Origin of the sequence: Xanthobacter oligotrophicus (assembly GCF_008364685.1) — a bacterium.
GTDB lineage: Bacteria > Pseudomonadota > Alphaproteobacteria > Rhizobiales > Xanthobacteraceae > Xanthobacter > Xanthobacter oligotrophicus.
The window spans coordinates 1-225,955 of sequence record NZ_VTTL01000011.1 but is presented as its reverse complement, the minus strand read 5'-3'; the positions used below and the strand labels follow the sequence as shown (position 1 = coordinate 225,955).

At 67.2% G+C, this 225,955-nt stretch carries 202 protein-coding genes, 2 pseudogenes and 1 other annotated feature (1 of these 205 cut by a window edge); of the genes and pseudogenes, 84 read left to right on the top strand and 120 right to left on the bottom strand.

Features of this window, described 5'->3' with window-relative positions; translation table 11 throughout:
- Window positions 1-582, top strand: partial view of a multicopper oxidase domain-containing protein gene (locus FZ033_RS19110; protein ID WP_149577656.1) — the 3' portion only. 549 nt of this gene lie to the left of the window's left edge; only the last 582 of its 1,131 coding nucleotides appear in the window; its start codon lies beyond the left edge, outside the window; its stop codon occupies window positions 580-582.
- Window positions 579-1,790, top strand: coding sequence for a ZIP family metal transporter (locus tag FZ033_RS19105; RefSeq protein ID WP_149577655.1), 1,212 nt, complete (start codon window positions 579-581; stop codon window positions 1,788-1,790). Before FZ033_RS19110 ends, FZ033_RS19105 begins: the two co-directional genes overlap by 4 nt.
- A gap of 306 nt (window positions 1,791-2,096) precedes the next feature.
- On the opposite strand, the gene FZ033_RS19100 is transcribed toward FZ033_RS19105, so the two are convergent.
- The 13 genes from FZ033_RS19100 to pstS form a co-directional block, all read right to left on the bottom strand.
- Window positions 2,097-3,395, bottom strand: coding sequence for an MFS transporter (locus tag FZ033_RS19100; protein WP_149577654.1), 1,299 nt, complete (start codon window positions 3,393-3,395; stop codon window positions 2,097-2,099).
- Window positions 3,392-4,807, bottom strand: a complete 1,416-nt coding sequence (locus FZ033_RS19095; RefSeq protein WP_149577653.1) for an FAD-dependent oxidoreductase — start codon at window positions 4,805-4,807, stop codon at window positions 3,392-3,394. The genes FZ033_RS19100 and FZ033_RS19095 overlap by 4 nt, the downstream gene beginning before the upstream one ends.
- Window positions 4,808-4,868: 61 nt before the next feature.
- Complete coding sequence (locus tag FZ033_RS19090; protein ID WP_049776178.1) at window positions 4,869-5,216, bottom strand: PadR family transcriptional regulator; 348 nt, start codon at window positions 5,214-5,216, stop codon at window positions 4,869-4,871.
- A 178-nt stretch (window positions 5,217-5,394) separates the two neighbouring features.
- Window positions 5,395-5,829: an arsenate reductase (glutaredoxin) gene (gene arsC / locus FZ033_RS19085; RefSeq protein ID WP_012115938.1), complete on the bottom strand. Its 435-nt coding sequence runs from the start codon at window positions 5,827-5,829 to the stop codon at window positions 5,395-5,397.
- Window positions 5,830-5,846: 17 nt separating this feature from the next.
- On the bottom strand, window positions 5,847-6,665 hold the full coding sequence (gene phnE / locus FZ033_RS19080; RefSeq protein ID WP_012115937.1) for a phosphonate ABC transporter, permease protein PhnE: 819 nt from the start codon (window positions 6,663-6,665) through the stop codon (window positions 5,847-5,849).
- The gene (gene phnE / locus FZ033_RS19075) at window positions 6,665-7,471 is read right to left on the bottom strand and encodes a phosphonate ABC transporter, permease protein PhnE (protein WP_149577652.1); all 807 of its coding nucleotides are present in this window, start codon (window positions 7,469-7,471) and stop codon (window positions 6,665-6,667) included. Before phnE (FZ033_RS19075) ends, phnE (FZ033_RS19080) begins: the two co-directional genes overlap by 1 nt.
- On the bottom strand, window positions 7,468-8,322 hold the full coding sequence (phnC, locus tag FZ033_RS19070) for a phosphonate ABC transporter ATP-binding protein (protein ID WP_149577651.1): 855 nt from the start codon (window positions 8,320-8,322) through the stop codon (window positions 7,468-7,470). Before phnC ends, phnE (FZ033_RS19075) begins: the two co-directional genes overlap by 4 nt.
- Before the next feature lie 23 nt (window positions 8,323-8,345).
- On the bottom strand, window positions 8,346-9,314 hold the full coding sequence (phnD, locus tag FZ033_RS19065; protein WP_149577650.1) for a phosphate/phosphite/phosphonate ABC transporter substrate-binding protein: 969 nt from the start codon (window positions 9,312-9,314) through the stop codon (window positions 8,346-8,348).
- Window positions 9,315-9,380: 66 nt separating this feature from the next.
- Entirely contained in the window at window positions 9,381-10,640 is a 1,260-nt protein-coding gene (arsJ, locus tag FZ033_RS19060; RefSeq protein ID WP_149577649.1) for an organoarsenical effux MFS transporter ArsJ, read from the bottom strand.
- 1 nt (window position 10,641) lies between these two features.
- Complete coding sequence (locus tag FZ033_RS19055) at window positions 10,642-11,685, bottom strand: ArsJ-associated glyceraldehyde-3-phosphate dehydrogenase (protein WP_149577648.1); 1,044 nt, start codon at window positions 11,683-11,685, stop codon at window positions 10,642-10,644.
- A gap of 52 nt (window positions 11,686-11,737) precedes the next feature.
- A complete protein-coding gene (arsB, locus tag FZ033_RS19050) occupies window positions 11,738-12,799 on the bottom strand; it encodes an ACR3 family arsenite efflux transporter (RefSeq protein WP_149577647.1) in 1,062 nt (353 codons plus the stop codon).
- A gap of 81 nt (window positions 12,800-12,880) precedes the next feature.
- Window positions 12,881-13,768, bottom strand: a complete 888-nt coding sequence (locus FZ033_RS19045) for an arsenate reductase/protein-tyrosine-phosphatase family protein (RefSeq protein ID WP_149577646.1) — start codon at window positions 13,766-13,768, stop codon at window positions 12,881-12,883.
- Window positions 13,769-13,813: 45 nt separating this feature from the next.
- Window positions 13,814-14,842, bottom strand: coding sequence for a phosphate ABC transporter substrate-binding protein PstS (pstS, locus tag FZ033_RS19040; protein WP_012115929.1), 1,029 nt, complete (start codon window positions 14,840-14,842; stop codon window positions 13,814-13,816).
- A gap of 545 nt (window positions 14,843-15,387) precedes the next feature.
- On the opposite strand from pstS, the gene FZ033_RS19035 reads away from it, so the two are divergent.
- The 4 genes from FZ033_RS19035 to pstB all read left to right on the top strand — a co-directional run bounded on the left by FZ033_RS19035 (window position 15,388) and on the right by pstB (window position 19,188).
- Window positions 15,388-16,389, top strand: coding sequence for a PstS family phosphate ABC transporter substrate-binding protein (locus tag FZ033_RS19035; protein ID WP_012115928.1), 1,002 nt, complete (start codon window positions 15,388-15,390; stop codon window positions 16,387-16,389).
- 105 nt (window positions 16,390-16,494) lie between these two features.
- Window positions 16,495-17,403 (top strand): phosphate ABC transporter permease subunit PstC, encoded by a 909-nt coding sequence (pstC, locus tag FZ033_RS19030; RefSeq protein WP_041575981.1) that lies wholly within the window; start codon window positions 16,495-16,497, stop codon window positions 17,401-17,403.
- 10 nt (window positions 17,404-17,413) lie between these two features.
- On the top strand, window positions 17,414-18,349 hold the full coding sequence (pstA, locus tag FZ033_RS19025; RefSeq protein WP_012115926.1) for a phosphate ABC transporter permease PstA: 936 nt from the start codon (window positions 17,414-17,416) through the stop codon (window positions 18,347-18,349).
- Window positions 18,350-18,378: 29 nt separating this feature from the next.
- Window positions 18,379-19,188, top strand: a complete 810-nt coding sequence (gene pstB, locus FZ033_RS19020; protein ID WP_049776177.1) for a phosphate ABC transporter ATP-binding protein PstB — start codon at window positions 18,379-18,381, stop codon at window positions 19,186-19,188.
- Between the two features lie 84 nt (window positions 19,189-19,272).
- Here pstB and FZ033_RS19015 read toward each other — a convergent pair whose 3' ends face one another.
- Entirely contained in the window at window positions 19,273-20,226 is a 954-nt protein-coding gene (locus FZ033_RS19015) for a substrate-binding domain-containing protein (RefSeq protein ID WP_149577645.1), read from the bottom strand.
- A gap of 227 nt (window positions 20,227-20,453) precedes the next feature.
- On the opposite strand from FZ033_RS19015, the gene FZ033_RS19010 reads away from it, so the two are divergent.
- On the top strand, window positions 20,454-21,302 hold the full coding sequence (locus FZ033_RS19010) for a sulfite exporter TauE/SafE family protein (protein WP_149577644.1): 849 nt from the start codon (window positions 20,454-20,456) through the stop codon (window positions 21,300-21,302).
- A gap of 48 nt (window positions 21,303-21,350) precedes the next feature.
- Here FZ033_RS19010 and FZ033_RS19005 read toward each other — a convergent pair whose 3' ends face one another.
- From FZ033_RS19005 to FZ033_RS18960, 10 genes are all read right to left on the bottom strand, one after another.
- On the bottom strand, window positions 21,351-23,813 hold the full coding sequence (locus FZ033_RS19005) for an arsenate reductase (azurin) large subunit (protein ID WP_149577643.1): 2,463 nt from the start codon (window positions 23,811-23,813) through the stop codon (window positions 21,351-21,353).
- Window positions 23,814-23,824: 11 nt separating this feature from the next.
- Window positions 23,825-24,346 carry an arsenate reductase (azurin) small subunit gene (locus FZ033_RS19000; protein WP_012115921.1) on the bottom strand — a complete coding sequence of 174 codons (522 nt, stop codon included), beginning with the start codon at window positions 24,344-24,346 and terminating at the stop codon, window positions 23,825-23,827.
- A 171-nt stretch (window positions 24,347-24,517) separates the two neighbouring features.
- Window positions 24,518-25,840 carry a sigma-54-dependent transcriptional regulator gene (locus FZ033_RS18995; protein ID WP_149577642.1) on the bottom strand — a complete coding sequence of 441 codons (1,323 nt, stop codon included), beginning with the start codon at window positions 25,838-25,840 and terminating at the stop codon, window positions 24,518-24,520.
- The gene (locus tag FZ033_RS18990) at window positions 25,830-27,281 is read right to left on the bottom strand and encodes a sensor histidine kinase (RefSeq protein WP_149577641.1); all 1,452 of its coding nucleotides are present in this window, start codon (window positions 27,279-27,281) and stop codon (window positions 25,830-25,832) included. Before FZ033_RS18990 ends, FZ033_RS18995 begins: the two co-directional genes overlap by 11 nt.
- Window positions 27,282-27,286: 5 nt before the next feature.
- Complete coding sequence (locus tag FZ033_RS18985; RefSeq protein WP_149577640.1) at window positions 27,287-28,162, bottom strand: substrate-binding domain-containing protein; 876 nt, start codon at window positions 28,160-28,162, stop codon at window positions 27,287-27,289.
- Between the two features lie 232 nt (window positions 28,163-28,394).
- Window positions 28,395-29,582 (bottom strand): thiolase family protein, encoded by a 1,188-nt coding sequence (locus tag FZ033_RS18980; RefSeq protein ID WP_149577639.1) that lies wholly within the window; start codon window positions 29,580-29,582, stop codon window positions 28,395-28,397.
- 67 nt (window positions 29,583-29,649) lie between these two features.
- A complete protein-coding gene (locus FZ033_RS18975) occupies window positions 29,650-30,054 on the bottom strand; it encodes an OsmC family protein (RefSeq protein WP_149577638.1) in 405 nt (134 codons plus the stop codon).
- A gap of 8 nt (window positions 30,055-30,062) precedes the next feature.
- Window positions 30,063-30,299, bottom strand: coding sequence for a thioredoxin family protein (locus tag FZ033_RS18970; RefSeq protein ID WP_149577637.1), 237 nt, complete (start codon window positions 30,297-30,299; stop codon window positions 30,063-30,065).
- A gap of 19 nt (window positions 30,300-30,318) precedes the next feature.
- Window positions 30,319-31,383 (bottom strand): permease, encoded by a 1,065-nt coding sequence (locus FZ033_RS18965; protein WP_149577636.1) that lies wholly within the window; start codon window positions 31,381-31,383, stop codon window positions 30,319-30,321.
- Entirely contained in the window at window positions 31,380-31,679 is a 300-nt protein-coding gene (locus FZ033_RS18960; RefSeq protein WP_149577635.1) for an ArsR/SmtB family transcription factor, read from the bottom strand. Before FZ033_RS18960 ends, FZ033_RS18965 begins: the two co-directional genes overlap by 4 nt.
- Window positions 31,680-32,104: 425 nt before the next feature.
- Between FZ033_RS18960 and FZ033_RS18955 the strand changes: the two genes are divergently transcribed.
- The gene (locus tag FZ033_RS18955; RefSeq protein WP_149577634.1) at window positions 32,105-33,340 is read left to right on the top strand and encodes an acyl-CoA dehydrogenase family protein; all 1,236 of its coding nucleotides are present in this window, start codon (window positions 32,105-32,107) and stop codon (window positions 33,338-33,340) included.
- 129 nt (window positions 33,341-33,469) lie between these two features.
- Window positions 33,470-34,621, top strand: a complete 1,152-nt coding sequence (locus FZ033_RS18950) for an LLM class flavin-dependent oxidoreductase (RefSeq protein ID WP_149577633.1) — start codon at window positions 33,470-33,472, stop codon at window positions 34,619-34,621.
- A gap of 334 nt (window positions 34,622-34,955) precedes the next feature.
- Here the strand turns inward: FZ033_RS18950 and FZ033_RS18945 are convergent, their stop codons facing one another.
- Window positions 34,956-36,536: a rhodanese-like domain-containing protein gene (locus FZ033_RS18945; RefSeq protein WP_210247919.1), complete on the bottom strand. Its 1,581-nt coding sequence runs from the start codon at window positions 36,534-36,536 to the stop codon at window positions 34,956-34,958.
- Between the two features lie 436 nt (window positions 36,537-36,972).
- Here FZ033_RS18945 and FZ033_RS18940 point away from each other — a divergent pair, with 436 nt between their 5' ends.
- The 6 genes from FZ033_RS18940 to FZ033_RS18915 all read left to right on the top strand — a co-directional run bounded on the left by FZ033_RS18940 (window position 36,973) and on the right by FZ033_RS18915 (window position 42,996).
- Entirely contained in the window at window positions 36,973-37,860 is an 888-nt protein-coding gene (locus tag FZ033_RS18940) for an ABC transporter permease (protein ID WP_149577632.1), read from the top strand.
- 67 nt (window positions 37,861-37,927) lie between these two features.
- A complete protein-coding gene (locus FZ033_RS18935; RefSeq protein ID WP_210247923.1) occupies window positions 37,928-38,686 on the top strand; it encodes an ABC transporter ATP-binding protein in 759 nt (252 codons plus the stop codon).
- A gap of 44 nt (window positions 38,687-38,730) precedes the next feature.
- Window positions 38,731-39,756, top strand: coding sequence for a PhnD/SsuA/transferrin family substrate-binding protein (locus FZ033_RS18930; protein WP_210247918.1), 1,026 nt, complete (start codon window positions 38,731-38,733; stop codon window positions 39,754-39,756).
- A gap of 26 nt (window positions 39,757-39,782) precedes the next feature.
- A complete protein-coding gene (locus FZ033_RS18925) occupies window positions 39,783-40,820 on the top strand; it encodes an ABC transporter substrate-binding protein (protein ID WP_149577631.1) in 1,038 nt (345 codons plus the stop codon).
- 26 nt (window positions 40,821-40,846) lie between these two features.
- Window positions 40,847-42,232, top strand: a complete 1,386-nt coding sequence (locus FZ033_RS18920) for an MmgE/PrpD family protein (protein WP_149577630.1) — start codon at window positions 40,847-40,849, stop codon at window positions 42,230-42,232.
- A gap of 38 nt (window positions 42,233-42,270) precedes the next feature.
- Entirely contained in the window at window positions 42,271-42,996 is a 726-nt protein-coding gene (locus FZ033_RS18915; RefSeq protein ID WP_149577629.1) for an SDR family NAD(P)-dependent oxidoreductase, read from the top strand.
- Between the two features lie 332 nt (window positions 42,997-43,328).
- Here the strand turns inward: FZ033_RS18915 and FZ033_RS18910 are convergent, their stop codons facing one another.
- The 4 genes from FZ033_RS18910 to FZ033_RS18895 all read right to left on the bottom strand — a co-directional run bounded on the left by FZ033_RS18910 (window position 43,329) and on the right by FZ033_RS18895 (window position 49,147).
- Entirely contained in the window at window positions 43,329-45,155 is a 1,827-nt protein-coding gene (locus FZ033_RS18910; protein ID WP_149577628.1) for a SulP family inorganic anion transporter, read from the bottom strand.
- Between the two features lie 58 nt (window positions 45,156-45,213).
- Window positions 45,214-46,275, bottom strand: a complete 1,062-nt coding sequence (locus tag FZ033_RS18905; protein ID WP_210247917.1) for a sulfate ABC transporter substrate-binding protein — start codon at window positions 46,273-46,275, stop codon at window positions 45,214-45,216.
- 442 nt (window positions 46,276-46,717) lie between these two features.
- Entirely contained in the window at window positions 46,718-47,239 is a 522-nt protein-coding gene (locus FZ033_RS18900) for a hypothetical protein (RefSeq protein WP_149577627.1), read from the bottom strand.
- A gap of 399 nt (window positions 47,240-47,638) precedes the next feature.
- Window positions 47,639-49,147 carry an APC family permease gene (locus FZ033_RS18895; RefSeq protein WP_149577626.1) on the bottom strand — a complete coding sequence of 503 codons (1,509 nt, stop codon included), beginning with the start codon at window positions 49,145-49,147 and terminating at the stop codon, window positions 47,639-47,641.
- Window positions 49,148-49,844: 697 nt separating this feature from the next.
- Here FZ033_RS18895 and FZ033_RS18890 point away from each other — a divergent pair.
- Together FZ033_RS18890 and FZ033_RS18885 are read left to right on the top strand one after the other, a co-directional pair.
- Window positions 49,845-50,840, top strand: a complete 996-nt coding sequence (locus FZ033_RS18890) for an exopolysaccharide biosynthesis protein (protein WP_149577625.1) — start codon at window positions 49,845-49,847, stop codon at window positions 50,838-50,840.
- A gap of 6 nt (window positions 50,841-50,846) precedes the next feature.
- Window positions 50,847-51,179: a hypothetical protein gene (locus tag FZ033_RS18885; protein WP_149577624.1), complete on the top strand. Its 333-nt coding sequence runs from the start codon at window positions 50,847-50,849 to the stop codon at window positions 51,177-51,179.
- 550 nt (window positions 51,180-51,729) lie between these two features.
- Here FZ033_RS18885 and FZ033_RS18880 read toward each other — a convergent pair.
- The 4 genes from FZ033_RS18880 to FZ033_RS18865 all read right to left on the bottom strand — a co-directional run bounded on the left by FZ033_RS18880 (window position 51,730) and on the right by FZ033_RS18865 (window position 57,829).
- A complete protein-coding gene (locus FZ033_RS18880) occupies window positions 51,730-52,779 on the bottom strand; it encodes a sulfate/molybdate ABC transporter ATP-binding protein (protein WP_149577623.1) in 1,050 nt (349 codons plus the stop codon).
- Complete coding sequence (cysW, locus tag FZ033_RS18875) at window positions 52,776-53,672, bottom strand: sulfate ABC transporter permease subunit CysW (RefSeq protein ID WP_149577622.1); 897 nt, start codon at window positions 53,670-53,672, stop codon at window positions 52,776-52,778. Before cysW ends, FZ033_RS18880 begins: the two co-directional genes overlap by 4 nt.
- The gene (gene cysT, locus FZ033_RS18870; protein ID WP_149577621.1) at window positions 53,669-54,523 is read right to left on the bottom strand and encodes a sulfate ABC transporter permease subunit CysT; all 855 of its coding nucleotides are present in this window, start codon (window positions 54,521-54,523) and stop codon (window positions 53,669-53,671) included. Before cysT ends, cysW begins: the two co-directional genes overlap by 4 nt.
- 795 nt (window positions 54,524-55,318) lie before the next feature.
- Window positions 55,319-57,829, bottom strand: a complete 2,511-nt coding sequence (locus FZ033_RS18865; protein WP_149577620.1) for a P-type ATPase — start codon at window positions 57,827-57,829, stop codon at window positions 55,319-55,321.
- 457 nt (window positions 57,830-58,286) lie between these two features.
- Here FZ033_RS18865 and FZ033_RS18860 point away from each other — a divergent pair, with 457 nt between their 5' ends.
- The 8 genes from FZ033_RS18860 to FZ033_RS18825 all read left to right on the top strand — a co-directional run bounded on the left by FZ033_RS18860 (window position 58,287) and on the right by FZ033_RS18825 (window position 67,075).
- A complete protein-coding gene (locus tag FZ033_RS18860) occupies window positions 58,287-58,718 on the top strand; it encodes a hypothetical protein (RefSeq protein ID WP_149577619.1) in 432 nt (143 codons plus the stop codon).
- A gap of 4 nt (window positions 58,719-58,722) precedes the next feature.
- Window positions 58,723-61,275, top strand: coding sequence for a heavy metal translocating P-type ATPase (locus FZ033_RS18855; RefSeq protein WP_149577618.1), 2,553 nt, complete (start codon window positions 58,723-58,725; stop codon window positions 61,273-61,275).
- Window positions 61,276-62,027: 752 nt separating this feature from the next.
- The gene (locus tag FZ033_RS18850) at window positions 62,028-63,272 is read left to right on the top strand and encodes an ABC transporter substrate-binding protein (protein WP_149577617.1); all 1,245 of its coding nucleotides are present in this window, start codon (window positions 62,028-62,030) and stop codon (window positions 63,270-63,272) included.
- Window positions 63,269-64,045: an ABC transporter ATP-binding protein gene (locus tag FZ033_RS18845; RefSeq protein WP_149577616.1), complete on the top strand. Its 777-nt coding sequence runs from the start codon at window positions 63,269-63,271 to the stop codon at window positions 64,043-64,045. Before FZ033_RS18850 ends, FZ033_RS18845 begins: the two co-directional genes overlap by 4 nt.
- Window positions 64,042-64,761: an ABC transporter ATP-binding protein gene (locus FZ033_RS18840; RefSeq protein WP_149577615.1), complete on the top strand. Its 720-nt coding sequence runs from the start codon at window positions 64,042-64,044 to the stop codon at window positions 64,759-64,761. The genes FZ033_RS18845 and FZ033_RS18840 overlap by 4 nt, the downstream gene beginning before the upstream one ends.
- Window positions 64,761-65,621 (top strand): branched-chain amino acid ABC transporter permease, encoded by an 861-nt coding sequence (locus FZ033_RS18835; protein WP_149577614.1) that lies wholly within the window; start codon window positions 64,761-64,763, stop codon window positions 65,619-65,621. Before FZ033_RS18840 ends, FZ033_RS18835 begins: the two co-directional genes overlap by 1 nt.
- On the top strand, window positions 65,618-66,517 hold the full coding sequence (locus FZ033_RS18830) for a branched-chain amino acid ABC transporter permease (protein ID WP_149577613.1): 900 nt from the start codon (window positions 65,618-65,620) through the stop codon (window positions 66,515-66,517). The genes FZ033_RS18835 and FZ033_RS18830 overlap by 4 nt, the downstream gene beginning before the upstream one ends.
- Window positions 66,518-66,529: 12 nt before the next feature.
- A complete protein-coding gene (locus FZ033_RS18825; protein ID WP_149577612.1) occupies window positions 66,530-67,075 on the top strand; it encodes a carboxymuconolactone decarboxylase family protein in 546 nt (181 codons plus the stop codon).
- 61 nt (window positions 67,076-67,136) lie between these two features.
- Here FZ033_RS18825 and FZ033_RS18820 read toward each other — a convergent pair whose 3' ends face one another.
- The 5 genes from FZ033_RS18820 to FZ033_RS18800 all read right to left on the bottom strand — a co-directional run bounded on the left by FZ033_RS18820 (window position 67,137) and on the right by FZ033_RS18800 (window position 75,317).
- Window positions 67,137-68,021, bottom strand: a complete 885-nt coding sequence (locus FZ033_RS18820) for a LysR family transcriptional regulator (RefSeq protein WP_149577611.1) — start codon at window positions 68,019-68,021, stop codon at window positions 67,137-67,139.
- Between the two features lie 101 nt (window positions 68,022-68,122).
- The gene (locus tag FZ033_RS18815; RefSeq protein WP_149577610.1) at window positions 68,123-69,802 is read right to left on the bottom strand and encodes an aspartate:alanine exchanger family transporter; all 1,680 of its coding nucleotides are present in this window, start codon (window positions 69,800-69,802) and stop codon (window positions 68,123-68,125) included.
- A gap of 112 nt (window positions 69,803-69,914) precedes the next feature.
- Window positions 69,915-71,567, bottom strand: a complete 1,653-nt coding sequence (locus FZ033_RS18810) for an NAD-dependent malic enzyme (RefSeq protein ID WP_149577609.1) — start codon at window positions 71,565-71,567, stop codon at window positions 69,915-69,917.
- Between the two features lie 434 nt (window positions 71,568-72,001).
- On the bottom strand, window positions 72,002-73,327 hold the full coding sequence (locus tag FZ033_RS18805; protein WP_149577608.1) for a sigma-54-dependent transcriptional regulator: 1,326 nt from the start codon (window positions 73,325-73,327) through the stop codon (window positions 72,002-72,004).
- Window positions 73,320-75,317 carry an ATP-binding protein gene (locus FZ033_RS18800; RefSeq protein WP_149577607.1) on the bottom strand — a complete coding sequence of 666 codons (1,998 nt, stop codon included), beginning with the start codon at window positions 75,315-75,317 and terminating at the stop codon, window positions 73,320-73,322. The genes FZ033_RS18805 and FZ033_RS18800 overlap by 8 nt, the downstream gene beginning before the upstream one ends.
- Window positions 75,318-75,819: 502 nt before the next feature.
- Between FZ033_RS18800 and FZ033_RS18795 the strand changes: the two genes are divergently transcribed.
- From FZ033_RS18795 to FZ033_RS18785, 3 genes are read left to right on the top strand one after another with little or no spacing between them, the layout of a single operon-like run.
- Window positions 75,820-76,482 (top strand): 4Fe-4S dicluster domain-containing protein, encoded by a 663-nt coding sequence (locus tag FZ033_RS18795; RefSeq protein ID WP_149577606.1) that lies wholly within the window; start codon window positions 75,820-75,822, stop codon window positions 76,480-76,482.
- Between the two features lie 4 nt (window positions 76,483-76,486).
- On the top strand, window positions 76,487-78,121 hold the full coding sequence (locus tag FZ033_RS18790) for an FAD-binding protein (RefSeq protein ID WP_149577605.1): 1,635 nt from the start codon (window positions 76,487-76,489) through the stop codon (window positions 78,119-78,121).
- A 5-nt stretch (window positions 78,122-78,126) separates the two neighbouring features.
- Entirely contained in the window at window positions 78,127-79,407 is a 1,281-nt protein-coding gene (locus FZ033_RS18785) for a complex I 51 kDa subunit family protein (protein ID WP_149577604.1), read from the top strand.
- Here FZ033_RS18785 and FZ033_RS18780 read toward each other — a convergent pair.
- A complete protein-coding gene (locus tag FZ033_RS18780; RefSeq protein WP_149577603.1) occupies window positions 79,395-81,269 on the bottom strand; it encodes an FUSC family protein in 1,875 nt (624 codons plus the stop codon). The genes FZ033_RS18785 and FZ033_RS18780 overlap by 13 nt on opposite strands.
- Before the next feature lie 216 nt (window positions 81,270-81,485).
- On the opposite strand from FZ033_RS18780, the gene FZ033_RS18775 reads away from it, so the two are divergent.
- Window positions 81,486-82,244 (top strand): FCD domain-containing protein, encoded by a 759-nt coding sequence (locus tag FZ033_RS18775; RefSeq protein ID WP_149577602.1) that lies wholly within the window; start codon window positions 81,486-81,488, stop codon window positions 82,242-82,244.
- Window positions 82,241-83,407 (top strand): FMN-dependent L-lactate dehydrogenase LldD, encoded by a 1,167-nt coding sequence (lldD, locus tag FZ033_RS18770; protein ID WP_149577601.1) that lies wholly within the window; start codon window positions 82,241-82,243, stop codon window positions 83,405-83,407. The genes FZ033_RS18775 and lldD overlap by 4 nt, the downstream gene beginning before the upstream one ends.
- A gap of 64 nt (window positions 83,408-83,471) precedes the next feature.
- On the opposite strand, the gene FZ033_RS18765 is transcribed toward lldD, so the two are convergent.
- The 3 genes from FZ033_RS18765 to gatB form a co-directional block, all read right to left on the bottom strand.
- On the bottom strand, window positions 83,472-83,759 hold the full coding sequence (locus FZ033_RS18765) for a YciI family protein (protein WP_149577600.1): 288 nt from the start codon (window positions 83,757-83,759) through the stop codon (window positions 83,472-83,474).
- Window positions 83,741-84,334, bottom strand: a complete 594-nt coding sequence (locus FZ033_RS18760) for a TetR/AcrR family transcriptional regulator (RefSeq protein ID WP_149577599.1) — start codon at window positions 84,332-84,334, stop codon at window positions 83,741-83,743. Before FZ033_RS18760 ends, FZ033_RS18765 begins: the two co-directional genes overlap by 19 nt.
- A gap of 194 nt (window positions 84,335-84,528) precedes the next feature.
- Window positions 84,529-86,019, bottom strand: a complete 1,491-nt coding sequence (gene gatB / locus FZ033_RS18755) for an Asp-tRNA(Asn)/Glu-tRNA(Gln) amidotransferase subunit GatB (RefSeq protein WP_149577598.1) — start codon at window positions 86,017-86,019, stop codon at window positions 84,529-84,531.
- Between the two features lie 252 nt (window positions 86,020-86,271).
- On the opposite strand from gatB, the gene FZ033_RS18750 reads away from it, so the two are divergent.
- Window positions 86,272-87,408 (top strand): glycosyltransferase family 2 protein, encoded by a 1,137-nt coding sequence (locus FZ033_RS18750; protein WP_149577597.1) that lies wholly within the window; start codon window positions 86,272-86,274, stop codon window positions 87,406-87,408.
- 79 nt (window positions 87,409-87,487) lie between these two features.
- Here the strand turns inward: FZ033_RS18750 and gatA are convergent, their stop codons facing one another.
- Window positions 87,488-88,972 carry an Asp-tRNA(Asn)/Glu-tRNA(Gln) amidotransferase subunit GatA gene (gatA, locus tag FZ033_RS18745; protein ID WP_149577596.1) on the bottom strand — a complete coding sequence of 495 codons (1,485 nt, stop codon included), beginning with the start codon at window positions 88,970-88,972 and terminating at the stop codon, window positions 87,488-87,490.
- Window positions 88,969-89,256, bottom strand: coding sequence for an Asp-tRNA(Asn)/Glu-tRNA(Gln) amidotransferase subunit GatC (gene gatC / locus FZ033_RS18740; RefSeq protein WP_149577595.1), 288 nt, complete (start codon window positions 89,254-89,256; stop codon window positions 88,969-88,971). The genes gatA and gatC overlap by 4 nt, the downstream gene beginning before the upstream one ends.
- 172 nt (window positions 89,257-89,428) lie before the next feature.
- On the opposite strand from gatC, the gene FZ033_RS18735 reads away from it, so the two are divergent.
- From FZ033_RS18735 to FZ033_RS18720, 4 genes are all read left to right on the top strand, one after another.
- Window positions 89,429-89,626 carry a type II toxin-antitoxin system VapB family antitoxin gene (locus FZ033_RS18735; protein WP_149577594.1) on the top strand — a complete coding sequence of 66 codons (198 nt, stop codon included), beginning with the start codon at window positions 89,429-89,431 and terminating at the stop codon, window positions 89,624-89,626.
- On the top strand, window positions 89,623-89,988 hold the full coding sequence (locus FZ033_RS18730) for a type II toxin-antitoxin system VapC family toxin (protein WP_149577593.1): 366 nt from the start codon (window positions 89,623-89,625) through the stop codon (window positions 89,986-89,988). The genes FZ033_RS18735 and FZ033_RS18730 overlap by 4 nt, the downstream gene beginning before the upstream one ends.
- Before the next feature lie 70 nt (window positions 89,989-90,058).
- On the top strand, window positions 90,059-90,589 hold the full coding sequence (ruvX, locus tag FZ033_RS18725) for a Holliday junction resolvase RuvX (protein WP_149577592.1): 531 nt from the start codon (window positions 90,059-90,061) through the stop codon (window positions 90,587-90,589).
- A gap of 173 nt (window positions 90,590-90,762) precedes the next feature.
- Complete coding sequence (locus tag FZ033_RS18720; protein WP_232847561.1) at window positions 90,763-91,698, top strand: AEC family transporter; 936 nt, start codon at window positions 90,763-90,765, stop codon at window positions 91,696-91,698.
- Between the two features lie 73 nt (window positions 91,699-91,771).
- On the opposite strand, the gene FZ033_RS18715 is transcribed toward FZ033_RS18720, so the two are convergent.
- Window positions 91,772-92,227, bottom strand: a complete 456-nt coding sequence (locus FZ033_RS18715; RefSeq protein WP_149577590.1) for a hypothetical protein — start codon at window positions 92,225-92,227, stop codon at window positions 91,772-91,774.
- A 294-nt stretch (window positions 92,228-92,521) separates the two neighbouring features.
- On the opposite strand from FZ033_RS18715, the gene FZ033_RS18710 reads away from it, so the two are divergent.
- The 4 genes from FZ033_RS18710 to dprA all read left to right on the top strand — a co-directional run bounded on the left by FZ033_RS18710 (window position 92,522) and on the right by dprA (window position 96,664).
- Window positions 92,522-93,469 carry an aspartate carbamoyltransferase catalytic subunit gene (locus FZ033_RS18710; protein ID WP_149577589.1) on the top strand — a complete coding sequence of 316 codons (948 nt, stop codon included), beginning with the start codon at window positions 92,522-92,524 and terminating at the stop codon, window positions 93,467-93,469.
- A complete protein-coding gene (locus FZ033_RS18705; protein ID WP_149577588.1) occupies window positions 93,462-94,778 on the top strand; it encodes a dihydroorotase in 1,317 nt (438 codons plus the stop codon). Before FZ033_RS18710 ends, FZ033_RS18705 begins: the two co-directional genes overlap by 8 nt.
- A 135-nt stretch (window positions 94,779-94,913) precedes the next feature.
- Window positions 94,914-95,522, top strand: a complete 609-nt coding sequence (gene plsY, locus FZ033_RS18700; protein WP_149577587.1) for a glycerol-3-phosphate 1-O-acyltransferase PlsY — start codon at window positions 94,914-94,916, stop codon at window positions 95,520-95,522.
- 8 nt (window positions 95,523-95,530) lie between these two features.
- Window positions 95,531-96,664, top strand: coding sequence for a DNA-processing protein DprA (gene dprA, locus FZ033_RS18695; protein WP_149577586.1), 1,134 nt, complete (start codon window positions 95,531-95,533; stop codon window positions 96,662-96,664).
- A 21-nt stretch (window positions 96,665-96,685) separates the two neighbouring features.
- Here the strand turns inward: dprA and FZ033_RS18690 are convergent, their stop codons facing one another.
- Entirely contained in the window at window positions 96,686-96,904 is a 219-nt protein-coding gene (locus FZ033_RS18690) for a hypothetical protein (RefSeq protein ID WP_149577585.1), read from the bottom strand.
- A gap of 321 nt (window positions 96,905-97,225) precedes the next feature.
- Between FZ033_RS18690 and topA the strand changes: the two genes are divergently transcribed.
- Window positions 97,226-99,928: a type I DNA topoisomerase gene (gene topA / locus FZ033_RS18685; RefSeq protein WP_149577584.1), complete on the top strand. Its 2,703-nt coding sequence runs from the start codon at window positions 97,226-97,228 to the stop codon at window positions 99,926-99,928.
- 132 nt (window positions 99,929-100,060) lie between these two features.
- Here the strand turns inward: topA and FZ033_RS18680 are convergent, their stop codons facing one another.
- Window positions 100,061-101,221: a zinc-binding metallopeptidase family protein gene (locus FZ033_RS18680; RefSeq protein WP_149577583.1), complete on the bottom strand. Its 1,161-nt coding sequence runs from the start codon at window positions 101,219-101,221 to the stop codon at window positions 100,061-100,063.
- A 233-nt stretch (window positions 101,222-101,454) separates the two neighbouring features.
- Here FZ033_RS18680 and FZ033_RS18675 point away from each other — a divergent pair, with 233 nt between their 5' ends.
- Window positions 101,455-101,910: a DUF488 domain-containing protein gene (locus FZ033_RS18675; RefSeq protein ID WP_149577582.1), complete on the top strand. Its 456-nt coding sequence runs from the start codon at window positions 101,455-101,457 to the stop codon at window positions 101,908-101,910.
- Here FZ033_RS18675 and FZ033_RS18670 read toward each other — a convergent pair.
- The 3 genes from FZ033_RS18670 to FZ033_RS18660 form a co-directional block, all read right to left on the bottom strand.
- Entirely contained in the window at window positions 101,891-103,525 is a 1,635-nt protein-coding gene (locus FZ033_RS18670; protein WP_149577581.1) for an NTP transferase domain-containing protein, read from the bottom strand. The genes FZ033_RS18675 and FZ033_RS18670 overlap by 20 nt on opposite strands.
- A complete protein-coding gene (locus FZ033_RS18665) occupies window positions 103,522-104,226 on the bottom strand; it encodes an XdhC family protein (RefSeq protein WP_149577580.1) in 705 nt (234 codons plus the stop codon). The genes FZ033_RS18670 and FZ033_RS18665 overlap by 4 nt, the downstream gene beginning before the upstream one ends.
- Before the next feature lie 98 nt (window positions 104,227-104,324).
- Window positions 104,325-104,666: an XdhC family protein gene (locus FZ033_RS18660; protein ID WP_408068496.1), complete on the bottom strand. Its 342-nt coding sequence runs from the start codon at window positions 104,664-104,666 to the stop codon at window positions 104,325-104,327.
- A gap of 67 nt (window positions 104,667-104,733) precedes the next feature.
- Here FZ033_RS18660 and FZ033_RS18655 point away from each other — a divergent pair, with 67 nt between their 5' ends.
- Together FZ033_RS18655 and FZ033_RS18650 are read left to right on the top strand one after the other, a co-directional pair.
- On the top strand, window positions 104,734-105,822 hold the full coding sequence (locus FZ033_RS18655) for a lysine-2,3-aminomutase-like protein (RefSeq protein WP_149577579.1): 1,089 nt from the start codon (window positions 104,734-104,736) through the stop codon (window positions 105,820-105,822).
- A 49-nt stretch (window positions 105,823-105,871) separates the two neighbouring features.
- Window positions 105,872-106,756 (top strand): PPC domain-containing DNA-binding protein, encoded by an 885-nt coding sequence (locus FZ033_RS18650; protein WP_149577578.1) that lies wholly within the window; start codon window positions 105,872-105,874, stop codon window positions 106,754-106,756.
- An 8-nt stretch (window positions 106,757-106,764) separates the two neighbouring features.
- On the opposite strand, the gene FZ033_RS18645 is transcribed toward FZ033_RS18650, so the two are convergent.
- From FZ033_RS18645 to FZ033_RS18615, 7 genes are all read right to left on the bottom strand, one after another.
- A complete protein-coding gene (locus FZ033_RS18645) occupies window positions 106,765-107,829 on the bottom strand; it encodes a bile acid:sodium symporter family protein (protein WP_232847560.1) in 1,065 nt (354 codons plus the stop codon).
- A 350-nt stretch (window positions 107,830-108,179) separates the two neighbouring features.
- A complete protein-coding gene (locus FZ033_RS18640) occupies window positions 108,180-109,286 on the bottom strand; it encodes a branched-chain amino acid ABC transporter substrate-binding protein (RefSeq protein WP_149577576.1) in 1,107 nt (368 codons plus the stop codon).
- 119 nt (window positions 109,287-109,405) lie between these two features.
- Complete coding sequence (locus FZ033_RS18635; protein WP_149577575.1) at window positions 109,406-109,849, bottom strand: DUF6867 family protein; 444 nt, start codon at window positions 109,847-109,849, stop codon at window positions 109,406-109,408.
- A complete protein-coding gene (locus tag FZ033_RS18630) occupies window positions 109,849-110,622 on the bottom strand; it encodes an ABC transporter ATP-binding protein (protein WP_149577574.1) in 774 nt (257 codons plus the stop codon). Before FZ033_RS18630 ends, FZ033_RS18635 begins: the two co-directional genes overlap by 1 nt.
- Window positions 110,619-111,545, bottom strand: a complete 927-nt coding sequence (locus FZ033_RS18625; protein ID WP_149577573.1) for an ABC transporter ATP-binding protein — start codon at window positions 111,543-111,545, stop codon at window positions 110,619-110,621. The genes FZ033_RS18630 and FZ033_RS18625 overlap by 4 nt, the downstream gene beginning before the upstream one ends.
- Entirely contained in the window at window positions 111,545-113,062 is a 1,518-nt protein-coding gene (gene livM / locus FZ033_RS18620) for a high-affinity branched-chain amino acid ABC transporter permease LivM (protein WP_232847559.1), read from the bottom strand. The genes FZ033_RS18625 and livM overlap by 1 nt, the downstream gene beginning before the upstream one ends.
- Window positions 113,062-113,979: an ABC transporter permease subunit gene (locus tag FZ033_RS18615; RefSeq protein WP_149577572.1), complete on the bottom strand. Its 918-nt coding sequence runs from the start codon at window positions 113,977-113,979 to the stop codon at window positions 113,062-113,064. Before FZ033_RS18615 ends, livM begins: the two co-directional genes overlap by 1 nt.
- 232 nt (window positions 113,980-114,211) lie before the next feature.
- Between FZ033_RS18615 and FZ033_RS18610 the strand changes: the two genes are divergently transcribed.
- A complete protein-coding gene (locus tag FZ033_RS18610) occupies window positions 114,212-114,601 on the top strand; it encodes a rhodanese-like domain-containing protein (RefSeq protein WP_149577571.1) in 390 nt (129 codons plus the stop codon).
- A 170-nt stretch (window positions 114,602-114,771) separates the two neighbouring features.
- On the opposite strand, the gene FZ033_RS18605 is transcribed toward FZ033_RS18610, so the two are convergent.
- The 12 genes from FZ033_RS18605 to FZ033_RS18550 form a co-directional block, all read right to left on the bottom strand.
- Window positions 114,772-115,230, bottom strand: a complete 459-nt coding sequence (locus tag FZ033_RS18605; protein ID WP_149577570.1) for a type II toxin-antitoxin system RatA family toxin — start codon at window positions 115,228-115,230, stop codon at window positions 114,772-114,774.
- Between the two features lie 2 nt (window positions 115,231-115,232).
- The gene (gene lipA, locus FZ033_RS18600) at window positions 115,233-116,186 is read right to left on the bottom strand and encodes a lipoyl synthase (RefSeq protein ID WP_149577569.1); all 954 of its coding nucleotides are present in this window, start codon (window positions 116,184-116,186) and stop codon (window positions 115,233-115,235) included.
- Between the two features lie 171 nt (window positions 116,187-116,357).
- The gene (locus FZ033_RS18595) at window positions 116,358-116,606 is read right to left on the bottom strand and encodes a GlsB/YeaQ/YmgE family stress response membrane protein (RefSeq protein ID WP_149577568.1); all 249 of its coding nucleotides are present in this window, start codon (window positions 116,604-116,606) and stop codon (window positions 116,358-116,360) included.
- An 11-nt stretch (window positions 116,607-116,617) separates the two neighbouring features.
- A complete protein-coding gene (locus tag FZ033_RS18590; protein ID WP_149577567.1) occupies window positions 116,618-116,896 on the bottom strand; it encodes a GlsB/YeaQ/YmgE family stress response membrane protein in 279 nt (92 codons plus the stop codon).
- A gap of 120 nt (window positions 116,897-117,016) precedes the next feature.
- Window positions 117,017-118,432 (bottom strand): dihydrolipoyl dehydrogenase, encoded by a 1,416-nt coding sequence (gene lpdA, locus FZ033_RS18585; RefSeq protein ID WP_149577566.1) that lies wholly within the window; start codon window positions 118,430-118,432, stop codon window positions 117,017-117,019.
- Window positions 118,425-119,066: a nucleoside 2-deoxyribosyltransferase gene (locus FZ033_RS18580; RefSeq protein ID WP_149577565.1), complete on the bottom strand. Its 642-nt coding sequence runs from the start codon at window positions 119,064-119,066 to the stop codon at window positions 118,425-118,427. Before FZ033_RS18580 ends, lpdA begins: the two co-directional genes overlap by 8 nt.
- Window positions 119,067-119,207: 141 nt before the next feature.
- Window positions 119,208-119,444: a YdcH family protein gene (locus FZ033_RS18575; RefSeq protein ID WP_149577564.1), complete on the bottom strand. Its 237-nt coding sequence runs from the start codon at window positions 119,442-119,444 to the stop codon at window positions 119,208-119,210.
- A gap of 161 nt (window positions 119,445-119,605) precedes the next feature.
- Window positions 119,606-120,946 carry a pyruvate dehydrogenase complex dihydrolipoamide acetyltransferase gene (locus FZ033_RS18570; RefSeq protein ID WP_149577563.1) on the bottom strand — a complete coding sequence of 447 codons (1,341 nt, stop codon included), beginning with the start codon at window positions 120,944-120,946 and terminating at the stop codon, window positions 119,606-119,608.
- 12 nt (window positions 120,947-120,958) lie between these two features.
- Entirely contained in the window at window positions 120,959-122,329 is a 1,371-nt protein-coding gene (locus tag FZ033_RS18565) for a pyruvate dehydrogenase complex E1 component subunit beta (protein ID WP_149577562.1), read from the bottom strand.
- A 5-nt stretch (window positions 122,330-122,334) separates the two neighbouring features.
- Window positions 122,335-122,688 carry a hypothetical protein gene (locus FZ033_RS18560; protein WP_149577561.1) on the bottom strand — a complete coding sequence of 118 codons (354 nt, stop codon included), beginning with the start codon at window positions 122,686-122,688 and terminating at the stop codon, window positions 122,335-122,337.
- A 10-nt stretch (window positions 122,689-122,698) separates the two neighbouring features.
- Window positions 122,699-123,706, bottom strand: a complete 1,008-nt coding sequence (pdhA, locus tag FZ033_RS18555; RefSeq protein ID WP_149577560.1) for a pyruvate dehydrogenase (acetyl-transferring) E1 component subunit alpha — start codon at window positions 123,704-123,706, stop codon at window positions 122,699-122,701.
- 161 nt (window positions 123,707-123,867) lie between these two features.
- Window positions 123,868-124,182, bottom strand: a complete 315-nt coding sequence (locus FZ033_RS18550; protein ID WP_149577559.1) for an FtsB family cell division protein — start codon at window positions 124,180-124,182, stop codon at window positions 123,868-123,870.
- Window positions 124,183-124,355: 173 nt separating this feature from the next.
- On the opposite strand from FZ033_RS18550, the gene recO reads away from it, so the two are divergent.
- Window positions 124,356-125,087: a DNA repair protein RecO gene (gene recO, locus FZ033_RS18545; protein ID WP_149577558.1), complete on the top strand. Its 732-nt coding sequence runs from the start codon at window positions 124,356-124,358 to the stop codon at window positions 125,085-125,087.
- Window positions 125,088-125,092: 5 nt separating this feature from the next.
- Here recO and FZ033_RS18540 read toward each other — a convergent pair whose 3' ends face one another.
- Window positions 125,093-125,338, bottom strand: a complete 246-nt coding sequence (locus FZ033_RS18540; protein ID WP_149577557.1) for a hypothetical protein — start codon at window positions 125,336-125,338, stop codon at window positions 125,093-125,095.
- Between the two features lie 295 nt (window positions 125,339-125,633).
- Between FZ033_RS18540 and parC the strand changes: the two genes are divergently transcribed.
- Together parC and FZ033_RS18530 are read left to right on the top strand one after the other, a co-directional pair.
- Window positions 125,634-127,871 (top strand): DNA topoisomerase IV subunit A, encoded by a 2,238-nt coding sequence (gene parC, locus FZ033_RS18535; RefSeq protein WP_149577556.1) that lies wholly within the window; start codon window positions 125,634-125,636, stop codon window positions 127,869-127,871.
- 4 nt (window positions 127,872-127,875) lie between these two features.
- Window positions 127,876-129,687, top strand: coding sequence for a chloride channel protein (locus tag FZ033_RS18530; protein ID WP_149577555.1), 1,812 nt, complete (start codon window positions 127,876-127,878; stop codon window positions 129,685-129,687).
- Window positions 129,688-129,728: 41 nt separating this feature from the next.
- Here FZ033_RS18530 and era read toward each other — a convergent pair whose 3' ends face one another.
- The 6 genes from era to FZ033_RS18500 form a co-directional block, all read right to left on the bottom strand.
- On the bottom strand, window positions 129,729-130,886 hold the full coding sequence (gene era / locus FZ033_RS18525; RefSeq protein WP_331251191.1) for a GTPase Era: 1,158 nt from the start codon (window positions 130,884-130,886) through the stop codon (window positions 129,729-129,731).
- Window positions 130,886-131,587 carry a ribonuclease III gene (gene rnc, locus FZ033_RS18520; protein ID WP_331251190.1) on the bottom strand — a complete coding sequence of 234 codons (702 nt, stop codon included), beginning with the start codon at window positions 131,585-131,587 and terminating at the stop codon, window positions 130,886-130,888. Before rnc ends, era begins: the two co-directional genes overlap by 1 nt.
- Before the next feature lie 5 nt (window positions 131,588-131,592).
- On the bottom strand, window positions 131,593-132,345 hold the full coding sequence (lepB, locus tag FZ033_RS18515; protein WP_149577553.1) for a signal peptidase I: 753 nt from the start codon (window positions 132,343-132,345) through the stop codon (window positions 131,593-131,595).
- 167 nt (window positions 132,346-132,512) lie between these two features.
- Complete coding sequence (acpS, locus tag FZ033_RS18510) at window positions 132,513-132,920, bottom strand: holo-ACP synthase (protein ID WP_149577552.1); 408 nt, start codon at window positions 132,918-132,920, stop codon at window positions 132,513-132,515.
- Window positions 132,917-133,690: a pyridoxine 5'-phosphate synthase gene (locus FZ033_RS18505; protein WP_149577551.1), complete on the bottom strand. Its 774-nt coding sequence runs from the start codon at window positions 133,688-133,690 to the stop codon at window positions 132,917-132,919. Before FZ033_RS18505 ends, acpS begins: the two co-directional genes overlap by 4 nt.
- Window positions 133,691-133,746: 56 nt before the next feature.
- Window positions 133,747-135,975 carry a RelA/SpoT family protein gene (locus FZ033_RS18500; protein WP_149577550.1) on the bottom strand — a complete coding sequence of 743 codons (2,229 nt, stop codon included), beginning with the start codon at window positions 135,973-135,975 and terminating at the stop codon, window positions 133,747-133,749.
- Between the two features lie 368 nt (window positions 135,976-136,343).
- Here FZ033_RS18500 and FZ033_RS18495 point away from each other — a divergent pair, with 368 nt between their 5' ends.
- Window positions 136,344-137,300, top strand: coding sequence for an AEC family transporter (locus FZ033_RS18495; RefSeq protein WP_149577549.1), 957 nt, complete (start codon window positions 136,344-136,346; stop codon window positions 137,298-137,300).
- Between the two features lie 18 nt (window positions 137,301-137,318).
- On the opposite strand, the gene FZ033_RS18490 is transcribed toward FZ033_RS18495, so the two are convergent.
- Window positions 137,319-138,557 (bottom strand): UbiH/UbiF family hydroxylase, encoded by a 1,239-nt coding sequence (locus tag FZ033_RS18490; RefSeq protein WP_149577548.1) that lies wholly within the window; start codon window positions 138,555-138,557, stop codon window positions 137,319-137,321.
- A 260-nt stretch (window positions 138,558-138,817) separates the two neighbouring features.
- Here FZ033_RS18490 and FZ033_RS18485 point away from each other — a divergent pair, with 260 nt between their 5' ends.
- The 3 genes from FZ033_RS18485 (at window position 138,818) to FZ033_RS18475 (ending at window position 141,371) form a co-directional block, all read left to right on the top strand.
- Complete coding sequence (locus tag FZ033_RS18485; RefSeq protein WP_149577547.1) at window positions 138,818-139,579, top strand: TerC family protein; 762 nt, start codon at window positions 138,818-138,820, stop codon at window positions 139,577-139,579.
- Entirely contained in the window at window positions 139,576-140,328 is a 753-nt protein-coding gene (locus tag FZ033_RS18480) for an SDR family oxidoreductase (protein WP_149577546.1), read from the top strand. The genes FZ033_RS18485 and FZ033_RS18480 overlap by 4 nt, the downstream gene beginning before the upstream one ends.
- 68 nt (window positions 140,329-140,396) lie before the next feature.
- Window positions 140,397-141,371 (top strand): quinone oxidoreductase family protein, encoded by a 975-nt coding sequence (locus tag FZ033_RS18475; protein ID WP_149577545.1) that lies wholly within the window; start codon window positions 140,397-140,399, stop codon window positions 141,369-141,371.
- A gap of 12 nt (window positions 141,372-141,383) precedes the next feature.
- On the opposite strand, the gene FZ033_RS18470 is transcribed toward FZ033_RS18475, so the two are convergent.
- Entirely contained in the window at window positions 141,384-142,184 is an 801-nt protein-coding gene (locus FZ033_RS18470; protein ID WP_149577544.1) for a gamma-glutamylcyclotransferase family protein, read from the bottom strand.
- 173 nt (window positions 142,185-142,357) lie between these two features.
- Between FZ033_RS18470 and FZ033_RS18465 the strand changes: the two genes are divergently transcribed.
- Complete coding sequence (locus FZ033_RS18465; protein ID WP_149577543.1) at window positions 142,358-143,398, top strand: HpcH/HpaI aldolase/citrate lyase family protein; 1,041 nt, start codon at window positions 142,358-142,360, stop codon at window positions 143,396-143,398.
- 277 nt (window positions 143,399-143,675) lie between these two features.
- The gene (hspQ, locus tag FZ033_RS18460; RefSeq protein WP_149577683.1) at window positions 143,676-143,999 is read left to right on the top strand and encodes a heat shock protein HspQ; all 324 of its coding nucleotides are present in this window, start codon (window positions 143,676-143,678) and stop codon (window positions 143,997-143,999) included.
- A 126-nt stretch (window positions 144,000-144,125) separates the two neighbouring features.
- Here hspQ and FZ033_RS18455 read toward each other — a convergent pair whose 3' ends face one another.
- Window positions 144,126-144,935, bottom strand: coding sequence for an invasion associated locus B family protein (locus tag FZ033_RS18455; RefSeq protein ID WP_188079575.1), 810 nt, complete (start codon window positions 144,933-144,935; stop codon window positions 144,126-144,128).
- Between the two features lie 400 nt (window positions 144,936-145,335).
- Here FZ033_RS18455 and FZ033_RS18445 point away from each other — a divergent pair, with 400 nt between their 5' ends.
- Window positions 145,336-147,138 carry an extracellular solute-binding protein gene (locus tag FZ033_RS18445; RefSeq protein WP_232847558.1) on the top strand — a complete coding sequence of 601 codons (1,803 nt, stop codon included), beginning with the start codon at window positions 145,336-145,338 and terminating at the stop codon, window positions 147,136-147,138.
- A 7-nt stretch (window positions 147,139-147,145) separates the two neighbouring features.
- Here FZ033_RS18445 and FZ033_RS18440 read toward each other — a convergent pair whose 3' ends face one another.
- Window positions 147,146-147,622: a hypothetical protein gene (locus FZ033_RS18440; RefSeq protein ID WP_149577539.1), complete on the bottom strand. Its 477-nt coding sequence runs from the start codon at window positions 147,620-147,622 to the stop codon at window positions 147,146-147,148.
- Between the two features lie 597 nt (window positions 147,623-148,219).
- Between FZ033_RS18440 and FZ033_RS18435 the strand changes: the two genes are divergently transcribed.
- From FZ033_RS18435 to rpmG, 6 genes are all read left to right on the top strand, one after another.
- Window positions 148,220-149,134, top strand: a complete 915-nt coding sequence (locus tag FZ033_RS18435) for an SH3 domain-containing protein (RefSeq protein WP_188079574.1) — start codon at window positions 148,220-148,222, stop codon at window positions 149,132-149,134.
- Window positions 149,135-149,442: 308 nt separating this feature from the next.
- On the top strand, window positions 149,443-151,788 hold the full coding sequence (gene rnr / locus FZ033_RS18430) for a ribonuclease R (RefSeq protein ID WP_149577682.1): 2,346 nt from the start codon (window positions 149,443-149,445) through the stop codon (window positions 151,786-151,788).
- A gap of 25 nt (window positions 151,789-151,813) precedes the next feature.
- A complete protein-coding gene (locus tag FZ033_RS18425) occupies window positions 151,814-152,359 on the top strand; it encodes a DUF983 domain-containing protein (protein ID WP_232847557.1) in 546 nt (181 codons plus the stop codon).
- A 77-nt stretch (window positions 152,360-152,436) separates the two neighbouring features.
- Window positions 152,437-153,171, top strand: coding sequence for an NUDIX hydrolase (locus tag FZ033_RS18420; RefSeq protein WP_149577537.1), 735 nt, complete (start codon window positions 152,437-152,439; stop codon window positions 153,169-153,171).
- Window positions 153,172-153,181: 10 nt separating this feature from the next.
- Window positions 153,182-154,348, top strand: a complete 1,167-nt coding sequence (locus FZ033_RS18415; RefSeq protein WP_149577536.1) for an MFS transporter — start codon at window positions 153,182-153,184, stop codon at window positions 154,346-154,348.
- A 188-nt stretch (window positions 154,349-154,536) separates the two neighbouring features.
- Window positions 154,537-154,704 carry a 50S ribosomal protein L33 gene (gene rpmG / locus FZ033_RS18410; RefSeq protein ID WP_012115832.1) on the top strand — a complete coding sequence of 56 codons (168 nt, stop codon included), beginning with the start codon at window positions 154,537-154,539 and terminating at the stop codon, window positions 154,702-154,704.
- Window positions 154,705-155,540: 836 nt separating this feature from the next.
- On the opposite strand, the gene FZ033_RS18400 is transcribed toward rpmG, so the two are convergent.
- Window positions 155,541-155,909 (bottom strand): response regulator, encoded by a 369-nt coding sequence (locus tag FZ033_RS18400; RefSeq protein ID WP_149577534.1) that lies wholly within the window; start codon window positions 155,907-155,909, stop codon window positions 155,541-155,543.
- Between the two features lie 102 nt (window positions 155,910-156,011).
- Between FZ033_RS18400 and FZ033_RS18395 the strand changes: the two genes are divergently transcribed.
- The 4 genes from FZ033_RS18395 to FZ033_RS18380 all read left to right on the top strand — a co-directional run bounded on the left by FZ033_RS18395 (window position 156,012) and on the right by FZ033_RS18380 (window position 158,762).
- Window positions 156,012-156,338: a DUF3572 domain-containing protein gene (locus FZ033_RS18395; RefSeq protein WP_149577533.1), complete on the top strand. Its 327-nt coding sequence runs from the start codon at window positions 156,012-156,014 to the stop codon at window positions 156,336-156,338.
- 60 nt (window positions 156,339-156,398) lie between these two features.
- Complete coding sequence (locus tag FZ033_RS18390; RefSeq protein ID WP_149577532.1) at window positions 156,399-157,697, top strand: DNA polymerase IV; 1,299 nt, start codon at window positions 156,399-156,401, stop codon at window positions 157,695-157,697.
- 87 nt (window positions 157,698-157,784) lie between these two features.
- Window positions 157,785-158,189: a hypothetical protein gene (locus tag FZ033_RS18385; protein ID WP_149577531.1), complete on the top strand. Its 405-nt coding sequence runs from the start codon at window positions 157,785-157,787 to the stop codon at window positions 158,187-158,189.
- 219 nt (window positions 158,190-158,408) lie between these two features.
- Complete coding sequence (locus FZ033_RS18380) at window positions 158,409-158,762, top strand: winged helix-turn-helix domain-containing protein (protein WP_149577530.1); 354 nt, start codon at window positions 158,409-158,411, stop codon at window positions 158,760-158,762.
- A 3-nt stretch (window positions 158,763-158,765) separates the two neighbouring features.
- Here FZ033_RS18380 and ccmB read toward each other — a convergent pair whose 3' ends face one another.
- Window positions 158,766-159,434, bottom strand: a complete 669-nt coding sequence (gene ccmB / locus FZ033_RS18375) for a heme exporter protein CcmB (protein WP_188079580.1) — start codon at window positions 159,432-159,434, stop codon at window positions 158,766-158,768.
- A gap of 274 nt (window positions 159,435-159,708) precedes the next feature.
- A complete protein-coding gene (ccmA, locus tag FZ033_RS18370) occupies window positions 159,709-160,332 on the bottom strand; it encodes a heme ABC exporter ATP-binding protein CcmA (RefSeq protein WP_149577528.1) in 624 nt (207 codons plus the stop codon).
- A 172-nt stretch (window positions 160,333-160,504) separates the two neighbouring features.
- Here ccmA and acnA point away from each other — a divergent pair, with 172 nt between their 5' ends.
- The 3 genes from acnA to FZ033_RS18355 all read left to right on the top strand — a co-directional run bounded on the left by acnA (window position 160,505) and on the right by FZ033_RS18355 (window position 165,122).
- Window positions 160,505-163,201, top strand: a complete 2,697-nt coding sequence (acnA, locus tag FZ033_RS18365) for an aconitate hydratase AcnA (RefSeq protein WP_149577527.1) — start codon at window positions 160,505-160,507, stop codon at window positions 163,199-163,201.
- A gap of 237 nt (window positions 163,202-163,438) precedes the next feature.
- Window positions 163,439-164,173 carry a DUF1223 domain-containing protein gene (locus FZ033_RS18360; RefSeq protein WP_149577526.1) on the top strand — a complete coding sequence of 245 codons (735 nt, stop codon included), beginning with the start codon at window positions 163,439-163,441 and terminating at the stop codon, window positions 164,171-164,173.
- Between the two features lie 577 nt (window positions 164,174-164,750).
- Window positions 164,751-165,122 (top strand): DUF2794 domain-containing protein, encoded by a 372-nt coding sequence (locus FZ033_RS18355; RefSeq protein WP_188079573.1) that lies wholly within the window; start codon window positions 164,751-164,753, stop codon window positions 165,120-165,122.
- Window positions 165,123-165,294: 172 nt separating this feature from the next.
- Here FZ033_RS18355 and purB read toward each other — a convergent pair whose 3' ends face one another.
- Complete coding sequence (gene purB, locus FZ033_RS18350; RefSeq protein ID WP_149577525.1) at window positions 165,295-166,602, bottom strand: adenylosuccinate lyase; 1,308 nt, start codon at window positions 166,600-166,602, stop codon at window positions 165,295-165,297.
- 151 nt (window positions 166,603-166,753) lie between these two features.
- Here purB and FZ033_RS18345 point away from each other — a divergent pair, with 151 nt between their 5' ends.
- The 3 genes from FZ033_RS18345 to FZ033_RS18335 all read left to right on the top strand — a co-directional run bounded on the left by FZ033_RS18345 (window position 166,754) and on the right by FZ033_RS18335 (window position 169,776).
- On the top strand, window positions 166,754-167,152 hold the full coding sequence (locus FZ033_RS18345) for a hypothetical protein (RefSeq protein ID WP_149577524.1): 399 nt from the start codon (window positions 166,754-166,756) through the stop codon (window positions 167,150-167,152).
- A 463-nt stretch (window positions 167,153-167,615) separates the two neighbouring features.
- On the top strand, window positions 167,616-168,494 hold the full coding sequence (gene murI, locus FZ033_RS18340) for a glutamate racemase (RefSeq protein ID WP_188079579.1): 879 nt from the start codon (window positions 167,616-167,618) through the stop codon (window positions 168,492-168,494).
- A 19-nt stretch (window positions 168,495-168,513) separates the two neighbouring features.
- Window positions 168,514-169,776 carry a lytic murein transglycosylase gene (locus FZ033_RS18335; protein WP_149577522.1) on the top strand — a complete coding sequence of 421 codons (1,263 nt, stop codon included), beginning with the start codon at window positions 168,514-168,516 and terminating at the stop codon, window positions 169,774-169,776.
- A 220-nt stretch (window positions 169,777-169,996) separates the two neighbouring features.
- On the opposite strand, the gene irrA is transcribed toward FZ033_RS18335, so the two are convergent.
- Window positions 169,997-170,539: an iron response transcriptional regulator IrrA gene (gene irrA, locus FZ033_RS18330; protein WP_269149876.1), complete on the bottom strand. Its 543-nt coding sequence runs from the start codon at window positions 170,537-170,539 to the stop codon at window positions 169,997-169,999.
- Between the two features lie 299 nt (window positions 170,540-170,838).
- On the opposite strand from irrA, the gene FZ033_RS18325 reads away from it, so the two are divergent.
- Window positions 170,839-171,327, top strand: a complete 489-nt coding sequence (locus tag FZ033_RS18325; protein ID WP_149577521.1) for a disulfide bond formation protein B — start codon at window positions 170,839-170,841, stop codon at window positions 171,325-171,327.
- 21 nt (window positions 171,328-171,348) lie between these two features.
- On the opposite strand, the gene FZ033_RS18320 is transcribed toward FZ033_RS18325, so the two are convergent.
- The 3 genes from FZ033_RS18320 to FZ033_RS18310 form a co-directional block, all read right to left on the bottom strand.
- Window positions 171,349-171,906, bottom strand: a complete 558-nt coding sequence (locus tag FZ033_RS18320; protein ID WP_149577520.1) for an HNH endonuclease — start codon at window positions 171,904-171,906, stop codon at window positions 171,349-171,351.
- Between the two features lie 205 nt (window positions 171,907-172,111).
- A complete protein-coding gene (locus FZ033_RS18315) occupies window positions 172,112-172,807 on the bottom strand; it encodes an alpha/beta hydrolase (RefSeq protein ID WP_149577519.1) in 696 nt (231 codons plus the stop codon).
- Between the two features lie 25 nt (window positions 172,808-172,832).
- On the bottom strand, window positions 172,833-173,483 hold the full coding sequence (locus FZ033_RS18310) for a DNA-3-methyladenine glycosylase family protein (protein WP_188079572.1): 651 nt from the start codon (window positions 173,481-173,483) through the stop codon (window positions 172,833-172,835).
- Window positions 173,484-173,615: 132 nt separating this feature from the next.
- On the opposite strand from FZ033_RS18310, the gene gluQRS reads away from it, so the two are divergent.
- Window positions 173,616-174,533, top strand: coding sequence for a tRNA glutamyl-Q(34) synthetase GluQRS (gene gluQRS, locus FZ033_RS18305; RefSeq protein ID WP_149577517.1), 918 nt, complete (start codon window positions 173,616-173,618; stop codon window positions 174,531-174,533).
- On the opposite strand, the gene FZ033_RS18300 is transcribed toward gluQRS, so the two are convergent.
- The 3 genes from FZ033_RS18300 to rpoZ all read right to left on the bottom strand — a co-directional run bounded on the left by FZ033_RS18300 (window position 174,512) and on the right by rpoZ (window position 176,623).
- Window positions 174,512-175,453: an AEC family transporter gene (locus tag FZ033_RS18300; RefSeq protein WP_149577516.1), complete on the bottom strand. Its 942-nt coding sequence runs from the start codon at window positions 175,451-175,453 to the stop codon at window positions 174,512-174,514. The two genes, gluQRS and FZ033_RS18300, sit on opposite strands and share 22 nt — an antisense overlap.
- 10 nt (window positions 175,454-175,463) lie before the next feature.
- Window positions 175,464-175,796 (bottom strand): hypothetical protein, encoded by a 333-nt coding sequence (locus FZ033_RS18295; protein ID WP_149577515.1) that lies wholly within the window; start codon window positions 175,794-175,796, stop codon window positions 175,464-175,466.
- Window positions 175,797-176,233: 437 nt separating this feature from the next.
- Window positions 176,234-176,623, bottom strand: coding sequence for a DNA-directed RNA polymerase subunit omega (rpoZ, locus tag FZ033_RS18290; protein WP_012115809.1), 390 nt, complete (start codon window positions 176,621-176,623; stop codon window positions 176,234-176,236).
- Between the two features lie 203 nt (window positions 176,624-176,826).
- On the opposite strand from rpoZ, the gene FZ033_RS18285 reads away from it, so the two are divergent.
- A complete protein-coding gene (locus FZ033_RS18285) occupies window positions 176,827-177,438 on the top strand; it encodes a LabA-like NYN domain-containing protein (protein ID WP_138397644.1) in 612 nt (203 codons plus the stop codon).
- Between the two features lie 17 nt (window positions 177,439-177,455).
- Window positions 177,456-178,157, top strand: coding sequence for a uracil-DNA glycosylase (locus FZ033_RS18280; protein ID WP_149577514.1), 702 nt, complete (start codon window positions 177,456-177,458; stop codon window positions 178,155-178,157).
- Window positions 178,158-178,175: 18 nt separating this feature from the next.
- Here FZ033_RS18280 and FZ033_RS18275 read toward each other — a convergent pair whose 3' ends face one another.
- The 6 genes from FZ033_RS18275 to dapA are packed head-to-tail and all read right to left on the bottom strand — an operon-like array spanning window position 178,176 to window position 181,164.
- A complete protein-coding gene (locus FZ033_RS18275) occupies window positions 178,176-178,751 on the bottom strand; it encodes a peroxiredoxin (RefSeq protein WP_149577513.1) in 576 nt (191 codons plus the stop codon).
- Entirely contained in the window at window positions 178,748-179,152 is a 405-nt protein-coding gene (locus FZ033_RS18270; protein WP_149577512.1) for a VOC family protein, read from the bottom strand. The genes FZ033_RS18275 and FZ033_RS18270 overlap by 4 nt, the downstream gene beginning before the upstream one ends.
- A 30-nt stretch (window positions 179,153-179,182) precedes the next feature.
- The gene (gene smpB / locus FZ033_RS18265) at window positions 179,183-179,659 is read right to left on the bottom strand and encodes an SsrA-binding protein SmpB (RefSeq protein ID WP_138397647.1); all 477 of its coding nucleotides are present in this window, start codon (window positions 179,657-179,659) and stop codon (window positions 179,183-179,185) included.
- Window positions 179,660-179,704: 45 nt separating this feature from the next.
- Window positions 179,705-179,986, bottom strand: a complete 282-nt coding sequence (locus FZ033_RS18260) for a type II toxin-antitoxin system RelE/ParE family toxin (protein WP_188079571.1) — start codon at window positions 179,984-179,986, stop codon at window positions 179,705-179,707.
- Entirely contained in the window at window positions 179,983-180,240 is a 258-nt protein-coding gene (locus FZ033_RS18255) for a hypothetical protein (RefSeq protein WP_149577510.1), read from the bottom strand. Before FZ033_RS18255 ends, FZ033_RS18260 begins: the two co-directional genes overlap by 4 nt.
- A 24-nt stretch (window positions 180,241-180,264) precedes the next feature.
- Complete coding sequence (gene dapA / locus FZ033_RS18250) at window positions 180,265-181,164, bottom strand: 4-hydroxy-tetrahydrodipicolinate synthase (protein ID WP_149577509.1); 900 nt, start codon at window positions 181,162-181,164, stop codon at window positions 180,265-180,267.
- Between the two features lie 465 nt (window positions 181,165-181,629).
- On the opposite strand from dapA, the gene FZ033_RS18245 reads away from it, so the two are divergent.
- Window positions 181,630-183,942, top strand: coding sequence for a lytic transglycosylase domain-containing protein (locus FZ033_RS18245; protein WP_149577508.1), 2,313 nt, complete (start codon window positions 181,630-181,632; stop codon window positions 183,940-183,942).
- Between the two features lie 410 nt (window positions 183,943-184,352).
- On the opposite strand, the gene FZ033_RS24675 is transcribed toward FZ033_RS18245, so the two are convergent.
- The 5 genes from FZ033_RS24675 to serA form a co-directional block, all read right to left on the bottom strand.
- Window positions 184,353-185,126 (bottom strand): hypothetical protein, encoded by a 774-nt coding sequence (locus FZ033_RS24675; protein ID WP_408068495.1) that lies wholly within the window; start codon window positions 185,124-185,126, stop codon window positions 184,353-184,355.
- 100 nt (window positions 185,127-185,226) lie between these two features.
- On the bottom strand, window positions 185,227-187,413 hold the full coding sequence (locus FZ033_RS18235; protein WP_149577507.1) for an OmpA family protein: 2,187 nt from the start codon (window positions 187,411-187,413) through the stop codon (window positions 185,227-185,229).
- A gap of 384 nt (window positions 187,414-187,797) precedes the next feature.
- Window positions 187,798-189,255, bottom strand: a complete 1,458-nt coding sequence (locus FZ033_RS18230) for a carbohydrate porin (protein WP_149577506.1) — start codon at window positions 189,253-189,255, stop codon at window positions 187,798-187,800.
- Between the two features lie 317 nt (window positions 189,256-189,572).
- Window positions 189,573-191,096, bottom strand: a complete 1,524-nt coding sequence (locus FZ033_RS18225; protein ID WP_149577505.1) for a porin — start codon at window positions 191,094-191,096, stop codon at window positions 189,573-189,575.
- A gap of 804 nt (window positions 191,097-191,900) precedes the next feature.
- Window positions 191,901-193,169, bottom strand: a complete 1,269-nt coding sequence (serA, locus tag FZ033_RS18220) for a phosphoglycerate dehydrogenase (RefSeq protein WP_149577504.1) — start codon at window positions 193,167-193,169, stop codon at window positions 191,901-191,903.
- A 292-nt stretch (window positions 193,170-193,461) separates the two neighbouring features.
- Between serA and FZ033_RS18215 the strand changes: the two are divergent.
- Window positions 193,462-193,953: pseudogene (locus FZ033_RS18215) on the top strand (phage integrase central domain-containing protein); the annotation flags it as partial.
- 704 nt (window positions 193,954-194,657) lie between these two features.
- On the opposite strand, the gene FZ033_RS18210 reads toward FZ033_RS18215, so the two are convergent.
- From FZ033_RS18210 to FZ033_RS18190, 5 genes are all read right to left on the bottom strand, one after another.
- Complete coding sequence (locus tag FZ033_RS18210) at window positions 194,658-195,449, bottom strand: substrate-binding domain-containing protein (RefSeq protein WP_149577503.1); 792 nt, start codon at window positions 195,447-195,449, stop codon at window positions 194,658-194,660.
- Window positions 195,450-195,553: 104 nt separating this feature from the next.
- Window positions 195,554-196,651 carry a tricarballylate utilization 4Fe-4S protein TcuB gene (gene tcuB / locus FZ033_RS18205; protein WP_149577502.1) on the bottom strand — a complete coding sequence of 366 codons (1,098 nt, stop codon included), beginning with the start codon at window positions 196,649-196,651 and terminating at the stop codon, window positions 195,554-195,556.
- On the bottom strand, window positions 196,638-198,035 hold the full coding sequence (gene tcuA / locus FZ033_RS18200; RefSeq protein WP_149577501.1) for an FAD-dependent tricarballylate dehydrogenase TcuA: 1,398 nt from the start codon (window positions 198,033-198,035) through the stop codon (window positions 196,638-196,640). The genes tcuB and tcuA overlap by 14 nt, the downstream gene beginning before the upstream one ends.
- Before the next feature lie 4 nt (window positions 198,036-198,039).
- A complete protein-coding gene (tcuC, locus tag FZ033_RS18195; protein WP_232847556.1) occupies window positions 198,040-199,362 on the bottom strand; it encodes an MFS transporter in 1,323 nt (440 codons plus the stop codon).
- Between the two features lie 218 nt (window positions 199,363-199,580).
- Window positions 199,581-200,726, bottom strand: a complete 1,146-nt coding sequence (locus tag FZ033_RS18190; RefSeq protein WP_232847555.1) for an ABC transporter substrate-binding protein — start codon at window positions 200,724-200,726, stop codon at window positions 199,581-199,583.
- Window positions 200,727-200,892: 166 nt separating this feature from the next.
- Between FZ033_RS18190 and FZ033_RS18185 the strand changes: the two genes are divergently transcribed.
- Together FZ033_RS18185 and FZ033_RS18180 are read left to right on the top strand one after the other, a co-directional pair.
- Complete coding sequence (locus FZ033_RS18185) at window positions 200,893-201,558, top strand: response regulator (RefSeq protein ID WP_149577500.1); 666 nt, start codon at window positions 200,893-200,895, stop codon at window positions 201,556-201,558.
- Complete coding sequence (locus FZ033_RS18180) at window positions 201,558-202,991, top strand: sensor histidine kinase (protein ID WP_149577499.1); 1,434 nt, start codon at window positions 201,558-201,560, stop codon at window positions 202,989-202,991. The genes FZ033_RS18185 and FZ033_RS18180 overlap by 1 nt, the downstream gene beginning before the upstream one ends.
- 274 nt (window positions 202,992-203,265) lie before the next feature.
- Here FZ033_RS18180 and FZ033_RS18175 read toward each other — a convergent pair whose 3' ends face one another.
- The 11 genes from FZ033_RS18175 to FZ033_RS18125 form a co-directional block, all read right to left on the bottom strand.
- The gene (locus FZ033_RS18175) at window positions 203,266-204,195 is read right to left on the bottom strand and encodes a transporter (protein WP_149577498.1); all 930 of its coding nucleotides are present in this window, start codon (window positions 204,193-204,195) and stop codon (window positions 203,266-203,268) included.
- Between the two features lie 352 nt (window positions 204,196-204,547).
- Window positions 204,548-206,785 (bottom strand): helix-turn-helix domain-containing protein, encoded by a 2,238-nt coding sequence (locus FZ033_RS18170; protein ID WP_210247916.1) that lies wholly within the window; start codon window positions 206,783-206,785, stop codon window positions 204,548-204,550.
- A gap of 19 nt (window positions 206,786-206,804) precedes the next feature.
- Complete coding sequence (locus FZ033_RS18165; protein WP_149577496.1) at window positions 206,805-209,291, bottom strand: pyruvate, phosphate dikinase; 2,487 nt, start codon at window positions 209,289-209,291, stop codon at window positions 206,805-206,807.
- Window positions 209,292-209,300: 9 nt separating this feature from the next.
- Window positions 209,301-209,915, bottom strand: coding sequence for a hypothetical protein (locus tag FZ033_RS18160; RefSeq protein WP_149577495.1), 615 nt, complete (start codon window positions 209,913-209,915; stop codon window positions 209,301-209,303).
- A gap of 3 nt (window positions 209,916-209,918) precedes the next feature.
- On the bottom strand, window positions 209,919-211,352 hold the full coding sequence (locus FZ033_RS18155; protein ID WP_149577494.1) for a hypothetical protein: 1,434 nt from the start codon (window positions 211,350-211,352) through the stop codon (window positions 209,919-209,921).
- Between the two features lies 1 nt (window position 211,353).
- Window positions 211,354-211,770: a PEP-utilizing enzyme gene (locus tag FZ033_RS18150; RefSeq protein WP_149577493.1), complete on the bottom strand. Its 417-nt coding sequence runs from the start codon at window positions 211,768-211,770 to the stop codon at window positions 211,354-211,356.
- Between the two features lie 91 nt (window positions 211,771-211,861).
- Window positions 211,862-212,572 (bottom strand): HAD family hydrolase, encoded by a 711-nt coding sequence (locus FZ033_RS18145; RefSeq protein WP_149577492.1) that lies wholly within the window; start codon window positions 212,570-212,572, stop codon window positions 211,862-211,864.
- A 3-nt stretch (window positions 212,573-212,575) separates the two neighbouring features.
- Complete coding sequence (locus FZ033_RS18140) at window positions 212,576-213,568, bottom strand: DUF7064 domain-containing protein (RefSeq protein WP_149577491.1); 993 nt, start codon at window positions 213,566-213,568, stop codon at window positions 212,576-212,578.
- A gap of 103 nt (window positions 213,569-213,671) precedes the next feature.
- Entirely contained in the window at window positions 213,672-215,096 is a 1,425-nt protein-coding gene (locus FZ033_RS18135; protein WP_149577490.1) for an aldehyde dehydrogenase family protein, read from the bottom strand.
- 47 nt (window positions 215,097-215,143) lie between these two features.
- Window positions 215,144-216,640, bottom strand: coding sequence for an AMP-binding protein (locus FZ033_RS18130; RefSeq protein WP_149577489.1), 1,497 nt, complete (start codon window positions 216,638-216,640; stop codon window positions 215,144-215,146).
- Between the two features lie 10 nt (window positions 216,641-216,650).
- Window positions 216,651-217,763, bottom strand: a complete 1,113-nt coding sequence (locus tag FZ033_RS18125) for an NAD(P)-dependent alcohol dehydrogenase (protein ID WP_149577676.1) — start codon at window positions 217,761-217,763, stop codon at window positions 216,651-216,653.
- 200 nt (window positions 217,764-217,963) lie between these two features.
- Between FZ033_RS18125 and FZ033_RS18120 the strand changes: the two are divergent.
- Window positions 217,964-218,711 (top strand): annotated as a pseudogene (locus FZ033_RS18120) (transposase).
- Window positions 218,158-218,274 (top strand) — a sequence feature (AL1L pseudoknot). (Overlaps the previous pseudogene by 117 nt.)
- Before the next feature lie 194 nt (window positions 218,712-218,905).
- On the opposite strand, the gene FZ033_RS18115 reads toward FZ033_RS18120, so the two are convergent.
- The gene (locus FZ033_RS18115) at window positions 218,906-219,826 is read right to left on the bottom strand and encodes a LysR family transcriptional regulator (protein ID WP_188079568.1); all 921 of its coding nucleotides are present in this window, start codon (window positions 219,824-219,826) and stop codon (window positions 218,906-218,908) included.
- Window positions 219,827-219,956: 130 nt separating this feature from the next.
- Between FZ033_RS18115 and FZ033_RS18110 the strand changes: the two genes are divergently transcribed.
- The 3 genes from FZ033_RS18110 to FZ033_RS18100 all read left to right on the top strand — a co-directional run bounded on the left by FZ033_RS18110 (window position 219,957) and on the right by FZ033_RS18100 (window position 223,815).
- Window positions 219,957-220,931, top strand: a complete 975-nt coding sequence (locus FZ033_RS18110; protein WP_149577487.1) for a hydroxymethylglutaryl-CoA lyase — start codon at window positions 219,957-219,959, stop codon at window positions 220,929-220,931.
- Window positions 220,928-222,211, top strand: a complete 1,284-nt coding sequence (locus FZ033_RS18105) for a CaiB/BaiF CoA transferase family protein (RefSeq protein WP_149577486.1) — start codon at window positions 220,928-220,930, stop codon at window positions 222,209-222,211. Before FZ033_RS18110 ends, FZ033_RS18105 begins: the two co-directional genes overlap by 4 nt.
- A gap of 128 nt (window positions 222,212-222,339) precedes the next feature.
- On the top strand, window positions 222,340-223,815 hold the full coding sequence (locus tag FZ033_RS18100) for an MFS transporter (protein WP_149577485.1): 1,476 nt from the start codon (window positions 222,340-222,342) through the stop codon (window positions 223,813-223,815).
- Between the two features lie 29 nt (window positions 223,816-223,844).
- Here FZ033_RS18100 and FZ033_RS18095 read toward each other — a convergent pair whose 3' ends face one another.
- A complete protein-coding gene (locus tag FZ033_RS18095; protein WP_149577484.1) occupies window positions 223,845-224,330 on the bottom strand; it encodes an Lrp/AsnC family transcriptional regulator in 486 nt (161 codons plus the stop codon).
- Between the two features lie 131 nt (window positions 224,331-224,461).
- Here FZ033_RS18095 and hppD point away from each other — a divergent pair, with 131 nt between their 5' ends.
- On the top strand, window positions 224,462-225,562 hold the full coding sequence (hppD, locus tag FZ033_RS18090) for a 4-hydroxyphenylpyruvate dioxygenase (RefSeq protein WP_149577483.1): 1,101 nt from the start codon (window positions 224,462-224,464) through the stop codon (window positions 225,560-225,562).
- A gap of 20 nt (window positions 225,563-225,582) precedes the next feature.
- Window positions 225,583-225,915 (top strand): Rieske (2Fe-2S) protein, encoded by a 333-nt coding sequence (locus tag FZ033_RS18085; RefSeq protein ID WP_149577482.1) that lies wholly within the window; start codon window positions 225,583-225,585, stop codon window positions 225,913-225,915.
- Window positions 225,916-225,955: the final 40 nt, after the last annotated feature.

Sequence of the window (225,955 nt, the reverse complement as noted above, 5' to 3'; positions counted from 1 at the left end):
TACGAGTTTGATGCACTGCCTTTCGGATGTCACCTCTATCACTGTCACGCTCTGCCGCTGAAGCGGCATATTCACAAGGGCATGTACGGAGCCTTCGTCATCGACCCGGATCCCACTCGCCATCCCGAATATGAGGCAGTTGCCCGCTCACGCCTGCTCGGCACGGCGGAGAATGCCGAGTGGCAAGAACTCGTAATGGTTATGAATGCATTCGATACCAATTTCGACGGCAAGAACGAGGTCTATGCTGTCAATACGGTAGCCCATGCCTATGCAAAAAAACCCATCAAGATCCTTAGAGACAAACCGGTTCGCGTCTACCTTATCAATGTGATCGAGTTCGATCCGATAAATTCTTTTCATTTGCATGCTAATTTCTTTGAATACTTCAATCAAGGCACGACCTTGACCCCGACCCTGAAGACCGTCGACCTCATCACCCAATGCCAAGCCGAGCGCGGCATCCTTGAGTTCCATTTCACGGAGCACGAGCCCGGTCTCTACATGTTCCACCCGCATCAGTCGGAGTTCACCGAACTCGGTTGGGTGGGCATGTTCGATGTCGTGGAGACCGTATCATGAACCAAGCTGGGCGGCCCCCTTCCAATGCTGCGACAACACTTCCAGTCGGGCGTCCGGGTCGAGCCTCGTTGTTCTGGATCGCTATCCCGTTTACCGTGCTTGGTCTCGCGATGGCGTGGTTGATTGGGACCGATCCGTTATCGAGCTTTCGCAACGGCGCACCGCCGGTCGAGAAGCTGACCTTCGAGCGGACGATCCTAGGTTCCGATGGAGTTCGCCTACTGGTCCGTGCCGGCGGCTCGCAACCCATGACGATCGCCCAGGTCCAGGTCGATGACGCCTATTGGCAGTTTACGCAGACACCGCCGGGTCCGATCGCCCGCGGCGCGACCGCCTGGGTTCAGTTGCCGTTCCCTTGGGTGGTCGGCGAGGCGCACGGCGTGAAAATCCTCACCAACACCGGCGCCACGTTCAAGCGTGAGATCCCCGTCGCGGTTGCGACACCGACCGTGGATTCGATGAGCTTCGTATCCCAGGCTGCCCTTGGCGTCTTTGTCGGCATCCTTCCCGTCGCTATCGGCCTCATGTTCTACCCAGTTCTCCGTGGCGTTGGCCGCAACGGCATGGACTTCCTACTCGCATTGACGGTGGGGCTTCTCGCTTTCCTCGTGATTGATGCAGTTGCTGAAGCGCTCGAACTTGCCGGCGAGGCCGCCGCCTTGTTCCAGGGACCGGTGATGGTCATCCTCACCACTATGGGGAGTTTCCTCTTGCTGATGGCTGTCGGCCGCAGCCGTGGCACACCGACCGGGCTGGCCCTATCGACCTTCATTGCGCTGGGGATAGGATTGCACAATCTCGGCGAAGGCCTTGCCATCGGCGCTTCTTTCGCCTCCGGAGCGGCGGATCTCGGTATTTTTCTGGTGCTCGGCTTTACGTTGCACAACATCACGGAAGGCATCGGCATTGCCGCGCCGATACTGAAAGTACGCCCACCACTTTGGACCTTCGCCGGGTTGACGCTGCTTGCGGGCGGACCAGCCGTCGCAGGTCTGTGGATCGGCAGCCTTGCCTACGCGCCGCAGTGGTCGGCGCTAGCGCTGGCGGTCGGTGCCGGGGCTATCCTTCAGGTGATTGCGGAAGTCGGATCGCTACTAGTGCGCAGAAGCGGCGAGACTCATGTTTCGTTCTTCACGCCAGCCGCAATGACGGGGCTCGCCACCGGCGCGGGCCTGATGTACGTGACCGCGATGCTCGTAAAGATCTGAACGCTTCAAACATCCTCACTTGTAGAGGTGAGGCGGATCATCGAGGCTCGGGCAATCGACTACAATATCGTCAGACTTCACATGAGCCTCGGTGGCCTCCCATCGTCGACGTTCGCCAACCAGTCCCACGAGGACCCAAACCCCGCCAGACCTAAACTTGTAACTGGCAGGGGAAATGAGGAGCACATCAGTTTCCTGCAGCTTTAGCGCGTATGCAGTGAGCCGCCGAGCGCTGATAAGCCGGATGGTGTTGGATGCGTTGTTCCGCTTTAATTCTTTTCAGGAAGGGTGTGTTGCGGCGGGGGCTTAGCGGCGGTCCGGCATAGAAGGAGCCCTCTCGTGGCGCTCCATGTCCTCGTTCCGCGAAAAGGCTGCTGCGGCCCAGAAGGCGCCCGCCAGCAGGACGCCTCCCGCAGCCATGGCAGAGAGGACCGCGCCGTAAGACTGGGATTGCGCCCAGAGGAGCGCGGCACCGGCGGGTGCCAAAGCGCGGGCGAGCATCGAGGGCGCCGCCAGCGCGCCGTTCACGGCGCCATAGGCCTGCCGGGTCAGCATCTCCGGCACGGCGAGCCCACGCACGATGGTCATGATGCCGTTGGCGCTGCCGTAGAGCGCCACGATGGCCGCCACCAGGGCAAAGCTGGGTGGCAGCCACGCCAAGGCGAGTATGGCGACCGGAAAGGCTAGCACGGCACAGCTGCCGATGAGTCGCACCGGAGCGCGCGGCGCGAACACCGAGACGGCGATCCGACCCGCCACCTGGGTTGGGCCGATGATGGCCATGGCCAGCACCACGCTGCCCGCCGTGAAGCCGCGCTCCAGCAGCAGGGGATAGAGGTGGAAGGTGAAGGCGGAGAAGGTGGCGGCATAGGCGGTGAACGCCACCGCCAGGGCCCAGAAGGTGGGCCGGCGGGCAACGCGCCCCATGACCTGCCGCAGGGTGCCCGCTCCCGACAGTGCAAGAGCGTGGACCGGCGATGCCGCGTGGTCGGCCGCGGGCCGGATCACCGCGGCATAGAGCGGCGCGCACACCACGAGGTTCACGGCGCCGAGCGCCACCAGTGCGCCACGCCAGCCCGCCAGATCCAGCAGGATCTGGATCAGCGGAATGAAGACCGTGGAGGCAAATCCGCCCCATAGGGTGAGCGCGGTAATGCCGGCCCGGGCGCCGGCCGCTCCGGTCCTGCGCGCCACCACCGCGAACGCCGGCTCATAAAGGGTTGCCGCCTGGAGGACGCCGATGGCGGCCATCAGGCTATAGAACAGCCAGAGCTGCTGCACCTGCGACCAGGCAAGGAGGCAGAGGCCGGCGAGGCCGGCTCCCGCCGCCATCACCCACCTGCCGTGGCCTTTGTCGACGGCGGCGCCCACGGGGAAGGCGGCCATGCCCCCGAGGGCGAGGCCGAGCGTCGCGGCGCCGAACAGATCCGGCTTCGACCAGCCGAGGTCGCGCTCCATGGCCTCCGCTATCAGGGGAAAGCTGTAGTAGAGCGATCCCCAGGAGCAGATCTGGCCAATGCCGAGGCCGGTGATGAACAGGCTGCGGCCGGAAAGCGGGCGCGCTGGCGCCGGTTGCGCGAGTTCGCCGCTCAGGCCGCTGGTCACGCGGCCGTCCCGCGGCGGGGTGGCGCCTCGGCCTGCGGCGCGGCGGTATCGCAGCCGCAGCCGTCCTTGCCTTCCGCCTTGGCCTGGGCATCGTCCGCGCAGCAGGCATCGGCGTCCCGAGGCGCAGGCCCACCACAACAGCCGGATGCCCCTGCCGTCACCGGTGCGGCGCTGCAGACGCCGGTCTCCGGCAGCACCAGATGGACACTGCGCGCCGCGTCGTGATCGCCGGCGATCTCCGCCGCGATGGAGCGGACCTGCTCATAGCCCGTGGCCATCAGGAAGGTGGGGGCGCGGCCGTAGGACTTGGAGCCGACGATGTAGAAGCCCGGCTCGGGGTGGGCCAGCTCCGCCGCGCCATGGGGCGGGACGGTGCCGCACGAATGCAGGTTCGGGTCGATCAGCGGCGCGAGGGCCGGCGGTGCCTCGACGGCGGGATCGAGGGCGACGCGCACCTCGCGCAGCACGGCAAGGTCGGGGCGAAAGCCGGTGGCCACCACGATCCGGTCCACGGTCCTGGTCCAGGGCTCCGTGCCGAGACGGCCGGACACGTCCAGCCCCGCCGCGCCGCCGACAATCCGCTCCGCCGCGAACGGCGCGAGGACATCGAGCCGGCCGGCGGCGATGGCCTGCGTCGCCGCAAGGCCGAGGGCACCGCGGGCGGGCAGCGCGTCGTTGAGGCCGCCGCCCAGCAGCTTCTCCATGCGGTTGCGCCGAAGCGCCCAGGTGACGCGGGTCGTTGGCGCCGCCTCCTGCAGGCGGAGAAGATCGAGCACCACATTGATGGCCGAATGGCCGGAGCCCACCACCAGCACGCGCCGGCCGGAATAGGTCTCGCGCTCAGCGCCGGACACGTCGGGAATGCCATAGGCGACATGCGCGGCTGCCTCTTCCTCGCCGGGCACCGGCAGGCCGTCCGCGCCCATGGGGTTGGGCTGGCTCCAGGTGCCGGAGGCGTCGATGACGGCACGGGCGAGCGAACGGTGCTCAGCGCCGTTCGCGTCGCGCCAGCAGATCGCGAACGGCGTGTCCGCGCGCCCCTCGGATGACATCTTGTCGAGGCCGTGGCGGGCGATGGCGCTCACCTGTGCCCCGAACCGCAGGTGGGGCGCAAGGGCGGGATGAGCCGCCAGCGGCTCGAGATAGTGCCGCACGATCTCCCCGCCGAGCGGCAGGGCCTTGGGGTTCGGCGCGCTCCAGCCGGTTTCCTCCAGCAGCGTGCGGGCGGCCGCGTCGATGTTGTAGCCCCAGGGCGAGAACACCCGCACGTGGCCCCAGGCCTTGAGCGAGGTGCCGACGCCGGCGCCGCGCTCGAAGACGAGAGGCGCGAGGCCGCGGGCCAGCAGATGCGCCGCGGCGGCAAGCCCCACGGGGCCGGCTCCGATGATAGCGACGGGTAGCGATCCGGTCATGACGGGAGACTCCGATGGTCGATCCATTGACGAGCGATGCTTAAGGGCAAATGAATGCGGGTCAGGGGCAGCATCCCGGAGTGCTCCCGACTTTGTCCGGCGCGCCGGCGATCATCTTCTCCGCGTCGACCAGACAGCGCGTTACGTCCATCCAGGCCTCCACCGCCACCTTGAAGGCGGCGCGGCCCTTGTCCGTGAGGGTGTAGACCTTGCGCTCGCGGCCCGAGACCACCTCGCTTGCAGCGGTGACGTATCCGCCCTCCTCGAACTCCCGCAGCACCGGATAGATGGTGCCCTCTGCAGGGGAACAGCAGCCGTTCGTCGTTGCCTCGACTGCCCTTGCCACGTCGTATCCGTGCATGGGCCGCTGATGCAGCACGCACAGAATGAAGAATTTGGACAGGCTCATCTTGATGGTGCCGTTCCAGTAGGCACGGCTCAGGAAATCGGGCCCGGGCTTCGGCACCGGGGCGGGCGACGGCGGAACGGATGGGGTGGCCGATGGAGAGGTTCGAGACATGCAGGAAGGCTATACATCGATCATCAATGTGTCAATCATCAAGGCATACTTGAAAGCGCTCCCCGCGTCAGCAAACGCGCCGTCCCTCGGCATCGATCACCACCTCTCCATCCTCCTTCGTAAACGGCCCTTTCTGCGGCGCGGGCAGGATGTCCAGGACCCTTTCCGACGGCCGGCACAGCCGCGCCCCGAGCGGGGTGAAGACGAACGGCCGGTTAATGAGGATGGGGTGGGCCATCATGGCATCGAGCAGAGTGTCGTCGGTGAGGGCGGGATCGTCGAGGCCGAGTTCGGCATAGGGTGTGCCCTTCTGGCGGGTCGCGGCGCGCACCGTGAGGCCCGCCGCGGCGATGGCGGCGGCGACCTCTTCCCGCGCGGGCGGGGTCTTGAGATATTCGACGATCGTCGGCTCGATACCGGCGTTGCGGATCAGGGCGAGCGTGTTGCGCGATGTGCCGCAGGCCGGATTGTGCCAGATGGTGACAAGGGAATGCTCAGTCATCGTTCAGGCTCCGAAGATCAGATGATGGCGTGGCGGACCTTGGCGGACACCCATTCGCTCACCACCACGGTGGCGAGGATCACCATGAGGATCAGCGTCACCTGCGGCCACGCCAGCGTATTGAGCGAGCTTTCCAGGTTGAGTCCTATCCCGCCCGCGCCAACCAGGCCGAGCACCGTGGATTCGCGGATGTTGATGTCCCAGCGAAACACGCTGATGCCGGCGAAGGCGGGCATGATCTGCGGCACGATCCCGTAGGCGAGGGTCTGGGCGCCCGAGGCGCCGGTAGCGCGGATCGCCTCCACCTGGCTCTCGTCGATTTCCTCGATGGCCTCGTAGAGCAGCTTGCCGATGAAGCCGATGGACCTGAGCGCGATGGCGATGATGCCGGCCAGCACGCCCGGACCCAGGATCGCCACCAGCAGCAGCGCCCAGATGATGGAATTAATGGAGCGCGAGGCGACGATGACGAACAGCGCCAGCGGCCGCACGAAGGCGGCGCTAGGCGTGGTGTTGCGTGCCGCGAGGAAGGCCACCGGCACCGACAGCACGATGGCGATGAGCGTGCCGAGGGTGGCAATGTTGAGCGTGTCCCAAAGCGGCTTGAGCAGTGCCGGGAAATAGGACCAGCGCGGCGGGACCATGCGCGCGCCGATGTCGGCGGCCTGGGTGGGGGCATCCCAGACGAAGGCCCAGATGGTGCCTTCCGTCATCACCCGCCAGCAGAACACGGTGAAGGCCACGGCGAGAAGCCAGCCGAACCACACGGCGATCTGGCCGCGCGAAGTGCGCCGTTGCCAGGACCGGCGGCCTTCGGGGAGGGCTATGACCGGCATTATTTCACCGGCCCGCGCACGAGGCCGGAGACATATTCGCTCGCCATCACGATGGCGATGATGAGGATGAGGATGGCGGCGGCGCTGTCGAACTCGTAACGATCGATAGCGGTGTTGAGCGTGGCACCGATGCCGCCCGCGCCGACGATGCCCACCACCGCGGATTCGCGGAAATTGATGTCGAGCCGGTAGAGCGAAAGCCCGAGGAGGCGCGGCGCCACCTGCGGCAGCACCCCAAAGGCGATCAGCGATGGCCAGGGCGCCCCGGTGGCGCGGATCGCCTCCACAGGGGCGGGGTCGATGTCCTCGATGTCCTCGGCCAGCAGCTTGGAGAGGAAGCCGATGGTGGCGAACGACAGGGTGAGGAAGCCCGCGAACGGCCCGAAGCCCACCATGGCCACCAGCAATATGGCGACGATGATCTCCTGCAGGGACCGCGACACGGCGATGATGGCCCGGCAAGCGAAATAGACCCCGCGCGGCACCACGTTGCGGGCGGCGCCGATGCCGATGGGAACCGAGATGGCGATGCCCACCACGGTGGAGGTCACCGTCATGGTCAGGCTCTCGATCATGCCCTGGATGATGTCGTCCCAGCGCCGGGAGAAGTTCGGCTCCAGGAAGCCGGAGATGAAGCGCAACCCGCGCGCCCAGCCGTCCGACAGGCGTGCCCAGTTGACCTCGACGCTGCCGAGGGCGAGCGCCAGATAGAGCGCCGCGCCGCCGATGAGTGCATAGCGCAGCCAGGGATTGGCGACGAGCGGCGGCGGCCGCCAGCGGTGCGCCGGAACGGACACAGCGCTCACAGCGTCCTCGCCACGGCGGATGGCGTGGCCTGGACCCGCAGGACACGGACCGCATCCTCGGCGGCGGCTTCTTCCACCGCATCATCCTCCGCCTCGCGGATGGTGCGCGACCAGTCCTCCTCGCCATAGATGGCGGTGAGCACATCGGTGTCGAGTGCCTCCGGAGGGCCGTCGAACACGGTGCGCCCGGCCTTGAGGCCGATGATGCGCTGGACGAACATCTGCGCCAGCGCCACGTCGTGGATGTTGACGATGGCGGCGAGCCGGCGCTCGGCGCACACCTCGACGATGAGGCGCATGATCTGGCGCGAGGTCTTGGGGTCGAGGCTGGCGGTGGGCTCGTCCACTAGCATGATGTCCGGCTCCTGCACCAGAGCGCGGGCGATGCCGACGCGCTGGCGCTGGCCGCCGGACAGCTCGTCCGCCCTCTTGTCCACGTGATCCATCAGGCCAACGCGGTCGAGCACGGCGAAGGCCCGGTCAACGTCGGCCTGGGGAAACCGGCGCAGGAAGGCGCGCCAGAAGCCCACGTATCCGAGCCGGCCGGAGAGCACGTTCTCCATCACCGTGAGGCGCTCCACCAGGGCATATTCCTGGAAGATCATGCCCATGCGCCGCCGCGCGCGCCGCAGGCCCATGCCTCCGAGGCGGGTGATCTCGGTGTCGCCGAGGCGGATGGAGCCGGACGTGGGCTCCACCAGCCGGTTCATGCAGCGGATGAGGGTGGACTTGCCTGCCCCCGACGGACCGATCAGGCCCACCACCTGGCCGGCGGGGATGCTGAGCGAAACATCATCGAGGGCCTTGTCCCCCTTGGCGTAGCGCTTGGACAGACCGGCGATGGTCAGCATCCCACAGTCCCTCTCTCCAGAGTTTACTTGCAGGCGTAGCTGACGCCCATGGCGTCATCGACCTGGCGCACCACCGCCCAGGTCTCCTTGAAGGTGATGGGAATGAATTTCTCCTGCGGCGGCTCGGCCGACTGGAACTCCTTCAGGAGAGCAGTGCCATCCCAATTGAAGCTGAAGAACGCCTCTTTCACCTTGGCGGCGAGCTCGGGCTTCAGATTGTAGGCATAGCCATAGCCGGTGGTGGGGAAGGTCTGCGACTTGTAGATCGTCACCACCTGCTCGGGTTTGATCACGCCGCGGGCGATCATGCGCTTCATCACCGAATTGGCGACGGCCGCTGCCGGATAATCCTTGTTGGCGACGCCGATGATGGAATTGTCGTGCTTGCCGGAGAAGGCGGGTTCGTAATCCTTGCCCGCCTCCATGCCGAACTGCGAGCGCAGCAGCGCGGACGGCGCCTTGTAGCCGGAATTGGAGGTCTCCGAGGTGAAGGCCATCTTCTTCCCCTTGATGTCCTCGACCTTGGTGATGCCGGAGCCGGGATAGGTGATGATCTCCATCTCGTAGCCGTAGGCACCGTCCTTCGAGGCCATCATGGCGAACGGCACGAAGCCGGAGCAGGCGACGGCGATGGGATTGGAGCCGGTGTTGAAGCCGGCCACATGCAGGCGCCCGGCGCGCATAGCTTCGAGTTGGGCGGCGTTGGACTGCACGGGGAAGAACTGCACCTTCTTGCCGGTCACCTTCGCGAGATGGTCGGTGAATTCCTGCCACACCTTGGCGTAGACGGCCGGATCCTCAACGGGGGTGTAGGAGAAGATCAGCGTGTCCGGGTCGATCTGCTTGGAAGGATCAGTCGGCGCGTCCGCGACCATGTCGCCATTCGCGTCCGTGAAGCGTGGGTCGAGCTTGAAGTCGGCATGGGCGATGCTTGGCCCCAGGCACATGGCGGCAAGCAAGAGGGTGCGTGCGAGAAAGCGCGGTAGCGTCATCTCTTCTCTCCAGTGACGGTGTAGTTCAATCGGACGATGCTGGTACGCGAACTCGAAGCCGGAGCCTTATCTGCTCGGTGCCGGCGTTCCCATCGGCTGGGAATGAAGCGGCAGCAGGAGGGTGGTGCCAAAACAGACGGCGAGCATCAGGGCCGACCCCCCGAGGCAGGCATAGATCCCACCCACCTGATAGAGCAGGCCGGACAGGAGGGTGCCGATGAAGCGCCCCGCTGCATTGGCGGCGTAATAGAAACCCACGTCCTCGGCTGCCTTCTCCGATCCGGCATAGGCCAGGATCAGGTAGGAATGCAGGGAGGAGTTCACGGCGAAGGCGGCGCCGAAGATGGCGAGCCCGATCACGACGATGATGTCCGGCCGCAGGGGTGTCACGGCGAGGAGCACGGCGATGGCCACCGGCACCAGAGCGAGGCCGAGCGCCCACCAGCGCGCCGCTGGCACTTCCTTGGACAGGCCGTCCGGGCTGCGGCTCACCACGGCGGGCGCGGATGCCTGCACGATGCCGTAGCCGATGGTCCACAGCGCGAGGAAGCCGCCCACCATGGGAAAGGTCCAGCCCATCCCATAGAGGAAGACCGGCACGCCCACCACGAACCACACGTCCCGCGCGCCGAACAAGGCGACGCGGGCAGCAGCGAGCAGGTTCACACCCCGGCTCTTGCCGAACAATTCTCTTGCCGAACTACTCGCCTTGGCCTTGCCCATCATAGGCGGCAGGGACAGCAGCACGCCGAGAAGCACCAGCGCCAGCACGGCAGCCATGAGCCACAGCGACAAGCGAAAGCCGAACGCCTCCAGGAGCACGCCGCCAAGAAAGAAGCCGAAGCCCTTCATGGCATTCTTGGAACCGGTGAACCACGCCACCCAGCGAAACAGGCGCCCCTCGGCGTTACCCTTGGCCTCGGCCTCCGTCACCTTGATGGCGGACTTGGAGGCGGTCTTGGTGAGGTCCTTCGCCACGCCGCACACGCCCTGCGCCGCCACCACCCAGGCAACAAGAACGGCCGTTTCCCAGGTGGGCGACATGGCGGAGAGCAGCAGGAAGCCGGCGATCTGGGTCGTGAGCCCGACTGTCAGCATACGGGTGATGCCGAAGCGGGCGGCGAGCCAGCCGCCGATGAAGTTCGCCCCGATGCCCGCCGCCTCGTAGAGCAAGAACAGGAAGGCGAGGGTGAAGGGCGAGTAGCCGAGCTTGAAGAAGGTGAACAGCACCAGCATGCGCAAGGCGCCGTCGGTCAGCGTGAAGCCCCAATAGGCCGCGGTGACGATGGCGTAGTTGCGCAGGCCCGCGGAGGATGACGCCGCCATCTCACAGCCCCACGCGTTCGAGGTGGCAGGCAAGGTCCACCATGCGGCAGGCATAGCCCATCTCGTTATCGTACCAGGCATAGACCTTGAGCAAGGTGCCGTCGGTGACGAGGGTGGACGGCCCATCAACGATTGCGGAGCGGGTGTCGCGGGCGTAGTCCGCCGACACCAAAGGGCGCGGCTCGAAGCCGAGGATACCGTTGAGCGCACCCGCGGCGGCCTTGGCGAACAACGCGTTCACCTCGTCCGCCGTGGTCTCGCGGTTGAGCTCGAACACGCAGTCGGTGAGCGAGGCGTTGAGCACCGGGGCGCGCACCGCATGGCCGTTCAGCTTGCCCTTCAGCTCGGGATAGATGAGGGCGATGGCGGTGGCGCTGCCGGTGGTAGTAGGCTGCAGCGAGAGCATGGCCGAGCGGGCGCGGCGCAGGTCCTTGTGGGGCGCGTCCACCACCACGTTGGTGTTGGTGGGATCGTGGATGGTGGTGATCTGGCCGTGGCGGATGCCGATGGCCTCGTGCACCACCTTCACCACCGGGGCGAGGCAGTTGGTGGTGCAGGAGGCAGCGGTGACGATGGGATGCGTCTCTCGGTCGTAGAGCTGCTCGTTCACCCCCACCACAACGTTCAGCACGGACGGGTCTTTCACCGGCGCGGCGACGATTACGCGCTTGGCGCCGCGCTTCAGGTGACCTTCGAGCACGGCGGGGGTGAGAAACTTGCCGGTGGACTCCAGTACGAGGTCCACGCCGAGATCGCCCCAGGGGATATCGCCCGGCGTCGCGTGAGAGGAGAAAGACAAGCTCTTCTCGCCGATGCGCACACTATCCGCGCCCTCGGCTGCGATGGGCGCACGCCAGCGCCCCTGTACGCTGTCGAATTCGAGGAGATGGGCGATGGCTTCCGCCCCACCCTTGATCTCGTTGAGATGAACGATCTCGAGCCGGTTGTTGCCGCGCGGATCATTGTCCGGGCGGTAGGCCGCCCCCATGGCCGCGCGAAGCGAAAGCCGTCCAATGCGGCCGAGGCCGTTGATCCCTACTCTCATGGCACCGTCATCCTCGCAAACTTTGAAAAGGTGCGGCGTTGCCGCGATGATCTCAGGCTTTGGTGCGGTCGCCGGCGTCCGTCACCCTCACGCCGCCGGCTTCGTACCAGTCCTTGGTATGGTTCACGATCCACACCACCGAGAGCATCACCGGAACCTCGATGAGCACACCCACCACGGTGGCGAGAGCCGCACCCGACTTGAATCCGAACAGGCTGATGGCGGCAGCCACCGCCAGCTCGAAGAAATTGGAGGCCCCAATGAGGGCAGAGGGGCCGGCCACGCAGTGGGCTTCGCCGGACAGCCGGTTCAGGAGATAGGCAAGGCCCGAGTTGAAATAGACCTGGATCAAGATCGGCACGGCCAGCAGCGCAATCACCAGCGGCTGGGCGAGGATCTGCTCGCCCTGGAAGGCGAACAGCAGCACCAGGGTGGCGAGCAGCGCCACCAGGGAGAGCGGCTGGAGCACGCCGAGCAGGCGATCGAGCCCGGCCTGTCCACCGGTCGCCAGGATGCGCCCGCGGAGGAGCTGCGCCGCGATCACCGGGACGACGATGTAGAGCATCACCGACAGGAAGAGTGTGTCCCACGGCACGGTGATGGAGGAGAGCCCGAGCAACAGCCCCACGACGGGCGCGAAGGCGACGATCATGATGGCGTCGTTCAGCGCCACCTGGGACAAGGTAAAGTGGGGCTCACCCTTGGTGAGATTTGACCAGACGAACACCATGGCCGTGCAGGGCGCCGCCGCCAGAAGGATGAGGCCGGCGATATAGCTATCGATCTGGTCGGCTGGCAGGTAGGGTCGGAACAGATAGCCGATGAACAGCCAGCCGAGGAACGCCATGGAGAACGGCTTCACCGCCCAGTTCACCAGCAGCGTCACCGAGATTCCGCGCCAGTGCCGGCCGACCTCCTTGAGCGCGGCAAAGTCGATCTTGACCAGCATGGGCACGATCATCAGCCATATGAGGATGGCTACCGGCAGGTTGACCCGCGCCACTTCCAGCGCCCCGATGGTCTGGAACACGGACGGCGCCAGCGCGCCAAGCGCGACGCCGGCGATGATGCACAGGAACACCCAGAGAGTGAGATAGCGTTCAAACACGGACACGGTGCGGGATCTCCCAAGGCCGCCAGCTGCGGCCGATTGCGGCGAGAGCGTGGGCGCGGTCTGTTTCAGGACGACGACAGTTCACGCGGCCTGTCCCGAGAGTGTGAGGTCCGTCGCTCCCTCCATTTTCCCGATCTCGCCGATGCGCTCCTTGAGCGAAGCAAGATCGAGCTGCTCAAATGGCAGGTTGACGAAGGCGGAGATACGCCCGGCGAGCCGACGGTAGGTGGCAACGAAGGCAGCCTTCTGCTCAGCTTCGGTTCCCTTCACCCGGATCGGGTCGGGCAGACCCCAATGGGCCTGTAGCGGATGACCGGGGAAGGCAGGGCAGATTTCCCCAGCTGCGGCGTCGCAGGTAGTGATGACGAAATCCATCTGGGGCGCATCCGGCCTGGCGAACCCATCCCAGCTCTTGGAGGCGAGGTTCGTCGTGTCGTAGCCGAGCGAGTCGAGCAGATCGATAGCCATCGAGTGCGGCTTGAGCTTCGGCCGACTGCCGGCCGAGTAGGCCTTGAAGCGGCCTCGCCCCTCGCGGTTGAGCAACGCCTCCGCGATCAGCGACCGTGCCGAGTTGGCCGAGCAGACCAGCAGAACATTGTAGACGCGATCATTCCCAGCGGCAGGACGCAGCTGTGGAAAGGCCGCGGGGCCGGTCCCGCACCGGGGGGAGACGGCAAAACCCATCTCCGCCATCAGTTGGCTCAGCACAGGGCCCGCTGTGGACAAGCTGACGGCATAGATGATGGACCGTCCCTCGCGCCGCGACGTGACAAGGCCGGCACGCTCCAGCACGCCGAGGTGCACCGACATGGTATTGTGCGCTACCGCCAGCAGGCGGGCGATGTCGCCCGCCTGAAGGCCATAGGGCACATAGCGCAGCAGAAGACGATAAGTCTCGAAGCGCGTGCCTTGGGACAGCGCATCGAAGATCCGCGTGGCGTCTTCCCCATTCAGCTTCGTCTCGTCCATCTTGTCTCACCGTTCGAATGCTGCTCACGCGTCAGCCCAAGTGCCTCAGGCGCCGCCCTTGAAGGTCCTGGCCCAATAGTCCTTGACCTGCTGGACCAGAGCCGGCGGCAAGGGAACATAGCCGAGCTCGGACGCAAATTTCTCGCCCTCGCCCAGGGCGAAACGCCAGAACTCGAAGGCGGCTTGGCTGTTCGCCGGCACCTTCGGCTCGCGGTACATGAGAGCGAAGGTGGTCGCCGCAATAGGATAGGCATCCTCGGCGGGGGAATCGGTGATGACGACGAAAAAGTCCTTGGCGCCGGCCCAATCGAAGCTCAGCGCCGCCGCCTGGAACGCCGCCGCGCTGGGTGCGATGAACTTGCCAGCACGGTTCTGGACGAGGCCATAGGCCAGCTTCACCTGCACCACATAGGTGTATTCGACATAGCCGATGGCATTCGGGACCCGCTTGACCTCGGTCGAGACCCCTTCGTTACCGCGCGCGCCATACCCCACCGGCCAGGCGACTGCGCTGCCTTCGCCGACCTGCTGCTTCCACTCCGGGCTCGCCTTGGCAAGGTAGGACACCCAGTTGAACGTGGTTCCAGATCCATCGGAACGGTGCACCACCACGATCTTCGCGTTGGGCAGCTTGACGTCGGGATTGAGGGCCCTGATGGCGGGATCGGACCAGGTCGTGACCTTGCCGAGATAGATGTCAGCGAGAAGGGCGCCGGTGAAGCGGAGCTGGCCGGGCCCCACGCCGTCCACGTTGAACACCGGAACGACGCCACCGAACACGATGGGGAACTGGCCGAGGCCATATTTCTCCAGTTCTTCCGGCTTCAGCGGCTTGTCGGACGCGCCGAAATCCACCACCCCGTCCTTAATACGGTTGACGCCGGCCGACGAACCCACCGACTGGTATCCTACGATGTGGCCTGTGCGCTCACGAAACGCCTCCGCCCATTTCCAGATGATCGGATAGGCGAAGGTGGAGCCGGCACCCCGCACCTCCGCGGCGCGCGCCGGAGGCGCGAACATCGACAGGGCCGCGAGCGTCGCCGCAGCTGTCCAGACAAGAATGCGATTCACGGCTGGCCTCCCTTGGGTCCTAGCGACATATCGCTGGAAACAGATAGCTCCATACGAGTCATTATGTCGATAGGAGTGGACAGATCGCTATATGGCCTTCATGTCACTCTTGTGACGCCATTTACGTCGCGCCAATCGCAGCGATAGTATAAATTATCGATATGTCGATACAAATGGAAATGATGTAATGTAGAGACGGAATGCTCGCGAGGTTGAGAGGCAAATTTGTTCGGGAGGAGAAATGAATAATAGGCGCTTCATATGGACTTTATATAAGTAATATACGTCAATCGAAGTCGGATAGCCTCTCAAAAATTGCAATCAACCATGGAAAATTGCCACGATGTCCATATGATTTACATGAAATAAAGCCAACCATAGCCTAGAACTACGTTGCGTCATATTCGATAAAATCTCTGTTGATTCAGGAATATCGCTCGATATACACAAATTGTCATGAATTTGTTACATAACATGCTTAGAGCCCGTGAGGCTAGGTGAGCATCAGAAGCCCTAGCGGCACTGTCCAGGGAGACGGCATCCTCATGAAGATCATCACTCTCGCGAGCGCCCTCGCGCTGCTCGCTACCGGCGCGGCCTTCAACGGCGCCGCTGCCCAGGCACTGGTCAAGGTCGACGGGTCGTCCACGGTATTCCCCGTGACCGAAGCCATGGCGGAGGAATTCCAGAAGGCGAACAAGGATATCAAGGTGACGGTCGGCATCTCCGGTACCGGCGGCGGCTTCAAGAAGTTCTGCCGCGGAGAGATCGACATCTCTGACGCCTCGCGCCCCATCACCTCCGCCGAGCAGAAGGCCTGCAAGGAAGCCGGCATCGAGTATATCGAATTGCCGGTCGCCCTTGATGCGCTCACGGTCATCGTCCACCCGTCCAACACCTGGGCGAGCGAGATGACGGTTGCGGATCTGAAGAAGATCTGGGAGCCCGAGGCCCAGGGCAAGATCACCAACTGGAAGCAGGTCCGCGACAGCTACCCGGATCGGCCGCTGGTGCTCTACGGCGCGGGCGTCGACTCAGGCACTTACGACTATTTCACCGCCGCCATCGTCGGCAAGGAGCATTCCAGCCGCGGCGACTTCACCGCATCGGAGGATGACAACGTGCTGGTCCAGGGCGTGGCGGGCGATCCCAACGCCCTCGGCTTTTTCGGCCTTGCTTACTATGAAGAGAACACCGGCAAGCTGAAGGCGGTGAAGATCAAGGTCGATGACGCCGCGCCCGCCGTGGAGCCGTCGGTCGAGAACGCCCGCACCGGCAAGTACCAGCCTCTGTCGCGGCCGATCTTCATCTACGTGAACAAGAAGGCGGCCGAAACCCGTCCGGAGGTGGCGAAGTTCGTTGAGTTCTACCAGGACCCGAAGCACGCGGTCGAGCTGGTCAAGGAAGTCGGCTATGTGCCGCTGCCCGAGGCCGCCCTGAAGGTGTTCCAGGAGCGCTTCAAGAAGCGTGAGATCGGCACCGGCTTCACCGGGTCCAAGGTCGGCGTCTCCGTCGAGGATCTCGTCAAGGAAAAGCTCGTCTACTGACAGGTGATCTTGAGGGACCTGAGGGAGGTGCTCCGGCGCCTCCCTCCATTCAGGTGAGGGTTGGACGTGGTCGCACCGGTGTCTCCAGACTCAAGAACAGGCCGGTTGCGCCTGACGGTTTCTCCGGTCTTCCTGGCGCGACGCCGGGTGGTGGACCGCATCATGCGCGTTGTCCTGTTTCTCAGTGCCGCACTCTCTGTCCTGGTCACGGCGGGCATCGTCTACGTCCTCCTGTCCGAAAGCCTGAAATTCTTCGCACAGGTGTCGATCATCTCCTTCCTGACCGACACACAATGGACGCCGGTGTTTCAGGACAAGCACTTCGGCATCATGACTCTGGTATCCGGTACTTTGGTGAGTTCGCTCATCGCCCTGCTCGTCGCGATTCCAGCCGGTACCGTGCTCGCAATCTATCTGTCGGAGTTCGCGCGGCCACAGGTGCGCGAGACCATCAAGCCGTTTCTGGAGCTTATCGCAGGCGTGCCCACTGTGGCATTCGGCTATTTCGCTCTTTTGTTCCTCACGCCCATCTTCCAGATCTTCATTCCCGGGCTGGCGGGCTTCAACCTGCTCGTGCCGGGCATCGTCATGGGCATCATGATCCTGCCCTACATCGTTTCCGTGAGCGAGGACGCCATGCGCGCGGTCCCTGCGGAACTGAGGGAGGGGGCCTATGCGCTGGGCTTCACGCGGCTCCAGACGGCGACGCGGGTGGTGATCCCCGGCGCCTTCTCCGGGGTGACGGCGGCCTACATCCTCGGCATGTCGCGGGCGGTGGGCGAGACCATGGTGGTGGCCATTGCTGCGGGCCAGCAGGCGAAGCTCGCCCTGAACCCTCTGGAGGGCGCAGCCACGATCACCTCCTATATCGTCCAGATCAGCCTCGGCGACGTGCCACATGGCTCCATCGCTTATCTCACCATCTTCGCGGCGGGCATGACGCTGTTCCTCATGACTTTCGCCTTCAACATTCTCGCCTTCTGGCTCCGCCAGAAATACCGTGAAGTCTATTGAGGGGATGGCCGTGAAGCCGCTCGCCGCTCAACCCTCCCGCCGCCTCTCCGACGCGGAAATCGTCGCTCGGGCGCATCGGTCCGACCGCAATTTCGCGATCCTGGGCCTCAGCGTGCTCGTCATTTCCATGATCGTTCTGCTGTCGCTCATCGTGGACTTCATGGTGGACGGGCTTGGCCGCATTGATCTTGATTTCCTGACGAGCTTCCCCTCCCGACGCGCTTCGGAGGCCGGCATTCTGTCCGCCTGGGTCGGCACCACGCTGGTGATGCTGGTGACGACGGCGCTGGCGGTGCCGCTCGGCGTCGCAGCAGGCCTCTATCTTGAGGAATATGCGCCGCGGAACTGGATCACCCATCTCATCGAAATCAATGTGACCAATCTCGCGGGCGTGCCCTCCATCATCTATGGGCTGCTCGCCCTCGGCCTGTTCGTGCAGAGCTTCGCCATGGGCCAGACGATTCTAGTTGCGGGCATCACGCTGGCGCTTCTCATCCTGCCCATCATCATAGTCGCCACACGCGAGGCGGTGCGCTCCATCCCGCTCGAGATCCGCGAGGGCGCCTATGCGCTTGGCGCCGACAAATGGCAGACGGTGAGCGGCTACATCCTGCCCACCGCGCGTCCCGGCATCCTCACGGGTGCCATCGTCGGTATGTCACGGGCCATCGGCGAGACCGCGCCCATCATCACCATCGGCGCGCTCACCTTCATCGCCTTCCTGCCGCCTTCACCGGTCCAGGACACCTTTCCGTTCATCAATTTCAACTGGCTCAACTCGCCGTTCACGGTGATGCCGATCCAGATGTTCAACTGGGTTTCACGTCCCCAGGCGGCGTTCCACGTGAACGCAGCAGCAACCGGTCTCATTCTGCTGCTTATGACGCTGCTGATGAATGCGATCGCCATCTGGCTGCGCTACAAGATCCGCCGGAGCATGCGCTGATGCTGCAGCCCGGCCTTTCGGAGAACGAGATGACCGCCGTGACCCCAGCATTGGACGCCGTGGCCAGCAAGGAGCCCGCCCCCCTGCGCGCTTCTGTTCGCAACCTCAATTTCTTCTACGGCGACAACCAGGCGCTCAAGGGGGTGGAGCTTCCGATCGTCGAGGGTAAGGTCACCGCCCTCATTGGGCCGTCGGGATGTGGAAAGTCCACGCTCCTGCGCTGCTTCAACCGCATGCATGACCTATATCCGGGCAACCGGTATCAGGGCGAGATCATCCTCTATCCGGAGGGGATCAACATCGTGGCGCCGGAAGTAGATCCAATGCTCGCGCGTTTGCGCATCGGCATGGTGTTCCAGAAGCCCAACCCGTTTCCGAAATCGGTCTATGAGAATGTGGCATCCGGCCTCCACATCCGGGGCATCCGGAATCGCTCCGAAGTGGATGGGCGCGTGGAAGCCGCGCTACGCCAAGCCGCCCTATGGGACGAGGTGAAGGACCGCCTCCAGGAATCCGCCTATGGATTGTCGGGCGGCCAGCAGCAGCGCCTGTGCATCGCCCGCACCCTCGCCCCAGATCCGGAGCTCATCCTGCTCGACGAACCCACTTCGGCCCTCGACCCCATCGCCACGGCGAAGATCGAGGAACTGATGGACGAGTTGCGGGGCGCCTACACCATCGTGATCGTCACCCACAACATGCAGCAGGCGGCGCGCATCTCGGATTTCACCGCCTTCATGCATCTCGGCCACATGGTGGAATACGACGTGGCCAGCCTGATCTTCACCAACCCAACCGAGGAGCGCACGCGCTCCTATATCACCGGCCGGTTCGGCTGAGGCGTTCGGCTCGGTGGGAGGCGGCGGGAAGTTCGCTCGTGGACTTGGCATTCGGGCGCTTCAGCGACGGCAGTAGATTCGGCCTCACGTCTCAGCCACGATCTTCCCGATGTCGGTGATGTCATATCCGCCGATGCTCTTGAACTCGTTCTGGAACCGCTCCGAGCGCAGGATCTTGAGCATCGTCGCGACCTCCGGTGTGTCGAGATGCTCTTTACGGACCACAAGGTCGTAGCGTTCCCTCTTCAGTGGGACGAAGTCCACATTATCTACTTGGCGGGCGACCTTTTCCATCCCCACCGCCACGTCGGCGTCGCCACGGCCCACTGCGCTCGCCACGGCGAGATGGGATTGGTTCTCGCTATCGTAGCCCTTAATCCGGCTGGCGTAGAGATCGAGGAGCTTCAGGTTCTCGTCGAGCAGCACCCGCGATCCCGCCCCCTTCTCGCGGTTGATCATGGTGATGTCGTCGCGGGCGAAGTCCTGCCATGTTCGGATGGCCTTCGGGTTGCCTTTGGCGACGTAGAGGCCCTGCATGCGGTAGGTGACGTTGACCACCGCGCAGCGCACGCCAGGCAGTAAGGCACGGACATAGGGCACGTTGTAGTCGTCGCCGGCGCTGTCCCACAGATGTGCGCTCGCGACGGAGACCTTGCCGTAATAGAGCGAGACGAGGCTGTCGTAGCTGCCGATATAGGCCCTGAGCGCCATGACGCCGTGCATGCGCATGAAGTTGGACAGGATGTCGAGGATGAGGTCCTGGCCGCAGATGATGAAGCCGTCCCCGGCCCGACGCTCCGCCTTCAGGTCAAAATACCGGTTCTCGTCGAATGCCGGGCGGCCTGCCAGCTCGGGCGCGCGCGCGGCCCTGCCGGAGCGCTCGATATAGTCGCGCACGTTCGCCTCGGTGAAGCGGATCTTACGGCCGACCTTGTAGAAGCCGATCCCGCCTGCCTTGATCAGAGCATAAATGCCGCTCCGGCTGACGTGCAGCCGCTCGGCCACATCTTCGACAGTCAGGGCGTTAGGCGTATCCATGGAATGTCCGGCATCTCAATTCATCTAATTTCATATCATTTGGCATATAGCTCGGCCTTCGGCCAGCCGTCCTGACCATTCTATCTTTACAAAACAACATCTATTCGCCACGCTCGGCTCATTAAACCAGCAATATACCCGTCAAATCGTTTGTTTTCGTATCAATTCATATCATTTCATACCATGATGGCGGCTCCGTCCGAACGATCATGGCCGGAGGCTCATCCATGTCCCAGCAGTCCATTCCACTGTCGTCCGAGCGTGCCAACACACGGGACGAGCGGGGGTCCAACCCTGGCCCCCCGCCGGTGCCGGCCTTCGCCGGGGGCGCCCTCATCGGCATGCTCGGCGGTCTCATCGGGCTTGGTGGCGCAGAGTTCCGCCTGCCGCTGCTGATCGGCCCATTCCGCTTCCGGGCGCTCGAAGCGGTCATCCTCAACAAGGCCATGAGCCTGGTCGTCGTCGCTAGCGCGCTGCCGTTCAGGGCGGCGACGGTGCCCTTCAGCGCGATCGCGACCAACTGGCCGATCATCCTCAACCTATTGGCGGGTAGCCTCGTTGGCGCCTGGTTCGGCGCCGGCTGGGCCACCCGGCTCAGCTCCCGCACCCTCTACCGGGTCTTGGCAGTCCTGCTGGTGCTGATCGCCGTCGCCCTCCTGTTCGGACACGGATCGACCGCAGCGTCCGCGCTGCTTTCGGGACCCTGGCTGATCGTGGCCGGCGTCATTGCGGGATTCGCCATTGGCGTGGTCGCCTCGCTGATGGGCGTGGCCGGCGGTGAGCTGCTGATTCCGACGCTGGTGCTTCTCTTCGGCGCGGACATCAAGCTCGCCGGCAGCCTGTCGCTGGCGGTGAGCCTGCCCACCATGATCGTCGGCTTCACCCGCTACAGCCGCGACAACGCCTTCGCCACCGTCGCGCAGAACAAGGTGTTCGTGGCCGTGATGGCGGTGGGCTCCATCGTGGGCGCCTTCATCGGCGGGCACCTCCTTGGGCTTGTGCCCGAGCAGGTCTTGCTTCCCATCCTGGCGCTGATCCTCGTCGTGTCATCGGTGAAAGTGTGGCGCCACGGATGAGGGTGCGGTCTCGGCCGGCGCCAGAACGCCGGCCGATGGTGCCCGCCGTCAGGCCGGATACTCCTTCGACTTGAAGGTCAGGTGCCGCACGCCTTCCGGCGCGTCGGCGATCTTGCGGATGTTGCCCCACGTCTGCTTGTAGTTGGGGATGATGTCCTCGTTGACCCCCGCGGACACCACATTGCCCTGCACGCCGGTCGGGAAGCCGAACAGCATGAAAGTCTCCTTCCGCTTCGCCGTGGGGGTGGGATAGGCCATGGCCTGGGTGGAGCCGTTCTCGTTGTAGACCTCCACGAGATCGCCGCTCTTGAGGCCAAGCTCGCCCATGTCCTGCGGGTTCATCTCGATGAAGGGATAGGGCCAGCGATCCATGACCAGCTCATTCTCCACGTCAAGATAGGCGCTCTGCCAGACGAGGTTCGCCCGCCCGTTATTGATGAGGAAGGCGAACTTGTCCTTCTCCGCCTGTTTGCCGGGGGCCTGGAGGCCGCGCCACCGGGTTTCGGCGAACACCGCCTTGCCGTCCGGCTTGTTGAACTTGCCATCGGCGAACAGCCGCTTGGTGCCGACGATCTTGCCGTCTGCGAAGGCCGTGGCGGGCTCCTGGAAGCCGTTAGTGCCCATGGTCCGCAGGCGATCGTAGGTGACGAACGCGCCGCCCTTTTCGTTCTTGGCGTAGCCGTCCATGAAGGCGTCTTCCTCGCTCTTCCAGTCGAAGCCCTTGAACTTGTCCGCCACCTCCGTTTTGCCCATGGCGCGCAGCACCCGCTCCATGTGATTGGCGATCCGCGCGGCGATGAGGCAATCGGGCATGGCCTGGCCCGGCGGGTCCATGTAGCGCTCGGTAAGGCGCATGCGCCGCTCGCCGTTCATGGAGGTGAGGTTCATCTCGCCGGATGTCGCGGCGGGCAGCATCACATGGGCGGCCTCGCCGATATGGGTCGGCACGATGTCCACGTCGACGCTGAACAGCCCACCCTTGCGGATGGCGCCCAAGATGGCGGCCACCATGGCATCGCGGTCGCCGTAGGGCACGCTGGCCATGGCGTCCTTCACGAGGTCCGTGCGCATCTTGTAGGCGCGCTTGAAAGCCATGGCGTTGAGCGTGGTCTTGTAGTGGTCGCAGCCCCAGATGTGGTGCACGCCGCCCTTGCCCTCGATCAGCAGCTTGTCCACATAGGCTGCGGGCCGGCCCACATGGGCGTCGGACGGGCGGCAATAACCCTCCTGGTGGCCGCCCATGCGCACGCAGCCGCCGCCCGGACGGCCGATATTGCCGGTAGCGAGGGCGAGATTCACCAGCGCCTGGTTGGTGCGGTAGTTGTCATTGCCCCAGATGAGGCCCTTCTCATAGGCGAACATGGTCCGCCGACGTGCCCCGCCGGCCTTGGGCTCGCCGATCCAGGTGACCGCCTTGACGATGTCCGCCTCGCTGAGGCCGGTGGCGCGAGCGGCTTCCGCCACGCTCACCTTGTTGGCCGCCAGGGCCTTGTCGAAGTCCTTCGTGGAGGCCGCGATGAAACCCTTGTCGATCCACCCCTTCTCCGCCGCGTAGGTGAGCCAGGCGTTGAACAGGATCAGGTCGGTGCCGGAATTGAGGGCGAGATGGAGCACGTTCTCCTTGCCCGCCTCCACCTCGCTGGCATTCACGGTGACGGTGCGGCGCGGATCGACGATGACGATGCGCGCCTTGGCCACCGGCTCGCTGCCGAACTCCGCCTTCTTCTTGTCGAGGGAGGTTCCGCGCAGGTTGGGCACCCAGTGGTTCAGGAAATAGTTGGTCTGGGTTTCCAGCGCGTTCGTGCCCACCGCTACGAGGGTGTCGGCGAGCTCCGCGTCCTCGTAGCAATTGTTGAGCTCGCCCACCCCCATGTCGCGCGAGCCGTGGACCTCCGAATTGTAGGCCGGGCGATTGTGGATGCGGATGTTCTTTACCTTCATGGCGCCGAAATAGAGCTTTCCGGTGCCCCAGGTGTTCTCGTATCCGCCGCCCGCGCCGCCGTGGTCGAAGGCGGACACGAACAGGCCGTCCTCGCCCTGCTCAGCGATCACCGCTGCGGTGACGCGGGCGACGAGGTCGAGGGCGTCGTCCCAGCTCGTGGGCTGGAGCTGTCCGTAGCGCCAGACCTGGGGATCGGTGAGGCGCTGGAGCTGGGTGTTGCGCTGGCGCGAATAGCTCATCTCGGCGATCCGCGCGCCGCGCACGGAGCCGAGGCCGGAATTCACCACGCACGCCTTGTCGGGCTTGATGACGATGTGCACGTCTCGCCCGTTCTGCCTGACGATGTTGTACATGGACGGCGCATACCAGGCTGCGGTCTCTGCCGGCTGTTGCCTGGAGAGATCGACGCCGAAGGCGTTCTCGCCCGGCGCCGTGCCGCCCTCGTATCGGGCGTCCCAACTATAGGCCTTGTAGCCGCAGCCGACGATGCAATAGTGGCAGACGACGTTGTGGACGGTCGCATTGGCGGGAATGATGGGCAATTGGCCGATCTGGCGCTTGTAAGCCATGGTGTCCTCCCTCAGAGCACGTTGGAGAGGCGGCCGTAGAGCAGCTCATCCACGCCTTCGGCATAGATGTCGCCCTTCGCGTCCACACGCAGCGCGTATTGCGGCAGGTTCTGCGTCGCCTGGCCCCAGATCTGCTGGCCGCCTTTCTCGCAATCGAAGCGGGAATAATGGCCGGGGCAGTTCAGCGTCTTGTCCGTCGTGCTGTAAGAAAGGGGAAATCCCTTGTGCGGGCAGACGGTGGTGAAGCCGACGATGTCGCCGTCGGGTCCGGCGCCTCCGGCCACGCGTGTCCCGAGCTTCAGAAGGACGCCGGGCGCGTCGTCATCGGGATAGGCCACGTCCAGCGGCTCATTAACTTTCAGGTCCTTCACATTGGCGAGGCGGTTCGCTGGATATCTCACCAACGCGACCGCAGGGGCCGCCTTGGCTTGGGCCGGCAGAACGGAGGCGACGGCGGCGCCTGCGGTCGCAAGGCCGGCGCCGGTCAGGAAGCTGCGGCGGCCGGCATCGACGAGGCTGGGACATCTTTTCATGAAAGCTCCTCCCAGAGCGTATTGGTCCTTTCGGACGCAAGACGTCCTGCAGAAGCTGCGCCATGCGGAGCTGAGTAGAGAATTCAATGATTTAACGAGCGAGATGAGGCGAGCACGTCCGCCGTCCCGAACATGCTGCGGCGCCGTCTGTCCGGAAACCCGAACGCGCCGTCAGCCGTCGCTACCCAAACCGAGGCGGCGCATCTTCTCCCACAGGGTGGTGCGCCCAACGCCGAGGAGCCGGGCGGCGGCGGAGAGTTCGCCCGCGGTCGCGGACAGCGCCCGGAGGATGTGACGCTTCTCCGCCTCCTGGCGCGCGGATTCCAGTGAGCCGATCCGTAGGCCGGCGTCAGCGCCTTCGCGAACGATCTCGGGAAAGAGATCCCCGGGCATCAGCCAGGGGCCCAAGGCAAGAGCGACCGCACGCTCCATCCGGTTCCGCAGCTCCCGCACATTCCCGGGCCAAGGATGCTGCATCGCGGCCTCCTCGGCGAGGGCGCTGATCCCTTTCAGGTTGGTCTCGGTGTCCGCGCTATATTCCGTAAAGAAGCGCTCCATGAGCCATGGGATGTCATCGGGGCGCTCCCGCAGAGATGGCAGGCGAATGCTGACCGCGTTGATGCGGTAAAGGAGATCCTCGCGGAATTGTCGCTCGACAACTCGCAGCGCCAGATCGGCGTTGGTGGCCGTCACGATACGGCCGCCGAAGGCGATCTCGCGCTCACCGCCGACCCTCTGAAACGTCTTGCTCTCGATCAGCCGCAGGAGTTTTGCCTGCAACTCCGGACGCAATTCCCCGATCTCGTCGAGAAACAGCGTGCCGTCGCCGGCGCGCTCCACATAGCCGAGATGGCGCTGCGCGGCACCGGTGAACGCGCCTCGCTCGTGGCCGAACAGCTCGCTTTCCATCAAGTCGGCGGGAATGGCGGCGCAGTTGACCGCGATAAACGGCGCGGTCGCGTGCCGCGATTGCGCATGGATGAAGCGGGCGGCTACATCCTTACCTGTCCCTGTCTCCCCCGTGATGAGCAGATTGGAGGACAGGCGAGCCATCCTGCACAACAGAGCCTCCACCTGCCGGATGGCGGGTGAGACGCCCAACGTGCCGCCTTCCGTGGTTCCATGCGGCATCAGCAAGTCGGTGAGCCGCGCCAGGAAGTCCTCCATCTCGAAGGGCTTGGTGACGTAGTCCGCCGCGCCGGACCGCATCAGGCGCACCGCTTGGTCGATGTCGCCATGGCCGGTCACGAACAGGAAAGGCGGCGTCCGAGGCACGTGCGCCGCTTCCCGGAACACAGCCTCCCCATCGAGATCCGGAAGGCGGATGTCGCATACGATAGCCTCGAAGCGAATCTTCCGGATATCCGCCACCGCTGCGCAGCCGGTCCGCCACCAATGCACCCTCATTCCCTCCAGGCCGAGCCGCTGCGCGAGGCTCTCGCCCATGATGGGATCGTCCTCCACGAGGCCGATGACGGGAGGCTCATGCGACATGGGCGAGCTCCATTGGGGCGATGAAAGGGAAGAGAAGACGGATCCGCGTTCCCCCCGTTTCAGGCCGCTCGACCTCGGCCGAGGCACCGAGGTCGTCCAGGATGCGCCGGGTGGTCCACAAGCCGAGGCCGCCGCCCCAGGGTGGGCCACCCGTTTCCCCGCCAGCCGCAAGAAGGCACCCCGCAGGCTCGGGCAGGCCGCTGCCTCGATCCGACACGATTACATGCAGGGCCGTCGGCGTGAGCGACGCATCCACCGCCACTTCGCTTCCCGGCGGGGCGGCGGAAACCGCATTCAGCAGCAGGTTCAGCACGGCCTGGCGCACCGGGGTGCTGGGCAGAGGAAGCAACACGTCGACGGGACCGGAGAACCTCAGATCGACACCCTTCCGGCGCGCCGCGGGGGCAATCAGTAGCTGCAGGTCCTCGAAATCGGCCATGGCGAGGGGTCGCGGCGCCTGCTCCGGCCGATACAAAGCGAGGGTGGTGCGCACCACGTCGCGGATACCGACGAGGCCTCGTTCGAGAAGGCCGAGGGACGATTTTCGGACCGCCGCATGGTGTCCATGGGTCTTCAGCGTCGCCAGCGCGTTAAAAAGGCCGCCCAGCGGGTTGTTGATCTCGTGGGCGAGCGCCGAGGTGAGCCGCCCGAGGCTGCCGAGCCGATGCTCGTCCGCCAATTGTCGGGCTAGGTCCTCCCGCTCGTACATGGACCGGACCAGCGCATTGTAGGCTAGGAACAGGCGGGCGAATTCAGCGCCGTTGCGCGCGACCGCCTCCGGGGGAACGGGCGTCGCCCGCCCTTCGCTCGCAGCGCCCAGATAGCGCGAGAGCGTGCGCACCGGCGCCATCATGCGGGCGACGAGCAACCAGCCGGCCACGGCGAGCAGCAGCGTGACCATCCCGTTCGTGGCCGCGAGCGCGAGGACGACGTCGCGCCGCTCCAAAGCCAGATGGCTGGTGTCGAAAGTGGCGTGGATGATTCCGACGATGCGTCCAGGATAGGAAAGCACGCGCGTCGCGGTGGCGGATCTGGCGCCCGCCTCGAATCTGAAATCCCGGCCGGTTGCGAGCGGAGCGAGATCGGACGGGAGACGCACCCCAATGGGGAAGCGACGGGGATCGGACGCCGCGATCACGAGGCCCTCCGCGTCGGTGATCACGGCGCTCAACGGATGCAGGCTCTTGTTGAGGGCCTGTGCCCGCATGATGGCGTCATAAACTTCCCAGACATCGTCTCTTAGGATCGCGGGTGCGACCGCGGAGGAGAGGCTGTCCAGATAGGTCTGCGCCAAGGCGCGCAACTGGCGCTCCTGCGTCTCCCCCAGCCGGCTCAGCACGCGCTCGGAGAGTGCAAGCCCCACCAGCACCATGAGCGCCGCAACCGCTAGGGGCACCTTGAGGGTGACGGGCCACTGGCGGGGGTCAAGGCGCGCGATCATGGGCGTCACCCGGTGCCCGCGACGAGCGCCGCCTTTGCGGCGATGGGGTCGAAGAGGCTCGCCTCCTGCGGCGCGAAACCATCGAGCCGCAGCATGGCGAGCACCGCCTTGCCATCCTCGTCCTCGTTCATGCGCGCAAGCGCCTCCGTCAGCGCGGCGAGCGCCTGCGGGTCTGGCGGATGGCGCGGGGCAGCGATGGGCGGGAAGCCGAGCCATTCGGACCGGCGCAGGATGGCGACGCGCGACGTCAGCTCCGGCTCGATCTCCCGCATAACGTCCAGGACGTAGCCGTCCACGGAACCGGATTGGGCGAGGCCCGAGGCCACGGCACGGATCACGTTGCGATGGCCGTAGGTGAAGAAGGTGCGGGCGAAGAAGGACGGGGGCTTCAGGCCGTGCTCCGCGAGAAGCGCGCGGGTGACGAGGAAGCCGGAATTGGAATCGGGGTCCGAGAAGGCGTGGATATCGCCCTTGAGGTCCTGGAAGTCCCGTGCGTCACGGTCCCGGTCGACGATGAGGCAGGACTGATAGAGCGGCTGCCCGCGCCACAGCGGAACCGCGACCAGCTGGAGCGCGTCACGATGGGCGACGAACGGATAGCCGCAGATCCACGCGGCATCGAGCTGACCCGAGACCAGCAGCGCGGTGATCTCCTGATAGGTCCGCCGGCTGACGAGTTCGACCGGTAAGCCGGTGGCCCGCCGCAGGTAAATCTGAAGCCGGCCGAGCAGTTCGAGGTCGGAGGTCAGGAAGACGGGGGTCAGGCCAAAACGGATGATGCCGGCCGAGGCGCGCGCCAACAGGGGCACGAGCGTCGCGCCGACCATGGAAGCAGCGGCAGCAAGGACCGCCCTGCGGTCGATGCGCGAACCGGCGCCCATTTGCTAGGGCCTCCCGCTTTGTAATTCTTCTTAAATCGAAGAATAACGCGGATGGCCTGAAAGGCAAACGGGCATCCGTGTCGGCGTGAGAAACGACAATTTGCGCAGTGCCCCCGCCAGGAGGCTTGTTCTTCTGCCGTGGAATCAATTGGCGGCGCGAGGGCCACTTTCAAAGAACCCGCGCGGGATCGCGGCCGAAGCCGGCAGCCCGCACGGGCGTCTGACCTGCCTGTCAGGCCAGTGTTTCGATCGCCAGCGCGATGCCCTGGCCGCCGCCGATGCAGAGGGTAACGATGCCACGCTTGAGGCCGTCGCGCCGCATCGAATGGATGAGCCGCGTGGTCAGGATCGCCCCGCTCGCGCCGATGGGATGGCCATGGGCGATGGCCCCGCCTTCAACATTGACGACCTCTTCGGCAAGGCCGAGCTCGCGGGTAACGGCGAGGGCGATCGCCGCGAAGGCCTCGTTGATTTCCACCCGCTCGACCTCCGCGATCGTCCAGCCCGCACGCCCCAGCGCCTGGCGCACGGCTGGTACCGGACCGATGCCGAACATGCCTGGCTCCACCGCGCCGACGCCGAAGGCGACGAGCCGCGCCAGCGGCTCAAGGCCGTTCGCCGCGGCGAAATCGCGTTCGGCGAGGATCATCGCCGCGGCGCCGGTATTGAGACCGGGCGCGTTTCCGGCGGTGATGGTGCCGTCCTTACGGAAGGCCGGCTTCAGCTTGGTGAGGGATTCGATCGTGGTGTCCGGCCGATTGTGCTCGTCGCGAGCGAAGATCTCCGGCCCCTTGCGGCCCTTGATTTCGACACCGACGATCTCGGCATCGAATTTTCCGGCGGCCTGCGCCTGGGAAAAGCGCTGTTGCGAGCGCGCCGCCCAACGGTCCTGATCCTCGCGGGAGACACCACATTTGGTCACGAGGTCTTCGGTGTGCCAACCGGAATGCTCGCCCGAGAAGGCGTCGTTCAAGCCGTCGCGCAGCATGGAATCGTAGATCTGCGCATCGCCCATGCGATAGCCCCAGCGCCCGCCGCTCATGAGGTAGGGCGCGGCGTCCATGTTCTCCATGCCGCCGGCGATCGCCGCATCGGCGAAGCCCAGCCAGATCTCCTGGGCGACCGAGGCAACGGCCTGGGCGCCGGAGCCGCAGACCCGGTTCACAGTCATGGCCGGCACCTCCACCGGTACGCCGCCATGGACGGCCGCCTGGCGGGCGGGGTTCATCTTGTTGCCGGCCTGGACCACATTGCCCATGATGAGGCTCGACAGCTTGGCTGCATCGAGGCCCGAGCGACGGAGCGTCTCGCGCACGACTGTCGCACCCAGCTCGGTCGCGGGGACCGCCTTCAGAGCGCCATTATAAGTGCCGATCGCCGTGCGCACCGGCGCGCAGATGACCACGTCTCGTTTCGTCATGGACTTGGCCTTTCATGGATAACGACAGATCGCATTCGCGCGGGTGCGCGCAGCGCCTTGATGCGCCTCATGCCTTCCTTCGGATCGTCCCGTCCAATCGGGTCGCTTCCGCCACGGTGTTCGAAATCGTGCCGTACTTGCGGACGTTGGTGTGGAGCAAAGCCAGGCGCTGCTCCGTCTCGTCCGTATCGATGATCAGCTCGTAATCCACCGAGATGATCTTCGGCGGCGCGTCCTGCCGAACGGCGTGGAGCGTGACATCCACCCCGCGCAGCTCGAAATTCAGCATCGGGGTCACCCGCTCGATGCCCTTGATCATGCAGGCCGCGATGGCGGCAAGGAACAGTTCCGCCGGGTTGAAAGCATCGGCGCGCCCGCCAATGTCGGTGTCGAGGGTGATCTCGGCCTCTTTGGTGCGGGCGAGGCTGCCGTGTACGTCGATGCGCGACGCGTGAACCTTGTATTCCAGCATGGCGGCGCTCACGCCGCGAGCCAGCGGGCGAGATCGTCCGGCTTCGGCAGGCCGCCGGCGTGCACCACCTTGCCGTCGATGACGATGCCCGGCGTCGAGGCGATGCCGTATCCGGCGATCACCGCATAGTCGGTGACCTTTTCCACCGTGACGTCGAGCCCGAGCTTGGCCGCCTCATCCCGCACCATCTGCGCCGTTGCCTCGCAGCGAGAGCAGCCGGGGCCCAGCACCTTCACGTCTTTCATGGCTTTTGCCTTTCTTGTTTTAAGAAAACAGCGCGTTGAACAGGAAGCCCACGGCGAGGATGCCGATGCCGACCACGCCCACAAACACGGCAATCAGCTTGAGGCTTAGGACTTTGCGCAGGATGATCATTTCCGGCAGCGACAGGGCGATGACCGCCATCATGAAGGCGAGCACGGTGCCCAGCGCTGCCCCCTTCGCCAGCAGGGCCTCGACCACCGGGATGATGCCCGCGGCATTGGAATACATGGGAATGCCCAGCAGCACCGCAGCCGGAACCGACCACCACGCATCCCGCCCCATGATGGAGGCGAGGAGATCTTCCGGCACATAGCCGTGGATGAAGGCGCCCGCTGCGATGCCGGCGATGATCCACATCCAGACCTTGCCGACGATGTCGCGCACCGCGTCGAGGCCGGCCCTGATGCGATCCACCAGCGTCATACCGTTTGGCGGCAGCTCGACCGGACTGGCACGCACGTTGCGCACCCAGTCTTCCAGCCAGCCCTCCAGGTGCAGGCGTCCGATGACCCAGCCGGCGATAATGGCGATGGAGAGGCCGAATGCCAGATAGGTGAGCGCCACCTTCCAGCCGACCAGCGCGAACAGGAGGCCCAGCGCCACCTCGTTGACCATGGGCGCGGCGATGAGGAAGGAGAAGGTGACGCCCAGGGGCACCCCGGCGGAGACGAAGCCGACGAACAGCGGCACCGCCGAGCAGGAGCAGAAGGGCGTGACGATGCCGAGGCCGGCGGCCGCAATGTTGCCGAGCCCCTCGCGTTTTCCAGCGAGCAGGGCGCGGGTGCGCTCGGCGGAGAAGAAGCTGCGCACCACGCCCATGGCGAAGACCACCAGCGTCAGCAGCATCAGCACCTTGGGCGTGTCGTAGATGAAGAACGCGACCGCTTCAGCGAGATGGCTGCCTTGCTCCACCGGCAGGCGGGCCACTAGCCATTGGGAGAACGGCGCGAGCTGGGCATAGACCACGAACCAGAGGGCGATCGCCGCGGCCGTCACCGCCGCCCAGGTCAGTGACGATGCATCCCTCGGTGGCTTGCGCCCGGTCAATGACAGGTCGGCGCTCATGCGGCTCTCCTGTTCGATGAAGCGTCCAGGGTGGTGAGGACAGCATTGATGATGGTTGCCTGCTCGGCCGGCAGTTCGGGATTGCGACGGTAGCGCACCCATTGGGCGTCCCGCCGATCCACCACGACGCCAGCCTGCTTGAGCACCGCCATATGGCGCGACATGCGGGATTGGGTGACGCCGAGGACGCGCACGAGTTCGCAGACGCAATGCTCGTGCCCATCCCACAGGAGGTGGACCGCCGCGAGGCGGGTGGGTTCGGCCAGGGCCGACAGAAGGGTGAGGGCGGACTGCATACGCTTCTTTTACTTTAATGCGCATATGCGTTCAAGCGCATTTTATAATTAGCTTGTCACTGGGAACGCAGGGCTTCTCGAAATCAGGGGGAATTGAACCCTCACCCTCGACCTCGGAGCGGATATCTATGCTGCGGCTCGAAATAGCAATTTGAGATGGTTGCGTGCCCCCGCAACCAAAAATCCTTAAATACCAGGGATTTCGCAAGGGTCGCCGCAAGGCGGCCTTTTTGCGTTTCGGACCTGGTCCGCACCGGCCCGAGCCGCAGGTCGGCCGCCCCCGCCGTGAACGCGTGGGCATTAAAAATTGACTTAATCGATGGTTTTTATAGTTTGTGTGGATAGGCTGGCACAGCGTGTCGTCGGCCCGGCTGCCCCGATCGCATCCTGATCCCGCCACCCTGATCCTGCCACTGGATTGTCCCATGAACGAAATCGTCACCCCGCCTGCCCTCGATTTCACCGGTCCGCTGGACCCGGCCTCGCCGGCGCTGGAGGCCCTGTTCGGTGTCATCGGCGAGGGCGCGGCGCATCGTGAGTTCGAGCGCATCCTGCCCCACGAGCCCTTGGCCCTCATTCGCAAGGCGAAGCTCGGCGCGCTGCGCCTGCCGGTGGAGGCGGGCGGCGCCGGCGCCTCGTTCCGCGACCTGTTCTCGGTGACGCTGCGCCTTGCGGCGGCGGATGCCAACGTGGCCCACATCCTGCGCAATCACTTCACCTTCGTGGAGCGCTACGCCCGCATCCCCAAGGACGAGACCCAGAAGCGGTGGCGGCGTGAGGTGGCGGCGGGCGCCATCGTGGGCCTCGCCAACACCGAGACCAACGCCAAGGTGGTGGGCGGCGGCATCTTCACCACCGTCCTCCAGCCGGACGGCGACGGCTATCGCATCTCCGGCCAGAAATACTACAGCACCGGCACCCTGTTCTCGGACCTGGTGCTGGTGCGCGTGGCCACGCCCGAGGGCAAGCTCGCCTCGGTGATCCTGCCGGTGGCGCGCGCCGGCATCCAGCTGGTGGATGACTGGGACGGCATCGGCCAGCGCCTCACCGGCAGCGGCACCACCGTGTTCGACAACGTGCGCGTGGAGCCGGACGAGGTGGTGCGCGACGGCGAGACCGTCGGCTACGGCACCGCCTATTCCAGCACCCTGCCCCAGCTCTATCTCACCACGGTGAACGCCGGCATCCTGCGCGCGGTACTCGCCGACGCGAAGGCGGTGCTGAAGCGCCGCACCCACACCTTCTTCTTCGCCCCCGCCGAGGTGCCGACCGAAGACCCGCTGCTGCAGCAGACCATCGGCGAGATCGCCAGCAACGCCTTCGCCGCCGAGACGCTGGTGCTGGCCACGGCGGACGCGCTCGACGTGGCGGACCGCCTGCGCACGTCAGGTGCTCCCACCGAGGCGGTGACCGAGGCCGCCCACGAGGCCGCCCTGCGGGCCGCGCGCTCGAAGGTGGTCATCGACGACCTGGTGTTGCGCTCGGCCTCGCAATTGTTCGACGTGGGCGGAGCCTCGGCCGCGCACCGCGCGCTCAATCTCGACCGGCACTGGCGCAACGCGCGCACCCTCGCCTCGCACAATCCGCGGGCCTACAAGGCGCGCCTGCTGGGCCGCTTCGAAGTGGACGGCACCCCCCTGCCCGCCTCCAGCTTCTTCTGACCCCCCGGACGCCGGGAGCCGGTGGCGGGAGCGATCTTGCCGCCGGCTCCCGGTGCCCACCTCCAAGTGCTTCCCGTTTCGCGCCCGCCTCTTCACGCCTCCCCCCGCGCCCGAGCCGACAGGCCGCACATGACCGCACGGATCACCATCTCGCCCGCCGACTACCCCGACAGTCCGCTGGCGCAGGCGCTGAAGCAGCCTTTGCTGCTCGGCCTGTTCCTGCCCATCCAGAACGGCGGCTGGTCGCCCTCGACCCTGCCGCGCACCACCGACTGGAGCTTCGAGTACAACAAGGCCCTCACGCTGAAGGCCGAGGCGCTGGGCTTCGACCTTGCCTTCGGCCTCGCCCAGTGGATCGGCAAGGACGGCTATGGCGGCGCGCTGAAGTATCGCGAGCAGACCATCGACCCGTTCGTGACGGTGGCGGCGCTCGCCGCGGTGACGCAGCGCATCGTGCTCATCTCCACCATCCACATCCTCTACGGCCCGTGGCACCCGCTGCACCTCGCCAAGTTCGCGGCGACCCTCGACCACATCTCGGGCGGGCGCTTCGGCATCAACATGGTCACCGGCTACGCCCCGCGCGAGCCGAGGATGTTCGGCACTACCCAGATCGAGCACGATGCGCGCTATGCGCGGGCCGCCGAGTTCATCGGCATCGTGGAGCGGCTGTGGGCCTCCACCGAGAACGTCACCATCGACGGTGAATTCTGGAAGCTGGAGGAGGCCTTCGTCTCGCCCCGCCCGAAATACGGCCGGCCCATCCTCGTCAACGCCACCGGCTCGCCCGCCGGCTTCGACTATGCCGCGCAGCATTCCGACCTCGTCTTCATCACCAGCCCGGCGGGGGCGGAGATCGAGGCGGCGCTCGCGGCGCTGCCGGATCACGTGGCCAACCTCAAGGCCCGCGCCAAGGCGGCGGGGCGCGAGGTGCGCGCCATCATCAATCCCATGATCGTGTGCCGGCCCACCGAGCAGGAGGCGAAGGCCTACCACGCCGCCATCCTCGCCCACGCCGACACACAGGCGGTGGACGGCTTCATCGCCCACCACGCCGTCGGCGACAGCCAGGCCTGGAAGAACCACAAGAGCGAGCACCGGGTGCTGGGCGGCAACATCCAGATCATCGGCTCGCCCGAGCAGGTGGCGGACAAGCTGCTGCGCCTGAAGCAGGCGGGCGTGGACGGCGTGCAGCTCGCCTTCTTCGACTTCCAGCCGGACCTCGATTACTTCGGCGAAGCGGTGCTTCCACTGCTGAAGCAGGCCGGCCTGCGGATTTAGGGGGGCGGCTGGGCCAAACGGCTGCGCTTTCGCGCCGCCGGCCCGTTACTGCGACGCCGTCAGAGCCTGTTTAGGAATTCAAAAGGGCAAAACCGCAATCCCGCCCGTCATGCCCGGGCTTGTCCCGGGTATCCACGCCGAACCGCTTGAGGCAGCGTGCGAAAATGGTTCCCAGCCTTACCGCGTGGATGGCCGGAACCCGCATGTTTGCGGGTTCCGTTCTCAGGGACGGAAGTCGGCAACAGCCGACTTCCGGGTCAAGCCCGGCCATGACGATGGTAAAGCGCCTGTGAGGGCTGACAGCGCCCAACTGGGAGAAGTTTCAAATGGGCTCTTAGAGCCCGGATACCAGCCGGAAACCGCCGCCGCCCTCGGCCGCAACCTGCTGGGGTAGCTGCTCCTCCCATCCCAGATACGTGCGCATCGCCTCGGCATTGCCGTCGTGGCGGTCGTGGGCCCAGAACAGATAGTCGATGCGCTCGGCATCCGGCGGGCTGTGGGGGGGTGCCTCCACCGGCAGACCGGCGGCACTCCAGGCCGCAAGACCACCCGCCACCGCGACGATGCGGGCCGGGGTGATCTCTTTCAGGTCGAGCGCCGCCAGCGCCGCCACCGTCTCGTCCGCGAACAGCACGATGACCGGCGCTCCGAGCACCGCCGGCGGCAGGCCGGCAAGGCGCGGGCGGATGCTCCACACCGCCCCGGCCGCATGGCCGGCCCTGAACGCGGCGCTGGCCTCCAGCGACACCGCCCGTCCGCCGGCGGCGATCAGGGCGGCGGCCTCCACGGCGGACACGGTCGCAACCGGCGCGAGGAGGGTGGCGGGCGGCGGCGGGATGCGCAGCCGGTCGCGCGGCCCCTCCAGCACATGGACATCCTCGCCCAGCTGGATCAGCCAGTGCCCCGTCATGCGGGCGCGCACCCCGTCGTCGTCCACCAGCGCGATGCGGGCCCGCTGCACCCCCACCCAGCGGTCGAGGGCCTGTACGAGCTGCCCGCCGGGCGCGGGGACGGCGCCGGGCAGCGGATCGGCCTGCCGCTCCGCCTCATCGCGCAGGTCGAAGACATAGGTGGTGCGCGTGGCCGCCGCGTCGGTCAGCCAGAGGGCGAGGCGGTCCTGGTCGACGACCGGAACGCCGAAGCGCCGACGCACCGCCTCGGCCCGCCCGCGCGCCGCCGAGGTGGTCTCGAACTCGAAGTCGCCGATGGTGCCGTGTTCAAGATCGAGCCCGGCGAGCCGCCAGCCCTGGGTACCGCCCTTCAGCGCCAGCACGCGATTGGGAACGCCAGCGTCTATAAGGGATTGCGCGCCGATGATGCCCCGCGTCCGCCCGGCACAGGACACCACCACCAGTTGATCTTGATGTGTGACGAAGGTGTCGAACTTCAGCACCAGATCGGCCCCCGGACAGCTCACCGCGTCGGGCACGTGGAAGCGCTCGAACTCCTCCGGCGTGCGGCTGTCCAGCACCACCACATCGGCCTCACCGCGCCGCAGCCGGTCAAGCTCGGCGGCCTCGATGGCGGGGGTGTGGAAGGCATGCTCCACCACCTCCGCAAACGCCTTGCTGCGGCTGTTCACGCTCTTAAACATTTGATTTTTCGTAGAAATCCAGGCGGGAATGCCGCCCTCCAGAACCGCGACATCGCCGTAGCCAAGCGCCCCAAGCCGCCGCGCCGCAAGCTGCGCCAGGCCATCGCCGTCATCCACCAAGACCACCGGCGTGGCCCGGCGCGGCACCAGCGCGACCACCTGCAATTCCAGCCGGCTGTAGGGCGCATTGACCGAGAAGAAGAGGTGCCCCTCCCCGAATTCACCCTCCTCCCGGACATCGAGCAGCGCTAATTCTCCCTGCTCTTCCAATACCTTGCGTAGCTGGGGCACGTCGATGATGTGGGCGGTGAAAGGCGGCAAGGCGTTAGTCTTTCTATTTTTATATTAATTCTATTGATTAAATTTTATCACATTGACCCGACACTGAAAAGCCGCAGCACCAGCCGGACGGCCGCTCTCTCCCGGCCTGGCGTCCCCGCCCTCACCACGGCGCGCATGGCCTACCATCCCCTTGCCAAAACAGAAGAAAGTGCGGCTCGCTCCAAGGACACACCCGATCTGGCGCTCCACACGTCCCAGCCCTTCCGGCCCTTTCGCCAGGACCAGCCGACTTTTAGTTGACTTATTCAATTGAATTAATGAATTTATGGACGCGCCGCGACCGCAGGGCTTTGCCTGCAGCGGGCCAGCACCGTCACAACACAGTCCCAGGAGAAGGCATCGTGGTTCGCGTCCACCCGCATCCGCACCCGGCAGGACCTGTCGCCTCCCTCTCCAACATCGGTGCGGCCTGACCATGGCCCAGCCGTCCCGCGCCGACATTCCCCCGTTCGAGCCACCCAACCCGACCCCGCCCAAAGGCCCGGTCCTGGTCGATCTGAGCAGGCCGCCGCAGGCCAGCCGAACCCGTTCGCGCTTCGCCCTGTCCTCCCGGCTGCTTTCCCGCGCCTTGGTGCCGGCGCTGCTGCTCGGCGTCTGGCAGGCCGCCTCGCATTTCGGCATCGTGGCGCCGGAAACCCTTCCAGCGCCTACCGAAATCGGCGCGGCCTTCGCCGAGCTGATTCGCACCGGTGAGTTGCAGAGCGCCATTCCCACCTCGCTCGCCCGCGCTTTGGTGGGCCTTGCCCTCGGCGCCGCCACGGGGCTGCTGCTGGGCCTGTTCGCCGGCCTGTGGCGTATCGGCGAGGAGTTGTTCGATGCGCCGCTGCAGATGCTGCGGACCATCCCCTTCATCGCCATGATCCCGCTCTTCATCATCTGGTTCGGCATCGGCGAGCAGGCCAAGATCGCCCTCATCTACGGCGCCACCATCTTCCCGGTCTATCTCAACACCTATGCCGGCGTGCGCGGCGTGGACCAGAAGCTGATCGAGGCGGCCAAGGTGTTCGGCCTCTCCCATCGGCTCATCGCGGTCCGGGTCATCATCCCCACCGCCCTGCCCTCGATCCTGGTGGGCCTGCGCTACGCCGCCGGCGTCTCCCTGCTGGCGCTGGTGGCGGCCGAGCAGATCAATGCCCGCTCGGGCATCGGCTACATCCTCATAAACGCCAACCAGAACCAGCGCACCGACATCATCATCGCCGGCATCATCGTCTACGCGCTGCTGGGCATCGTCATCGACCTGATCATGCGCGTGGTGGAACGCCTCGCCCTGCCCTGGAGGCCCAGCCTTGTCCTTGCTTAGCCCCGCCCCGGCCGCGGCCCCCTACATTCCCACCGCCGCTCCCGCGGACGCCCTTGCCGCGTCGGCCCTGGCGGACCAGCCGCTGGCCGTGCGCCTTTCCGGCGTGCGCCGGGTGTTCGGCGCGCGCGCCGTCCTCGACGGCATCGATCTTGATGTGCGGCGCGGCGAGTTCGTCTCGCTGCTGGGGCCGTCCGGCACCGGCAAGACTACGCTCCTGCGCATCCTCGCCGGGCTCGACACCGCCGACGGCGGCCGTGTCGAGGTGGCCGCCGCCCGCTCGGTGGTGTTCCAGGAGCCGCGCCTCGTGCCGGCGAAGCGGGTGTGGCAGAACGTGGTCATCGGCCACAAGCAGAATGCCGCCACCCGCCGCCAGGCCGCCGCCGCGCTGGAAGAGGTCGGCCTCGGCCGGCACACGGACGTTTGGCCGAAAACCCTGTCCGGCGGCGAGGCCCAGCGGGTGGCGCTGGCCCGGGCGCTGGCCAAGGAGCCCGATCTCCTGCTGCTGGACGAGCCGTTCGCGGCGCTGGACGCCCTCACGCGCATCCGCATGCACGATCTGGTGGCCCAGCTCTGGCGGCGGCATCTGCCGGCCGTGGTGCTGGTCACCCATGACGTGGACGAGGCCATCCTCATGTCCGACCGCGTCATCGTGCTGAACGGCGGCCAGGTGCGGTTCGACACCCGCGTCGGCCTGCCGCGCCCCCGCCAGCGCGGCGATGCCGGATTCACCGCCCTGCGCATGCGCCTGCTGGCCGAGCTGGGTGTCGTCACCTCCGACACGCCCGCAAACGGCACGCTGCCCCAGACCCCGCTCGCCCTCGCCTGAGGCGACCCGACCCAGCCCCTTGATTCACCCCCGGAGTTCCTTGCGTGACCTTCTCCCGCCTCCCCTCCCGCCGTCTCGTGCTCGCCGCCGGCACCGGCCTTGTCCTGTCCTCGCTCTCGGCCATGGCGCCTGCCGCCGCGCAGGGCGAAAAGGTGAAGCTGCTGGTGGGCTACCAGGACCTCACGGTGCCCTCCACGGTGGACGCCTCCAAAGTCCTGGAAGGCGCGCCCTACGAGGTCGAATGGGTGATCCTGCCCGGCCCGGCGGCCCAGCTCTCGGCCCTCTACTCGAAGAACATCGATGTGGGCCACATGGGCGACACCTCGCTCATCATCGAACAGGGCAAGGCGAAGGACGACTGGTCCGCCGCCAACCCGCCGTTGCAGATCGTCGCCGGCTGGCGGGCCAATGATGCGAAGTATCCGCCCATCGTCACGGTGGTGCGCACGGATGCCAATATCAACACGCTGGCGGAGCTGCGCGGCAAGAAGTGGGCGTACAATTTCGGTGGCTTCAACTACCTGCAATACGTCCTGTCCGGCCTGAAGGCGGGCCTGACGCCGAAGGACTACGAGCCGGTGCAGCTCGGCGACCAGAATGCCACGGCGGCGGCGTTCAACTCGGGCCGCGTGGACGCCTATTCCGGCTCCATCGCGCCGGTGGGCGAAGCCATCGAGAAGGGCGCGGCGCGCGTCATCGTCAACAGCGACGAGCTGGACATCCCGGCGCTCAACGTCTTCACCGCGCGCGGTGACGTGCTGAAGGATCCCGCCAAGAAGGCGGCCATCGCCGACTTCCTCGCCCGGGTGCGCACCCATTGGACCTGGTACGCCAACAACCTTGACACGGTGGAAAAGCTCTACATCGACAAGGTCAAGCAGACCCCCGCCCGCGCCAAGCTAACCACGGTCTACCAGAAGGCCAATTTCCGCCCGCTCGACGACGATCTGGTGAAGCGCGAGCAGCACATCGCCGACGTGCTGTTCGAGGCCGGGGCGGTCCCCAAGAAGATCGACGTGAACGTCGAGTTCAACCGCAGCTTCAACGCCGCCACAGTCGGCGGCAACTGAGCAGCCGGGCCGGCAGGGAGAACGCCATGACGTCCGCAAATCGTGCCTCGGCGAAGACCGCCTTTGCCACGCCCTTCCAGCGGTGGGGAGCCCTGTTCCTCGCCGGCGCGCTGGCGGCGCTGTCCTGCGCCACGACGCAGGCGGCGGATGCCAGGCTGAAGGTGGGCTACCAGGATTCCACCCTGCCGGAGCTGGCCCGCGCCTCCGGCGTCTTCGACGACGCACCCTATGGCGTGGAGTGGGTGGTGCTTCCAGGGCCGGCGGCGCAGCTCTCGGCGGTCTATTCCAAGGCCATCGACCTTGCCCATCTCGGCGACACCTCCCTCATCATCGAGCAGGCCAAGGCGCCGGACGCCTGGGCGCAGAAGGTGCCCCCGCTCCAGATCATCGCCGGCTGGCGCAACACCGACGCGCGCTATCCCCGCATCGTCACCGCCGCTCGCACCCGCACCAACGCAGAGCGGCCGGAAGACCTCAAGGGCCGCAAGTGGGCCTTCAATTTCGGCGGCCTCAACTATGTCCAGTATCTCCTCGCCCTGAAGAAAGCCGGCCTGACTGCCTCCGAGATCGAGCCGGTCCAGTTCGGCGACGGCAATGCGGCCGCCACCGCCTTCAATGCCGACCACGTGGATGTCTATTCCGGCGTCGGCGCACTGGTGGGCGAGGCGGTGGAGAAGGGCCAGGCCCGCATCGTGCTCACCAGCGACGACCTCGACGTGCCGACCCTCGGTGTGTTCGCCGCCCGTGGCGAGGCCATCGCCGATCCCGCCCGGCGCGCCGTGCTCGACGATTTCCTCGGCCGGCTCGGGCGCTACTTCGCCTGGTATTCGGCCAACCTCGACACGGTCGAGCGCATCTATGTGGACCGGGTGAAGCAGAGCGCGGCGCGCGCCCGCTATTATGTGGAATTCGGCAAGGCCCGCTTCCGCCCCATCGACGCCGACCTGATCCGCCGCGAGCAGAAGATCGCCGACACCCTGTTCGAGGCCGGCGCGATCGCACGGAAGATCGACGTCGGCGTCGAGTTCAACACCACTTTCAACGCCACCACCGCCGTCGATTGAGCGGCGAACCTTTTCAGGGCACCGCCATGTTCATCTCCGTGAAGCACCCGTCCGACGCCGCCGCTCGCCCCGATGTCACCGCGGCCGTGGTCCAGTCCGCTGCGCGCATCGGCTATGACGACCTGCCCGCCAGCGTCGTGGCCACCACCAAGCGCGTGCTGCTGGACACCCTCGCCGTGGCGTGGGCGGCGGGCGAGGCGGGCGGGGTGAATGCGGCGCGCGCCATGGCGCTGCGCGGCGCCCCGGGCCATGCCAGCCTGTGGGGCCATCGCGGCACGCGGCGCGAACCTTCGGCCGCCGCCTTCTTCAACGGCACGCTGGGCGCCGCCCTCGATTTCGACAGCCTCGCGGGGCAGGTGCATGCGGATGTCATCGTCGTGCCCGCTGCCATCGCCGTGGCGGAGCAGCAGCGCCGCAGCGGCCGCGAGCTCATCGCCGCGCTGGCGCTGGGCAACGAACTGACCATCCGCCTCGCCGCCGCCACCACCTCCAACAGGGGCTGGTTTCACACCTCCATCGCCGGCATCTTCGGCGCCACGCTGGCCTCAGCCCGGCTGCGCGGCCTCGACGTGAGCCGCACCCACAACGCGCTCGGCATCGCTTTGTGCCAGGCCGGCGGCACCCAGCAGAGCCATGTGGAGCAGCGCCTGACGAAGCGCCTGCAATCGGCCTTCGCCGCCCGCGACGGCGTCATCTCAGCAGACCTCGCGGCCCTCGGCGTCACCGGCCCGAAGGCGGCGTTCGAGGGACCGTTCGGCCTGTTCGCGCTGTTCGAGGACGGCGCGGCGGCGGACGTGCTCGACGGCTTCGGCAGCCGCTACCTGCTGCTGGAGACAGCACTGAAGCGCTTCCCCGCCTGCGGCTGCAGCCACGCGGCGCTCCAGGCGGCAAGCGAACTGGTGGAACGCCACGGCATCGGCGCCGACGATGTGGCGCGGGGCGAGATTGTCATTACTCCCTACATGGACCGTCTCGTGGGTGGGGCGTTCACGCCGGAGGCGAACCCGCAGGTCGCGGGGCAGTTCAACGTGCGCTACGGCGTCGCCGCCACCCTGCTGCGCGGCGCATTCGGCCTCGCCGACATCGAGCCGTTGGCGGTGCTCGATCCCGCCATCCGGCCCATCGTGGATCGCCTGTCCGTGCGCGTGGACGAGACCCGCACCGGCACCTTCGCCCCGGCGGACGTGACCTTCGAGACCCATGACGGACGCCGCCTTCATCAGCGTGTCGAAACCCTGCCCGGCAGCCCAGCGGCGCCTCTCTCCGAAGAGGAGATCTACGCCAAGCTCGTCGGCAGTCTCACCTTCGGCCCCAGCGCCCTCGCCAAGGCGCAGGCGGACGCGCTGATCCAGCGCATCGGGCGGCTGGAAGGCGTGGATGACATTTCCGCGCTGTTCGACCTGGTGCGCTGACCCGGCAAACGCATGCAAGCCGACAAGGAGAGCAAGAGATGAGAGCGGGCTTCGAGGGCAAGGTCATCTGGATTACCGGCGCCTCCGGTGCGCTCGGGCGGGCGAGCGCCGAACGGCTCGCCGCCGCGGGCGCGACCGTCATCGCCTCCTCCCGGCGCCGCGAGACCCTGCCGGAGAGCGAGCGCATCGTGCCCCTGCCCCTCGACGTCACCTCCTCGGCGGCGACGGACGCGGCGGCGCAGGAGATCGTCGCCCGGTTCGGACGCCTCGACGGGCTCGTGACCAGCACCAACGTGCCGGTCTTCGGCGATTTCCTGGAGCTGGACGATGCGGCCTGGCAGCAGGTGATCGACGCCAAGCTGCTCGGCACGGTCCGGCTGGTGCGTGCGGCGCTGCCGCACTTCATCGCCGCGGGCAAGGGCAGCGTGGTCGTCCTGAGCGGGCGCGGCGGCATCGATCCCTCGCCGCAGCATTTGCCCGGCTCGTCCGTCAATGCCGCATTGATCCTGCTGGTGCACGGCCTCGGCGCCGTCTACGGGCCGAAGGGCGTGCGCGTGAATGCCGTGTCCCCCGGCCCCATCAAGTCCCCGCGCCTCGACGCCCTGAATGCCGCCGGAACGGGAAAGCCGTCGCAGACGCCCATTCCCGGCCCGGGACTGCCCACGGACGTCGCCGATGCGGTGGCCTTCCTGCTCTCCGACGAAGCCCGCTTCATCACCGGCGCCAACCTATTCGTGGACGGCGGCGGGCGCGCCCTGTCCTGACCCTTGATGTCCCAACCCTTGGTGTCCTGGGCCGCGTCCGCGCCGCGCGCCATCGGTGCCGGGCGTATCCTTTGCCATCGAGCCCGCCGGCACCTTCGGCCTCGTGGGCGGCCGGCGCTCCGTTCTGGAGCGCCCGGACCACCGGGGCGCCTGCCATTTCACGGCCCCTGACTGCGGAGCCTTCCATGCTGGCCCCGAGGTGGTGCTGAGCGCCGACACGTTGCAAGAACTCGGCAAGAGCTTGACCACCACACCGTCGTGGTTTTCCGCGCCCGCGCCTCAGCGCTGAGCGCCCGTCATCAACGGATGGCAAGGCGTGGTTGCGCGCGGCATCAGACCAGATAGTAAGCGAGCTTCGCGCTGCTGAGGTCTTCCCAGTCGCCGCGCAGGCCGCGCCGGGCCGGGTCGGAGCGGACATCGATGGCCGCCAGCGCATAGGCGCGACGGATGGCCTTCAAGGTCGCCGAGAAGTCTTCCGATTCCTCAAGGAAGATACGGTCAGCGGGCAGGCGATCGGCAATGCCGATCCGCTCCAAGGCGGCCAGAAGATCCGGCCGCACGCCGGCAAGCAGCACCGTGAGCCCGCGCTCCTGCGCATCCTTGAGGAAGATGTCGAGCACCTCGAGGCCCACCACGTCCGGATTGCGCACCCGCTTCAGTCGCAGCACGATGTAGCGGATGCCCTGCCGGTCGGCATCGTGGGTCGCCTGCTCCAGGAAACGCTCAAGGTCGGGCGCGGCGCCGAAGAAGAGTTCCCCCTCGAAGTCATAGATCAGCACGCCCTGGGCCGGCGGATCCGTCGCCACGCGCGCCCGCACCACCCGCTCGGGTGTCACCACCAGTTCGGCCGCCTTCAGCCGGGACGCGCGAGTCACGTACCAGGCGATGGAGATGGCGGCGCCGATGAGGATCGCGAACTCGATGTTGATGGCGATCGCGGCAAAGGCGGTGGCGACGAGCAGCGCGGCGTCGTAACGCGATCCGCGCAGGATGTAGCGCAGCCGCTCGAAATCGAAGAGCCGCGCCGCCGCCACCATGAGCAGGCCGGAGAGCAGCGCCTTGGGCACGTAGGAGGCGAGCGGCGCAAATGCCAGCACTGTGATGGCGACGAAGCCCGCCGTGACCAGGCCCGAAAAGCGCGTCGCGGCGCCGGCCTGGTAATTGATGGCCGTGCGCGAGAGCGATCCGGCTCCCGGCATGCAGCGGAAGAAGCCACCGGCCAGATTGCCGATGCCCTCGGCGAGGATCTGGCGATTATAGTCGAGCTTCTGGCCTGACTTGTGGGCGATGGCCTTGGCGATGGCCAAGGCCTCCAGCAGGCCGAGGATGGCGATGGCCGCCGCGCTGGCGCTGAGATCGATGGCCCAGCTGGCTTTCACCTCCGGCACATGCAGCGACGGCAGGCTGGAGGGGATCGCCTCGATCAGCGCGATGGCGGGTTTCGCGCCCGGGGCCGCAGTCGACCATCCTGCCAGATAGGCGGCCCCGGCGCCGAAGATGAAGACGAACAGCATGTCGAGCTGGGGCAGCCGATAGCGCCGCACGAGCTTGCGCGACGCGATGGCGAGGATGACGGCGCCGACGCTGACGGTCACCGCCTTCCAGTTCCAGGGCGCATCCTGGGTCAGGGTGAGATAGAGCCGCTCCAGCACGTGCTGGTGGCCGGTTCCCTGCGCCTTGATCCCGAGCGCGTTCGCCACCTGCCCGATGATGGTGAGCGTCGCCGCGCCGATGATGAAGCCGGTGACTACCGATTCGGAGATGTAGCGCGTGAGGTCGCCGAGGCGGGTGACGGCGATCAGGATCTGGATGGCGCCGATCATGATGGCGAGGAGGAACATGGCCTCGAAGGAATCAAGCTGCGCCTGGGGATCGAAGATGGCGAGCGCGCTGAACACCACGAGGGACACGGCCCCGGTCGGACCATTGATGAGATGGCGCGACGAGCCGAAGATCGCCGCCACCGCCGTGAACACGATAGCCGTGTAGAGGCCGAAGCGCGGATCGACCCCCGCCACCAGCGCGTAGGCCATGCTCTGCGGCAGGGACAGCGCCGCGACGGTCAGGCCGGCCACCAAATCGGCACGCACGATGCCCAGCGTGCGCGCGACACCGCCTGCAGCTTTTGGAGCGGGGATGGCTTTGGCTGCGTCGGTCATGTCCTATCCTTGCGGCGCGGGCAGCAGAAAGAAAAAGCGGGAAAAACCGTGGCCGCGTTCAGTCGATACGGGGCTTCGGCGAATAGACGGCATCGATGATCCCGTTCTCGGCGAAGAAGCGGTTCTGCGCATCGACCCAGTCCCGCGCGATGGCGGTGATCGGGAACAGGCGGATGTCCGGCAGGCGATCTGCGTGACGGGCGAGGATCTGCGCGTTGAACGGCCGATAGCCCTCGCGCGCGATGATCTCCTGCGCCTCGTCGGTGAAGAGGAAGTTCAGGTAGGCCTTCGCCTGCACCTCGCTGCCGTGCTTGACCACATTGGCATCGACCCAGGCCACGGTGGGCTCGGCACGAATGCTGATGGGCGGATAGACCACCTCCAGCGCGCCCTTCGATTCCTTCGCTTCACGCAGGGCCTCGTTCTCCCACGCGAGATGGACATCGCCCTTCTTCTCCACCGCGAACGCGACGCCGGCGGACCGCGCCGCCGGATCGAGAAACGGCGCGTGGTCGTAGATGGCCTTCAGCAGAGCGCGCGCCTCGCGCTCGTCGCCGCCACGCACCACCACGGACCCCCAGGCGGCGAGGGCCGCGAGCTTGCCGTTGCCGGACGTCTTCGGGTCCGGGACGATCACCTCCACGCCACCCTTCGCAAGGTCCGGCCAGTCGTGAATAGCGTGCGGATTACCTTTCCGCACCACGAAGACAATGGTCGATTCATAGGGGCGCGAATTGTTGGGAAGTCTTTTCTCCCACCCGTCGGGAATAAGGCCCTTGTTGCGGAGCGCATCCACGTCGGACGGCAGGCCCAGCGTCACCACATCCGCCTTGAGCTCGCCCTTCGCCACCAGCCGGGCCTGATAGGACGAGCCCGCATGGGACTGCCGGACCGCAACAGACGATCCGCTTTGCGCTTCATACTGCTTGATGAATTGCGGATTGAGGGCCTGATAGAGTTCCCGCGTGGGGTCGTAGGAGACATTCAGGATGTAATGGGCAACAAAGCCCTGGCTGTTCTTCGTCACCAGAACGAGGCCAGCAACCGCGATCGCGACGACGGCGCCGATATTGAGCCAAGGAATGCGCCGGAAACCGAGCCGCTTGCTGCCTTCAGCCACAGTCGCGGCTCCATTTTCTATTCAGTCTATCGACTTTATGTAATTAAAGTGACATGTCAAGCGCCACGCATTGAATGCGAGCTATTGCTTCCGTCCGCACCAGAACATCATCGCCGGCCGGCTTCCCGTGCGGTTCAGGGCGGCTGATTTGCGACGCAGAATTATGTGGGAGCGAAGGCGCGCCGGCCGGCCCGAGGCTCAGGCGTCGCGGCCCGCCTCTGCCGTTAGCCGCAAGAGCGGTCCGGCTGCGGGCGGGCGGGAAATTCGTTCGAGAGCCTTGCGCATCAGCCCTCGGCCAGGCCCACGTGGCGCTCGGAGCACGCCCCTCTCGGTGCCATCCGAAGTCGGGGGCGAAAAGGGGTACCGCCCTCGAATAACGCGTACCGCCAAGCCGTCCGGCGCCAGAGACGCCGGACGGAAAGCGATGGCGCGACGCCCGGCCTCAGGCCTCGGTCGGCTCTTCGCCGGCGGCCGCAGCCTTCTTCGTGGCGCGCGGCTTCGCAGCGGCACGGACGGGCTTGGCCTTGACCGCCGGCCGCGCACGGCCGCGCTTCGCCTTCGGAGCGGGCGCTTCCTCTGCCGCGGCTTCCACCTCGACCGGAGCTTCCTCGGCTACGGCGACCTCGGCCTTCTTGCGGGACGACGGCTTGCGCGGCGGGGGAGCCTTCGGCGGATGAGCCGCATCGCGACCGGCTTCCGCGCCTTCCTCGAAGCCGCGACGCAGGGTGCTTTCCTCGGGGAGCAGTTCCTTCAGGAACACGGCACCGAAGACAACGCCATACGACACTCCGTAAGCCGCATTGTAGACCGCCGAGCCGAAGCCGTGCTGGACCTTCTTCGCCGCCACCTTGGCGGATGCGCTGGCGCTCGCGGCTGCTCCGCCAAGCGTGTCCGCTGCGGTCTCCAATGCCTCGCCGAGGGCAGAGAAGGGATCTGTATCGATGGCTTCAGCCTTGGTGCTCATGGATCGACCTGTCGTGTTATCTAGCCTCGGCACTCAGCGAGTGCCATCTCCATTTCGGACCACCTTCGAAACTTGGCTGAAGGCGGCCCGGCGAACCTTTGATCAGGAATTGTCGATTTCTCGATCGACACAAGATAACGCTATTTCATAGCGGCCTCTTCTGCAAAAACAAATTACACATTAGTTCCACATATTTAACCAAGATAATAGCAGAACCGCCGCGCGATCCTTCCAGCCGTCCGAAACGCTCAAGGTCTTGCACCTAATATCCCCTGGCTGGATTTCGGCTTGCTTCGGCTCTGCCCGAAGTGTGTCGCCCAACACCTTCGGACACACCGGCTCCCGCAGGCGAACGCCGGCGCGGAACGGCGGGCAGATCCCCGCCGCCGCATCCCGCCTCTACTCGATGGGGCGCTTTGGCACCGATACGGTAACCTTGGCCAGCTTCAGCTCGATGTCGTCGATGGCGTGGCGCAGGTTGGCGAGCAGGTCGGGCCGGCGCGCCCGCTGCAGCATCATCCATGCGAGCCCGATGCCCATATAGAGAATGAACAACAAGAACAGCAGGTTTTCCGGAAAGCCCTGCGGCGGGAACATCTCGCTCCCGGGGATGCCGATGGTGCTCAGCATGGGCAGCGCCATGAAGCCGATGGCCAGCACCGACCACACCACAGCGCCTCTCGTGAGCTTGCCGATGCTGCGCAGATAGCTCGGTGCCGCGAGGGAGATGAGGATGTAGGTGAGGAGGAAGCCGAAGCTGCACAGGGTGCCGAAATAGCCCTGGCTGTCGAACGGGCTCGCACCCGCCACATATAGCCCCGCCGGAAGCAGGAAGGTGACCAGCGCCGCCAGGAGCACCGCCGTATAGGGGGTGCGGTTCTTCTCGTGCGCCTCGCCGAGGACATCCATCATCAGGCCGTGCCGCGCCATGGAGAAGACGATGCGCGCGGTCGAGTTCACGCAGGCGAGGGTGCAGGCGAAGAAGCTGAGGAAGATGCCGATATTGATCAGCGTGCTCAGGAATCCCCGCCCCGAATCGCGGGCGAGCACGTCGAGCGGCGCCTCGGTGTTGCGCAGGCTCTCCGCCGATCCCTGGAAGCCGAGCACCACCACATACGACATGAAGATGAAGACGAGGCCCGAGAGCAGAACGCTCTGGGTGACCGAGCGCGGGATGGTGCGGAGCGGCTCCTTGGCCTCATGGCCGAGCGAGGTCGAGCTTTCGAAGCCCGAGAAGCCGAACACCACGAGCACGACGCCGGTGAGCACGCCACTGGGCGTGACCCCGCTGAGGGTGAGCTGCGCCGTGTCGATGGCAAAGCCCTTGTCGCTCCAGATCAGGATGCCGAGAATGAGGATGGCCGACAGCACCACCCCCTCGATCACCAGCATCGTCTTGGCCGACAACTGGATGTCGCGATAGGCCACGAGGCAGGCCCCGGTGGCGCCGATGGCAAACGACAGCAGGATCGGCAGGTGGATCCCCAGCGGCTCCAGCAGAACGTTGGCGAAGATGGCGAAGCCGCACAGGGTGGACATGCCCGTCATGATGTAGCCGAACAGGAGCGCCCAGCCGCCGAGCACGCCGGCCGTGGGCCCCAGGCCCTTGACGATGTAGCTGTAAAGCGAGCCGGGAGAAGCCGAGCGACGTGCGAACTGGTTGATGTTCAGGCTGACCAGGACCATGCCGACCATGCCGAACAGGAAGCTCAGCCACATGCCGTTGCCCGCTGACGCGAAGATCAGGCCGAAAATGGCGGCGGGCACAGTAGATGGCGCGATCACGGATACCGACTGGGCAAGAACCTCCGCGTAGGACAGGCAGTTCTGCTTGAGGCCGCCGCCATGCCCGCTAAATCCATTATTCGGATCGACCGAAGCTTCTCCAGGAGCACCCTGTGATTTCATTTCAGCTTTGACCTCCAACCAGTGAATAACTGCTCGGCGCCTGACCACGGGAACCGTGGTCGACGCTGGGAAAACAGGATCAAGGCCTGCGGCAGCGCCGGGGCGGCAGCAGCTCTCCAGGACCAGCGGAACTTGGAATTGACAGACGAAGCGGGGACTTTTAAAATCCACTAAGTCGATCAACTATCGTCACATAATGAGTCTTTGCCAAATGATGTCAACAGGATGACACCCACTTTCCCAGCCCGACGCATCGGCATCGAACGGCGCGCGAAATCCCATCGCGCGAGCACCAACCCGCGCTATTCCACAGCGCAAGTAGATCTGATGCGGAATTTGCCCGGGAATGATCGATCTCCAGTCCACGCAACAAAACACAGGATGTGTTTGTGTATTTATTGCTAGCCGGCTTAAATTTACTCTGAATTCTGGCATTTCGGTAGCGGCTTCACCCAGGCAGTGAAGATTTTTTTGGCTCCGGGACGCTGTGACAAAAGTGAGACGGGACGTGACTAACATCGCAGCGACCGAATCCGCTTCACCGAGCCGCAGCAGCCAGTATCGCGCCTCCATCGGGACATGGGAGCCTGGGTTGGAAACACCGAAGCAGACCGCGCGGCCGGCGACCGAAACCGGGCACGCAGGCAAATCCAGCGCAGGCCAATCCCGCAAGGCCACGGCGCCCCGCCCCGCCGCAATGCCCCCCAAGTCCGCCAAATCCGCCAAGCCAGCCACCAGGGGGACCCGATCCCGCAAGACCGATCAGGCGCATGTCTCCGGCGAGGCCGCCGGCGCGCGCCGGACAACCGGCGGCACTTCATCTGGAAGGCGGGCCGGCGAGCGCGCCCCGCAGCGCGTGACGACCTCCCGGTTGCTGCGCCAGATCCTGACCAAGAACCCGACGATGGAAACGTTCACCATCGAACACATCGTCGAATCCATGAGCGAAGGCGGGCTGGCCCAGCCGCTTCTGCTGTTCTCCGTGCCGGGAATGCTTCCGGTGCCGGAGACCTCGACCCTCACCGGCCTTCCCGCCAGCGCGATCGCCGGGCACATGATCATCGGGCGGCACAAAATCGAGCTGCCCCAGTTCATCCGCGAGCGCACGGTGCCGCGGCGTTCCCTGGCGGTGGCCATCCATTCGGTGCTCCCCGTTCTGGAGCGGCTCGAGAAGGCCACCAAGCGGCGCTGGCTGTGGGTGAGCCACCCCATCGCCCAGCGCATGCTCGGCGTGCTGCTGTTCGTGCTGGCGGTGACCGTCGCCTTCCCCCTCGTCGGCTTCACGCTGCCGCACGCGGCCGCCATGTTCACCATCACCCTCGGCGTGGCCGAGCAGGACGGCCTCGCCATCCTGCTTGGCGTGGCGGCCGGCATCGCGGCGCTGGTTCTCGTCAGCGGCCGCGACCTCACCTTTACCGCCCTGCGCACCAAGGCCTGGAAATGGATGCGGGGCCTGGCGCGGAAGTTCACCGGTTCGGTGCTGAAGAAGCTCGGCTTCAACTGGGCCAGCCTCATCGGCTTCGACTGGAGCCAATTGCTGCTGCTCTGGAACCCGGAGCGCAGCCGCGGTAAGGCTGCTGAAGTGAAGGGGGCCGGCCGGCGCAAAGCGCAGCCCTTGCCCTCTCCGGCTCCTGCGGTGGTTGGCACCGTGGCGCGCTCGCGGGCCCTGGCCCCCTCTCTTGTCCCGGTGTGATTCAAGATGAAGATGGAAAAAATCTACGAGTTCCCCATCGAAAAGCCGCTCACCGCCCAGCGGCGCAAGGCTGTCGAGAAATATATCTCCGCCCAGGCCGAACTCGCGGACCAGGAGCTTGTCTACAACTGGGACGAGGATGACAGTGGCATCCTCCACATCTCGGCTTCCCCTGTTGTGGTCCAGGTGCGCTTCCAGAAAAGCATCGTGGAGCTTCACGCTGCAGCCCCGCTCTGGGCGCGCCTGCTGTTCACGGAAAAGAAGAAGACCGAGCTGAAGCAGCAGATCGAAGCCCTGCTGTTTGAAGCGAAGTTCATCACAGCCCGCGCTGCCGGCTGAGGGTCCCTCGCTCGGGCCAAGGATCGGGACCCCAGGGACGGCGTCAGTTGCTCCCGGGGGCGGCGTGACGGTGCGCTGGGCTCCCTCCGCCACGAGCAAGGATTGCAGGAGAGGCGACAGCCCCTGCTCCGCCGCCAGCCACTCTGCATGGCCTCTGTTCAGCCAGCCTGCGATTAGGGCGGCGTGGCGGCTTCGGAAAGCCCGGCCTCCTCCCGCCAACACTCCTCCCGCGACTTTGGCTGCGTAAACTTCGGCGTCATAGCCCCTCTGGCCTGCGCGCCCTCCCCGCAAAACCGGGCCTAGGCAAAAAAAGCCCGATGGATCGTTTGGGATCCACCGGGCCAATTTACCCCCAGAGCAACACTCCACTGTCCCTGTAGCCCGCCAAAAAGGAGGCGGACTGCCGGGACCCACGGCGCCGGACCGAATCCGGCCCGGCATACCGTCTCTTCAGGGGAAGGCGTCCCGTTGCCTTCCCCTGCCAAACCGCCCTCGCCTCGTGCAAGTCCGAAGGTGGTTCAACTGTCGTGTGGCATCCCCGGCACCCGCTTTATGCGCGCGCGGAGAACACCTTGTAGCGGTGCGGCAGCAGCCCCACATGGGCGCCGACCTCGATCTGCTGATCGAGCGAGACCGAAGCCTCCACCACCAGCGGCTCGCCGGCAGCCGCGATCTGCACGTCGGCCCGGCGGATCGGGCCGAAGGTCCGCAGTGCCAGCACCTTGCCAGAGAAGGGCGCGCTTCCGGGCGGCGCCAGTTCCACCTCGTGCGGGCGGGCCAGGATGCGAGCCGGACCATCCGCGACACCCTGGGCATCGAGGCCGAGCGGCACGTCGCGCAGGAAGAGCGCGCCGCCCCGCGCCTCGCCAGGCAGCGCCACCGTCTCGCCGATGAAGTCGTGGACGAAGGCGGTGGCCGGGTTCTGGTAGACATCCGCCGGGGAGCCCACCTGCTCGATCTTGCCGCGCCCCATCACCACGACGCGGTCGGCCAGCTCCAGCGCTTCTTCCTGGTCGTGGGTGACGAGCACCGAGGTCACCGGCACTTCTTCGTGCAGGTGGCGCAGCCAGCGACGCAGCTCCTTGCGCACCTTGGCGTCGAGCGCGCCGAACGGCTCGTCGAGCAGGAGCACCTTCGGCGAGATGGCGAGGGCACGGGCAAGGGCGACGCGCTGGCGCTGGCCGCCCGAGAGCTGGGCGGGATAGCGCTCGGCGAGCCAGTCGATCTGGACGAGGTTCAACAGCTCGTTGACGCGCTCCTTGATCCGCGTCTCGGGCAGCTTGCTGGCACCACGGCGGACGCGCAGCCCGAAGGCGACGTTCTCGTACACCGAGAGATGCCGGAACAGGGCGTAATGCTGGAACACGAAGCCCACGTTGCGCTCGCGCACGGAGCGCGACAGCGCATCCTCGCCGTCGAAGCGGACCTCGCCGGCATCCGGCCAGTCGAGCCCGGCGATGATGCGCAGCAGCGTGGTCTTGCCCGAGCCGGATGGGCCGAGCAGTGCGATCAACTCGCCGCCATTGATATGCAGGCCCACATTGTCGAGGGCGGTGAAAGTCTTGAAGCGCTTGGTGACGCCAACGATGTCGATGCTCATTTCGGAGCTCCCTCAAGGCGATTTTCAAGGATGGTCTTGGCGACGAGGGTCACCAGGGCGAGAAGCGCCAGCAGCGAGGCGACCGCGAACGACGCGCCGAACTGGTACTCGTTGTAGAGGATCTCGATATGCAGCGGCATGGTGTTGGTCTCGCCGCGAATATGCCCGGAGACCACCGATACCGCGCCGAACTCGCCCATGGCGCGGGCGTTGGAAAGCAGCACGCCGTAGAGCAGCGCCCATTTCACGTTGGGCAGCGTCACGCGGAAGAAGGTCGACAGGCCCGACGCGCCGAGCGAGATGGCCGCCTCCTCCTCCGCCGTGCCCTGCTCCTGCATGAGCGGGATCAGTTCTCGCGCCACGAAGGGGAAAGTGACGAAGATGGTGGCAAGGACAATGCCCGGCGTCGCGAAGATGATCTGGATGTCGAGCGCCCGCACTGCCGGCCCAAGAAAGCCGTAGGCGCCGAACAGCAGCACGAACATCAGGCCGACCACCACCGGGGACACGGAGAATGGCAGGTCGATGAGCGTAATGAGCAGGCTCTTGCCGGGGAACTCGAACTTTGCGACCGCCCAGGCCGCCGCGAGGCCGAAGACGAGGTTCGTCACAACGCTGATGGCTGTGACCAGCAGCGTCAGCTTGATGGATGACCAGGTGTCCGGGGTGACCAGCGCCGCGAGATAGGCTTCCCAGCCGCGGCGGAAGGCTTCAACAAAGACGATGATCAGCGGCAGGCCGATGAACAGGCCAAGGAAGAGCAGCGCCAGCGCGATGAGCAGGTAGCGCACCAGTGGCGGCTCGGTGCGCACCGTCTTGCCCTTCCCGACGCGGACCTTGGGCAGGGTGCCGGCGATGGGCGGCGGTCCGAACGGAGCATCGGTTACGGTCATGCGGTTCTCCCGTGGCCTTCGGTCCAGCGCTGGAGCCAGTTGATGAGGATGAGCAGGAGGAAGGACGCGAGCAGCATCACCAGCGCGATGGCGGTGGCGTCGGCGTAGCGGAATTCCTCGAGGCGGATCACGATCAGCAGCGGCGCGATCTCGGAAATGCCCGGCAGGTTGCCGGCGATGAAGATGACCGAGCCGTACTCGCCCACCGCGCGGGCGAAGGCGAGGGCGAAGCCGGTGAGCACCGACGGACCGATGGAGGGCAGCACCACCCGCCAGATGGTTTGCCAGCGCGAGGCGCCGAGGCTGGCCGAGGCCTCCTCCAGCTCGGCATTGAGGTCGGCCAGCACCGGCTGCACCGTGCGCACCACGAAGGGCAGGCCGATGAAGATGAGCGCGACGAGAATGCCCAGCGGCGTGAAGGACACCTGGATGCCGAACGGCTTCAGCAGCGATCCCACCCAGCCGTTCTCGGCATAGATGGCCGTGAGCGCGATGCCCGCGACTGCGGTGGGCAACGCGAAGGGGATATCCACGATGGCGTCCACGACGCGCCGGAAGGGGAATTCGTACCGCACCAGCACCCAGACGACGATGAGCCCCAGGACGGCATTGATGAGCGCCGCGACGAGAGCGAGACCGAACGAGATCTGCAGCGCATGCAGCGTGCGCTCGGAGGTGATGACGGCGATGAAGCGCGCGAAGGTGAGTTCCGATGTCTTGATGAAAAGGCCAACGAGGGGCAGCAGCACGATCAGGCTCAGCCATGCCAGGGTCAGGCCGAGCGTAAGGCCAAACCCGGGAATGACTGTCCTTGGTCGAAGTGTTCTCAGGGAGACGGCTTGTGTTGACATGTCGGGGCATCCCGGCGGTAGGGAAATTGAGGGTGGCGGAAAAGGCCTGGTTCAGACGCTTTCGGGGGTGCCGCAGTCGCACAGGACGGCGCCGGGAAGCCGGGCGCGCCCGCTTCCACGCTCCGTGGACGCGGGGACCATCGGCCGCTCGTCAAAAACATGAGCGCCCTGCGAGCGCCCACGACGATGACGACACCGTGGATCCGGAGCGCCATGGAGCGCAGCAACGCCGAATCCATGAAAAGTCCGAGTTGAACGCCCGGGATATTCAATACACCGCTTGCCCGTGATCGGAATCTGGGGGCGCAAGACTGCTTCTGCGCCTGGCGGAAGCTGGCTCTGCTGCGAGCTCATGGAACCTCCATGCGTCAGAACCTTAGACGGCTCTGTGACCAACGATTGCATCGCATCCGGAGGGCGTCAACAATAAAACAATAATTTTGATAGAATAACTTTTATATACGATCGTCATCTGTATTTTGAACGCGCATTGATCCTGCGCGCCTTGAGGGCCGGATCCGGCCAGCTTGATCAGCTAGAGCGGATTATCCGTCTCTCACCTTCTGGCCAAAGTATGCATTGACCAATCAACTTGCCGCGCAAGTGGATTGGCGTGTACTCGGGGGATGCCGCAATGGCCTGATACTATGGTCTTAAGTCTTGGCGCCGATTGGCGCCGAGACGGCTGTGCTCAGGCGTTGTGCGGGCTCGCAGCCATTCACGCCGCATGTCACGGCGACAGCCGTCACCCGATGCCGCGGAACACGCCCGCGACCTGGGCCGCGGGGCGCACGCTCATTCTCCACCGCCGTCCCCGTCGGCCGCGTCGAATGCTTCGGGCGAGTCCGGCGCTTCCGGCAGGTCAAAACCGGGCAGGTCGAAGCCGGGAAGGTCCGGCACGTCGAACCCTTCGGGGCCGAAAGCCGGCTCCCCGCCGGCGACAGGCGATCCCGGCACGCCCGCCGCCACCTGCAGTGCGGCCAGCCGCGCCCAATGCCGGCCCAGGAGGACAGCGGTGATCGCGTTCGAGGCGAGCCCCACCTCGAAGCTGCCGAGGCCAGCCACAAGCGCCCCCGCCACGGCGGAGAGATTGGCGGCGTAGATGGCGCGGTAGTCGGTATCGATCCGGGCGCGGTGACCCGCGCCGATCTGCCAGAGGGCTGGCAATTGCGGAAGCCCGCCGTGGAGCAGGACCACGTCGGCGACATCCGTCGGAACCGAGCCGAGCCCGCCCACCGAGACGGAAACCATCGCTTCGGCCATGGCGGCCGCGCAGCGGCGGGAGGCGCCGTCGCCGACGAAGACCGTCCGCGCGCCGTAGGTCGCCACCACCGCGGCCTTTTCCTCGTCCCTCAGGCCGCCATGAACCATGGAGATCCCGACCCGGTTCGCCGCGGTTTCCGCCTGCGCCTGGGCGCGGCTCGACAAATAGACGATGCGGGCGTCAGGCCGACGCGTCCGCAGCGCGGCGATGACGGTGGTCGCGAGCAGGTCGCCGCGCGGCAAAAGTGTCACGGCACCGGCCACGACCCCGGCTCGGCGCACGACCAGGCGATGTTCGGCATCGCCGGCCTGCTCCGTGCGCCGCCGGCCGGTGCGCGGGGACGCAGGCTTTGGCGCCAGCAGGCTGGCCGGAAGGCGCCAGCCGGCATCGACCGCCCGTTCCGCTGTCGCCACGTCCACCCATGCCCCGTCGGCGGCGCGAAAGCGTGCAAGGCCAGCGGTGCGCGACAGCTTCTCAGCGGGGTTGGGGGCCACGTCGCGCTCGGCGCAGGCGCGCTGCAAAGCCTCCCCCGCCTCTCCGGCCTCGGCGCCGAAGCCCGCTGCCGCCAGCGCCAGCAGCGCATCCGGGGCGAGGCTGCCGGCGCACACCACGTCGGCCACCTCCAGCCGGCGCCGGTCGATGCCGACGCTGTCGTCGAAGATCAGCACGTCCGCCACGGCCAGCCGGTCGATCGCCGCCGGCGTGCGGAAAAAGATGCCCGACAGCAGGCCCGCGGCGACATCGTGCAGCGCGCCGAGCTGCGCGGCGAGGCGGGGCTCGGTGGCGAAATCGGGCCGCAGGAGGACCTGCGCCGGCCGGATCTGGCGGGTCAGCAGCAGGCTGGCAAAACCCAGGGCCAAGGCCGGGCGCGCGTTGCGCGTGGCGATGTGCTCGGCCGAGGCGGCGGAGGGAAGGCCGGAGAAGTGCGTCGTCGGCAGGCCGGCCGCGATGGTGGCGGACACCGTGCCGGCCCCCACGCGCTCGGCCCGGATGCGGATCTCGCCCGACAGGATCTCGGTTGCCGCAAGAACGCGGGTGCCCTGCACTGCGTCGGCGAGAGAGGGACGGCCGGTCAGGACGGTCTCGTCGACCGTGGCATGGCCCTCCGCCACCGTGCCGTCGACGGGGACGATCTCGCCCTCCCCGACGATGATGAGGTCGCCCGGCTGGACGGCGCTGATGTCGCGCAGGGCCGGCTTGCCATCGTCGCCGATGACGCGCACGGCGAGCACCCTCCGGCGGATCGGCCCGAACAGGCGCCGCTGGCTTCGGGTGAAGGCGAGGAAGGCCAGCCGCGGCCAGATCTGCAGCAGCAGCGCCATCACCGAGGTGTGGAACGGCAGCCCGCGCAGCAGCGTCAGGACGAGGCCGGTGGCATAGAGCGCCGGCAGGCCGACCTTCAGCTCCCGCAGTTCGCGCAGGGTCGCAATCACGTTCGGCAGGCCGTAGAGCGCAACGCCCAGCATGGCCACCGGCCGCAGGGCGGGAACGAGAAACTGCCCGGCATAGGCAACGCCCAGCAGGCTAGATGCGGCCAGAAGGCGGCCCCGCTGAAGCGGTGCATCGGCGCCATGGAGGACATAATCCCACGCGCGTTCAAGCTCGCGGACCACCTGCTCCAGGGCGATGACCTCCGGCCGGAACCGCACCGAAAGCTCGCCGAGGAAGGTGTTGACGCCGACCTTGTCGCAGCCGACCACGGTCGAGAGCCGCTCCCGGAGGCGGAACGCCACGTCGCGCCGCCGCAGCAGCGCCGGATGGAACAGGCGCACGCGGCCCGCCTCCGTCAGGCGGGCCTGCCAGTTGGTGAAGGCCTCGCCGACGCGATGAATGGTGACATGCTGGGCTTCGGGCCAGTCGAGATGGAGATCCACCAGCGGCTGCGCGCGCCCCTCGCCGCCCGAACGCGCCTGCACGCCGGTGCCGGCCCGAAGAACCCGGCTGAGCTGGCGCCAGATCTCCGGCGCCCGGTCCGTGCTGGCATAGCGGATGCGGCCGAAATGCTCGGCCCGGCGCAGCTCCACCGACGTGACGTCGAGCACCGAGAAGCTGCGCGCCAGAAATTCACGGATTAGATCTGGATTATCGTCACCGAAAAGGGCCGCACTCCAAATCGAAACGCCGTCTGATCGTGGAGCGATGCGCACAATAGTCCGATCCTGCATGACCGAGCGGCCCGATCGAAAGTGAAGCCGGCGGGAAGAACAGAAAATTTCTGTCGTATTCAGCCGGCCATATGATCTTTCTTACGATTTTTCTCTAACATCCGTATTCTCGGGGGGTCAAGCCGAGCCCCGGTGAGACAACACGTGCCGCTTCCAGATCGGGATCGCAGGCGCCTGCAACGGCGGCACCGAGACCGGCGCGCCCCAAAATAACATTTCAACTTTGTCGATTTGGTAATTCCATAAATTCACGCGAGATAGTTGACTTAAGCAGGGGTTTCCCCGAGCATGACACAAATCTGTCACTCGCCGTGCGGCGGGACTAAACGCCCGTATGATCGGCCCCGTATCACCGGATTTTCTCAAACCGATGTCGAAGCAAAAGCCAGGCGAGCCCGCACGCAAGCCCTCCCGCCGCAAGACTGTGTCCGAGCCGCGATTCGAGATCGAATACGAGACGCAGAGCCACGGCGAAGGCCTGTGGGCAAAGTTGCGCGCCGGGGCCGAACCAATCATCTCCGCGGCGCAGAATGCCCTTGGTAACGTCTACCTCGTGGCGGCCCGGTCCGTGCTTGATCGCGTCGAAACCTTCGAAGACAAGCGCGCGGAACAGACCGCGCTGCGGCGGCAGGCCGGCGTGGCGCAACCCCGTCCCGCCCCGGCCTCCAGGCTGATCGAGGGGCCGCCCGCCGATAAGCCTGCCAAGAAGCCCGCGTCGGCCCGCCGCCCGGCCCGTCGTAAGACCTCCCCCGGAACCGGTGCGTGACATTATGCCTGCCGCAAGATCCTCCCGTCCGAAGACCTCCGCCGCAAAATCCCGCTCCACCTCTGCCGCCGATATCCGGCGCGGCTCGACGCGCGCCCGGCCCGATCTCGACATCACCTTTCCCGGCCCCGGCCGCATCGCCCTGGCCAGCCGCGACCTGTTCGCCGACGCCCGGGGCGCCTTTGCCCGCCAGTTCATCGAGCGGGCCTTCACCAGTCCGGAAGTCCATCAGGTGGACATTGACGCCGGCCGGAACCGGGCGGAAATCTACTTCCGCGGCACCGGCGAGCCCGACCGTGCCATCGTGCAGCGCATCTCGCGCGCCCTCTCCCAGAACCGGGCGCGCTCCGACCGTTCACCGGCGCTGATCTTCCCCGACGACTTCGACCAGTCCCGCACGCCGCAGGTCAGGCTGTGCCGCCATGGCCAGCGCCTCTCCAGCTGGGCCGTGAAGCATGAGATCGAGGGCCGGATCCGGTTCCACAATCCGGCACTGTTCCGCCGCCCCGAGGTCGGCCAGGCGGTTGAGCGCGAGCTGATGAACGCGCTGGGCGTCGACCGCTATTCCTACAGCGAGGTCACGGCCACAGTCCTCATCCGCTACGACGCCCGCCAGATCCAGAAGCACCAGCTCATCGAGCTGCTGGACGACGCGCTGGTGAAGTCGCTGGACGCACCTGCCACCCCCGTCGATCTCGACCTGCCCATCTGCACCGCGTCGGCGGGCCTTGCCGCGGTCAGCACCTTCCTGGTGCCGGCGCTGGCGCCGGTGAGCGCGGCCGTCTTCCTGTGGTCCGTCATCCCGAGCTTCAAGAGCGCCTACGAGGTGCTGTTCAAGGAACGCCGGCTCGGCGTGGACGTGCTGGACGCCATCGTGGTCACGGTCTGCCTCCTGACCAACCAGGTGCTCGCGGGTACCGTCCTGTCGTGGACGCTCGCGGTGGCGCGCCGGCTGGTGAAGAAGACCGAGGACGATTCCAAGAAGATGCTCCTCAACGTCTTCGGCAAGCAGCCGCGCTTCGTGTGGCTGTACGTGGACGGCGTCGAGGTGGAGACCGCGCTGGAGAAGCTGCAGGTGGGCGACATCATCGTCGTGAACACCGGCGAGACCGTCCCCGTGGACGGCAAGGTGGTCCATGGCATGGCCATGATCGACCAGCACACGCTCACGGGCGAATCCGCGCCCGCCGAGAAGGTGGAGGGCGATGAAGTCTTCGCCTCCACCACCCTGGTGGCCGGCAAGATCCGCGTGTCGGTGACCAGCGCCGGCAACGACACCACCTCCGCGAAGCTCGCCCAGATCCTCACCGACACCGCCGGCTACAAGCTGAGGTCCCAGTCGCAGGGCGAGGAGCTGGCCGACAAGGCGGTGGTGCCCACCCTGGCGCTCGGCGCGCTCGGCCTTGCCACGCGGGGCATCAACAGCGCGGTCGCCATCGTCAATTGCGATCTCGGCACCGGCATCCGCATGGCCGCGCCCATCGGCATGCTCACCTCGCTGACCCTGTGTGCCGAGCACGGCATCCTGGTGAAGGACGGTCGCGCGCTGGAGCTGATCCGCAACGTCGACACCTTCCTGTTCGACAAGACCGGGACGCTCACCCGCGAGCGCCCCGAGGTGGGGCGCATCCTCACCTTCGGCGGGCACGGCGAGGACGAGATCCTGAAATGGGCGGCCGCCGCCGAGCGGAAGTTCAGCCACCCCATCGCCAAGGCCATCCTCGACAAGGCCCGCGCCCGGGGCCTCACCCTGCCGGACATCGACGATTCCAAATACCACGTGGGCTACGGCATCTCGGTGGTGGTGGACGGGCACACCGTGCGCGTCGGCAGCGCCCGCTTCATGAAGCACGAGGGCATCAAGCTGCCCCGCGAGATCGACCGCGAACTCAAGGCGGTGCACGACGATGGCAATTCGCTGGTCCTCGTGGGCGTGGACGACGCCCTCGGCGGCGCCATCGAGCTGCGCGCGGCGGAACGTCCCGAAGCCGCAGCGGTGATCGCCGGCCTCAGGGCGCGGGGCGCCAAGCACCTCGCCATCATCTCCGGCGACCATGAGCAGCCCACCCGCAAGCTCGCGGAGAAGCTGGGCATGGACCGCTACTTCGCCGAGGTGCTGCCGCAGGACAAGGCGGCCTACGTGGAACTTCTGCAGAAGGAAGGCCGCACGGTCTGCTTCATCGGCGATGGCGTGAACGATTCCATCGCGCTGAAGAAGGCCAATGTCTCCATCTCCCTGCGCGGCGCCTCCAGCATCGCCACCGACACCGCCCAGGTGGTGTTCATGGAAGACAGCCTGACCAAGCTGCTGCAGCTGCGCGATGTCTCGGAAGAGCTTCAGAGCAACATCGACCGCAGCTGGGGCCTGATCCTGGTGCCCAACATCATCTGCATCGGCGGCGCCTTCTTCGGCGGGTTCGGGGTGATGCACTCCATGGTGTTCAACCAGATCGGCGGCCTGCTCGCCCTCGGCAACGGCCTCCTGCCCCTGCGCAAGGTGGCCAAGGTGCGGGCCGAGAAGGACCTGCGCGCCCACCTCAAGACCCGGCACGACTGACGGTCGGGGCCCCTGCTTCACAGGTGAGGCGGCCGCTCCGGCCGCCTCACCTGCCTCCCTCGTCTGCTCTCCCGCGCCGGATCGATGCCAACGCGTCGGGACTGCCGCTCGGAGGCCCCTGAACGACGCGCCCGGATGCTCGGCATCAAGCCGTGCCGACCGTCCGGGGAACAGCTTCTCGCGCAAGGTGCCGTGCCGATCGTGCGTCCACGCACCGCGCGACTGCAGCTCCGGCATCGCGGCATGCACGGGGGGGGGGGGGGGGCGCCGTCGATGCCCGTGGCTCGACCAAAGACGGCATCTCGTCCGCCACGTCCTACCGGGACCCGATGCAGATCGGCGCCTGCGCTCCAGCGGGCGCGAAATCGAGCGGGCCGCGCTGGACCGCCATCGCCATCGGCGTCCAATGCTCCAGCTTGGTGTCCTGCGCCTGGTGTCGCGGGATCGCGGGATCGCGGGATCGCGGGATCGCGGGATCGCGCCAGCGGCCAGCACAATCGTGCGATGGCAAGGCCTTGCACGCGGAAATTGAATTAACCTATATTTCAATGTGACTTTTGTCATTTGACGGTGGATATGTGGGATAATAAGTTTATTAGATCAATGGATATAAGATAGTCACTAAGCGTCATGCGGCGTGGCCTGCACCGCCGCCGGTAACGAGCCGTCCTCCCCGCCATCGGTTGCCGCGGCGCGCCGGCCGCAGCCGTCATCCCGTCGCGGACAAGAGCCGCAGTTTTCTGGAGCACGCCATGTCCTTCCTGCCCCTGGGCCGCCGATCCTTCCTCGCTGCTTCCCTCCTCGGCCTCGCGGCGGGTGTCGCGGGCGGGGTGGTCACGCTCACGGCCGCCGCGCCGGCCCTGGCTGCGGACGAGACCATCAAGATCGGCCTGCTCGCCCCGCTCACCGGCACCGGTGGGCCCTACGGCAAGGAGGAGGAGGACGCGGCGAAGGCGGCGGTTGCCCACATCAATGCGGCGGGCGGCGTGCTCGGCCGCAAGCTGGAGCTGTTCGTCGCCGACGACGAGACCGCCCCCACCGCCGGCGTTGCCGCCGCGCGCAAGCTCATCGACGTGAACGGGGTCTCCGCCATTACCGGCCTGTGGAGCAGCGCCGTGTCACTGGCGGTGCGGCCCCTCGCCATCGAGAAGGGCGTCGCCCTGCTGCCCAACGGCTCGGCGGACGAACTCACCCAGGGCGACACCAAGGGCCTGGTCTGGCGTTTCCAGACCAACGGCAAGGACTGGGGCCGCGCCTTCGCCAACGTGGCGCTGAAGGACGGCGCCAAGACCGCCTCCATCCTGGTGCTGCAGACGCCCTTCACCCTGAGCACCGTGCAGCCCTTCGTGGACACCTTCAAGGCCGGCGGCGGGCAGGTGCTCGACGTGGTCTATTTCAACCCCAACCAGCCCTCCTACCGCACCGAGGTGGAGAAGGTGTTCGGCAGGAAGCCGGATGCGGTGTTCGTGCCGAGCTACATTCCGGAATTCAGCGCCATCGCCAAGGAAGTCTATCGCTCGGGCTACGAGAGCAAGCTCTACACCTTCAGCCACGCCGCAGACAGCCAGGGCAAGTTCGTGCAGAACGTGGGCAAGCAGGCCGCCGAGGGCATCAACCATGTCCAGGCCGTGCCCGTGGGCACCAGCGCCACCTACCAGCTCTACCTGAAGCTCACCGGCCAGAAGCCCGACACCCTCGTCGCCTTCGGCGCCAACGTGTTCGACGAGATCAACGTGCTGGCCCTCGCCATCGAGAAGGCCAAGAGCGACAAGGCGGCCGATTTCGTGAAGGAGATCCCCGCCGTGGTGAACGGGTCCGGGCCGGCCGTCTCCGATCCCGTTGAAGGCCTGAAGCTGATCCGCGAGGGCAAGCCCTTCCGCTATTCGGGCGCGACCTCCGACTTCAGGTTCGCCCCCAACGGCGACCAGATCGACCTCGACTACGGCCACTTCCGAGTCGTGGACGGCACCAGCAAGCTGGTTGGCTCGACCAAATGAGCGTGGGGCGCGACGCCATCCTGGAAGCGGACGGCATCGGCGTCAGGTTCGGGGATTTCGTCGCCCTCGACGGGGTGAGCCTCGCTTTCCGCCGGGGCGGCATCACCGGCATCGTCGGCCCCAACGGGGCCGGCAAGACCACCTTGTTCAACGTGCTGGGCGGACAGGCCCGGGCGGGAACCGGCACGGTGCGCTTCGACGGGACAGACATCACCTCCCTGCCCGCCCACGGCCGCGCCCGCCTCGGCCTCACCCGCACCTTCCAGATCTCCCGCGAGCTGGGGGCCCTCACCGTGCTGGAGAACCTGCTGCTCGCCTTCCCGCGCCAGCCAGGCGAAGGCGTGCTGCCGGCCCTGTTCCAGAAGCCACGCGTGCGCCGGGCGGAAGAGGAGGCCATCGCACGGGCCCGCGCGCTGCTCGACCGCGTCGGCCTGTGGCGGCTCGCGGACGCGCCGGCCGATGCGCTCTCCGGCGGCCAGAAGAAGCTGCTGGAACTGTGCCGCGCGCTGATGCTGGAGCCCCGCTTCCTGCTGCTGGACGAACCGGCGGCGGGCGTAAACCCGGTGCTGGTGGGCGAGATCGGCGACTTCATCCGCACCCTTCAGGGCGAGGGCATGGGCTTCGGCATCGTCGAGCACAACATGGACCTCATCGCCGCCCTGTGCGATCCGATCTACGTTCTGGTGGAAGGCCGCGTCCTGACCCACGGCAGCTTCAGGGAGATCGCTGCCAACACCCGCGTCACCGAAGCCTATCTCGGAGGCGTCGCGTGAGCGGCCTCAAGCTTGAAAACGTCATTGCCGGCTATCGCGGCCGGCCGGTGCTGCACGACGTGAGCCTTGCGGTTCCCGCGCGCGGCAGCCTCACGGTGGTGGGGCCGAACGGCTCCGGCAAGTCCACCCTCATGAAGACCGTGGTCGGCCTCCTGCGCCCCGACAAGGGCCGGGTCCTGCTGGAGGGCGAGGACATCACCCGCCTCGATCCCCCCGAGCGCGCCCGTCGCGGCCTCGGCTACGTGCCGCAGGAGGCCAATGTCTTCCGCTCCATGAGCGTGCTGGAGAACCTGAAGGTGGCGTTCGAGTTCACCCCACCCCGCAGCGGCGCCGGCCTTGCCGCCCGCATCGACGCCGTGCTGGAGCTGTTCCCCGAGATCCGGCCGAAGCTGCGGACCGCCGCCAGCCATCTCTCCGGCGGGCAGCGGCAGATGGTGGCCATGGCCGCGGCCCTCATGCCCGAGCCCACCGTGCTGGCTCTCGACGAGCCCTCTGCCGGCCTCTCGCCGAAGAATGCCGAGCTGCTGTTCGCCGCCATCGCCCGCATCGCGGCGGCGGGCGTCACGCTGCTGATGATCGAGCAAAACACCCGGCTCGGCCTGTCCGTCGCCGCCCGCGGCCTTGTCCTCGTGGCCGGCCAGGTGAAAGCCGAAGCGCCGGCCGAGGCGCTGCTGTCGGACACGCTCATGCAGAGCCTCTATCTCGGGGGCCGATGATGGCTCAGCTCATCTTCAACGGCCTCGTTACCGGCCTTCTGATCGCCCTGCCGGCGCTCTCCCTCGCCCTGGTCTTCAGCGTGCTGCGCTTCGCCAACTACGCCATCGGCTCGACGCTGACGGCGGGCGCCTATCTCGTCTACGCCTTCAACTTCGGCCTCGGCTGGCCCCTGCCCCTTGCCGCCCTCGCCGGCATGGCAGCGAGCGCGGGGCTGGCGCTCGCCATCGACCGCGCCGTCTACGAGCCGCTGAAGGGGCGCGGCGGCGTGACCCTGCTGGTCGCCTCCATCGGCGTGGGACTGGTGCTGGAAAATGCGGTGCGCTTCATCGCCGGCAGCTCCACGCGCGGCTTCGTGGTGGAGGTGGCGCGACCCATCCGCATCCTCGGCCTGCGCATCAATCACGAGCAGATCACCACCATCGCCGCCGTGCTCCTCGCGCTGGCCCTGGTGTGGATTGTGTTCCGCTTCACCCGGCTTGGGCGGGCCATGCGCGCGGTGGCGGACAATGCCGACCTTGCCGCCGTGCGCGGCATCTCGCGGCAGCGGGTGGTGACGGCGGTGTGGGTGATCTCCTCGGCGCTGGCGACGCTCGCCGGCGTGCTCATCGGCCTCGACGGCAATGTGGACCCGCAGATGGGCTGGAACTACATCCTGCCGGTCTTCACCGCCGCCATCCTTGGCGGCATCGGCAATCCCATGGCAGCGGTGGCCGGGGCCGTCCTGCTCGGCATCACCGAGGAACTGGCGACCCTGGTGCTTGCCCCGCACTACCGCACCATGGTGGCCTTCGCTGTGATGGCGATATTGCTGCTGGTGCGCCCCGGCGGCCTCTTCGGCGCGCAGGGAGCGGCCAGATGATCTCCTATCTCGTCGCCACCCTGGTGCTGGTCGCCATCGCCACCATCGCGGCTCTCGCACTGAACCTGCAATGGGGCCTCGGCGGGCTTGTGAACTTCGGCCTGTTCGGCTTCTACATGCTGGGCGCCTATGTGTGCGCGCTGCTGGACACACGGGGCGTGCCGCCGCTTGCCGCCATGGCGGCGGCCATCCTTGCGACGGCGGCGGTGAGCGCGGCGGTAAGCCTCATCTCGGTGCGCCTGTCGGAGGATTACCTCGCCATCGTCACGTTGGGCTTTGCCGAATGCGTGCGGCTGTTCATCAGCTACGAGGACTGGCTGACCCACGGCACTCTCGGCGTGCCGGGCATCGTGCGGCCGTTCACCGGATGGGTGCCGCCGGCATGGTCGGACGCCGTTTTCCTCGCCTTTTCCTATGCCTGGCTCGCCCTCGCCTTCGTGCTGCTGCGACGGATCACCCGCGCCCCCTTCGGCCGGCTGGTGCGGGCGACGCGGGATGACGCGGCCGTGGCGGAGGCACTGGGCAAGAACGTGCTGGTGGTGCGGGCCAAGGTGTTCGCCATCGGCGGCGCCCTGCTCGGCGTCGCCGGCAGCCTGCATGCGTTCTACTACACCTATATCGACCCCACCCAGTTCGGCACCACCCTCACCGCCTATGCCTTCATGGCGGTCATCATCGGTGGGCGCGGCAGCCATGTCGGCGTGCTGGTCGCCGGCTTCACCGTGGTGCTGCTGCTTGAGGGCAGCCGCTTCCTTTCCGACGTGATCGGCTTCCTCGACGGCGCGCAGCTCGCATCGCTGCGGCTCATGCTCGTGGGTATTGGCCTGATCGCCATCCTCATCTACAGGCCGGGCGGCCTCGTGCGCGAATATCGGCTGCGCTCCGGCGCGTCCTGACAGGAGAAAAACATGTCCCGCATTACCCTCAAGGGCCGCAACGACCTGCCCGAGACGCTCCACCCGCTCTGGGACAAGATGGCGAGCTATGGCGATTTCGCCGACCAGGCCGGCGTCATGGCGCACCGGCTGCCCATCTTCGAGCACACCTGGCGCCAGCTCACCCAGCTCTCCGACGAGGCGGTGCTGAACAAGCGCTACCTAGAACTGGCCATCGTCACCGTGTCGCTGCTGAACCAGTGCACCTATTGCGTGGCCCACCACACGCCGAAGCTGGAAATCCAGGGCATTTCACCCGAGGGCGCGCAACGCCTGCTCGACTATGAGACCCATCCCGAGCTGGATGCGGTGGACAAGCTGGTGGTGGAATACGCCATCGCCGTCACCACCAACTGGAGCCGGACCCGCGACGAGATCTTCGACCGGCTCAAGGCCCATTTCACGCAGGCCCAGATCGTGGAACTCACCTGGCGCACCGCCCTGTGCGGCGCCTTCAACCGCTTCAACGATATCCTACAGGTGGAAGTCGCCGAGCCCGAGCCGGCGCCCGCGCTGTGAACGCAAGCGCCCCCGGCGTCGGTCGGGGGCGGTTCCACCGGAGAAGCCGGCACCTCCCGGCTCAGGCCTTGCCGCGGCGCTCGCGGACGAGGTCGAGCCAGGCGCTGGCGGCATCGGACAGGTAGGCACCGCGCCGCCAGGCCACCGCCATGCTCCATTCCAGCTCCGGCTCGGCAAGCGCCACCTGACAGACCGCGCCGTCATGCCTCTGCGCCGCGATCATGCGCGGCAGGAAGGCGACGCCCAGCCCCGCTGCCACCAGTTCCATGGTGAAGTCGATCTGGCTGCTGCGCGCCGCGACGCTCGGCACAAAGCCGGCGCGGCGGCTGGCGTCGAGCACGATCCGGTGCAGCGCAAGGCCGCTCTCCAGCACGATGAACGGCGTGTCCTTGAGGTCGGCGAGCCGGATGGTTGCTTGCGTCGCCAGCGGATGGCCCGATGGCAGCACCGCCACCAGAGGCTCGCGGCTGAGCGGCTCGCACTCGAAATCCGACGAAATCGGAAGCAGGGTGCCGGCCATGTCGATATCGCCGGTCCGAAGGTCGTCCTCAAGCTGCGCGCTGTCGCGCTCGACGAGGCGGACCTCGATGTCGGGAAAGCGCTGGCGATAGATCGCGAGGAGCGGCGTGAACAGCGCGCTGCTGCAGGCCGGCAACAGGCCCAGCCGCAGCACGCCGCGCCGCAGTCCGCGGATCTCGTCCAGCTCGGCGAGCAGGTCGGCGCGGTCGGCCAGCAGCTTCACGCCGCGGCGATAGACCACCTCGCCCGCCGGGGTCAGTACGCTGCGGTGCCCCATTCGGTCGAGCAGCGGCACGCCCACCTCCGCCTCCAGCTGCTTCACCGCCTTGCTGACCGCTGACTGGCTGGTGAACACGGCCTTGGCGGCCTGCGAGAAGCCGCCCTTGCGAACGACCTCCACGAACGAGCGCAGCGGGCGGAATTCCATGGCGAGCCCCGTATCGTGTTGGAGAAGGGATCAATCCTTGAAGGCCCGGATGCCGCCCTCCCTAAGGGACGGCGGCATCGAGGGTCAGTCCCGGGCAGCCTTCAGAAGGCGTTGACCACCACGATGGTCAAAAGCGCCATCACCAGCCGGGAGACCGCATAGCCGGTGGCATAGCCCACCACCGGGACGTTGCTCTTGGAGGCTTCCTGCAGCGCGCCGAGGGCGGCTGTGGTGGAGCGGGCACCGGCCACGGCGCCGAGCATGATGCCGGGGTGGAACTTGAACACGAAGTGTCCCAGCAGCAGGCCGACGATGATCGGAACCAGGGTAACGAGGGTACCGGCCAGGAACAGGGTGAGGCCGTAGTTCTGGATGCCGCCCACGAAGCCCAGCGCCGCGTTGAGGCCGATGCAGGCGATGAAGCCGTTGAGACCCACGTTGTTGAACACCCAGATGGCCGGCCCGGGGATGTGGCCGAAGGTGCGCATGGTGGAGCGCAGGTAGCCGCAGATGATGCCGGCCACGATGGCGCCCACGGCGGTGCCCAGCGACAGCGGGATGCCGCCGATACGGATCGTGAAGGCCCCGATGAGGCTACCGAACACGATGCCGAAGGCCATGAACGCCATGTCCGAGCCTTCCACGGGACGGTCGGCATAGCCCAGCACCTTGGCGACCTTGGCCACGTCCGCCTTGGCGCCGAGGATGGTGAGCACATCGCCCCGCTGCACCTTCACCTGTTCGCCCATGGCCATGGCCACATCCGAGCGGGTGAACTTGGTGAGGAACACGCCGCGCCCGGGCTCCCCGAACAGGGTATGGATCAGCTCGCCCAGGGTCTTGCCCGCATAGGCCTTGTTGGTGACCACGAGGTCGAGCAGCTCGGTCGAGAAGTCGAGCAGCGGCACGTCCTTCAGCTCGGGGCCGAACTCATCGGCGTAGGCGAGCAGAGCCGACAGGCCGCCGGAGACGGCGAGGATCGCACCTTCCGTCAGCACCGTGTCACGCTTGCAGTCGACGATCGGGCCCTCGGCAGAGGTGCGCATGCGGCGGACGAAGATTTCGTTGTGGAACATCTTCTCCACGTCCTCGACCGTCTTGCCCACCAGGCCGGTGTTGGCAAGCTTCACGGCGCGGGCCGAGAACTCGCGATAGGCCGTCGTGCCGATCTTGTTGCCGCCGTGCTCGCGCTCATAGTCCTGGCACACCTTCACGAGGTCGAAGCCGAGCACCTTGGGCGCGATGTTGGCGAGCATGAAGGCCGAGCCGATGGTGCCGAACGGGTAGGTCACCGCATAGGCCACCGGCAGCAGCGCCAGCGCCGCCTTCAGCTCGTCAGGCTGCAGGCCGGTCTGGTTCATGAGGTCGGCCGCCACCCCGAGCACGGTCGAGTTGGTGTAGCCGCCCGAGAGCAGGCCGGCGGTGAGCGCGGCGTTGTAGCCGAGCAGCTTGCCCAGCACGATCGCCGTCGCCGTGCCGGCAAGACAGATGAGGATGGCGAACACCACCTGGGGCAGGCCGTCGCTCTTCAGCGCGCGGATGAACTGCGGCCCCACCGCGTAGCCCACCGAGAACAGGAACATGGCGAAGAAGGTGGACTGCATGACGCTGGGCAGCTTGATGCCGATCTGCCCGACCAGAAGGCCGGCCAGCAAGGTGCTGGTGACGACGCCGAGATTGAACTTTCCAAGCTTCAGGTTCCCGATCCAGAATCCGATGCCGATGGTCAGGAAAAGCGCAATCTCCGGATACTTTTGGAGCGTTCCGACGAAGTAGTTCATGATGGCATGTCCGATGTTCCGGCCAAGGCAGCCCGGAGCACGCCCCGCTCAGGCTGTGACAACCTGAGCGGAGTGGCTTTCTTCCCGTCTCGACCGTAGGAGAGGGCGCGTCTCAGTAGGCCGGGGCGTAGAGCAGGCTCTCGATCCAGGAGCGGATCTCGCGCGGGCGCTCGACGGTCGCGAGGCCGGAGTCGAACATGTATTCGACGACGCGGGTCGCGGTGGTGACCTCAACCTCCAGGATGTGCTCCTGGCTCGGGAACAGCATGCCCTTGGCCTGGAGCGAGGGACCCACCTGGTCTGCCGTGGCATGGGCGGCGACGATGAAGCACTCGTCGTTCAGCAGCTTGGGGCGGGCGGCGTAGGTGGCAAGGCCGATGGCCGGGTAGATGTAGAAGTTGTTGGCCTGGCCGGGACGATAGGTCTTGCCGTCGTAAGCCACTTCATCGAACTGGACGCCGGCGGCGAACAGCGCCTTGCCCTTCGACCAGGTGTAGGCCTGCTCGGCGGTGCACTCGGCCTTGTGGGTCGGGTTGGACAGGGCGAAGATCACCGGACGGTCGTTGAGCCGGCTCATGGCCTCGATCACCTCCTTGGTGAAGGCGCGCGGCTTGGTGGAGACGCCGATCAGGATGGTGGGCTTGAAGTTCTCGATCACCTCCAGGAAGTTGTTCGTGGGCTTCTCGTTCTGCGCCCACAGCTTCTGGGTTTCAGTCAGGTCCGAACGCGAGGATTCGACGAGGCCGTTCACGTCGAACAGGCGGACGCGCTGGCGGGCTTCATCAGCTGAGAGGCCCAGGGTCTGCAGCTCGGCGGCGATCAGCTTGGAGATGCCGAGGCCCGCGGAACCCGCACCCAGGAACAGGATGCGCTGGTCCTTGAGCTTGCCGCCCGTCTGCTTCATGGCCGCAGCGATGCCGGCGAGCGCCACCGAAGCCGTGCCCTGGATGTCGTCGTTGTAGCAGAGGATCTTGTCCTTGTAGCGGTCCAGCATGCGGATGGCGTCGGTGCCCTTCCAGTCCTCGAAGTGGACGCAGCAGCCGGGGAAGACTTCGGCAACGGCCTGCACGAACTCTTCAGTCAGCTCGTCGAGTTCTGCTTCAGACACCGGCGCCTCGCGGGTGCCAAGATAGAAGGGGTCGGCGCGCAGGTGCTCGTTGGAGGTGCCGATGTCGAACAGGACCGGCAGCAGCACGTCGGGGGGCACGGCGGCGCAGGCGGTGTAAAGCTGCAGCTTGCCGATCGGGATGCCCATGCCGTTGGCGCCGATGTCGCCGAGGCCGAGGATGCGGCCGCCGGTGGAGACGCACACGAAGCGGATGTCCTTCTGCGGCCAGTTGCGCAGCACTTCGGCCATGCGGCCCTTCATGTGGCGGGTGATGTACATGCCGCGCGGGCGGCGATACAGGTTGCCGAAGGCTTCGCAGGCATCCGCCACAGTGGGATCATAGAGGATCGGGATGAAGCGCTTGGGATCCGACATGACAGCCTTGTAGAAGACCGTCTCGTTGCGGGCTTCCAGGTCCATCAGGTAGCTGTACTGGTCCAGTTCGTCCTTCACGTGGTCGAGGTGCTCGAGCACGCGCTCCACCTGGCGGTCGAGGGTCTCGACAGCGTGGGGCAGCAGGCCTTCGAGGCCCAGCTGGCGGCGATCGTCGCGGGTGTAGGCCGTGCCCTTGTTGCGGACCGGATCATGCAACAGGTTCAGTCCGGACAGGTTGCTCTTGGGAGCCTTCTCGATCTTCGCGAGGTTATTGGTGGCCATTTTAGATTGTCCTTGCTTGCAATGTCGAGCCGGAAGGCAAAACGCCATCTGGCCTACGCAAAGGACTTCGCAAACGGCGTGCCAAGGACGGATAATCATTTCAATATATTGAATTATAAAGATTTTTTGGATTCAAGATGATGCCGGAAATGGCCTATCTTCCCGGTTTTCCGAACGTCGCCCCGAAACTCCGTTCGGCCGCCCGAACGGAGTTGGAACGCCCTGCCCTCCTTGGCATAAGCATCTATATTTTCTAATTTTTTGATCCATTCGATAGGACATCGCGAGGCCTTGGTGGACGCGGCGTTCAAGCAGTCGGGCTTCGCCCGCAGGCCGGGAGCCATCGGCACGCGCCCAAACAAAAAACCGCGTTACCGGGTCACGGTAACGCGGTTTTATTTTTTGCGATCAGATGCCGGGCAGAGAATATGCCTTCAGCCCTCCTTCACCCGGATATCGTATTTGCGAATCTTGTCGAACAGCGTGGTCTTGGCGATGGCCATGGCTTCGGCGGTCCGGGAGATGTTGCCGTCGTTGCGCTTCAGCTCCTCGGCGATGAGGCTGCGCTCGAAATTCTCCACCGTGGTGGCCAGCGGCACCGGCCCGTCCGCCGCCTCTTGGCCCGGCGCGGATTTCAGCCCCAGCGCGTAACGTTCGGCCTGGTTGCGCAGCTCGCGCACATTGCCCGGCCAATTGTGGGCGATCAGCTCACGCACCACCTGCTCGCGGATGGGCGGCGGGTCGCGGTTGAGGCGGGTCGCGGCCTGGTTGACGAAATATTCGAACAGGAGGGGGATGTCCTCGCGCCGGTTGCGCAGCGCCGGCAAATCGATGGTCACGATGTTCAGGCGGAAATGCAGGTCGCTCCGGAAATGGCCTTCCTTGGACAGCTCCAGTAGATCCGCCTTGGTGGCGGCGATCACCCGGAAGTCCACCGGGATGACCTTGTTCGAGCCGAGCCGCTCCACCACCCGCTCCTGCAGCACGCGCAGGAATTTCACCTGCATGGCCATAGGCATGCTCTCGATCTCGTCGAGGAACAGCGTGCCGCCATTGGCATATTCGATCTTGCCGATACGCTGCTTGGTGGCGCCCGAGAAGGAGCCGGCCTCGTGGCCGAAGATCTCACTCTCGAACAGGGTTTCCGGCAGCCCGCCGCAATTGAGCGCCACGAACGGCCCGCGCCGGCCGGACAGGTCATGCAGGCAGCGGGCGATCAGCTCCTTGCCGGTGCCGGTCTCGCCGAAGATCATCACGTCGGTGGGCACCGCCGCCACGTTCTGCACCAGTTCCCGCAACTCCACGATGGCGGGGGAATGGCCGACGATGCGGCTTTCCAGATCGCCCTTGGCGGCGAGCTGGCGGCGCAGCCGGCGCACCTCCATGGCGAGCCGGCGCTTCTCCAGCGCCCGCTGAACCACGCTCACCAGCTGCTGGGAGGCGAACGGCTTCTGGATGAAGTCATAGGCGCCGTCGCGCATGGCCTGCACGGCGGTCGCCACGTCGCCATGGCCGGTGATCATGATGACGGGCAGGTCGGGATCGTGGTTGGTGAGCTTGGCGAGGAAGCTCATGCCGTCCATGCCGGGCAGCCGGATGTCGGAGATGATGACGCCGCGAAAATCCCGCGACAGGGGCTTGGGCACCGCCTCGACGCTATCGTAGCCGATGGCCTTGATGCCCTCCAGCGCCAGCGCCTGCAGGCAGCCGAGCTTCACGTCCTCGTCATCCTCGATGACGATGGCATCGGCATCAACCATGTTCTTTCTCCGAAGCGGCGACGGGGCGCAGGCTGACGCGGAAACGGGCGCCGCCCGCGTCGGTATTGGCGGCGGTGAGATCGCCGCCGAAGCGGCGGACGATGTCCTGGGAAATGGCGAGGCCCAGCCCCAGCCCGCTGGTCTTCTTGGTGGTGAAGAACGGCTCGAACAGCTTCTCCATCACGATGCGGCTGAGGCCATGCCCGTTGTCCACCACGTCGATCACCGCCCACTCGCCCTCAACGCCGGCGGCGATCTCGATCCGCGGCTCGCCATTGCCGTGGAGCGCGTCCATGGCATTGCTGATGAGGTTCACCAGCACCTGCTCCAGGCGCACGGTGTCGCCCATCGCCTTGATCGGGCGCTCCGGCTTGTGGATCACGAGATCCACTTTCTCCTTTTTGATGCGGTGGCCCAGCAGCGCCACCGCACTTTCGATGGAATGATGAAGATCCACCGGCCCCAGTTCGCCATCGGTCCGCCGGGCAAACGAGCGCAGCTGCCCGGTGAGCACGCCCATGCGTCGCACCAGGTCGCAGATGCGCTCCAGATTGTGGCGCACCGTGCTGGTGTCATTCAGCTCCAGGAACCGCACCGCGTTTTCCGACAGGGTGGACAGCGCCGCGAGGGGCTGGTTGATCTCATGGGCAAGGCCCGCCGAAAGCTGGCCGATCACCGCCAGATTCTCGGTGCGGATCATTTCGTCCTGGAACGACTGGAGCCGGCGCGCCGCCTTGATGCGTTCGACCACTTCATGGCGTAATTCTTCATTGGCGGAACGAAGCTGCCGATTGCGCTCCTCGAACTGTCGTTCCAGATAATTGTAGGCCTCCTGCAGCGCATCGCGGGCCAAGAGCCGCTCCCGGGTGGCGAGCCGGCGCTGGTTGACGATGCGCACAGACAGCGCCGCGAGCAGGATGAGAACGGCAGCCACCGTCGCCCGTTCGGCGGCCCGGACGGTCACGCCCGTGGTGTCGGAAAGCACGGTCAGGGTCATGGCGACGCTCGGCACGTAGCGGCTGTCGGCGAGATAGGTGCGCGTGCCGCCCCGGTCACCGGCGACAATGAAAGCGCGGCCGTCGCCCTCTTTGCTCGAGACCTGCCAGACCAGCGGTTCCACGATGTGGCGGTTGTATTGCTGGGTCTCGTTCATCTGCTCGATCTTCTTGGGATCGAGGGGGCCGAGGCTACGATACTTCCAGTCCTCGCGGGAGGACAGGACGACGATGTCATTGGCATCCGTCATCAGGATGGGCTCGTCGGTGCCGTTCAGCCAGTCGAACTCAAGCTGTTCGAGATCGATCTTCACCGCCACCACGCCGATGCGACGCCCGTTCTCCTCGACCGCCGTCGCCAGATAGTATCCGGGAGCGTTTCCGGTGGTGCCGATGGCGTAATAACCGGTCAGCTTTCCCGTCTGAGCATCCCGGAAATAGGGGCGGTAGGAGATGTTGCGGCCGACGAAGCTCTTGGCATCCTGCCAGTTGCTCGATGCAACCACCTCTCCCTTGGTGTCGATGACGAAGACCTGCTGAGTACCTGCGGCCGCATTCAGGCGGGCGAGATAGGCACTCAAGGCGTCCCGCTTTTCGCTTTGGTCGGGCGCGGTGAGGAAGGAGGTGACATCCCGGTCCATGGCCACCGTGAGCGGCAGGATGCCGAACTTGTCGATCTCCCGCTCCAGCCGCGTGCTCCAGCGGTGCAATTGCTCGTCGCCGAACGTCTTCAGCTCGCCGAGACCCTGCCGCTGGTCGAAGGCGAAGGCGAGCCAGAAGCCCAGGGCCGCGGCAGCGAAGGCCACCAGCAGAAACACGAGAAATCCGCGCCGGCGATGGTATGCCACGCAATCGAGTTCGGCGAAGATGGCGGGGTCCAGCACATCCCCGCGCGATTCCCGGCACGCACCGCCACACCGCCCGGCATAGCGGCAGGGAATGGTGCGGATACCGCTCTCGGCGCCGATCGTCTTCTCGATGGTTGCTGTTGCCATGGACACGGCTGAGCCGTCCTTCCCGTTTGCGACGAAAGTTTTAGGCCGGCGAGTGCGGCGCACCATGATCTGGATCAGTTCGGCCGGATTTCCGAACACCTGCTTCGCAAGCGCCATGCCATGGGGGTGTCGGCAATTAACCTATTGATTTATATGATGTGATCCAAATTTCATGGCGCCTCCAACGTTCGGAAACCCGAACCTGGAGAGACCGCAAATCCGGATTTCCGACCCTCCACGACGCCACCCGCTATCCTCGGAGCCCCCCGCGGCGCGTTCCGGTGGCGCCGTGTTCGCCTTTCCGAATGACGCCACCCTTGGATCGTCGGTCGAGCGAACGAAATTGGCAGCCGACACCTGTGGCAGCCCTTTGAAGTCGGTGTGATTTCAGTCTGTTGGTTCAGCCCACCCCGGCTGGCACGGCCCTTGTAGTGCCAAGGGCCACCGGGGAGAGGCAACCGCGCGCCTGCCCCCAACAAGAGCGAGACAGGAGCAGGTTCCGATGGGTGATCGCATTCGCTTGAGCATCGACGGGCGCGAGCTGGAGGTGGAGGCGCCGGTCTCCATCCTCCAGGCCACCACCGCCGATGGCACGCCGCTCACCGCCAATGTGGGCTGTCTCGGCCAAGGCGTCTGCGGGGCCTGCCGCTGCATGGTCCGCCGGGCCGGGGAGCGGCAGGTGTCCACAGTGCTGGCCTGCGAAACCCCGGCGGAAGACGGCATGCAGGTGAGCTTCATCGACTATTTCACGCCGGACAAGCCGCACGTCTATGACATCGCCGCCATCACCGACAGCTGGCGCCTGTCGGACGCGGTCGCCGACATCTTTCCCGAGGCCGCCCATTGCCGCCATTGCAGCGGCTGCGACCGGGCCTGCCCGAAGGGGCTTGAGGTGCAGCGCGGGGTCGAGCTGGCGGTGGCGGGCGATTTCGCCGGCGTGGCGCAGGTGTTCGACCAGTGCGTCATGTGCAACCTGTGCACCCTCGCCTGCCCCGAGCGCATCTGGCCCAACCATCTCGGCCTCATGGTCCGCCGCGCCCTGAACGCGCTGACCCTGCGCCCCTCCGACCTCATCCGCCGCCTCAACGAACTGGAGCTGGGCGAGGCCTGCCTTGATCTGACCGGGACCGAGGTCGAACCCGCCTCCGACCCGGCGCGGAGGTGATGCCATGACCCACTCAGCGACTTTTGCCATCCCCTATGCCGACGCCCTCGCCCGCCTCACCCCCGACGCCGAGCCGGTGATGCGCCCGCAGGCCCTCTCGCGCGAACAGCTGCTTGAAGCCTACCACCCGGACCACGGCGCGGACGCCCGCGTGCCGCTGCGGGTGGGCGCCAATCGCGGCGAGCCGTGCCATCCGGCCCTCGCCCGCATCATCGAGGGCAATGCGCTCATCGGCGACGTGGACCTGGTGGCGGTCGATCCCATCGCCACCGACGTGCTGGTGATCGGCGGCGGCGGCGCAGGCACTGCCGCGACGCTGGCGGCACGCGCGGCCGGCACCGAGGTCATCCTCGCCGCCAAGCTGCGCATCGGCGACAGCAACACGGTGATGGCCGAAGGCGGCATCCAGGCCGCCATCGGCGAGGACGACAGCCTCCGCCGCCACTTCGACGACACCATGAAGGGCGGCCACGGCGCCGGCTTTCCCCCGTTGGTGGCCCAGTTGGTGAGCGACGCGCCGGACGTGATCCGCTGGCTCATCGGCCTCGGCGTTGGCTTCGATCTGGCGGACGGCCCCGCCCCCGCCGCGCGGCTGATGCGCAAGCGGGCCGGCGGCACCACGGCGGCGCGCATCCTCAGCCACCATGACTTCACCGGCCTTGAAATGATGCGGGTGCTGCGCGAGGCGGTGGAGCTGGATCGCGGCGTCACCGTGCTCAATCGCTCGCCCGTGGTGGAACTCCTCTCCGACGAGCGCGGCCGCTGCGCGGGTGCCGTGCTCTATGATCTGGAGCACCGCACCTTCCGCGTGGTGCGCGCCGGCGCCGTGGTGCTGGCCACCGGCGGCGCCGGGCGGCTGCACCTCACCGGATTTGCCACCTCGAACCATTACGGCGCCACGGCGGACGGCCTCGCCCTCGCCTATCGCATGGGCGCGCGGCTGCGCGACGTGGATTCCTTCCAGTATCACCCCACCGGCATCGCCTGGCCGCCGCATCTGGCCGGCGGGCTGATCTCGGAGGCTGTGCGCTCGGTGGGCGCCAAGCTGCTGAACGGGCTCGGCGAGCGCTTCATCGATGAGTTGGCCCCGCGCGACGTGGTGACGGCCGCCATCCTGTGTGAATGCGCCGAGGGGCGCGGGGTGTCGCGCGACGGTGGGCTCGGCGTATTCCTCGACACCCCGGCGCTGCTGGCCACCCAGCCCGACCTGCTGAAAAAGCAGCTGGTCTCGCTGGCGCATCTGGCCCATCGCGCCGGGGTCGATTCGGCCCGCGAGCCGCTGATGATCTATCCCACCCTGCACTATCAGAACGGCGGCGTGGCCATCGACCGCGACGGCGCATCCAGCGTGCCCGGCCTCTACTGCGCCGGCGAGGTGACGGGCGGCATCCACGGCCGCAACCGGCTGATGGGCAATGCCCTGCTGGACATCTTCGTGTTCGGCCGGCGGGCCGGCACGGCGGCGGCGGACCATGCGGGCGGCGTCCTGCCCGGCCGCTTCGGCCTCGACCATGTGCAGCGCTGGCAGCGTGAGCTCAGCCACGCCGGCATGATCGACGGCCCGCGCTCGCCGATCCTCTATCCCACCTACGGAAATTTCGACCTGCGCGGCCACATGGCCGGCACCAACAAGGGCTGACCCCCATGACAAGCCCCGAACCCCTCACCAAAGCCAACACGGTCCTGCTCGACCCGGCCTTGAAGCTGGGTGCCAACCTGCCGCTTTGGCGCCGCGCCGGCGGTGGCGCAGGCCTTGCCGCCGCCATCGCGCGGCCCGACGCCATCATCGACACGCTGAAGGAGGCCGACCTGCGCGGCATGGGCGGGGCCGGCTTTCCCACCTGGCGCAAGTGGACCGCCGCCGCGGCCTCGCCCGGCGACGAGAAAGTCGTGGTCTGCAACGGCAACGAGGACGAGCCCGGCACCTTCAAGGACCGCTATCTGCTGCGCTGGACCCCCCACCAGGTGATCGAGGGCGCGCTCATCGCCGCCATCGCGGTGAAGGCAAACCGCGTGGTGTTCTACGTCAATCCCCACCAGGCCGAGGGCATCGACCAGATGCGCTCGGCAGTGGACGAATGGGCCGCCAGCGACCTCCTCGCCGGGGTGTCGCAGGCGGTGGGCCGGCCGGTGACGCTCACGGTCGCGCCCAGCTCCGGCCGCTATATCGGCGGCGAGGAGACGGCCATCGTGTCCTGGCTCGACGGCGGCTTCCCCTTCCCGCGCCGCAAGCCGCCGTTTCCGTTCGAGAGCGGGGTGGACGGCCATCCGACGCTGATCAACAACACCGAGACCCTCGCCAACGTGCCGCACATCCTGAAGAACGGGGCCGCGTGGTACCGCGCGCTCGGCATCGGGGCGGCGGCGGGCACCAAGCTGTTTTCGCTGTCGGGCGACGTGCTCAATCCCGGCCTCTACGAGCTGCCCATGGGCACGAGCCTTGAAGAGCTGGTCTTCGTCCATGGCGGCGGCATGCTGGATGGCCGCGCCTTCAAGGCGGTGTTCACCGGCGGACCGTCCAACACCCTGCTCACCGCCCGCGACCTCGACGTGGCGCTCGATTTCGACAGCGTGAAGACCCGCAAGTCGCGGCTCGGCACCGGGGCCATGATCGTCATCTCGGAAGGCACCAGCATCGTGCGCAAGGTGGCGGAATATGTCGCCTTCTTCGCCAACGGCTCGTGCGGGCAATGCCCGTCGTGCAAGTGCGGCACCTTCCAGATGGCCCGTCTTTTGGACCGCATCGCCACCGGCCGGGGCGTCGCGGCCGACCGTCAGGCGCTGGACCATCTGTGCCGCATCCTACCGGGCAGCGGGCGCTGCGCGCTCATCGACGGGGCAGTGACGGTGGTGGAAAGCTCGCTCCACACCTTCCCGGACGAATACGAGCCCAAATACCACTCCCAGCCGCGCTACGCGTCATGACGCGAGCCCAAGGCAAGGCGGCGGTGCCAGGCGGCAGCCGCCTCGCCAGCGAGCATCCTCAGCTCGCGCAAGGCCGCCGCATCCGCATGGGACAGGCGCTGCCAGCGGCGCAGCAGACCGCCGAGGGCGTGCAGCGCCACTTCGGCGGCGATGCTGGCGAGGCCCGCCGCCCGGCGCGCGGCGGCGATGGTCCCCTCGTCGCGCCCGGCGCGGACGGCGTCGATATAGGCGCGGTTGGTCTTCAGCCCGTCCTCGATCAGGCGGGTGACCGGAGGCCCGAAATCCGGCCACAGCAGCAGCACGGCAAGCACGGCCGTCAGGCTCCCCACCGTATTGTCGAGGATGCGGGCCGAGCCGATCCCCGCTCCCGGCTGCACCAGCTCCGTCACGATGATGAAGAGCATGGTGAGGAACACCACGAACACCGCGTAATTGACGCTGCGCAGCGCGATGGACACCCCCGCCAGCAGCACGGCGGCACCGGCGAGCGTTGCGGGCGTGTCGCTTACGAGCAGCAGGCACAGGGCCGCAAGGCCGCCCAGCAGGCTGCCGAAGATGCGCTCCAGCCCCCGCGTCCAGGCAACCCGCGCCGCACCCTGCATGACCATGACCACCGCCAGCGTCGCCCAGTACGGGTAGCCGAACTGGAACACGATGGCGACGTAGAGCACCACCACCACGGCCGCGGCCTGCCGCACGCCCTGCTTCAGCGCATCCTGCCAGCGAATGCGGCCATCCGCCGCCACCGTTGGGAGGACGGATGCGACAGCTGCGCCGGATTGCGCGGCGGCCACCAGCCCCACCGCCTGCTGCGTGGCGAGGAGGCAGCCGGCGGCGAGTCCCTCCGGCATGGCGGCACGGACCTGCCGCAGCGCGTCCGTCTGCAAGGCGAGGATATCGCCCACGCGTGGACCCTCCGCGACCGCCGCGCGGCAAGCAAGCACAGCCTCCAGCATGGCGTCCGCCGCCGCCATGCGTTCCCACGCCGGCCCTTCGCGCAGGATGAAATCGTGCTCCAGGGCAATGGCGGCGCTGAACAATTGCTCCGCCGCCTCCTGCAGCAACAGGAAGGGGCGCAGGTCCGCCTCCGGTTCACGCTCATAACGGGCGATGAGGGCGCGCAGCCGCTCCAATGCGAAGCGCACCGCGCGGCGATGCTCGGAATGGCCGGGATGCCACGTCGCATCGCGGTGAGGGGCGTCTCGCGTGGCGACCATGTCGGCCAGCATGTCGGTCAGCCGGGTGAATACGGCAACGCTCATCTGCCGCGCCGGGCGCCAGGCATCCACGCGCCACAGCACATTGACCAGCAGATAGGCCCAGAAGCTGCCGCCCATGAAGGAGAGCGCCAGGTCCCCCGCCTGCCCCGCCGGATAGGGGAAGCCCACCGCCACCACGCCGACGCCGCCCACAAGCGCCGACAACAGGCCGGCATAAGCGAGGCGCACGGGCAAAAGGGCCGAGAGCACCACGATCAGCGGCGCGGTGACCAGCGCCGCCACGATGCCGAACGAGGCCAACCACGACCCTATGAAGGCGACAGGAGTGCCGAGGATCACGAACAAGGCGAGCAGCGCGCGCCGCAGCCGGTGCGGCCCCGGCGTGTCGCACAGGCAGGTCCAGTAGGCGCCGAAGATCGCCCAGCCATATTGGTACCGCCCGCTTGCCAGCACCAGCACCAGGGGCACTGCCACCGCGAACGCGGCGCGCAGCCCCTCGGCAAGGGTGAAGTGCTCCGGCGTGAGGCCGAAGGAGCGCAGTTCCATCCATCGCGCCGCCCGGCGCAGGGTGGCCACCCATCCCGGCTGCGCCGGATCGGCATTTGCGTCCCGCCCGGCGCGGTCCCCGATCATGCCACTCATGTGTCGATCGTCACTCCCATGCGCCTGCGAACGTCGCCAGCCGGAGCAAAATTGGTCAGACCACTTATTCCGTTGACTTGCGCCAGATTTGCTTTATCTGACGAAAATAGCAAGCCATCGCGTTTGGTTTACCCAAAATTGGTCCGACCAATTATCACGGCAACGGCGCGACAAGGTGGCACCATAGGTGCCAATTTTCCCGACTGGGAGGGGCGGGTGCGAAAGCTGTCGGACGAGATCGAGGCGTTGATCGCCGAGGGCGGCCTTGAGGCCGGCGCGCGCCTGCCCTCGGAACGCAAGCTCGCCGCCGATTTCGGCGTGTCCCGCTCCCGGCTGCGCGAAGCCATCCAGCAGCTCTCCAGTCGCGGCATCCTCACCGCGCGCCAGGGCGGCGGCACCTTCGTGGCCGCCCCGCTCTCGACATCGTCCCTGGACAAGGCGCTCTCCCCCCTGTCGTCGCTCGCTCGCATGGAGCCGGGCTACTGGCAGGATGTGATGGAGATCCGCAAGTCGCTGGACGGCGACACCGCCTATTGCGCGGCCCTGCGCGCCGGCGACGAGGACCGGGCGCGGCTCACCGCCGCCTTCGAGCGGCTCCGCAAGGCCGAGGGCGCGGACGAGGCGACCCAGGCCCGCGCCGACGCCGCCTTCCACATGGCGGTGGCGGAGGCCTCCCACAATGCGGTGCTGCGCCAGGTGATGGCGGGGCTGTTCGACCTGCTGCAGCACTCCATTTCCGCCAGCCTCGAAAAGCTCTACCGCCTGCCGCGCACGGCGCACGCGCTGGAAGACCAGCATCGCCTGATCTTCGAAGCCGTCGTGGAAGGCCGCGCCGACGACGCGCGCGACGCCGCCCTGCGCCATCTCGATTTCGTGGAGGACAGCCTGCGGCTCATCGAAGACGCCGCAGCGCGCGAGCGACGCTCCGTGCGCGCCCTTTCCCGGGCGGCGATACAGAAGGAAGCAAGATCATGATCATCTCGTCGTCCTCCGACTACCGGGAAGCCGCCCGGCGCCGCCTGCCGCCCTTCCTGTTCCACTACATCGACGGCGGCGCCTATGCCGAGGCGACCCTGCGCCGGAACGTGGAGGACCTTTCCGACCTCGCCCTGCGCCAGCGCGTGCTGAAGAGCGTGGGCGAGGTGGACCTCGCCACCACCCTGTTCGACCAACCCCTCGCCATGCCCGTGGGCCTCGCCCCGATCGGGCTGTGCGGCATGTTCGCCCGCCGCGGCGAGGTGCAGGCGGCGCAGGCGGCCACGAAGAAGGGCATTCCCTTCACCCTCTCCACCGTCTCGGTCTGCCCCATCGAGGAAGTCCAGAGCCAGGTGGGCAAGCCCATCTGGTTCCAGCTCTACGTGCTGAAGGACCGCGGCTTCATGCAGAACGCGCTGGAGCGCGCCTGGGCGGCGGGCATCCGCACCCTGGTCTTCACCGTGGACATGCCGGTGCCCGGCGCGCGCTATCGCGATGCCCACTCAGGAATGTCCGGCCCGAACGCCGCGTTCCGGCGCATGGCGCAAGCCGTGCTGCACCCATTCTGGGCCTATGACGTGGGCCTGATGGGCACCCCGCACGATCTCGGCAACGTCTCCGCCTATCGCAAGGAGAAGACCAGCCTTGAGGATTACGTGGGCTGGCTCGGCAACAATTTCGATCCGTCCATCGGCTGGAAGGACCTGGAGTGGATCCGCGAGTTCTGGAAGGGCCCCATGATCATCAAGGGCATCCTGGACCCGGAGGACGCCCGCGACGCGGTGCGCTTCGGCGCCGACGGCATCATCGTGTCGAACCATGGCGGACGCCAGCTCGACGGCGTGCTCTCGTCCGCCCGCGCCATGCCGGCCATAGCCGATGCGGTGAAGGGCGAGATGACGCTTCTGGCCGATTCCGGCATCCGCTCAGGGCTCGACGTGGTGCGCATGCTGGCACAGGGCGCCGATGGCGTGCTGCTCGGCCGCGCCTTCGTCTATGCGCTGGCGGCGGCGGGCGGCGCCGGGGTGGAGAACCTGCTCGACATCATCGCCAAGGAAATGAGGGTGGCCATGACCCTCACCGGCGCCCGCGCCATCTCCGACATCTCCCGCGACAGCCTGGTGCGGGAGATCGAGCGGCCGCTCGCCCGCGCGGCGCAGTGAGGCCTTTGGCCGGAACGGCGTCGGGCGAGAACGACCGGACGCCGTCAGCCCGACGCCTGCGGCCTCAGGCCACCAGGAAGGAGAGCCGCGCGTCGGCACGCCCGGGCGCGATCTCGATAATGTCGGCCCGCACCACCTCCTCGGCCACGAACGGATCGTCCTGGATCCTCAGCTCCAGCTCGGCCCGCGAGGTGTTGTGGGCGACAATGGCACCGCCGGCGGCGGGCTTCAGGCTGCCGGCGAGGAGGAAGACGCCCTCCTCGAAGCCGCGCCTGATCCAGTCGTTGTGGCCCTGCATCAGTTCGTTGGCGCGGGACTTGTTGGTGCCAAAGGTCAACGTGACGACGAACATGCCGCTATCTCCTCACATCGCAGACTGAGCCAGAGGTTCATCTCCCCCACCTCCCGCCTCAGGAAGGCTTCGTCCTTAAGCGCGTTCGCGAGCGTCGCCACGCCCTGGGTCCGCGCGAGGAGATGGAGCGCGAGCGCATCGGCTTCGTCCGCGCAGCCGAGCGCCACGAACTGCCGCGCGAGCCAATCCTGAAACAGGAGCAAGAGTGCGCGCGCAGCGCCCAGTGCGGGATGGTCGAGTTTGGCGAGTTCGTTGCAGAGCGTGCCCACCGGGCAGCCATGAGCCTGGATCTTCACCCGGTTCATGATGAGAATATCAATGAAACTGCGAATGCGATCCGCCGGTGCGGCGCTGTCCGCGGCCCAGGCATCGAGCATGCGGCCGGTATTTTCCAGGCGAACCGCGATGACAGCGTCGAGGATCTCGTCCTTGGTCTTGAAATAATAATAGAAGTTGCCACGCGAGATCTGCACCGCCCCGGCGATGTCTGCAAATGACGTGTGTTCGTAGCCCTGCTCGTAGAACAGCCTATCGGCCGCTGCCACGATCTCGGCACGCGTGCTCCCACCCGCCATGCCACTGCCCTCGCTGCACCGGAAGCCGCCCGGACGACGGCGGCGATTTGGACGATTGTCCTAAGCAGGAATAGGGCGATCGTCCAAATTCGTCAACCCGCCGCTGCGCGTCTGTGCGCGGAGGGCAGAAACGAAAATGCCCGGCACGAGGCCGGGCATTTCAAACCGTCGCAGGCGGATAGGCGCGGGCCGTCTCAGATCCCGAGCTTCGCCTTCAGGATGTCGTTGAGGGCCTGAGGGTTGGCCTTGCCGCCGGAGGCCTTCATGGCTTGGCCCACGAACCAGCCCAGCATGGTGGGCTTGGCCAGGACCTGCGCCACCTTGTCCGGGTTCTTGGCGATGATCTCGTCCACCACCTTCTCGATGGCGCCGAGGTCGGTCACCTGCTTCAGGCCGCGAGCTTCCACGACCACGCGCGGGTCGCCGCCCTCGGTGAAGACGATCTCGAACAGGTCCTTGGCGATCTTGGAGGAGATGGTGCCTTCCGCGATCAGGTCGAGGATGGCGCCAATCTGCTGCGGGCTGACGGGGGAGGAGGTGACATCCTTCCCCTCCTTGTTCAGGCGGCCGAACAGCTCGTTGATGACGAAGTTCGCCGCTGCCTTGCCGTCGCGCGTGACGCCGCCGCCTTCCGCCACCTGCTCGAAATAGGCGGCGGTCTCGCGCTCGGCCACGAGCACGCCCGCGTCATAGGGGCTGAGGCCGTAGGTGGCGATGAAGCGGGCCTTCTTCTCGTCCGGCAGCTCGGGCAGGCGGGACTTAAGGTCTTCAACCCATTCGGGCTTCAGCACCAGCGGCAGCAGGTCGGGATCGGGGAAGTAACGGTAGTCGTGCGCCTCTTCCTTCGAGCGCATGGAGCGCGTCTCGCCCTTGGTGGGGTCGAACAGGCGCGTCTCCTGCGAGATGGAGCCGCCATCCTCCAGGATCTCGATCTGCCGGCGGGCTTCCACCTCGATGGCCTGGCCGATGAAGCGGATGGAATTAACGTTCTTGATCTCGCAGCGGGTGCCGAAAGGCGCGCCGGGGCGGCGCACGGAGACGTTCACGTCCGCCCGCAAATTGCCCTTCTCCATGTCGCCGTCGCAGGTGCCGAGATAGCGCAGGATGGTGCGCAGCTTGGTCACATAGGCCTTCGCCTCCTCCGCCGAACGCAGGTCGGGCCGGGAGACGATCTCCATCAGCGCCACGCCGGAACGGTTGAGGTCCACGAAGGACTGGGTGGGCGACAGGTCATGGATGGACTTGCCGGCGTCCTGCTCCAGGTGCAGGCGCTCGATACCGACGGGAATGCTCTCCCCGTCGGGCAGGTCCACGATCACCTCGCCCTCGCCCACCACGGGTTGCTTGTACTGGCTGATCTGGTAGCCCTGCGGCAGGTCCGGATAGAAATAATTCTTCCGGTCGAACACCGAGGTCAGGTGGATCTGCGCCTTCAGGCCGAGGCCGGTGCGCACCGCCTGGGCCACGCATTCCTGGTTGATGACCGGCAGCATACCGGGCATGGCCGCGTCCACCAGCGACACATGGTCATTGGGCGGGCCGCCGAAAGCGGTGGAGGCGCCGGAGAACAGCTTGGCGTTGGAGGCCACCTGGGCATGCACCTCCAGGCCGATCACCACCTCCCAGTCGCCGGTGGCGCCGGAAATGAGCTTCTTGGGTTCGGTAGGGCGAACATGTACGGTCATGAAAGGTCCCGGGACTGGCCGCCGCGTCGGCGCGCGGGCGAAAAGCGTTTCGACGAGCGTTCTCATACGTCACTACTCCCCAACGGGGCGTGCGCGCAACGCTGGAGCACGCCCCGAGCAGATTGCACCGCAATCTGTTCGGGTAACGCATTCTTTTTGCTTAAGTTTAGAGGCCGTGCTTTGCCGCCTCGCCTCGCCGCGCGGCCGGTGCTATAGCAGGCGCAAACGAGAACCCCCATCGCCCTCCCCTGCATGACCGTGTCAACATCCGGCGTCCCATCGCCCTCCCCGTCCGCGCCGAAGGGCCTGCGGCTCGCCGCCGTCGCCATCGTCCGCGACGAGGCGGACGTGATCGAGGCGTTCGTGCGGCACAATCTCGCGGTGGTCGATCACCTCTTCATCGAGGACGACCACAGCCGCGACGGCACCCGCGCCATCCTCGACGCCCTCGCGGCGGAAGGGCTGGCGGTGAGCGTGTTCGACGGCCCTCAGGAGGCCGCCTATTTCCAGGCGGCGCGCACCAAGGGCCTGCTTCAGCGCGCCTATGCGGTGGAGCGGTGGGATTTCGCCTTCCTGCTGGACGGCGACGAATTCCTCGCCACGCAGGACCGCGCCAGCCTCGAAGCGGAACTCGCCAGCCTGCCCGAGTCCCAGGCCGGCGGGCTGCGCATGTGGAACTACCTGCCCCGCCCGCTGAATGAGATCCCCGACCCCTTCAGCTTCTTCTCGGACCGCACCCAGAAGCTCACCGGCTTCAGCGCCAAGGTGATGCTGCCGGCGAGCGTCGCCGCGAATGAGGAGCTGAAGATCGAGGACGGCAACCACGCCGCCTTCTGCTTCAGGCGCAAGGTGGTGGTGCACCAATTGCTGTCGGTCGCCCTCGCCCATTTCCCGGTGCGCAGCCACGACCAGATCGTCTCGAAGACGCTGGTGGCCTATTGCCGCTGGCGCACGCGGCCGGACTACGACCCCGCCACCACGGCGCTCGGCCCCATGGGCGCCATGGCGCTGCTGCGGGCGAGCCCCGGCCTGAGGCTCGAAAGCCTGGACACCATCACCGCCTGCTACATGGGAGCCACCGGCCCCGACGATACGGTGCAGCGTCCGTTCGAGCGGCTGGGCGGCCCACGGCGCCATGATGCCCTCGCCGCCATCCGCCCCTATGACAAGGCAGCTTCAGCGGTCGATACGGTCATCGCCGCCCTGGGCCGTCTTGAGGCGGGCGGCGCGGCCTCCCGGCAGGCGGCGGAAAGCGGCCTTGCGAAGTTCCTGTCCAAGTCCCTGGTGGGGCGCTGGCGGGCGCTGCGCGGCGGCCACACCACCCTCAAGGCGGAATGGGACGGCACCGTCCGCCGCCTCAGCCGCTCCATCAGGAAGCGGCTGGGCTGAAGCGCCAATCAGGCCGCGCCAGAGACCGAAACAAGCCTGAAAGCCCGCGCCGAAGCGCGGGCCTGGAGGTTTGCTCAGATCAGCCGCGCCACCACTGCTTGTCCACCGGGAAGCGGCCGGCCGCTTCCTCGATCACCTCGGCGAGGGAGAACAGGGTCTCCTCCTCGAACGGGCGGCCGATGAGCTGGAGGCCGAGCGGCAACCCGTCCGCCGAAAGGCCGGCGGGGACGGCGATGCCGGGCAGGCCCGCCATGTTCACGGTCACGGTGAAGACGTCGTTGAGATACATCTCCACCGGATCGGCCTTCAGCTTCTCGCCGATGCCGAAGGCAGGCGACGGTGTCGCAGGTGTCAGCACCGCATCCACGCCCTGGGCGAACACCTGGTCGAAGTCGCGCTTGATCAGGCTGCGCACCTTCTGCGCGCGCAGGTAATAGGCGTCGTAATAGCCGGCCGAGAGCACATAGGTGCCAATCATGATGCGGCGCCGCACCTCCGGGCCGAAGCCGGCGGCGCGGGTGTTCTCATACATCTCCACCACGTCGCGACCCGGAACGCGCTCGCCGTAGCGCACGCCGTCATAGCGGGCGAGGTTGGACGAGGCCTCCGCCGGCGCCACGATGTAATAGGCCGGCAGGGCATATTGGGTGTGAGGCAGCGAGATGTCGACGATCTCCGCTCCCGCGTCCTTCAGGAAGCGGGCGCCTTCGGTCCAGAGGGCGTCGATCTCGTCGGCCATGCCGTCCATGCGGTACTCGCGCGGAATGCCGATCTTCTTGCCCTTGATGGAGGCGCCCACCGCCTCCTCATAATCCGGCACCGGCCGGTTGACGCAGGTGGAATCCTTGGGGTCATAGCCCGCCATGGATTTCAGCAGCACCGCGGCGTCGTTCACCGTGCGGGCGAACGGGCCCGCCTGGTCGAGGGACGAGGCGAAGGCCACGATGCCCCAACGCGAGCAGCGCCCGTAGGTGGGCTTGATGCCGACCGTGCCGGTGAAGGCCGCCGGCTGGCGGATGGAGCCGCCGGTGTCGGTGCCGGTCGCCCCCGCGCACAGGAACGCCGCCACCGCCGCCGCCGAGCCGCCGGACGAGCCCCCGGGCACCAGCGGGGTCTCGTCCCCGTCGCGCCGCCACGGCGAGACCACCGGGCCGAACGCCGAGGTCTCGTTGGACGAGCCCATGGCGAACTCGTCATTGTTGAGCTTGCCCAGCAGCACCGCGCCGTCCCGCCACAGGTGGGAGGTGACGGTGGATTCGTACTGCGGGATGAAATTGTCGAGAATCTTCGCGCAGGCGGTGGTGCGCACGCCCTGCGTGGCGAACATGTCCTTGATACCGAGGGGAATACCCTCCAGCGGCCCGGTCTCGCCGGCGGCGATGCGCCGGTCGCTCTCCTTCGCCATCTCAAGGGCGATGTCGGGCGTCTCCAGCACATAGGCGTTGAGGGGACGGGCCTGCTCCATGGCCTTCAGATAGGCCTGCGTCAGCTCGACGGAGGTGAATTCGCCCTGCGCAAGGCCTTCGCGGGCCTGGGTGAGGGTGAGCTGTGTGAGCTTGGTCATTCCACCACCTTCGGCACGGTAAAGAAGCCGCCCTCGGCGTCGGGGGCATTGGCGAGCACCTTTTCGGGGCAGTGGCCGTCGGTGACCACATCCTCGCGCATGGGCAGTTCCACGGGCACCACGCTGGTCAGCGGCTCGACGCCGGAAACGTCGAGATCGGCCAGTTGCTCCACGAATTCGAGGATGGCGTTAAGCTCATTCTGAAGATGGCCGAGTTCTTCCTCGCGCACCGAGATGCGCGCAAGATGGGCCACCCGGCGGACGGTCGCCTGATCGACGGACATGATACGCTCCCAAAAGCTGACCGCCGCTATAGCAAGGGGTATGCCGCGGTGGAAGGGTTTGCGGCGAAAGGGGGGCTGGGCACTTCTGGCGCGCACTGCCGCAGGCGCACGGATTTTCGCATCAGATGATGCTATGATTGGTGTTCAAGTAGCCTGCGGGAACGCCTTTGCCATGCGGACCACCCTCGCCATCGACGACGAACTTCTTGCGAAGGCCCAGGCGCTGACAGGCATGACGGAAAAATCCGCCTTGGTCCGCGAAGCCCTGAAGGCGCTCATCGCCAGGGAGAGCGCGCGGCGCCTGGCTCGGCTCGGAGGAAGCGAGCCGCAACTCGAACCGGTGCGCCGTCGCCGCTCCGGCGAGGCATGATTCTCGTCGATACGTCGATCTGGATCGATCATTTCCGCACAGGCGAGACGCGCCTCGTGCAGTTGCTCGAAGCCGGAGAGATTCTCACCCATCCCTTCGTCATCGGCGAACTGGCGCTGGGAAATTTCCGCAACCGCGGCACCATTTTGGGTGCCCTCGCTGACCTGCCGCGCGCCATCGTGGCGAACGACGCGGAGGTGCTCGGGCTGATCGAGGCCGCGAGCCTGCACGGTCGCGGCATTGGCTTTGTGGATGCCCATCTCATCGCCTCGGTGCGCCTGACGCCCGATACGCGCCTTTGGACCAGGGACCGCCGGCTTGGCGTCGTCGCGGCCGAGCTGGGCCTCGACATTTCCCCCTGAAGCGACCGTCCCCTTGAAGCGGCACGCGATCCGCATTCACCCCCGCCCGAAAATGCTTTAGCCATACGCAATGACGCAGCCCACCTCCCCTGCCCCCGTCGGTCCGCTGGCCGACATCGCGCCGATACTGCCGCCGCGCGGCGCGCTGCTCGGGCTCGATCTCGGCACCAAGACCATCGGCGTCGCCTCCTGCGATCCTGATCGCCGGGTGGCCACCGTGGTGGAGACGGTGCAGCGCACCAAGTTCACCGCCGATGCCCAGCGGCTGCTGGCCCTGGCGGCGGAACGGCGGGCGGTGGGATTCGTGCTCGGCCTGCCGCTGAACATGGACGCCTCCGAAGGCCCCCGCGCGCAGGCGAGCCGCGCCTTCGCCCGCAACCTCGCCCGCCTCACGGCGCTGCCCATCGCCCTGTGGGACGAGCGCCTGTCCACCGCGGCGGTGGAGCGGGCCCTGATCTCCGCCGACGTCAGCCGTGCCCGCCGCGCCGCCGTGGTGGACCAGCACGCCGCCGCCTTCATCCTGGAAGGGGCGCTGGGCTTCCTCTCCCGCCACGTGCTTCGCCCGGCCGGGAACGAATCCGAAACCGCCCCCCGAGACTGATTCGGTCACCGCCTGTTCCCCGGTGTTCCGGTTCGGCGATGCCTCTTTCCCGGTTCGGGACGGTGGATTTCCCCGATGCGCCCGCCTAAAGGTGGGGCGCCCCGGCGGCCCGTGCGCGCCCGAGAGGGACTAATTGCCTGCCACCCAACGGCAGGCACGCTATGCGTCGGCCCATGGACCTCATCTTCAGCGCACTCGCGCCCGTCTTCCTCGTCATCGCCCTCGGCGCCGTGCTGCGCCGGATCCTGCTGAAGGATCCCGCCCACTGGGCGGCGCTGGAAAAGCTCACCTATTTCGTGCTGTTCCCCGCCCTGCTCGTGGTCTCGGCCGTGAAGGCCGACCTCAGCAAGGTGAACGTGCTGGCGGTCGGCGGGGCGCTCATCGGCTCGGTGGTGGTGCTCTCGAGCCTGATTCTCCTCGTCCACCGGCCGCTGATCGCGGCGCTGGCGGCGGACGGGCCGGGCTTCACCTCCCTGTTCCAGGGGGCGGTGCGCTGGAACACCTATATCGTGCTCGCGGTCGCGGGCGGGCTCTACGGCCCGGCGGGCATCACCATAGCGGCGCTGGCGCTGGTGGCCATGATCCCGGTGGTCAACGTGATTGCCGTGCTGGTGCTGGCCAGCTTCTCGGGCCGCCATCCGCCCACTTTCGCCTATGTGGCCGAGCAACTCGCGCGCAATCCCTATATCTGGGCCTGCGCGGCAGGGGCGGCGCTCAATGCCACCCATTTCCCCGTGCCCGCGGTGCTGCTGGAGTTCGGCGACGTGCTGGGGCGCGCCTCCCTGGCCCTGGGACTGCTGGTGGTGGGCGGCGGGCTGCTGCTGGACCGGCTGGCGCGACCGCGTCCCATCGTGCTGGCGAGCCTCGCGCTGAAGCTTCTGGTGAAGCCGGCCATCGCACTCCTGCTGGCGCGGGCCTTCGGCCTTGCGGGAACGGAGTTGATGGTGGTGGCCATCACCGCTGCGGTTCCTTCCGCGCCCAACGGCTACGTGCTGGCCCGCCAGATGGGCGGCGATGCGCCCTTGCTGGCGGAAATCCTCACCCTCCAGATCGTCGCCGCAGCGCTGACGCTCCCGCTGGTGGTGGCGGTGGCGAAGCTGCTCGCCTGAGCGGCCGGCGCCGAAAAGCAAAAGGGCAGCCGAAGCCGCCCTTTCCAATCTTGCCGATTCAAGCCCTCTCGCCTCAGCAGGGCGACCAGTAGCCGGAGCCGCCCGGACCCGTGGTGACCCAGCAGCTGCGCGGCTGCGGGGCCGGCTCCAGATAGACGCGCGGCGCGGGCTGGTAATAGACCTCCGGCTCTTCCTCGTAATAGACCGGAGGCGGCGGAGCGGACGCAGCGCCGGCAATGGCCGCCGCGCCCAGAATGCCGAGGGCGACGCCCGCACCCACGGCGGCGCCATTGTTGCGGCCGCAATTCCAGCAGCCACCGCGGTAGGGACCGCCGTAGCCACGGTAAGGGCCGTTGTAATAACGGCCACGATGCCAATAGCCGACATCGGTGACGGAGGCGGCATGGCCCGGCGCGAGCGCCAGCGCACCCGTGCCGATGGCGGCGGCATGGCCCGGCACCGCCGCGCCGGAGACGGCCGCAGCCGCCACGGCCAGCGCCACGAGCTTCGCCCGGAGGAGAGAAGACATGACAGCAACTCCCAAACGTCGCAGGCCCTGAAGGCCCCAAGACAATAAACTCTGGAACCGGCATCCCCGATTCCATCTCAGGCTCGGCGAGACTTCGTCCCAAAGTGTGGCGCCGCGCGGGTGTTTCCGGGGAGACTTGTGCTCGAATGATGAACGATCCCTGAAGGCCCCGCGCGGTGGCGGGATGGGGCGGCGATCGGACTGGCGATCTTAAAAGCGACCGGCTCCTGCCGCGCTTCCCTTGCCCAGCTCCCTTGCCGGGCGGGCCGGGTGCGTCTATGCCTGCCGCTTGCCATGCATGCTGCTTCCGCCTTCACCCTCTCCGGCCGGGATCTTCTCGGCATCGAAGGCCTCATCGCCAGCGAGATCACAGGTCTGCTCGACCTTGCCGAGGAGTTCGTCGAACTCAACCGGCAGATCGAGAAGAAGCGCACCACGCTTCGCGGCCGCACCCAGATCAACCTGTTCTTCGAGGCCTCCACCCGCACCCAGTCCTCCTTCGAGATCGCCGGAAAGCGGCTCGGGGCGGACGTGATGAACATGTCGGTGGGCTCGTCCTCCGTGAAGAAGGGCGAGACGCTGATCGACACCGCCATCACGCTGAATGCCATGCACCCCGACATATTGGTGGTGCGGCATCATGCGTCCGGCGCGGTGGCGCTTCTGGCGCGCAAGGTGGACTGCTGCGTGGTGAATGCCGGCGACGGCGCCCATGAGCACCCCACGCAGGCGCTGCTGGATGCCCTCACCATCCGCCGCAACAAGGGCCGCATCGCCGGCCTCACCGTCGCCATCTGCGGCGACGTGCTGCATTCGCGGGTCGCGCGCTCCAATATCATCCTGCTCCACACCCTCGGCGCGAAGGTGCGGGTGGTGGCGCCCTCCACCCTGCTGCCGGCGGGCATCGAGAGCCTCGGCGTCGAGGTGTTCCGCACCATGGAAGAGGGCCTCAAGGGCGCGGACATCGTGATGATGCTGCGCCTCCAGCGCGAGCGCATGGCCGGCTCCTTCATCCCCTCGGTGAAGGAATATTTCCACTATTTCGGCCTCGACGAGGCCAAGCTGCGCCACGCCGCGCCCGATGCGCTGGTGATGCATCCCGGCCCCATGAACCGGGGCGTGGAGATCGATTCGGCGGTGGCCGACGGGCCTCGCTCCCTCATCCGCGAACAGGTGGAAATGGGAGTGGCCGTGCGCATGGCCGTGCTCGACACCCTCGCCCGGAAGCTGCCCAATGCGTGACGGCCGCCTCATTTCCCGCGATCCGCGCCCGCTGCTGCTCGCCAACGCGCGGGTCATCGACCCGTCCCGCGGCTCGGATTTCCACGGCGATGTCTATCTCGCCGATGGCGTCATCAAGGATGCCGGCTTCGGCATCGCCGCTTCGGGCGTGCCCGACGGCGCCGAGGTGGTGGACTGCAAGGGCGCGGTGGTCGCGCCCGGCCTCGTGGACATGTGCGCCTTCGTGGGCGAGCCCGGTGCCGAGCACCGCGAGACGCTAGCCTCCGCCAGCCACGCGGCGGCGGCCGGCGGCGTCACCACCATCATCTGCCAGCCCAACACCGATCCGGTGGTGGACGACCCGGCCATCGTCGACTTCATCCTGCGCCGGGCGCGGGACACGGCGGTGGTGCGGGTGCACCCCATGGCGGCCATCACCAAGGGCCTGAATGGCGAGGAGATGACCGAGATCGGCCTGCTCCAGGCCGCCGGCGCCGTCGCCTTCACCGATGGCCACCGTTCCGTGGCCAGCGCCCAGGTGCTGCGCCGGACCCTGACCTACGCCCGCGATTTCGACGCCCTGCTGGTGCACCACACCGAGGATGCGAGCATGTCGCAGGGGGCCATGAACGAGGGCGCCTTCGCCGCCCGCCTCGGCCTCTCCGGCAATCCCAAGGCCGCCGAGACCATCGTGCTGGAGCGCGACGTGCGGCTCGTGGCTGGAGCGCGCGGGCGCTACCACGCGGCGGCGCTCACCTGCGCCGAATCCCTTGCCGTGCTGGAGCGCGCCAAGGAATCCGGACTTCCGGTGACGGCGTCGGCCACCATCAACCATCTCTCCTTCAACGAGCTGGATATCGGTGCCTACCGCACCTATTTCCGCCTCGCCCCGCCGCTGCGCGCGGAGGAGGACCGCCAGGCGCTGATCCGCGCCATCGCCTCTGGCCTCATCGACGTGGTGGTCTCCGACCATCTGCCGCAGGACGTGGAAGGCAAGCGCCTGCCGTTCTCCGAGGCCGAGCCCGGCGCCATCGGCCTTGAAACCCTGCTGTCCGCCGCCTTGCGCCTCGTGCATGCGGACCAGGTGGACCTGGTGACCCTGCTGGCAGCCCTCTCCACCCGCCCGGCGGCGATCCTCGGCCTCGATGCCGGCACGCTGCGCCCCGGCGCGCCGGCGGACGTGATCGTGTTCGACCCCGGCATGCCCTATGTGCTGGAACCGTCCATGCTCAAGTCGCGCTGCCGCAACACCCCGTTCGACGAAGCCCGGCTCGACGGTCGCGTGGTACGCACCATCGTTGCCGGGGCGACCGTGTACGAATACGTTTGATGGGCTCACGCAGCGTCGCGGGTTCCGACTCGCGACGGTGCCCGGGCGCTCTGCTTCGGCGCGCCGTGGTCACGCTTACCGGTTTCCGCTGCGCGCGAAAGTGCTCTTGCTCCATGGTCCGCCTCCGAGGTCTTCATGCCTGATGCCCCGTCGTCCGCCCCGGTGCTGCTCCTGGCGCTGGCGCTGGGCTACCTGCTCGGCTCGATCCCGTTCGGGCTGCTGCTCACCCGCCTCGCCGGCACCCGCGACATCCGCTCCATCGGCTCCGGCAATATCGGCGCCACCAACGTGCTGCGCACCGGCCGCAAGGACCTCGCCGCCGCGACGCTGCTGCTCGATGCCCTGAAGGGCACGGCAGCCGTGGTGATCGCCAGCCACTTCCTCGGGGCGCCGGCCGCCATGGCAGCGGCCTTCGGCGCCTTTCTCGGCCATATCGCCCCGGTGTGGCTGCGCTTTCAGGGCGGCAAGGGCGTCGCCACCTTCCTGGGGGTCACGCTGGGCCTGGCCTGGCCGGTGGCGCTGGTGTTCGCGGTGGTGTGGCTGGCAACGGCCTATTTCACCCGCTATTCCTCGCTGGCCGCCCTCACCGCCTCGGTAGCCACCGTCGCGGCCTCCGCCGCCATCGTCAACGACCGGCTGGCGCTGCTGCTGGCGCTTCTCGCCATCCTGCTGTGGATCAAGCACCACGCCAACATCCGCCGCCTCCTCGACGGGAGCGAGGGCAAGATCGGCGCGAAGGGCTAGGGCGCCGCATGGCACGGGGCAAGAAATCGGTTTGCCCCGGACCGGGCGAACTGCTCTCGCCGGCGCAGCGGCTCGACTGGCTGCGCCTCATCCGCACCGAGAATGTGGGGCCGCGCACCTTCCGTGCCCTCATCAACCAGTTCGGCGGCGCCGCCGCGGCACTGGAGGCCCTGCCGACGCTGGCCCGCCGCGGCGGCCGGCTGCTGCCGCCTCGCATGCCCGACATGGCCGAAGCCGAGGCCGAAGTCGCCGCCCTCGCCCGCCTCGGCGCGCGGCTGGTGGCCACCGGCGAGGCCGACTACCCAATCGCCCTGCGCCAGCTCGACGATGCCCCGCCGCTGATCTGCGTGAGGGGACGCGGCGAGGTGCTGCAACGCCCCATGGTGGCCATCGTGGGTGCCCGCAACGCCTCCGCCGCCGGCCGCTCCTTCGCCGCACGGCTGGCGCGGGATCTGGCGGGCGCCGGCTGGGTGGTGGTCTCGGGCCTTGCCCGCGGCATCGATGCAGCGGCCCATGAGGCGAGCCTCGATGGCGGCACAGTGGGTGTGTTCGCAGGCGGCCTCGCCCGCCCCTATCCGCCGGAGAACCTGGGCCTGATCGAGAAAGTCGCGGCGACCGGCGCCATCGTCTCGGAAATGCCGGTCAACTGGGAACCGCGGGCGCGCGATTTCCCGCGCCGCAACCGGCTGGTGTCGGGCATGGCGCTGGGCGTGGTGGTGGTGGAGGCAGCCGAGCGCTCGGGCTCGCTGATCACGGCGCGCCTCGCCGGCGAGCAAGGCCGCGAGGTGTTCGCCGTTCCGGGCTCCCCCCTCGATCCCCGAGCCGGTGGCACCAACCGCCTGCTGAAGCAGGGGGCCACCCTCGTCACCGAGGCCGCCGATGTCATCGCCGTCCTCACCCCCATGGCCGGGCGGCAGGGTCCGGATGCCATCGAGGCGGAAGGCCCGACCATGGAGCCGGCCATGCCGGAGGAGGATGCCCGCGCGCGCATCGTCGGCTTGCTCGGGCCGGTCCCGACGCTCATCGACGATCTGGTGCGCCTGTCCGGCTGCAGCGTGGCGGAGGTGCAGATCGTGCTTCTGGAACTCGATCTCGCCGGCCGGCTGGACCGGCCCGGCACAGGGCGCGTGGCGCTCAAATAGCACGCGCGCACGCGGGCGGGATCAGGTCCTGCCGTCCCGGCGCGGCAGGCCGCCTTCGGAGCCCGCGAGCGGATCGTCGGCCAGGCTCTTGGCCTCGAGCCGCGCCATTTCGAGAATATAGGCAAGGGTGGTGAGCCCGTAGTTCTCCGCCAGACGGGCCAATTCCGTGGTGATGGTCGCAATGTAGGCGGCCGTAGAGGCGGGGTCGCCCCGTGGGCGAGAGGAGGACACGTCGGTCATGGCCCGTCCATCGGCAAAACTGATAGCCCTTCACGTCTTATAGATTGAGATGCATATTAAAACATACCTTAGGTTGTAAGTTCGCCGGATGTGGCCACCGCCTGGAGGCGGGGGCAGAATTTGACACGCGCCGATCCGCTCCCCATGTTGCGGCCGCTTCCCGGTGTCGCGATCCGGCCGGCGGGGGTTCAGGATCGCGTTGCGGAAGCCGGCAGTCCCACGGCGGAATACGATGCGCGCACGCGGATCGTTTCGCCGGCGAAGCCATTCCAATTGAGGCCGCGCATTGGGGCGGCGGCCCTATGAAAGACACGGTCCGTCATGCAGGTCGTCATCGTCGAATCGCCCGCGAAGGCGAAGACGATCAACAAATATCTCGGTCCCGGCTACGAGGTGATCGCCTCCTACGGCCACGTGCGCGACCTGCCCTCCAAGGATGGCTCCGTCGACCCGGATGCGGATTTCCGCATGCTGTGGGAGGTGGACCCCAAGGCGCAGAAGCGGCTGAACGAGATCGCCACCGCCGTGAAGGGGGCCGACGGCCTCATCCTCGCCACCGACCCGGATCGCGAGGGCGAGGCCATTTCCTGGCACGTACTGGAGGTGCTGAAGCAGAAGAAGGCGCTCAAGGGCCAGAAGGTCGAGCGCGTCGTCTTCAACGCCATCACCAAGCAGGCCGTTCTGGACGCCATGAAGGCGCCCCGCGCCATCGACGTGGCGCTGGTGGATGCCTACCTCGCCCGCCGCGCCCTCGACTATCTCGTGGGCTTCACGCTCTCCCCGGTGCTGTGGCGCAAGCTCCCCGGCGCCCGCTCGGCCGGCCGCGTGCAGTCGGTGGCGCTGCGCCTCGTCTGCGACCGCGAGCGTGAGATCGAGACCTTCGTCCAGAAGGAATACTGGTCCATCGTCGCCAAGCTCGCGACGCCCCGCGCCGAGGAGTTCGAGGCCCGCCTGTCGGGCGCGGACGGCAAGAAGATCACCCGCCTCTCCGTGGGCACGGCCGAGGAGGCGAAGGCCTTCCGCGCGGCGCTGGAGGCGGCCGATTTCCGCGTGCGCTCGGTGGAGGCGAAGCCCATGCGGCGCCATCCGCAGCCGCCCTTCACCACCTCCACCCTGCAGCAGGAGGCGAGCCGCAAGCTGGGCCTCGCCCCCGCCCGCACCATGCAGATCGCCCAGCGCCTCTACGAAGGCGTGGACGTGGGCGGTGAAACGGTGGGCCTCATCACCTATATGCGAACCGACGGCGTGGACATGGCGCCCGAGGCGGTGGCCGCCACCCGCAGCGCCATCGGCAAGCAGTTCGGCCCCAAATATCTGCCCGGCGTGCCGCGCAAATACACCACCAAGGCCAAGAACGCCCAGGAGGCCCACGAGGCCATCCGCCCCACCGATCCCTCCCGGCACCCCCGCGAGGCGGCGCGCCATCTCGATGCCGAGCAGGCCAAGCTCTACGAGCTGATCTGGATCCGCACCGTGGCGAGCCAGATGGAATCGGCGGAGCTGGAGCGCACCACCGCCGACATCGAGGCGAAAGCCGGGGCGCGCACCCTCGACCTGACCGCCACCGGCACCGTGGTGAAGTTCGACGGCTTCCTCACCCTCTACCGCGAGGGCAAGGACGACGAGGACGACGACGAGGAGAGCCGCCGCCTGCCGGCCATGAGCGCCAACGAAAAGCTCGACCGGCGCGATATCCTCACCACCCAGCATTTCACCGAGCCGCCGCCGCGCTATTCGGAAGCCTCCCTGGTGAAGCGCATGGAGGAGCTGGGCATCGGCCGGCCCTCCACCTATGCCGCCGTGCTCGCCGTGCTGCGCGACCGCGAATATGTGAAGCTCGAGAAGAAGCGCCTCGTGCCAGAGGATAAGGGCCGGCTCGTCACTGCCTTCCTGGAAAGCTTCTTCAAGCGCTACGTGGAATACGACTTCACCGCCGATCTCGAAGAGAAGCTGGACGAGGTCTCCGCCGCCGAGCTCGACTGGAAGGACGTGCTGCGCGCCTTCTGGCAGGACTTCCACACCGCCGTGGAGGCCACCAAGGACCTGCGCGTCTCCCAGGTGCTCGACGCCCTGGACGAGATGCTCACCGCCCACATCTTCCCGCCCACCCAGGACGGCACCGACCCGCGCCTGTGCCCCACCTGCGGCAACGGGCGGCTGTCGCTGAAGATGGGCAAGTTCGGCGCCTTCATCGGCTGCTCCAACTATCCCGAGTGCCGCCACACCCGCCCCCTCACCGGCGACGGTGCCCCCGAGGGCGACGGCAAGCGCGAGCTGGGCATCGATCCGGAGAGCGGCGAGGAAGTGACCATCCGCGCCGGGCGCTTCGGCACCTATCTCCAGCTCGGCGAGGGCAAGGACGGGGAGAAACCCAAGCGCTCCTCCCTGCCCAAGGGCCTCGCCCCGGCGGACGTGGACCTGGAAACCGCACTGAAGCTGCTGGCCCTGCCGCGCGAGGTGGGCAAGCACCCGGAGGACGGCGAGCCGATCCTCGCCGGCATCGGGCGCTATGGCCCCTATGTGCAGCACGGGCGCACCTACGCCAACATCGAGGACGGCGACGACATTCTCGCCGTCGGCCTCAACCGGGCGGTGGTGCTGATCGCCGAGAAGCAGTCCAAGGGCCGGGGCGGGCGCGGGGCGGCGACGCCGGGGCGCACGCTGGGCGATCATCCCACCCACGGCGGGCCGATCACGGTGCGGCCGGGCCGGTTCGGGCCTTATGTGAACCACGGCAAGGTCAACGCCACCCTGCCCAAGTCCGTGGACCCGGAGGCCCTCACCCTCGCCGAGGCGGTGACGCTCATCGACGCCAAGGCGGCCCTGTCGCCCAGCAAGGCGAAGGCGCCCCGCAAGGCGGCCTCCAAGTCGGCCGATTCAGGTGACGATGCCCCGGCCAGGACAGCGGCCAAGACAGCGACGAAGACGGCGGCAAAGAAGCCGGCGGCGAAATCCGCTGCCAAGAAGCCCGCCGCGAAGAAGACGACGAAGAGTGCCAGCAAGGGGCCGAAGGCAGCCGAATAGGCCGCGCCCGAATAGGCCGCGCATCTGGCGGCGTCATAAACGGAAAGGGCGAGCGCACCGGGCTCCGGCGCGCTCGCCCTTTCTTCTCATCAGGCAGAAGGCCGTTGAGGCCTCCGCCTGGCTACCGAACAGTCAGGCCGCAGCCGGCTCAGGCTTGCCCTCGGGCGCATCCTCGGGATTCTCCCCGCGCCCCTTCGGGATCTCCATGTCCTCCGACACAGGCGCCGCAGGGTCCGCCGCCACCTGACGGTGGGCGAGATCATGGATGAAGCCCAGCTTCGCGATCACGCCGGGGCCGAGGATGAACGGATAGGCATCCGACATGCCGAGGCAGCGATTGAGATTGTTGAGCGCGAAGGCGATGGGCAGCCAGGAATCCACCATCTGCTGCACCGGGCAGGCCTGGTAGGGGTTGAAATCCACCTGGGCGTCCAGTTCCCCCGTGTTGTCGAGGCCTGGATGCACCTCCACGCCGAACGCCGCCGCCATCTCCAGCGTGTCCACGATGTGGATGTAATGCTTGAAGGTCTCTGCGAAGTCTTCCCACGGATGCGCGGTAGCGTAGGCCGAGACATAATTCATCTGCCAGTCGGCTGGCGGGGTGGAGCTGTAATAGATCTTCAGAGCCTCCCCGTAATCGGCGGTCTCATCTCCGAATACGGCGCGGAAGGCGTTGAGCCGGCCGGCATCGCGCACCAGGCGGTTCCAGTAATAATGGCCCACCTCGTGGCGGAAATGCCCGAGCACGGTGCGGTAGAGCTCGCCCAGCTCGTTCTTGCGCTGCTCGCGCTCGGCATCGTCGGCCTCGACGAGGGCGATGGTGATCAGGCCCTCGTCGTGCCCGGTCATCACGTTGGGGGCCTGGGTGTCGGGCATGTCGGCGAGGAAGTCGAAGCACAGCCCGCCCTCGCGGTCCTTGTTGCTCTCCAGCGGCAGGTTGAGGCGCAGCAACGAATAGACCAGCCGGTGCTTGGCCACTTCCATCCTGCGCCATTTGCGCAGGTTTTCCGGCACCGTCAGGTCCGGCACGGTGCGGTTGTGGCGGCAGGCGAGGCAATATTCCTCTTCCTGGTCCGCCGGCATCAGCCAGTTGCAGGCGTCGTGGGCCGCATTTGCGCAGAACTTGTAACGCGCCTCGACATGGCCGACCGAGCGATAGGCATCCCCATCCGCCTCGAGGGGGGTGATCTCGTTGGCCTCGGGGATATAGCCGAGTTCGTGGCCGCACTTTTCGCAGCGGCGGTTCTCAAAATAGAGAAGCTGGTCGCAGACGGCGCAGCGGAACAAACGCATCTTCATCTCCCAGGGGCGGTCGCGGTGCTTCGGGCACGCATTCTGTGCGGCCGGCGCCCTGAGAACCCCCTGAGGCATGGGAGGTTCCCATTCCGCACCGGCGGCGCGTCAATTTCTCACGTCCTACGCTTAAGTCCATGGCCGTCTGGGGCCGGCCGGGACAAGTCCCCCGGTTGTTACCATCGCACGGCCGCAGGCGTGACGGCGGCCGCCGCGCGGGGCAAGATCAGCCCATGAGCACAACCCACCTCTTCACCATCGGCTACGAGCAGAGCACCCCCTCCGCCTTCCAGGCGGCGCTGGACGACGCCAAGGTGGACCTTCTGGTGGACGTGCGGGCGGTCGCGGCCTCCCGCCGGCCCGGCTTTTCCAAGACGGCACTGGCGGCTGGCATCGCCGAGCAAGGCGTCGCCTATGTGCATCTGCGGGCGCTGGGCACGCCCAAGGAAGGCCGACTCGCGGCGCGTGGCGGCGACCACGACGCCCTCATGCGCATCTATGACGCCCACCTCGCCACCGCCCCGGCGCAGGCGGCGCTGGAGGAACTGGCCTCCCTCGCCCAAGGCCGGCGCATCTGCCTGCTGTGCTATGAGCGACACGTGGAGGGCTGCCACCGCCTGCGGCTGGCGCAATGGATGTGCGAGCGCCTGGACATCGGCGCCACCCACCTCATACCGGCTCCGTTCTGACCGCTTTCTCCTCGTCCGCCGCCGCCCGCGCCTGGGCAAGGAGCTGGGGCGTGTCCACGTCGAGGAAGGCGCCGGCGCCGGCGATGGCCACTTCCGCCACCACATCCTGATTGGCGGCAAGGATGTGCCGGGCGCCCACGTCGCCCTCCAGCGCGCCGAGATCGGCGAAATAGCGCCGCGACCACAGCACCGGATGGCCCCGTTGCCCGTCCTCCACCGGAACGCAGATGAGCCGGCCCTCGTCGGGCGCATGGGCGGCGATCAGCCGGTCGATGACATCCGCGCCAAGGAGCGGCATGTCGCCGAGCACCACCAGCGCTCCCGCCGCCGTCTCCGGAACGGCGGAGATGCCGGCGCGCAGCGACGAGGCCATGCCGGTGGCATGATCGGCATTGTGCGCGAAGCTCACATCCAGGCCTTCGAGCGCGGCAGCGATGCGTCCGCGCTCATGCCCGGTGACCACGATGACCGGCCGTGCCATCGAGGCGAGCGCCGCCTGCACCACCCGCCGGATGACCGGCACCCCGCCCACCTCTTCCATCAGCTTGTTGATGCCCTGCCCCATGCGCGCGCTGCGCCCGGCGGCCAGGATGACGGCGGCGAAGCCCTGCCTTGCGTCGCCCTCCGCCCTGGGATGGGGCCGGACCGCGATGTCGGACAACAGCCCGCCCGCCCCGAGCCGGGCGATGTCGCGTCCCGTCACCTCAAGGCCGGCGAGGAGACGCATGAGCACGAAATCGAAGCCGTTCTCCTTCGGGCTGCGGGCGCAGCCGGGCGCGCCCAGCACCGGCATCGCGCCGAGCCGGCCGAGCATCAGCAGGTTGCCGGGATCCACCGGCATGCCGAGCCGCACCACCTCGCCCCCGGCGGCGACCACCGCCGCGGGAATCACATCGTTGCGGTCGGCGATGGCCGAGGCGCCGAAGACGATGACAAGCTCTGCCCCCTCCTGCGCCGCGCGCCCGAGGGCCTGCGCCAGCGCCGCCGTGTCGTGGGCTACAGTGTCGGCGGAAACCATCTGCGCCCCGGTGGGCGCAAGGCGCGCGCGGGTGACGGCCAGGGTCTTCGCCACCACCTTGTCGGCAAAGCCTGGCAACAGGGTGGAGATAACCGCCACGCGCTTCACCCGGAACGGCGACACCGACAACAGCCCCTCCGACGCCCGCTGCGCCGCGCTGACGAGGCCCGCCGGCACCGCATAGGGGATGATCTTCACCGTCCCCACCATGTCGCCCGCCGCCACCGACGAAAAATCACGCAGGGTGGCAAGGGTGATGGCCTCGTCCACGTCGTTGAAGGCGTCGAGGGCCGCTTCCGAGACCCGCAGCACGCCGGCGGCCGCGGCGAACAGGTTGGCGCGGCCGGTGAAGGCGGCATCTGCCCGCACGTGGGGGCCGGCCACCGCTTCCGCCAAAAGCCGGGCGGCGGCGTCTTCCGCCATGTCGCCGGGCTCCATGCGCGCTGCCACCACTTCGCGGAAGCCGGCGGCTTTGAGCCGTGCGATCTCGGCCGGGCCGAGCCGCGTGCCCTTCTTGAGGGCGCCGCCGTCGAGCCGCACCGAATGGGCGGCGATGGCACCCTCGGCCTCGGACAGGGGCAGGGAGCCGAACTTCACGCCGCAACTCCTTCCGCATGCGCCGTGCCAGAGCGCAGGGCCCGGATCACCTCGGCGAGCACCGCCACGGCGATCTCCGCGGGGCTGGCGGCGCCGATGTCGATGCCGATGGGCGCGTGGATGCGGCCGATAACGTCGGGCGACAGTCCCGCGGCCTGAAGCCGCTCCACCCGTCGGGCGTGGGTGCGGCGCGAGCCCAGCACCCCCACGTAGAAGCAGCCTGCCTTTAGCCCGGCAACGAGGGCCGGCTCGTCCACCTTCGGGTCGTGGGTCAAGGCGACAAGGGCGGTGAAAGGATCGAGGCCATAGGCCGGCAGGGCCACTTCCGGCCATTCCGCGATCACCGGCACGTCGCCGAAGCGCTCGGGCGTGGCGAAGGCGGTGCGCGGGTCGATGATGGTCAGGTCGAAACCGGCCAGGCGCGCCATGGGCGCCAGCGCCTGGGAGATATGCACCGCGCCGATCACCAGCATGCGCGGCGGTGGTACTTCCACGGCGATGAAGGCCCGCTTTGCCCCCTCCCCCACCAGGCGGCTGCGCCGGACGGCGAGCGCTTCACGGATGGCGCCGGCGAGCAGGTCGGCGTCCACATGGTCACGCGCCACCAGACGCTGGGCGCCGCTCTCCAGCTCCGTCACCACCACGCAGGCCCGGCGCGCGGCGCGTTCCGCGTTGAGGGCCGCCAGAAGGTCGAGGCGCATGAGTGGGCATCCTCCCTGAGGGAACGGCCGGCCGGGCCGGCTGCATCATCTTCCCCGATGAATATAACGCCGGACGCGCCACGTCATCGGCGACCTTCTCAATCCACACGCTCGACAAAGACCGCGATCTTGCCGCCGCAGGACAGGCCTACCTTCCAGGCGGCCTCATCCGCCACGCCGAATTCAAGGGTCCGCGGCACGCCGGAGGCGATCACATCCGCAGCCTCGCCCACCACCGCGCCCTCCACGCAACCGCCGGAAACCGAGCCCAGGAAATTGCCGTCGGCATCGATCACGAGCCGGCTACCCACCGGGCGGGGGGCCGAGCCCCAGGTTTCCAGCACGGTCGCCAGCGCGACGCCCCGCCCCTCGCGGCGCCAGCGCTCGGCGGCCGCCAGAACGTCGCTTTCGGTCACGTCCATGGCATCGCTCATCGGCATCGCTCCTTCCGGCGGGGCTCGTGAATTGGCAAGGCCAGACGCATCCCATATAGGTGCCCGAACGCCCATGCCAAACCTTCTGCTGCCAAACCTTCTGCCTCTGCCCGCCCGCGATCAAGGCACCCTGCGCTCGGGCGGCGACCTCGTCGCCGCCGGCCTTGCCGATGCACGCGACCGTGAGGCGCTGGCCCGCGTGGCCGAACGCTATGCAGTGGCGGTGACGCCGACACTCGCCGACGCTATCGACCGCGCCGACCCCACCGACCCCATCGCCCGCCAGTTCGTTCCCCATCCCGCCGAGCTGGAGGTGCGGCCGGAGGAGCTGGCCGACCCCATCGGCGATGATGCCCACAGCCCGGTGCCGGGCATCGTCCACCGCTATCCCGACAGGGCACTGCTGAAGATCGTGGGCGTGTGCGCCGTCTATTGCCGCTTCTGCTTCCGCCGCGAGATGGTGGGGCCGGGCGCGGCCGCCGCCCTGTCGCCCGAAGCGCTGGAGCGGGCCTTTGCCTACCTGGCCGCTCATCCCGAGATCTGGGAGGTGATCCTCACCGGCGGCGACCCCTTCATGCTCTCCCCCCGCCGCATGGGCGAGGTGATGGCGCGCCTTGCCGCCATTCCCCATGTGAAGATCGTCCGCTTCCACACCCGCGTGCCCATCGCCGCGCCGGAGCGGGTGTCGGATGCCTTGGTCGCCGCGCTCAAGGCGCCGGGCCTCACCTCCTACGTGGCGGTGCATGTGAACCATGCCCGCGAGCTGACGCCTGATGCCCGCTCCGCCCTCGCCCGCATGGCCGATGCTGGCATTCCGCTCCTGGCCCAGTCGGTGCTGCTGCGGGGGGTGAACGATGATGCGGACACCCTCGCCGCCCTGTTCCGCAGCCTGGTGGAATGCCGGGTGAAGCCCTATTACCTCCATCATCCCGACCTTGCCCCCGGTACCGCCCATTTCCGGCTCGACATCGCGCGGGGACAAGAGCTGATGCGCGCCCTGCGCGGGCGGCTCTCGGGCATCGCGCTGCCCACCTATGTGCTCGATATTCCCGGCGGCGCCGGCAAGGTGCCGCTGACCCCGGGCCACCTTGCGCCCGCCGGTACGCGCCTCGCGGTCTCCGACAATTGCGGCGGCGTCCATCTCTATCCGCCGGAGGGGTGATGGCGGCGTCCGCCCGTGCTATCGCACAGGGCAAATAAGGGAGGACGCCATGGGGGAGATGCGCCGGATTGCACAGCCGGGGCCGGCGCCGCAGGAGCGCATCGAGAGTGCCGTGGGCCGGCTGCAGGTGCTCGACTTCACGCTGGAACCGGGCCTCACCCTCAATGCCGCCATCACCGGGCCGCTCATCGCGGCGGGCATGGGCGCGGCGCAGGTGGAAATCTCCGGCGGCGGCTTCGGCCCCTTCACCTATGTGATGCCGGCCGCGTCCTCCGACGCCACCCACGCTGCCTGGTACAGCGCGCCCTTTACCCCCGCGGGCGAGACGCGCCTTGATCGCGGCAACGTCACCTTCGGGCGCAAGGAGGGGGCGCCCTTCATCCATTGCCACGCCTTCTGGATCGAGCCGGACGGCAGCCGCCACGGCGGCCACATCATGCCCCACGAGACGGTGGTGGCCGCCCCCATCCGCGCCCGCGCCTATGGTGCCGCCGAGGTGGAGACCACCGCCGATTTCGATGGCGAAACCAACTTCCCCCTCTTCACCCCTCATTTAACCCCCAATGCCCGCATCGCGCCGGCGGACGGCGGCCCGCGTATCGCCTTCGCGCGTATCCGGCCGAACGTGGAGATCGGCGCGGCGGTGGAGGAATTGTGCCGCCGCCACGGCTTTGCCGCCGGACGGCTGCGCGGCGGGGTGGGCAGCCTCATCGGCGCCCGCTTTGTCGATGCTGCGCCGGTGGACGACTACGCCACCGAGGTGTTCGTGACCTCAGGCACCGTGACGCCGGATGCCTCCGGCGCGTTGGCGGCGCAGATCGACCTCGCCCTCGTCAGCCTCACCGGCGCCATGGCCGAGGGCCGGCTGGTGCGGGGCGCCAATCCGGTGCTCATCACCTTCGAGCTGGCGGTGGAGGAGATCCCCACCGCCTGAGCGCCCCTTCAAGAGGCCGTCGAGGACGCCTGCCGGTGCTGCGGCACGGCGTCGGGCACGAGGTCGTCGTTGTCCTCGGCGAGGACGGCGGGCTCGGTCTCCTCCGCCTCCAGCGCTCCGCTGCGACCGGCGATGATGCCGACGATGACCAGCTGGAGGAAGTGGTAGAGCATGATCGGGGTGATGATCAGCGACAGGTCCGGGTACCCGTTGAACATCACCTGCGCCATGGGCAGCCCGGTGGCGAGCGACTTCTTCGAGGCGCAGAACACCACCGCGATGGTGTCCGCCCGCGAGAATCCCGATGCGCGGCAGGCGACCCCGATCAGCAAGTAGACCACGGTGAACAGCACCAGCACCCCGGCCACGATCTCCAGCAGCAGGACCGGGCTCTGGCCCTTCCACACGCCGGCGGCCACGCTGTCGCAGAACGAATTGTAGACGATAGCGAGGATCACCGCCCGGTCGGCGATGCGCACCACCTGGCGATGGCGCTCCACCAGCTTCAGCAGCAGCGGCCGCGCCGCCTGCCCCACCGCCAGCGGCAGGATCACCAGGATGATCAGCTTGAGGATCACCGGCCCCAGATTCATGCCCCCGCCCACCGTGTGCAGGTACCAGGCCATGAGCACGGGCGTCGCGAACACGCCGATGAGGCTGGAGATGGAGGCGTTGAAGATGGCCACCGGCACGTTGCCCCGCGCCAGCGAGGTCATGGCCACCGATGAAGAGACTGTAGACGGCAAGGCGGCGAGGAAGAAGAATCCCGTCGCCACGGCCTCGGGCAGGCAGTCGCCCATCAGGGCCAGCACCACCATCACCACCGCGGGAAACAGCAGGAAAGTGCCGAGCTGCACCACAAGGTGCAATTCCCAGCGGGCGGCGCTTTCCAGCAGCCGCTTCGGCGACAGCGAAATGCCGTAGAGGAAGAAGATCACCGCGACGCCCCAGCTCGCGGCCTTGTCGGCATGGAGCACGCCGCCCGTGACGCCGGGCTGCGGCCAGACGAGGGCCAGGGAGACGGTGAGGGCGAGGGCGACGACGAACGGATCGAGCTTCAGTCGTGACAACATGGGCAGAACGGCAAGGCGTGAGAGAGGCGTGAGACCTGCCCTTCCGCGACCGTTCCCTGCCCCGTCGCCCATCCGGGCGCCTGAGGCCCCCTTACGTGCGCTTATGCGCCAAGCTCATCCCGCCTGAAACGGTCTGCGCCAGCCTTCGCCGATCTTCATGTCGACAATATACCCAGACTGCGACCTGTGACCCGCCGGGTCAACCGGCTGCGGCGGTAAATATGTGGTCAGGGGCGCGACACGACGTGCCAGGCCGCACCCGCATGGAATAGGCCGCGCCGGCCCTATTCGATTTGCGCAACAAAAAGGCCCGCGCGAGGGCGGGCCTTCCTGTCAGCAGGGTGAATGTGTCAAAGCTGGGTGTAGGCGCCGTCCTTCCAGACGTAGACCACATAGTCGAGCTTGGTGATGTCGCCCTTCTTGTCGAAGGAGAGCGGGCCGAGCACGGTATTGAAGGTCTTGCCGGAGTGGATCTCGGCGGCCACCTTCTTGGGGTCGAGGGATTTGGCCGCCTCGGCCGCCTGCTTCATCACCTGCACCGCGGCGTAGGAATAAAGCACGTAGCCTTCCGGATCGACGCCCTTGGCCTTGAATGCGGCCACGATGTCCTTGGCCGCCGGGTTGTTGCGCGGATCGGGGCCGAAGGTCATCAGCGTGCCTTCGGCGCCGGGGCCGGCGATGGTCCAGTATTCCTTGTCGGTGATGCCGTCGCCGGAGAACAGCACGGTCTTCATGCCCTGGTCGCGCATCTGGCGCACCAGCAGGCCGGCCTCAGGATGCAGGCCGCCGTAGTAGAGCAGGTCGACGCCATTGGCCTTCAGCTTGGACACGAGGGCCGAATAGTCCTTCTCGCCGGGATTGATGCCCTCATAGAGGACTTCCTTCACGCCGCCCTTGTTGATGGTCTTCTGCGTCTCGTCCGCCAGACCCTTGCCGTAGGGGGTCTTGTCGTGGACGATGGCGACCTTCTTGCCCTTGAAGTTCTTGACGATATAGGCGCCGGCCACCGCGCCCTGCTGGTCGTCACGGCCGCAGGTGCGGAACGTGTTCCACATCTTGCGCTCGGTGAAGGTCGGGTTGGTGGAGGCGGGGCTGATCTGGAGGACGCCAGCTTCCTCATAATCCTGCGAGGTCGGGATCGACACGCCGGAGTTGAAGTGGCCCACTACGAATTTCACGCCATCGGAGATGAACTTGTTGGCCGCCGACTTGCCCTGCTCGGGCTTGCCGCCGTCGTCGCCGACCGAGAGCTGGATCTTCTGGCCGAGGATGCCGCCGGCGGCATTGATATCGGCCACGGCCTGCTCGGCGCCGGTCTTCAGCTGGGCGCCGAAGGCGGCATTCGAGCCGGTCATGGGACCGCCGACGCCCATCTTCACCTGCGCCTGGGCCTGGGCCTGGGCCGCAAGCAGAAGGCTGGCGCCCAGAGCGAGCGACGCCATCAAGAGCTTCTTCATCAGGTCTCTCCCTTTCGTCCGGGAGCGGAACACCGGTCCGCCTCCCAGTGAAACTCCGCGGCGCATTGTGCCGCAATTCGCCGGCCTGTCGATGCCGCGCGCGGCACCTCGCGCCGGTTTCAACCGAAGGTTTTGGGCCGCCAGGCGAGCTTGCCCGCCGGCTCGTACATCCAGCCGTACTGCACGGTCATTTGCCGCTTGCGGTGGGCACGGAAGCCCAAGGTCGCGATGGCCGTGAGCAGCACGAACTCCACCGCGAACGGCTCGATCGAGAACAGCTCGTCCTCGAACAGGGCGAAGTGGCAGAAGCGCACCGCGCCGGCCAGCAGCAGGCAGTAGAACACGAGCTGCAGAAAGGGCGCCCAGCCGTGCGCCACCGCCTTGCCGGTCCGCCAGGCGGCGGCGCCACCGAGGAACAAGGTCACCAGCAGGAAATCGCCGAGCGAGGCGCCGATCAACTCCTGCGGCCAGAGGGCGATCAGCACCACCAGCACGGCGATCACCGCCAGCGGGCCGATGAGCAGGGGGGATGAGGCGCGCCCCGGATCCGCTTTCGACGCCATCAGCGGCCTCCCTCCAGATAGGCGGCGCGCACCTCGGGCCGGGCCAGCAGCTCCGCTCCCGTGCCCGACATGGTGACGCGCCCGTTGACCATCACATAGCCGCGGTGGGCCAGCTTGAGGGCGTGGTAGGCGTTCTGTTCCACCAGGAACACGGTGAGCCCCTCGGTCTCGTTCAAGAGCTTGATGGCGTCGAAGATCTGCTTCACCACCAGCGGCGCGAGGCCCAGCGACGGCTCGTCCAGCAGCAGCAGGCGCGGCCGGCTCATGAGCGCGCGGGCGATGGAGAGCATCTGCTGCTCGCCGCCCGACAGGGTGCCGCCGCGCTGGTCGATGCGCTCCTTCAGGCGCGGGAACATCTCGAACATGCGGTCCAGATCCTGCGCGAAATGGGCATTGCCGGTGACGGCGGCGCCCATCTGCAGGTTCTCGTAGACGCTCATACGCGGGAAGATGCGCCGCCCCTCGGGGGACTGGGCGATGTTGAGCCGCATGATCTCGTGGGTGGGCAGGCCGGTGATGTCGCGCCCGGCGAAGACGATGCGGCCGTCCCGCGCCCGCGGGCTGCCGCAGATGGTCATCATCAGCGTGGACTTGCCGGCCCCGTTGGCGCCGATAAGGGTAACGATCTCCCCCTCGTTCACCGCGATGTCCACGCCCTTCAGCGCGATGATTTTGCCGTAATAGGCGGTGACGCCGCTGACCGAAAGCAGCGGCGTGCCTTTCGGTGCCGGCTGGGTCGCCACGGCCCCAGGGGCGAGGGTCTGGGTCGTCATGCGCCCACCTGCGCTTCCACCACGGCCGCCTCTTCCTCCTCGACGCCGAGGTAGGAGGCGATGACCTTGGGATCGGTGCGGACCTCCTGGGGCGTGCCGTCGGCGATCTTGCAGCCATACTCCAGCACGACCACGTGGTCGGAAATCTCCATCACCACCGACATGTCGTGCTCGATGAGCAGGATGGAGGTGTCGTGGTCGCGCCGGATGGAGAGCAGCAATTCGTTGAGGGCGGCCGATTCGCGCGGGTTGAGGCCGGCGGCCGGCTCGTCGAGGCAGAGCAGCACCGGGTTGGTGCACATGGCGCGGGCGATCTCCAGCCGCCGCTGGTCGCCATAGGGCAAATCGCCGGCCGGGTCGTCGGCGCGCTCCATGAGGCCGATCTGGTTGAGCCAGTAGAGCGCCTTGTCCATGGCGCCCTTCTGCTGGCGCTTCCAGGACGGCAGGTTGAGGATCGCGGCGGGATTGAGCAGGCCGGCGCTGGTGAGCGACATGTGCTGCGCCACCAGCAGGTTTTCCAGCACGGTCATGCCGGAGAACAGGCGGATGTTCTGGAAGGTGCGGGCGACCCGCGCCCAGGACGCCACCTTGTGGTCGGGCAGCCGCTCCAAGAGATAGAGCGCGCCGGCGCCCGTGCGCCCCCAGGACAGGCCGGAAGCGGTGACGGCGTCGAGTTCCTGAGGCGTTGCCGCGCCGCCGTGGAACAGGGCGAGGCGGCCGGCGGAGGGCTTGTAGAAGCCGGTGATGCAGTTGAACACGGTGGTCTTGCCGGCGCCGTTGGGGCCGATCACCGCCGTCACCTCGCCACGGGCGGCGACGAAGGACACGTCGTTCACCGCGATGAGGCCGCCGAAGCGCATGGACAGGTGGTCCACCGCAAGGATCGGCGCCCGCGCGCCGGCCACGGGATCAAGGCTCGCCATCAGCCGTGGCCCTCCTTGACGAGGGTGGCGGACACCGCCTTGCGCTCCTTCAGGAAGATGGTGGGCAGGCGCGAGGAGACGAGCCCGCGCGGGCGCCACACCATCACCGCCACCATGGCGAAGCCGAAGATGAGCATGCGATAGAGCGAGGGATCGAAATCCGGCCCGAACAGGAAGCTGGCCTTCAGGAAGGAGAGGTTGCGCAGCATTTCCATGCCGCCGATGAGCAGGATGGCGGCGGCCGCGACCCCCATCTGCGATCCCATGCCGCCGAGTACCACGATGGCGAGGATCACCGCCGATTCCATGAAGGTGAAGCTCTCCGGCGAGACGAAGCGCACCCGCACCGCGAAGAAGGCCCCGGCGAAGCCGCCGAACATGGCGCCGGTGGCGAACGCCGTGAGCTTGGTGAGGGTGGTGTTGATGCCCAGCGAGCGGCAGGCGATCTCATCCTCGCGCAGCGCCTCCCAGGCGCGGCCCACCGGCATTTGCCGCAGCCGGATGGTGACCAGAGCGGTGAGCGCGGCCAGGGCCAGGATCACGAAATACAGGAAGATGATCCGGTGCATGGAATCGAAGTCGAGGCCGTATTTGGCCGCGAAGCCCTCGTCGGTGGCGTTGAACGGCACGCCGAAGAAGGAGATGGGCGGGATGGAGGAAATGCCCGCCCCGCCGTTGGTGAGCGACACCCAGTTGATGAGCACGAGGCGGATGATCTCGCCGAACGCCAGCGTGACGATGGCGAGATAATCGCCCCGCAGCCGCAGCACCGGGAAGCCGAGGATAACGCCCCACAAGGCGGCCAGCAGCCCGGACACCGGCAGGCACAGCCAGAACGACCAGGCGGTCCAGAACCCCTCCCCCAGATGGCCGGCGAAGAAGTCGTTCACCGGCACGCTGGTGGAGAGCAGGGCGAAGGTGTAGGCGCCCACCGCGTAGAAGGCCACGTAGCCGAGATCCAGCAGCCCGGCGAGGCCCACCACGATGTTGAGGCCCCAGCCCAGCATCACATAGGTGAGCACATAGATGCCAAGGTCCACCCAGTAGCGGCTGGGGCTCAAGCCTCCCGACAGCAGGATGGCGAGGAAGGGATAGGCGATGGCGAAGCTGAAGAAGGCCGGCTTCAGGGCCGGCGACGCCTTCTGCGCCAGGGAGGCGAAGGCGGAAGGCCCCGCGCTCACCTTCATCTTCCGGCCGCGCCGCCAGACCGTGAGGTTCAGCACCAGCCGCAGCACCGCGACGATGCCGGCGAACACGGCCACCAGACCGAAGCGATAGGTGAGGCCCAGCGGCCCGCTGCCCGACTCGGTGGCGCGGAAACCCACCAGCGGCAGCAGAAGCAGGCCCGTGAGCAGGCCGCTCACGATCGCATCCGTAAATGCGCTGCCGATGACGGAGGCCGGCCCCTGGTGCGGGGCCGGCGGCGGAAGGGACGGAGCGCCTGGCAGGCCGGGGGCCGGAAGATCGCCTTTGGGCAGGGCTTCCGGCTTCAGGTCGGCGACGGGCGGATGCGTCATCAGACCTTCTCCACTTCCGGCCGGCCCAGCAGGCCCTGAGGCAGGAAGATGAGCGTGACCACAAGGATGGAGAACGCCGCCACATCCTTGTATTCAATGGAGAAATAGGCCGACCACAGGGTCTCGATGAGGCCGATGAGCAGCCCGCCCAGAACCGCCCCCGGCAGCGAGCCGATACCGCCCAGCACGGCGGCAGTGAAGGCCTTCACGCCCGGCACGAAGCCGTCGGCGAAGTTCACCACGCCGTAATACATGAGGTACATGACCCCGGCCACGGCGGCGAGCGCGGCGCCGATGACGAAGGTGAGCGAGATGGTGCGGTCCACGTTCACGCCCAGGAGCGCCGCCATCTTGCGGTCCTGCTCGCAGGCGCGCTGGGCCCGGCCCAGCGAGGTCTTCTGCACCAGCCACCAGAAGCCGGCGAGCAGCGTCGCGGTGACCACCATGATGATGATCTGCTTGTAGGCGAGGGTGACCTCGTAGCCGTTGCGCTCCATCACCACGATCACGTCGGGTACCATGGGCGGCAGCGGCTTGTTGCGCGGGCCCTGGGCCACCTGCACGAAATTGGAGAGCAGGATGGACATGCCGATGGCCGAGATCATGGGCGCGAGGCGGAAGGAGCCCCGCAGGGGCCGGTAGGCCACCCGCTCGATGGCCCAGCTCACCAGCCCGGTGAACACCATGGCCACCACCAGCGTGATGGCGAGGATGAGAAAGATAGAGCTCATCCCCACCACGGTGGTGAGCAGCAGAACGCAGATGAGGCCGATGAAGGCGCTCACCATGAACACGTCGCCGTGGGCGAAGTTCACCATTCCGATGATGCCGAACACCATCGTGTAGCCGATGGCGATCAATCCGTAGATCGACCCGAGGGTCAATCCGTTGATGAGCTGCTGGAGGAACACTTCCATCCGCCGCTGAACCCCTCTGTCTGGTCGGCGCGCTTATTTTATCATCGTGCCCGACGATTGTGCGCTGCCTCCTTTTCCGACTCATAACCCGCCCTGCCCGTCGAGACAATTGCGCCGGGCCGGGCGCGCGCCCGTCGGCGAGGGCAGATCTGCGGAGCGAGCCGGCTTGACACGGCTTCCGCTCCTGCCGCCTCCTCCCCACCAATCAGTCCATCGCGCCGGAGGAGAGGCCATGCCCCAGACCATCACCAGAGGCTTCAAGCTGCTCCTCGAGGAAGCCAACGCCCGCGTCGAAACGCTGACGCCGCAGGTCGCCCAGCGCCGGATCGCCGAGGGGGCGCTGCTGGTGGATGTGCGCGACCCGCGCGAGCTGGAGCGCGAGGGGCGCATTCCCGGCGCATTCCACTGTCCGCGCGGCATGTTGGAATTCTGGATCGACCCCGAGAGCCCCTATTTCAAGCCGGCCTTCGGCGAGGACCGGGCCTTCATTTTCATGTGCGCGGGGGGCTGGCGCTCGGCCCTCTCGGCGGCCACGGCGCAGGACATGGGTCTGAAGCCCGTGGCCCATGTGGGCGGCGGCTTCAAGGCCTGGAAGGAAGCGGGCGGGCCAGCGGAAGGCTAATACCAAAGGCCCGTAAGCTTGGCTCATGGGCCTTTGGTCAAGCCCGCGCGGCACCCGGATCCGGCCATTGCCGGAACCGGTCTTAAGGCTCGCAGTTCGGGAACACCCGAGCTGCGGAGCGTAACCCACATGGCACCGGTCGAAGACCGGGGCCGATGGTCTAAGACGCCCTACCCTACCGTGCCGTAGACCTGATCGGCGCGCGCCTCGAACGCATCGGCGAAGCGGCGGAAGGCGGCCTCGAACATGGCGCCCATGAGCATGGCCAGCGTGCGCGACCGGAATTCGTAGGAGATGAAGAACTTCACCTCGCTCGCATCGTCGCCGCGCCCGATGAATTCCCAGCGGTTGTCGAGCCGGCTGAAGGGGCCGTCGAGATATTCCACATGGATGGTGAGGCGCGGCCGGTCCAGCGTCACCCGCGAGGTGAAGGTCTCGCGGATCAGCTTGTAGGCGACGGTCATGTCCGCCACCAGGATCTCCACGCCATCGTCGGACTTCATGCGCCTTTTCACCCGCAGCGACTGGCACAAAGGCACGAACTCGGGGTAGCGTTCCACGTCGGCCACGAGGTCGAACATGTCCCGCGCCCCGTGCCTCACCTGCCGGGCGTTGGAGAAGGATGGCACGATCAGGACCGGCCGAGACGCGCCGCCCGGGCCGCGCGCAACTTCGCGAAATCATCGCCCGCATGGTGGGACGAGCGCGTCAGCGGGCTCGCCGAGACCATCAGGAAGCCCTTGGCATAGGCCACGGTCTCATAGGCCTTGAACTCGTCCGGCGTCACGAAGCGCTCCACCTTGTGGTGCTTGCGGGTGGGCTGGAGATACTGGCCGATGGTGATGAAATCCACCTCCGCCGAGCGCAGGTCGTCCATCAGCTGGAGCACTTCGGGCCGCTCCTCGCCGAGGCCCACCATGATGCCGGACTTGGTGAAGATGGAAGCGTCGAGTTCCTTCACCTTCTGCAGCAGGCGCAGGGAGTGGAAATAGCGCGCGCCGGGCCGCACCGAGAGATACTTGGCCGGCACCGTCTCCAGATTGTGGTTGAACACGTCGGGCCTGGCCGCCACCACCACCTCAAGCGCCCCGTCCTTGCGCAGGAAGTCCGGGGTGAGGATCTCGATGGTGGTGCCGGGGCTCGCCTTGCGGATGGCGGCGATGGTGCGGGCGAAGTGCTCCGCCCCGCCGTCGGCGAGGTCGTCCCGGTCCACGGAGGTGATGACCACGTGGGAGAGGCCGAGCTTGGCCACCGCGTCGCCCACCTTCTGCGGCTCGCCCCGGTCGAGCGCTTCCGGCAGGCCGGTGCGCACGTTGCAGAAAGCGCAGGCGCGCGTGCAGGTGTCGCCCATGATCATGAAGGTGGCGTGCTTCTTCTCCCAGCACTCACCGATATTGGGGCAGCCTGCCTCCTCGCACACGGTGTGCAGGCCGTTGGCGCGCACGATCTCCGCCGTCTGCGACCAGCCGGCCGATCCCGGCGCCTTCACGCGGATCCAGTCGGGCTTGCGCAGCACCTCGGTTTCCGGGCGGTTGGCCTTTTCCGGGTGGCGCGGGCGGGCGAGGGTGTCGATGACCGTGACCATGCGTTTCGTCTCTCAACTCCCGGCAGGAAGATGCACGCCCCGCGGGGCAATGCCCTTGCCGGGCGAAGCCCGCCCCGGACAAGGCGCCGGACCGGGCATGGAATTCATTTCACCATAACGCGCGCCACCCTTGGCCGGAAGCCACGCGGCGCGCGCTGCGGCAATGCGTTTTCAGGCCGGCCGCCTGCCTGTCACCGCCCGCCAGATGGCGAGCAGCAGCACTGCCCCGCAGGTGGAGATGACGATGCGGTCGAGCATGCCGTCGCCGATGTAGTTGAGGCCGAGCGCCCCCGCCACCCAGCCGCCGAGCATGCCGCCCACAAGCCCCACCACCAGATTGGTGAGGAGCCCGCCGGAGGACTTCATGAGCTTTTCGGCAAGGAAGCCGGCAATGATGCCGACGAGGATGGAAACCAGCATGTCGTCCTCCCTCAGCGCGACCGGATCGCGCGCCAGATCCACAGCAGCAGGATGGCACCGACGATGGCCGCGATCAGCGTGCGGAAGAAGCCGAATACCGGCACGTTGAGCACCCCGGCCAGCTTGTCGCCGATGAAGGCGCCGGCGACGCCGACGAGAAGGTTCGTCAGCAGGCCGTGATTGCTCGCCGTCACCCGCTCGGCCACCCAGCCCGCAATGAGGCCGATGATGATGAGCGAGAAGAAGCCGACGCCGGGCTGGCTCAGAAACGCATAGGTCTCGTTGTTCATTGCGGCCCCCTTGCCACCTTTATCCGGCGAGGACCGCCGGCGGGTGGTGGCGGATCATGCCGCCGCCACGGCCCTTTGGCGAGAGGCGCGGGAGCAAAGTCCCGCGCCTCGTCGCCCTGCTCAGGAGTGGATGGCGCGCCCATAAGCGGACATGACGCTCTCGTGCATCATCTCCGACAGGGTCGGGTGCGGGAATACAGTGTGGATCAGGTCTTCCTCGGTGGTCTCGAGATTCATGGCCACCACGAAGCCCTGGATCAGCTCGGTCACTTCCGCGCCCACCATGTGGGCGCCCAGCAGTTCGCCGGTCTTGGCGTCGAAGATGGTCTTCACCAGGCCGTCCGGCTCGCCCAGCGCGATGGCCTTGCCGTTGCCGATGAAGGAGAAGCGACCCACCTTGATCTCGCGGCCGGCTTCCTTGGCCTTCTTCTCGGTGAGGCCCACGGAGGCGATCTGCGGCGTGCAATAGGTGCAGCCGGGGATCTTGTTCTTGTCCATGGGGTGGGTGTGGAGGCCCTTGATGGTTTCCACGCAGATCACGCCCTCGTGCTCCGCCTTGTGGGCCAGCATGGGCGGGCCGGCGATGTCGCCGATGGCATAGACGCCGGGCACGTTGGTGCGGCCATAGCCGTCGATGACCACGCAGCCGCGCTCGATCTTCACGCCGATCGCCTCAAGGCCGAGGCCTTCCACGTTGCCCACCACGCCCACGGCGGAGATCATGCGCTCCACCGTGATGTCGTGCTTGGCGCCCTTGGAATCCTCCACATGGGCGGTGATGCTGTCGGCATGCTTGGTGACGCCGGTCACCTTCGCTCCGGACAGGATCTTCATGCCCAGCTTCTCGAAGCGCTTGCGGGCGACGGCGGCGATCTCCTCGTCCTCCACGGGGAGGATCTGCGGCAGCACCTCTACCACGGTCACCTCGGTGCCCATGGTGCGATAGAAGGAGGCGAACTCGATGCCGATGGCGCCCGAGCCCATGACCAGCAGGCTCTTGGGCATCTTTTCCGGCACCATGGCGTCGAAATAGGTCCAGATCAGCTTCTTGTCGGGCTCAAGGCCGGGCAGCGCGCGCGGACGGGCGCCGGTGGCGACGATGATGTGCTTGGCGGCGTAGTCGCCGCCGCCCTTGGCGCCCTTGGGCGGATTCTGGGCGGCTTCCACCTTGATCTTGCCGGGGGCGGTGAAGGTCGCCTTGCCCCAGATCACGTCCACCTTGTTCTTGTTGAGCAGGAAGGCCACGCCGCCGGCCAGCTGGGCCGAGACCCCGCGCGAGCGCTTCACCACGGCAGCCGCATCGAAGCCGATCTTCTCGGCGGAGAGGCCATAGTCCTTGGCGTGCTCCATGTAGTGGTAGATCTCGGCCGAGCGCAGCAGCGCCTTGGTGGGGATACAGCCCCAGTTCAGGCAGATGCCGCCGAGATGGCTCTTCTCCACCACGGCCACCTTGAAGCCGAGCTGGGCGGCGCGGATGGCGGCCACGTAGCCGCCGGGCCCGCCGCCGATGACGATGATGTCGTAAGTGTCAGCCATGGAAGGTCTCCTCGCCGTGCGCCTGTCCGGCGGGTTCTGGATGGGAAGGGGATGCGGTCGTGCCGAGGCGGCCGGCGGACCGGGCCTCGGCCATGAGGGCGAGCGCCTGCTCGAACTGGGTGAGATCGCGGAACGGGTCGGCGGCCGGCGCCGGCGCCTGGATCACCGGCAGCCGGGAGGCGGCGAGCGCTTCCGCCAGCATGAGATTGTCGAAATGGCCGAAGTCCTCCACGTGCAGGCCATCGGCCAGGAGCGTGGGGGCACTACCCTCGCCGCCGGCGCGGCCGATGGTGGAATGGGCGCGGTGCTTCAGCTCACCCGGCAGGTTGGAATAGGCCGCCACCGGCTTGCCCAACGCGAAGGCGAAGCCCACCTCGAACGCGGTGCCCGGATCGGCGCTGATGCCGCGGAACGGCGTGAGATTGGCGACCAGCGCGTCGGCGGAGCGCATGAGGGCCAGATTGGCGGCGAAGATGGCGCGGCTTGCGGCCCCCGCCGCCGCATCCAGCAGCGGGTCGCCATCCAGCGGATAAAGTCCGGTAAAGCCGAAGCGGGTGCACAGCTCCACCTTGCGCCGGCCGATCTCGCGCGCGTCGTCGAGGAACACTTCGGGGCCGGCGAGGTAGAGCTTCATCAGGCTTGCCCGTCTCCATGATGGCATCGGCCCCGGTCTTCGGCCGGCGCCGGGCGGGTCCTTTTCCACGGCTCCCGGTTGGAGCCGGCCGTGCGGAGCGCCTCGTGACAAGGCGCTCCGATTTTTGTCACGCCAGTCCGGTCACTTGGACAGGAGGGCGAAGAGTTCGTCCTTGAGCCGCACGCGCTCGCGGCGCAGGGCCTCGATCTCGGCGTCGCCGGTAGGCTCCACGTCGGTCTCGGCGCGATGCACCTGGCGGTTCACCTCGTGATAAGCCTCGCTGAGCTTGGCGAAATGGGCGTCGGACAGCTTGAGCGCCTGGATCTTCTCGGCGTGGTCGGGGAAGTCGGCGGCAAGCTCGTGGGGCGTGTGGCTCATGATCTCAACCTTCCTTGGTACAACGGCGGAAAACACCGTTGCCCCGCAGCTACACCGGGTGGCCGCGGCAGGATTTGATCTGCCGCAGCCCCGGGGCGAGCCTCACGCCGGCACGCTCACACCAGCATGCATCACACCAGCATGCATCACACCAGCATGCATCACACCAGCATGCTCATGGGCTTCTCGATGAAGCCCTTGAACGCGCTGAGCAGCTCGGCGCCGAGCGCACCATCCATCACCCGGTGGTCGCAGGTCATGGTGACGGTCATCTGCATCACGGCCTTGATCTCGCCATTGCGGACCACGGCGCGCTGCTCCGAAGTGCCCACCGCGAGGATGGAGGACTGCGGCGCGTTGATGATGGCGGTGAAGTTGCGGATCCCCATCATGCCGAGGTTCGACACCGAGGTGGAGCCGCCGGAATATTCGTCCGGCTTCAGCTTCTTGGTACGGGCGCGGCCGGCGAGGTCGCGCATCTCGTTGGAGATGGTGGAGAGGGTCTTCTGCTCCGCCTTCTTCACGATGGGGGCATAAAGGCCGCCGTCGATGGCCACCGCCACGCCCACGTCCGAGTGCTTCATGCGCAGGATGCGGTCCTCGGCCCACACCGCATTGGCGGCGGGCACCTTCTGGAGCGCCAGCGCCATGGCCTTGATGATGAAGTCGTTGACCGAGACGCGATAGGTCGGCTTGCCGTCCTTGTCCTTGCCCGCGTTGGCATTCACCTGCTCGCGCAGGGACATGAGGTCGTCGAGGTCGCAGTCCACGGTGAGGAAGAAGGTGGGGGTCACCTGCTCGCTCTCGACCAGGCGGCGCGCGATGGTCTTGCGCATGCCGTCGAGCTGCACTTCCTCGTAGCTGCCGGCCTCGAACATGGCCTTGACCTGCTCGGCGCCGGGCGCGCTGGCGACAGCCGCCTTGGGGGCGGGCGCAGCGGCGGGAGCGGGAGCGGCGGCAGCGGCGGGCGCTGCGGCGGGCTTGGCACCGGGTTTGGCGCCTTCCAGGTCGCGGGCGACGATGCGGCCGTGCGGGCCGGAGCCGGCGAGGGCGGCAAGGGCGATGCCCTTGTCCTTGGCGATCCGGCGCGCGAGCGGCGAGGCGAACACGCGTCCGCCCTGGCCGTTGGCGGCGGGAGCGGCGGCAGGCGCCGGAGCCGCAGCGGCGGGCGCTGCAGCGGCAGGCGCGGAAGCTGCAGCGGTGGGAGCTGCAGCTGGCTTGGCCCCGCCGGCACCGGAGGCAGCGGCGGCGACGTCCTCGCCCTCGCCGGCGAGGACGGCGATGAGCTGGTTCACCGGCACGTCCTGGGAGCCTTCCGGCACCAGGATCTTGGCGAGGATGCCTTCGTCGATGGACTCGACTTCCATGGTGGCCTTGTCGGTCTCGATCTCGGCAAGCACGTCACCGGACTTGACGGCATCGCCTTCCTTCTTGAGCCACTTGGCGAGGTTGCCCTTCTCCATGGTGGGGGAGAGGGCCGGCATCAGGATCTCGATGGGCATTGGTCTCTCTCCTCAGCGATAGGTCACGGCGTGGACTGCCGCGATCACATCGGCGACCGTCGGCAGGGCCAGCTTCTCGAGGTTGGCGGCGTACGGCATGGGCACGTCCTTGCCGGTGACGCGCAGCACCGGGGCGTCGAGATAGTCGAAGGCCTTGTCCATGAGCTGGGCGACGATCTCGGCGCCGACGCCGGACTGCGGCCAGCCCTCTTCCACGCTCACGCAGCGGCCGGTCTTCTTCACCGAGGCGATGATGGTGTCCACGTCCATGGGGCGGATGGTGCGCAGGTCGATGACCTCCGCCTCGATGCCCTGCTTGGCCAGTTCGTCCGCCGCCTTCAGCGCGTAGGTCATGCCGATGGAGAAGGAGACCAGGGTCACGTCCTTGCCGGTGCGGGCGATGCGCGCCTTGCCGATGGGCAGCACGAAATCATCCAGCTTCGGCACCTCGAAGGACTGGCCGTAGAGGATCTCGTTCTCAAGGAAGATGACCGGGTTGGGGTCGCGGATGGCGGCCTTCAGCAGCCCCTTGGCGTCGGCCGCGGTATAGGGCGCGATCACCCGAAGGCCGGGCACGTTGGAATACCAGGAGGTGTAGTCCTGGCTGTGCTGGGCGGCGACGCGGGCGGCGGCGCCGTTGGGGCCGCGGAACACGACGGAGCAGTGCATCTGCCCGCCCGACATGTAGAGGGTCTTCGCCGCCGAGTTGATGATGTGGTCGATGGCCTGCATGGCGAAGTTGAAGGTCATGAACTCGATGATCGGCTTCAGGCCCGCCATGGCCGCACCCACGCCGACGCCGGCGAAGCCGTGCTCGGTGATGGGGGTGTCGATGACGCGGCGCTCGCCGAACTCCTGCAGCAGGCCCTGGGTGATCTTGTAGGCGCCCTGATACTCGGCCACTTCCTCGCCCATGACGAAGACATCGCCGTCGCGGCGCATTTCCTCGGCCATGGCGTCGCGCAGGGCCTCGCGCACGGTCTGGGTGACGAATTCGGTGCCGGCGGGCACTTCCGGATCGGGCTGGGCCACCACCTGCGGGGCGATCACGGCCGGCGCCGCGGGGGCCGGCGCTGCGGCCGGGGCCGGGGCGCTCTCGGCCGCCTTGGGGGCGGGAGCCGGGGCGGCGTTCGCATCTTCGCCGTCGGCGAGGATGGTGGCGATGGGGGTGTTCACCGCCACGTCCTGGGCGCCCTCGGGTACGAGGATGCGGCCGAGGATGCCTTCGTCGATGGACTCCACCTCCATGGTGGCCTTGTCGGTCTCGATCTCGGCAAGCACGTCACCGGATTTGACGGTGTCGCCTTCCTTCTTGAGCCACTTGGTGAGACTGCCCTTCTCCATGGTGGGAGACAGGGCCGGCATGAGGACTTCGATGGCCATGGCTGTCAGCTCTTGCTCGGCGCGCCCGTGGGGGCGGCCGGCGAGGAGCCGGCCGGGGCCACGGGGGGCTTGTAGGTGAGATTGGTGTAGGCGGAGATGGCGGCGACCGCGACGGTCACGGACACGAAGAAGGCGATGGCCGCCTTGCCGGTCCGCACCGCGTCGATATCAGCCTCGCGGCCCCGCCGCTGTACGGCGAAGGGCCAGAGCGCGAGAAGGGCGTAGCTTGCCGCGCCGCCCCCCTGCCCGGCCGCACGGTTGGCGGCGATGGCCTTCAGGCCGCCGCGCACGGCGACGGCCCAGGCAATCAACGCCGCCAGGAGCGCGAGGCCGGCGAGGATATGGAACAGCGCGGCCACGGCCCGCCGCTCAGCGCAGGATGTCCGTGTACAGCTCCGACACGTCGGGCTCGGGATCGTTGGTGGCGAAGTCCGCCGCCTCGTTCACGATCTCGCGGACCTCGGCATCGAACTTCTTCAGCTCGTCCTCGGTCGCCCCGTGGGTTTCGAGGAGACGGTTGCGGACCTGCTCGATGGGGTCGTGCTCGGTGCGCATCTTCTGGACCTCCTCCTTGGACCGGTACTTGGCCGGGTCCGACATGGAGTGACCGCGATAGCGGTAGGTCTGCATTTCCAGGATGTAGGGGCCGTTGCCCTCGCGGGCGAAGGCGAGCGCCCGCTCGCTGGCAGCCTTCACCGCCTGCACATCCATGCCATCCACCTGCTCGCCGGGGATGTTGAAGGAGGTGCCCCGCTTGGAGAAATCCTGCTGGGCCGAGGCGCGGGACACCGAGGTGCCCATGGCGTACTTGTTGTTCTCGATCACGTACACGACCGGGAGCTTCCATAGCTCGGCCATGTTGAAGCTCTCGTAGACCTGGCCCTGGTTGGCCGCGCCGTCGCCGAAATAGGTGACCGAGACCGCACCATTATTGCGGTAGCGATCGGCGAAGGCGAGGCCGGTGCCGAGCGAGACCTGGGCGCCGACGATGCCGTGGCCGCCGAAGAACTGCTTCTCGATGCTGAACATATGCATCGAGCCGCCCTTGCCCTTGGACAGGCCGCCGCGGCGGCCGGTCAGCTCGGCCATGACGCCGCGGGCGGCCATGCCGGTGGACAGCATGTGGCCGTGATCGCGATAGCCGGTGATGACCTGGTCACCCGGCTTCATGGCCATCTGCATGCCCACCACCACGGCCTCCTGGCCGATGTAGAGATGGCAGAAGCCGCCAATGAGGCCCATGCCGTACATCTGGCCGGCCTTCTCCTCGAAGCGGCGGATGAGCAGCATCTCGCGATAGGCGAGAAGGTCCTGGTCTTTTGTGAAGGGGGCCGGGGCCGAAGCATCGGCGACACGGGCAGTAGGCTTTTTGGCCATCGGCATCCTCAGGAAGCGCTGGAACTGCGCCTTCCTAACTCAGCTCCCCGTGCCCTCAAAGCGCCAATTTTTCCTTTGTGCGCTGCAACACGTTGCAAACTCTTGATTTTGCTGCAATGAACTTGAAAATGGTTCATTTAACTCATGAACTGAAATAAAGTTCATTTGCTGCGAAGCAGCACCAGATCCTTGCCATTTATGAAGTTCAATTGACGCCGCGCCTCCTCGTCCAGCATGTCCGGATCGAGCTGGTTGGGGGCGAGCAGGGACACCTTGTTCTCCATCGCCCGGCGCTGAGCCTTGAGCCCGGCAAGCTCGGACTCCAGGGCCTTCATCTCCTGCTCGTAATTGCGCTTGGCCACGAGCCCATGGTCGCCATTGTAGGCGTGGTAGGCGAAATAGCCGATGAGCGCCGCCGCTCCCAGATGGAGGGCGAGCGTGGCGAGGATGGATTGAAGGCGCGAGCGGCTTTGCATGGCCGCATCCTCGCCGCTTCGGGTTTCCGTCGTCTTAAGGCGAGAGCACCCTGTTGCGTCTTCGCGCCGGAGGGCGTTCATTGCCCGCAAGCGCCTGCGCCCGTCGGCCCGCATGGCAGGCCGCGCGCACGCTATCGCTTTTCTCAACGTTTCAGAGCCGGACAGGCAGCGCCGTGGAATGGACCGACGAGGGCATCGTGCTGGGGGTGCGACGGCACGGCGAGGGCAATGCCATCGTGGAATTGCTGACCCGCCTGCGCGGGCGACACCTCGGCATGGTGCGGGGCGGGGCCTCGCGGCGGCAGGCGCCCCTGCTCCAGCCCGGCAACACGGTGAGCGCCACCTGGCGGGCGCGCCTCGACGAGCACATGGGCAATTATGCGCTGGAGCCCGCGGTGGTGCGCACCGAGGTTCTCATGCGCGCGCCGCACGCCGCCTTTGGCTTCACCCACATGGCGCAGATGCTGCACCTGTTGCCGGAGCGCGATCCGCACGAGGGCCTGTTCCTCACCCTCGGCGCCATCCTCGACGCCTTCGAGGACCGCGAGTCGGCCGGCCGGCTGCTTGCCCGCTTCGAACTGGCACTGCTGGCGGAACTGGGCTTCGGTCTCGAACTGGAAACCTGCGCCGCGACGGGGCGCCGGGAGGACCTGGTCTATGTCTCGCCGAAAAGCGGGCGGGCGGTCTGCGGGGAGGCGGGCGCGCCCTATGCGGACCGGCTCTTCGCCCTGCCCGGCTTTCTGCTGGACGGCGGCGCCCCGCCCGTGCCGGGGGACGTGGAGGACGCGCTGCGCCTCACCGGGCACTTTCTGCTGACGCGGGTGCTTGAGCCGCGCGGGCTCGGCCTTTCCGATGCGCGCGCGGCTTTTGTTTCATCCTGGCGCCGGAGCACGGCGCCCGGCTGAGGCCATCACCAGCGGCGCGGCCCGACCCACACGCTCCGGCATCTGGTGACCCAATGGGGGCGCCCGTTCCACCAGCGGCGTTCCTGCCAGCAGCGCCGAACCCAGCGCACGTCCTCGACCTGGGCCTGGGCCGGCGCCTGGCCGGCGAAGGTGGAACCGCTGCCTGCCAGCGATCCGGCCGACGCCGAAGGCACGGCACCAAGAAGCGCCAATGCGATAATACCTCCCGCCGCAAGAGCTGCCGTCTTCATTTTCGGACCTCCTCATGGCACGAGCGTACTCACCGCCCGGCCTTATGATGCTGTAACGTCGCTGGGGCGCGATTTTGTTCCATCCTTGGAATTTCACATCTTTCAGCAACAGTTGATGCCGCGTCCACCACGAAATTTCGCCATGATTTACCTTGGGGAATGGCGACGAATTCATCTCCCGTTCAGCATTCGGGCGGTGGCACGCTTTTGATCGGGCGCTTGTGGGACGCCCCGATGATGCCACCGGCGCCCAAAGGCGGCTTGTGGCTCGCTCGCGCGCGCGGTACTGGCAGGCATGGCCACGCGCACACTTCCGCCCGGCGACGGGCACATCGAGAAAGTCACGCTCAAGGAGGCGCTGGAAGAGCGCTACCTGGCTTACGCCCTCTCGACCATCATGCACCGCGCCCTGCCCGACGCGCGCGACGGCCTGAAGCCGGTTCACCGGCGCATCCTCCACGCCATGCGCCAGTTGAAGCTTGATCCCGGCCAGGGCTTCAAGAAGTCCGCCCGCGTGGTGGGCGACGTGATCGGCAAGTTCCACCCCCACGGCGACCAGTCGGTCTATGACGCGCTGGTGCGTCTCGCCCAGGATTTCGCCCAGCGCTACCCGCTGGTGGATGGCCAGGGCAATTTCGGCAACGTGGACGGCGATAACGCCGCCGCCATGCGATACACCGAGGCTCGCCTCACCGAGACCGCCCGCCTGCTGCTGGACGGCATCGACGAGGACGCGGTGGACTTCCGCCCCACCTATGACGGCTCGGAAGAAGAGCCGGTGGTGCTGCCGGCGGCCTTCCCGAACCTGCTCGCCAACGGCTCGCAGGGCATCGCGGTGGGCATGGCCACCTCCATCCCGCCCCATAACGCCGCCGAACTGCTGGACGCTGCCCTCCATCTCATCGACCACCCGGAGGCACCGGCCTTCGACCTGCTCCAGTTCGTCCCCGGCCCGGATTTCCCCACCGGCGGCGTGCTGGTGGAGGATCCGGTGGGCGTCGCCGAGGCCTATGCCACCGGCCGCGGCTCGTTCCGCGTGCGGGCGCGCTGGGAGAAGGAGGAGACCGGGCGCGGCACCTATGTGGTGGTGGTCACCGAGATCCCCTACGGCGTCGCCAAGTCCCGCCTCGTGGAAAAGATCGCGGAGCTGCTCACCGACAAGAAGCTGCCGCTGCTGGCCGACGTGCGCGACGAGAGCGCCGAGGACATCCGCCTGGTGCTGGAGCCGCGCGCCCGCACGGTGGATGCCGAGGTGCTCATGGAGAGCCTGTTCAAGCTCACCGAGCTTGAGGCCCGCATCCCGCTGAATATGAACGTGCTGGTGCGCGGGCAGGTCCCCAAGGTGCTCTCCCTGTCGGAGGCGTTGCGGGAATGGCTCGACCACCGCCGCGACGTGTTGCTGCGCCGCTCGCGCTATCGGCTGGAGCAGATTGCCCATCGCCTGGAGGTGCTGGGCGGCTACCTCATCGCCTATCTCAACCTCGACGAGGTGATCCGCATCATCCGCGAGGAGGACGAGCCCAAGCAGGAATTGATGCGCACGTTCGAGCTGACCGACGTGCAGACGGAAGCCATCCTCAACATGCGCCTGCGCTCCCTGCGCCGGCTGGAGGAGATGGAGATCCGCAAGGAGCACGACGCCCTCACCAAGGAACAGGACGGCCTGAACAAGCTGGTCGCCTCCGAGGCGGCGCAGTGGAAGAACATCGCCAAGGAAATCCGCGAGACCCGCAAGACCTACGGCCCCGAGACTGCTATCGGCCGCCGCCGCACCACCTTCGCTGCGCCCCCTACCTTCCACGAGGACGCCTTCACCGAGGCGCTGGTGGAGCGCGAGCCGGTCACCATCGTGGTGTCCGCCAAGGGCTGGATCCGCGCCCTCAAGGGCCATGTGCAGGACCTCTCCAACCTCCAGTTCAAGGGCGACGACAGCCTGGGCCACGCCTTCTTCGCCGAGACCACCTCCAAGGTCATGGTGTTCGCCTCCAACGGGCGCTTCTACACGCTAGAGGCCGCCAAGCTGCCCGGCGGGCGCGGCCATGGCGAGCCGGTGCGCCTCATGATCGACCTGGAGCAGGAGGCGGAGATCGTCTCCGTCTTCGCCTATCAGCCCGGCCGCAAGCTGCTGTTGGCCTCCAAGGAGGGGCGCGGCTTCGTGGTGGGCGAGGACGACTGCCTCGCCAACACCCGCAAGGGCAAGCAGGTGCTCGTCACCGATCCGCCGGACGCGGCGCTGGCGGTGCGGTTCGTGGAGGGCGACTGGGTGGCGGTGATCGGCGACAACCGCAAGCTGCTGCTGTTCCCGCTCAACCAGGTGCCGGAAATGACCCGCGGGCGCGGCGTGCGCCTCCAGCGCTACCGCGAGGGCGGGCTGTCCGACCTGAAGGCCTTCTCCATGGCCTCGGGCCTCACTTGGGAGGACACCTCCGGCCGCACCTGGACCGTGACCGACCTGCTGGAATGGCAGGGCGAGCGCGCTTCGGCCGGTCGCCTGCCGCCCAAGGGCTTCCCCCGCAGCAACACCTTCAGCTGAGCTGATGGCCGTCCCGCCCACCGATTCCGAGCCGGCCGATTCCGCTCCGGCCGGCAGCGGAGCGACGGCTTCCGCTTTTGGCGGCCTCATCGCCTCCGTCCGGGCCAGCGTGCGCGAGCGGGAAGCCGCCCTGGTGGTGATCGCGGCGGTGATGGGGATCCTCGCCGGGCTCGCGGCCAGCGCCATGAGCCAGATTACCCAATGGATGCACGAGGCGCTGTTCCAGCTCGCCCCCGGCGACCGGCTCAGCGCTGCGCCGGCACTGGCCTCGCCCTGGCTGCTTCTTGTTCCAGCGGCGGGCGGGCTGGCCATGGGGCTCATCGCCCTCGCCCTGAAGCGCTGGCGCCGGCGCAATTTCGTGGACCCCATCGAGGCCAATGCGCTGCACGGCGGGCGCATGTCGCTGACCGACAGCATCATCGTCTCAGTTCAGACCATGGTCTCCAACGGCTTCGGCGCCTCGCTCGGGCTGGAAGCTGGCTATTCGCAGATCGGCGGAGGCATTGCCGCCCGCCTCGGCCGGGCCTTCCACCTGCGGCGCAACGACCTGCGCATCCTGGTGGGCGCGGGCGCGGCGGCCGGCATCGGCGCCGCCTTCGATGCGCCGCTCATGGGCGCCTTCTACGGCTTCGAGATCATCATCGGCAGCTATTCCATCCCCGCTGCCGCCCCGGTGCTGGCGGCAACCGTCTCGGCGGTGATGGTGGCGCGGCTGCTCGGGGTCCATGTGGACCCGTTGAACATCCCGCTCGACGTGGTGGTGCAGCCCCTCGACATCCTGCCCATCGCGCTGCTCGGGCTGCTGGCGGCGGGCATCGCCATCCTCATCATGCGCCTGGTCACCGGGGTGGAGATGCTGTTCGGCAAGAGCGGCATCCCCGCGCCGCTGCGGCCGGCGATCGCCGGGCTCGGCGTCGGCGCGCTGGCGCTCTACAGCCCGCAGGTGCTCTCCGATGGCCATGGCGCGCTGCACCTGCAGGTGGACAGCCCGGTGGTGCTCTCGGTGGCGATCATCTTCGGCCTGAAAATCCTGGCCTCGGCCCTGTCCATCGGCTCGGGCTTTCGCGGCGGCCTGTTCTTCGCCTCGCTGTTTCTCGGGGCGCTGATGGGCAAGCTCTACGGCGGCGCCCTCGCAATGCTGTGGCCGTCGCTCCAGCTCGATCCGGCGGTCTGCGCTGTGGCCGGCATGGGGGCGCTGGCGGTAGGCATCATCGGCGGGCCGCTCACCATGACCTTCCTGGTGCTGGAGATGACGCGGGACCTCGCCTTGTCCGGCTATGTGCTGGCGGCCGCGGTGGTAACCTCCCTCGCGGTGCGGGAGACGTTCGGCTACTCCTTCTCAACCTGGCGCTTCCATTTGCGCGGCGAAAGCATCCGCAGCGCGCAGGACGTGGGCTGGATGCGCGAATTGACCGTCGCCCGCATGATGCGCACCGACATGGCCACCTTCCCCGAGCACGGCACCATCGGTGCCCTGCGCACGGCCTTCCCGCTGGGTGCGCGGCGGATGGTGGTGCTGGTGGACGGGTCGGGCGCCTATGCCGGGCTGGTACGGGTCGTGGAGGCCCATGCGGCCGAGCGCGACCCCGACGAAGCTGTTTCCCGGCTCGCCACCCATCGCGATGACGTGCTGCTTCCGGCCATGAACGTGCAGGAGGCGGCGCTGGCCTTCGATGCGACAAAGGCCGAGGACCTCGCCGTGGTGGACGACCCCGCCACCCGTCGCCTCATGGGCCTGCTGGGCGAGGCCCACGTCCTGCGGCGCTACGCCGAGGAGTTGGACAAGGCCCGGCAGGGCCTCGGTGCCGAGGTGTGAAGACATAGCGGCCGGAGAAACCCGTCTTCAGCCGCCAGACTTCAGCCGCCCTTGGGAAATTCCAGCCCCATCTCGCGATAGCGCTCGGGGTCATCCGCCCAGCTCTCGCGCACCTTCACGAACAGGAAGAGGTGCACCGGCTGCTCGATGATCCCGGCGATCTCCGCGCGGGATTCCGAGGAGATGGTCTTGATGGTGTTGCCGCCCTTGCCGAGCACGATCTTGCGCTGGCTTTCGCGCTCGACATAGATGGTCTGCTCGATGCGCACGGAGCCGTTGCGCAATTCCTTCCAGCTCTCGGTTTCCACCGTGGAGCGGTAGGGCAGCTCGTCGTGGAGGCGCAGGAACATCTTTTCCCGGGTGATTTCCGCCGCCAGCATGCGCATGGGCGCATCCGACACCTGGTCCTCGGGATAAAGCCAGGGGCTGAGCGGCACCTGCTCGGCGAACCAACGGCGCACGTCGGCGACGCCGTCCCCGGTCAGGGCGGAGACCATGAACACCCGATCGAACGCCAGCTTCTCGTTGATCTGCGCGGCAAGCGCCAGCAGCGTGTCGCGGCGGATGATGTCGATCTTGTTGAGAATCAGCGCCCGCGGCTTGCGGATCTGCGAGAGCGGGGCGAGCAGGGCCTCGATGTCCTCGTCGAGGCCACGCTTCGCATCCACCAGCAGCGCGATCACGTCAGCGTCGGCGGCGTGGGTCCAGGCGCTGGACACCATGGCGCGCTCCAGCCGGCGCTTGGGGGAGAAGATACCGGGGGTGTCCACCAGCACCAGCTGGGCCGCGCCATCCAGCGCGATGCCGCGCACGATGGCGCGGGTGGTCTGCACCTTGTGGGACACGATGGATACCTTGGTGCCCACCAGCTGGTTGGTCAGCGTGGACTTGCCCGCATTGGGCGCGCCCAGCAGCGCGACGAAGCCGCAGCGGGTCGGGCCCTCCAAGGGCGGCAGGACACGCGGCGCGGCATCGTGCTCCTCGTCGAAATCGTCGTCCTCGTCGTCGAAGTCCTCGTCGGACAGGGCGCCGTCCGGCAGTTCGTCCTCAGGCAGCTCGTGCTCGATATCCTGCGGCGACCCTTCGACCGCGCTCAACGCATCCCTGGCCGGTGCGCCGTTGCCGGGGCCACTCTCATCCGGGCCGTTTTCATCCGGTCCGTTCTTGGGGTCCTTGGGACCCTTCCCTGCCGGTGCCATCACGACTCGTCCTTTTTCCACACGCCCTCGCGGACGAGGAAAGCGGCGGCTGCCGCCTTCTGCGCATTCTGCTTGGAGGCCCCGTCCGCCTGTTCGGACTTAAGGCCCGGAAGATCCACCGCCACCGTGAACCGGGGGGCATGGTCCGGACCAGAGCGGATCACCTCGCGATAGGAGGGCGGCGGCAGGCCGCGGGCCTGCGCCCATTCCTGCAACACCGTCTTGGCGTCGCGCAGGGGGCGGCGCGGCGTCTCAAGGCGGGGCCGCCAGAAGCGCTCCACCACCTGATGGGCTGCCTCGTAGCCGCCGTCGAGGAACACGGCCGCCACCACGCCTTCCGCGACATCAGCGAGGATCGCCCGCCGCTTGTGGGCGCCGGACTGGCTCTCGCCGGGCCCGAGGCGGATGAAGGGGCCAAGATCCATGTCCTGCGCCACCTCGGCGCAGGCCTCCTCGCGCACCAGCTCGGCGAGCCGACGCGAGAGTTCCCCCTCCTCCCCCTCCGGGAAGGCGAGATAGAGCATGTGCGACACCACGGAGCCGAGCACGTGGTCGCCCAGGAACTCCATGCGCTGGTAGGACCGAAGGCGCGGGGCCTCGCCCTTCACGGCGCTGATGTGGGAGAGCGCAAGCTCAAGGACCGACCGGTCGCGGAAGCGATAGCCGATCCGCTCTTCTACGGACGCGAGGTCAGAGCCCACCGCGTTCAATGTACCCGGGAGAACAGCCGATCCCATCGCACCGTCCAAGGCCACGTCCAAACCTGCCACGCAGAAGCACCCTCGTCGATCGAGAAGAAGATCACCTGCGCCTTGCCGATGAGATTCTCGAAGGGAACATAGCCGACCTGGCTCAAAACCCGGCTGTCCGCAGAATTATCACGATTGTCGCCCATCATGAAGTAATGCCCGAGAGGCACCTCATAGACGGGGGTATTGTCGTAGAAGCCGTTGTCCACCAGATCGAGGGTCTCGAAGGAGACCCCGTTGGGCAGGGTCTCGCGCCAGCGCTTCACCGGCACCTTGCGGCCGGAGCCGTCATCCTCGGACACGTCGGGAAGGCGCTCGCGCTGCACCGGTGTGCCGTTGATGTGCAGCAGGCCGCCGATCATCTGGATCTTGTCGCCGGGCATGCCGACGACGCGCTTGATGTAGTCCGTCTCGTTGTCGCGCGGCAGCTTGAACACCACCACGTCGCCGCGCGTGGGCTCCGAGCCGAAGACGCGGCCGGAGAACAGGTTGGGCGAGAAGGGAATCGAGAAGCGCGAATAGCCGTAGCTGTACTTGGAGACGAAGAGATAGTCGCCGATCAGCAGCGTATCCTTCATGGACCCGGACGGGATGTTGAAAGGCTGGAACAGGAAGGTCCGGATCACCAGCGCAATCAGAAGCGCATGGACGATCACGCGGACGGTTTCGAGGAAACCGCCGTCCTTCTTGGAGTCGCTGGTCGCGGTCATCTGTTGTCCAAAAAATCCCGGGTGAGGCGCAGGGTAGATGAAACTGCGCCGAAACTGAGGAGAGACGCCGGATCGGCGCCCGTGTCCACAGGGCCAAGGTCGCTTGATGGCCCCTATAGAGGCTTCGTCGGCTCCCGGCAACGCACGTGCTGGAGCCTCTCGCTGGGTCAGACACCCGTCTTGGGTACCGCCGATATGATCACATAGGCCGCCGTCAGCGGCCCCTCGTCGGTCAGCGAAAGGTGGATGTGCGGCTCATAGCCTTCCGGCACCAGTGCGGCGAGACGCCGGGCAGCGCCCCCGGTCAGGACCAGCGTCGGCTGGCCGGACGGCAGGTTCACCACCCCCATGTCGCGCCAGAACACCCCGTGGCTGAGGCCGGTGCCCAGCGCCTTGGAGCAGGCTTCCTTGGCGGCAAAGCGCTTGGCGTAGGTCTCGGCGCGCAGCTTGCGCTGGTCGGCCTTGCGGCGCTCTTCGGGCGTGAACACCCGATCGAGGAACCGGTCGCCGAACCGCTCGATGGAGCGGGCGATGCGCCGGGCGTCCGAAAAATCCGAGCCGATACCGATGATCATGCCGCCGCGCCGTCCCCGACGGACGACCGCCCCGCCGCGATGGCCGCCCGCATGCGCGCGATGGCCGCGTCGAGCCCCACGAAAATGGCCTCGCCGATGAGGAAGTGGCCGATGTTCAGCTCCACGATCTCCGGGAAGGCGGCGATGCGCTCGGCGGTGGCATAATCGAGGCCGTGGCCCGCATGGACCTCCAGGCCCAGACCCGCCGCCTGCCGCGCCCCGGCCTTCAGCCGCACGAACTCGGCCTCGGCCTCCGCGTGCCGGCCCTCCGTTGCGGCGTCACACCAGGCGCCGGTGTGCAGTTCCACGATATCCGCGTCGAGCTCGGCCGCCGCCGCGATCTGGGCTGGATCCGCGGCGATAAACAGGGAGACGCGGATGCCGGCCGCCTTCAACCGGGCGATGCGGGGCGCCAGCTCCGCGCGCTGGCCGCTCGCGTCGAGCCCGCCCTCGGTGGTGCGCTCCTCGCGCCGCTCGGGCACCAGGCAGCAGGCGTTGGGGCGGACGCGGCAGGCGATGTCCACCATCTCTTGCGTCGCCGCCATCTCGAAATTGAGCGGCAGGTCGACCTCGGCCTTCAGCCGCTCCATGTCCGCATCGCGAATATGTCGGCGGTCTTCGCGCAGGTGGGCGGTGATTCCGTGGGCTCCCGCGGCCTTGGCGAGGGCTGCGGCGCGCACCGGGTCGGGAAGGGCGCCGCCGCGCGCGTTGCGCACCGTCGCCACGTGATCGACGTTCACTCCGAGCCGCACCGGCTTCAGCACCGCCATCGTCCCTGCTCCTTGCTCGCTGCGGCTCTTTGCTGGTCTCCCGCACGCCAGCGGGGTCAGCCGTTCACGCGCTCCACCTGGGCTACCACCTCGCGGGCCTTCAGGTCCGCCATGATGGTGTTGAGGTGCCTGAGGTCGAACACCTCGATGTCGATCACCATCTCGTGGAAATCCGCCGAGCGGGAGCGCATCTGCAAGCCGTCGATATTGCCGCCGCGATCGCCGATGGCGCCCGCCACCTGGGCCAGCGAGCCGGGCGCGTTGCGGGCGGTCACGATGATGCGGGCGGGGAAGCGACCTTCCGAGAGTTCGTCCACGTCCCAGCGCACGTCGAGCCAGCGCTCGGGCGCATCCTCGAAACTCTGCAGGGACGGCGACTGGATCGGATAGATGGTGATCCCCTCCCCCGGCGTCAAAATGCCGACGATGCGGTCGCCCGGCACCGCGCCGCCCTCCGGCGCGAAGCGCACGGGAAGCTCGCCGTTGATGCCGCGGATGGGAATGGCGTCGAGGCGCTCCGCATCCTCCCCGTCACGCGGCTTGGCGCCCTCGGGGATCTTGAACTTCAGGTTGTGGCCGCGCTTCAGCTCGAACCAGCCCTCGCCGTTGATCTGCCGGTCGGTGCGATCGTCTGCGCGCGGCGGCTGCCAGTCGGGATAAACGGCGCGGATCAGATCCTCGGTCTTGATCTCGCCCCGCCCGACGGCAGCGAACACGTCCTCGGCGGCGGTGCGGGCGAGGCGCGGTGTTCCCTTGGCCACGGCGTCTTCCGAGAACACCTTGCCCGCCTTGGCAAAGGCCCGTTCGGCGATCTTGCGGCCGAGGCCGGCATATTGGGCGCGCACGGCGGTGCGGGTCGCACGGCGCACGGCGGCGCGGGCCTTGCCGGTGACGGCGATGGTCTCCCACGCGCCGGGCGGGGTCTGCGCCTTGGAGGTGATGATCTCCACCTCGTCGCCGTTCTTCAGCTCCGACACCAGCGGGGCGATGGAGCCGTTGATCTTGCAGCCCACCGCCGTATTGCCCACGTCGGTGTGGACCGCATAGGCGAAATCGATGGGCGTCGCCTTGCGCGGCAGGGCAATGAGGCGACCCTTCGGCGTGAAGCAGAACACCTGATCGTGGAACAACTCGAGCTTGGTGTGCTCGAGGAACTCTTCAGGTGAGAGGCCCTGCGACAGGTTCTCGATGGTCTTGCGCAGCCAGGCATAGGCGCGGCTCTCATAGGAGAGCATGGCCCCCGGCGCCCCGGACGCATCTTTGTAGAGGGCGTGGGCGGCGATGCCGTATTCGGCGATCTCCTCCATGTCCCGGGTGCGGATCTGCATCTCGACCCGCTGCCGGCGCGGACCGACCACCGTGGTGTGAAGCGAGCGGTAGTCGTTGGGCTTGGGGGTGGAGATGTAGTCCTTGAAGCGGCCGGGCACGATGGCCCACTTGGTGTGGATCACCCCCAGCGCGCGATAACAGTCCTCCACCGAGCCGACGATGACGCGGAAGCCGTAGAGGTCCGACAATTGCTCGAAGCCGATGGCCTTGCGCTCCATCTTGCCCCAGATGGAGTAAGGCCGCTTCTCTCGCCCCTTCACCTCGGCCGCGATGCCGCGCCGTTCCAGCTCGTCCTTCAGCTCGCGCTCGATCTCCTGCACCACGGCGCCGTTGCCCTGGCGCAGCTCGGAGACGCGGACGGCGATGGATTCGTAGGCCTCCGGCGAGAGCTGGCGGAAGGAGAGGTCCTCCAGCTCCTCGCGCATGTCCTGCATGCCCATGCGGGCGGCCAGCGGCGCGTAGATGTCCAGCGTCTCCTGCGCCACGCGATCACGCTTTTCGGGCGGCACCCATTTCAGCGTGCGCATGTTGTGGAGGCGGTCGGCGAGCTTGACCAGGAGCACCCGCACGTCGTCGGCGATGGCGAGGAGCAGCTTGCGCAGGTTTTCCGCCTGCTTGGCCTGCTTGGAGACGAGGTCCAGCTTCTTGATCTTGGTGAGGCCCTCCACCAGCGTCGCGATCTGCATGCCGAACAGGCGCTCGATCTCGGACTTGGTGGCGCTGGTGTCCTCGATGGTGTCGTGCAGCAGCGCCGCGACGATGGTGGCATCGTCGAGCTTGAGATCGGTGAGGATCGCCGCCACTTCGAGGGGATGGGAGAAATAGGGATCGCCGGACGCGCGCAGCTGGCTGCCGTGCGCGCGCATGGCATACACATAGGCGCGGTCGAGCAGCGCCTCGTCGGTGTTGGGATTATACCGTCGAACGCGCTCGACGAGTTCGTATTGGCGCATCATGGCCGGGAACGATCCGTCGCAGCACGGGCGGGGCAGGTTCAGCGCGCCCGCCCCATCCTTGTTTGATCCTTGATATCATGGCGAGGGGGGCAACGCGCAAGGCGCTCATGGCGCTTGTTCGCGGAAAAACGCTGCGGCACGACGGCGTTGACCCTCGCGCACGCCCGCACTGATGGCGGCGACCGGGGCACCAGCGCGGGAAGATAACCGCGCGCGGCTACCGCTTTTCATCTGGGCGCCCGCCGATTATGGATGAGGCAACGCGCCACAGGCGCCGCCCGCCCAAGATGCTTCCGGCCTCCTGCCGTAGCCCCAAGAGCACACCCATGAGCACGCACCAGTGAGCCCGCACCCATGAGCGCGCCGCCATGAGCGACCTGTTCGGCCTCGCCTTTCCCTTCTTCGGGCTGATCTTCCTCGGCTATTTCTGCGGCTGGCGGGTCCGGCTGCCGGAAAGCGGGCTCGCCTGGCTCACCTTCTTCGTCATCTATGTGGCGCTGCCGGCGCTGTTCTATCGCATCGTGGCGCAGACGCCGATCCATGAGCTGGCGAATCCCGCCTTCATCCTGGCGGTGGTGGCGTCCACGGCGACCACCTCCATCATCGCGCTTGGCATCGGCCTGTTCTTCCGCCGCGGGCATGTGGGCGAGGCCGCCATCGCCCTCACCATCGGCGCCTATGCCAATGTGGGCTACATGGGGCCGGGCTTGACGCTGGCCGCCCTCGGGCAGGCGGCGGCGACGCCTGCGGCGCTGATCTTCGCCTGCGACAGCCTGCTGTTCTTCACCGTGGTGCCGCTGCTGATGACCATGCGCGGGCGGGGCGAGAGCCTGCTCCACACCCTTGGCCTCATCGCGAAACGGGTCTTCACCCACCCCTTCAACATCGCGACCATGCTGGGGGTCATCGCCGCCGCGCTGGAGTTCCGCGAGCCGGAGCCGCTGTCGCGCATGCTGGATTTCCTGCGCAACGCCGCAGCCCCCTGCGCACTGTTCGCGCTGGGCGTCACCGTGGCGCTCAGGCCCCTGAAGCGCGTGCCGGTGGAGCTGGGTCCGCTGCTGGTGCTGAAGCTGGTGCTGCACCCGATGATCGCGTTGGTGTCGCTCAGCCTGTTCGGGCCGTTCTCGCAGGTCTGGACCGAGACGCTGCTGTTGATGGCGGCGCTGCCGCCGGCGCTGAACGTGTTCGTGCTGGCGCGGCAGTACCACGTCTTCATGGAGGAGGCGTCCGCCGCCGTCCTCCTCGGCACCCTATTCTCGGTGGTGACGGTGACCGGCATGCTCTTCCTGCTGCGCGGGCACCTCATCCCGCTCAGCCTGTTCTGAGCCCCCGGGGCCGGTGCGTCAGGCCGCCTTGTCGCCGATGCCGAGCCGCATCAGGGTGCGGCGGAGCGGCCCCACGCGGTCGAGCAGGTAGAGGCCGAAGCCCCGCACGCCCTGGATCGGCAGCAGGTCCGAGAGGAGCGAGCGGTTGAGCAGGTCCACCGCCCGCATGCGGCCGAACACGTCGCGCTGGCGCGCCGCCGCATAGCGCGACAGCAGCGCCTCCCCGCCCACATCCTCGCCCCCGGCGAAGGCGTCTGCCACGAAGGCCACCAGCGCGCCCGCGTCCCGCAGGCCGAGATTGAGCCCCTGCGCGCCGATGGGCGGCATGATGTGGGCCGCCTCGCTGATGAGGGCGATGCGATCCGCCACCAGCCGCTCCGCCGTCTCCGCCGCCAGCGGGAAGGCGCCGCGGCCGCCCTCCATCTCGAACCGGCCGAGCACGGAGGAGGCCCGTGCCTCCAGCTCCCGCGCCAGCGCCATGTCGTCGAGGCCGAGGAGCCGGATCGCCTCCCGCTCCGTGACCACGCAGACGATGGACGAGCGATCCCCCGTCAACGGCACCAGGGTAAAGGGGCCGCTCTCGGTGTGGAATTCGGTGGAGGTGTCCTCGTGCGAGCGGGTGTGGCGCACGGTGGCGGTGAAGGCCACCTGCGGATAGGCCCGGGAGCGCATCTGGATGCCCGCCGCCGCCCGTACCCGCGACTGCCGTCCATCCGCTCCCACCACGAGGCGGGCGCGCAGGGTCGAGCCGTCGGCGAGATGCAGCGTGAGGGCGTCGGGCGCAAAGTCGATGCGCTCCAGCGCGGTGCGCACGATGTGAAGGTTCGGCTGCTGCATGGCCTTGGCGAGCAGGCTGTTGCGCAGGGCGTCGTTCTCGATGTTGTAGCCGAAGGTGGACAGGCCGATCTCCGCCGACCGGAACGTCACTTCCGGCGCGCGCACGAGGCGGCGCGTCGCATCGGCAATGCGCATGTCGCGCAGTGGCGCCGCGCGCGGCTCCAGATCCGCCCACAGGCCGAAATCCTCGAGGATGCGAACCGAGCCTTCCAGCAACGCCGTGGTGCGGTGGTCTGCCCCGCGATCAGGACCGGTGACGAGGGCCGTGGGCACGCCCCGCGCGGCCAGCCCGAGGGCGGTGGCAAGCCCGGCCGGACCTGCGCCCACCACGATCACCTCGTGGACAGGGTCGTGGTGCATCTCGGCGTGGTGCATATCGCCTTGCTGGATGTCGCCGTGGTGGATGTCCTCTTGCGCCATCGCAGCCTCCCCGCCGCCGTGTCTCCGGCGCAGCGCACACTAGAACCAGCTTGGGGCCGAGAAAAGGCCGCGCGGCTCCGAGTCAGGGCCACAAGATGCCACGCCGCAAGGCTTTGGCGTAGGATCCGGCACGATGGGGCGGCGCGGCGTGTTGCCCCATCGGCACGCGCGGCGCCTTTTGCGCGCTGATCGACACCGGACGTCTTGCGGTGCGCGCGGGTTCCCCCATTCTGGCGCGGACTTGAGTGCTGGGGGATCGGATGCTGGACTGGATTACGTCGCCGGAAGCCTGGGCGGCACTCGTGACGCTCACGGCCATGGAGATCATCCTCGGCATCGACAACGTGGTGTTCATCTCCCTGGTGGTGCAGAAGCTGCCCCCGGCCCAGGCGCTGCGGGCTCGGCAGGTGGGGCTTTCCGCCGCGCTCGTCCTGCGAATCGCGCTCCTGTTCGCGCTCACCTGGCTCATCGGCCTGCAGCAGACCCTGTTCTCCGCCTTCGGCCACGATTTCTCCTGGCGCGACATCATCCTCATGGCCGGCGGCGCCTTCCTCATCGCCAAGGCCACCCAGGAGATGCACGGCGCGCTGGAAGGCGAGGACGAGCCGGAGGCCGACGACGGCCCTGGCGCCTACGCGCAGCGGGCCTTCATGGCGGTGGTGGTGCAGGTGATCCTGCTCGACCTCGTGTTCTCGGTGGACTCCATTCTCACAGCCATCGGCATGGCGGAGCATCTCGCCATCATGGTGCTGGCGGTGATCATCGCCGTGTCCATCATGTTCGCCGCCTCGGGCCCGCTCTCGGCCTTCATCGCCGCCCATCCCACCACCAAGATGCTGGCGCTGGCCTTCCTCGTGCTTATCGGCGTCACGCTGGTGGCGGACGGCTTCGGCGCCCACATCTCGAAGGGCTATATCTATGCGGCCATGGCCTTCTCGGTGATGGTGGAGATGCTGAACGTCGCCGCCTCCGGCCGGCGCCGGCGGCGGATCGCGGCGCGGCACGCGGGAGAGCAGCAATGACGGACAAGGTGCTCGTGGTGACGGGCGGCAGCCGGGGCATCGGCGCCGCCTGCGTGATCAAGGCCGCCCAGGCGGGCTATGGCAGGATCGCGCTCAACTACACCAGCGATGCCGCCGCCGCCGAAGCTACCGCCGCCGCCGCCCGCTCCCACGGCGCCGAGGTGGCGGTGATCAAGGGCGACATGGCCGTCCCTGCCGACATTGCCCGCCTGTTCGCAGAGACCGACGCCCGCCTCGGCCCGGTGACCCATCTTGTCAACAACGCCGGCATCACCGGCCGCGCAGGACCCTTTGCCGATGCCGATCCCGCCGAGATCGCCCGAGTCATCGACCTCAACGTCACCGGCGCGCTGCTGGTGGCGCAGGCGGCGGTGAAGCGCATGTCCACGGCGCGCGGGGGCAAGGGCGGCGCCATCGTCAACATCTCCTCCATGGCGGCGATCCTGGGCTCCCCCGGCGAATATGTCTGGTACGCCGCGAGCAAGGGCGCCATCGACAGCTTCACCATCGGCCTCGGCCGCGAGCTGGCGCGGGAGGGCGTGCGGGTGAACGGGGTGGCGCCGGGCCTCATCGCCACCGACATCCACGACACCAGCGGCGTCACCGGCCGGCTGGACCGGCTGGTGCCCACCACGCCCATGGGCCGCGCCGGAACCGCCGACGAGGTGGCCGACGCGGTGCTGCACCTGCTCTCGGGTGCGGCGAGCTACACCACCGGCGCCATCCTCAAGGTCTCCGGCGGGCGCTGAGGGTGCTTGCGGGCGCCGGGCGCCGGCCTATGATCCCCGGCGTCGCGGCGGAAAAGGGGTCTGGCGTCATGGTTCATGCGGTTCGGGTGCATCAGACGGGCGGTCCCGAGGTGCTGACCTATGAGGCGGTCGAGGTGCCTCCCCCCGGGCGCGGCGAGGTGCAGATTCGCCAGACCGCCATCGGCCTCAACTTCATCGACGTCTATTTCCGCACCGGCCTCTACAAGGCCGCGAGCCTGCCCTTCATCCCCGGCAACGAGGGCGCCGGCGTGGTGGAGGCCGTGGGGCCGGACGTGAACGACTTCCACCCCGGTGATCGCGTCGCCTATGCCATGGCCATCGGCGCCTATGCCGAAGTGCGCAACGTGCCGGCCGCCGTGCTGCTGCACCTGCCGGCCTCCATCGACGACCAGACCGCCGCCGCCATGATGCTGAAGGGCATGACGGCGCAGTATCTCGTGCGCCGCACCCATCACATCAAGCCGGGGGACGTGATTCTGGTACAGGCGGCGGCCGGCGGCGTCGGGCTCATCCTGTGCCAGTGGGCCAAGAATCTGGGCGCCACCGTCATCGGCACCGTGGGCTCCAAGGACAAGGCGGAGCTGGCCCTGTCCCACGGCTGCGACGAGGTGATTCTCTACCGGGACGAGGATTTCGTGCACCGGGTGAAGGAGATCACCGCCGGCAAGCTGTGCGACGTGGTCTATGACGGGGTGGGACAGGCGACCTATCCCGCCTCCCTCGACTGCCTCAAGCCGCTGGGCCTGTGGGTCAGCTTCGGCAACGCCTCCGGCGCCATCAAGAATTTCGACCTGCTCCAGCTCTCGCAGAAGGGCTCGCTGTTCGCCACCCGACCGACCCTCGCCACCTTCGTGGCCAAGCGCCACGACCTGGTCGCCACCGCCAACGACCTGTTCGAGGCGGTGCTGACCGGGGCGGTGAAGATCCCGGTCCACCAGACCTATGCGCTGAAAGACGTGCAGAAGGCCCACAAGGATCTCGAATCGCGCAAGACTACGGGTTCCACCCTGCTGCTGCCGTAGGCTGCCGCCTTTCTAGCGCGGTGCCGTCGCATCCATGAGATGCCGTGCCGCATAGAGTTCCGGATAGAGCCGGTTGCGGAACTGGCTCGCCGCCGGCTCGACGCTTGCCAGCAAGCGATCGATGGCGCCGGCCTGCTCGGTCGCGGCCCACGGGCGGCGGGGCGTGGGCCGGTCGTCGAGCCAGAACGGGCTCCAGTCGAACGTGGTTTCGATCAGCTCTCGTGCGAAGGCGCCGCCTTCCGCCAGCGCGCCCTGCAGCACCACGTCGACATAGGACTGGACCAGCGGGAACGCCGCGTCGGGCAGGACGCCATTGTCCGGCGCGCCGGCCTCCCGACCCAGGTCGATGCCCTTCGGCACATAGATCCACACCCGGCCGGCGTGCGGCAGGCCCTGCCAGCCCACCGCCTCCACCAAGACCGGATCCACCTCCACCCGCTGGTAGCCACCCTCGCGCCGGTCGAAGGCGGCCATCTCCTCGGCGTCCCGCACGGGGAAGACCACGCCGTTGATGGAGGACGGCTCTTCACCGTCGCGCGGATGGCGCAGCCCCAGCGCGGTGAAGCCTGCCCCCGACCGCGCCCCGCCACGGGATACGAAGGCCCGTACCAGGCCGAACCGCGCGGAGACCCGCGCTGGAACCGCCACCACCCGCCGTCGCGAGGTGGCGGTGCGCGACGGCTCGCTGATGAGCGTGCCATAGCCGAACAGGAAATCCGCCGGCTGGTCGGGCAGCCCCTCGCCCCAGAAGTCACGCGCGCGCGCCGGGGCGCCCCCCGCGGCAAGACCCGCAAGGCCCGCGAACCCGAGCAACACATCCCGCCGCGACGGCGATCCACGTCCGCGACGGACCTCACCCCCGGGCGGGCCGTCCGATCGTCCTGCCATGAAGTCGTGTTGCACCGGCCCGCCACCTATGCTGCATTGCATTCAAGAGGTTGGCGGCCCAGGCACGAGGCCATGCCGCCGGATCCATGGGGGGACAAATGAAGCTGCCGCGCCAATTCTTCAAGCCGCTGGCCATCGGTGCGCCCGCACCTTACCGCGAGCTGCCGGTGCAGCTTGAGCGCATGATCCATTTCGTGCCGCCGCACCTGGAAAAGATGCGCAACAAGGTGCCGGACATCGCCAAGCAGGTGGACGTGGTGCTCGGCAATCTTGAGGACGCCATCCCCTCCGACGCCAAGGAAGCCGCCCGCCGCGGCTTCATCGAGATGGCCAAGGCCACCGATTTCGGCTCCACCGGCCTGTGGACCCGCATCAACTGTCTAAACAGCCCCTGGGTGCTGGACGACATCGTGGAGATCGTCAGCGAGATCGGCGGCAAGCTGGACGTGATCATGCTGCCCAAGGTGGAAGGCGCCTGGGACGTGCATTATCTCGACCAGCTGCTGGCCCAGCTGGAGGCCAAGCACGCCATCGGCAAGCCGATCCTGATCCACGCCATCCTAGAGACCGCCGAAGGCGTGAAGAACGTGGAGGAGATCGCCAGCGCCTCCCCGCGCATGCACGGCATGAGCCTTGGCCCGGCAGACCTTGCAGCCTCCCGCGCCATGAAGACCACCCGCGTCGGCGGCGGGCATCCGGACTACAAGGTGCTGGCGGACGCGGACGGCGACAAGCCCCGTGCCGGCTACCAGCAGGACCTGTGGCACTACACCGTCGGCAAGATGGTGGACGCCTGCGCCGCCAACGGCATCAAGCCGTTCTACGGCCCGTTCGGCGACTTCTCGGACCTCGCGGCCTGCGAGAGCCAGTTCCGCAACGCCTTCCTGCAGGGCTGCGTCGGCGCCTGGTCGCTGCACCCCACCCAGATCGACATCGCCAAGCGCGTGTTCTCCCCCGATCCGGGCGAGGTGGCCTTCGCCCTCAAGATCCTGGAAGCCATGCCCGACGGCGCCGGCGCGGTGATGATCGACGGCAAGATGCAGGACGACGCCACCTGGAAGCAGGCCAAGGTGATCGTGGACCTTGCCCGTATTGTCGCAGCCAAGGATCCGGAAATGGGCAAAGCCTACGGACTGTGACAGAATTGATTAACCTTGCAGTACATTGCCGTAACGGAAGGTCAATCGCGACGGCACAGTGAAGAGGCGGGACATGGGCAGTCACGACAAAGCGCGCGCGAAACCCGCCACCGGCGCGCCTGCGCCGGATGGTAATTCCATCGCGTCGGCCCCCGAGGCCGGCGCGGTGACGCAGGACGCCAAGGCCGGAGCGGCCGAGGGCAAGGGCATCGCCGCGGCCCCTGAAGGGGCAGCCACCTTGTCGCTCTCGGGCGCGGCGGCGGATTTCCAGTCCACCATGCGCGAGGCGAAGTTCCGCATCGGAGAGGTGGTGCGGCACAAGCACTTCCCGTTCCGCGGCGTCGTCTTCGACGTGGACCCGGTGTTCGACAACACCGAGGAATGGTGGCTCTCCATCCCCGAGGAGATCCGCCCCCACAAGGACCAGCCCTTCTACCACCTGCTCGCCGAGAACGCGGACAGCGAGTATGTGGCCTACGTCTCCGAGCAGAACCTGGAGCGGGATTTCTCCGAGGAGCCGGTGCGCCACCCCAAGGTGAACGAAGCCCTGACGGACGACGGCGCCGGCGGCTGGCGGGTGCGGCGCGACCTCATCAACTGAAGGCCTGTCCCGCGACCGGCACAGACCACACAGGTCCGCAGACACGAAAAAGGGCCGGCATCTTCATGCCGGCCCTTTTTGTTGAACGCTGGCAGGGCGGCGCGCCGCCCAGCATTCACGTCAGGTTCACTGGGCGCCCTGCGCCTTGGCGCGCTCGAGCTCCTGGCCCTTCTTCAGGAGAGCGGCCTTGCCCTGCTCTTCCTGCTGCTGGGCCGCGGTGCGGGCCTCTTCCATGCGCTTGCGCTCCTGCTCCATGGCCACCTTGGCGTCCATGCCAGGGCCGTCGTAGGCCTTGCCGAAATCGGCATTGGAGATGGGCAGGCTGAGGGTGCGGCCGGTACCGTTCACCATCTGCAGGTACACGGCATTGGCCTTGCGGAACTTGGCGATGAAGCTGCCGTCAACCTCGAGGTCGCCGATGCAGGTGGCGCCGCCGCCCTGGATGGGCTGGCACAGCACGAACGGGACGTTCACCGGATCCTTGTCGAGGGTGATGCGCAGGCCGGGCTGGAGGCGCATACCGAGGGGCACAGAGACGTTGATGCGCTTCTTGGGCTCGTCCTGCATTTCGACGATGTCGAGCTTGGCGATGGCCTGATTCTCGACGCCGAGCACCTGGGTGAGCACGCAAACCTGCTTCTTCCGCTCCGGGATCTCCTGGCAGATCTTCTGCCACGGGGAGGCGGAGAACTTCACATCTGCTTCGCCCTGGGGCTGGCCGGGGGCAGCCTGGCCCTGCTGGGGCGCGGCGGCGGGCGCCTGGGCGGCGGGAGCTGCGGGCTTGGCAGCGGGAGCTGCGGGCTTGGGGGCTGGCTTGGCCGCAGGCGCGGGCTGGGCCGGCGGGGTCTGGGAAAAGGCCGGGCCGGCGAACGCCACAGCGAGCAGCGTGGCGGCAACCCCGGCCGTGAGCCGCGCGTTGAATTTGGTCATGGTCATCGTGGCCTTTCTTGTGGTCTGAGCCGCCGGGGCTCCGGCCGCGCACGCGCTGAGGCCGGGGCGCCGCACCCCCCTCTCTCGGACACCGGCTCTCTCCAGCCCAATTGAGGCGAGAAGGTGACGGGCCAAAGCCGCTCGGGGCAACCGCACGGGGAACGCGCACGCCCACACCCGCTCCTGGCGTCGGGACAGCGTATGCTACCTTGCCGAGGAATAAGGCCAACAAACGGCCGACAGGCTGGTTTGAACAGTCAAATGTGCCGCGGCGGTACCGCAAGGATACAAGGCGATCCATACGATTCGTGAACCGGCCGGCGTGCATGCTGGCGGGCGGCAGGCGGCGGCAAGCTGGGAAGGCGTCATGGGGAGCGGTTTCAGCCAGCGTTCGCGATGGCCGGGGATGGGGAGAGGCGCCAGGCCATGGCTCCTTGCCGCCCTGCTCCTTGGCGCGCCGGCACAGGCATCCGCCCAGGCGCTGGACCGGGCGGCGGCCATCGCCATGCGTGGCAACCCGGACCTGCCGGCGACCTTCGCCGCCCTGCCCTATGCCGACCCGCAAGCGCCCAAGGGTGGGCACCTGGACCTATCGCTGCTAGGCACCTTCGACAGCCTCAACCCCTTCATCGTCAAGGGTTCTGCGCCTCTCGTCATGCGCAATTACGTGACCGAGAGCCTGATGGCGCGCTCCCTCGACGAGCCGTTCACGCTCTACCCGCTGCTGGCGCAGAGCGTGACCACCGATGCGGAGCGCAGCTTCGTCGCCTTCGCCCTCAACCCCGCCGCCCGCTTCTCCGACGGCACCCCCGTCACCGCCGACGACGTGCTGTTCTCGTTCGCGCTCATGCGCGACATGGGCCGGCCAAACCACCGTCTTTATTACGGAAAAATCGCCAAGGCCGAGGCGCCTGATGCCCACACGGTCCGCTTCACCTTCGCCGAGCCGGACCCCGAGCTGCCTCTCATCATGGGCCTCATGCCCGTGTTCAAGCAGGCCAGCATCGACCGCGACCGCTTCGAGGAGACTACCCTCACCCCCCTCACCGGCTCCGGTCCCTACCGGGTCGGGGCGGTGGATGCGGGGGCGTCTGTGACGCTGGAGCGCAACCCGGACTATTGGGGACGCACCGTTCCGTTCAACCGAGGTCTCTATAACTTCGACAGGATCCGCTTCTTCTACTTCAGGGACGCCAACACCGAGTTCGAGGCCTTCAAGAAGGGGCTCATCGATGCCCGCTTCGAGACCGACCCCGGCCGCTGGGAGACCGGGTACGACTTTCCCGCCGCGCGCTCCGGCGATGTGGTCAAGGAACTGATACCTACTGGAACGCCAAAGCCTTACTCGGCTTTCGTCTTCAACACGCGCCGCCCGTTGTTCGCCGATCGCCGCGTCCGCCAGGCGCTCATCGAGCTGTTCGATTTCGAGTGGCTGGACAAGAATTTCTACCACGGCCTCTACCGGCGCACGGCGAGCTTCTTCGAAGGTTCGGTGCTTTCAAGTTCGGGCGTGCCAGCCGACGCCCGCGAGCGGGCGCTGCTCGACCCCTACCCTGATGCCGTGGTGCCGGACGTGCTGGCCGGCACCTTCCGCCCGCCGGTCTCCGACGGCTCCGGTCGCGACCGGGAGCGGCTGAAGTCCGCACTCCAGCTTCTCGACAAGGCGGGGTGGATGCTGCGGCAGGGGGCGCTGGTGAACCGGGAGACCGGACGGCCCTTCGCCTTCGAGATCATGGTGGCCGCCCGCGAGCAGGAGCGCCTCGCCCTCGCCTACCAGAGCCAGCTCAAACGGGCGGGCATCGCGGCGTTGGTACGGTATGTGGATGCCGTGCAGTTCGATTCCCGGCGGGGTGCCTATGAGTTCGACATGATGCCCTATGCCTGGAGCCAGTCGCTCTCCCCCGGCAACGAGCAGGCCTTCTATTTCGGCTCCGCCGCCGCCGACACGCCGGGCTCGCGCAACTATATGGGTGCCAAGTCCCCCGCCATCGATGCCGCCATCGCCGCTTTGCTGGCGGCCCGCGACGAGGATGAGTATGTGTCCGCCGCCCGCGCCCTCGACCGGGTGCTGGTGTCCGGCGCCTATGGGGTGCCGCTGTTCCACACGCCGGGCCAGTGGCTCGCCCGCTGGACACGGATCGAGCGGCCCCAGCGTGCCTCGCTCTACGGCACCCTGCCCGAGACCTGGTGGCGCGTGCCCGGCAAGTAAGGCCGGGTCACACCGCCGGCCGCGCTCGCACGGAGGCGAAGCCGAGGCCGATGAAGGCGATCAGCACCACCCCTTGGGTCACGGCGAAGGCCGGCGCGCCCTGGGTGGGTGCCACGGCCTGGAGCGCGGGCACTTTGGCAAAGGCCTGGGCAACCGCCACGAACACCAGGAAATAGAGGCTCGCCACCGCCGTGGCCGCATAGATACCGTGCCAGCGGCCGGAAAGGCCGGCGCCGTAGCGCGCGAAAATCGCGGGCAGGAGCACGAGGATGGCCACCGCGCCGACCACGTGGGAAGGCAGTACCCCATTGAAGGAAAACAGGAATCCCGTGGCGCTGGTGAGGAAGGCGAGGGCCAGGAAGGTGGCCGCCGTGGTGGGCCTGTCGCGGCCCCGGACCAGGGCCGCCACCACCGCGATGCCGGCGGCGATGGCGAAGAGGCTGATATAGGTATGGATGCCGGTCAAAGTCGTCGGGTCGAACATGGCTGGCGCTCCCTAGAGCATTTTCCGTTCGCCCCGGCTCACGGCAATCGCTCTAGACTATTGTTTTGACGCATTTTCTTCACGCGAACCGGTATCCATTTCGCTCGAAAATGCTCTAAGGGTGGCCGAGCTTAGCAGTCCGCCGCGCCTCCGTATTGCAGGATAGGCGCCGACATGGGTCGCGGGGCCTCGCTACCTTCCGGCCATCCCTGCAGGCGCTCCTCGGGGCGAATTTCCAAGCGATCCCTAAGTGTTTTCCCCGGCTACCGCACGGGCACATATCGGCCGCATTTTGTCGCCACGCTCCGCCGAGCCCAGCAGGCGGTATGGTTTGCAGGCCCTGTTGTTCAGATGTTACCGTTGCAGGGGCATCTTTTCAGGAGCCGCCTTTTCGGGCGGTCTTGCCGGAACGAGGGAGGAAGAAGGCCACGGTCCGCGCGCCAGCGGTTTGGAACAGGACGGGTTGCGTCTCAAGGTGGCATCGCAAGGCGATCCCCCTGAAAGCATCCGGCTCCTCGCGCGGTCGATAGGCCCAAAGAAATGGATCCTCGAGCCTCTGCCTCTTCCGGCGCAGACGGCTTGGCAGGAGGTATATATATGGCTGGCCTTGGACGCGCCCAGCGCCGCTCAGGCGGTATGGAAGACACCTTCCGGGACTATGGTTCGGAGGGCGGCTTCGACGTTCCCAATGACCGGCGGGACACGGCCCGCCCCCGCATCGGTTCAAGCACCCGCGCTCGCCCACCCCGCCGCAAGGCGCGGGACGGGCTTGTGCTCTGGCGTGCCCTCGCCCTTTCCGCTTCGGTCCTGATCCTCGGCATGGGGGGCGTGGTCGCCTACCACGCCATGGGTCCCGACCGCCCTGCCCCCGATGGCGCGGCCGCGAAAGCCACGGCGGCGACGGCCCCCGCTGCGAAGACCGCGAGCGACACCCGCCCGCAGCAGACCCCGGTTCTCAAGACCGCCGATGGCGGGCACGCGCAGATGTCCACCAAGGTCGCCTCCATCCTCGGCGCCCCCGCGGCCGCGCCGGCCCAGCCGGAGCGCGCCAACGCGCTCCAGGTGGCGGCAGCAAGCCCTGCTGCAAATCCCGCCACAAATCCCGCCTCGGCACCGGCGGAACCGGCCCCCACCGCCGCCGATTTCGCCCGTCCCGCCTTCCTTGAACCGGTCAGCGGCGACGAAGCGGGCGACGACGCCATCCTGCCCGAGGCCGCCACCCAGACCGTTGCCGATTCCGCACCGGCGGCGGGAGCGCCGCTTCCCAAGGCCAAGCCCCGCGCCGTCGCGCTGGCCTCGGCGGAGGCTGGCAAGGCCGCTGCCGATGACGACGGCCGCACCGTCCGCATCCGCTCCGCCGTCACGCTGCGTTCCGGGCCGAAGCGCTCCGCCTCCGCAATAACCACGCTGGACGAGGGCACCAAGGTAACCCTCTATTCCTGCAAGTCCTGGTGCGAGGTGTCATCCGGCGACAAGCGCGGCTTCGTCTACAAAGCGGCAGTGGGGCAGTGATGGGCTGGCGGTGAGCCTGCCTCATCGGCCGAAAGCCCAGTCCCGCGCCGCGCATGAGGGATGCTGCAAGACCAGCACGCGGGGCCGGTCGGCGCCGCGTGCTCTAGCCCACGGCGCCGGTTCCGGGTAGCGTCGCGGGAAACCGGACGGACCCGTTGCCCAAGCGCCCCACCAAGCCCCCATCTTCCCCTTCCGCCACCCGCCCGCCCAAGGCGCGCGCGGGTAAATCCCGCGCCACGCGCAAGCAGGCGGCCGCCGAGCATGCTCGGGTGGAGGCCTTGGTGGTCGCCCGCCACGCCACCGGCGAGATGCCCACGAAAGAGCAGGTGCTGGCCTTCATCGCCACCCAGAGCGGCGAGGTGGGCAAGCGCGAGATCGCCCGCGCCTTCGGCCTCAACGCGGCACAGAAGATCGAGCTGAAAAGCCTGCTGCGCGACCTCTCCGAGACCGGCACCGTGGAGCGCAGCCGGCGCCGCCTGCACGTGCCCGGCGCCCTGCCCGGCGTGGTGCTGGCCGACATCGTCTCCCGCGACGCCGACGGCGAGCTGATCGCAGTGCCGGTGGAATGGGACACCGAGACCCAGGGCGATGCCCCGCCCATCCTCGTCCAGGTGCCGCGCCGCGCGGTCGGCCCCGCCCCCGGCCTTGCCGACCGGGTGCTGCTGCGCATCGTGGAAGGCTCCATCGAGCATGGCGTTCCCCACGTGGGTCGCGTCATCAAGGTGCTGGAGAAGGCGCGCAAGCAGACCATCGGCATCTTCCGCGCCGCCCCCGGCGGGGAAGGCGGCGGGCGCATCATCCCCATCGACAAGAAGCAGCTCGGCCGCGAGCTTCAGGTGCCCCCCGGCGCCGAGCACGAGGCCAAGGACGGCGACCTCGTCACCGTGGAGCTGATGCGGCAGCGCGTGTTCGGCCTGCCCACCGCGCGGGTGAAGGAGAAGCTGGGTTCGCTGAGCTCCGAGAAGGCGGTGAGCCTGATCGCGCTGCACGCCCATGCCATCCCCCACGTCTTCCCCGAGGCGGTGCTGAAGGAGGCCGAGGCGGCGAAGCCCGTCACCCCGCGCGGCCGCGAGGACTGGCGCGACGTGCCGCTTGTCACCATCGACCCGCCCGACGCCAAGGACCATGACGACGCCGTCCACGCCGTGGCCGACGACGATGCGGCCAATGAAGGTGGCTTCGTCGTCACCGTGGCCATCGCCGACGTGTCGGCCTATGTGCGCCCCGGCTCGCCGCTGGACCGCGAGGCGCTGATCCGCGGCAATTCGGTGTATTTCCCCGACCGCGTGGTGCCCATGCTGCCGGAGCGCATCTCCAACGATCTGTGCTCCCTGCGCCCCAGGGAGGACCGCCCGGCGCTGGCGGTGCGCATGGTGATCGGCGCGGACGGGAGGAAGCGCCACCACACGTTCCACCGCATCCTCATGCGCTCGGCCGGCAAGCTCGCCTATGCCCAGGCCCAGAACGCCATCGAGGGCCGCACCGACGACATCACCGACCCGCTGCTGAACGGCGTGCTGAAGCCGCTCTACGCCGCCTATGACTGCGTGAAGAAAGCCCGCGACGCCCGCCAGCCCCTCGACCTCGACTTGCCCGAGCGCAAGATCGTGCTGAAGGAAGACGGCACGGTGGACCGCGTGGTGGTGCCCGAGCGGCTCGACGCCCACCGGCTCATCGAGGAATTCATGATCCTCGCCAACGTGGCCGCCGCCGAGACGCTGGAGGAGAAGAAGACCCCCCTCGTCTACCGCGTCCATGACGGCCCCTCGCTGGAGAAGCTCTCCAACCTGCGCGAGTTCCTGAAGACGCTGGACATCGCCCTGGCCAAGATCGACCAGGTGCGGCCGTCCCACTTCAACCGTATCCTGGCGCAGGTGAAGGACACGGACGCGGCTCCCCTGGTCAACCAGGTGATCCTGCGCAGCCAGAGCCAGGCGGAATATGCCTCGGAGAATTACGGGCATTTCGGCCTGAACCTGCGCCGCTATGCCCATTTCACCTCGCCGATCCGCCGCTATGCGGATCTCGTGGTGCATCGCGGCCTGGTGCGCGCCATGGATTTCGGCTCGGACGGCCTGCCGCAGGACGCCACCACCGCAACGCTGGGCGAGGTGGCGGCCGCCATCTCCGTCACCGAGCGCCGCGCCATGGCGGCCGAGCGGGAGACGGTGGACCGGCTCATCGCCCATCACCTCGCCGACCAGATCGGCGCCACCTTCAACGCCCGCATCACCGGGGCCACCAAGGCGGGACTCTTCGTCGCGCTCGATGTCACCGGCGCGGACGGCTTCATTCCCGCCTCGACGCTGGGGCAGGATTATTACCGCTACGACGAAACCCGGCAGGCCCTGGTGGGCGACCGGACCGGCGAAATGCACCGCATCGGCGACCGGGTGGAGGTGAAGCTGGTGGAAGCGGCACCGGTGGCCGGCGCGCTGCGGTTTGAGCTTCTGACCGAAGGCTCCTATGTAAAGGGGCCGCGCGGGCGTCCCGGCCCGCTCCGGCGGGGCGGCGGACCGAAGGGTGGCTCTCCGGGCGGTGCCCCAAAGGCGGGCGCCCGGCAGGGTCCGGCCGGACGCCATGCCGGCAGTGGCCATCCGGGTAAGGGCCCGCAGGGCAAGGGACCACGGGGAACAGGGCGGTCGCGCCCGTAAATCGCGACCTGAAGGGGGTTCGACGGTGGACACGCCTGCGACCATGACGGTGACGAACACGCTCGCCGGCTCCGAGCCCGGCGATGCGCGGGACCGTGCGCCGCAGGACCCCCCTGTCCGGCCCAATGCCCCCCCTCCTGCCCGTCCCCGCGCCGTTCCAGAGGCGCTGCTGCGCGGCGCGCGCGGCCTGTGCCCCGCCTGCGGTGCCGGGCGCCTGTTCTCCAGCTATCTCAAGGTCTCGCCCTACTGCCCGGACTGCGACGAGGAGCTGTACCACCACCGCGCGGACGATGCCCCGCCCTATGCCACCATCCTGCTGGTGGGCCACATCGTGGTGCCGCTGATGGTGCTGGTGGAGGAGGTGTACCGTCCCGAAGTGTGGGTGCATCTCGTGCTGTGGCTGCCCTTGACGCTGGCGCTGTGCCTCACCCTGCTGCCGCCGCTGAAGGGCATGCTGGTGAACCTGCAATGGGCCCTGCGCATGCACGGCTTCGATCCCCAGAGCCCAGAGCGGGAAGGCCCGCCCGACGGGGTGGTGCCCGTGGTGCGCGCCGTCCGCCCCGTCCGCTGAGGCTCGGCACATTGACACTCCGGAAGAACGCCCCAAAAGAACGCCCCAAAAGAATGCCCGATGAGCACTGACGCGCCATGACCGACTTCGCCACGCGGCTGACCCAGGCCGAGCGCCGCCAGGACTGGCCCAACGTCCGCCCGCGCGACGCCGCCACCCTCATCCTCATCGACCACAAGGGCAAGAAGCCCCGCGTGCTCATGGGCCGGCGCCATCCCAAGCTGAAATTCCTGCCTGGCGTCTTCGTCTTTCCCGGCGGACGGCTGGAGAAGGCCGACCGGACCATGCCGGTCTACGGCGTGCTCGACGCCGACAGCGAGCGGCGCTTGATGACCAAAGTGCAGCGCCCCACCCTCACCCGCGCCCGGGGCCTTGCCGCCGCCGCCATCCGCGAGATGTACGAGGAGACCGGCCTTTTGGTGGGCACCAGGGACCTCGGCGCCCCTGAGGCCCCCAGCGACGACTGGCGCGTGTTCGAGGAGCGCGGGGTGTTTCCCGATCTCGGCGCCCTCACCTATGTGGCGCGCGCCATCACCCCGCCGCGCCGGCCCAAGCGCTTCGACACCCGCTTCTTCGCCGCCGACGCCCGCGCCGTGTGCGACGAGGTGAAGGGACTGGTGGGCGACGACTCAGAGCTGGTGGAACTCGCCTGGCTCACCTTTGCGGAAACCGCCGCGCAGGAGCTGCCCACCGTCACCCGCGTGGTGCTGGAGGAAGTGGCCCAGCGCATCGAGGCCGGATCGAGCCCGCGCCTGCCGGTGCCCTTCTATGCCATGCACCGTGGGCAGTTCGTCCGCACCCTGCTTGATTGATCCTTATCTTATGCATGCACCCGACCGGCCGCTGGGCCATATGAGCCGCACGGCCTCCATCGCTGCCGCCATTTCCGCCATCACCGTCGTCGGCGTCGGCATCAGCCTCTCCATTCCGCTGCTGGCGCTGGAACTGGAGGTGCGCGGCATCTCCAGCACCTGGATCGGCGTGAACACGGCGGTGGCCGGGGTGGCGACCATTATCACCGCCCCCTTCGTGCCGATGCTGGTGCGCAAGGTGGGGCTGCGGGCGCTGCTGGTGGGCGCCATCGCGCTCGCAGCCGCCAGCCTCGTGGGCTTCAAGGCGGCGCCCTCCTTCCTCATGTGGTTTCCGCTGCGCTTCACCTTCGGCGCGGCCCTGTGCATCCTGTTCGCGGTGAGCGAGTTCTGGATCAATGCCCTGGCGCCGCCCAACCGGCGCGGGCTGATCATGGGCGTCTACGCCACCGCCCTGTCCATGGGGGCGGCGCTGGGGCCGGCGATCCTAAGCGTGCTTGGCGCCTCGGGCTGGGCGCCCTACCTCGCGGGGGCGGCAGTGCTGTGCCTTGGCGCCATTCCCATCCTGCTGGCGCGGGGAATCACCCCGCGCATCCATAACGACGACCATCACGGCGTGCTCACCTTCGTGCGCCACTCGCCCTCGGCGGTGCTGGCCGCTCTGGTGTTCGGCGCCATCGAGACGGCGGTGATGACCTTCCTCCCGCTCTACGGCCTGCGCCTCGGCCTCAGCGAGACCAGCGCCTCGCTGCTGCTGACGGCGGCGGTGCTGGGCAACGTGGCCTTCCAGATCCCCATCGGCCTCGTCAGCGACAAGGTGGACCGGCGCATCCTGCTCCTCGTCTGCGCGCTGGTGGGTTCGGCGGGCGCGCTGACCCTGCCGTTCGTGGCAGTCTCCAGCCCGCTGTTCCTGGCCATGATCTTCCTCGCCACCGGCATCGTGGGCTCGCTCTACACGGTGGGACTCGCGCATCTGGGCGAGCGCTACCACGGCGCGGACCTCGCGGCGGCCAATGCGGCCTTCGTGATGCTGTACTCGGTGGGCCTCATCATCGGCCCGCCGGTGGCGGGGCTGGGCATGCGGCTCTACAACCCCTACGGCTTCGCCTTCGTCATCTGCGGCATGCTCGCCATGTATGCGGCGGTGGTGGCCAGCCGGCTCGCCCTGCGCGCGCGCTGACGGCGGGCGGTGATTGCCGTTCCGGGAGCGGGCTTCCCGCCCCGGCCTTGACATTTCGGGCGTCGTGGGAGAGTTTCCGCCCCCACGAGCCGCCGGGACCGGCAGCGCGTCCGTTTTTCTTTTCGCAACCTCACGGTTTTCGCAAACCAGACGGTCGCGCGCCGCATGCGGCACCCAGGGATCAAGACATGGCCAAGGCTGCAACCATCAAGATCAAGCTCCTGTCCAGCGCGGACACGGGCGTGTTCTATGTGACCAAGAAGAACTCCCGCACCAAGACCGACAAGATCGTGCTCAAGAAGTACGACCCGGTGGTGCGCAAGCACGTGGAATTCCGCGAGACCAAGATCAAGTGATTGATTCTTTGGTCCTTGGCGGCGCCCATTCGCGCCGCCGGGCCTGATCGCACATCGCGATGGACTTCATCTGACCGACCAGGGCGCCGCAAGGCGCCCTTTTCTTTTGGCGCGGAGGCCACGCCGCAAGGCGCCCATGTTCCCGGGTGATTCCCGGCCGGTCAGCTATTCGCCGCGTCGGAGCGGTTCATTCGCCGGGATGGAAGCCGTGCGTTTCGTGCTCGTTCAGGCGCATGGCGGCATACCCCATGGCGACCACCACGACGGGCAACACCACATAGGCGAAGATCCAGAGCCCGGTCATCGAAGCCTCCTGAGAGTTCTTCTCGCCATGGAGTGTAGCAGGCTGGCCGCCACCAGCCAAAGCACAGCCCCGAGCACAATCCAGTGCCCTGCCGCGGCATTGCCCCCGAGCCCATAGAGAGCAGCCGCGCTGGGTCCGAGTACGCCAACGGTCAGGCAGGCGGTGGACGCGCGATCGAGCGCATTTGCGGTGAGCTTGGTCTGCTCGTTGTGAACGAGGCTCATGACAGGACGGGGCAGTTCCGGACGGAAGTTGAAGATAGGCTGGCCGGTGGGGAGGAAGCGGGGAGGCCTCCCGCATGCTCACCCACCGGCCAAACCCCACGGACCCAGGAGATGCGGCGGACCTGAGCACTCCGCAGGGTTGTCCTGATGGCGGGAATGGCGGTGCCATGCTGGCACAACACCATCTGAGCGGCCGTGTTCGACCGTGACATTCCCGCCTGTATCTCGCCGAAGACCGAAGACTAGCACATCGCGACAAAAGCGAAAGCCGCCGAATCGGTGGGCCGCCGGCTCACCATTTTCCGGCTTCAGCCGCCGGCGAACTGGCGCACGGTCTGGAGGAATTTCGCCACCGAGATGGGCTTGGAGAGATAGGCCTCGCAGCCTCCGGCGCGGATTCGCTCCTCGTCGCCCTTCATGGCGAAGGCGGTCACCGCCACCACGGGAATAGCTCTCAGCTCCGGGTCGGCCTTCAGCTTACGGGTCACGTCGAGGCCGGAAATCTCCGGCAGCTGGATGTCCATGATGATGAGGTCGGGCCGGTGGGCGCGGGCCAGTTCCACGGCCTCGACCCCCGAGCGCGTCTCCACCGTGCGGTAGCCGTGGGCTTCGAGCAGATCGTGGAAGAGCTTCATGTTGAGCTCGTTGTCCTCCACGATCATTACCGTCTTGGCCATCCCCATCCCCCGGACCCGCCCTGCGCCGTCCACCCTTCGCAGCCCGCGCGGAACGTGCTGGAATGGGGAGACACCTAGACCTCATTCCTTGCGGAAGCGCAAATGCCCATTCAGGACAAACCAAGAGGCCTCAAGGCGCAGCGCGATGCGGCGCAGGAGGTGGCGACCTCCGCCCTCGCCTTCATCGCCGCCGACGGCGAGCGGCTGGTGCGATTCCTCGCCGAGACCGGCCTCTCCCCGGCCACCTTGCGCGACGCGGCGGCAAAGCGCGGCTTCGGCGCCGGAGTGCTGGCCTTCGTCATTTCCGACGAGGCCATGCTGGTGGCCTTCGCCGCCGAGAAGGGGCTCGATCCCCGGCACGTGGTGGGCGCGCTGGAAATCCTCGCGCCCCAGGCGGACCCCGATGCCGTCGTGCGCCGGCCCATGTAGGGCGACCTGCGGTCGCTCTACAGCAAGAGAGTCGCGCATCGCGCGCCCGGGACAGCCGTCATGAATGCCCCCGGCTTCTGCCGCGACTGCCTGTCCGATGCGCCCCAGACAGGTGGCCTTGCCGGCGACCGCTGCCCGGCCTGCGGCAGCCCACGCCTCCTGCGCCATCGCGAGCTGGACACCCTCAGCGTCGCCCATGTGGATTGCGACGCCTTCTTCGCCGCCGTGGAAAAGCGCGACGACCCCAGCCTTGCCGACGTGCCGCTCATCATCGGCGGCGGCAAGCGCGGGGTGGTCTCCACCGCCTGCTACATCGCCCGCATCAAGGGCGTGCGCTCGGCCATGCCCATGTTCAAGGCGCTGGCGCTCTGCCCCGAGGCGGTGGTGGTGAAGCCGAACATGGAGAAATACCGCACCGTGGGCCGGCAGGTGCGGGCCATGATGCAGCAGCTCACGCCGCTGGTGGAGCCGCTGTCCATCGACGAGGCCTTCCTCGACCTTTCGGGCACCCAGGCGCTGCACGGCGCCAGCCCCGCCCGCACCCTGGCCCGCTTCGCGCGGGCGGTGGAGCGGGAGGTGGGAATCACCGTCTCGGTGGGGCTCGCGGCCAACAAGTTCCTCGCCAAGATCGCCTCCGACCTCGACAAGCCGCGGGGCTTCAGCGTGCTCGGGCAGGCGGAGGCGGCGGGCTTCCTCGCGCCGCGCCCCGTCACCTTCATCTGGGGCGTGGGGGCAGCATTCGGGGGCAAGCTGGCGAAGGACGGCTTCCACACCATCGCCGACCTGCAGCGCGCCGCCCCCGCCGACCTTGCCCGGCGCTACGGTGCGGAAGGGCTGCGCCTGTCGCGCCTCGCCTTCGGCCTCGACACCCGCGCGGTGGAGCCGGAGCGGGAGGCCAAAAGCGTCTCGGCGGAAACCACCTTCGAGCGCGACGTGGGTGCCCTGCGCCCGCTGGAACAGACCCTCTACGCCCTCTCGGAAGAGGTCAGCGACCGCCTGAAGCATGCGGGCATCGCCGGCCGCGCCGTGACCTTGAAGCTGAAGAGCGCCGATTTCCGCCTGCGCACCCGCTCGCGCACGCTGGAGGCGCCCACCTGCCTTGTGGCGCGCATCAACGGGGCGGCGCGGGAGCTGCTGGCGAAGGAGGTGGACGGCTCCTTGTTCCGCCTCATCGGCGTAGGGGTCTCGGACCTCTGCCCCATCGCCGACGCCGACCCGGCGGACCTCGTGGACACCAGCACGGAACGCCTGAAGGCGACGGAAAGCGCCATGGACGAGCTGCGTGCCCGATTCGGCCGCGGCGCCCTCACCCGCGGCATCCTGCTGGACGCCACCACCGACCGGCGCAAACGCAAGTAAGTCCGCATGACAGCACCGCCCGCTTGACTTACGCTATATCTAAATGAATATAGCTTACACGCAGGCACCGCGGCGGGAGGCCCCTTCATGGAGCGGGACGACATCATGGGCGAGGATCTCCTCGCCTTCGACGTGGCGGTGGACGGCAGCCGCATCCGCATGAGCTTCAGCCGGCCGGACGGGTCGGCGACGGCCCTCAACCTGCCGTCCGATTGCCTCAAGGCCATGGTGATGACCCTGCCCAAGATGATGACCGAGGTGCTGCGCGCCCGGCACAAGGACGACAGCCTGCGCCTCGTCTATCCCGCCCATAGGGTGCGCATCGAGCAGGCCTCCGACCCGCAGACCCTGATCCTCACCCTTGCGACGCCCGATGGCTTCGAGGTGTCCTTCGCCCTCGCCGGGCCGCAGCTGAAATCGCTGGTGGCGGCCGAGGCGGCCCTGCCCCGCGTGCAGGAGGCGCAGGCGGCGAAGGCCACACGGTTCAACTGATCTCTCCGGGCCGCCGGCCTCCCGGTGGCGGCCCGTTTTTTCTTCCTGGCTCCCCATCCCCCTCTCTCGTGGCATGTCGAACGGAGGCCCCGGACACGCACCCCGTGCCCGGGGCCAAACTGTCTGTGCGCCCCGCGCGACAGCATCCGGCGCGCCTGCTAGACTTGGGCCATTGCCCCGCGCCGCCTGCAAAAGGGCGGCTCCGCTTCAGGTTTGTTCATGGCCTCGCTCAGCGTGAGAATCGACCTCGGGCCCAAGCGCATCGGCCCCGGCAAGATCGAGCTTCTGGAGAAGATCGAGGCGCTCGGCTCCATTTCCGCCGCCGGGCGCGCCATGGACATGTCCTATCGCCGCGCCTGGGAGCTGGTGGAGGAGATGAACGGCCTCTTCACCGGGCCGGTGGTGACGCCCCGCACCGGCGGCAAGCAGGGCGGCGGCACCCAGCTGACCCCGCTCGGCCATGCGGTGGTGGCGGCCTATCGCACCATCGAGCACGACGCCACCGAGGCCACTCGCCAGCAAATGGCGGCGCTGGAGGCCGAGCTGTCCTCCCTCAGCACGGCGGCGGAATAGGTCTCACGCCCGCGCCGCCCTGAGCGCGGCGGCGGCGGCCACCGGCCCCAGCACCAGCGCGAACAGGGCGAGGCCCAGCAGCACGCGGAACGGCGTGCCGAACGGCACCGGCCCCACCACCGCCGCCTGTGTGGCCGACACGGCAAAAATCAGCACGGGGATGGCGAGGGGAATCACCAGCACGGCGATCAAAAGCCCGCCCCGCCGGAACGCGCCGGCAAACGCCGCGCCGATCAGCCCGAGGAAGGTGACCGCGGGGGTGCCCACCAGCAGGGTCAGCACCACCGCGCCGATGGCTGCGGGCTCGAGATTCAGCATCAGCGCCAGCACCGGGGCGGCGAGCACCAGCGGCAGGCCGGTGGCGAGCCAGTGGGCGAGGCCCTTGGCCGCCGCCGCCAGCTCCAGCGGCAGGGCGGACAAGGTGAGAGCATCCAGCGAGCCGTCCTCGGCATCGGCGGCGAACAGGCGCTCCAGACCGATGAGGCTCGCCAGCAGCGCCCCGATCCAAAGGATGGCCGGGCCGATGCGGGCCAGCAGCACCAGATCCGGCCCCACCGCGAACGGCATCACCGTGACCACGCTGAGGAAGAACACCACCCCGAGCCCCGCCCCGCCTCCGGAGCCGAGGGACAGAGCCAGATCACGCCGCACGATGGCGAAAAAGGCGGCCATCATGGGCGCAGGTTCCTGAAGAGGGAGGCGGTGCGCCGCCCTCCCACCCCTCCGCCGTTGCCCCCTCCCCAGCCCTCCCCCGCAAGCGGGAGAGGGGGCAGGACGGGGCAAATTCGAACACCGTGTCCGGCACGCGCACGGTCGAAGCCCTCTCCCGCTTGCGGGGGAGGGTTGGGAGGGGGCGGGCGCCGAAAGTTGGAAGGGAAAAGCCGCAGGGCATCCCGAAGCCGCCGCCCGCCAACCCCACGCAGCAGTTCCACATCCACGCTGCGCATCAGCTAACGCCCCCCAGCCTGAGTTCGTCCACGTCGCCAAGGTCGAGCGGGGCGTGGGTGGCGGCGATCAGGATACCGCCTTCCGCCAGATGGCCCCGGCCGAAGGCGGCAAAGCGCGCCTGCGCTTTCACGTCGAGCGCCGTGGTCGGCTCGTCCAGCACCCAGACCGGCCGCCGCGACACCAGCAGCCGGGCGATGGCGAGCCGCCGCTTCTGCCCGGCGGAGAGCACCTGCGCCCGCAGGCCGCCGAGGCCGCCGAGGCCCACCTCCTCCAGCGCGTCCTCCACCGGAAGGCCGGTAGGCCCGAGCACGGTGCGCCAGAAGGCGAGGTTGGCCCGCACGGTGAGCGCGCCCTTCACCGCATCCTCGTGGCCGAGATAGTGGATGTGCTCGCCCACCCCCGAGTCGGCGGCCTCAAGGCTCGGCCCGTCGAGGCGCACCTTCCCCTCCGTCGCCCCGAGCAGGCCGGAAAGGATGCGCAGCAGGGACGACTTGCCGGCTCCGTTGGGCCCAACCACCAGCAGCGCCCGGCCGGAGCGCGCGGTCACGTCCAGATGCTCGAACAGCAGCTTGAACCCCCTGCGGCAGGCCAGCTTTTCACCCACCAGAGCCGACACCGCCATTGCCCCGCGCCCCCTGCTTATGGTGCATTGCACATTGAATGCTGTTATCGCATGACCGCGCTTTGAAATGGCTCTATAAAGCCCCCGAACCGCGCCGTCCAAGATGGGAAAGCCTGCTTCCCCGTCTTCGGCGACGCTACCTCGGTCGATCATCGAACCGGAGTTATCGCACGTGACTTCTCTCGACAGCTTCAAGTCCCGTACAACCTTGACGGTAGACGACAAGGAATACGTCTATTACAGCCTTGAGCTGGCGGAGAAGAACGGGCTCACAGGCGTGTCCGCCCTGCCGTTCTCCATGAAGGTTCTTCTGGAGAACATGCTGCGCTTCGAGGACGGCCGGTCCGTCACGAAGGACGACGTGATCTCCGTCGCCGACTGGCTGAACAACCGCGGCAAGGCGGAAAAGGAAATCGCCTACCGCCCCGCGCGCGTGCTGATGCAGGACTTCACCGGCGTCCCCGCGGTGGTGGATCTTGCCGCCATGCGCGACGCCATGGTGGCGCTCGGCGGCGATCCGGCCAAGATCAACCCGCTGGTCCCCGTGGACCTCGTCATCGATCACTCGGTGATCGTGAACTTCTTCGGCAGCGACAGCGCGCTGAAGAAGAACGTTGACGAGGAATACAAGCAGAACCAGGAGCGCTACCGCTTCCTGAAGTGGGGCCAGAGCGCGTTCGACAATTTCCGCGTCGTGCCCCCGGGCACCGGCATCTGCCACCAGGTGAACCTTGAATACCTGGCGCAGACCGTGTGGACCCGCAAGGAAGAGCTGGACGGCAAGACGGTCACCGTCGCCTATCCCGACACCCTGGTGGGCACCGACTCGCACACCACCATGGTCAACGGCCTGGGCGTGCTGGGCTGGGGCGTGGGCGGCATCGAGGCCGAGGCGGCCATGCTCGGCCAGCCCATCTCCATGCTCATCCCCGAGGTGATCGGCTTCAAGCTTTCCGGCAAGCTGAAGGAAGGCATCACCGCCACCGACCTCGTGCTCACCGTCACCCAGATGCTGCGCAAGAAGGGCGTGGTGGGCAAGTTCGTGGAGTTCTACGGCTCGGGCCTGGAGCACCTGTCCCTCGCCGACCGCGCCACCATCGCCAACATGGCCCCGGAATACGGCGCCACCTGCGGCTTCTTCCCGGTGGACCGCGAGACCATCGACTATCTCGACGAGACCGGCCGCAAGGACAGCCGCGTGGAGCTGGTGGAAAAGTATTCCAAGGCCCAGGGCATGTGGCGCAAGAAGGACACGCCCGACCCGGTCTTCACCGACACGCTGGAACTCGACCTCGACACCGTGCTGCCGTCCATGGCCGGCCCCAAGCGCCCGCAGGACCGCGTGCTGCTCTCCGAGAGCAAGGCCGGCTTCCTCACCGCCCTGGAAGGCGAGTTCAAGAAGCCCGGTGAGGCCGCCAAGCGCGTCGCCGTCGCCGGCACCGACTACAGCGTCGGCCATGGCGACGTGGTGATCGCCGCCATCACCTCCTGTACCAACACCTCCAATCCCTCGGTGCTCATCGCCGCCGGCCTGCTCGCCAAGGCCGCGGTGAAGAAGGGCCTGAAGTCCAAGCCGTGGGTGAAGACCTCCCTGGCGCCCGGATCCCAGGTGGTGGAAGGCTATCTCAAGGCCGCCGGCCTCCAGGAATATCTGGACGAGATCGGCTTCAACCTGGTGGGCTTCGGCTGCACCACCTGCATCGGCAATTCCGGCCCGCTCCCGGAAGCCATCTCCGAGGCCATCAACAAGAACGACCTCGTGGCCGGCGCCGTCATCTCCGGCAACCGCAACTTCGAGGGCCGCGTGAACCCGGACGTGAAGGCGAACTATCTCGCCTCCCCGCCGCTGGTGGTGGCCTACGCGCTGGCCGGCTCCCTGCAGATCGACCTCACCACCGAGCCGCTCGGCACCGACAAGGACGGCAAGCCCGTCTATCTCAAGGACATCTGGCCTTCCAACAAGGAAGTGGCCCAGTATATCCGCGAGAACGTCACCAAGAAGATGTTCAAGGAAAAGTATTCCGACGTCTTCAAGGGCGACGAGAACTGGCAGAAGATCGCCATTCCCACCGGCCAGACCTATGCCTGGCAGGATGCCTCCACCTATGTGCAGAACCCGCCCTACTTCGTCGGCATGACGAAGGATCCGGTTCCGGTCACCGACATCATCGATGCCCGGATCATGGGCCTGTTCCTCGACTCCATCACCACCGACCACATCTCGCCGGCCGGCTCCATCAAGCAGGCGTCCCCGGCGGGCCAGTACCTGATCGAGCATCAGGTGCGCCCGGTGGACTTCAACCAGTACGGCACCCGCCGCGGCAACCATGAAGTGATGATGCGCGGCACCTTTGCCAACATCCGCATCAAGAACCAGATGGTGCCGGGCGTGGAAGGCGGCGTGACCATCCATTATCCGGACGGCGCCAACCTGCCCATCTACGACGCGGCCATGCTGTACCGCTCCGAGGGCGTGCCGCTGGTGGTGTTCGCCGGCAAGGAATACGGCACCGGCTCGTCCCGCGACTGGGCGGCGAAGGGCACCAAGCTGCTCGGCGTGCGCGCCGTGGTGGCCCAGTCCTTCGAGCGCATCCATCGCTCGAACCTGGTGGGCATGGGCATCGTGCCGCTGGTGTTCAAGGACGGCGAGAGCTGGCAGACGCTGGGCATCAAGGGCGACGAGATCGTCACCCTCAAGGGCATCGAGGGCGACCTCAAGCCCCGCCAGACCCTGACCGCCGAGATCAAGTTCGCCGACGGCTCGGTGAAGAACGTGGACCTCATCTGCCGTATCGATACGCTGGACGAGCTCGACTACTTCCGCAACGGCGGCATCCTGCCCTACGTGCTGCGCTCGCTCGCGGCGTGATCGGCGCCGGCTCGCGCTGCTGACGAACAACGGCCGGCCCGGTTTCCTCCGGGCCGGCCTTTTCATGCGGGGTGCAGATTGCGGGCCCCGCGCACGTGTCGCTTTTTGCTGCCCTTGCGGGACGTTTCCAGGACGTTTTCTCCAGCCCGCCGTGACACCCCATTGTGACTGGTGCCGGTCCCCCGCCTCAGTTATTCCCGAAGCCGTCCCCCTTGCCGAAAGCTCCTATTGCCCATCATGACCTTCGCTCGCACCACCCTCGCGCTTCTGCTCGCCCTCGCCGCCAGCCCGGCCCTGGGGCAGAGCCAGCCGAAGACCGTGGTGGAGCTGTTCACCAGCCAGGGCTGCGCCTCCTGCCCCCCCGCCGACGCCCTCCTCACCGAGATCGCCAAGGACCCGCAGGTGCTCGCCCTCACGCTGGCGGTGGACTATTGGGACTATGTGGGCTGGAAGGACACGCTGGCGCTGCACGGCCATTCCCTGCGCCAGAAGGCCTATGCCGACCAGCGCCCGGACCGGAAGATCTTCACGCCGCAGGTGGTGGTGGACGGCACCCTGTCCGCCAAGGGCAGTGACCGCGCCGCGCTGCAGCGCGCCCTGTTCGCCGCGCGTAGCAATGGCGGGCTCACGGTGCCGGTGTCGGTGACGCGGGACGGCGATGCCATCGAGATCACCTTGCCCGAGAGCAAGGCCGCCGCCGAGGGCGCGGACCTGTGGCTGTGCCCGGTCACGCGCAGCCAGACGGTGGCCATCGGCCGCGGCGAGAACGGCGGGCGCAACGTGACCTATTCCAACGTGGTGCGCGGCTGGACCCGTGTCGCCATCTGGCAGGGCGATGCCCGGCGCTATCGCGTGGCGCTCAAGGATGTCAGCCGGGACGGCGTGGATTCCGTGGCGGTGCTGGTGCAGACCGGCAGCCCGAACATGCCCGGCCCCATCATCGGCGCCGCCTTCCTGCCGCTCGGCAACTGATCCCCGACCCCCTTTGCCCGCACGCCGGCGCGGCACGCCGGAGACTGCGGTCTTCGGCCCCCGCGTGGGCGGCCGGTGCAGCCGCTCCGCCATGCGTCGCTCGCGTCGGCGGCGGCCGTGGCCTTCGCCATCACGTCCACGCAATCCCGCAGGCGCCCGAACCAGACGCGCGCGCAAAAAAGAAGGCCGCCCGGAAGGCGGCCTATTGGGGGTCTAATGATGTCGGTGCGTAGCAGTGGCCGGTTCACGCACACCCCGGGGGGCTGGGGGGCTGGGATAGCCGGAGCGCCTCGCGAACCGGCCCTGCTACGCGATTGAAGATCCCGCCGGCCCGCGGCGCGCGATTGACCGAATTTCGGCGAGACTGTGATTTCATTGACGTTGCCGTGATCGGCACCAACATACCGCTTTCGCAAATGCGACAGCCGGCTACCAATTGGCCTTGAAAGGCGCCCCGCCGGGGGCGATCATGGTTCAGGACAAGGGCCTGCACCATCCCGCCCGCCATTGGCGCATCTTGTGGAGAGCGCCCCGGCGGATCGGGCATCCCGGGTGAGGCCGCGACAGAGGAGGCCCGATGGGAGACGCTGAACCCATAATCCTGTCGCGCCGCGGCGCCGTTCCGGTCCAGCCCGCGGCCTCATCCCCCGCCCCGTTGAAGATCACCTTCGACCGGCGGGAACTCGACCGCATCCTCGACCTTTACGGGCGCATGGTGGCGCAGGGCGAATGGCGCGACTACGCCATCGACTTCACGCGCGACAAGGCGGTGTTCGCCATCTTCCGCCGCGCCATGGACATGCCTCTCTACCGCATCGAGAAGGACCCGCGCCTCGCCCGGCGCCAGGGCATGTATGCGGTGATCTCCCAGACCGGCCACATCCTGAAGCGCGGCCACGAGCTGCCGCGCGTCCTCGCCGTATTGGAAAAGCCGCTGAAGGCGATCTGAGGGGGAGCGTTTCTGCGAGGCCAGAAACGACTGAGGGCTTGTCGTAACGTCATGCCCGGCCTTGTACCGGGCATCCACGCGGCGCCGCCTGCGCACCGTCCTGAAGTCGCTCCCGGCCGCAGGGCGTGGATGGCCGGGACAAGCCCGGCCATGACGGCGGTTCGGGACTTTGTCAGGCCCGGCCGAACACCCGCGTGAAGATGGTGTCCACGTTCTTCAGGTGGTAGCCGAGATCGAACTTCTCGTTGATGTCGTCTTCCGAGAGATACTTACGCACGTCATCGTCGGCGAGGAGGAAGGTGCGGAAGTCGCCCTCCCCGCGCCACACCCGCATGGCGTTGCGCTGGACCAGGCGGTAGCTGTCCTCGCGGCTCGCCCCCTTCTGGGTCAGCGCCAGCAGCACCCGCTGGGAGTGGATGAGGCCGCCCAGCTTGTCCATGTTCTTCTGCATGTTGTCGGTGTGGACCACCAGCTTGTCCATGACGCCGGTGAGGCGCGCCAGGGCGAAGTCCAGCGTCACCGTGGCGTCGGGGCCAATCATGCGCTCCACGGAGGAGTGGGAGATGTCCCGCTCGTGCCACAGGGCCACGTTCTCCATGGCCGGCAGGGCATAGGCGCGCACCATGCGGGCAAGGCCGGTGAGGTTCTCAGTGAGCACCGGGTTGCGCTTGTGGGGCATGGCCGAGGAGCCCTTCTGCTCGGGGGAGAAATACTCCTCCGCCTCCAGCACCTCGGTGCGCTGGAGATGGCGCACCTCGATGGCGAGCCGCTCCACGGAAGACGCCACCACGCCCAGCACCGCGAAGAACATGGCGTGCCGATCGCGCGGGATCACCTGGGTGGAGACCGTCTCCACGGTGAGCCCGAGCTTTTGCGCCACATGGGCTTCCACCGCCGGATCGATATGGGCGAAAGTGCCCACCGCCCCGGAGATGGCGCAGGTGGCGACCTCGGCGCGGGCGGCCACCAGCCGGGCGCGGGCGCGCTGGAACTCGGCGGCGGCGATGGCCAGCTTCACGCCGAAGGTGGTGGGCTCGGCATGGATGCCGTGGGAGCGGCCCACCGTGGGGGTCAGCTTGAACTCGAACGCCCGGCGCTCCAGCACCTTCAGCAGCGCGTCCACGTCGGCGATGAGCAGGTCGCTGGCGCGGGCCAGCTGTACCGCGAAGCAGGTATCCAGCACGTCGGACGAGGTCATGCCCTGGTGCACGAAGCGGGCTTCCGGCCCCACGAACTCGGCGAGATGGGTGAGGAAGGCGATGACATCGTGCTTCACGTCCCGCTCGATGGCGTCGATGCGTTCCACGTTGAACTCGGCCTTTCCGCCCAGCTCCCAGATCTTGGCCGCGGCCTCCTTCGGCACGATGCCGAGGTCCGCCATGGCGTCGGCGGCATGGGCCTCGATCTCGAACCAGATGCGGAAGCGGGCTTCGGGGGACCAGATGGCGGCCATTTCCGGCCGGCTGTAACGCGGGATCATGTGCGGGTGCTCGTCATATTGGGCAGGCGAGCGCTTTAGCAGAAAGGCGCGGCGCCGGGTAGCGCGGCGGAAACATGGCGCGCGAACATGGAGCTTGCCGGCCCAACACAGTGGTGCATTATATTTTTGTACAACTTATGGGGGCATAACCATGGAACAATCACCACTGCGCTCGGCCAACGTCCTCGCCAACGCGCTCACGGACAAGCTCGCCACCGACCCGGAAGCCGTGCAGCAACTCAAAGACAATCCCCAGCAGATCAAGACCCTGGCGGCCGATGCCGTGCTGCGGTCCGACGCTGAGGAAAAACGCGTTGCCGACCGGACTGGGGTCACCATCGACGGCAGCGTCTACAAGATCGTGGTCAAGACGCTGGGCGTCAGCGTCGTTCTGGCGGTCAGCTCCATTGCCGGAATCGCGGCCTACACGATTTACATGCACGGCGATGCGAAAGACCTTCGCGTGGTCATCCCCGATGGCCTCGTGGGCCTCGCCTCCACCGCCATCGGCGCCCTGGCAGGCCTGCTCACGCCCGTCTCGCGGGGCTGAGATGCAGCCCTGGCGGATGCCTCAGGCGGACGGCGGCAGCCGTGACCGGCGACGACAGGGAACTCACCCCCGCCGAGCCCATCTGCTGGGTAGGTGGGGAGCACGGCTTGAAACGAGGACACCCTCTCCCGCATGTCTCTTCCTCTCCCGCGTGCGGGGGAGGGGGTAAAGCCTGCGCCAAAGGGCACCGGCGGCACCGGTGAAAACCGCCTGTTCCCCCACCCTGCCCTCCTCAGCAAGTGGGAGAGGGTTCCAGCCGCGCCCAGTCGCAGCGGTGAAGCAGCGGTGAACAGGCAGCCCGAACCTGCCCGCCGCCCCCTTCGGCTCCCAAAGACCGAACCCGGATGTTTCCCGCTCCGGCGGCACGCTCATCCTTCCTTTACGGGCGCTGCGTCACAATCTCGCCTGCGCCGTTGAGGATAAGCGTTTGCCCATCGTCTCACCTGCCGCCGAGAGCCCCGACGTGACCTCCCTTGCTCCGCTTCCCCGCGTGCTGGCCTCGGAGCTGGCGGATCGCGCGCCCACCATATTGGTGTTCGATTCGGGCCTGGGGGGCCTCTCCGTGTTCCGCGAGGTGGCCCGGGTACGGCCCGACGCGCACTTCGTCTATGCCGCCGACGATGCCGCCTTCCCCTATGGCGCCCTCTCGGATGAGACGCTGGTCGCCCGCGTCGGCCATGTCATGGACCGCCTGATCGGCGAGGTGAGGCCCGACCTCGTTGTCATTGCCTGCAACACCGCGTCCACCCTGGCCCTGCCGTCGCTGCGCGCGGGGCACCCCACCCTCCCCTTCATCGGCACGGTGCCGGCCATCAAGCCCGCCTGCCTCGCCTCGCGCACCAGGCGCGTGAGCGTGCTCGCCACCCCCGGCACGGTGCGGCGCGATTATACCGCCGCGCTGGTGCGGGAATTCGCCTCCGGCTGCGACGTGGCGCTGGTGCCCAGCGACAGGCTAGCGGGCCTTGCCGAAGCTGCCATGGCCGGCGATCCGGTCGACGATGCCGACATCGCGGCCGAGATCGCGCCCTGCTTCGTCAATGCCGGCGGCCGGCGCACCGACACGGTGGTGCTCGCCTGCACCCATTATCCGCTCATTCTCGACCGGCTGACCCGCCTTGCGCCGTGGCCGGTGACTTGGATCGATCCCGCCCCGGCCATCGCCCGGCGCGTCACCCAGCTCATCGGGACCGCCGCACCGGCGGCGCAGGACGATCCGTCGCCGGTGCGGCTGGTCTCGACCCTGCGGCCGCTGGAGGCGGTGCGGATCGGCGCCATCGTCGGCCGTCCCGTGGCCCCGCCGCAGGTGCTGGACCCATCCGGGCCGGCGCGCGGCGCCAGCTGATTTCCCGCCTGGAGACCGAATGCCCCTCGCCCTGAACCGCCGCGCCTTTTCCCTCGGACTCGCAGGGTCTTTTGCAGGCTCCCTGGCCGGCGCCGGACTGCTCGCAGCGGCCCCCGCACTTGCCCAGCAGTCGGCGCAGCCCTTCCCGCGCTGGGTGGAAACCTTCCGCGCCAGGGCCCGCGCGCGCGGCGTCTCGGATGCCACCTACAACCGCGTCTTCAACGGCCTGAAGCCGGACACCGGCGTCTATGCGCAGGACCGCAACCAGGCCGAGTTCACCGAGCAGAGCTGGCAGTATCTCAACCGCCGCGTCTCCGACTGGCGCATCTCCACCGGCAAGCAGCGCGCCCGCCAGTATGCCGGCCTGTTCGAGCGGATCGAGAAGGCGTTCGGCGTCGATCGCCGGGTCATGCTCGGCTATTGGGGCATGGAGAGCGCCTTCGGCGACGTGCTCGACAATCCCAAGCACATGACCCCCATCTTTCCCTCCCTCGCCGCACTAGCCTGGGGCGATGCGCGCCGGCGCAAATACTGGGAAGCGGAGCTGCTCAACGCCCTCGTCATCGTCGAGCGCGGCTGGGGCACGCCGCAGGAGATGAGGGGATCATGGGCCGGCGCCATGGGCCACACCCAGTGGATGCCCGAGGTCTGGCTCAACATGGGGGTGGACTTCGACGGTGACGGCCGCATCTCGCCCTTCGGCAAGCCAGACGATGCCCTCGCCGGCACCGCCAATTATCTGGTCCAGCGCGGCAAATACCGTCGCGGCGAGCCCTGGGGCTTCGAATCGAAGCTGCCGGCCGGCTTCAACACCGACCTTGCCGACAACAAGACCCGTCGCCCCCTCGCCCAATGGGGCGAGCTGGGGGTGGTGACGGTGGAGGGCCAGTCGCTCTCCGGCTATGACGAGCCCGCGCGCCTGTGGCTGCCGGGCGGCGTCGGCGGGCCGGCGCTGCTGCTGCTCCACAATTTCTATGCGGTGCGTTCCTACAACCCCTCGTCCAACTACGCCCTCGCCGTGGTGCATCTGGGCGACCGAATCATGGGCGAGGGACCGTTCGTGGCCTCCTGGCCCGGCGGCGAGCGGGCGCTGACTTTGGCGGAACTGCAGGAGGTGCAGCAGCGCCTGACGGCGGCCGGCTTCGACACCGGCGGCGCCGACGGCCGCGTGGGCGCCGACACCATGCGGGCGGTGCGTGCCTTCCAGCAGAAGGTTGGCATCAATCCGGCGGACGGCTACGCCTCCATCGCCGTGCTGAACGCCCTGCGGCAGGGGCGGTAGGGAAGCAATCTCAGGCATCCCGGCCGATCGGCGCCATGGAAGCCGGCCGATGCGCGTTCGCGAATCAGGTGCCTGCGCGCGGGATTCAGCACCGGCCCGAATGCCGATCCCCTGCCGCAAACGAAAATGCCCCGGACCAGCCGGGGCATTGCTTCCATCGATCAGTTTGGAACCAGCCGGCGGCCGCCACGGCCGAACCCGACTCAACCGTGACAGGGCTTCAGCCGCGCGTGGTGCTCTTGCGGCGCAGGCGCACAACCACGTCCACGCGGGCCACCTCGTAGCCTTCGGGCGGCTCGGGCAGAAGCTGGACCGCCACGTCCTGCGCCGGAATATCCAGCAGGTCGTTCTGCCCCTCGAGGAAGAAGTGGTGGTGGTCGGAAGCGTTGGTGTCGAAATAGGTCTTGGAGCCGTCCACGGCCACCTCCCGCAGGAGGCTGGATTCCGTGAACTGGTGCAAGGTGTTGTAGACCGTGGCGAGCGACACCGGGAAGCGCGCCTTGATGGCTTCCTCGTGCAGGATTTCCGCGGTCACGTGCCGGTCGCCCTTGGCGAACAGCAGCCAGCCGAGGGCGAGGCGCTGTCGGGTGGGGCGCAGGCCCACGTCCTTCAGCATCTCGCGCACGTCGTGGAACGGGCATCCGGTCCGGCGGGTGGTGTTGATGTCGCGGAGCTGGGCGACGGGAAGAACCGGCTCGTCCTGCGCATCGGCCTGCGCGAAGGGGGCACCAAATGGGGAGCGGGAGCGGATCATCTCGTTCATTTCGGCTGCAATCTGTGTAGCTAAAACCAAAATATGCCGCCGAAGGAGAAACGCAATGCGAATGCCTCCGAAGACGACTAGCAAATTTATACCCCATATTGCACCGCAGCGCCATACAGGTGCCCCTGAGTAAGAAGCATTCCAAGGTGACCGGCCACCTCCGGAGGGCTCCGGCAGGGGGCCGGTCCACGGCCGGCTCACTTGCGCGTCATCTCCCGGCCGGGTCATGGACAGGGGCGCGCGGCGGGTCTATCGCGCTCCGGCAAGGGCCTCGTCGGCCCCCTTTCAGGACGTTCACTTTGCTCCAGCGTATCGACGAAACGGCAGCCTTGCTGCTGGTGACCGGATCGGCCCTCGCCTTGGCGGCGGCGTGGTATTTCCAGCTCGTGGTGGGCCTTGCCCCCTGCCCGCTCTGCCTCGACCAGCGGCTGCCCTATTACGCCGCCATCCCGTTGGGACTGCTCGCCTTCGCCGCCGCGCGCTCCGGCCGGACCACGCTGGCGCGGGTGCTGCTGGGCGTCATCGGCCTCGCCATGGTGGGCAACATGGGCCTTGCCATCTTCCACGCCGGCGTCGAATGGAAGTTCTGGACCGGCCCCACTGCCTGCACCGGAGCACCGGTGATGACGGGCAATGTCCTGTCCGCCCTGAAGGGCGCGCGGGTGCCGCGCTGCGACGAGGCGGCGTGGCGGCTGTTCGGGGTTTCCATGGCGGGATGGAACGCGCTGATCGCGGCGGGACTGGCGGTGGTGGGCTTTGGTGGCGCGACAACCCGTCGCAAAGCGTGACGTAAAGGCGTCACACGACGCTCAGGGATCCAGTTCGGTATCCCAGTAGAGATAATCCATCCAGCTTTCGTGCAGGTAGTTGGGCGGGAAGTGGCGGCCGTTCTGGTGCAGGTCGTGCACGGAGGGCTGGAACGGCATCTGCGCCGGCCACATTCCCAGGTCGCCCGGCATATGGCTGCCCTTGCGCAGGTTGCAGGGGGAGCAGGCGGCGACGACGTTTTCCCAGGTGGTCTGCCCGCCCCGGGAGCGCGGGATGAGGTGATCGAAGGTGAGGTCGTCGCGCGAGCCGCAATATTGGCAGGAAAAGCGATCGCGCAGGAAGACGTTGAAGCGGGTGAAGGCCGGTTGTCGCGTAGGCTTCACGAAGGTGCGGAGCGATACCACGCTGGGCAACCGGAGCTCGAACCCCGGACTTCGCACCGCCTTGTCGTAATATTCGACGATATTCACCCGATCGAGGAACACCGCCTTGATGGCGTCCTGCCAACTCCAGACCGACAGCGGGTAGTAGCTCAAGGGACGATAGTCCGCGTTGAGCACGAGCGCTGGCCAGGCACCTGGTGACAAAGCAGTGGTCAAGGACCGAACTCCTCGTCTGCGCAACCGAGTCGTCGCTGACGATCCCGATGCACGGGCGATACTCTATATGCTCCGTGTCATCCTTGTGAAGCCGCGGCCAAACCACGCCCGGATGCTGTTGGATAGGGCGTGACGACTCATACCATCGGCCCCGGTCTTCGAGCGATGCCAAGTGGGTTACGCTCAAATGCCGCGCGGGCTTGGCTCAGGGGCGCGCCTTGCCCAGGAACTCGGCGAGGAACTGCCCGCCGTGGAACAGCCCCTCGTCGTCGATGCCGTGGCCGAGGCCCTGGCTCAGGTGCCATTCCACCGGCACGCCGGCCGCCGCCAACCCCCGCGCCGAGGCGAACAGGGCCTGGGCGGGAATCACCTCGTCCTCGCTGCCATGCACCAGCAGGACCGGCGGGCGCACGGGCAGCTGGATGTCGCTGCGCCCGGCATCCACCCACATGCCGGAATAGGCCACCACCGCCGCCGGGGCCACCTGCGCCGTGGTGGCGAGCTTCAGCGCCATCATCGCCCCCTGGCTGAAGCCCACCAAGGCGAGGCGCTCGGGCGGAAGGTCGTATTTGGCCAGCTCCTCGGCGAGGAAGTCGCGCAGCAAGGGCGCGGCACCCTCGGCGCCGAGGGTCAGCTCATGGGGATCGCGGAAGGTGAGCGGGAACCACTGGCGGCCCACCGGCGCCCCCGCGCAGGGATCGGGCGCATGGGGCGAGACGAACAGGGCGCCGGGCAGAAGGTCCGCCCAGGCATTGCCGATGTCGATGAGGTCGCGGCCGTCGGCCCCATAGCCGTGCAGCAGCACCACGAGGGAATCCGGCGCGCCGCCGTTGCGCGGGCGCAGGCGCGGGCCGTCGAGGATGGGATCGTCGAGGGAAACGCCGTCGAGGGGAAAGGTCATGCCGCAATACCGATAGGAGCAATGCTCAGGCCGGCGCGCCCTGACGGGTCCGCCGCGCGCCATAATACGCCCACAGCAGATGCGCCGCCACGCCGCGCAGCGGCCGCCAGTCCTCCGCCACCGCCCGCAGGCCGTTGGGGGTCGCCCGTCCCGGCAGGTCGAAGGCCTCGCCCAGCGCCACCTGCAAGGCGAGGTCGCCGTGGGGAAAGGCGTCCGCCCGGCCGAGGCAGAACAACAGGTAGATGTCGGCGGTCCACAGCCCCACGCCGGGCAGGCGCGTAAGTATCTCGGCGGCGGCGTCCGCCTCCATGCGGGCCACGGCGTCGAGGTCCACCGACCCCTCCGCCAGCGCCCGGGCGATGCCGGTGAGGGTGCGGATCTTGGGGGCCGAGAGGCCGGCGGCGCGCAGGGCCTCGAGGGGCGCCACCAGCATTCCCTCCACGCTCGGCGCGCCGCCCAAGGTGGCTTCCAGCCGGCCATGGATGGCCCGCGCCGAGGCCACCGAAAGCTGCTGGGCCACCACCACCGCCGCCAGCCCGGCAAAGCCCGGCGGGCGCCGGCGCAGGGCGGGCCGGCCGGCCAGCTCCACCAGCGGCACGAGGCGCGGGTCGAGGGCGAGAAGATCGTCCAGCGCCCGCTCAAAAGCCGGCTGGTCGGCCAGGTGCGGCTCCCTCATCATCGCCTCCCTCTCGTGCAAAAATGCCTTCCATGCGCATCAGCTCTTTGGCGCGCGAGAATCCTGTGTCCACCCGCGTGGTTCACGCGAACCGGTATCCCCTTCGCGCGAAAACGCTCTAATCCTAGCCCCATGTCCAACCCCGCGCCCTTCACCTGCCGCTTCGCGCCCAGCCCCAACGGCCGGCTGCATCTGGGCCACGCCTTCTCGGCGCTGGTGAACGTGGAGGCGGCGCGGCGCATGGGCGGCACCTTCCTGTTGCGCATGGAGGACATCGACACCACCCGATGTCGCCCGGAATACGCGCGCGGCATCCTCGACGATCTCGCCTGGCTCGGCATCTTCCCCGATGGGCCGGTGCGCTGGCAGTCGGACCATTTTGGCGATTATGCCGCCGCTATCGCCCGGCTCGAAGCCATGGGGCTGGTCTATCCCGCCTTTGAGAGCCGCTCCCAGATTGCCGGCGCGGTGATCGGGCTGGAAAGTGCCACCGGCCGCCCCGCCCCGCGCGATCCGGACGGGGCGCCGCTCAACCCCTTCCTCCGCGCGGCCATGAGCGATGCGGCGCGAGCCGCGCTCAGGGACCAGGGCGCGCCCTTCGTGGTGCGGCTCGACATGGCGGCGTCCATCGCGGCGGTGAGGGATATGGGCGGCGGGCCGCTTTCCTGGGAAGAGGCGCAAGGGGTTCCGGAGGGCCCGCGCAAGAGCGTGGAGGCCGATGCCGCCCGCTGGGGCGACGTGGTGCTGGCGCGCAAGGACGTGCCCACCTCCTACCACCTCTCGGTGGTGGTGGACGACGCCGCGCAGGGCATCACCCACGTCATCCGCGGCATGGACCTTTACCACGCCACCTCGGTGCATGTTCTCCTGCAGCGCCTGCTGGGCCTGCCGACCCCGGCCTATCACCACCACCGGCTGATCCTGGACGACAGCGGCTACAAGCTCTCCAAGAGCAATTCCGCCACCAGCCTCAATGCCCTGCGCGCCGCCGGCGCCACGCCGCAGGACGTGTTGCGGCGGCTGTCGCCTCAGCCGACCCCGAGCACGTAGAGCCAGAGCGCGACCGTGAGCACCGCAAGCCCGGTGGACATGGACACGGCGCTGGTGGAGGCCCCGACCCCGATGCCGTAGCGCTGGGCCAGAAGATAGCCGTTGATGCCCGAGGGCATGGCGGCGAACAGCACCGCCACCCCGGCCCACACGGCCGGCATGGGGAACAGGAAGGTGAGCCCGTAGACCGCCGCCGGATGCACCAGCAGCTTCAGCCCGCTGATGAGCGCGGACGGCGCGAGGTCGCCCCCCGACATGCCGTAGCGCTTCAGCGACAGGCCCAGCGAGATGAGGGCGCAGGGCGTGGCGGCGGCGGCGATCAGGTCCACCATCTGCTTGGGGATGCCGGTGGCCTGGATGCCGAGCACGCGGCCGAGCGCGCCGGCATAGATGCCGATGAGGATGGGATTGAGGGCCAGCGCCTTCACCAGCTTCATCGCGGTGGCGCGGGAGAAGCCGGCGCTGCCCTCCATCAGCACTGTGGCGGCCACCAGCATCACCGGCAGGTGGATGGCGATGAGCAGGAACAGCGGCACCGCCCCCTCCGGCCCGTAGGCCTTCAGGATGAGCGGCACGCCCACGAACACGGTGTTGGCCTGCCCCGCCGCGAAGCCGTGGATCACCGCCTCCTGCGGGCTGCGGCCGAACAGCTTGCGCGCCGCCAGCATGGCGAGCCCGAAGGCGAAGAAGGCGCCTGCGAAATAGGAGATCCAATAGCCCCAGGGCTGGGCCTCCGGCAGGCTCGATTCGCTCAGCGTCTTAAAGATCAGCGCCGGCACCGCGAGGCTGAAGACGAACTCGGCCAGCCCGTCGCTGGCCCGCTCGCTCACCAGCTTCACCTTGGCGGCAATGTAGCCCACCGCCACCATGCCGAAGACCGGAAGAACGATGACGGCGATGTCGGCGAGGGTGCTCAGCATGGCAGATCCGTCAGGCCGCGCGGTGGGCCGCCGCGCGATGTTCGGGGGAATGGGCGCCCCGGCCACGGCCGGCCGGCGAAAGCACCGCATGGCGCACGCCCACCATCACCGACAGCCGGCCATGGAGACGTTGCGCAAGATCGGCGGAGGCGGCGAACACGATCTCCACCGCGAGGCCATCGCCCGTGGCGGCGCACGCCACGCGGGACGGCAGCACGTCGTGGATCACGAACGGCTCCAGAAGGCGCAGCAGCAGGTTGGTCTCGGGTTCGGCCTCCACTACGAGGCGATGGAGGTCCGCGCCGTCGGCGGCGACGGTGGGCAGGGATTGGGCATGGGACATGGGACGATCCGGATCGGAAACGGGCCTTATCGGCCGCAGGCGGTGCGAGAAGGACCAAGAGACCTTCGCGGTCATGCGGCCCTTGCGGTCATCGCGCCGTGCCGGATCTGGGGGCTTCACAAGGCGGCACGGCTGCTGTTGCAGCGGCGCCTGTAAAATCAGCGTCCCGGACGGCGCGTCAGTACCCGGCCGACCATGTCGACCGGGCGCGGAATTCGCCGCAGGGCCGGGGGGAAACCCGGCATCTCGTATCCGGAACAATGCATGGCGGGACCATAGGACTCAGCTGCAAACCCGTCAACGGGTCCGATAAATCGGTTTAGGGGCAACCTCGTTCGCCGACCGCAAAACGAAACGGCCGGGACTGGCCCGGCCGTGGATAGCGCTACGGCCACCAAAGCTGCACGCGAGCGCGCGGCTTCGATCAGCCCAGCCGATCAGCCCTCGTCGTCGTCGGTGTGCTCCGGCGGCACCAGGCCCTGGAGGCCGGCGAGCAGCTCTTCCTCGGTCATGCGGTCCAGCATCACGTCGCTGTCCTCGCCACCCGAGCTGTCGCCGGAAGCGATCATGGGCACCGCCTCGGGCTCGGGCTCGTCCACCTCGGTGTATTTCTGCAGCGAGTGGATGAGGTCTTCCTTCAGATCCTCGGGGCCGACGTGCTCGTCGGCGATCTCGCGCAGGGCGACCACGGGGTTCTTGTCGTTGTCGCGATCAACGGTGATCTGGGCGCCGGACGAGATCATGCGCGCCCGGTGGGCGGCGAGCAGGACCAGCTCGAACCGGTTGTCCACCTTGTCGATGCAATCTTCAACCGTGACACGGGCCATGGGCTCGTCACTCCCTCATGCGCATAAGGCGCAACTATCGGCCTTGGGAAGAGCGGGTCAGTACAGCAATTCACCATGATGGGCAAGACCGTCCTGCCTTTTTCGCTTGCTTTGGGCCGGCCTTCGTCGGAGAAAGGCGAACGTAGGACGTGGTTTGCAGCCGTTCCTGTTACGCCCATCCCATTCCATCGGCGGACCTTTGTATGCAGGGCCTGGAAAAGATCGCTCTTCTGATAGATGGCGCCAATCTATATTCAGCTACCAAAGCGCTCGGCTTCGACATTGACTACAAGCGGCTCCTGAAGGAATTCCAGAGCCGTGGGTATCTGTTGCGGGCGTTCTATTACACGACACTGATCGAGGACCAGGAATACTCCTCGATCCGCCCGCTGCTCGACTGGCTGGACTACAACGGCTACGCCGTGGTCACGAAGCTCGCCCGCGAATTCACCGATTCCCAGGGTCGCCGGCGCGTGCGCGGCAACATGGACATCGAGATCGCCGTGGACGCCATGGAACTGGCGGAGCACGTGGACCATATCGTCTTGTTCTCCGGCGACGGCGACTTCCGCTCGCTGGTGGAGGCGCTCCAGCGCAAGGGCGTGCGCGTGTCGGTGGTGTCCACCATCTCCACCCAGCCGCCGCTGATCGCCGACGATTTGCGCCGCCAGGCCGATGTCTTCATCGACCTGGTGGATCTGCAGCCCAAGATCGGGCGCGACCCCTCCGAGCGGCAGGGCCGCATGTCGGAGACGCCCCGCTTCCTGGAGCGCCGCGGCGCCGCCGCCACCGCCAGCGACCCCGGCGAAACCTGAGCCTCGGATCGCTGACCATGGCCAAGGTTACCGCTGCCCGGGCCTCTTCTGCCCGGGTTCCCGCGCGGGCGGCTCTGGAGCCGGGGGCCGACTGCCCCCTGTGCCCGCGCCTTGCCGACTTCCGCCATGAGTGGCAGGCGGCCGAACCCGGCTGGCACAACGCCCCCGTGCCGGCCTTCGGGCCGGAAGATGCGCGCCTGCTCATCGTAGGCCTCGCCCCCGGCCTGCGCGGGGCAAACCGCACCGGACGCCCCTTCACCGGCGACTATGCCGGCGACCTGCTCTACGCGACGCTGATCGAATACGGCTTCGCTACCGGGACCTATGGCGCCCATCCGGAAGACGGCCTCTCCCTCACCGATGCCCGCATCGTGAATGCGGTGCGCTGCGTGCCGCCGCAGAACAAGCCGACGCCGGAGGAAATCCGCACCTGCCGGCCGTTCCTGTCCGCGCCCATGGCCGCCATGCCGCGCCTGTCGGCCATCGTGACGCTGGGCAAGATCGCCCACGATTCGACGCTGGCGGCGCTGAGGCAGAAGGCCTCGCGGCTCAAGTTCGGCCACGGCGCCACCGATACCATCGCGGATGGAACCATGGGTCCGGTGCGGCTGTTCGCGAGCTACCATTGTTCGCGCTACAACACCAACACGCGGGTGCTGACGCCGGACATGTTCCGCGCCGTCTTCGCTGCGGTGCGAGCCTATCTCGACGCCGCCTGAACCGGCCCCGTCCTGATCCTACTCCTGGTCCTGCGCGCGCTTGCCATGAAGGTGCGCCAGCACGTCCGCCGCGTTCCGGTCCGGCGGGAACACCGGATAGAAGACGTGGGAGATGGCGCCGTCCTCGATGATGAGGGTGATGCGCTTCAGCAGCATCGTGCCCTCCACCGTGAAGGTGGGCAGGCGGATGGAATGGGTCAGCTCGTGCCGGTGGTCGGACAGGAGCGGGAACGGCAGGTGGAGCCGCTCCGCCACCTCCTGCTGGTAGGCCGTATCCTGCAGGGAGAGGCCAAACACATGCTCCGCCCCCGCCGCCCTGAGGTCAGCAAAATGGTCGCGGAAGGCGCAGGATTGCGGGGTGCAGCCCCGCGCGCCGGGGATCTCGTCCCAGCCCGTGGGCAAGGGCTCGCCGGGCACGCCGGTGCGGGGATAGGCGTAGACCACCGCAAGGCCCGACAGGGCCGACAGGTCGACCAGCCGCCCGTCGGTGGACGGCAGCGGGATGATAGGCAGCTCCAGCCCCGGCAGGTGGGCGGCGTGGCCGTCGTCCTCCGGCGCGGGAAGGCTGTCCGGCAGGCTGTTATAGGTCGTCATGGCTGCTCCCCCGGCGCTTGGTCATAGGAGATGAATTCCAGAAGCGATCCATCGGGATCGCGGAAATAGAGGCTGTTGCCCCGCCCCAGCGCGCCGAAGCGCGGCACCGGGCCCAGCTCCGGAGTAATGCCATGGGCGGCAAGATGCGCCGCCGCCTCGGCAATGGGGCCGTCCCAGCGGAAGCACAGGTCGCTGTTGCCGGGCTGGACCGGCAGCCGCGCCACCGGCACCGGGTCCACTCCCGGCCCGTGCAGGTTGAGCTGGCGGTCGCCGAAGCGATAGGCGAAGCCTGCGCCCGCCGGCACCACCTGCGCGCCCAGCACCGCCGCATAGAAGGCGTTGGAGCGCGCAAAGTCGCTCACATGGACGACGCAATGGTCGAACGCGATCTTTCCGGCCATCTCCCCTCCCTTTGTCCCCTCCCCGCCCGATCAGCCGCGGTCGCGCATGAGGCGCGCCTTGTCGCGCGCCCAGTCGCGTTCCTTGGAGGCCTCGCGCTTGTCGTGGGCCTTCTTGCCCTTGGCGAGGGCCAGCTCCACCTTGGCGCGGCCGCGATCGTTGAAATAGATCTTCAGCGCCACCACGGTCATGCCTTCGCGCTCCACCGCGTGGCCGAGCTTGGCGATCTGGCGCTTGTGCAGCAGCAGCTTGCGGGGCCGGCGGGTCTCGTGGTTGAAGCGGTTGGCCTCCAGATATTCCGGGATATAGGCGTTGTAGAGCCACATCTCCCCGGCCTTCTGGGCGGCATAGCTCTCGCCGATGGTGGCCTTGCCGGTGCGCAGGCTCTTCACCTCGGTGCCGGTGAGCATGACACCGGCCTCGAAGGTCTCGCCAATCTCGAAATCAAACCGCGCGCGCCGGTTGTCGGCGGCGATCTTGCGCGGGGCTTCGGTCTTCTTGCTGCTCATGGTGGGAATGTGGTCTCGACGCACCGCTCAGGCAAGCGGGAGGGGTCAGGGGCGCAGGCGGGCGGTGTGGAAGATGCCGAGGATGGTGAGCATCTCGTCATCAGCCTCGATCCGGTAGACGACGATATAGGGGCGACGCCTCACCACCCATTCACGGGTACCGGCCGCCGCACCCGGCCGACCCGAGTGCGGGGCCGCCTTGAGAAGCGTGGCGGCAGCCCGGAGGTCAGCCATCACGCGCCGCGCGGCGGCGGGATTGTCGCTGGCGATGTAAGCGAAAATCTCCTCGAGATGACGCTGCGCCGGCGCGGCGTAACGCAGCTTCACAGGCCGAAGCGCGCCCAGACGGCGCCCATCTCCTCCTCGCTCGCGAAGGTCATGGTGCCATCCTCGATGCGGCGCATGGTGTCTTCGATGCGCGCCACCTGCTCCGGCGTCAGCTGGTAATCCGCCCCCCCGCCCTCACCCGCACCATCCTCGCCCCGGTGGACGAGGCCGAGAAGCAGCTCGGCGGCGCGGTCCTGTTCCGCGTCGGAGAGCTTGCGGATCTCGGCGATGGCCTGTTCCAGCAGCTTGGTCATGGGCGAAGGATAGCAGACCGGCGCTCAGTTGATGAGGCCTGCGTGCACCATGGCGCTGCGCACCACGGCGCGGGTGGTCTCGGAGACCGGCACCATTGGAAGCCGCGCCTCCTCGCTCATCTTGCCTAGCAGCGAGAGGGCGTACTTGGTGGGCGCCGGATTGGTCTCCACGAACAGCGCCGTATGCAGCGGCATGAGGATGTCCTGGATGGCCAGCGCCGCCTTGTAGTCGCCGGCAAGGCACGCGAGCTGGAAGTCCGAGCACAGGCGCGGGGCGACATTGGACGCCACCGAGATGCAGCCCTGCCCGCCGTGGGCGTTGAAGCCCAGCGCGGTGGCATCCTCGCCCGAAAGCTGGATGAAGTCCGGCCCCAGCACCTGCCGCTGCAGCGAGACGCGGGCAAGGTTGGCGGTGGCATCCTTCACGCCGGCGATGTTCTTGATCTCGAACAGCCGCGCCATGGTCTCCACCGACATGTCGATCACCGAGCGGCTCGGGATGTTGTAGATGAAGATCGGCAGCTCCACCGCGTTGGCGATGGCCTTGAAGTGCTGGTAGAGGCCTTCCTGGGTCGGCTTGTTGTAATAAGGCGTCACCACCAGCAGGGCGTCCGCGCCCACCTTCTCGGCATGCCGGGCGAGGCCCACCGCCTCCGCCGTGTTGTTGGATCCGGCGCCCGCCATCACCGGCACCCGGCCGGCGGACTGCTGGACCGCCCATTCCACCACGCGATTGTGCTCCTCGTGGGAGAGGGTCGGGCTCTCTCCGGTGGTGCCCACGGGCACGAGGCCGTGGGTGCCTTCGGCGATCTGCCAGTCCACGAAGGCGCGGAACGCCTTTTCATCCAGCGCGCCGTCGCGGAACGGGGTGACGAGAGCGGTAAACGAGCCGCGGAAGCGCGACGCAGACGAAATGGGCGACATGGCGAACGCCTTGGGTTCCTGGGGCTTATCGGCTGGCCGGTGAGGTCAGCCTCGCGGGGGTTGTTGATTGGCCGGGACCGTCTGCACGCGAACCTTAAGCCCGCGCGCGAACATCCCGGCGCCACGCCGGCTCGGATGAGCGGCGGGCGGGCCTTGACCCTTATCCTTTTGCCGGCCGGCCGGAAAGGGGGCACGCGACGACACCACGCGTCCGGCCCCCCGCCGGCGCCCTGACGACAGCGCGGGCGCCGCGCCCGCAGGCCGATGCGCCTTTCTTTCGCGAAAGTGCGGCACCCCGGTGAGGGATCGCTGTGCTTGCAACCGACGCTGGGTCATGAGCCGCGTTTTCGCCCTGTTTACGCGATCAATCTGGTTAGGGTTTCGTCAACACGGCTGGCGGAACATGGCGGAGGGGGAAGCCGCAAGATCACATCAAGCGAACCGAACGCGCCGCGAGGACATTGCATGTCGCCTGTTTCGAGCCTGATTTCCGTGAGCGCGCTTGCGCTCGCCCTCGCGTGGAGCGGGGCGATGCCGGCTCTCGCGGAGACCACGCCGACGGCCAAGCCGGCCTCCTCTAAGGACACCGCCAAGGACACCAAGGCCAAGGATTCGAAGGCGAAGGACGCCAAGGCCCACGACGCCAAGACCAAGGATTCGAAGAGCAAGGACGCCAAGGCCGCCCCCAAGTCGACCGGCAATGCCAAGGCGTCGGCCGACGCCAAGTCCGGCAAGGACGCCAAGGCCCACAAGGATGCGGCCAAGCCTGCCGCATCGAAGCCCGCCGCGTCCAAGCCCTCGGGCAAGCCGGCCACCGCCCGAGCCCCGGCCGCCGCCCCCCAGGTGGCGCCGACATTGGGCGCCTCGTCCAACATTCCCGGCGGTGATCTCGCCGCGCTGAAGGTGGCGGTGAACGCCGCGAAGAACGGCCGCGCGGCTGAAGCCATGGGCGCCGCCCAGCAGCTCGACGATCCGGCGGCGCGCACGCTCGTGACCTGGCTCGTCATCCGCCACGCCCCCAACGACCTCGGCTTCGACGCCATCAACCAGTTCCTGAAGGACAAGCCCGGCTGGCCGACCCAGAACACCCTGCGCCGCCGCGCCGAGCGGGTGCTGTTCCAGGAGAACCGCGACCCGGCCAAGGCGCGCGACTTCTTCGCGGAACAACCGCCGCTCTCCGGCGAGGGCAAGATCGCGCTCGCCCGCTACCTCGTCGCCGCCGGCAACCGCTCGGACGCGGCCGACTGGGTGCGCGAGGCCTGGCGTGAGGACGAGCTGAACGAGAGCTTCGAATCGAAGATCATCGACGAGTTCTCCGGCTTCCTCACCCGCGCCGACCACAAGCTGCGGGCCGACCGCTTCAGCTACAAGCCCGATCCGGACCGCGCCCTGCGCGCCGCCGCCCGCGCCGGCTCCGACATCGTCGCCCTCACCAAGGCGCGCATGGCCATCGCCAAGAAGGACGCCAACGGCGAGAAGCTGCTGGCCCAGGTGCCGTTCAACTTGTCGAGCGATCCGGCCTATCTTTTCGCCAAGTCCCAGCTCGCCCGCCGGGCCGACAAGCCGCAGGACGCCGCGCGCGCGCTTTTGGCCGGCGCCACCTCCGACCAGGTCCGGGCTGATCCGGACGAATGGTGGATCGAGCGCCGCCTCGTCGCCCGCGAGCTGCTGGAAGCCGGTGATGCCCAGACCGCCTACAAGGTGGCCGCCACCGGCGTGCCGCCCAAGGCCGACAATTACCGCGCCGAGCAGCACTTCACCGCCGGCTGGATCGCCCTGCGCTTCCTGAAGGACCCGCGCACCGCCGCCCAGCATTTCGCCAAGATCGACGACGACCAGAAGCACCCCATCACCCTGTCGCGCGCCTATTACTGGCAGGCGCGGGCGGCAGAGGCCATGGGCGACGGCGGCCGCGCCCGCGAGCGCTTCCAGGCGGCGGCGCGTTTCCCGGCCACCTATTACGGCCAGCTCTCGCGCACCAAGCTCGGCATGGCGCCGGTGGTGCTGCGCTCGCCCTCGCCCTCGTTCGACAGCCGCAACACCTTCGCCCGGCTGGAGCCGGTGAAGGCCATCCGCATGCTCTATGCCGTGGGGGAGCGCGACATTCCCCTGACCATCTATTACGACCTCGCCTGGCGCATGGAGGACCCGGCCCAGCTTTCCATGCTGGCCGACCTCGCCGAGGCCAACGGCGACGCCCGCGGCGCCCTGGTGGTGGGCAAGGAGGGCCTCGCGGAGGGCCATCCCCTGGAGGCGGAAGCCTTCCCCACTTTCGGCCTGCCCAGCTACACCCCCATCGGCAATCCGGTGGACAAGGCCTCGATCTATGCGGTGGCGCGGCAGGAAAGCCAGTTCAACGCGCGCACCCTCTCCAGCGCCAAGGCCATGGGCCTGATGCAGGTAACGCCCGAAGCCGGTCGCGAGGTCACCAAGAAGACCGGGGTGCCCTACAGCGAATCCCGGCTCATGAGCGACCAGTCCTACAACGTGCAGTTCGGCGCCGCCGAGCTGGGCGAGCTGGTGCAGAATTACGGCGGCAACTACGTGCTGGTGTTCGCCGCCTACAATGCCGGACGCGGCAGCGTGGCCAAATGGATCCAGCGCTACGGCGACCCGCGTGACCCGGATGTGGACGTGGTGGACTGGGTGGAATCCATCCCCTTCTCCGAGACCCGCAACTATGTGCAGCGGGTGATGGAGAACTACCAAGTCTACAAGGTACGCTTCAACATCCCCTCCAAGCTGCAGATGGAAGCCGACCTGCGCGGCGGCCGCTGAGGGGGGCTGGCTAGAGGGGGCGCCAGTGACCCCTCTTAAGTCGGGGATGTCCGGCCGAGGTCCTTGTGGAAACTCTTCCGAGATCATCGGTCGTCATGGCCGGGCTTGACCCGGAAGTCGGCTGTTGCCGACTTCCGTTCCCGAGAGCGGAACCCGCAAACATGCGGGTTCCGGCCATCCACGCGGCACGGCCGGGCGCAGCTTTCTGACGAATGCTCAGATGGTTGGACGTGGATGCCCGGCTCAAGGCCGGGCATGACGGCGAAACACCCGGCTCAGCAATCGAACATTTCCGAGAAGGCTCTCGATCCCTGAGAGGCGAACGCGGCAACAGCCCAGCTCTTTTGAAGCAGGTTCAAGTGGTGCCCCGCCTAAGCGTCGCCCTTCGTGCCGACCGAAGCCCCCTCACCTCACCCCTGCGGGCGCCCGCCCCTCTCCGGCGGCGGCGCGCCGGCGGCGAGGGCTCGGGCCTGGCCGATCCAGTTCTCCCGCTCGATGCGGCCGGGAAAGGCCAGATAGCTGCCCACCCAGGCCGCCTCATCCGGCGTCCAGGCCGCGATCTGGCGGACATGGTAGATGCCGAGCGCGTTGAGCCGGCGTTCGTTCTGCGGGCCGATGCCCTTCAGCAGCTTGAGGTCGTCCGCCCCCTCCCCCTCCGGCGCGTCGAGGGTGGGCGGTCGCACGCCGGGATGGCCGTCCGGCCCCTTCTCACGCACCACCGGCGGGGGCAGCGGCAATGGCAGGGGCTCGTCCTCCGGTTCCGGCGGCAGGGAGGCGAGGTTCGGGCTCAGCCCGAGCCGGGAGAACAGGTCCAGCTCGCGCGGTGCCGGCACCGGACGCGGCGGCAGATGGAGCGGCTCTCCTTGAAGCGGCGAACTCGGAGCCACAGGGTCCGATGCGGTGTCATGGGCGCTATCATGGGAGCCGGGGTCGGAGGGCGTGGCGGAGAAGGGCAGCGCCGACGGCGGCACGCGGCCCCCTGTCCCGCGCTCTCCTGCCCGGCGCTCATCCACCCCGTTCTCGCCTTCCTCGTGCACCGGCAGCCGGCCCGTGAACGCGGCCACGGGCGGCGCCCCGCTTTCAGCCGAAGGGGCGGCGCGGCGGCCGAGCTTGAAACCCACAGCAAGCCCCAGCAGGAAGGCCAGGGCCAGAAGCAGCAGAACTTCGATGGTGAAGGCTGTCATGCACGCCTCCCCGGGTTCAGCCGGCCGAGCGCATAGCCGGTGGCGAGGCCGATTCCCACCGCCCCCAGAAGATAAGGCCACAAGGCGATGGTGAGATAGATCACGGTGCGCGCTCCTTCACCTCGAACTCGATGCGGCGGTTCAGCGCCTTGCCCGCCTCGGTATCATTGGGCGCCAGCGGCTGGCCGGCGCCGAAGCCCGCCGCGCTCAGGCGATCGGTGGCGACGCCCGCGGTCACGAGATAGGCGAGCACCGCATTGGCCCGCGCCTCCGACAGGCGCTTGTTGAACTCGGCGTCCCCCACCCCGTCGGTGTGACCCAGGATGCGCACGACAGCGGTGGGGCACCGCTTGAGCGCCACCGCGAGGCGGTCGATCAGGCCCCGGCTGTGCCGGTCGATCTCGGCGCTGCCGCTGGCGAAGCGGATGGTGCCGCGCGCCAGAAGCTCCCCCACCTGCCGGCCGCAGGTAGCCGTATCCGCCGGCGGCGGGGCGATGGCCGCGTCGATGGCGGTCTCCACCATGAAGGGCGGGCGCACGGCCCGCTTCAGCTCGGCATCCATCTCGCTGGCGGCGGCCGGGGTCAAAGCGGTGCCGGTGAGGCGCAGCTGGCCATCGACGATGCTGATCTCCCCGGTTCCGGTCCGCGACAGCTGGGTCAACGCCGCCAGCACGGCGGGCAGGAACCCGTCCGGCGCGCCGCCGCCCACGGCGGACACATCATTCACCTTTTCGCGCAGGAAGTCGCGCTCCAGCGCCGCACGGATGGCGGCGTGGGCCGCCGCGTCCGGATAGAAGCCGGAGACGGTAAGCTCGTCGCCCTCGCGGCGGACCGAGAACACATAGGGCGAGATGGCGGGCGGCTCGAGGTCGTCCGCCACCACGCTCACCCCCGCCGGCGGCGCCTTCACCGCCTGCATCACCGACAGGAAGGTGACGGAATCGGCCGCCTCGCCGGAGAGGGTTACCTGGGTGCCCGCCACGTCGGCCGCCCCGGTGCGCAGCTTGACCAGTTGGCCCACGGCGAAGCTTGCCGCGCTGGCCCACACTTCCGGCGCCGGCCCGCCGGAGGCGAGCTGCATGTCGTCGGAGACCTGCACGCCGGGGAAGGCCGCGCGCGTGGCATCCACCAGCAGCCGCCGCGCCTCCTCCGAAGGCGCATAGCCCGATAGCCGCACCGCCTCGGCGAACCGCTCGATGCGCCAGGTGAAGGGCGCCGCGCGCGGCGGCTCCACGGCGAAACGGGTGATCTGGAAGCCGTCGGGCGGGGCGCGGCGCTGGGCCAGCAACTGGTCGAAGGCGGGGAAGCTGGGAGCCGCCCCCTCCACCGCGATGGTGCTGTCGGAGAGCGTCACCCGGCCTTCGGGAAGCTGCGCCAGCACCTGGCCGGCAAAGCGCACCGCCTTGAGCCACAGCTCGGTGGCCGGTGCGCCATCGGCCAGCCGGGTGTCGTCCTTGATGCCGATGCCGGGCACGGCGGAGGACAGAGCCGCGGCCACCTCGCCGCGCGCCTCCGACGACGGCACGAAGCCGCTCAGGCGCAGCACCGTGCCGTCGCGCACCGCCGACCAAAAGAAGGGCGAGGCCACCGGCGGGCGCACCGCGAAGCGGGCCAGCACCATGCCGTCCGGCAGGGGGCCGAGCATGGTCTGGGCGAGAGCATCGTAGCTCGCAAGGTCGCGGGCGCGGCCCTCGATGCCGATGGCCCCGTCGGCGAGGGTGATACGGCCGGACGGCAGCTTCTTGAGCTGGGCGAGGCCGAATGTGACGAGAGCCGCGAAATCGCCGGGCGGCGCGCCGCGCGCCCGCACCAGGCGCTCCTGGCCCGCCACCTGGTCGCCGCCGGCGCGGGCGGCCGCGACGATGCGGGCGAGCGCATCCGCCGACGGCACGTAGCCGTCGAGGGCGATGACGCGGCCGTCCTTCACCGCGCTGAAGGTGAAGGGGCGCCGCACCGGCAGGATGGTGGTGGCGTCATGCACCACCCGAACGCCGAACATGCCGGCGAGGGAGCCGCGCACCTTGGCCCGCGCCTCCTCCGCCAGCGCCTCGCCCTCCAGCGTGGCGTCGCGCCCCTCGAAATGGGCAAAGGCCCAGCCCTCCCCGGTTCGGGCGAGGATGTCCGCCGCCGCCGAATCGAGATCAGCCTCGATGGGGCCGCGGCCAGCGGCGAGGGTGAAGGCGCACAGCAGAGCGAAAGCGAAAAGGCCGAGCACCAGGGGCAGCAGGCTTTGCCGCGTCGTTCGACCTGCCACCGGCCCCGCCCCGTCCACGCTCTTCCGAACCATCCGCCGCCGCCCCTGTGTCGTGCCCTGACTATAGCACCGGCCGCCTGGGGTTGACCGAAGCCAGATCGACAGCAGGTCGATGCCGGCGCGATGCCGGTCGGGGATGCTCAGGCGCCGGGCCGGCTTCGCCATTGCCGCGTGAGTGAAATCACGGGCGACATTGACTTTAGGCCGCCGCGGCTCGTTCGCAACAGGCTGCTCCGGCCTGCGGGTCCCCCGAGGGAGGCCTCACGCCGATACGGGAGTTCAGCACATTTCGATGACGTCCCGAAAGCCCTCCGCCCGCGTCGGGCTAGCCGACGCGGGCGGAGGAAGGTTCAGGATCTGAGCCTCCGGCCAGAAGCGCGCCCTGGTCAGGACCGCCCTCTGGCCGGTGAGACCGCCTCAATAATTGATGGTGGTCCGCACGCCGAACACGGCGGCATTGGAAACCTTGGTCAGGCCGAGCGGATCGTTGGGGTTGAGGACGCCGCCGCCCGGATTCCAGATGTACTGGAAATCCGGCTGGATGGTGAAGCCCGGCGTGACCTGCGCGGAATAGGTGACTTCCAGCACCGTTTCGCTGCCGCGAACCGGGTAGTAGGAGCCGGTGTAATAGGCCGTGTCCGCGTCCAGCCCGCGGGCTGCGGACGTGACCCGCGTGGTGCCGAAGGCAATGCCGAACGCATCATCCTCGCGGTAGGGCACCAGGCCTTTGAAGTTGATGCCGCCATCGGCATAGAAGCCGATCTGGTTCTGGGCGCTCGGCGCCGCCATGATGCGACCGAAGACGCTGATGCCCTTATCCTTGCTGCCGGGCACGCGGTAGATCATCTGGTCGATGATGGCGTAGGCGGCATAGTCGCCATGAATGTTGGCCGCGATGCCCACCGTTTCCGGGTTCGCCAGCGACAGGCCGAACACGTCATAGCGCTGGTTGGGGAAAGCGTTGGAATTATACCACGCGCCGACCTTCACCGTGCCGGGCAGCCATGCCGCACCTTCGCCCTTGTTGTAGCTGTAGGCCGCTTCGCCGATCACGAACACGCCCTGGTCCACCAGGAAGTTCAGGCCGTTGTGGTTCTCCTCCTGCGGATCGCCGCAGCAAGGCGCGGGATTGCCGTTGAAGAGGCCGAGCATGATGGAAAAATCATCCGTGGGCAGCAGCTTCAACCGCACGCCGGGGGTGGCCAACGGATAGGCCGGCCCACCGCTCGGCAGGTCGGCCGCGAACAGCGCGGGCCAGCCGAAGGTGGAGTTCAGGAACAGGCTCGCATTGTCGCTGATGCCGAACTCCGAATCGGCGGCGAGCTGGCCGAAGCGGAAGGTCGCCTTGCCGTCGGCGAAGGACTGCTCGATGTAGAGCTCGAACAGGCGGGTGCTCGACAGGGCGTCGATGCCGCTGACGCCCATGATGTTGCCGAGATACTGGCCGGAAAAGCCCGAGCCCTGGATCTGGAGCGCGCTGGCGTGGAAAGTCGCGCCCTTCCACTGGAACAGCTTGTCGAGATCGGCATCGAGGGTGAACAGGAAGCGACCGTTATAGGCGGTGCCGGTGCCGAGGCCGCCGGTGGTGTTGCGCCAGAGCTCGCCGATATAGTTGACGCCGACCTGAATGCCCGCATCTGCAAGCTTGGTGCGGTAGCCGCCCCAGTCGCCGAGCCAGCCGAGTTGCGGCGCGATGGAGGCAGGAGCCTCCGCTGCGGGCGCCTCCGCAGCCGCAGGAGCGGGGGTCGCGACATCGGCAGCCATCGCTACCGGGCCGCCGAGCAGCGCCGCCGCCACGGCGAAAAAGGAGCCCGCCCCGAGGGCTGCGGACCGCAGCCGGCGGCCGGCAGTCCAGGATCGCGTGGGAGCACTCATTTCAAATCCCTTCCTCACATTCGATCCCCCGATCGAACCGCGGCAACCCGACCCGGATTTCCCAATCCCGCCGGTGCGCCCAACCTCTCATCCGGTGCCCCAGGCAGAACCTGAGACCGGCCGGAGAGACTCGCCGACTATGTCAGCATCAATAATCGCAGAATAATACCACTAACGAAATAGGCTGCGTGTACTATTGGATTATTACAATTCCAGTAATTGCCAATACTTACCCAACGTAATTCAAGATCAAGACAAAGAAAAGCCCCGGTGGTTTCCCACCGGGGCCTTTCGGAAATCTTCGCTAAGCGCGAGGATCAGAAGTTACGCTGCACGCGCACGCCACCCGACCAGATGTCGGTGGAGCCGCCGACGAGCGAATTGCTCGTCAGCAAGCCGGTGCTAGCATTGGTCGCTGCATAGTTTCCGAGCGGCACAGAACCATCGACCTTGCTGTAAACTGCTTCCGCCGCAATATCGAGGTTCTTCACCGGCGACCAGACGGTGTTCACACCGACCTGCCACAGATTGAAGTTATTGGCCGCAACAACGTTGTCCGGAGTCTCGTAGGAGACGTAGCCAGCATAGAGCGCCGAACGCAGGCCGGGGGTCCAGTAGTGGCGGAACTGACCCTGGATCTGCCAGCCCTTGGTCAGGCTGTAATCTCCAAACTGATTCACGCCCACCGCGTCAGCCACGGTGTAGAATGCGCCCGAAGCAACAATGTTTTGACCAACCTGATTCAGGTCAATCGAACCCACACCGGTAGCGCGGCCCTGAGAAGTCCCAGAGAGACCGAGGTAGTTGGCGGCGCCCTCTTCGTAGCCCGCCTGGAAGAAGATGCTGTCACCCGCGGCGAGGAAGGGGAGCTTGAATTCCACCGTGCCGCCGATCGCCCAACCCCAGCTGTCGCTCGATGTTAGACCAGCCTGAGTAAAGCCGGCATAGCCGGGGTTCTCAACCACGACTTGATGCAACGCGCCAGACAACTGGGCCGAACCCCAGGCCTGATCGATACGCAGATTGGCGACGATGTCGGGCGCCTGCTGACCAGCCGAATAGTTTGCGTAGCTCAAGCCGGTTGCACCGGTGGAGATGTTGTACCAGGTACCGACGACCGACGACCCAGTAGACGTGGCGAGCTGCACGCCAGTGGTGCGGTTGGCGGCGTCTTCCAGCGACAGGGTGGCGGAGAAGCCGTTGCCGAACTGGGCGGTGTAGGCCGCGAGGGTGGTCCAGGTGTTGGAGCCCGACAGCGGCGTGGTCAGCATGTAGTTCAGACCCGAGTCGAAGAACGACTGGGTGTAACCGAACGTGAAGCCCGAGAACTGGATGAACGCGCGCTCGAAGTACACACCCGAGCCAGTACCCCAGGTAGCACCGCCGGACGCAGTCGACGTGCCAATCTGCTGGGAGTTCCACTCGGCGCCGAAGCGCACGTAGGAGCGCAAGGTGCCGTAATCGGTCTGGGTACGGGCGTCGAAATCGACCGTGCCGCGGACACGTGTCACATAATCCGGATCGTCGGCGTCCTTGAAGGGATAGCCGAATGTAGTACCACCCGCGCCGGAGCCAGGCCCCTGGAAGCCCACAGCGGCGGCCGAGGTGATGTTCGGGTTGAAGGTACCGATCGCATTCACATACGTATCGAAGCGGGCATAGCCGCCGATCTTGATGCAGGTGTCGGTGCCGGGGATGTAGTAGTAGCCGGCGCCGTAAGCGGTGCAGACCTTCACGTATTCGACTGCCTTCGCCTTGACAGGCAGATCGGCGGCCTGGGCTCCAGCGACTGCGACGAGACCTGCCGCGCTACCGAGGAGAAGGCTCTTCACCATCTTCATTTTAGACCTCCAAGTTTGATCGAGGGAGCGAGTTCCGCTTCGCCGGTGCGGCTGCACCCCGAGAGGGTTCTTGCCCCGATTTCCCACTGCGCCCTCAGACCCCCCGAACACGCAGTGGGCGACCGGGGACTGCCCCCCTTCGTCGCCAAGCCAACATACAAAAGGCGAAACCGTGATCAATCGAAACGGTACCGTTCACGCCCCTTAACGGCCGCTTTCCCGCCGGGTGTTGCAGGAATGGCACTGTTTAGTTGACCTACCTAGATACCAAAACACACAGATGCGCAGGCCGCGCCCTAACCCATTTAACGTTATGATCCCTATCTATTTTCGCCTCAGCAGCAGGGGCCGCACCTCAGGTCGCCATCCGAATGTTCCGGGCGGTAGCCGGCTCACGGACCGGCTCCCCCGGGGGACCGGTCGCCAAGTCTCACCTGTGGCGGAATCTGGACAGGGGAAAGTGTGCCATTTTCGCCGCGAAGCGCTGCGGTGACTGAACTATCGCAGCGGTAGCATGCGGATTTTGCAGGGCTTGGCCGTTCGGGGAATCAGGATCGATTTACCGTCGAGCCCTCGGACCGGCCGGTGCCGCGGTGCCCCCTGCCTGGGTCCCGCGCCAGGCGCGATGCACTCGATTCGCCCTCGCTCCCGGGGCAATGCGAGCCGGCGGGTCATGTATCGGGCCTGGATCCCGCCGTGCCGCCCCCCGACGCAGCAGGAGCCCGCGCCCACCGGGCGACGCGCCGGGATGAGCCGGCGGGCACACCATCTCATCAGGATGCGCCCGCCGGATCGGATTCGGCTTCAGATCTTGCGTTCGTAGAGCAGCCGGGCGCGGATCGTGCCCTCGATCGCCCGGATGTCCTCAAGCACGCTCTGGCCGTCCGCGGTCGAGGCATCGGCGTCCAGAACCACGTAGCCCACGTCCGCGTAGGTCTCCAGATACTGCGCGGCAATGTTGACGGAATGGCGTGCCAGCACGTCGTTGAGCCGCCGCAGCATGCCCGGCAGGTTGCGGTGAATCTGGATGAAGCGGGTCCCCGTCGGGCGGGCAGGCAGCTGCACCTCGGGAAAGTTCACCGCGCCCATGGTGGAGCCGGTGTCGGAATAGTCCACCAGCTTGCGGGCCACCTCGGCACCGATGCGCTCCTGCGCCTCCTCGGTGGAACCGCCGATGTGCGGCGTCAGAATCACGTTGTCGAGGCCCTGGAGCGGGGAGACGAAGCGCTCGGCGTTGGAGCCCGGCTCCACCGGGAACACATCCACCGCCGCGCCGCGCAGGCGGCCGTCCTTCAGCGCCTCGGCGAGGGCATCGAGGTCCACCACCGTGCCGCGGCTGTTGTTGATGAGGTAGGCGCCGGGCTTCATGGCGGCGATCTCGGCGCGGCCGATCATGCCGTGGGTCGCCGCCGTCTCCGGCACGTGCAGGCTTACGATGTCGCTCTGGGCCAGCAGCGCGTCGAGGGTGGGCACCGGCTCGGCCTGGCCGTGGCGCAGCTTGTCGGTGTGATCGTAGAAGATCACCTTGAGGCCCATGGCCTCGGCGAGGATGGAGAGCTGCGAGCCGATATTGCCGTAGCCGACGATGCCCAGGGTCTTGCCGCGCACTTCCACGCTGTTGGTAGCGGACTTGTCCCAACGTCCCTCGTGCGCCGCGTGGGAACGGGTGGGGATGCGGCGCAGCAGCATCACGATCTCGCCGATCACCAGTTCCGCCACGCTGCGGGTGTTGGAGAAGGGCGCGTTGAACACCGGCACGCCGCTGATGCGGGAGGCGTCGAGGTCCACCTGGTTGGTGCCCACGCTGAAGCAGCCGATGGCGATCAGCCGGTCCGCGGCCTCCAGCACCTCGGGCGTGATCTGGGTGCGCGAGCGGATGCCGAGGATGTGGACGCCCTTGATGGCCTCCTTCAGCGCCTCGCCGTCCAGCGCCTTGGGCAGGCGGATGAGGTTGGTGTAGCCGGCATTGGTCAGAAGCTCCACGGCGCTGTCGTTCACGCCTTCGAGGAGCAGCACCTTGATCTTGTCCTTGGACAGGGAGAGGTGCGGCGTGTGGGAATGGCTGTCGTGCACGGTCGCGGCGTCCTTCAGCAATGGATGAGGCCTGGGCCGGGAACCGCGTAACAGGAGGCGCGGCCCGGCTCAATGCTGCCGGAAATTTCGGCAGCGATCCTCAAGGCTGGCGCATATTTAACGCTTTGTGACGCCAGCCGGAGCCCCACTCGGTGCGACACTTCGGCCGGCGCGGGGGAATCCGGCCACCTGGCGCAAGGACAGGCCTGGGGCGGCGGGCGCCCCCTGCCAGCATGGCAAATTGGCTATATCGTCAGCGGCTTGGCGCGCGTAGATGGCGGAGATGTAGGCCGAGAAGCTGACGCCCGGCTTCAGGAATGAGAAGCACGCGGCACAATGGAAAATGACCCTCGGCCCCGCCTACTGCGCGAAGATCCGCGAGAGGAAGCTGGCGGACATCAACACCGATGACGTGCTCGCGGTCCTGCAACCGGTGTGGATGGAGAAGAACGAGACGGCCTCGCGGCTCCGAGGTCGCATCGAAAGGGTGCTGGATGCCACCAAGGCCAAGGGGCAGCGGAAGGGCCGCCCCTTGAGCGGCATGGCGATGGAAATGCTCCTGCGCCGCCAGAAGCTGGAGATCACCGTCCATGGCTTCCGCTCATCGTTCCGGGACTGGGCCGCAGAGGAGACGAGCTTCCCTTGGGAGATCGCTGAGGCGGCCCTCTCCCATGTCGTGGGGGATGCCACCGAGCGGGCCTACCGCCGGGGTGATGCCTTGGAGAAGCGCCGCGAGCTGATGACGGCATGGGCGGCCCATTGCCAGCCAGTGGCCGTGGAATAGGCCATAGGGAGTGTATCTATAATATAATACTACTACTTATAGAAAAATGTGACTCTATGCCGGAAATCCAGAAATCCAGAAAATCAGGATCTGAGCATTTCCAATGCATTACAAGTGTCACTTTCTGGATGCTTGGAAATCCAGAAAATCCAGAAATTGGTTTGGCACTGCGTGAAAGCCAATGTCTGGGGAGGCATGGGGCGCGCACTCGGGGCTGTGCCGCGAGCACGGCTTAACGGAGCTTGGTGATCCCGATTACATCGGTTTTGGCGCGGCCCTTGATGGATTCTTCGCTGCGCGTCATCCCTTTCGAAATGGTCGTGTCTTGGTTTGAAACGCATTGGCAGACATCAAAGAAGGTCGACATTTTAGCGCTTGATCTCGCGAGCATGTGGTTCCGACAAGGGCGTTCGCTTAGCAAGCGGCCTGTGCATCCCGACCCACGTCTCGATCTCAAAACTATCGATCCAGATCGCTTCTCCAACATGAGCATCGTTCTGGTGAAATCCCCGCTACCCAGGCTGAGCGTGATCAGGTTCGTGTTCCCTCAAAGCTGCGCACCCCAAAGAGGCCTAAACCATTAACACCCTTCCCGACAACGGCATGTTCTGCACTTGGACGGTGCGGAGATGGCGTCTTTAGGCAGACGGACGCTGGAGACGCCCGTCCCGCTCTCTTGGCGGCGCCGCGGTCTGCAGTCGCCGCTATTTCCCAGCCGGATGGGCGATGGGGTCCAGTCCCGTCTTGCGGATGACGGGAGCGGCCTGGGCGGATGCGAGGAAGGCGATGAGGTCCGCGCCCGCCTTGGCGGAGACCGCCTTCGTGGAGATGCCTGCCGCGAAGATGGTGATCTTCTGTACGCTTTCGGGAATGGGACCCACAACCTCCACGCCGGCAACAGGCAGCAGCTCGCTGATCTGCTGGAAGCCGAGTTCCGCATCGCCCCGCGCCACCACCGCAGCCACGGGTTCTGCCGGAATCATGCGGGCCTTGCCATTCATCTCCTCCTCGATGCCGAGGCGCTTGAACAGCTCTTTCTCCACATAGACGCCGCTCGCGCTGTCGGAATAGGCGATCGATTTGGCAGCGAGCAGCGCGGCGCGCAGGCCATCGACCGAGGAGATATCCGGCTTCGGCGCGCCGGCCCGCACGGCGATGCCGATGGGCGAGCGGGCGAGATCGACGCGCGAGGCCTTGTCCGCCTTGCCCTGCTCCGTCAGGCCGGTGAGGGCTTCGCCCACCATGATGAGCACGTCCACGGGTTCGCCGCGGGCGAGGCGCACCGGAATGGCGTTCTCGGTGGTGCCCATGGAGGGTCCGTAGGCCGTCGAGACCGTATGGCCCGTGGCACGCTCGAACTGCGGGACGAGCTGCTTGTAGGCGGCGGAGAAGCCGCCCGAAATCATCACCCTGACCTCCTCGGCCTGCACCGCGGCCGGCAGCGCCAGCGTGACGCCCACCAGCAGCGCGGAAAGCCAGCCTCTCGCGATCGTCATGCCCCATCCTCCCGTGATTGATCTTTTCTTTATTCCGCCGACCCCGCCGGGGTCGGAAAGGCTCGGCCCGAGCGCATACCGCAGGTGCGCGCGGGGACCTGGCATCAGGCGTCGCGGGCACGCTCCTGCGCGTAGCGGACCAGCGCGGCGAAGCGGTAGAGCCCGTGCACGAACCGTCCGTAGGGCAGGCTCAGGAACAGGGCGAACACGATGCCGAGATGGATCGCCAGCAGCGCATTCATGGCCGGCGTCGCCCGCAGGACGAGCAGCAGCAGACCCGACGCGGCGGTGAGCAGCAGCATCACCGTGAAAGCCTTGTCCATGCCCGCGCCGACCTCGCTCAGGAGGGCCGGGTCGCGCTGGCGCCTGACGCGCAGGAGGCCGATGGGGCCGACCACGAGGCCCAGGCCACCGAGGGTGCCGATCACCACCGGCAGGTCCCACCAGGGATAGGGCGCCTCCCAACCGAACAGGAAGTGGTAGAGCGCGCCGACGCTGGTGGCGGCGAAGCAGAGCATGAAGCCGTAGAAGGTGAGGTGATGGTAGAAGCGGCGGTTGTCGTCCGGCTTCTCGTCCTTGTTGTAGCAGCCCACCCCGCCGCCATCGAGATAGCGCAGCGAGCCCGCATCCTTGATGGCCTGCCAGAGCGGGCGCGGCGCAAGCGGGCTCTCGGCGGCATCGCCGATGTCCCGCCAGAAGCGGCGCAGCGACAGGGCCAGCGCGACCAGGCCGAACGTGAAGACGCCGCCGAACAGCCAGGCGATCAGCTCATGGGGCATGATGCGGTAGAACGCGCCGGTTCCCTGTACGGCCTCGCCGAAATGCGCGCCGCCCGCCCCCATGAAGGCGAAGATAAAGAGCGCCACGCTCGCCGCCGTCGCCAGCGCCACGAACAGCCCGTTGCGACGGAACAGCACCGCCAAGGCTCCGGGCCAGGCATAGTGCGCGTAAGACTGCGCCCGCACCGTCGCCAGCGTCCGCGGCACATTCACGTTGAATTCGTGGGGCGGCGAGAACTGGCAGTCGGTGTAGCACGCCCCGCAGGCGTGGCACAGATTGGCGAGGTAATTGAGGTCGCCGCTGGTGAAGGCGCGCCGCATCTCCATGGCGGGAAACACCGCGCACAGGCCTTCGCAATAGCGGCAGGAGTTGCAGACCGTCATCAGGCGGTCGGCCTCCTTCAAAGCTTCAGTGGCGTGCATGGTCGGCCGCCTCCCGTCCCGCGATGCGCCCGAACACGCTGCCAATGGTCATGCCGATGCCCGCGGCATAGCCGCGGCCGAGCACGTTGCCGGCCATGATCTCCCCGGCGGCGAACAGATTGTCCGCGCCTGTCCCGTCGGCCGTCCGCATGCGCGCATCGGCGCCGACGCGGACGCCGAGATAGGTGAAGGTGATGCCCGGCCGCACCGGATAGGCGTAGTAGGGCGCCGTCTGGAGCTTGCGCGCCCAGTGGGATTTGGGCGGCGTCAGGCCATCGGTGCGGCAATCGTCGAGGATCTTGTCGTCGAAGGTGCCGGGCCGAACGGCGGCGTTGAAGCCCTCCACGGTGCGGGTGAGGGCCTCGGAATCGAGGCCGAGCTTGCCCGCCAGCTCGGCGATGGTGGGTGCCGCGATGGGTGGGTACAGGGAGGGCATGAACAGCTCGAGCGAGGAGGCATCGAAAAGGATGTAGGCGATCTGGTCGGGCTGCTGGGCCACGAGACGGCCCCAGATGGCGTAGCGCTTGGGCCAGATGTCCTCGCCCTCGTCGTAAAAGCGCTCGGCCCGGTTGTTGACGACGATACCGAAGACCACGCAGTCGAGCCGCGTGATGATGCCGCCATCGAACTTCGGGGCCCGCGCATCGATGGCGACCGCATGGCACTGGGTGGGATCGCGGATCGTCTCCACACCCTTGTCCATCAGCATCTTCAGCACGGTTCCCCGGTTGTAGGGCGTGCCGCGGATGAGAAAATTGCCGGCGGAGGGGCCCCAGGCCTCCTTCAGCCAGTCGATGTTGGCCTCGAAGCCGCCGGCGGCGGCGACGACGGCCCTGGCGGAAATGCGATGCATGCCATCCGGGCGACGGACGAGGACGCCGCTGCAGCGTCCGCCTTCCATCTCCATCTCGACCACCTCGGTGTCGTAGAGGACCTCGACGCCGAGGCGCTCGGCGGTGAGATAGAGCGCATTGAGCATGGCCCGGCCGCCGCCGAGGAAGAACGAATTGGTACGGCCGAGGCTGAGCGTGCCGCCCAGCGAGGGCTGCCAGCGCACGCCCTGTTCCACGATCCACCCCAGCATGTCCTGGGATTCGCGGATCATCAGCCGGGCGAGGACCTCGTCCGTCTGGCCCTGGGTGACCCGCAGGAGGTCTTCGAAGAATTCGTCCTGCGTGTAGGGGCCGGAGAGGATCTTCGTGGCGCTGTCGTGGGCACAGCGCATGTTGCGGGTGTGGCGCGTGTTGCCGCCACGGTAGAATTTCGGGGCCGCCTCCACGACCAGGACGGAAGCGCCGGAGCGTCGCGCTGAGATGGCAGCGCAAAGCCCCGCGTTTCCGCCACCGATGACGAGGACGTCCATGCTGGCGAGCGTCGCGTCCATCCGCTCAGCTCCGCGCAGGGGCGGCGCCACGACCGCGATAGATGAGGATGGTCGCTATCAGGCCCGAGGCGGCCGCGGCCATGAGCCAGAAGCCCGGTGCCGCGCGGTTGCCCGTCATGTCGATCAGCCAGGTGGAGACCAGGGGCGTGAACGTGCCGAACAGGGCTACGGCGAGGGCGAAGGCGAGCGAGAAGCAGGTGGTGCGCACATGGGCGGGCACTTCTTCGGACAAGGCCGCCACCATGGCGCCGTTATAGACGCCGAAGCACAGGGAGAACCACAGCTCCACCATTAGCATCTTGTTGAAGGTCGGCTCCACCACCAGCCACGCGAGGGCGGGATAGGCCGTCGCCAGCGCCAGGATGGCGATGGTCAGCAGCACCGGACGGCGACCCACGCGGTCCGAGATCGCGCCGCCGATGGGCAGCCAGATGAAGTTGGTGGTCGCCACCAGCAGCGTGACCAGAAGACTGTCGGTGATGGACAGCTTCAGCACGTTCTTGCCGAAGGTGGGGGTGTAGACGGTGATGAAGTAGAAGGTCACCGTGGTCATGGCGGTCAGCATCATGCCGAGCAGCACGATCCGCCAGTTGGCGAGCATCGCGGCGAAGACTTCGCGCTGGGTCGGGTGCTTCTTCTGCTTGAGGAACTCGGGGGTCTCCTCAAGCGTGCGGCGGATGAAGAAGATGAAGGGGATGATCGCGCAGCCGATGAAGAAGGGAATGCGCCAGCCCCACGCGGAGATGGTCTCGGACGGCATCAGCTGGCTCAGCGAGAAGCCGATGATGGCCGCGAAGAAGATGGCAACCTGCTGGCTGGCCGACTGGAACGAGGTGTAGAAGCCCTTGTTGCCGGGCGTCGCGATCTCGAACAGGTAGATCGAGACGCCGCCCAGCTCCACGCCCGCCGAGAAGCCCTGCAACAGGCGACCGAAGAGCACGATGAGCGGCGCGGCGATGCCGATCTGTGCGTAGGTGGGGCACACTGCGATGAGCACCGTGCCGGCGGCCATGATTCCGAGCGTCACGATCAGCCCCTTGCGGCGGCCAATATGATCGAGATAGGCGCCGAGCACGATCGCGCCCACCGGCCGCATCAGCGCGCCGAGCCAGAAGGTCGTGAAGGTGAGGAGCAGCTCCGTGACTTCATTTCCGGTCGGGAAGAACGCCTTGGAAATCGACGTCGCGTAGAAACCGAAAAGAAAAAAGTCAAACTGCTCAAGGAAGTTTCCGCTGGTCGAGCGCAGGATTGCTGCGGTTCTCGATTTGATCGCAGGCACCTCTGCGGTCGCGGTGGATGGAACGGCGGTTGCCGAAGGCCCGACCATGCGTTGTCTCCCATGCCGGCGCAGCCGCACGCGGCGTCCCTGCGCTGCTTGTTGTTGCTTCGTCCAGCCGCCTGCAGCCCGCCGGTCCCTTGCAGAGACTTGGCGCAGCCCATCGCATGGCGGCATCGGCGCGAGCGTAGGGGAGAGAACCTGTCAAGAAGCTGTCACGTCACGCGCGACTGTCGTCTGACGCGGACGGCCGGTCATGCGCCCTGAGATCATTCAGTCTCAAGGGTCTTTCGCCATTCGCGGAAGAATATCCGGCGCTTGGACTGATCCTGGTAGGTGAGAAGCTGAGGTCCCACGTGTATTGGACGGAGCCTCGCGGGATCGGCACCGGCATCACCAGGCGTCGTCATGTCCAGCCGGACCGCCCCGAACGCACGGCGCGCAAGATCGGACTGGCCTTCGCGGGACAGGAGAAACTCCAGGAAAAGATGCGCCTGCTCCGGGTGCGGAGCCTGCTTGGGAATGAGGGCGATGCGCGTCATCACCAGCGTATAGTCCTCGAAGGTGACGACGCCGAGGGCCGGCTCCTCCATCGCCCGCGCCCGCGCATAGGACGAGATCATATTGTAGGCGAACAGGTGGTCTCCATCCGACACGCGATCCAGCATGGTGTGGGCGAAGGAATAGAGTTTCGGCCCCGTCCGACCCAAGGCCCGGACCAACTGCCAGGTCTCCGAGGTGATGCGCACATCGCTGTTCCAGAACAGAAAGCCGGTCCCGCTACGTTCGGGGTCGTAAGCCGCGACCTTGCCCCGGTAGGCAGCGCCCTTCTCCCGCAGGAGGCGGATGAAATCGGCATGGGTGCGCGGCACGTCTTCCGGAGGCACCCGCATCTTGTTGTAGACGAGGACGATAGGTTCAGCCGTAACTCCGAAGGCTTCGTTCCGCCACACCGCCCACGGCGGCAGCACCGAGGCGGCCGCCGTCTCGTGCCGGGCAGCATAACCGTCATTCACCAGCTTGATTTGGAGATCCATGGCGGAACTCCAGGCGAGATCGGGACACGGCCGCGCCTCGTTGCACTCGACTACATCGGAGTACACATCCAGCGAGTTCTTATGCCGATAGGTCAGCTTGATGTCCGGGTAGCGCGCGCGCCAGTCCTCGAGCAATTCACCCATCTCCACCAGATCGATGGAGGAAAGGACGCTGAGGGCGCCGGCGGCTCCCGTGCCGACTGAAATTTCGTCCGGGCGAAGGAACTGCGCCCTGGCCGAGCCGGCCGATGTTGCCAAGGCCACCGCGACGAAGAGCCCTGCGGCCACGAAGGTCCCAGTCATGCGTCCTGCAACTGCGCGAACGCTCCCCGCCACACACTCGGCGATCCCCTCCCCGTCCCTGCTCATCGGGGCCATCGACCCGCCTCCCGCACGCACGCCCGAGCCGTCTCTTGAACTTGCTTCCGTTAGCCGGTCTACATTATGCGATGCGACGGATGAGGTCACGTCCGGGGCATCCTCCCCGCTCCGAACGGGGGGCTTTAGCCTTGCGGCCATTTGCAGCCGACCGGGAGTCGTCTTGATGCGCATCCTCATCGTGGAAGACGACCGGGCGCTGGCGAGCGGACTGAAGCGCTCGCTTACCTCGCTCGGCTATGCGGTCGACCATGAGGCCGATGCGGCCGATGCGGTCGGGCTGGCGACCCGCGAGGCGTACAATCTGGTCGTGCTCGATCTCGGCCTTCCAAACGGAAGCGGATATGACGTGCTGCGGGCGATCCGCCGCAATGGCCTGAATACGCCGGTCATGATCCTCACCGCTCGCGACCATGTCGATGAGAAGGTGAAGGCGCTGGACCTCGGCGCTGACGATTACGTGAACAAGCCCTTTGCCCTCGCCGAGTTCGAGGCGCGGGTGCGGGCTCTTGTGCGCCGGGGCTTCGGCGTCAGCGACGCCGTTCTCGAATTCGGGCCGCTGCAGTTCGATACGGCGCAGCTGGTCGCTCGGCTGGAGGGTTCCCCCCTTGATCTGAGGAGGCGGGAGCTGGCGGTCCTGCATCTCCTCCTCCTCCAGGCGGGCAAGCTTGTGCCCAAGGCACGCCTCATCTCGGAGGTGTTCGGACTGGACGATGCGGTGGCCCCCAACGCCCTGGAGCTGTACATCGCCCGCCTGCGCAAGAAGCTCGGGGCCGGCGGGCTGCGCATCCGCACCGTGCGCGGGCTCGGCTACATGCTGGAGAAGGGCTGATGTGCGGCGCCCGCCGCTCGCTGAAGCGCGCGGTTCTCCTCAATCTGCTCGCGCCGGTACTGCTGCTGGCTGTAGCTATCGGAGCCGGCGGCTATCTCACGATCACGTCGGTGGTGGAGAGCTCCCATGATCGCCTCCTCGACGGCTCGCTGATGGCCATCGCCGAGCGCCTCGCGGTGGAGAGCGGCGAGGTGGTGGTGGACATGCCGCAAGTCGCGTTGGGCATGCTCGAAACCAAGACGCAGGACAACGTTTATTATCTCGTCGCCTCCGACGCCGGGCCGGTGACGGGCTATCCCGACCTGCCCCTCGGAAAGATGGCGGCCGCGGAGCCCGGCCAGCCGACCCACTGGGACGACACCTATCGCGGCAATGCGGTGCGGCTCGCCGCGGTGGCACGCCGTGTCTATGGCGTCGAACGCCCGGTCATCGTCGCCGTCGCCGAGACCCGGCTTGCCCGCAATCAGCTGCGCAACGAAATGCTGCGGAAGCTTGGCGTTGCGGAGGCCGGCCTGATCCTGGCCATCGCCGTGCTGGCGTGGGTGTCCGTCGAGCGCGGGCTGATGCCTCTCGCCGATCTCAGCCGGCAAATCGACACCCGCGCCGTCAGCGACTGGCGCGACCTGCGGCCGCTCGATCTGTCCGGCGTGCCGCAGGAGGCGATGGCGCCCGCCACCGCTATCAATGCCATGTTCGAGCGCCTGCGCTCGGCGACGGCGCTTCTGCGGCGCTTCACGGCCGATGCCTCCCACCAGATGCGCACGCCGCTGGCGATCGTGAGGATGCATGTGGATCTGCTGCGGCGCGAGAGCTCCGATCCCGAGCTGAGCAGCAGTGTCCTGGCCGAGCTGGATCAGGGAGCAGAGAGGCTTGAGCGGCTCATCACCCAGCTCCTCACCCTCGCCCGTGCCGACGAAAGCGCCGTCGCGGCAGCGGGCGGCACGCCCTGCGATCTGGGCGAGGTGATCGAGTATGTCATCGCCGAGCGCATCGCCGGCATCCCGCCCGACACCCAGATCTCCTGCCTCATCAGGCATCGCCCCTTGCCGCTGATGTCCGACACCGTTCTGCTGTCCGAACTGCTGGGCAATCTTCTGGACAATGCAGTGAAATATTCCGGCGCGGGCGGTCAGGTGGTGCTGTGCGCCGAGCGGGACGGGCACTTGGCGCTTGTGACCATCGAGGACAGCGGTCCGGGCATTCCGGAAGCCGAGCGGGAGCAGGTGTTCCGGCGCTTCTATCGCGCGCCCGACCGGCCGGACGTGCCCGGCAGCGGTCTCGGGCTTTCGATCGTGAAGGTGATCGCGGACCTGCTGCACATTTCAATCGTCCTCGACCGCAGCCCTGACCTCGGCGGCCTGCGGGTCACCCTGCGCATGACGCTGTCTCCTTTGCTCTACCATGAGGCGGCAGGAGCGGCGGAGCGGGGCTAGACGCCGGTTCAGCGCGCAGCCCCCTCCTCAGATAGCGATGCTACCGTTCTCGGTTAGGCGCCGAAGGGCGAACGCCTGATTGACGAGGACTGAACGTCATGGCGATGAGCATCGAGCTCTCGCTAACAATCCGCCAGGAGCGGTCATTGGCCCGCTGTCCGATAGCGGACGTTCGGCTACGCGCCTCATCTCGCTCGCTTAGGTCAAATAGAATAGGCTCACCGGATATGACTTGCGATCCGGAGAGCATTTATAGGGATCGGCGCGCTTTCGTTCAGAATAGCGTATACATACGGAGGTTGACGCGATTTGCTTCGCTGAACCCATTCTCGACGGCAACGTCCCGTCCATAAACGGCCATGATATTCCAGCTAGGTGCGAAATTATAGGCGAATCCTATACGGATATTCGTCGTTCGCGTTTCGTCGTTGTTGCTGATGCCGTCGACCTTGGTCTCACCGCCGATGAAGTAGCTGGCGCCCAGGCGCACGTCGAAATCCTTCGTGACGCTATATTTCAGCCACGCCTGGAATTGCGCCAGCGGCGCCTGGCTCAGGTTCTGCCCATATAATCCATAGTCTGTATTGTCGCCGTAAAAGGTCACGTCCGCAGTGAGCTGAAGCGTGAGATCCTTGGTAAAGATGGGCATCACATAGCCCGCCTGGAGGCCGCCCTTCCACCGGTTTTCGCCGAGATTGACCTTGTTGCGCGGGTTATAATCACCGGTCGGGATGTAGACGATCGGCGTCACGCCAAAATAGTATCCGCTCTCGATATTGCGATAGAGCCAGACCGTCGAGGCGAGGATGAGGTCGCCGATGCCGGCCGACGAGCCCAACCCGCTCATGGTGTCGGTGCCGTAGAGGTGACCGAATGGCAGCAGGAACTGGGGATCGGCCAGAAAGCCCCCGATTTCGACGAAGCGGGCATAGCGCAGGATACCGACGCTCGAATCGAGGTTGCCGCCGGCGGTTGCGTTGCCGTTGGCATAGAGGGTGTCGCGGGTTGCGAACTGATAATAGGCGGCGGCGAGATTGGTGCCGGTAGGCAACGCGCCGGCGCTGTAGTCATCGGCGTCCGAATCGAGCGCGAAAGCCGTGCCGTGCTGTGAGAGAACAAGCGCGACGATCAGGCAGATCGCCCTTATGCCCGACGCCCAGACAGAACCGGTGGCGCAATTTGCCGATCTTTCCATCGCCATCATCTTCCTCCCCAAAAGGCAACTGCTGGTGCGTGCCTTGTTTTGTTATCCCGTGAAGACGTTGAGCCACGTCGACGGAGCTGGAAGGATTGAGGAAACAGGCGGGAGGGACCATCACCGCACCAGATAAAAACGCACGCCGCAAATTAGCTTTGGCGTGCTTTCCGCTCGCCCCGGCTCACGGGAATCGCCCCGCATTCTTGTGTTGACGCGTTTTTTTTCACGCGAACCGGTATCCACTTCACTCGAAAGCGCCCTGACGTGCTTTCCGATCCGGGACACGGCTCGACGTCATCAGGCGCGCACGTGTGGTATGGCTGTCAAGAAACCGGATGATCGGCGCGCGGGATCGAGCTCACGCACCGTCATCAAGGAGCGTCATCAGGCGGATACCGATGTCCGCAAGCACGCGATCCTGGTGACGCGCGAGGTTTAGCCCGGTAAGGCTGCCGACCTTTTCAAGGCGATAGGCAACGGTTTTGTTATGCACGTGCAGCCGGGCGGCCGTGGAGATCTGCGAGCAGTCGCAGTCGAAGAAGGCCTTCAGCGTCTCCAGCAGCACACCGCGGCTGGGTTCCGGTTCCGACAGCAGGCCCCCGAGGATTTCCTCGCCGACACGGCGCATGTCCGCCTTGCCTCGCAGATTGACCAGCAGCCCCATGATGCCGATTTCGCCATAGCGGGCGACGGGATTGCTGCGCCGATGCCGCGCCACCTCCAGCGCGACCAGCGCCTCGCGGAACGCGGCGGGCAGGGAGCGCCAGTCGCTGTGGAGACCGCTGAGACCCATGGGGATGGCAGGCACCCGCAGCTCGGCCTTCAGGCGATCGAGCAGGCCGTTCAGGGCGGCGCTCCGGGCGGCATCCGGATTGCCCTTGCAGATGAGGCACAACTGGTTGCCGCGGATACCAGCCATGAGCACCAGCGCGCCGAGGCCGTATTGCTCGGTGGCGGCAAGGATCCGTTCGTGCCTGATGGGATCAAGGTCCGCCGAATGGGCGGTCGCGTTCGTGGGCAGTGCGATCACCGCCACGAACACCGAATCCCGGATGTGGACGCGCAGTTCACGCGCCCGGTCGTGGGCTACGGTCCGGTCGACCAATTCGCCTTCGAGCAGGCTCCACATAACGCTTTCGAGCGTGCCCAGGCGCTCGCGCGCGATTCTACGCCGCTCGAAACAATAGAGCCCCGCCGCCAGCGACACATGCCGAAGCGCAAGCCGCACCCGCTCCCCCGGCTGGACCTGGCCGAGCCACACCAGCCAGCCGAGCGTCTCCACCCCGGACGTGACCGGAAGCACATGGGCCAGCCGTCCTTCGAACGGCGCGCTGAACGGCGCATCCCCGACCCGCTTGGCCTTGGGTAGCAAGCCCGTGAGGACCGCGATCTGATCCTCGCCTGGACGCTCGGCGGCGGGCATCGCGCATTCGAGGTGCCGGTCGGCATCGAAGAACAGGATCGTCGCATCCGTGAATTCCGCCGTGAGATCGAGGATCTTGGGCAGGGAATGGTCGACCAGCATCAGGCCGGCGATCTGCTCCTGGAAGCTCGCGGCGCTGGTGATGACGCTGTAACGTTCTGTCAGTTCGCCATAGGCGATGGACAGGCGTTCGGCAGCCTCGGCATGGGCGCGCAGCAGCAACGCGTTGTCGATGGCGATGGACGCGAGCCCCGCGAGGGCCAGAAGAAGGGGCGTGTCTCCGGAATTGAACACCGAAGGGCGACGGCGCCACACCTCCAGCACGCCAATAATCGAATCGCGGGAAAGGATGGGTACAGCAAGGGCCGAGCGCACCTTCTCCACCCGCGCAAGCGGCACGAAATCGCGGGTGATGATATCGCTCTCGACGTAATTTCGTACCATGCAGGGCTCGCCGGTGGCCAGCACCTGGCCCGCGACGCCGACGCCTGATTGCATACGCAGCCGCGGCATGGTCGGCGAGATATGCCCGACGCAGCTTTTCATCACGACCTGGTCGCCTTCGCACAGCATGACGCCGCAGATGTCGGCGTCGAGCAGGCGCTTGGCCTCGTGGCTGACCAGGAGCAGGATCTCATCGAGATCGCGCGTTTCGAGGATGCGCGCCGCGACCGCTCGCATCACGTCCAGTTCGCTGACGCTACGCGCAACCGTGGTGCGCCCTGTCCCCACGTCGAGTGCCAGGGCGACGCAGCCGGCCAGAAGGCTGAGTGCATCCTTCAGGGCCGGACCGCCGTCGTCGTCAAGCAGGACCGCGATCGTCCCGGTGCGGATTGGAAATACCACACGGCCCGGAAACGCCTCGGCCAGGGACAGGACGTGCGGGCCGGGGTCCTCCTCCGGCACATCGAGTTGCTGCCACCGCCGCCACAGGCCGGCGGAATTGACGACGATTTCGGCGGTCCCGGAGGTCAAGTCCGCAAAGCAGCTCTCGGCCTCGGAGAAGACGCGGGGGTTTCCATCGTTCGCCGCCGCCGGCAAGCCAGCGACGAAGGCCGCCAGCGTCTCGACGCAGCCGCTCCCCGCGCCAGCGGGCGGCAGCAGCGAGGCAGTCCGGGCCTCGTCCGGGACCTGGCCGACCGCAGGTGATCCATGGCCTTCTCGTCGACGCAATGTCCGGCTGCCTCCCATGTCACGTCGGGTCCACTCTAGCATGGACTCGACGCCCCGCCGCCTTTCCGAGAAGGGCACGGGTGAGGTCCCGCTGTTCGGATGGGACGCTGAAGAGGCGGAAGCCATGGGCGTGCAGCCACTCCAGCAGCGTGCCGTCGCAATCGGCCGGGCACAGGACCCCGACACGCTCGTCCCCCTGGGCCGCCGCCTGCTGGAACAGGGCCGCGAGGAACGGCTTGAGCTCCTTACGCGGATGCGAGCCGAGCTTGCCCTGCGCGACATATTCATCGAGCACCGCCGCCGACGCATACGCCTTCGGCAGGAAGCCGTGGGCGGAGTCGATTACCTCGTCGAGGTCGATCCAGATCCGCCCGCCAGCCTGGGCCAGCATGGCGGGGACGGCCTCCAGCCCGGCCACGTTCTGGATCACCACGCCGGCCTCCAGCTGAGGGAAGGCGGCGATGTCACGCCGGTAGCGGGTCCATTCGGCCACGTCCGTGACGCCGCCCAGCAGGACCGTGATCGGGCCGCGCCCTTCGGCGCTGCGGGCGAGGCCGGCGAAGATGGCGTTCTGGTAGGCGGTATTGCCGAGGGGCAGGAACAGGCGCTGGTCCAGTTCCAGCCAGTCTGGCACCACGAAGCGCGCGCGCCGCGAACCGGGCTGGGGCAGCCGGACGTGGACCGGCAGACCCATGACCGCGTCGAGCACGGCGGCGCCCACGCCCGCAGCGGCTTCGCCCAGCACGGCGGCCGCAGCTTCAGGCTCGCGCGCCAGATTTGCCATGCCGTCGGCGAAGCGTTCGACGATGCCTTCTGCGATGGCCACATCCGCCATATTGACGACAGCGACCCCCGCCGGCGTTGCGCCGGAGACGGGGCGCGCCGTCGTCCAGACCGACGCCCCGGAGAGCCGGTCCGCCGTTTCGAGCAATTGCGTAAGGCCGCAGAACTGGCCTTCCGGTTCGACCAGATCGATCCGCCCGTCGAAGACGCGACCGGACGCGCCGTCGATGGCAATGGCGTCGCCCTCCTGCCACACGCGGCCACCCACGCTGAAGGTGCGCGCGTCGAGATCGATATCAAGCACCTCGCACCCAACCACGCAGGGCCGGTCCAGGGCACGGGATACGACCGCCGCGTGGCTGAGGGCCCCCCCTTTTGCGGTGAGAATGCCCGCCGCCGCGATCATGCCGCGGATGTCCAGCGGGCTGGTGGTGGGCCGCACCAAGATGACCGGATCACCCGCGGTGGCGCACTCGGCGGCACGGTCCGAATCCAGGATGGCGATGCCGCTCGCCTGTCCGGGCGATGAGCCGACGCCAGTGGCGATGGTCTGCGCGTCGGCTACCTGCCTGGGATCGAAGACGGGACGCAACAGCCGCTTGATCTGTTCGGCGGAGACCCGCTCCAATGCTTCCTCACTTGTCAGGACGCCTTCGGCAGCGAGGTCGGCAGCGATCCGGACGGCGGCCGCGGCGGTGCGCTTGGCAGGGCGAACCTGCAGCAGATAGAGCCGTCCGCTCTCCACGGTGAACTCGATGTCCACCGCGTCGCGATAGAGCACCTCCAACACCCGGGAATGCTCCTCGAGTGCCGCGCACAGATCGCCATGCCGGCCCGACTGCGATGAGAGGTCGATCGGTGTCGCGGTGCCCGCGACAATGTCCTCGCCCTGCCGGCCGGGCAGGTATTCACCATAGAGCACTGGTGCGCCGGTGTTGGGATCACGCGAGAAGGCGACGCCCGAGCCGGACCTGTCGTCGGCGTTTCCGAACACCATGGCCTGGACGGTGACCGCGGTGCCGAGATCATGGGAGATGCCCTGATGCTCCCGGTAGGCCTTGGCGCGCGGACTGTTCCACGATGAGAAGACGGCGGCTATGGCGCGGTCGAGCTGGTCGCGCGGTTTGGTGGGAGCATCCTCACCTTCATCCTCGATGTAGGCGACAACCGCCTCCTCCAGCGCGTTGAGATTGCCGCCCTCGGCCTCCGCCCCCGCCCGTGCAGCGGACAGGGCATGGAGAAAGTCCTCGCTGTCGAGCCCGAGCACAATCTCCACGTACATCTTCCAGAAGCGCATCCAGCTGTCGATGACGAAGCGCCGGTCGTGGCCGCGGGCGATCATGGCGCTCGCCGAGCTGGCGTCGAGGCCGAGGTTGAGCACCGTGTCCATCATACCCGGCATGCTGACCTGAGCGCCGGAGCGGACCGAAACCAAAAGTGGATCGGCGGTGTCGCCGCCGGAGAACACCCGCCCGACCTGCTCTCCGAGACGAGCCATGGCCACGTCCACCTCGTCCCGCAGGTCGGCGGGCAATTGCCGCCCGCCGGCCTGGAACGCGCGGAACGCGTCGGTACTGATGGCGAAGGCGGGTGGAACCGGGATGCCGGCACTGGCCATGCGAGACAGGCCCGTAGCTTTGCCGCCGAACAGGTATCCGTCCTGTGGGTCGAGGACGCGGATGTCGTACACGAAGGGAGGAGCCATCATATCCATCTCGAACATCCCGACCTTTCACACGTCCCGCGGACGACCGACGACCGCGAGGATGTCCTCGTGGAACTCGAACCAGATGTTGTGCATGGAATCGACCGTGGGCTTGCAGACGAAGTCCATCTCGCCCCGGTCGGCCCTTGCCATGGCGCGTTCGAACCGCTGCGCGTAGCGGTCGTAGCGCGGCACCTTGGGGATGGCCGCATCGAGGTGGCGGATCATCCGCTCCACGAGGCGTGCCATCTTGTCCTGGGCGCGGGCATCACCATCGGATGTCTGCCAGTCGCTCACGGCCTTGATGAACTGGCGGTTGAGCCCGTTCTCGAATTTCTCGTACCAGCTGATGATCTCGCCTTCCGAGCGCAGGGGCGCGTAGCGATCCCGGTAGAACGCAAGAACGCGGGCGGTGCCTTCCTCCAAGAGGAGGAAGGAGCCTTCGAGATCGAGAACCGCGGCATCGTCCGCCTGGTCCTTGAGCACCGCCGACACCTGGTCGAGCGGCAGGCCCGTCACATCTGCGATGTGTAAGGGCGTCGCCATCTTGTGGAGATAGATAGCGTTCAGCACCTCGAAGGACGGGGCATCGACGAGGTCGCGCCCGGCTTCAGTGGGAATGGCATCGGCGGGAGCCTGCATGGCTTAGCCCCAGAAATACTTGGAGCGACCGAGGTCGGTGCCCTCCGGGAACGGCAGGTAGCCCTCGCCTGAGAAAATCTTCTGCGGCACGACGGTCTGGGCGAACCCTCTCTTGTTGATCTCGTAATAATAGTTGGCGACACGCTGGTCGATTTCCCAGAAATCGTAATCTTTGCACGCCTTTTCATACGTTCCGGCCAGCCGCAGGTGCGGAAGGATCATGTCGATGTAGTAGGTGTACATGCCGTTGGTGATGAGCTGGCGGCGCGACATGCGCGACAGCTTGGTGTAGAGGCCGAGCGTTGCCTGCTGGATGCCTTCCACGCGGGGCGCGAGATCGGCGATCTTGACTGGGTACACCTCCGACATGGGCGTGTTCCAGGTCTCGCGCACCAGCACGGCGCCGCCGACGATGTGCTCGATATAGTTTTTCGGCCGGGTGAAGGTGGTGGAGATGTCGTTGACGCGGATTTCCTCCAGCTTCATCGCCTCGGCGTCGAGCACCAGCAGCAGCGTGTAGCAATGGGGCACGCCGGCCGCGTCGCACACGTCGCTCCAGTGGTAGGCCTCCTCGTTGGTGAACAGGTCGCGGATGATGAGAAGCTTGCCGTCCGGCAGCTCATAAGGGCCGGTGTCGCCGAGGCCGAGCCGGTTGTCGAAATGGTCGAGAAATGCAAGGAGTTCGGCCGAGGCGTTGAAGCGCGTGAAGTTCTCGTGCGCGTCGCTGCCGGGCTCGAACCATTCGATCTGGGTAACGAGGGAATCAATCACGTCCTGATCATGAATCGCGCAGCGGTAGCGGTCCTGGGAGTTCAGGATATAGCCGTCCTGACGCTTGCCCCAGAGCACGCGCTGCATGAACTTCAGGATCTCGTTGCTCTCCTCCACGTAGTCATGGGGCTTGATGGCCTCAAGGGCCAGCAGGCCGCAGCGGCCCATGCCAAAGCCGACGGCGCCGATGCACCAGTCATGCACCGCGTTGACCTTGATGCCCACTTCCCGGCGCGCCGTGGCGCCGATCTGTATCACGCCTTCGGCACCGATCTCGCGGGTGGTCATCCGAAGGATTTCCGGCCACCGGTAGAACTCGTTCATGAAGGCGAGGATCTCGTATTCCTGGCGCGGGATCATGCCCGACACGCCTTCCGTGGCGCGCATCACCAGCACGTCCCAGATGTTCCAGGCGAGATAGTTGTTGAGGTCGTTCAGCTCGTCGAGGGTGAACTGGTCCTTGAGCACGTCCTCGCGCGTGACGCGCTCGAGCACCTTGGACTTGGCCCGGCTGCGCATGACCCGGTCGCCGATGACGCCGTCACGCACCGGTTCCATGCCCTTGAAGTTGCCGTGGTAGACGAGGTCCTGGAACCTCAGGCCGTTGTCGCCGTCCTGGTAGCGCAGCTTGTAGGTGCTGGTGCCGATTTTCGCGATCTCGTTCATCTCAAGCCACCTCCAGAACCTTGCCGTGCTCGCTGCCGCTGCAGTCAAGCTTGACCCGCTTGCCCTGGAGCTTCTCGATCATGGCGTTGAAGTGCAGGGTATTGTCGCCACTCGTGACGTAGCGCGTGTCGGCATCCACCAGATAGGTGGTCATCACGCACGGCATCTGGAATTCCCGCGACAGGATGCCGAGATGGGATTCCGGTGCGCCCGAAAGCGTGATCACGCCGAGCGCGCCCATGGACAGGGCCGGTGAAAGGAAAGTTGTCGTCCCGCCCTGCACCAGCAGGATATGCTGCTTGAGCTTGCCGCTCTGGATGAGTTTGATGACCGACTGCGGCGTTGGAAGATAGATGACATCCCCCTCCGGCGCCTTTTTCGTCTCGAAACTGTTGAATCCTTGGGCAATAATCTTCATTTTCTTCCTCCTGTGATTTTTTGACGATTTCTTGTTATTGTTGCTGAACCGTGAGGTTCGTGATTAGAATTTGCCGTGCCCTTCGACGTTCTTAGCCTCCCTGTGGCACAAGCTTGGCCATCGGCCTGCGCACCCACGACACGATCTCCATCGGCCATTGGGCAACGAAGTCGGCGCCCGCGTCTTCCAGCCGCCCCGGCTCATGCAGGCCCCAGGTGACGCCGATGGTGTGGATGCCACAGTCGCGGGCCTGGCGCACATCGCCCACCGTGTCCGTGACCAGGGCAACCTCGCCCGGAGCGAAGGGCACCGGTGGCACCTCCTCATAGGCGTTCGAGCAGCGGCGCAGAGTGGCGTAGCTCGGTTCCTCAAGGAACTGGCGGATGGCCACGCGCTTGTCCGGAATGACATCGCCACCGAAGATATGCGCGATGCAATTGCCGATCCCGGCATCCACCACGATGCGGCGGATGGCGGAGACCGCGTTGCTGGACACGATCCCGAGCACGCATTCGCTGGACAGGGCGCGCACCACGTCCACCATACCTGGCACCAACGGCGGGGCGTATTCCTGTCGCATCAGCTCCAGGAAGTGCGCGATGACGGCTTCCGCCCTGACCTCGCCGTAGATCCGAGGCAGCGCCTCGAACATGTTGTCGCGGAAGAGATCGAAATACGCCTCGGGCGTATCGATGCCCAGGTCGAAAGCCCGGTTGGTGCGCTCAAACAACCGCCACGTGCTGTCACGCGCCTGCACAAGCGTTCCGTCGAGGTCGAAGAGAACTGCGCGAAGGGGCGCCATCGCTCAGGCCGCCGCGACGACGCGCGTCGCGTCCTGGGCATTCAGGCGGGTGAGCTGCGGCAGCTCGAAGAAGTCCTGGATCTCTCCATAGCCGGTCTGGCCGTCCATTTCCCAACGGGCGAGGACGTTGAAGGCCACCATGTTGGCCCAGCATTGCCACGGGAAGGTGGTCAGGCCTTTGGCGGCGAGCGTCCAGACGCGCCCGGTGCGGTCTGTCAGCTCCAGTTCCACCCGATCAGCGAAGCGGTCGCGCAGCCGGACGGTGTTGCCGCGCCCAGCCTTGAGGCCGAACACTTCGCCGCGCTCCACGACATAACCGTGGGTCAGCGAGAGGTCCCGCGCGTTCTGCTCGGGATCGAAGCTGAAGATGGCGTGGACTGCGAGATCCTTGGAGAAGTGGGCGTGCAACCAGCTCATGTTGGGCGCGCCGCGCTCCGGCCGCGGCCCCCAGCTGTGGTCCATGGTGGAGATGCAATCGATGGGAATCCGCTTGCCCCGCAGGGTAACCGTGCCCAGAAAGTGTCCGGTCTGATCGAAATGGCCGTTATAGGCCGTGCCCCAAGCAAACTTGCCGGCATGGGCGCCGACCATCGGATCCATTTGCGGGTCATGGATGTCGAAGGCCGGCATGAGGGAGCGGTAGGTGACGTCGATGGTGGTGCCTTCACCGTCGTCGAAACGGATCTCCCACACCATGTTGGGCTCGATGCAGCGCACGCTGAGACCATTCGCGAGCTTGTAGTCCAGCAGGCTGCAGTCTTCGGGCATGGGGATCACCGACTGGTAGTCCACATAGTCGGCCTGCCAGGGCGCCGCGGCGAAACCCGAGTTCATGCAGATGGTGGAGTTAACCGTGCGCAGGTTGGTGCGGAACAGGGCATAGACGCCCACGTTCAGCTTTTCTTCCACATTGTAGAAGCCGAAGAAATTGGTCTCGGCCCAATTCAGCTTGTCCATATCCGGCGTGTGGAATTCGGCGTCGCAATCCTGGATCATTTCGATCATCCTCTGAGCTTGACGGAGAAGCCACGGCCGCGGTCGGTCCTGGCCTCAGATCATGTCCGCTTGGGGTGGGGGCAGCTCCCGCCACCGGTGCGCCTCATGCAGCGGTGACGACCAGGGTCTGTGCGTTGGTGTATTCGCACAGGCCCTCGATCGCATTCTCGATGCCGATGCCGGACTGCTTGTGGCCACCGAAGGCGACGTGGGGCGAAAAAGTGTGGATCTCATTCACCCACACCGTGCCGGCCTCGATGCGCTCGGCAATCTTGCGCGCCACATCGAGATCCTTGCTCCAGACCGATGCGGCCAGTCCGTATTCCGACCTATTGGCGCGCGCGACCACGTCGTCGATATCGTTGAATTTCAGCAGCGGCAGCACCGGGCCGAACGCTTCCTCCACCACTACGCGACTGTCTTCGGGGGGATTGTCGACGATAGTGACGGGGACAAAATAGCCCTTGCGGTCCTCGATCTCGCCGCCAAGCAGGAAGCGCTGGCCATCGGCCTTGGCATCCGCCAGGAGGCTCCTGAGCTTGTCGAACTGCATTCGGTTCTGGATCGGCCCCAGGTCAGTGCCCTGCTGTGCGCCGTCGGCAACCTTGATGGTCCTGGCATAGTCTACGAGGGCTTGCGCCAACTGGTCGTAGATCGCCTCGTGAATGTAGAGGCGCTTGGCTGCCACGCAGAATTGCGCGCTGTTCTGGAACGCCGCCCAGAACAGCTTTTCGGCGGTCTCCTTCACGTCGACGTCGGGCATCACGATGGCCGGGTCATTGCCGCCCAGCTCCAGCGTGATGCGCTTCAGGTTGCCGGAGGCCGATTCCATGATCTTGCGCCCGGTCGCGGTCGAGCCGGTGAAGCTGATCTTGCGTACGTCCGGATGCTGGGTCAGCCAGGCGCCGAGGTCGTTGCCACCGGAGACGACGTTGAGGACGCCGGGCGGGAGCACGTCGCGCAGGATCTCGCCAAGCTTCAGGGTGCAAAGGGGCGTGTAGGGCGAGGGCTTGAGCACCATGGTATTGCCGGCCACCAGCGCCGGCGCGATCTTCCAGATGGCGAGCAGCACCGGGAAGTTCCACGGCGTGATGGCGCCGATGACGCCAAGGGGAACCCGTCGTGTTTCCACGGTGCGGGCCTCGCTCTTCTCCAAGGTGTGGACGGGCAGGTCCTGCTTGGCGATCTCGCGACACCAGACGATGGAGCCGCCGATCTCCCACTCGGCGCCCTTGCGGGCCTTGCCCTGCTCCAGGGTCAGGAGGCGCATGAAGTCTTCGGCGTGGGCCTCAATGGCGTCGCCGATACGGGCCACCAGGGCTTGGCGCTCCGCCACTGGGCGCGCGGACCAGGCGGGAAATGCGCGGGCGGCGGATGCCACTGCCAGTTCGAGTTGGTCGCGGCTCGCGTCCGGAACCGTGGCGATGATCTCCTCCGTCGCCGGGTTGATCGCCTCGAAAATCGCCGGAGAAGTCGCGGGCATCCCGTCGATGGTCATGCTGTAAGCGGAAAGAAAATCGATCGACATGGCATTCCTCATCCCGTGTTTATGTTTGTATCCAGTCGCTCGTAAGATCAGGCATTCATTTCGCCAAGGCGGCGACGCATGATCTTTCCGGTGCTGTTTCTTGGGAGATCTTCAACGAAGACGACCCGCCGTGGCACCTTGTAGGCAGCCAGATGCTGCCGGCAGTGGCCGACCACGTCGTCCTCACTCAGGACTGAGCCGCTCCGGCGGACCACGAAGGCCTGCGCCAGCTCGCCCTTTTCGTCGTCCGCCACCCCCGCGACGGCGACCATCACCACGTCGGGATGCATGGTGATGACCTGCTCTAGCTCGGCGGGATAGACATTGTAGCCGGCGGTGATAATCATGTCCTTGCGTCGGTCCACAACGTAGAGATAGCCATCGGTGTCCGCTCGGGCGATGTCGCCGGTGCTCAGCCAGCCGTCCGCATCGATCGTTTCGGCCGTAGCCTTGGCGTTGCGCCAGTAGCCCTTGGTGACCATAGCGCCACGCACCATCAGCTCTCCAGCCTCCCCGAGGACGGCGTCGCGCCGCGGATCGGCGAGCTCGGCGAGACGCACCTCAAGGCCTGGCAGGGGAAGGCCGATGGATCCCGGCCGCGCCGGCCAGTAGGGCGAATGGGTGATGGCGGGCCCGGCCACCTCGGTCATGCCCCAGAGTTCCAGCAACGGACAGCCAAACCGGCGGGTGACCGCTTCGATCTTGGGGGTAGGCATGGTCTGACCACCCACCGTGCAGCGCGTGAGGCTGGAGAGGTCGGCGCCGGCCATGTCGGGGTGAGCCAGCATCTGGTAGTACATGGTGGGCACGCCCTCGAAGAGGGTCGCCTTCTCCTGCCCGATGAGGCGCAGGGACTCCCCCGCATCGAAGCGCGGCGTGGTGACGATGCGCGATCCGGCCAGGAACGCTGCGTTCAGGACGATATTGCCGTAGACATGCGGGAACGGCAGGGACGTCAGAACCACATCGTCGCGGGTGCGGACATGGATGGTCGCGGTGCCGGCGAGGCTGGCGAACAGCCCCGCATGGGTCATGGTGGCGCCCTTCGGCTTGCCGGTGGTCCCAGAGGTGTAGCCGATGGTGAAGAGGTCGTCGGGCGCGCGCTCCACGGGGGCCCTGTAGTCCCCCGCGAGCAGCACCTCGAATTCCTCGGCGCAGTCCGCCTTGCCGAGGGTGAAGATCCGGGCCTGCCCGCCGAAGGCGCCCCGCCGCTCCCCCGGCACGATCAGGGCGGTGGCCTGCGCGTCCTCGGCGATGAAGGCCACTTCCTCGGACGTGAGCAGGATGTTGGCCGGCACCACCACTGCACCAAGCCGGGCGATGGCGTGATAGGCCGCCACCCATTGCCAGCTATTCGGCAGATGCAGCACCACCCGATCGCCAGAGCCGATGCCGCGCGCCGCCAGCGCGCCGGCGATGCGGCCGGCCTTGTCGTCGATCTCCTCGAAGCTGAGCGTGGCGCCGCCTGCCACGGTGAGCGCCACCTTGGCGCCGAACCGCTGCCGGGCCTTGAATGCCAGAGTGCTGATTTTGGCTTCGACCATCACTGTCCCCTCACGCGACATGTTCCGGGACCAGCACGGCCTTGAGGACCTCGCCGGTCTCGGAGAGATGAACGGCTTCGTCGATGGCCGAGAGGGGGAATTTTCGGATCAGCCGATCGAATGGGAAGCGGCCCTGCCGCCACAGCGCGATCAGTTGCGGGATGAAGATATCCGGCACGCTGTCACCCTCGATGATGCCGCGCACGGTGCGGCCGAACAGCAGGCCGTTCATGTCCAGCGCCACTTCGGTGCCGAGAGGGGCCACGCCGATAATGCCGCAGGTGCCGGTGAGACGCAGGCCGTCCACCGCCTGACGGGCAACCTTCGGCAGGCCGGTGCATTCAAGGGAATATTGCACGCCCTCTCCGGTCGTGAGCGCCTGGATCTCCGCCACCGCATCCTCGCGGCCGCCGTTCACCACGTGGCTGGCGCCCAGCTCTTTGGCGAGCGCGAGGCGGGTGTCGTTGAGATCGACGGCGATGATGGTCGTACAGCCTACTGCCTTGGCCGCCATCACCGCGGCAAGGCCCACTGATCCCACTCCGAACACGGCGATGCTTGAGCCCGCGCCGGGCTTCAGCGCATTGATGACCGCGCCCGCACCGGTCTGGATGCCGCAGCCGAGCGGTCCCATTATCTCCAGGGGCACGTCCTTCTCGATCTTGACGACGTTGCGTTCGGTCGCCAGCGCATATTCGCCGAAGGAAGACTGAGAGAAGAAAACGCTGCTGAGGCGCTGACCGTGGGCATCACAGCACGGGCTCGTCCCATCCGAGCGGCCTCCGCTGAAGTTGCAGCCGTAAAGATTGACGCAGTAGCCATAATGTCCAGAAATGCAGTTGGCGCAGGTGCCGCAGCTGGCGAAGCTGAGGACCACATGGTCGCCGGCTGCGACCTTCTTGACCTTGGCGCCCACCTGCACCACGACGCCCGCGCCCTCGTGGCCGAGAATGGCTGGCAGAGGGGTCGGAAAATACTGATCGCGCACCACGATGTCGGTGTGACAGACGCCAACGCCGGCAATCTTCACGAGGACTTCGTCGTCCCGAGGCGGCTCGACCTGCACACACTCGATCTTGAAGGGGCCGCCCTTGGCGCGCACCACTGCCGCATTGAATTGCATTGTCTCGCGCCTCCCGTCGCGGTCGGGAGCGGGGCGCCTGCTGTTTTCCGCACGCTGCCACCGATCCAGTGAAGCCATGCTACGGGCCGACGGGCGGCTCAAACATAGCTACGCAAGATAATGCATCCGCAAAGTTTTATCTGTCGGAGATGAAACGCCCCGAGTTTGCCGGAGGCTCCAACTCCTGAGAAGGTGGAGCCATGACGAGCAAGACGACGAACAGGTTCTCGCCTGAGGTGTGCGCTCGCGCGGTTCGGATGGTGCTGGATCATGAGGCTGAGGTCGACGCCGCTAGGCGGGCTGGCGTGTCGACAGACATGGCCGCAAAGCTGAAGGTCCTCGAACGCGAGAACCGCGAACTTCGGCAGGCGAACGAGATCCTGCGCAAGGCATCCGCGTATTTCGCCCTGGCGGAGCTCGACCGCCGGTCGAAGAGATGATCGCGTTCATCGACGATCACCGCGGTGCGTATGGGGTCGAGCCGATCTGCAAGCTGCTGCCGATCGCCCCATCGACCTACCATGCCCATGTCGCCCGGCGACTTGAACCGCTCATGCGAGCTTCGTTCTCGACGCGCTCGAGCAGGCTATGCACGAACGGCGACCCGTTCATCGCGGGGGCTTGGTGCACCATAGCGACCGCGGCTCGCAATATCTGAGCATTCGCTACACCGAACGCCCGGCTGAGGCCGGCATCGAGCCCTCCGTCGGCAGCGTCGGTGACATCTATGACAACGCCCTGGCCGAGACGATCAACGGCCTCTACAAGGCTGAGGTCATCCATCGGCGGGGTCACTGGCGATCCTTCGAGGCTGTCGAGTTCGCCACGCCGACCTGGGTTGACTGGTTCAACAATCGCCGACTGCTGGAGCCTATCGGCAACATCACGCCGGCCGAAGCCGAGGAACGCTACTACGCCGTGCTCGACGAGCACCAAATGGCGGCGTGACTCGAACCAAATGGCCTCCGGTGAAGCTGGGGCGGTTCAACGGAGCGCGCGCGCGGGTCTGCGCCCGAGGCTTTGCGCCAGGAGCGGACATTGGCACGCTGTCCGCTCTTGGACATTCAAAGCCCCGCCATTTATTTGGCTAGCCCACCGTGGCGGTGGTGATCCGTTCGCGTTCCGACCACCAGCGGGACGATTTAACCGACGCTGGTGCCTGCCGCCGGAGCGTTCAGCAGATGGCTGGCGAGGCGGCGGGCGGGTCCCGTTGACATGGTTTCAGCCCGCGATACCAGCCGGAGCCGCCGGAGCGACCAGGGCTCGTCGATGGGAATGCCGCGTACGCCGAGACTTTGCGCATAAGGCTCGATCATGCCGTCCGGCATCACATTGATGGCGAGGCCGGCCGCAACCAGCCGGCGGGCCGCGTCCATGGATGTGACGCGGTAGCGGTAATGGGGCTTGCGCCCGAGGCCCTGGGCCGCCTCGGCAAGCAGCAGCGATAGGGCGCCGATCTCCAGCACATCCACGAGCGGATACTCCAGCACCTCACTGAACCTCACGTCCTTGCGGACCGCCAGCGGGTGGTCGGCCGAGACGATGGCGAGCAGGCGATCCTCCCGCCACGGTTGCGCTTCGAGCCCGACCGGGATGCGGGCATTGGTGGTGACAATCCCAAGATCCGCCCGCCCCTCGATCAGGTCCTGCAGGATTGCCGCGCTGGTCAATTCTCGCAGGTCCACGACGATGCGAGGATGCAACCGCGTAAAACCCGCCAGCGCACGCGCCAGACCATGCCCGCCGATGCAGGATGCCGTCGCCAGCAGACGGACCGTTCCCGCACCACCGGCGGCGAAGGCATCCATCTCGTCCTCCAGGTGCCGGGCCAGGTCGAGGAGGCCGCGGGCATGGCGGGCAAAGGCCTCCCCCGCCGCGGTGGGGACGATGCCGCGGGCGTGCCGTTCCACCAAAGCCGTGCGGGTCTGCGCTTCCAGCACCTGGATGCGTTTGGCCGCCGCCGAATTGGCGATGCCGCAGCGATCGGCGGCCTTGGCGATGCTGCCAAGCTCGATGGCGGTCAGGAACAGCCGCAGTGTGATCCAATCCGGTGGCGCCGCCATCTGGCACGCCCTCTTGCCGAGTCGCCCCAGCATCCGTGAACGGCGGATGCTGGGGGCGCTAATGAGCGATTCTCGTCCGCATTATGCGGATGTATTTTCCAATCAACACATCAAAATAAACGAGGAAACCATGGCCCCCGACGCCAAGCGGCCTGTCCTCGCCATCCGCGAGGTCGGCCCGAGGGACGGCCTTCAGATGGCGAAGGCGATCATGCCCACCGCCTCAAAGCTTTTCTGGATCGACGCCATGGTCGCCGCCGGCGTTCGCGACATGGAGGTCGCGAGCTTCGTCCCCCCCTCGGCCTTGCCTCAGATGGCCGATGCCGCGGACGTGACGGCGGCCGTGCGACAGCATCATCCCGCACTGAAGGTGGCGGCGCTCGCGCCGAACCTGCGGGGTGCGCAGAACGCGGCCGCGGCCGGTGCGCAGATCATCGTCGTGCCGGTTTCTGCCAGCGAGGCGCACAGCCGGTCCAACGTACGGCGCAGCCGTGACGAGCAGGTGGCCGAGGTGGCGCGTATCACCGCTTTCGCGGCAACGATCGGAGCGAACAGCCCGCGGATCGAGGCCGGGATTTCCACGGCCTTCGGCTGTTCGCTCCAGGGCATCGTGCCCGAGGCCGAGGTGCTGCGCCTCGCGGCCGCCCTCGCCGGGGCGGGCGCAGATACGGTGAGCCTCGCCGATACGCTCGGATATGCATCGCCCTCCCAGGTGAAGCGGCTGGTGCGGGGCGTGCGCCGGGAGGTGGGTGCGGCGCGGTTCGGCCATCTGCACCTGCATGACACGCTCGGGGCCGCCCTCGCCAATGTCTATGCCGGCCTGGAGGAAGGCGTGCGCGGCTTTGACGGCGCCCTCGGAGGCCTCGGCGGCTGCCCGTTCGCGCCGGGCTCGGTCGGCAACGCGGCCACCGAGGACCTAGTGTATCTCCTGGAACAGGAAGGCTTCGACACCGGCATCGATCTTGCCGCCCTCATCGCGGCCCGGGCCGTGCTCGCTAAGGCGCTGCCCTCGGAACGGCTCCATGGCCGCGTCGCAGCCGCCGGTATCCCGCGCACCTATCGCCATTCAAGCGCCGCCCATGAAGCCCTGGAGGCTGTGCAATGAACGCCATCGACGCTCCTGTGTCGGCCCCCGGCACCGCCGGCCGCCTGCCCCTCGCCGGCATCCGCGTGATCGAGTTCAGCCACATGGTCATGGGGCCAAGCTGCGGCATGTTCCTCGCCGATCTCGGCGCCGACGTGATCAAGATTGAACCCGCCCCCGGCGGCGACAATACCCGCCGGCTCACCGGGCCTGCGGTGGGCTTCTTCCCCACTTTCAATCGCAACAAGCGCAGCCTGTGCGTGGACCTGAAGTCCCCGGCCGGCCTCGCGCTGGTGAGAAAGCTTGCTGCCGGCGCCGACGTGCTGGTGGAGAATTTCCGGCCCGGCGGCATGGAGAAGATGGGGCTCGGGCTTGAAACCCTGCAGGCCGCCAACCCCCGCCTCATCTACTGCTCGTTGAAGGGCTTTCTGCCCGGCCCCTACGAGCACCGCGCCGCCCTCGACGAAGTGGTGCAGATGATGGGCGGCCTCGCCTACATGACCGGCCCGCCCGGCCGCCCCCTGCGGGCCGGCTCCTCGGTGAACGACATTATGGGCGGCCTGTTCGGCGCGTTCGCTGTGCTCGCCGCCCTGCGCGAGCGGGACATCACCGGGCGCGGCGGGCAGGTCCAGTCCGGCCTGTTCGAGACCAATATGGTTCTGGTGGCCCAGCACATGGCGCGCACCGCCGTGGAAGGACGCGACCCCACCCCCTTCGGCGACCCGGACATGAAGAAGCCCTGGCCGCTCTACGACATCTTCGACACCGGGGATGGTGGCCAGGTGTTCGTGGGCGTGGTGACCGAGACCCAGTGGCGCGGCTTCTGCGCCGCCTTCGGCCTCGACGATTTCCTCAAGGATCCCGGCCTCGCCCGCATGGCGGATCTCGCCGCCGCGCGCCCGCGCATTCTCGATCGCGTGGGACGCGTGTTCAAGACACTCTCCAAGGACGAGCTGATGGCGCGCTGCGAGGCGCTCGGCCTGCCGTTCTCGCCCATCAACCGGCCGGGCGACCTGTTCGACGATCCGCATCTGCTCGCCTCCGGCGGCCTGCTGCCGACGGACTTGACCCGGGCCCGGGAGGACGACGCCTTCCATCCGGTGGTTGCGGCCGCGGGCCTGCCGGCCCTGCCCATCTCCCTGTTCGACGGGCGCCCCGGCCTCACCCGCCAGCCGCCGCGTGTGGGTGAGCACGGCCGGGATGTGGCCCGCGAGGCGGGGCTCTCCGAAGCCGAAATCGCCACCCTGCTGGATACCGGCGTGCTGGTGGCGCCGGACGCGCCTGCGATCGAGCCGGCCTGACCGCCGGCCCGCGACGGCGTTCAGCGCCGCCGCGGGAAGGGCGGACATCCAACGCCTCGTCCACATCCAAGTCATCGCGACGGCCAAGGGGCGGGAACAGCCCAGGCCGGCTTCTTTGGGAGGAAAACATGAAAGCCTTGTCTGCCCTCGACGTGGGGGCGGTCGCGGACGCGGCGGCCGTTTCGCGCGTGCAACTCGATGCAGGGAGCATTTCCGCCCGGCTCGATCGCATCCCGGCTTCTCGCCCGGTCTGGCGCGTGGTGGTGCTGATCAGCCTCGGCCTGTTCTTCGAGCTCTACGACCTGTTCCTCACCGGCTATGTGACGCCCGGCCTCGTCAAGGCGGGCATTCTGAGCGGCAAGGCCGCCTCGCTGTCGGAGGCCACATCCCTGTGGAACTTCTTCGAGCTGCTGTTCTCCGGACGGGCGAGCTTCATCGCCGCGCTGTTCTCTGGGCTGTTCATCGGTACGGCGTGCTGCGGGTTCCTGGCGGACCGGTTCGGACGCAAGGCGGTGTTCACCTATTCGCTGCTCTGGTATTCGGCCGCCAACGCCGTCATGGCGTTCCAGTCGACGGCCTTCGACGTCAATCTGTGGCGCTTCATCGCCGGCATCGGCATCGGCGTCGAGATCGTCACCATCGGCAGCTACATCACCGAGCTGGTGCCCAAGCACATGCGCGGCCGCGCCTCGGCCCTCTCCCAGGCCATCGGCTTTCTCTCGGTGCCGACGGTTGCGTTTCTCTCCTACCTGCTCGTGCCGACGGCACCGCTGGGCTTTGACGGCTGGCGCTGGGTGGTGCTGATCGGGGCCGCCGGCGCGCTGGTCATCTGGTGGGTGCGCCGACAACTGCCGGAGAGCCCGCGTTGGCTCGCCATGCAGGGCCGGGTGGCGGAAGCCGACGTCATCGTCACCCGCCTTGAGAAGAAGGTCCGCGAGGAGACCGGCAAGGACCTGCCTCCGCCCGAGCCGCAGCAGATCGGGCCCATCGTGAAGGACGAGCGATTCGGCGACATCTGGAAGCCGCCCTATCGCCAGCGCACCATCATGATGCTGCTGTTCCACATCTTCCAGACGGTCGCCTATTACGGCTTCGCCAACTGGGTGCCCTCGTTGCTCATCAAACAGGGCATCACGGTCACCACCAGCCTCGGCTACACCAGCATCATCGCCATCGCCGCGCCGGTCGGCCCGCTGCTTGGAATGATTATCGCCGACCGCTACGAGCGCAAGAACGTGATCCTGGCCATGGCGGGCATCATCGTGGTGGCGGGCCTCGCCTTCTCGCAGCAGACCGCCATGGCCGGCATTCTCGCCGCCGGCCTCACCATCACGCTGGCGGCCAATACTTTGTCCTATACCTACCATGCCTACCAGGCGGAGCTTTATCCCACGCGCATCCGCGCCCGGGCGGTTGGCTTCGTATATTCGTGGAGCCGCTTCTCGGCGATCTTTACCGCCTTCATCCTCGAATACTTACTGAATCATACCGGGGTGACGGGCGTTTTCCTCTTCACCTCCACCTGCATGGTCATCACCATGCTGGCGGTCGGCCTGCTCGGCCCCCGCACCACGGACGTGGCACTGGAAAAGCTCTCGCAATGACCGCGGACGGAGGGCCGGGCGCCGGACGCTCAGCCCTCCGTCCGGGAGAACCGGCGCAGATGGGCCAGGGGCAGCCGGGCGCTCTGCTTGAGCCGGTCGAGCACGATGGAGGAGCGCAGATGCGCCACGGAGGGATGCGCCAGGAAGACTTCCGACAGGAGCCGCGCCAGGTCCTTCAGCGTCGGCACGGTGAGCTTGACGAGATAGTCGGCTTCGCCCGTCAGGGAGTAGGCTTCCTGAACCTCGTCGAGGCTGCTGACCAGGGCGAGGAACCGCTCGGCGTTGTCCGGCGAATGGGTCGCCAGGGTCACCTGTACGAACACCAGAACGTCGAGCCCCAGTGCTTCGGGGGACAGATGGGCGCGGTAGCTGGCGATGACGCCGGCCTCCTCAAGCGCCATGCGGCGGCGGGAGCACTGGGAGGCGGACAGCCCTGCCTTTTCCCCCAGCTCCGCATTGGTCAGGCGCCCGTCGTCCTGCAGCGCGGAGAGAATGCGGATGTCAAAGATGTCCATGCACGCTTCTCGCACATAATAAGCAAATAACGCTCGTTTCTCACGATCTATATCTGATCAAGATCAATTTCGCACGCCCATTGCGGCGACTTTGCCCCACTCTGCCCCATCCACGCTTCAGGGAGGATGCCATGGGACCTTTCCCGCACGACGCACCGCCGGCCACCATCAGCGCCAGCAATCCCGCCGGAACCGACGGCTTCGAATTCGTTGAGTTCGCCCACCCCGATCCCGCCGTGCTCGGACCGCTCTTCGAGACCATGGGCTTCACCGAGGTGGCCCGCCACAAAACCCGGGACATCTCTCTCTATCGGCAGGGCGACATCAATTATGTGGTCAACCGCGAGCGCGACGGCCATTCCGGCCGCTTCGTGGAGGCCCACGGCCCCTGCGCCCCGGCCATGGCCTGGCGCGTGGTGGATTCGCGGCACGCTTTGAAGCGCGCGCTGGAGCTGGGGGCCACCGAATATACCGGCCCCGACAAGACCCTCGACGTGCCGGCGGTGATCGGCATCGGCGGGTCGCTGCTCTATTTCGTGGACACCTATGGCGCGAAGGGCTCGCCCTATTCCGGCGATTTCGCGTGGCTCGGCGCGGCGGATCCCCGGCCCTATGGTGTCGGTTTCTATTACCTTGACCATCTGACGCACAATGTCCGGCGCGGCAACATGGACACCTGGTACAAGTTCTACGCGGAAACCTTCAATTTCCGTGAGATCCGCTATTTCGACATTGCCGGCAAGCTCACCGGCCTCACCAGCCGCGCCTTGACCTCGCCCTGCGGCAAGATCCGCATCCCCATCAATGAGAGCGCGGACGACCGGAGCCAGATCGAGGAATACCTCGCCCAGTACAAGGGTGAAGGCATCCAGCACGTGGCCATCGCCACGGACGACATCTACGCCTCCACCGACGCCATCGCCACCCGCGGCGTGGAATTCATGCCGGGGCCGCCGGATATCTATTACGAGCGCTCCTATACCCGCGTCATCGGCCACAGCGAGCCAATCGACCGGCTGAAGACCCACGGCATCCTCATCGACGGCGAGGGCGTGGTGGACGGTGGCATGACGCGCATCCTGCTGCAGATCTTCTCGAAGACCGTCATCGGTCCGATCTTCTTCGAATTCATCCAGCGCAAGGGGGATGACGGCTTCGGCGAGGGCAATTTCAAGGCCCTGTTCGAATCCATCGAGGCCGACCAGATCCAGCGCGGCGTGCTGACGGCCTGAGCGAGGAACCGGAGGCTCAAATGGGTGATTTCCGCGCCTATCGGAGCGCTCCACCGGCGGGGGCGGCGCTGGCTGCCGCCTCCGACCTCGATGCCGCGGGCGTGCTGGCCGTAGAGATCGACAGCGGGGCGGGCGCCTTTCCCGTCCTGCTGGTCAATGCGGCGGGGGGCGTCGCCGCGTTCGTCAACCTGTGCCCCCATCGCGACCTGCCGCTCACCTATCGCAGCACGCGCGTGGTCAGCACGGACGGCACGCTTGTGCGCTGCTCCAATCATGATGCGGCCTTCCGCATTGCCGACGGAGCCTGCGTAGAAGGTGACCTGAGCCCCAGAACCTCCTCCAGATTTGGGTAGAGTCCGTCGATCACGGAGACGGACGATGCGAGCCTCACGG

What these genes read in the sequence shown, in the direction of transcription:
- FZ033_RS19105 (WP_149577655.1), top strand. Translation starts at nt 579, where the DNA reads ATGAACCAAGCTGGGCGGCCCCCTTCCAATGCTGCGACAACACTTCCA.
- FZ033_RS19095 (WP_149577653.1), bottom strand. Translation starts at nt 4,807, where the DNA reads ATGACCGGATCGCTACCCGTCGCTATCATCGGAGCCGGCCCCGTGGGG.
- FZ033_RS19090 (WP_049776178.1), bottom strand. Translation starts at nt 5,216, where the DNA reads ATGAGCCTGTCCAAATTCTTCATTCTGTGCGTGCTGCATCAGCGGCCC.
- arsC (WP_012115938.1), bottom strand. Translation starts at nt 5,829, where the DNA reads ATGACTGAGCATTCCCTTGTCACCATCTGGCACAATCCGGCCTGCGGC.
- phnE (WP_012115937.1), bottom strand. Translation starts at nt 6,665, where the DNA reads ATGCCGGTCATAGCCCTCCCCGAAGGCCGCCGGTCCTGGCAACGGCGC.
- phnC (WP_149577651.1), bottom strand. Translation starts at nt 8,322, where the DNA reads ATGCTGACCATCGCCGGTCTGTCCAAGCGCTACGCCAAGGGGGACAAG.
- phnD (WP_149577650.1), bottom strand. Translation starts at nt 9,314, where the DNA reads ATGACGCTACCGCGCTTTCTCGCACGCACCCTCTTGCTTGCCGCCATG.
- arsJ (WP_149577649.1), bottom strand. Translation starts at nt 10,640, where the DNA reads ATGGCGGCGTCATCCTCCGCGGGCCTGCGCAACTACGCCATCGTCACC.
- FZ033_RS19055 (WP_149577648.1), bottom strand. Translation starts at nt 11,685, where the DNA reads ATGAGAGTAGGGATCAACGGCCTCGGCCGCATTGGACGGCTTTCGCTT.
- FZ033_RS19045 (WP_149577646.1), bottom strand. Translation starts at nt 13,768, where the DNA reads ATGGACGAGACGAAGCTGAATGGGGAAGACGCCACGCGGATCTTCGAT.
- FZ033_RS19035 (WP_012115928.1), top strand. Translation starts at nt 15,388, where the DNA reads ATGAAGATCATCACTCTCGCGAGCGCCCTCGCGCTGCTCGCTACCGGC.
- pstB (WP_049776177.1), top strand. Translation starts at nt 18,379, where the DNA reads ATGACCGCCGTGACCCCAGCATTGGACGCCGTGGCCAGCAAGGAGCCC.
- FZ033_RS19015 (WP_149577645.1), bottom strand. Translation starts at nt 20,226, where the DNA reads ATGGATACGCCTAACGCCCTGACTGTCGAAGATGTGGCCGAGCGGCTG.
- FZ033_RS19010 (WP_149577644.1), top strand. Translation starts at nt 20,454, where the DNA reads ATGTCCCAGCAGTCCATTCCACTGTCGTCCGAGCGTGCCAACACACGG.
- FZ033_RS19005 (WP_149577643.1), bottom strand. Translation starts at nt 23,813, where the DNA reads ATGGCTTACAAGCGCCAGATCGGCCAATTGCCCATCATTCCCGCCAAT.
- FZ033_RS19000 (WP_012115921.1), bottom strand. Translation starts at nt 24,346, where the DNA reads ATGAAAAGATGTCCCAGCCTCGTCGATGCCGGCCGCCGCAGCTTCCTG.
- FZ033_RS18995 (WP_149577642.1), bottom strand. Translation starts at nt 25,840, where the DNA reads ATGTCGCATGAGCCTCCCGTCATCGGCCTCGTGGAGGACGATCCCATC.
- FZ033_RS18990 (WP_149577641.1), bottom strand. Translation starts at nt 27,281, where the DNA reads ATGATCGCGCGCCTTGACCCCCGCCAGTGGCCCGTCACCCTCAAGGTG.
- FZ033_RS18985 (WP_149577640.1), bottom strand. Translation starts at nt 28,162, where the DNA reads ATGGGCGCCGGTTCGCGCATCGACCGCAGGGCGGTCCTTGCTGCCGCT.
- FZ033_RS18980 (WP_149577639.1), bottom strand. Translation starts at nt 29,582, where the DNA reads ATGACGAAACGAGACGTGGTCATCTGCGCGCCGGTGCGCACGGCGATC.
- FZ033_RS18975 (WP_149577638.1), bottom strand. Translation starts at nt 30,054, where the DNA reads ATGCTGGAATACAAGGTTCACGCGTCGCGCATCGACGTACACGGCAGC.
- FZ033_RS18970 (WP_149577637.1), bottom strand. Translation starts at nt 30,299, where the DNA reads ATGAAAGACGTGAAGGTGCTGGGCCCCGGCTGCTCTCGCTGCGAGGCA.
- FZ033_RS18965 (WP_149577636.1), bottom strand. Translation starts at nt 31,383, where the DNA reads ATGAGCGCCGACCTGTCATTGACCGGGCGCAAGCCACCGAGGGATGCA.
- FZ033_RS18960 (WP_149577635.1), bottom strand. Translation starts at nt 31,679, where the DNA reads ATGCAGTCCGCCCTCACCCTTCTGTCGGCCCTGGCCGAACCCACCCGC.
- FZ033_RS18955 (WP_149577634.1), top strand. Translation starts at nt 32,105, where the DNA reads ATGAACGAAATCGTCACCCCGCCTGCCCTCGATTTCACCGGTCCGCTG.
- FZ033_RS18950 (WP_149577633.1), top strand. Translation starts at nt 33,470, where the DNA reads ATGACCGCACGGATCACCATCTCGCCCGCCGACTACCCCGACAGTCCG.
- FZ033_RS18940 (WP_149577632.1), top strand. Translation starts at nt 36,973, where the DNA reads ATGGCCCAGCCGTCCCGCGCCGACATTCCCCCGTTCGAGCCACCCAAC.
- FZ033_RS18925 (WP_149577631.1), top strand. Translation starts at nt 39,783, where the DNA reads ATGACGTCCGCAAATCGTGCCTCGGCGAAGACCGCCTTTGCCACGCCC.
- FZ033_RS18920 (WP_149577630.1), top strand. Translation starts at nt 40,847, where the DNA reads ATGTTCATCTCCGTGAAGCACCCGTCCGACGCCGCCGCTCGCCCCGAT.
- FZ033_RS18915 (WP_149577629.1), top strand. Translation starts at nt 42,271, where the DNA reads ATGAGAGCGGGCTTCGAGGGCAAGGTCATCTGGATTACCGGCGCCTCC.
- FZ033_RS18910 (WP_149577628.1), bottom strand. Translation starts at nt 45,155, where the DNA reads ATGACCGACGCAGCCAAAGCCATCCCCGCTCCAAAAGCTGCAGGCGGT.
- FZ033_RS18900 (WP_149577627.1), bottom strand. Translation starts at nt 47,239, where the DNA reads ATGAGCACCAAGGCTGAAGCCATCGATACAGATCCCTTCTCTGCCCTC.
- FZ033_RS18895 (WP_149577626.1), bottom strand. Translation starts at nt 49,147, where the DNA reads ATGAAATCACAGGGTGCTCCTGGAGAAGCTTCGGTCGATCCGAATAAT.
- FZ033_RS18890 (WP_149577625.1), top strand. Translation starts at nt 49,845, where the DNA reads ATGCCCCCCAAGTCCGCCAAATCCGCCAAGCCAGCCACCAGGGGGACC.
- FZ033_RS18885 (WP_149577624.1), top strand. Translation starts at nt 50,847, where the DNA reads ATGAAGATGGAAAAAATCTACGAGTTCCCCATCGAAAAGCCGCTCACC.
- FZ033_RS18880 (WP_149577623.1), bottom strand. Translation starts at nt 52,779, where the DNA reads ATGAGCATCGACATCGTTGGCGTCACCAAGCGCTTCAAGACTTTCACC.
- cysW (WP_149577622.1), bottom strand. Translation starts at nt 53,672, where the DNA reads ATGACCGTAACCGATGCTCCGTTCGGACCGCCGCCCATCGCCGGCACC.
- cysT (WP_149577621.1), bottom strand. Translation starts at nt 54,523, where the DNA reads ATGTCAACACAAGCCGTCTCCCTGAGAACACTTCGACCAAGGACAGTC.
- FZ033_RS18860 (WP_149577619.1), top strand. Translation starts at nt 58,287, where the DNA reads ATGATCGGCCCCGTATCACCGGATTTTCTCAAACCGATGTCGAAGCAA.
- FZ033_RS18855 (WP_149577618.1), top strand. Translation starts at nt 58,723, where the DNA reads ATGCCTGCCGCAAGATCCTCCCGTCCGAAGACCTCCGCCGCAAAATCC.
- FZ033_RS18850 (WP_149577617.1), top strand. Translation starts at nt 62,028, where the DNA reads ATGTCCTTCCTGCCCCTGGGCCGCCGATCCTTCCTCGCTGCTTCCCTC.
- FZ033_RS18845 (WP_149577616.1), top strand. Translation starts at nt 63,269, where the DNA reads ATGAGCGTGGGGCGCGACGCCATCCTGGAAGCGGACGGCATCGGCGTC.
- FZ033_RS18835 (WP_149577614.1), top strand. Translation starts at nt 64,761, where the DNA reads ATGGCTCAGCTCATCTTCAACGGCCTCGTTACCGGCCTTCTGATCGCC.
- FZ033_RS18830 (WP_149577613.1), top strand. Translation starts at nt 65,618, where the DNA reads ATGATCTCCTATCTCGTCGCCACCCTGGTGCTGGTCGCCATCGCCACC.
- FZ033_RS18825 (WP_149577612.1), top strand. Translation starts at nt 66,530, where the DNA reads ATGTCCCGCATTACCCTCAAGGGCCGCAACGACCTGCCCGAGACGCTC.
- FZ033_RS18820 (WP_149577611.1), bottom strand. Translation starts at nt 68,021, where the DNA reads ATGGAATTCCGCCCGCTGCGCTCGTTCGTGGAGGTCGTTCGCAAGGGC.
- FZ033_RS18815 (WP_149577610.1), bottom strand. Translation starts at nt 69,802, where the DNA reads ATGAACTACTTCGTCGGAACGCTCCAAAAGTATCCGGAGATTGCGCTT.
- FZ033_RS18810 (WP_149577609.1), bottom strand. Translation starts at nt 71,567, where the DNA reads ATGGCCACCAATAACCTCGCGAAGATCGAGAAGGCTCCCAAGAGCAAC.
- FZ033_RS18805 (WP_149577608.1), bottom strand. Translation starts at nt 73,327, where the DNA reads ATGGTTGATGCCGATGCCATCGTCATCGAGGATGACGAGGACGTGAAG.
- FZ033_RS18800 (WP_149577607.1), bottom strand. Translation starts at nt 75,317, where the DNA reads ATGGCAACAGCAACCATCGAGAAGACGATCGGCGCCGAGAGCGGTATC.
- FZ033_RS18795 (WP_149577606.1), top strand. Translation starts at nt 75,820, where the DNA reads ATGGGTGATCGCATTCGCTTGAGCATCGACGGGCGCGAGCTGGAGGTG.
- FZ033_RS18790 (WP_149577605.1), top strand. Translation starts at nt 76,487, where the DNA reads ATGACCCACTCAGCGACTTTTGCCATCCCCTATGCCGACGCCCTCGCC.
- FZ033_RS18785 (WP_149577604.1), top strand. Translation starts at nt 78,127, where the DNA reads ATGACAAGCCCCGAACCCCTCACCAAAGCCAACACGGTCCTGCTCGAC.
- FZ033_RS18780 (WP_149577603.1), bottom strand. Translation starts at nt 81,269, where the DNA reads ATGAGTGGCATGATCGGGGACCGCGCCGGGCGGGACGCAAATGCCGAT.
- lldD (WP_149577601.1), top strand. Translation starts at nt 82,241, where the DNA reads ATGATCATCTCGTCGTCCTCCGACTACCGGGAAGCCGCCCGGCGCCGC.
- FZ033_RS18765 (WP_149577600.1), bottom strand. Translation starts at nt 83,759, where the DNA reads ATGTTCGTCGTCACGTTGACCTTTGGCACCAACAAGTCCCGCGCCAAC.
- FZ033_RS18760 (WP_149577599.1), bottom strand. Translation starts at nt 84,334, where the DNA reads ATGGCGGGTGGGAGCACGCGTGCCGAGATCGTGGCAGCGGCCGATAGG.
- gatB (WP_149577598.1), bottom strand. Translation starts at nt 86,019, where the DNA reads ATGACCGTACATGTTCGCCCTACCGAACCCAAGAAGCTCATTTCCGGC.
- FZ033_RS18750 (WP_149577597.1), top strand. Translation starts at nt 86,272, where the DNA reads ATGACCGTGTCAACATCCGGCGTCCCATCGCCCTCCCCGTCCGCGCCG.
- gatA (WP_149577596.1), bottom strand. Translation starts at nt 88,972, where the DNA reads ATGACCAAGCTCACACAGCTCACCCTCACCCAGGCCCGCGAAGGCCTT.
- gatC (WP_149577595.1), bottom strand. Translation starts at nt 89,256, where the DNA reads ATGTCCGTCGATCAGGCGACCGTCCGCCGGGTGGCCCATCTTGCGCGC.
- FZ033_RS18735 (WP_149577594.1), top strand. Translation starts at nt 89,429, where the DNA reads ATGCGGACCACCCTCGCCATCGACGACGAACTTCTTGCGAAGGCCCAG.
- FZ033_RS18730 (WP_149577593.1), top strand. Translation starts at nt 89,623, where the DNA reads ATGATTCTCGTCGATACGTCGATCTGGATCGATCATTTCCGCACAGGC.
- ruvX (WP_149577592.1), top strand. Translation starts at nt 90,059, where the DNA reads ATGACGCAGCCCACCTCCCCTGCCCCCGTCGGTCCGCTGGCCGACATC.
- FZ033_RS18720 (WP_232847561.1), top strand. Translation starts at nt 90,763, where the DNA reads ATGGACCTCATCTTCAGCGCACTCGCGCCCGTCTTCCTCGTCATCGCC.
- FZ033_RS18715 (WP_149577590.1), bottom strand. Translation starts at nt 92,227, where the DNA reads ATGTCTTCTCTCCTCCGGGCGAAGCTCGTGGCGCTGGCCGTGGCGGCT.
- FZ033_RS18710 (WP_149577589.1), top strand. Translation starts at nt 92,522, where the DNA reads ATGCATGCTGCTTCCGCCTTCACCCTCTCCGGCCGGGATCTTCTCGGC.
- FZ033_RS18705 (WP_149577588.1), top strand. Translation starts at nt 93,462, where the DNA reads ATGCGTGACGGCCGCCTCATTTCCCGCGATCCGCGCCCGCTGCTGCTC.
- plsY (WP_149577587.1), top strand. Translation starts at nt 94,914, where the DNA reads ATGCCTGATGCCCCGTCGTCCGCCCCGGTGCTGCTCCTGGCGCTGGCG.
- dprA (WP_149577586.1), top strand. Translation starts at nt 95,531, where the DNA reads ATGGCACGGGGCAAGAAATCGGTTTGCCCCGGACCGGGCGAACTGCTC.
- FZ033_RS18690 (WP_149577585.1), bottom strand. Translation starts at nt 96,904, where the DNA reads ATGACCGACGTGTCCTCCTCTCGCCCACGGGGCGACCCCGCCTCTACG.
- topA (WP_149577584.1), top strand. Translation starts at nt 97,226, where the DNA reads ATGCAGGTCGTCATCGTCGAATCGCCCGCGAAGGCGAAGACGATCAAC.
- FZ033_RS18680 (WP_149577583.1), bottom strand. Translation starts at nt 101,221, where the DNA reads ATGCGTTTGTTCCGCTGCGCCGTCTGCGACCAGCTTCTCTATTTTGAG.
- FZ033_RS18675 (WP_149577582.1), top strand. Translation starts at nt 101,455, where the DNA reads ATGAGCACAACCCACCTCTTCACCATCGGCTACGAGCAGAGCACCCCC.
- FZ033_RS18665 (WP_149577580.1), bottom strand. Translation starts at nt 104,226, where the DNA reads ATGCGCCTCGACCTTCTGGCGGCCCTCAACGCGGAACGCGCCGCGCGC.
- FZ033_RS18660 (WP_408068496.1), bottom strand. Translation starts at nt 104,666, where the DNA reads ATGCCGATGAGCGATGCCATGGACGTGACCGAAAGCGACGTTCTGGCG.
- FZ033_RS18655 (WP_149577579.1), top strand. Translation starts at nt 104,734, where the DNA reads ATGCCAAACCTTCTGCTGCCAAACCTTCTGCCTCTGCCCGCCCGCGAT.
- FZ033_RS18650 (WP_149577578.1), top strand. Translation starts at nt 105,872, where the DNA reads ATGGGGGAGATGCGCCGGATTGCACAGCCGGGGCCGGCGCCGCAGGAG.
- FZ033_RS18645 (WP_232847560.1), bottom strand. Translation starts at nt 107,829, where the DNA reads ATGTTGTCACGACTGAAGCTCGATCCGTTCGTCGTCGCCCTCGCCCTC.
- FZ033_RS18640 (WP_149577576.1), bottom strand. Translation starts at nt 109,286, where the DNA reads ATGAAGAAGCTCTTGATGGCGTCGCTCGCTCTGGGCGCCAGCCTTCTG.
- FZ033_RS18635 (WP_149577575.1), bottom strand. Translation starts at nt 109,849, where the DNA reads ATGGCGTCGAAAGCGGATCCGGGGCGCGCCTCATCCCCCCTGCTCATC.
- FZ033_RS18630 (WP_149577574.1), bottom strand. Translation starts at nt 110,622, where the DNA reads ATGACGACCCAGACCCTCGCCCCTGGGGCCGTGGCGACCCAGCCGGCA.
- FZ033_RS18625 (WP_149577573.1), bottom strand. Translation starts at nt 111,545, where the DNA reads ATGGCGAGCCTTGATCCCGTGGCCGGCGCGCGGGCGCCGATCCTTGCG.
- livM (WP_232847559.1), bottom strand. Translation starts at nt 113,062, where the DNA reads ATGACGCATCCGCCCGTCGCCGACCTGAAGCCGGAAGCCCTGCCCAAA.
- FZ033_RS18615 (WP_149577572.1), bottom strand. Translation starts at nt 113,979, where the DNA reads ATGGAAGTGTTCCTCCAGCAGCTCATCAACGGATTGACCCTCGGGTCG.
- FZ033_RS18610 (WP_149577571.1), top strand. Translation starts at nt 114,212, where the DNA reads ATGCCCCAGACCATCACCAGAGGCTTCAAGCTGCTCCTCGAGGAAGCC.
- lipA (WP_149577569.1), bottom strand. Translation starts at nt 116,186, where the DNA reads ATGGTCACGGTCATCGACACCCTCGCCCGCCCGCGCCACCCGGAAAAG.
- FZ033_RS18595 (WP_149577568.1), bottom strand. Translation starts at nt 116,606, where the DNA reads ATGCTGGTTTCCATCCTCGTCGGCATCATTGCCGGCTTCCTTGCCGAA.
- FZ033_RS18590 (WP_149577567.1), bottom strand. Translation starts at nt 116,896, where the DNA reads ATGAACAACGAGACCTATGCGTTTCTGAGCCAGCCCGGCGTCGGCTTC.
- lpdA (WP_149577566.1), bottom strand. Translation starts at nt 118,432, where the DNA reads ATGGCTGACACTTACGACATCATCGTCATCGGCGGCGGGCCCGGCGGC.
- FZ033_RS18580 (WP_149577565.1), bottom strand. Translation starts at nt 119,066, where the DNA reads ATGAAGCTCTACCTCGCCGGCCCCGAAGTGTTCCTCGACGACGCGCGC.
- FZ033_RS18575 (WP_149577564.1), bottom strand. Translation starts at nt 119,444, where the DNA reads ATGAGCCACACGCCCCACGAGCTTGCCGCCGACTTCCCCGACCACGCC.
- FZ033_RS18570 (WP_149577563.1), bottom strand. Translation starts at nt 120,946, where the DNA reads ATGCCCATCGAGATCCTGATGCCGGCCCTCTCCCCCACCATGGAGAAG.
- FZ033_RS18565 (WP_149577562.1), bottom strand. Translation starts at nt 122,329, where the DNA reads ATGGCCATCGAAGTCCTCATGCCGGCCCTGTCTCCCACCATGGAGAAG.
- pdhA (WP_149577560.1), bottom strand. Translation starts at nt 123,706, where the DNA reads ATGGCCAAAAAGCCTACTGCCCGTGTCGCCGATGCTTCGGCCCCGGCC.
- FZ033_RS18550 (WP_149577559.1), bottom strand. Translation starts at nt 124,182, where the DNA reads ATGCAAAGCCGCTCGCGCCTTCAATCCATCCTCGCCACGCTCGCCCTC.
- FZ033_RS18540 (WP_149577557.1), bottom strand. Translation starts at nt 125,338, where the DNA reads ATGAAGACGGCAGCTCTTGCGGCGGGAGGTATTATCGCATTGGCGCTT.
- parC (WP_149577556.1), top strand. Translation starts at nt 125,634, where the DNA reads ATGGCCACGCGCACACTTCCGCCCGGCGACGGGCACATCGAGAAAGTC.
- FZ033_RS18530 (WP_149577555.1), top strand. Translation starts at nt 127,876, where the DNA reads ATGGCCGTCCCGCCCACCGATTCCGAGCCGGCCGATTCCGCTCCGGCC.
- era (WP_331251191.1), bottom strand. Translation starts at nt 130,886, where the DNA reads ATGGCACCGGCAGGGAAGGGTCCCAAGGACCCCAAGAACGGACCGGAT.
- lepB (WP_149577553.1), bottom strand. Translation starts at nt 132,345, where the DNA reads ATGACCGCGACCAGCGACTCCAAGAAGGACGGCGGTTTCCTCGAAACC.
- acpS (WP_149577552.1), bottom strand. Translation starts at nt 132,920, where the DNA reads ATGATCATCGGTATCGGCTCGGATTTTTCGGACGCCCGGCGCATCGCC.
- FZ033_RS18505 (WP_149577551.1), bottom strand. Translation starts at nt 133,690, where the DNA reads ATGGCGGTGCTGAAGCCGGTGCGGCTCGGAGTGAACGTCGATCACGTG.
- FZ033_RS18500 (WP_149577550.1), bottom strand. Translation starts at nt 135,975, where the DNA reads ATGATGCGCCAATACGAACTCGTCGAGCGCGTTCGACGGTATAATCCC.
- FZ033_RS18495 (WP_149577549.1), top strand. Translation starts at nt 136,344, where the DNA reads ATGAGCGACCTGTTCGGCCTCGCCTTTCCCTTCTTCGGGCTGATCTTC.
- FZ033_RS18490 (WP_149577548.1), bottom strand. Translation starts at nt 138,557, where the DNA reads ATGGCGCAAGAGGACATCCACCACGGCGACATCCAGCAAGGCGATATG.
- FZ033_RS18485 (WP_149577547.1), top strand. Translation starts at nt 138,818, where the DNA reads ATGCTGGACTGGATTACGTCGCCGGAAGCCTGGGCGGCACTCGTGACG.
- FZ033_RS18480 (WP_149577546.1), top strand. Translation starts at nt 139,576, where the DNA reads ATGACGGACAAGGTGCTCGTGGTGACGGGCGGCAGCCGGGGCATCGGC.
- FZ033_RS18475 (WP_149577545.1), top strand. Translation starts at nt 140,397, where the DNA reads ATGGTTCATGCGGTTCGGGTGCATCAGACGGGCGGTCCCGAGGTGCTG.
- FZ033_RS18465 (WP_149577543.1), top strand. Translation starts at nt 142,358, where the DNA reads ATGAAGCTGCCGCGCCAATTCTTCAAGCCGCTGGCCATCGGTGCGCCC.
- hspQ (WP_149577683.1), top strand. Translation starts at nt 143,676, where the DNA reads ATGCGCGAGGCGAAGTTCCGCATCGGAGAGGTGGTGCGGCACAAGCAC.
- FZ033_RS18455 (WP_188079575.1), bottom strand. Translation starts at nt 144,935, where the DNA reads ATGACCATGACCAAATTCAACGCGCGGCTCACGGCCGGGGTTGCCGCC.
- FZ033_RS18445 (WP_232847558.1), top strand. Translation starts at nt 145,336, where the DNA reads ATGGGGAGAGGCGCCAGGCCATGGCTCCTTGCCGCCCTGCTCCTTGGC.
- FZ033_RS18440 (WP_149577539.1), bottom strand. Translation starts at nt 147,622, where the DNA reads ATGTTCGACCCGACGACTTTGACCGGCATCCATACCTATATCAGCCTC.
- FZ033_RS18435 (WP_188079574.1), top strand. Translation starts at nt 148,220, where the DNA reads ATGGCTGGCCTTGGACGCGCCCAGCGCCGCTCAGGCGGTATGGAAGAC.
- rnr (WP_149577682.1), top strand. Translation starts at nt 149,443, where the DNA reads ATGCCCACGAAAGAGCAGGTGCTGGCCTTCATCGCCACCCAGAGCGGC.
- FZ033_RS18420 (WP_149577537.1), top strand. Translation starts at nt 152,437, where the DNA reads ATGACCGACTTCGCCACGCGGCTGACCCAGGCCGAGCGCCGCCAGGAC.
- FZ033_RS18415 (WP_149577536.1), top strand. Translation starts at nt 153,182, where the DNA reads ATGCATGCACCCGACCGGCCGCTGGGCCATATGAGCCGCACGGCCTCC.
- rpmG (WP_012115832.1), top strand. Translation starts at nt 154,537, where the DNA reads ATGGCCAAGGCTGCAACCATCAAGATCAAGCTCCTGTCCAGCGCGGAC.
- FZ033_RS18400 (WP_149577534.1), bottom strand. Translation starts at nt 155,909, where the DNA reads ATGGCCAAGACGGTAATGATCGTGGAGGACAACGAGCTCAACATGAAG.
- FZ033_RS18395 (WP_149577533.1), top strand. Translation starts at nt 156,012, where the DNA reads ATGCCCATTCAGGACAAACCAAGAGGCCTCAAGGCGCAGCGCGATGCG.
- FZ033_RS18390 (WP_149577532.1), top strand. Translation starts at nt 156,399, where the DNA reads ATGAATGCCCCCGGCTTCTGCCGCGACTGCCTGTCCGATGCGCCCCAG.
- FZ033_RS18385 (WP_149577531.1), top strand. Translation starts at nt 157,785, where the DNA reads ATGGAGCGGGACGACATCATGGGCGAGGATCTCCTCGCCTTCGACGTG.
- FZ033_RS18380 (WP_149577530.1), top strand. Translation starts at nt 158,409, where the DNA reads ATGGCCTCGCTCAGCGTGAGAATCGACCTCGGGCCCAAGCGCATCGGC.
- ccmB (WP_188079580.1), bottom strand. Translation starts at nt 159,434, where the DNA reads ATGGCCGCCTTTTTCGCCATCGTGCGGCGTGATCTGGCTCTGTCCCTC.
- ccmA (WP_149577528.1), bottom strand. Translation starts at nt 160,332, where the DNA reads ATGGCGGTGTCGGCTCTGGTGGGTGAAAAGCTGGCCTGCCGCAGGGGG.
- FZ033_RS18360 (WP_149577526.1), top strand. Translation starts at nt 163,439, where the DNA reads ATGACCTTCGCTCGCACCACCCTCGCGCTTCTGCTCGCCCTCGCCGCC.
- FZ033_RS18355 (WP_188079573.1), top strand. Translation starts at nt 164,751, where the DNA reads ATGGGAGACGCTGAACCCATAATCCTGTCGCGCCGCGGCGCCGTTCCG.
- purB (WP_149577525.1), bottom strand. Translation starts at nt 166,602, where the DNA reads ATGATCCCGCGTTACAGCCGGCCGGAAATGGCCGCCATCTGGTCCCCC.
- FZ033_RS18345 (WP_149577524.1), top strand. Translation starts at nt 166,754, where the DNA reads ATGGAACAATCACCACTGCGCTCGGCCAACGTCCTCGCCAACGCGCTC.
- FZ033_RS18335 (WP_149577522.1), top strand. Translation starts at nt 168,514, where the DNA reads ATGCCCCTCGCCCTGAACCGCCGCGCCTTTTCCCTCGGACTCGCAGGG.
- irrA (WP_269149876.1), bottom strand. Translation starts at nt 170,539, where the DNA reads ATGAACGAGATGATCCGCTCCCGCTCCCCATTTGGTGCCCCCTTCGCG.
- FZ033_RS18315 (WP_149577519.1), bottom strand. Translation starts at nt 172,807, where the DNA reads ATGACCTTTCCCCTCGACGGCGTTTCCCTCGACGATCCCATCCTCGAC.
- FZ033_RS18310 (WP_188079572.1), bottom strand. Translation starts at nt 173,483, where the DNA reads ATGAGGGAGCCGCACCTGGCCGACCAGCCGGCTTTTGAGCGGGCGCTG.
- gluQRS (WP_149577517.1), top strand. Translation starts at nt 173,616, where the DNA reads ATGTCCAACCCCGCGCCCTTCACCTGCCGCTTCGCGCCCAGCCCCAAC.
- FZ033_RS18300 (WP_149577516.1), bottom strand. Translation starts at nt 175,453, where the DNA reads ATGCTGAGCACCCTCGCCGACATCGCCGTCATCGTTCTTCCGGTCTTC.
- FZ033_RS18295 (WP_149577515.1), bottom strand. Translation starts at nt 175,796, where the DNA reads ATGTCCCATGCCCAATCCCTGCCCACCGTCGCCGCCGACGGCGCGGAC.
- rpoZ (WP_012115809.1), bottom strand. Translation starts at nt 176,623, where the DNA reads ATGGCCCGTGTCACGGTTGAAGATTGCATCGACAAGGTGGACAACCGG.
- FZ033_RS18285 (WP_138397644.1), top strand. Translation starts at nt 176,827, where the DNA reads ATGCAGGGCCTGGAAAAGATCGCTCTTCTGATAGATGGCGCCAATCTA.
- FZ033_RS18280 (WP_149577514.1), top strand. Translation starts at nt 177,456, where the DNA reads ATGGCCAAGGTTACCGCTGCCCGGGCCTCTTCTGCCCGGGTTCCCGCG.
- FZ033_RS18275 (WP_149577513.1), bottom strand. Translation starts at nt 178,751, where the DNA reads ATGACGACCTATAACAGCCTGCCGGACAGCCTTCCCGCGCCGGAGGAC.
- FZ033_RS18270 (WP_149577512.1), bottom strand. Translation starts at nt 179,152, where the DNA reads ATGGCCGGAAAGATCGCGTTCGACCATTGCGTCGTCCATGTGAGCGAC.
- smpB (WP_138397647.1), bottom strand. Translation starts at nt 179,659, where the DNA reads ATGAGCAGCAAGAAGACCGAAGCCCCGCGCAAGATCGCCGCCGACAAC.
- FZ033_RS18255 (WP_149577510.1), bottom strand. Translation starts at nt 180,240, where the DNA reads ATGACCAAGCTGCTGGAACAGGCCATCGCCGAGATCCGCAAGCTCTCC.
- dapA (WP_149577509.1), bottom strand. Translation starts at nt 181,164, where the DNA reads ATGTCGCCCATTTCGTCTGCGTCGCGCTTCCGCGGCTCGTTTACCGCT.
- FZ033_RS18245 (WP_149577508.1), top strand. Translation starts at nt 181,630, where the DNA reads ATGTCGCCTGTTTCGAGCCTGATTTCCGTGAGCGCGCTTGCGCTCGCC.
- FZ033_RS24675 (WP_408068495.1), bottom strand. Translation starts at nt 185,126, where the DNA reads ATGACAGCCTTCACCATCGAAGTTCTGCTGCTTCTGGCCCTGGCCTTC.
- FZ033_RS18235 (WP_149577507.1), bottom strand. Translation starts at nt 187,413, where the DNA reads ATGGTTCGGAAGAGCGTGGACGGGGCGGGGCCGGTGGCAGGTCGAACG.
- FZ033_RS18230 (WP_149577506.1), bottom strand. Translation starts at nt 189,255, where the DNA reads ATGAGTGCTCCCACGCGATCCTGGACTGCCGGCCGCCGGCTGCGGTCC.
- FZ033_RS18225 (WP_149577505.1), bottom strand. Translation starts at nt 191,096, where the DNA reads ATGAAGATGGTGAAGAGCCTTCTCCTCGGTAGCGCGGCAGGTCTCGTC.
- FZ033_RS18210 (WP_149577503.1), bottom strand. Translation starts at nt 195,449, where the DNA reads ATGACGATCGCGAGAGGCTGGCTTTCCGCGCTGCTGGTGGGCGTCACG.
- tcuB (WP_149577502.1), bottom strand. Translation starts at nt 196,651, where the DNA reads ATGCACGCCACTGAAGCTTTGAAGGAGGCCGACCGCCTGATGACGGTC.
- tcuA (WP_149577501.1), bottom strand. Translation starts at nt 198,035, where the DNA reads ATGGACGCGACGCTCGCCAGCATGGACGTCCTCGTCATCGGTGGCGGA.
- tcuC (WP_232847556.1), bottom strand. Translation starts at nt 199,362, where the DNA reads ATGGTCGGGCCTTCGGCAACCGCCGTTCCATCCACCGCGACCGCAGAG.
- FZ033_RS18190 (WP_232847555.1), bottom strand. Translation starts at nt 200,726, where the DNA reads ATGGCCCCGATGAGCAGGGACGGGGAGGGGATCGCCGAGTGTGTGGCG.
- FZ033_RS18185 (WP_149577500.1), top strand. Translation starts at nt 200,893, where the DNA reads ATGCGCATCCTCATCGTGGAAGACGACCGGGCGCTGGCGAGCGGACTG.
- FZ033_RS18180 (WP_149577499.1), top strand. Translation starts at nt 201,558, where the DNA reads ATGTGCGGCGCCCGCCGCTCGCTGAAGCGCGCGGTTCTCCTCAATCTG.
- FZ033_RS18175 (WP_149577498.1), bottom strand. Translation starts at nt 204,195, where the DNA reads ATGATGGCGATGGAAAGATCGGCAAATTGCGCCACCGGTTCTGTCTGG.
- FZ033_RS18165 (WP_149577496.1), bottom strand. Translation starts at nt 209,291, where the DNA reads ATGTTCGAGATGGATATGATGGCTCCTCCCTTCGTGTACGACATCCGC.
- FZ033_RS18160 (WP_149577495.1), bottom strand. Translation starts at nt 209,915, where the DNA reads ATGCAGGCTCCCGCCGATGCCATTCCCACTGAAGCCGGGCGCGACCTC.
- FZ033_RS18155 (WP_149577494.1), bottom strand. Translation starts at nt 211,352, where the DNA reads ATGAACGAGATCGCGAAAATCGGCACCAGCACCTACAAGCTGCGCTAC.
- FZ033_RS18150 (WP_149577493.1), bottom strand. Translation starts at nt 211,770, where the DNA reads ATGAAGATTATTGCCCAAGGATTCAACAGTTTCGAGACGAAAAAGGCG.
- FZ033_RS18145 (WP_149577492.1), bottom strand. Translation starts at nt 212,572, where the DNA reads ATGGCGCCCCTTCGCGCAGTTCTCTTCGACCTCGACGGAACGCTTGTG.
- FZ033_RS18140 (WP_149577491.1), bottom strand. Translation starts at nt 213,568, where the DNA reads ATGATCCAGGATTGCGACGCCGAATTCCACACGCCGGATATGGACAAG.
- FZ033_RS18135 (WP_149577490.1), bottom strand. Translation starts at nt 215,096, where the DNA reads ATGTCGATCGATTTTCTTTCCGCTTACAGCATGACCATCGACGGGATG.
- FZ033_RS18130 (WP_149577489.1), bottom strand. Translation starts at nt 216,640, where the DNA reads ATGGTCGAAGCCAAAATCAGCACTCTGGCATTCAAGGCCCGGCAGCGG.
- FZ033_RS18125 (WP_149577676.1), bottom strand. Translation starts at nt 217,763, where the DNA reads ATGCAATTCAATGCGGCAGTGGTGCGCGCCAAGGGCGGCCCCTTCAAG.
- FZ033_RS18115 (WP_188079568.1), bottom strand. Translation starts at nt 219,826, where the DNA reads ATGGCGGCGCCACCGGATTGGATCACACTGCGGCTGTTCCTGACCGCC.
- FZ033_RS18110 (WP_149577487.1), top strand. Translation starts at nt 219,957, where the DNA reads ATGGCCCCCGACGCCAAGCGGCCTGTCCTCGCCATCCGCGAGGTCGGC.
- FZ033_RS18105 (WP_149577486.1), top strand. Translation starts at nt 220,928, where the DNA reads ATGAACGCCATCGACGCTCCTGTGTCGGCCCCCGGCACCGCCGGCCGC.
- FZ033_RS18100 (WP_149577485.1), top strand. Translation starts at nt 222,340, where the DNA reads ATGAAAGCCTTGTCTGCCCTCGACGTGGGGGCGGTCGCGGACGCGGCG.
- FZ033_RS18095 (WP_149577484.1), bottom strand. Translation starts at nt 224,330, where the DNA reads ATGGACATCTTTGACATCCGCATTCTCTCCGCGCTGCAGGACGACGGG.
- hppD (WP_149577483.1), top strand. Translation starts at nt 224,462, where the DNA reads ATGGGACCTTTCCCGCACGACGCACCGCCGGCCACCATCAGCGCCAGC.
- FZ033_RS18085 (WP_149577482.1), top strand. Translation starts at nt 225,583, where the DNA reads ATGGGTGATTTCCGCGCCTATCGGAGCGCTCCACCGGCGGGGGCGGCG.